Here is a 222580-nt window from a genome sequence, read left to right on the forward strand (position 1 = left end):
TGCAACCGCTCGCCGTCACCGGCCGCACCGTCGACTCGCTGAGCCTGGAAATGCCCGTGCTGCGCGCCACCAAAGTGATGAAGAAACTGAAGACGGCCAAGGAACGCGCCGAATTCATCACCGCCCACTGCACCGGCCTGATGATCCCCGATCTGGCCCACCTGACCGTCCCCGACTGGACGCAATTGCAGGTGCGCATCGACGATTTTTTAAACCAGCCGGCGGCCTACTTTCGGAACGCGACATCGAAGTAATCCTCGATATCGTCCCGCTCATTTACCCGGTAAGTGAAGCGGAGATTCTGGAATGGGACGCCGAAAAGGCGTTGCGCCGCTACGACATAGCGATCACTCGCCTTGGCGTGAAACAGGAGTAGAGCGGCATGGCAGAAAGCAAATTTGCGCCAATGAATGCCGATGAGCGGGGGGGCGCAGCAACCGGTGATATCCGCTTGAACATGGCTGCGGCAAACCCCGGCCCCGGACCGATCATCGGCGATCAATATCCCCAGCTGAGTCAGGCGCTCGTCACCGCAAGTATCAGGATCGATGCGTTGACGACAGCGATCGATTCATTGCGATTGGCATTGTCCAACTTGCGGATGCTCTCGTTGAGTTCCACCGCGAACGGTGAAGCCACCAGCGCGTCGGCAGCGCCGGATGAGGCCGCCGAGCGGACCAAGGCACCAGAAAGTGTGAGGCCGGCGATTGACTTTTATTCGGCGGCGGCCGATCTGGGTAGCGCGGCACAATTGACGCCAGTGCAGGCCAACGAAATCGCACTGTCGAGCTTGATCATGGCCAGTAAGCCGATGGTGGCGGCGGGAGGCACCAGCGGTATCGAACTGATCAAGGTTGCAACGCTGGCCGCCGACTCAGGAATTGGCAATGAGCTGACCAACGCGTCGGACAAGTCTTTTGAGCTGCTCAACTTCGCCAGCGACGCTGCGGTCGTAGCGTCGGCACTCAAAATCCCAGCGATGGAAGTCGCCGAGATGATGACGGTGTGGCGCACCTCGATGAAGCTCACTCGCGATCAGGCGTTTGACCTCGCGGATGCGACACACCTGCTCGGCAAAATGCCGGGTGGCGTCAAGTCCGCCGACATCGGCGCCGTACTCAAGCAATCAGGCGAGGCGACGCTCACAGCAGGCTTGCAGCCCCAGCAGGCCGCAGCGCTGTCGGCAGCCTTGCTCCGCAGCGGAACGGGCAAAGACGATGCCGGGCAGGCGTTGAAAAGCCTTTCAGCTGCCTTGGGCAAAGGTGACAGCGTCTCCGCCGCAGAACGTGGCGCCTGGAAGCAGTTGGGACTTGATCCTGCTGCCGTGACCGCTGCAATGCATGACCCCGACAAGCAGAATGCCCAGGGTGCGCTGCTCTCGGTGCTTGCCGCGCTGCACGCAAAACCTGTCGAACAACGCGCCACGCTGGCGCGAAGCCTGTTTGCTGACAGCGCCAATGCGGTGCAGTTGTTGGCGCAGAATCCGGGCGATGTCAACGAGGCCTTTTCGCAAGTAAAGGACAAAAGTCAGTACGCGACTTCGGTGATCGGTGAGCGGAGTTCGGTGCGCCAGTCTGCACTGGCACGCTCCAATTCCCCGCAAGGACAGTGGAATGCTCAGACTGCTCGAAACGAGCGCTTGGCTATCGCCAGCGCCCAGGCGGTGGCGCCCTCTCCTGAAGTGCTGAGCGTTGCCGGTGCCGGCATCGACAGGATGAGTGAATTCGCTGAGGACCATCCGACGATCACGGCGGGGGTCATTGTTTTGGGTTCAGCCCTGAAAAAGCTATTCGATCTTGTGTTGGACGCCGGTGTCGATGAGGCGAAAGACCGGTTGCGCAAACGGATACCTGGTAGCGCCCTGGCGAATCCCCCCGATCTTTCGTCAACAGCAGATTCTGCATCGAGGCTCGCAGCGGACAAGCCGGTGACAGGGATTGCCAGTCTGGCTCCTGCGGCCGGTGCGGAAATGGCAATTGGCGAACGAGCATCATTGGTCGATACGCCGCACCTCGGGCCATCGACGGTTTCTCTGGAGGCTATTTCGCAGGCGATTCCGGCATCGAGCAGAAACGCGCAAACTGCTTTGAGTGAAAGACTTGCTATCACCGCGCCTGACACGCTTTCTGCGCCCGCCCAAGTGAGCAAGGATCTGGCGAGCGCCCATGCGTCTGACCAGCACGTGACCTACGCACCTTCGGTCCAGGTCTACTGCAGCGACCCCGGCAGCTCGGACAAGATCGGTATGTTGGTCGCGCAGCATCTGCAAAACCAGTTCATGCAAATGACCCCGCTGCTCACCAACAACCCCCTTGCCACCCGCCGCGACGCGGCCCTGACCGATGGAGTCGCCTGATGAAACAGCAAATGGCATTGGGCAGTTTCATCTTCGGCCTGTCGCGCAACTTTGCGTACCACCAGTTGCTGCGCAAGTCTGACGGCGGCTGGACCGAGATACAGATCCTCACCAGCAAACCCAAGTCCAGCCAGACCGGACAGAAACCGGAAACCCTGACCATTACCGGCAAGTCGATGTACGCCGTAGCCATGGATCGGCTCGATGAATTGCGAGCTTTGCAGGCGCTGCGTATCCCGCTGCCGTTGATCGACGGGATTGGTCGAAACTGGGGCCTGTGGCGGATCAGCAGCGTTCAGGAAACCCAGACCCAGATCATCGATGACGGTACGGCGATGGTAGTCGATTGGGTCATCGAACTAGCGGAGTTCAACAATGCGTAAAGCACGAAGCGTGGCCGGTGATTCGGTGAATCTGCTTCTCTACCGCGAAACCGGGCGCAGTGATGACGCTGCCGAAGAAGTGCTGTGGAAGCTCAACCCGACCCTGGCCGAACACGGGCCAATTCTGCCCGCCGGCGTCTGGATCGTGCTACCGGAACTGGATGTGAAACCCGCCGTGGTCAAAGCAGCGACGGCGTGGGATTAAGGAGGTTGAATGGCACTGGGATTTACGCCGGCAGTGAATATCTACGGGGCCAACGCGGCCCTGCTCAATCAGCGCCTGATCAGTTGGGAGCACATCGATGCCGCCGGTTTCGAGTCCGATCAGCTGACGCTGACCATCGATCTGGAGGGCCTTGAAGGGCTGCCGAGTCTGGGTGGAAAAATTGGCCTGCAAGTTGGTTATCGAGAAACCGCAATGGTCGATAAAGGCCAGTTCAAAGTGACGCGTCTGACGCCGACACTGTTTCCGTTTCGCCTCACCCTGGTGGCCACTGCGGCGCCATTCAGCAAGGATGATGAAACCGGCTTCAAGCAGCGCCGCACCGCCAGTCATGGGCCAACGACGCTGGGTGGATTATTTCGCAAGCTGGTGGAGTTGCACGGCTTTTCGCCTCGGGTCGCGCCTGAGATTTCGTTGATCCGCATCGAGCACATTGACCAGTCCAACGAGACCGACATGGGGTTTGTCACGCGTCTGGCGAAAAAATACAACGTCGTCGCCAAGCCTTACGGCGATGTTTATGTGCTGGCGCGGCCCGGGCAGACCAAGTCGTTGTCGGGGCAGATTCTGCCGGACGTGACGCTGTCGGTTACCCACAACAATCGCCCCGGCGATCACGCCTTCATCAGCGCCACGCTGGAAGAATCTGCCCGCGAGCAGGCCAAGGGCTGCAAGACCTGTTTCTGGGATGCGGCGGCCGGGGTGCTGCGCTGGGTTGAAACCGGTGTTGCGCCGTTCAAGACGCTGCGCCAGAAGCAGCCCAGCGAAGCTGATGCCATCGCAGTAGGCGAGGGCGAAGTGCGCAAGATGCTGCGGCAGAAGTACAAGGTGCAAATCACCTGCCCGGGGGATCCACGGCTCGCGGCCGAAGGGCTGGTATTGCTCGATGAGAGCTGGCCGGACTTCATGCGCGGACGCTGGTCGATCGACAAGGTCACCGCCAGCGGCAGTCGCGAGAACAGCTATCGCTGCCTGATTGATGCGTCGTGCCTGGATCCCAAGGCGGAACAGTAATCCTGAACCGAGTGCATATTCCTGTGGGAGCGAGCCTGCTCGCGAAAGGGACGTCAGCTTCAGCATCGATGTGACTGATCGACCGCTTTCGCGAGCAGGCTCGCTCCCACAGGGACTGCGGCGTTCACTGTAATTTCTCTTACTTCGGAACACCCCCATGAAGATCACCCCGATCCTCACGCAACTGCGTGGGCAATGCCCTGGCCTTGCCAATCATATTTCGGTGGGTGTCGATCTGGCGTTGCTGCAAGGCAACCCCGATCTACCGACGCCCTCGGCTCACGTACTGCCGCTGGCCGATCTGGCCAGTCCTGGCACCACCCAAAACCTCACCACCCAACCGATCCGCGAGCGCTTCGAAATCGTTCTGGTGCTTGACGCTACCGACGCGACAAAAGCGCTGGATGGGTTGCACGACCTGCGCGCCGAACTGTGGCGCGCGCTGGTGGGGTTCAAACCCGATTCCGACTACAGCGCCATCGTCTACGACGGCGGCGAGATGGTCTCGATCAACAGCAGCCGCGCCTTCTATCGGCTGCGTTTTTATGCCGAGTTCCAGCTCGGCCGCAATCTGCCAAGTCAGCCTGCGGAGAGTTGGCACGAGCGCGAACTGGACGCTTTGTCGTCCTTTACCGGGATGACGGTGCGGGTCGATGCGATCGATCCGGCCGACCCCAATCTGCAACGCCCGGGTCCGGATGGCCGGGTGGAAATGACTTTCTCTGGAGACGTAACCCCATGAGCAACCGCATCACCGTAGTGCCGGCCGCTGGCCGTGTCGTACCTGACCCGGAGGCGGGCGACTTGCTGCCGGCCGCAGGCCGAGAAGTGCTGGACAGCGCCTGGTGGCGCCGGCGTCTGGCCGACGGCGATATCACACTCAAAACCGCAAAAGCGGCTAAACCACAGGGAGCCAAATAATGGCGATCGGATTCAGCAACATCCCGGCGGACATTCGTGTTCCGCTGTTCTATGCCGAAATGGACAACTCGGCCGCCAACAGCGCGACCTCGGCCATGCGCCGTTTGATCGTCGCGCAGGTCAACGACAATATTGCCCCGATTGAGGTCGGCAAACTGGTGCTGGTTTCCAGCGTGGCGCTGGCGAAAAGCATCGGCGGCCAGGGCTCGATGCTCGCTTCGATGTACGAGACCTTCCGCAAGGCTGACCCGATCGGCGAGATCTGGTGCCTGCCGCTGCACAACACTGAAGGCGCTACCGCCAAAGGTGTGTTGACCCTGACCGGCACCGCAACTCAAGCGGGCATGCTCAATCTGTACGTCGGCGGCGTGCGCGTGCAGGCCACCCTGGTCAATGGCGCCACCGCCGCTCAAGCGGCAACCGCACTGGCGCAGAAAATCAACGCCACTGCCGACCTGCCAGTCAGCGCAGCCACTGCCGAAGGCGTGGTCACCCTGACCGCCAAATGGACCGGCGACAGCGGCAACGACATCAGCCTGCAATTCAATCGCCTGGGCAAGAGCAACGGCGAAGAAACTCCGGCCGGTCTGACCAGCGCAATCACCGCCATGACCGGCGGCGCCGGTGTGCCGGATCAGATCGCCGCCGTCGCGGCTCTAGGCGATGAGCCATTCGAATTCATCGCCTTGCCGTGGTCCGACCTGGCCACCCTCAACACCTGGCAAGCGGTGATGGATGACAGCACCGGGCGCTGGTCGTGGGCCAAGCAATTGTTCGGTCACGTCTACAGCGCCAAACGCGGCACGGTCGGTACGCTGGTCGCTGCCGGCCAGGCGCGCAACGATCAGCACATGACCATCCAGGCGCTGGAGCCGGGCGTACCACAACCGTTCTGGGTACAAGCGGCGGCACTGGCTGCGCGCACGGCGGTGTTCATCTCCGCCGATGCCAGCCGTCCGACGCAAAGCGGCAGCCTGCCGGGTGTTGACCCGGCGCCGGCCAGCGAGCGCTTCACCCTGACCGAGCGTCAGTCGCTGCTCAACTACGGCATCGCTACTGCGTACTACGAAGGCGGTTACGTGCGCATCCAGCGCTCGATCACCACCTACCAGAAGAACGCCTACGGCCAGGCCGACAACTCCTATCTGGACAGCGAAACCATGCACCAGTCGGCGTTCATCGTGCGTCGTCTGCAAAGCGTGATCACCAGCAAATACGGCCGCCACAAACTGGCCTCCGACGGCACGCGTTTCGGTGCCGGCCAGCCTATCGTCACCCCGGCGACCATTCGCGGCGAGCTGATCGCGCAGTACGCCAAACTCGAACTGGAAGGCCACGTGGAAAACGCCGAGCTGTTCGCCGAGCACCTGATTGTCGAGCGCGACGTGCAGGACCCGAGCCGCGTGAACGTGCTGTTCCCGCCGGATTACATCAACGGTCTGCGCGTGTTCGCACTGCTCAACCAGTTCCGTCTGCAGTACGACGACGCGGCCTGATCCGCGCAGTCGGCGCTAAGCATTCAGCCCACCTCGCGTGGGCTTTTTATTTGAAGGGAGAAACACCATGGGTCAACTGATTGCTGGCACCTGCTACGTCAAGGTCGACGGCGCACAACTGACCATCAATGGCGGCTGCGAAGCCCCGCTGATGGCCGTCAAACGTGAAACCGTCGTGCCCGGTTTCTACAAGGAAACCGACATCGCGCCGTCGTTCAAAGTGACCGCGCTGCACACCGCCGACTTCCCGCTGAAGAAGCTGATCGAAGGCACCGATATCACCGTCACCTGCGAATTCAGCAACGGCAAAGTTTACGTGCTGGCCGGCGCCTATCTGGTCGAGGAGCCAGTTTCCAAGGGCGACGACGCCACCATCGAACTGAAGTTCGAAGGCATCAAGGGGACCTGGCAATGAGCGGCGCCGTGAAGCTTCAAGTCGCAATCGAAGCCCACGGCGAGCCTCTGACCGAACTCGTTCTGCGCCGCCCGACGGTGCAGGAAGTGCGAGCGATCAAGGCACTGCCGTACAAGATCGACAAGAGTGAAGAAGTCAGCCTCGACATGGACGTGGCGGCCAAATACATCGCCGTGTGCGCCGGCATCCCGCCGTCGTCGGTCAACCAGTTGGATCTGGCTGACCTCAATGCACTGAGCTGGGCTGTTGCGAGTTTTTTCATGAGTGCGGCGTCGGCGCCATCACCGACCTGATCGCCGTCGCCTATGACCTGGCCTGGTTCTGGAAGGTTGATCCCGAACAGATGATGGCCAGGCCACTGGATGTGCTCCGCGAATCGCTGGAGCACGCGCAACGGATCAATGCGATGCAGCAGGTGCAGTGATGGCAGACGAAGAGAAGAAAACCCCGAAACCGGTGCTGATCACCGGCATCGATGAACTCTCGCCCAAACTGGGCGCCCTGCGCATGAAGGTTGAGAGTTTTAAAAACAATCTCGAGCAGACCGGCCTCGGCAAGCTGGACGTCAGTGGTTTGTTCAACGGCGGCAGTGTGATCACGCCGTTCGTGGAAGGGATCAAGTCAGCGGCAGCCTTCCAGGGCAAATTGAGCGAAGTCAGCGACACGGCGAAAACCGTCGATCTGCCCGCCGCGCCGACAGCAGCCACGCAGAACATGAACGTGTTCAGTGCGTCGATGCAGAAGGTTTCGGCGGCGGTGGACGCCGCGCTGGTGCCGGCGGTGGGGGCCTTGGTGGTCGGGCTTGAGCCGATGCTGACGCAGGTTGGCAGCCTGCTCGCCGACAATCCGAAACTGGTCGAAGGCCTGGCGGCGGGGGCGATTGCCTTCTCCGCCATGCAAACCGCGGTCACCGGTATGACGCAGGTGATGGACGTCATGAGCATGGTGCTCAAGACCAACCCGATCATGCTGATCGCCCTGGGCATTGCCGTGGCGGCCGGTTTGATCGTGGCCAACTGGACGCCGATCAGCGCGTTCTTCACCGGGATGTGGGAGGGCGTGAAAAACGCCGGGGCGAGTGCGATGGCGACGTTGCGCTCGGTACTAGACTGGCGACCGCTGGCGGCACTGGCTGCGCTGTGGGAACCGGTCACGGGATTTTTCTCGGCTATCTGGGACAAGGTGATGGCCGTGACGGCGCCAGTGATCGACTTCTTCAAGTCGGTTTTCGCGTGGTCGCCTGCGGGGATGATCATCGAAAACTGGGGGCCGCTGACCGGTTTGTTCTCGGCGATCTGGGAATTGCTCAAGGCCTTGAGTGTGCCGGTGATGGCGTTTCTCAGAAACCTGTTCGATTTCTCGCCGATGCAGATGATTACCGATGCGTGGGGTGGTGTCGTGAGGTTCTTCGAACCGATGTTCAGCGGCCTGCGAGAAGTCGCGCTACCGGCTAAAGAATTCCTCGTGTCGCTGTTCGACTTCTCGCCAATGCAGATGATCACCAGCGCCTGGGGAGGCATTGTTGCGTATTTCCAGCCGATATTGACGACGCTGCAATCGGCTGTGCAAAGCACCCGGGATACTTTGCGGGCACTGTTCGATTTTTTCCCGATGCAAATGCTCACCAGCGCCTGGGGTGGGGTTGTCGGGTTTTTCGAACCGATCTGGATGGCGCTGCAAACTTCTGTGCAGCGGGTCAGAGGCTTTTTCACCAGCCTGTTCGAGTGGTCGCCGCTGGAGCAGATTGCTCAGTATTGGCAGCCGATCGGTGAGGTCTTTTCGGCGATCTGGGGCGTCGTGTTGGCGCTTTCCGCGCCGGTCGTGGATTTTCTACACAGTCTGTTCGAATGGAAACCTCTGGATCAGATCATCGAGAGTTGGGGGCCGATCACTGAGTGGTTCGGCGAGTTGTGGCAAAAGCTGCAAACCGTCATTGCGCCGATCAAGGAGTTGTTCGAGGGTGGCTTCGCCGGACTGATCGCCAAGGTCACCGGCAAGGTCGAAACGCTGACCCAAGCGCAACGCGAGACCAATGCCGAAGGCAAAGGCGAACTGGCACCGGCGTTCTTCGCTGCCAGTCCGGCGCCTGCTGGCAACGGCGCACTGCAAAGCGGTTCGTTGCCACAAACCTCCAGCGCGCTGATCCAGCAAAGTGCCGCCAACAACCGTACGCAACTCGAAGGCGGTCTGACCGTGCGCTTCGAAAATGCGCCGGCGGGCCTGCGCACCGAACAACCGCAAACCAATCAACCGGGCCTGGCCGTGTCTTCACGTATCGGCTATCGCTCACTGTCGATGGGAGGTTCCCAATGAACTGGCGTGACCGTTTATTGCCGGCATCCTTTCGCGGTGTCGGTTTCTGGATCGACCAGGCGAAAACCCCGGTCGGTCGCAAAGGGCAGTTGCATGAATACCCGCAACGCGACCTGCCGTTTTTCGAGGACCTCGGCCAGCAGGCCAAGACTCACGATCTGACCGCGTTCATCATCGGCCCCGATTGCCTTGAGCAGCGCGACAAGCTGCTCAAGGCGCTGGAGCAGGGCCGTGGCGAACTGGTGCATCCGTGGCTTGGACGCCTGCAGGTCAAGGTCGGCGAATGCGACATGACTCACACCCGCCAGGACGGTGGGCTGGTGACGTTCGCCTTGAAGTTCTATCCCGACCAACCCCTGCCGTTTCCGACCGCCACGGTCAGCACGCAGAAAGTGCTGCTGGCCAAGGCCGACGGGCTGCTGGGTTCGGCGGTGGCGCGTTTCGAACAGGCGATGACGCTGATCAAGGCCGCGCGGATCGGCATCACCAACCTGCGCAACAGCCTTACCGGCGTATATGAAGTGATCAAGGAGCAACTGAAACCTTTGATCGAGCAGTACCGGCAGATCACTGAACTGGTCAAGGCCGTGAAGGAGTTGCCCAAGGAAGTGGCGGCGGAATTCAAGGGTTTGCTCGGCGATATCAAGGAGCTGAAGGCGTTCGCCAAGGAAGGCTACCGGGGCGTGATCGCCGACGTGTCGCAGCAACTCGAAGCGATTCGCAAGGCCGATGCGCCGAAGATCACTACCGGCAAGGACACCAATGCCGCAGCGCAGGCGATGGCCGATCTGGTGCAAGACACGATGCTGGTCAAAGTCGCGCAGTGGGTCGCGTCGATGCCAGTGGCGACCACGCCGGTGAAACTGGCGTCGACACCGTCGCTGGCTCAACAGTCGACGTCGCCGGTGAGTCGTCAGGAAGTCCCCGTCAGCGATGACATGCAAGCGCTGCGCACGGCGGTGACTGCAGCCATCGACCCGATGCTGGCGAAAGCCGGACCTGCGCACTTCCAGGCCATCAACGATGTAAAGGAAGCGCTGGTGGCTCATCTCAAAGCGGTGGCGTCTTCTGGCGTGCGGCAAGTCAGCAAATCGTTTCAGGAAAGCTTTCCGGCAGTGGTCGTGGCCTACAAGCAGTTCGGCGACGCCACGCGAGTCGAAGAAGTGACTCAGCGCAACGCGATTACCCATCCCGGTTTCTCGCCCAACGATGTGAAAGTCTCGCGGGAGTGACGCCATGAACGAGATGGACAATCACGTCACGCTGACGGTCAACAACATGGAATACGGCGGCTGGAAAAGCGTCGAAATCACCGCCGATCTCGAGCGTCAGTTCCGCACCTTCAAGCTCGACATTACCTGGCAATGGCCGGGGCAGGCGGTGAGCAAACCGATTAAACCCGGTGACCCCTGTGAAGTGAAAATCGGCAAGGATCTGGTGCTTACCGGCTACGTGTTCAAGGCGCCGATCCGCTATGACGGGCGGCAGGTCAGCCTGACCATCGAAGGCAGTTCGAAAACCCAGGATCTGGTCGATTGCGCCGCCCGTAATCTGCCCAGCCAATGGCAGCAACAACCCTTGCTGACTATCGTCCGCGATCTGGCGAGCGAATATGGACTGTGGGTCGTCAATGAAATCAGCGACACCACACGCCTGACCAAACACACCATCGTGCCGGGTGAAACGGCATTCCAGTCGATCGACCGATTGCTGTCGCTGCTGCGGGTGTTTTCCACCGACAACGAGCTGGGCCAGTTGGTGTTGGCCAAACCCGGCAGCGGTGGCCGCGCCAGCGATGCGCTGGAGTTGGGCAAGAACATCCTGTCGGCCAATGCGCCAATGGATTTCAGCCAGGTGTTCTCCGAGTATCGGGTGATCGGCCAGCAGAAAGGCTCGGATGCGAAAAGCGGCGCGGCGGTCAGCGAAGTCGAGTCGACGGCGGCCGACCTGAGTTTCAAACGGCGGCGCACCACGGTGATCAACGAAGGCACGCAACTGACCTTTGAGTTGGCGCAGCAGCGTGCCCAATGGGAAAGCGCGACTCGCATGGGCCGTGCGCAGACCACCACCTATCAGGTGCAGGGCTGGCGGCAGAGCAATGGCGATTTGTGGCGCCATAACACGCTAGTGAAGGTCAAGGATCCGGTGCTCGATTTCGATGGTGACATGCTGATTTCCAAGGTCACTTATTCGTTGTCGGCGCAAGGTTCGGTGACCACGCTGCAAGTTGCCCCGCCGCATACCTTTGATCCTGATCCGACGCCCCCGAAGCAATCCCAGGCCTGACGCAGGATCCTGCTGGCGACAATGGCCCCTGTGGGAGCGGGCTTGCCCGCGATAGCGGTCGTGACAACAAATACATTTTTTCCCTGACACACCGCCATCGCGGGCAAGCCCGCTCCCACAGGGTTTGTGTCGACAAAGTGTAAGGAAACCCATGAGCCTACTGACACGCCTGCTGGCGCGCGGCACTGTCGTGCTCGCCAATTCGGCAACCAAGCTGCAATCGCTGCAAATGCGCCTCACCGCCGGTGAAGTCAACGACGACCTCGAACACTTCGAACCCTACGGTTTCACCAGCCATCCGTTGGCTGGCGCTGAAGGGGTCGTCACCTTCATCGGCGGCGACCGTTCCCACGCCATCGCCCTGGTCATCGCCGACCGTCGCTATCGCCTGCAAGCGCTCGCTGCCGGTGAAGTGGCGATCTACACCGACGAGGGCGACAAAATTCATTTCAAGCGCGGGCGGATCATCGACATCGAAACCGCCACGCTGAACATCCGCGCCAGCAGCGCGGTGAACTTCGACACGCCGGTGATAAACCAGACCGGCAAGATCGTTTCCACCGGTGATCAACTGGCTGGCGGCATCAGCCAGATCAAACACGTGCATGTAGGCGTGCAGGCCGGCAACGGTCAGACCGGCGCGCCGGCAGGAGGCCAGTGATGTTCATCAGCCAGAACCTCCACGCCGCACTGACCCGCGCCGTGCTCATCAGTCTGTTCACCTGGCGTCGCGCCGCTGATGACGACGCCCTCGATGACGAAGAACGCTTCGGCTGGTGGGGCGACAGTTTTCCCACGGTTGCCGACGATCGCATCGGCTCGCGGCTGTGGCTGCTGCGCCGGGTCAAGCTGACCCGGCAGACGCAGATGGACGCCGAGTTCTATGCCCGCGAAGCCCTGCAATGGCTGCTCGACGACGGCCACTGCAGCGCCATCGACATCATCAGCGAACGCCTCGATGCCCAGCGCCTGAACCTGCGCACGGTCCTCACGCTGGCCGACGGCGAACGTCTGGACATCAACCCCGATAACAGTTGGCAGGTGATCTATGCCGTTTGAAACCCCTTCGCTGCCGGTGCTGATCAAGCGCACCCAAAGCGACCTGGCCGGCGATTCGCTGCGCCAGTCCGATGCGCAAGTGCTCGCCCGCACCCTCGGCGGCGCCGCTTATGGCTTGTACGGTTATCTTGACTGGATTGCCGAGCAGATCCTGCCCGACAAAGCCAATGAGTCAACCCTGGAACGCATCGCCGCGCTGCGCCTGAATCAGCCGCGCAAAGCCGCGCAAGTGGCTACCGGCAGCGTCAGTTTTACCGCCACTCCCGGCGCCGTGCTCGACGTCGACACTCTGCTGCAAGCGAACGATGGCCGCACCTACAAAGTCACCACGGCGCGCACCACGGTCAATGGCAGCAACAGCACCACGATTGCGGCGCTGGAGGCCGGCAGTCTGGGCAACGCTGATGCGGGTTTGACGCTGACCCCGGTGCAGCCGATTGCCGGGATTGTCGGCAACAGCTTCTTGGTGCTGGCGCCGGGCCTGAGCGGCGGTGTGGCGCGGGAAAGCCTCGAATCGCTGCGCTCGCGGGTGATTCGTTCCTACCGCGTCATACCTCATGGTGGCTCGGCCAGCGACTACGAGACCTGGGCACTGGAAGTGCCGGGCGTGACGCGGGCGTGGTGCCGGGGCGGCCTGCTCGGGCCGGGCACGGTGACGGTGTTCATCATGCGTGATGAAGACCCGCAACCGGTGCCGAACGATGAGCAGTTGGCGGAGGTTCAGGAGTACATCGAACCGCTGCGTCCGGTGACCGCGGAAGTGCACGTGCAGCGACCGGTTCAGGTGCCGGTGGTGTATCGCTTCAAGAGCGTCAATCCGGACACCACCGCCGTGCGCGCCGCCGTTGAAGCGCAGTTGCGCGATCTGCACAACCGCGAGGCCGATCTCGGTGTGCCGCTGCTGATCAGCCATATCCGCGAAGCCATCAGCAGCGCCGGCGGCGAATACGATCACACGCTCACTGCTCCGGCCGCTGACGTGCCGGCCGGGCAGAGCGAACTGCTCACCTTCGGAGGTTGCGTATGGGGGGCATAAGAACCGCCGCGCAATACCAGGCGCAGTTGCGCGCCTTGCTGCCCAGTGGCCCGGCATGGGATCCGGAGCGGGTGCCCGAGCTTGAGGAAGTGCTGCAAGGCGTCGCCGTCGAACTGGCCCGTCTGGATGCGCGCGCCGCCGATCTGCTCAACGAAATGGACCCGGCCGGCGTCAGCGAACTGGTGCCGGACTGGGAGCGGGTGATGAACCTGCCCGACCCGTGCCTGGGCGCCACGCCACTGTTCGACGACCGCCGCCTCGCCGTACGCCGCCGCTTGCTCGCGGTCGGCAGCCAGGCTGTCGGCTACTACCTCGACATCGCCAAAAGCCAGGGTTACCCCAACGCCAGCATCACCGAACACGAAGCCCCACGCATGGGCCGCGCCCGCTTCGGCTCGGCGCATTGGGGCACTTGGGAAGCGCAGTTCATGTGGACGCTCAACACCGGCGGCCGCCTGCTGCTCGGCCGCCGTTACGGCGCGAGCTACTGGGGCGAGCGCTTCGGCGTCAACCCGGGCTCGGCGCTGGAATGCCTGATCCACCGCAGCGCGCCGGCGCATACCAAGGTGCACATCAATTATGACTAGGGAGGGATGAGCAGATGGACTATCCGAATAGCGTGCCCAGCGCCGGGCTGGTGAATGGCAAATTTGTGGATGAGAACCCCATGACGGGGACGCCGGGATCGTTGATCCCGGCGGACTGGGGTAACGGAGTTACGCAGGAAATTCTCAACGTGATCAAGGCGGCGGACCTGACGCCTGACGAGAAGAAATACGATCAGTTGTTGCAGGCGATTCAGAGCGTTTCGGCCAAGGGCTGGAATTTGGATTCGGCGTTGCCGATTGGCGCCTTGCCAACCGCCACCGTCGCTACGGCGGACGGGCGATTGCCAATCACACCGACCGCGTTTGCTACCAGTGGCGGTCGGTTATCTATTCTGCCCGGCGTACTGATCAGCCTGGGCCAAGAAGTGCTGGCAGGTCAGTTGGGTCGTCCGCGCACATTTACGACACAAGCGTGGAGCAGTGCCGATCTTTTGCCCAACTCTGGTTACTTTCTGCGTGCGCAAGTGGTTGCGGGCCTGCTGACCTTCTACATGCAGCGCGGCACGATTTATGACGCTACACCGGAGGGTTTGAAGGGCACGAACAATGGAGCGGCGGGAGGCGGTTTCCAATCGACGACGCTGGATCTTTGTCTGGCATGGGTGGTGACGGCTGGTCCCGGCTCGGTACCAATTGTCCGGCCGATTTATAACCGCAGTCGCTTGTCGTGGACGCAAACAATCAGCGGTAATGGTGTGGTGTACCTGCCACTTGACCCGCATGCTCGTGCCGCTCGTCTGGTGGTGGGCAACGCGACGCCGCATCCGACGCAAGTCACAGCTGTGAATTTTGCTACACCCGGATGGCTGGGCGCCAACTACTGTTTTCTCAACCCGAAGGTTGCCACGTCGAGCAACTGGGACGGCTGGGCCAATGCGGGTGAGACGGTGCGGGTTATTACCAACAACGAGGTGAATGACACAACCGTTTCGACATTGACCGCCAGCTTCGACCACAGCATGTTGCGTTCCCTGTGGCAGACCTATCAAGCCGAACACGCCTTCGGTGCTGATAACGGAACAAGTGACGAATTGCTGTTGAGCATGGGTATTAAAAATATCCTTCCAAGCGACTACTCCAACGGTATTGCGATCAATTTTACAGCAGCGGTGAATATCAATCTTTCCTGGGAGTTGATCCGATGATCATCATTCAAGAAATGCATCAGTTCGAGGACGGTTTGCGTGCTGCACAGCCTTCTCCTGCCCATGAGTGGGTCGGTGAAGCATGGCAGCTCAATGCGGGCAGGGTCGCCGAACTGGAACTGCTGGAAGCCGAACGCCTCTGCGGCATGATCGACGCCGCTGCTGATAACGTCCGCTCGGTGCTGGCCGGCGACCCGCTCAAAGCCATGGAATACGCCCAGGCCGCCGCCGACGCGCATGCTTATCAGGACGCCGGTTACCCAAAAAAAGAAGTGCCGCTGTCGGTCGCCGCGTGGGTTGTCAAAGGCCGCAGCGCCAAACAGGCCACCGAGCAGATTCTGAGCATGGCCGATCAACTGACCGACCATCTGTTGGCGCTGCGTACCCTGCGCCTGAAGGCCAAAGCGCAGATTCGCGCCCAAGCTGCCAAGGGCAACATGGATCTGGCGCGCAGCTCTGCTGACGAAGCATTTGTCGCCATTCGCGAACTGGTCAACGGTCCATCCAGCTAAATCAAAAACCTCAGTTCTGCGTCACCCAAGCCCACTTCGATGTGGGCTTTTTTATTTCTGAAAACAGACCGTGAACAGGTAGGCGAAGAACGTTTTGCCGATGCCGATGCCGGTCATTTGTCATTTCAAAGGAGCGAACATCTTATGGATTATCCAAAAAGCGTACCCAGCGTCGGACTGGTCGATGGCCGCTTCGTCGATGAAAACCCGGTGGCGGGGACACCGGGTTCGTTGATTCCGGCGGTGTGGGGCAACAGCGTTACACAAGAGATTCTCAACGTGATCAAGGCGGCCGGGTTGACACCCGATGAGGCCAAAACGGATCAACTCGCCAGTGCGATCGGTGCACTGGTCGATTTCACCAAACTGAAAAATACCCCGACCACATTGGCCGGTTACGGCATCACCGATGCGGTGGGGCGGCTGTTGGCGGTCAGGCAGTTCGAGAAGGTCGGGATTACGCTTTACAAGCCAAACCCCAAAGCCAAGAGGATCCATGTGCGGCTGGTCGGCGCGGGGGGAGCGGTGGTGGGTGTTCGCCCGTTGCCGCCGGTTATCAGGGTATTGGTGGTGGCGGAGGCTCTGGGGCCTTTGCTCAAAGCCTGTACGACGTGACCCCGGAAATACTTGCAGGCGTGCCCGTTACGCTGGGTGGCGGTGGCGCTGCGAGTAATGTGATGGGGCTGGCCGGCGGAGGTGCTTCGTTCGGCACCTACATGAGCGCTGCGGGCGGTGGAGGCGGGCAGGTCCTTACCGTCGCCGTAACAGCCACAACAGTTGGTTTCGTTCAGGGCGGTGCAGGAGGGCAAGCAGTCACAGGCGGCAATCTTGCGAATGCTCGGGGCGCACCCGGCGAATACGCAATGTACAACGCCAATTGGGGCGTCCTCTCGGGTGCGGGCGGTGCCAGCCCGTATGACGGCGGTGGTACCCGAGTGGGGGTCAACGGGATTGGCATCACCGGCGGACGCGGTTCCGGCGGCAGCGGCTCCTGTTCGACCAACGCTTCGGCTGCCGTACTCAGTGGCGCCGGCGGCAACGCATTCTGTGAAATCTGGGAGTATGAATAATGGCCATTTATGCACGGGTCGAGAACGGCGTGGTCGTCGAACGGATCGACGCCGGTGAGTACGCCATCTGCGAGCTGTTTGCTCCATCCTTCGTCGAGACGATGGTTCGCGTGCCGGAGGGTCAAGAGGTCGAGATCGGTGCGCCGATCACCGGGCTTCCGACAGGCGCCGAAGAACTGCCTGCACAGCAGAGCCGTGTGGTAGCTCAGGCTCCCATTGTTGCGGAAGAGGAACCTGCGGCCGCACTTGTCTGGCGCCAAGCCTCTCTGGCCACGACCGAATGGTTAGTCACGCGGCATCGCGATGAACAGGATATGGGACGCGGCACATCGCTCAAGCCCACGCAGTATCTGGAACTGCTTGAGTACCGACAGGCATTGCGCGACTGGCCTGACTCAGCGCTTTTCCCGGCGTTGGATGCCCGCCCTCTGGCACCCGCATGGCTCGCTATCAAAACAGGAGAACAGTAATGGATTACCCAAAAAGCGTCCCCAGCGCAGGGTTGGTGGACGGTAGCTTTGTTGATGAAGACCCGCTGAACGGCAGACCGGGATCGCTGATTCCGGCAAGTTGGGGCAATGGTGTTACCCAGGAAATCCTGAGCGTCGTTCAAGCCGGCGGGTTGACGCCGAGTGAGGCGTCCAACGCGCAATTGCTAGGCGCACTGCGCGGCGCTCAGTTGTTCAAGACCGCAGCACCTTTTGATGTCAGCCGTTCGGCGGCGACTTGCGAGTTTGTTCAGCGAGCTCTTGGCAGCTACGCGGGGGCGCGTGACATCCTTGCTACTACGCAACTGACGCTCGCTGACTTGGGCTGGTCGTTAGGTCTGGGTGGTAACTCGCCTTACACCGTGACCCTGCCGGAAATTGACAAGGTTCCTATGGGCGCCGCCATCGTCTTTCACTGCCGCAGCAATGCTCCTGTCACGATTGCTCACCCGGGTGCCGCAAAAATAAGCCCGCAAGGCGTCTTGTTGAGCTCGATCGTGATCAACAGTGGCGAGAGCGCCACCATCGTGAGGGAAAGTGGAGCCTGGGCGGTACACGGGACGGCGAGTCTGAAATATGCCTCGCTTTTTTCCGGATTGACGAGTGCCCAGGGATATCAAAAACATGCCAGCGGCAATATCGATCAATGGGGCTCAGGTCTGTCGAATGCTGCGGGACTGGTCTACGTGACATTCCCAATCTCGTTTCCGAGGGCCTATTTCTCGCTCGTGGCCACACATGCGGGAGGTGACACCGCAATGATCGTGCTGAATGCCGCCAATCAGCAGGGCTGCACCTTGAAAATTCGCGACGCGAATGCGCAGTTGGCTGCCAATTGCACCGTCAACTATTTTGTAAAGGGCTATTGAATGGACAACTTCAACGTTTTATTCAGCGCCACCACCCGGGGTGTTTACGTACCCGGCATCAACTCGACGGACATCCCCGACGACGTCATCGAAATTCCTCAGGGCTACTGGATCTCGCTGCTGCAGCAACTGGCGGTCAGCGCGAAAATGATCGGGGTGCGTGCGGACAACGGCTACCCGATTCTGGTTGATCCACCTCCACCCTCGGCAAAAGAAGTCGAGGACATGGAGCGTCTATGGCGTGATGCGCAATTGGCAGCCACCGATGGCATGGTTGCACGCGATCGCGATGAACTGGAGGATGGCGGTGGCACGACGCTGACTACTGAACAATATGCTGAACTGCAAGCCTATCGACGTGAATTACGCGATTGGCCGCAAGGGTCCTCTTTTCCCTTCAGCGAACATCGCCCGGTGGCGCCGCGCTGGTTGGTAGCGGCGCTCTGACCCAGCGTCACTTCACGAATACTTTCGCGGAAAACTCCGGAAAACAATGGCTGGCAAGCATCAACCGCCAGCCGTGATTCAATCGGGACAACATCCAGGGAGGATCAAGCATCATGCAATTAACTGAAAAACACCTTATCGACATCATGCCCAACGCCCGCTCCCAAGCGGGCGTTTTTTGTTTCGCCACTCAACACCGCGATGGCCAGGCAGCGCATCGATACGCCAAAACGTATCGCGGCGTTCCTCGCACAGGTCGGTCACGAGTCCGGCCAATTGCGCTACGTGCGCGAACTGGGCAATAACCAATACCTGAGCAAATACGACACTGGCACGCTGGCGCTGCGTCTGGGCAATACTCCGGAAGCCGACGGCGACGGGCAAAAGTATCGCGGGCGCGGGCTGATCCAGATCACCGGTCGTGACAACTATCGACAATGCAGCCTCGGCCTGTTTGGCGATGAGCGTCTTTTGTCGTTGCCCGAATTGCTCGAGCAACCGCAATGGGCCGCCGAATCGGCGGCGTGGTTCTGGGCGCAGAAGGGCCTGAATGAACTGGCCGACGCGGACCAGTTCAACACCATCACCCGGCGGATCAACGGCGGGTTGAACGGCTTGCAGGATCGTCTGCAAATATGGGCGCGGGCGAGGGCGGTGCTATGTCCGGCTCCTGGCGCGTGATGGGTCTGTTGCTGCTGGTGACCGGGGCGTTTGCAGCGGCATGGCAGTTTCAGGACTGGCGCTACGGGCGGCAATTGGCCGAGCAGGCGCGGTTAAACGCCGAAACCCTCAATCAACTGACGCAGACCGCCGCCTCCGCGCAACAGGCCGAGCAGGATAGACGCCTGGCAATGGAGCAGCGGCTCGCGGCCAGTGAGCAAACCCATTATCGAGCGCTGAGCGATGCCCAACGTGATCAGGATCGCTTGCGCGATCGCCTTGCTACTGCCGATGTGCGGCTGTCAGTCCTTCTCGACGCCGGCGACGTTGCCCACGGCTGTGCGGTGCCAGCCGCCGCCGGCACCAGCGGCGTGGATCCTGCAACCGTACGCGCCCGACTTGACCCCGCGCATGCTCAACGAATTATCGCCATCACCGACACCGGCGACCGTGGATTGATTGCGTTGCAGGCCTGTCAGGCCTATGTCAGAGCGCTGGCGCCCGAACATCTTGAATGATTCTGTGTATTGAAAGCGCGTCCGGCTCGTGTACGGTGGGGGCATTCCACACGATCCGGAGCTCGCCGTGAAAGAGACCACCCAACTGGCCGCAGAACTGGGCCGACGTCTGCAAGTGCTCAATGCTCATGTCACTACCGCCGAGTCCTGTACCGGTGGCGGTATCGCCGAAGCGATTACGCGGATTCCGGGCAGTTCGGCCTGGTTTGAAGCGGGTTACGTGACTTACTCCAATCGGCAGAAAACCCGGCAGCTGGATGTGCCAGGCGATTTGTTCGAGACGGTAGGGGCGGTCAGTCGTGAAGTGGTCGAGGCCATGGTGCGCGGGGCGCAGCGGCACAGCCTGGCGCATTTTGCCGTGGCGGTCAGCGGTGTAGCCGGTCCCGACGGCGGCACGCCGAACAAACCGGTGGGCACGGTGTGGCTGGCCTGGGGTGTGGGCGATGAGGTTTACACTGAAGTTCAGCACTTCCCCGGCGGCCGTGATGAAGTCCGCCGACAAACGGTGAAGGCCGCGCTAGAGGGGCTTGTGCGACTAGCGGCACGAGAAATCGAAAATCAGGGGTAGGCGATCTTCGAACGCTGTGGAATAATACTGGCTACTTATACAGGTGTTGGCCGTCAGGCCTTATTGATTACGTGAGGACTTTAATGGACGACAACAAGAAGAAAGCCTTGGCTGCGGCCCTGGGTCAGATCGAACGTCAATTCGGCAAGGGTGCCGTAATGCGTATGGGCGATCAGGACCGTCAGGCGATCCCGGCCATCTCTACTGGCTCTCTGGGTCTGGACATCGCACTCGGCATCGGCGGTCTGCCAAAAGGCCGTATTGTTGAAATCTACGGTCCTGAATCCTCCGGTAAAACCACACTGACCTTGTCCGTGATCGCCCAGGCGCAAAAAGCCGGCGCGACCTGCGCATTCGTCGACGCCGAGCACGCGCTCGATCCAGAGTACGCCGGCAAGCTGGGCGTCAACGTTGACGACCTGCTGGTTTCCCAGCCGGACACCGGCGAACAGGCCCTGGAAATCACCGACATGCTGGTGCGCTCCAACGCCGTTGACGTGATCATCGTCGACTCCGTGGCCGCACTGGTGCCGAAGGCTGAAATCGAAGGTGAAATGGGCGACATGCACGTCGGCCTGCAAGCACGTCTGATGTCTCAGGCGCTGCGTAAAATCACCGGTAACATCAAGAACGCCAACTGCCTGGTCATCTTCATCAACCAGATCCGTATGAAAATCGGCGTGATGTTCGGCAGCCCGGAAACCACCACCGGTGGTAACGCGCTGAAGTTCTACGCCTCGGTTCGTCTCGACATCCGCCGTACCGGCGCGGTGAAGGAAGGCGACGAAGTGGTCGGCAGCGAAACCCGCGTCAAGGTTGTGAAGAACAAGGTGGCTTCGCCGTTCCGTCAGGCCGAGTTCCAGATTCTTTACGGCAAAGGCATCTACCTCAACGGCGAGATGATCGATCTGGGTGTGCTGCACGGTTTTGTCGAGAAGTCCGGCGCCTGGTACGCCTACGAAGGCACCAAGATCGGTCAGGGCAAGGCCAACTCGGCCAAGTTCCTGGCGGACAACCCGGAAATCGCCGCGAAGCTCGAGAAGCAGCTGCGTGACAAGCTGCTGTCGCCAGCGGTGATCGCGGATTCCAAGGCCTCGGCGGTCAAAGAAACCGAAGACGACCTGGCCGACGCTGATCTCTGATACCAGCGATGACCACCGCCGTACTGGATACCCTCGTCGCGGTGCGGCGAACCGCCATGGACCTGCTCGCACGTCGCGAGCATGGTCGAGTCGAGTTGACGCGTAAACTGCGTCAGCGCGGCGCCGAGGCGGAGCTGATCGAAACAGCCCTCGACCGTTTGACGGAAGAGGGTCTGCTTTCCGAAGCCCGTTACCTTGAAAGTTTTGTCTCCTACCGTGCCCGTTCTGGCTATGGCCCTCTGCGAATTCGCGAGGAACTCAGCCAGCGGGGGTTGCAACGTACCGATATCGAAATCGCCCTGCGCGAAAGTGGTATCAATTGGCAGGCGCAGCTTCAGGATACGTGGCAACGCAAGTTCTCCGGACATTTACCGATTGATGCGAAAGAACGGGCCAGGCAAGGCCGGTTTCTGGCGTATCGGGGGTTCTCGATGGAGATGATCAACCGCTTGTTCAGCGGTCGAGGGATGGACGATTAGACCGATTCAACAAAAAAGGCCCGCTATTTTTTAGAAAATAGCGGGCCTTTTTTTTGCCTTCAAATTACGTTGAAAGGCTCGCGTGAGCGTTGTGCAGTGGGCGGTTTTGAATAGGCCCAGTTTTCCGGCAGATTGATAAAGTCCACCAACTCCCTCAGACGACCATGGGTACGGCCATTGAAGGCAAAGGCCAGCCGTGCCAGATGGCTGAACTGCGCATCGTCGTGTTCTTCGCCGCTGTAGGCATGTTGGTGGAACTGGTCGCTCAGGCACAGATCAGCAAACTCCTCCTGCATCCGCGCCAGTGCCTGGTCGCTGAGCTTGTGGTTCATGCGAATCACAAATTGCCGCTTGAGCCAGCGGCTGGAGTGGAAGTTGCTGTAAAACTGATTGATCTCTTCCACCGCTTCTTCAACGCTGTAGACCAGCCGCATCAACTTCATATCGGTCGGCAGGATGTAGCGGTTTTCTTCCAGCTGATTGCGAATGAAGTCCAGCGCACCTTGCCAGAAGGTACCCCCCGGAACATCCAGCAACACCACCGGCACCAATGGGCTTTTGCCGGTCTGAATCAGTGTCAGCACCTCCAGCGCTTCATCAAGGGTGCCAAACCCGCCTGGGCACAGCACCAGCGCATCGGCCTCTTTGACGAAGAACAGTTTTCGGGTGAAGAAAAAGTGGAATGGCAACAGATTATCGGTGCCGTCGACGGTGGGGTTGGCGTGTTGTTCGAAGGGCAGGGTGATGTTGAAACCCAAACTGTGGTCACGTCCGGCTCCTTCGTGGGCGGCGGCCATGATGCCGCCGCCGGCGCCGGTGATGACCATCATCTCTGCACGCGTCAGCGCCGCGCCGAGTTCGCGGGCCATCGCGTATAGCGGATGTTCCACTGGCGTACGTGCCGAGCCGAACACGGTGACTTTGCGCCGGCCCTTGAATTGTTCGAGCACGCGGAACGCTTGTTCCAGCTCACGCAGGGCTTGCAGGGTGATCTTGGCGTTCCAGCGGTTGTGGTCTTCCTGAGCCATGCGCAGCACGGTCAGGATCATGTCACGGTAGATGGGGATGTTCGGGCTGTTGGTGGAAATATGACTGAGTTGGGCTTCGACCTGGCTGACAAGGTCGCCGCTTTCCTGAAAATGACGGCTCAAGAGGTCATTCGGTTGATAAGGCATTCAACGTCTCCTTCTGTACAGGGCGGGTAGCCCGGACAACCAGCGTCCGGGTCGCACTGCAAAAACACACAGGGCCGGCAGTTCCATTTCTGCCGTTAACGAATGATCGGGAATACTCTCAATCTAGACCCTCGCACGCATTCGCGCTGACTTGAACAGTGCGCTGTAACGTTTTGTCTGGCAACCGCTTACTGATTTGCGCCAAAGCCTCGCCGCTCGTCTGAACGTATCGCAAAGGGCCATCACTCTGATTTACTCAAATACAGACGTCGCAAGACAACCTTGCGTTTGCGCAAGGCAAGGCAATTCAAGGATTCGTGGGTGGCAAGGAGGCGGGATGCATGGTCAGAGTGGTTCTGGAGATCGATACTCAGCTGTATCGAATGTTGCAGGAGTCGGCCGAGACGCATCAATTGAGTCTCGAAGAAGAGTGCTGCCGACGATTGGCCGGCGGCGAGCGTCGCTCGCGCTATCTGCAGGCGCTAGTGGCGGAATTGCGCGCCGAGGATGAGCAGCGGCGCGCCAAGGCTTCGCGCTGATTACTTCTTCTTCGCTGGCGCGGCTTTCGGGCAATCGGATTCCTGATAGCTGGCCGAACCGATCGCTTTGTTGGTTTTCACTTCGGTGAAGTCGTAACGCATGATCGCGCCCTTGGCCATCAGCTTGCGGTACGACGGGTTGTTGCACACCGACGCGCCCAACTGGAAATACACAGCCTTGGGATCGGCGCGCATCTTGTCGGCGTGGCTCTTTTGCACGCTCAGATGATTGATCAGCTGTGTGCCTTCGACGGTGTAGCCTTGATCAAGAATGTCTTCATTGATCGCCCGTGGCGTGCCGACGCTGCTTTGGGCGGCGACGTTGCGCAGCTCTCGGTTCAGATTCTGCTCACTCAGGGACGCAGCCTGAGCGGTAAAGGACGACGCCAGCAGAATGGCAGCGGTGGGAACGATAAGGCGCAGCATGAAACTCTCCTGATTCGGTGACTGGTGGTTCGACCCGTCACGGGGCGGTGCGTTCAGTGGCGGCGAATTATAGGGGAGCCGGTCTGGACGGTACAGGCTTGTGGCCGACGCTCTGGTAAACTGCCGGCCTTTATTGCCCTGCCGAGTGTCGTTCGTGTCGAGTTTCCCTGTCTGCCGGTGTTGCCTGCGATGAACCATGCCCCCAACGCCGTGGCCCGCCTGCGCGATCAGCGCGAAGACGAAGGCATCAAGCCGATTCAGGCGCGCGGCTTTCGCTCCGAGCGTTGCCGCGATTGCCGAGTGATCATAAGTCATTGCCTGTGCGCGTGGCGGCCAAGCGTCGACACCCGCTCCGGCGTGTGCCTGATCATGACCGGCAAGGAAGTGTTCAAGCCAAGCAACACCGGTTGGCTGATTGCCGATGTGGTGCGCGACAACCATGCGTTCATCTGGTCACGCACCGAGCCCGACCCGCAGATGCTTGCACTGCTCAACGATCCGCAATGGCAGCCGTACCTGGTGTTTCCGGGCGAGTATGTCGAACCGTCGCGGGTGACCAACACGGTGACAGTCGATAGCAGCAAGCGCCCGCTGTTCATTCTGCTCGATGCGACCTGGACGGAGGCGCGCAAGATCTTTCGCAAGAGTCCGTATTTCGACCGCTTGCCGATCCTCAGCCTGCTGCCCGACAAACTCTCGCGCTATCGCTTGCGCCGTTCGACCCGCAGCGAGCACCTGTGCACCGCCGAAGTCGCGGCGTTGTGCCTGGAACTGGCCGGTGACAGCGAAGCCGCTTCGGCGCTGGATGCATATTTCGATGTGTTCAGCCAGCATTACCTCGGTGCCAAGCAGCAACTGGACATGAATGAATCAACGCCCGCTCACGCCGAGCTGCTGCCCTATATACGAAAGCCGCAGCCGGCGTTGGCCCGATAGTGGCCCATACTGTCGACAGCGCTGGCCATCTTGCTTGACCACCCCGGCTGCGCTGGGCATGCTTGGCGCCGATTAGGGTGCGGCCAAGGTTTGAGACGCCGTGTTTGCTGTTGATTGGCGTCGAACGTGCCCCTGTGGATATCGCTTCCAAGCGTTGTCTCGAGTTGCTTTGGCCAGACCGGAATCTACCGCGTCTGCCATCAAAAACAGGATCATTTGAAAAATGGCCACATACGACATCCTGATTGCCGATGATCACCCCCTGTTTCGCAGCGCCCTGCACCAAGCGGTCACGCTGGGCCTTGGCCCGGACGTGCGACTGGTGGAAGTAGCGAGCATCGCCGAACTGGAAGCCCGCCTGACCGAAAAGGCTGACTGGGATCTGGTCCTGCTGGATCTGAACATGCCCGGCGCCTACGGTTTTTCCGGGCTGGTGCTGCTGCGCGGGCAGTATCCGCAGATTCCGGTGGTGATGGTCTCGGCCCAGGAAGAAGCCTCGGTGATGGTCAAATCCCGCGAATTCGGCGCCAGTGGTTTCATTCCCAAATCCAGCGATCTGAGCGTGATTCAGGAAGCGGTGCGCAAGGTGCTCGATGGCGACGTGTTCTGGCCGCCGCAAGCGTTTGAAGCAGTCAGCGTATCGGATGAGGCGAAAGCTGCCAGTGATGGCCTCGCCAGCCTGACGCCGCAACAGTTCCGGGTCCTGACCATGGTCTGCGAAGGTTTGCTGAACAAGCAGATCGCTTATGAGCTGAGCGTGTCGGAAGCGACCATCAAGGCCCACGTCACGGCGATCTTTCGCAAATTGAACGTGCGCACTCGCACGCAAGCGGCTTTACTGCTGCAACAACTTGAGTCAATTCCGAGCCAGTGATGGCTGGCGGTTTCACGCTTTTTTGACTTTCGTTGATCTAGCTTCCCCACACCTTTTTGGCTGGTTTCTTTCTTATGTCACCTTTCAAGGGCCAGACCGGCCTGAAACGCATCCTCAACGCGTCCGGCTATTCGCTCGATGGCCTGCGCGCCGCCTTCACTGGCGAAGCGGCATTCCGCCAACTGGTGCTGCTCAACGTGGTGCTGATTCCGCTGACATTTTTCCTCAATGTCAGCCGGGTCGAGCAGGCGCTGTTGATTGCCGTGTGTTTGCTGGCGCTGATTGTCGAGTTGCTGAATTCGGCGGTGGAAGCGGCCATTGACCGCATCTCGCTGGAATTGCACCCGCTGTCGAAAAACGCCAAGGACATGGGCAGCGCCGCGCAGTTCGTGGCGCTGAGCATGATCGGACTGGTGTGGGCGGTGATTCTGCTTTAAGCGATAGTCGGCAAGACGATCTCGTCGCTGCGCTGCACCCCGGCGGTGAATGCTCGGCACAGCTCGAGAAACTCGCGCATCGCTGAAGTTTGGTACTTCTGTTTGTGCCAGATGAAATAGAACTGCCGGGCCAGGTCCAGATCCGGCGTCTCCACCGGCACCAGACTGCCGCGCCGGAAGGCATCGCGCAGCGCCAGCCGCGAAATGCAGCCAATCCCCAGCCCTGATTCCACTGCGCGCTTGATCGCTTCGGTGTGTTCCAGCTCGAGACGAATGTTCAGCGCGCTGCGATGGTGACGCATGGCCTGGTCGAAGGTCAGCCGCGTGCCGGAACCCTGTTCCCGCAGAATCCATGCCTCATGGGTCAGCTCTTCCATTGTCGCACTGCCGCGTTTGGCCAGCGGATGTTGCGGCGCACAAAACACCACCAGCTCATCCTCGACCCAACTCTGCACTTCGATGTCCGGATGGCTGCAATCGCCCTCGATTAGACCCAGATCAATTTCGTAGTGGGCGACTTGTTGCACGATATTGGCCGTGTTCTGCACGTGCAGCTTCACCTGACTTTCCGGGTGGCGCTGCATGAAGCTGCCGATCAGCAGGGTGGCCAGATAGTTGCCAATGGTCAGCGTCGCCCCCACTGATAAAGAGCCGAAACCGGATTTGCCGTTGAGCAGGTCTTCGATTTCCTTGGCCTGGTCGAGCAGGGCCACCGCTTGCGGCAACAGCTGTTTGCCGAGGGCGTTGAGGCTCAGGCGTTTGCCGGCGCGGTCGAACAGCTGGCAGCTGGACTGGCGCTCGAGCTCGGTGATCGAAGTGCTGGCCGCCGATTGCGAGAGGTTGAGCAGACCCGCAGCACGGGATACGCTTTCCTGCTGGGCGACGGCGACGAAGACTTGCAGTTGACGGAGAGTAAATCGCATATCGATATAACCGATAACCCTTATCTTAATAATCCAGTTAACAGATATTGTCGTCGCTATTAGAATGCGATGCAATTGCGCACGTTAAGCCTCATTGAGCCGCGCAGACCAATCTCCAGGAGTCAAACGTACATGAGCAACATGAACCACGAGCGTGTCCTCAGTGTTCATCACTGGAACGACACTCTGTTCAGCTTCAAGTGCACCCGCGATCCGGGCCTGCGCTTCGAGAACGGTCAGTTCGTGATGATCGGCCTGCAACAGCCCAATGGCCGCCCGCTTATGCGCGCTTACTCGATCGCCAGCCCGAACTGGGAAGAGCATCTCGAGTTCTTCAGCATCAAAGTGCAGGACGGTCCGCTGACCTCCCAATTGCAGCACTTGAAGGAAGGCGACGAGATCATCATCTCGAAGAAGCCTACCGGCACGCTGGTTCTTGATGACCTGAACCCGGGCAAGCACCTGTACCTGCTGAGCACCGGCACCGGTCTGGCGCCGTTCATGAGTGTTATTCAGGACCCGGAAACCTACGAGCGCTTTGAGAAAGTGATCCTGGTTCACGGTGTGCGTTACGTCAACGAAGTCGCCTACCGCGAATTTATCACCGAGCATTTGCCACAGAACGAATTCTTCGGCGAGGCGCTGCGTGACAAGCTGATCTACTACCCGACCGTGACCCGCGAGCCGTTCGAGAATCAGGGCCGCCTGACCGACCTGATGCGCAGCGGCAAGCTGTTCAGCGATATCGGCCTGCCACCCATCAACCCGCAGGACGACCGCGCAATGATCTGCGGCAGCCCAAGCATGCTCGACGAGACCAGCGAAGTGCTCGACAGCTTCGGCCTGAAAATCTCGGCGCGGATGCGCGAGCCGGGTGATTACCTGATCGAGCGTGCGTTCGTCGAAAAATAACCTGCGATACCTGTGGGAGCGAGCCCGCTCGCGAAAGCAGTCTGTCATTAAGATTGATGTTGACTGACACGACGCCTTCGCGAGCAGGCTCGCTCCCACAGTTGGTTTTTGGGTGTGACAGTAAAAGCCCGCGTTGCCTGAGAAGGCAGCGCGGGCTTTTTCGTTTGCGGGTTTTATGCCTTGGCCGGGATGACTTCCAGCACGCGGATCTGTTCGGGCGTCGGGTAATGCCAGCGCACGTCCAGATCCCAGAACTGCGCACCATATTCACGTTCCGGCGCCGGTGTCTGATACGCCGGACGCGGATCCTGCGCCAGGCACTGCTCGATCAACTCAACCAATGGCTCTTCAAGCCGCTGAGCGTGGGTGTGCGCTTGTTTCAAGGCTGACTCCACCCACTGGACGTCGATCAACTGCGGCGCCGCGCTGGCGATGTCATTGGTTGCCCCAGGGATGATGTCGGCATACGGCACATACGGTTTGATATCCAGCACCGGCGTGCCGTCGAGCAGATCGATCCCGGAGATAAACAGCCGATTACCTTCGACCCTGTCCAGCTTCACCACCGACTGGCCAATGCCGTTCGGCCGGTGCGTGGCGCGGGTGGCGAACACGCCCATCGACTTGTTGCCGCCCAGGCGTGGCGGGCGCACTTTCAGTCGCGGTTTGTCTTCCAGGGCTTGGTGGAACAGAAACAACAGCCACACATGGCTGACCTGCTCCAGCCCCTGCACGGCGTCACCCTGGTCGAACGGCGCGACCAGTTCCAGCACGCCACGGGCGGCCGGGGCCAGTTGTGGCTGGCGGGGGATGGCGAACTTCTCCTTGAAGCAGGAGCGCACGAAGCCGATGGGGGAGACGCTGTAAGTCATGGTCTGGGATCGAAGCGGGTAGGGCGGGCATGATAACCCGGCCCGCTTCAAGTCTGGTGGTGACAGGGCTGGCCTCTTCGCGAGCAGGCTCGCTCCCACAATGGAGTTGCGTTGTGTACGAAATCCCTGTGGGAGCGAGCCTGCTCGCGAATGCCGCACCGCCGACCTACAGACTGAACCCACCATCAAGAGGAATGATGTTCCCGGTCATATAAGCCCCCGCCGTACTCGCCAGGCTGATCGCCAGCGCCGCCATCTCTTCCTCACGCCCCCAGCGCTTCATCGGAATCAGCGCAGTATCCTCAGCCAATGCCTGTTCATCATTACCAATATGGTGGGTCATCTTGCTCGGAAAGCGACCCGGCGCAATCACGTTGACGTTGATGTGCTGGCTCACCAGTTCTCGCGCCAGAATGCGCGACAACTGATGCAGAGCGGCCTTGCTCGGCCCATAGGCATATGCCTGCTCGCCAAACGAAGAAATCCCCGCCACCGAACCGATATTGATGATCCGCGCCGGATTCGCCGCCGAACCAGCCTTGCGCAGCAACGGCAGAAACTGCTGGATGCAACTGAACACCGACGTCACGTTGAGCTGCATGACCTTTTCCCAGCCCTTGACCGGATAACTCTCCAGCGGCGCGCCCCAGGTGGTGCCGGCATTGTTCACCAGAATGTCCAGATGAGTGATCTGCTCGCCCAGGCGCGCGGCCAGTTCCCGCACGCCTTCTTCAGTGGCCAGATTCGCCGCCACGCCGTGGCAAGTGCCGAAGGCACTGAGTTCTTGCGCCGTTTGATGACAGGCTTCGGCGTCGCGGGAGCAGACGAACACTCGGGCGCCAGCCTCGACAAAGGCCTTGGCGATCATTTTGCCGATACCACGGGTGCCGCCGGTCACCAGAGCGGTGCGGCCTTGCAGGGAAAAGTACGGGTGCATGGCGAATCCTGAGGGCTAGGGGTCAATACACCCTAGTCGCCAGCCGCAAAAAACGGAGCCACTATTTTCGAAGGGAATGAACGGTCATGCGCTGCGGTGGCGACCATCAGTCGCCACCGCAGAAGGGCATCAGGCCGGGCGAACGCGCAGGGTCAGACCCTTGAGGAAGTTACGCAGCAACTGATCGCCACACGGCCGATAGTTGGTGTGGCCGACCTTGCGGAACAGCGCGCTCAGTTCAGGCTTGGATACCGGAAACTCGGCGGCCTTGAGGATCGCGTGCATGTCGTCTTCTTTCAGTTCGAAGGCCACACGCAGTTTTTTCAGGATGATGTTGTTGGTCACCGGCACTTCGATCGGCTGCGGCGGACGGCTTTCGTCCTTGCCGCGTTTGAAGATCACCAGGCCGTCGAGGAAGTGCGCGATGACTTCGTCCGGGCAGCGTACGAAGCCTTCTTCGTCTTCTTCTTTCTTGTCGAGCCAGGTGATGACATCGGCGAGCGTGACGTCCATGCCGCCCAGTTTGATGATCTCGACAACTTTCTTGTCGCTGATGTCGAGCATGTAGCGCACGCTGCGCAGTACGTCGTTATGAACCATGTCGGTATTCCTGATGCGTTGTGGGCAGCGCTCGTAAGCACTGCCGGAATGTGTGGCGGCAGTGGAAGTTCTAGAACTTCTCTTTGCCGGACAGGTAGCGCCATTGGCCAACCGGGACCTTGCCGATCGACACGCCGCCGATGCGGATGCGGCGGATGCCGATGACCTTCAGGCCGACCGCTTCGCAGAACTGCGCGATGATTCCCGGCTGCGGGTTTTTCATGGCGAAGCGCAGGCGGTTTTCGTTCTGCCAGCTGGCCTTGACCGGCGGCAGCTCCTTGCCCTTGTGCGTCAGGCCATGTTGCAGGCGGTTGAGGCCGTGGGCAGCCATCTCACCTTCGACTTCGACGATGTATTCCTGCTCGATCTTCGCCGCGTCGGCGGTGAGTTTGCGCAGGATTTTCCAGTCCTGGGTGAACACCAGCAGGCCGCTGGCCTTGGGCTGCAGGTCGGCGCTGGCGGTCAGGCGCAGGAAATGCCCGCGCAACGGACGCTTGCCGTAGCGATGCTCTTCGCTGAGGGTTTCGGCGCTGAGCGATTGCATGGCGCTGTCGACATCCATGCCGGCGGGCGCGTTAAGCAGGATGGTCACCGGCTCCGGCGCGGTGGCCTTGGCGTCCTTGTCGAGCTCGACCTTTTGCTCGCCGACCTTGAATTGCGGCTCATCGATGACTTCGCCGTCCACGGTGACCCAGCCGCCCTCGATGAACAGCTCGGCCTCCCGGCGGGAGCAACCGACCAGTTCGATGAGGCGTTTGGAGAGGCGGATCGGGTCAGTCATGACGGGGCCGTAACAAAAAAGGGGTGGGCATTGTACCTGTGTGGAAGCGGTTAAGCCCGGTTCCATTTGCAGGCGCTGTATTCAATGTGGGAGCGAGCCTGCTCGCGAAGGCGTCCTGCCAGTCTATGTGTGCAGTGACTGGTACACCGCATTCGCGAGCAGGCTCGCTCCCACAGGGGTTCCATGGTGTGTCAGCCGTTGCTTGAGCGCTGCTGGGACTGCCGCAAGCGCATATGCAGCAGCGGATACGGCTGGCCCATGCCATCGACCTCGGAGCGGCCGATCACCTCGAAGCCCTGTTTCTCGTAAAAACCCAAGGCTTGCGGATTTTGTTCGTTGACGTCGAGTTCATCGGCGTTGAGCCGTTCGATCGCATAGCGCAGCAACTGCTTGCCCAAGCCTTGACCACGATGATCAGGATCGATGAACAGCATTTCAATCTTGCCCGCCGCCACACCGGCAAACCCGGTGATGCGCTGCTGGCGGTCCTTGGTGCAGATCAGCATTACCGCGTCGAGATAGCGGGTGAGCACCAGATTGCGCAGCAGCTCGATGTAGCTGTCCGGCAGGAACCGATGAGTTGCACGGACCGAGGCCTCCCAGACCCGGGTAAGTTCTTCGTAATCGCTGATTTTCGGTGTGTGGATGACCGAATGCTGACGCATGTGCGTGTGCCTCTTGTGCGGTTCAAGGGAGTCCGTCCCCCGCTAAACGATAGCCGCAAAAAAGCCCCGTATCTCGGAAAAGAGCGGGGCTTTTTGGATTTGTTGCGGTGTCTGGCTGGCTATTTTTGTCGCCAGCAAGATCTCTCCCCCTCACCCCAACCCTCTCCCCCAGAGGGGGCGATGGGGGAAGGGAGCTGATCTTCGTGCTGTTCAAAGCCTGAGTTCGACTCGATATTTCAAGTCGCCGTCATTCTGAAGAGCACCTCGATCAGTCCCTTCTCCCCCAGAGAGGGCGAGGGGGAAGGGAGCTGAACTTCGTGCTTTTCAAACCTGAGTTCGACCGGATAGCTCAGGTCGATGTACCTAGAAAGAACAACACGGTCAGCCCCCTCTCCCTCTGGGAGAGGGCTGGGGTGAGGGGCTTTTGATCTTCAGATCAGATCTGCTCAGCCCACAGATCATATTCGTCAGCGTCAGTCACCTTGCACCAGACCTTGTCACCCGGCTTCAAATTGCTGCCGTTATCAATAAACACGTTGCCATCGATTTCCGGGGCGTCGAAGAAGCAACGGCCAACCGCGCCTTGTTCGTCAACCTCGTCCACCAGCACTTCAATCTCACGACCAATGCGCGTTTGCAGGCGTGCCGAGCTGATCGCCTGCTGGTGCGCCATGAAGCGCTCCCAACGATCCTGCTTGACGTCGTCCGGTACCACTTCCAGATCCAGATCGTTGGCCGGAGCGCCATCGACCGGCGAGTACTGGAAGCAGCCGACGCGGTCGAGCTGGGCTTCGGTCAGCCAGTTGAGCAAGTACTGGAAATCCTCTTCGGTCTCGCCCGGGAAGCCGACGATGAAGGTCGAACGGATGATCAGGTCCGGGCAGATTTCGCGCCAGTTCTTGATGCGCGCCAGGGTCTTGTCTTCGAACGCCGGGCGTTTCATCGACTTCAGGACTTTCGGGCTGGCGTGCTGGAACGGGATATCCAGGTACGGCAGGATCTTGCCGGCGGCCATCAGTGGAATCAGCTCGTCGACGTGCGGGTACGGATAAACGTAGTGCAAGCGGACCCAGACGCCCAGGGTGCTCAACGCTTCGCAAAGCTCGGTCATGCGGGTTTTCACTGGCGCGCCGTTCCAGAAGCCGGTGCGGTATTTCACGTCGACGCCGTAGGCGCTGGTGTCTTGCGAGATCACCAGCAGCTCTTTGACGCCGGATTTGACCAGGCGCTGCGCCTCGTCGAGCACATCGCCAACCGGACGACTGACCAGTTTGCCGCGCATCGACGGGATGATGCAGAACGAGCAGCTGTGGTTGCAGCCTTCGGAAATCTTCAAATACGCGTAGTGGCGCGGGGTCAGCTTGATGCCTTGCGGCGGCACCAGGTCGATCAGCGGGTTGTGATCCTGACGCGGCGGCACCACTTCGTGCACGGCGTTGACCACTTGCTCGTACTGCTGCGGGCCGGTCACGGCCAGCACGCTCGGGTGTACGTCGCGGATATTGCCTTCTTCCACGCCCATGCAACCGGTGACGATGACCTTGCCGTTTTCCTTGATCGCTTCACCGATCACTTCCAGCGACTCGGCCTTGGCCGAATCGATGAAGCCGCAGGTGTTGACCACCACGACGTCGGCGTCCTGATAGGTGGAAACCACGTCATAGCCTTCCATGCGCAGCTGGGTCAGGATGCGCTCGGAGTCGACCAGTGCTTTCGGGCAACCCAGAGATACAAAGCCAACCTTTGGATTGGCCGGCGCAGGAGTGGTGGACATGTCTAACCTCGGTGTTTTGTGACGTCGCTTGCTTGATGCGCAAGCCGACGGATGGGCGCTTGGGGCGCGCCTCTGATCAAAAAGTGCGCAATTCTAGCGGCGGGCAACGCACTTGACCAGCTTTATACGGGGAAATACGACGAGTGCTGCGCTATGCTTCGCGCCGTTGAGCTTTACCGATTTCGTGCAGTCAATCATTGGTCTGTAACAACAGGTAAAACAGCGCATGCTGCAACTCAAAGCATAGTGCTTCCTTCAAAGAAGCCGGTATCGAGATCAGGAGTGTTGGATGGGTCAGGCAAGTAGTCATGCGGCGGGCGCCGAGGGTTCGGCAAGCAGACCGCTGAGCATGCTGGTCGCGGCGGTCGGGGTGGTTTATGGCGACATCGGCACGAGCCCGTTGTACACGCTCAAGGAAGTGTTTTCCGGCGGTTACGGCGTGCCGGTCAATCACGACGGCGTGCTGGGCATTCTGTCGTTGATCTTCTGGTCGCTGATCTGGGTGGTCTCGATCAAATACATGATGTTCGTCCTGCGCGCCGACAACCAGGGCGAGGGCGGCATCATGGCCCTGACGGCGCTGGCGCGGCGGGCAGCGGCGGGGCGCAAGCGCCTGCGCACGCTGTTGGTGGTGTGCGGGCTGATTGGCGCGGCGCTGTTCTATGGCGACAGCATGATCACCCCGGCGATCTCGGTGCTGTCGGCGATTGAAGGTCTCGGCCTGGCGTTTGAAGGCATCGATCACTGGGTTGTGCCGCTGTCGCTGGTGGTGCTGGTCGCCTTGTTTCTGATTCAGCGCCACGGCACCGCGCGGATCGGCATTCTGTTTGGGCCGATCATGGTCACCTGGTTCCTCGTCCTCGGCGCCCTCGGTGTGTACGGCATCAGCCATACGCAGCAAGTGCTGCACGCGCTGAACCCGATGTGGGCGGTGAATTTTTTCGTCGTGCACCCGGGCATGGGCGTAGCGATCCTCGGCGCGGTAGTGCTGGCGCTGACCGGCGCGGAAGCGCTGTACGCTGACATGGGCCACTTCGGCCGCAAGCCGATCGCCCGCGCCTGGTTTCTGCTGGTGCTGCCGGCGCTGGTGCTGAATTACTTCGGCCAGGGCGCACTGCTGCTGGAAAACCCGGACGCCGCGCGTAACCCGTTTTATCTGCTGGCGCCGAGCTGGGCGCTGATTCCGCTGGTCGGCCTGTCGACCCTGGCCACGGTGATCGCTTCGCAAGCCGTGATTTCCGGTGCGTTCTCCCTGACCCGTCAGGCGATCCAGCTCGGTTACATCCCGCGCATGTACATCCAGCACACCTCCAGCGACGAACAAGGCCAGATCTACATCGGTGCGGTGAACTGGGCGCTGATGGTCGGTGTGGTCCTGTTGGTGCTGGGCTTCGAATCCTCCGGTGCACTGGCCTCGGCCTACGGCGTGGCAGTGACCGGCACGATGCTGATGACCACCATTCTGGTGTCGGCGGTCATGCTGCTGCTGTGGAAATGGCCACCGATCCTTGCGGTCCCGGTGCTGCTTGGCTTCCTGTTGGTGGATGGCCTGTATTTCGCCGCCAACGTGCCGAAGATCGTTCAGGGCGGCGCTTTCCCGGTGATCGCCGGTATCGCCCTGTTCGTGCTGATGACCACCTGGAAGCGCGGCAAACAGCTGCTGGTCGAACGCCTCGACGAAGGCGCGCTGCCGCTGCCGATCTTCATCAGCAGCATCCGCGTGCAACCGCCGCATCGTGTGCAGGGCACAGCGGTGTTCCTCACCGCCCGCTCCGACGCCGTGCCGCATGCGCTTTTGCACAACCTGCTGCATAACCAGGTGTTGCATGAGCAAGTGGTGTTGCTGACGGTGGTCTACGAAGACATCCCCCGTGTGCCGCCATCGCGGCGCTTCGAGGTCGAAGCGCACGGAGAGGGTTTCTTCCGGGTGATCCTGCACTTCGGCTTCACCGACGAGCCGGACGTGCCGCAAGCGCTGAAGCTGTGTCATCTGGATGATCTGGACTTCAGTCCGATGCGTACCACCTACTTCCTCAGCCGCGAGACGGTGATTGCTTCGAAGCTGGAAGGCATGGCGCGTTGGCGTGAGGCGCTGTTTGCGTTCATGTTGAAGAATGCCAATGGGAACTTGAGGTTCTTTAATTTGCCGTTGAACCGGGTGATTGAGTTGGGGACGCAGGTGGAGATGTAAGCCTGGCCTCAACTGAAAAGCCCCCGTCAGCCTTGTGGCTGGCGGGGGCTTTTTTGTGCCTGTGCCCAATCCCTCAAACCACCGCTGATTCCCTGTGGGAGCGAGCCTGCTCGCGAAGGCGTAGTGTCAGTCGAAGCATGTGGTGGCTGAACCACCGCATTCGCGAGCAGGCTCGCTCCCACAGGGTATTGGGTTGAATCAAGAGGTGCGTTCAGACAGATCAGCTTCAGATTCAGTCTTCGTCCGCGCAGGTCGTGGGATCAGCGCTTGGATCACGTCATCAACCAAGGCTTTGCCCATCACGGTCAGGTAATGCGCAGCCCAGGCATGGCGGTCGGTGTCTTTGATGAAGGCAGCGTCCTCGGCGAAGGATTTGGCGAGGGATAGCAGGTCGGAGGATTGGGACAAGGCATCGATGATCGGGACGCCGGAGCGGACGTTGAAGAACGCTTGATCCGAGTTGTAGAGGAAAGGGGTGAAGCCGATGGTTGTAAGGTCTGAAGGCGTTGACGGAATTTCTTTGCTCATTGTTTTGCTCCCTAAAACGAGGAGCTGCCGCATTCGTTACCACACGAATGGGTGGCAGCTGTACGCAGGGTGGTAAACCGGAAGAGCAAAGAAACCGGCAGACCCGAAGGTCTCCCACGTACAGCTGCCATGACAGTAAATTACAGGCGTAAAAAGAACGCCTGACGTCGTGATGGAGGCACTGTTGCACTTTGCTTAACCGGGTTACCACACCCGATCGCTGAATGGGTCAGCGACGTCCGGAGAGTATCCCGTCAAAAAACAGCGCAATAGAGCGGCACAGCGCCCCAGCAAGAGTTTCGGAGTTTGCCTACAAGGTCTGTGGGCGTCATCTGATATTGCGAGACTGGAAGTAAACGAAAGTAAACACCTGGCACTTTTTTCTCTGTGGGAGCGAGCCTGCTCGCGAAGGCGTAGTGTCAGTCGCCGAATCTGTAAACTGACCCACCGCTTTCGCGAGCAGGCTCGCTCCCACAGGGATTTTGGTGGCTGTTGGGATGTAAAAAGCCCCCGCAACCGTGAAGTTGCGGGGGCTTTTTGTGGATGCGCTTCAGATCACTCTTCGGCGACCGAGTCCTTGCTCTGGCGCTTCTGAATCAAGTCCACCAAACGCTTGGCCAGCGCCGGGTAGTTCTCGTCGAAGTGGTGCCCGCCGGGCAGTTTCACCGCTTCGCCGACAGCAGTCTTGTCGGTGCAGCCACTTTCATCCGTCTCTTCTTCGCCATAGATGCACACAACCTTGGCCGCTGGCAGCTTGGCCATTTCCGGGCCGGTGGCGGCTTCTTTGCCGGCGTTGCCCAGCCAGCCTTCGACTTCGATTTCGAAGCTGCCGGTGCGGGCGAAGGCGAGCAGGATGATCGCGTCGACGCGCTGCTGTTCGTTCTCTGGCAGGCGGTTGTAGATCGCCGGGAGTACGTCAGCGCCGAACGAGTAGCCGGTGAGGATGAAGCGCTTGGTGCCCCATTTCTGCCGGTAGTGCTGCATCAGTTCGGTGAGGTCGAGTGCGCTTTGCTCCGGGCTCTTGTGCTGCCAGTAGTAGCGCAAGGTATCGATGCCGACCACCGGGAAACCGATCTTGGCCATTTCCCCGGCCACGTCGCGGTCGAGGTCGCGCCAGCCGCCGTCGCCGGAGAGGAACAGGGTCACGGTGTCGTTGGCCTGACCGGCCGGCACTTCCACGACCGGGATCGCCAGGCCGCCGTTGGCCTTGTCGCCGCCGACGAGGATTTTGCGCAGTTCGTTGTTCAGCACTTGCGGCAGGTTGATGTCGTAGTCACTGATGCTGGTTTCGGCGTTCGGCTGATCGCGCACAAAGCCTGCGCTGGCGTCGTCCGGGTTGTCGTTCCACGCCACCAGCCAGTGGCCGTGGGCGGCGGATTTTGGCAACAGGTGGGTGCAGCCGGGTTTTTCCAGGGCCAGATCGACGGAGACGGCCTGGGCCTTGTCGTCTTTCTGTTCCGCCAGCCAGCGCCACGCCAGCACAGCGCCTGGGCCGATGCCGCTGACCAGAGTGGCCGGGCCATTCAGTTCGCGCAGGCCCGATTGCAGGGCGCGGCTTTGCAGCAGGCAGTCCTTGGGCAGAATCACCTGAACGATCTGCGCCGAAGCGCTGCGGCTGAGGGTGGTCAGTTGTTTCTCGGAAAGCTTCTGTTCGTCGGTGACGGCCACCAGCACCTGAGCCTTCGGCTTGTTGCCGGGGATCACGCGGGTCATGACCGTGCCATCGGCGGGTTTGAGCTGTTCGACGGTCGGTTCCGGTGCCGGGCGTTTGAGGTACCAGTAACCGCCGCCGGCAATCACGGCCAGCACCAGCAGGGCGGCCAGGATGTACTTCAGGGAGCGTTGAATCATCAGCGTTTCACCAATCCAGTCAAGCCGCCCGCGATCAGGGCAGCAGTATCGGCCAGCGCCACGAGCGGATCGAGTCCGGCGGGCACGGCCATATAACGGGGTTCCCAGTCGGGCTGGAACTTGTCTTTGAAGCGGCGCAAGCCTTGGAAGTTGTACAGCTGCTCACCACGGCGGAAAACCATCGAACCCAGGCGCTGGGTCAGCGGTGCGCCGCGCCGGGGTTGCAGCCCCGACAACGGCACCATGCCCAGGCTGAAGCGCGCGTATCCGTGACTCTTATAGTGTTGAATCAGGCCGACCATCATGAATTCCATGGTCAGCTTCGGCGCTTCCGGGTGCGCGCGCATCAGGTCGAGACTGGCCAGGTCGTGGCTGTAGGTCTCGAGCAGATTGGCGAATGCTACCGGGCGGCCTTCGAAGCGAATCACCGCAATGCGGAAATGCTTTAGGTAATCGTCGCTGAAACGGCCGAGGGAGAAGCCTTTCTCGCGCACGTTCTTGCCGGTCAGCCAGGCATCGGAAATCACTTTCAGCTCGTCCATCGGCGCCTGGCCCGGCTCATGGATTTCCAGCGACAGACCATCGCGAGTGCCACGGTTCCAGGTGTAGCGCAGATCCTTCATCTCCTTGCCCTTGGCTTCCAGGTCGAAGCGTTGCAGATCGACCCCGGCTTCTTCGCCGAGCTTGATCGCTGTCAGGCCGATGTCCATGTAGTACGGCAGATTCTCCGCGCGCACCTGATAGAACACGGGGCGGGTGTGATGGATGTCGCAGAGATCGCGGAACTGCCAGATCATTTCCGCGCGTTGCTGGCTCGGCCCGATCGGGTCGTACAGCGCCACCAGACTGCGGCCACGGCGGGCGTACATCAGGAACGCCTCATCGTTGGGGTGAAACAGCAACGCCTTGTCACCGGTCAGCGCGAGGCCGCCGTCGGGTTGCGACGAGGCCATGAGGATTTTCGCCGCGCGATCCAGTTCGTCCGGCGTCGGCAAATGAATCACCGGGCGCGCCGTGCGCAGCAGCCAGGTCAGCGAGATGATCACCAGCAACACCGCCGCACCGAGCAGCGAGCGCAGACCGCGCGGCGCGTCAGCGTCGAGGGTGAACTGCCACCACAGCTGATGGCTGTAGGGTACGTCCTGATAGGCAAACAGCAGCAACCAGGCCGAAGCGCCCAGTACGCACAGGCTGGCGACCAGATACAGCGGCGAAAACGGCAGTTCGGTCAAACGGCTCGGACGGTAGAAGGAGCGGCGGAACACGCCGAGCAGCGCGGCCGTCAACGTCATCAGCGTGGCTTCTTCCCAGTCGAAGCCTTTGAGCAGCGAGAGCAGGGCGCCAACCAGCAGCAGAATGGTGGTCAGCATCCACGCCGCCGACAGGCGCCGGCGCAGACCTTGTGCGAGCAACAGACAGAGGACGCCGATCAGGCTGGCGCCGAAGTGCGAGGCGTCGACCAGACGATGCGGGATCAGAAAACCGATGTGCTCCAGGCGGGTATCGATTTCCGGGGTCGCGCCGGAAAACAGCAGCACCACGCCAGACAGGAACACCAACACCGCCAGAACCGGCGCGGCCAGACCGGACGCCGCGCGCATGGTCTGGGATTGAAACAGGCGCTGGCCTTCGTTGATCAGCAGTAATACGCAGGCGACCAGCAGCGGCAGCACCACGTAGATCAGGCGATACAGCAGCAGTGCAGCAGCCAGCGGCGCGGCGCCAAGCTTGTCGGCAAATGCAGCAAGCAGAATCGCTTCGAACACACCGACGCCGCCCGGCACATGACTGAGCACGCCGGCGGCCAGCGCCAGCAGATACACCAGCAGGAACGGCGCAAACGGCGGCGCTTCCGGCAGCAACAAGTAGAGAACGGTGGCGGCAGCCGCGACATCGAGGGCGGTGATCACCAGTTGCAGAAAGGTCAGGCGTCGACCCGGCAGGCGCAGGGTGCGCCGCCCGGCACGGACCAGCAGATTGTCGGGGTAGGGTTGCTCCGGCAGGCGACGACGATAGATGCCGATCGCCAGCACCGTACCAAGGATCAATACGGCAGCGGCGACCGAGCCCAGCAAGATTTCGGACAGCCCCAGCGCTTGCGAGGCGGCGGGCAGGTTGCTCAGGGTGGCCAGCGCTGCCAGTGGCGGCAAGGCGCAGCCCAGCGAGAGGCTGGCAAATAGCGTCATGTGCGCAACTTCCGACGCACCGACGCCCAGTCGCGCATATAAACGATAACGAACCGAGCCACCGGACAGCAGCGACAGGCCGATCGCATTGCCAATCGCAAATGCGGTGAAACCGCCGAGCGCGAGCGTGCGCGGCGGCAGTTTCACGCCAGCGTAGCGGCTGGCCGACCATTCATAGCCGAGCAGAATGATGAAACCGACCACGGTCGCACCGATGGCGCCGAGCAGGGCCGGTTTCGGCACGTCGAGAATCGAGTCATGCAGCGCGTCGAGATCGAGCTCGGCGAGCAGATGGCGGCAGGCAATCAGGGCAATGGCAAACAGCAGCAACGTGACGGCCAGACCGATCGGCTGACGGTATTTGCTTAATCGATCCAGCCAGCGCAAACGCTCGGGTTTGATCGGTTGTTCTGCTGTAACGGTGTCTTGTGGATCAGACGAGTTGGCGCGCATCAATCACCTCTTGGATTGTGCGCGACAGGATGGAGGTATCCAGCCAAGTTACCAATCCCTGTAGAAAAAAATAATCACAAAATACTACGCCTCTCGTCGGGCATCGGCGAGGGCAGTTCCTGGATTGCAGATACCTTGTCCGCGACTCAAGCATAGTCGCAAGTCAGTGGTTCTGATGATCCCCAGCGGTTCACTGCACAGTGACAGATCATTGTTGCGAAAGGACTTTTTCGACAGATACAAAAAAGGCCACTCTTTCGAGTAGCCTTTTTTGATGTTTGGTTGCGGGAGCCGGATTTGAACCGACGACCTTCGGGTTATGAGCCCGACGAGCTACCAGACTGCTCCATCCCGCGTCTGTGTGGCGGCATTCTACAGGCGAACGGCGAGGTGTCAACCGCTAATCCTGGAATGGGCCAAATAACTGCGAAATCGCGGCGAACGGTCGCAGGTAATGCGTAAGTTTCGGAAATTCAACAAATTGCCGTTTCGCTGGAGATTGAGCAGGGCGCCCGTTTGCAAAACAGACGCGCACAAAAAAGGCCACTCTTTCGAGTAGCCTTTTCTGATGTTTGGTTGCGGGAGCCGGATTTGAACCGACGACCTTCGGGTTATGAGCCCGACGAGCTACCAGACTGCTCCATCCCGCGTCTGTGTGGCGGCATTCTACAGAGGTTCGCGAGCGTGTCAACCGTAGATCCGGATAAATCTGTTGAGGTTCAAGCGCTTAGCGTATTTTCGCGGCGGGAGGCCGGCGCGCAGGGCAAGTGGCGCAAGGCTTTCAGCTCTATTGCGCGCGGATCTTTGATTGAAAAAATAAATTCATCGGAAATCTCCTACGGTCGGAAAAGAACATTCAACCACTGGTGCTATATACAGGTACCAATGAGATACTGCCGCTCCGGCTTGCCACGTTGTCTTTTTCCGACATGACCCAGCGAAAAATCATCCACGTCGACTGTGACTGTTTCTATGCCGCCATCGAGATGCGCGATGACCCGCGTCTGGCCGGCAAGCCACTGGCGGTGGGTGGTTCGGCGGATCGGCGCGGGGTGATCGCCACCTGCAACTATGAAGCGCGCGCCTATGGTGTGCGCTCGGCCATGGCTTCCGGGCATGCATTAAAGCTGTGTCCGGACCTGACCATCGTCAAGCCGCGCATGGACGCTTATCGGGAAGCGTCGAAGGAAATTCATACGATCTTCGCCGACTACACCGACCTGATCGAGCCGCTGTCGCTCGACGAGGCCTATCTGGATGTGTCCGACAGCGCGCATTTCGGCGGCAGCGCCACGCGCATCGCCCAAGACATTCGCCGCCGGGTCTCCAACCAATTGCACATCACCGTCTCGGCTGGCGTTGCGCCAAACAAATTTCTGGCGAAGATCGCCAGCGACTGGAAAAAACCCAACGGTTTGTTCGTGATCACCCCGGATCAGGTCGAGGAGTTCGTCAGTGGTCTGCCGGTGAGCAAGCTGCACGGCGTCGGCAAGGTCACCGCCGACAAGCTCGGCAAGCTTGGCATCGTTGACTGCCAGCACCTGCGCGAGTGGGGCAGGCTGGCGCTGGTGCGCGAATTCGGCAGTTTCGGCGAGCGCTTGTGGAATCTCGCCCGTGGAATCGATGACCGGCTGGTGCACAACGACAGCCGCCGTCAGTCGATCAGCGTGGAAAACACCTACGACGTTGATCTGCCGGACTTGCGCAGCTGCCTGGACAAATTGCCCGAGCTGCTCGATACCCTGAAAACCCGCATGGCGCGGATCGACAGCAGTTATCGACCGGGCAAGCCGTTCGTCAAAGTCAAATTTCATGATTTCACCCAGACCACGCTGGAGCAGGCTGGGGCAGGGCGCGACCTTGGCAGTTATCAGTTGATGCTGACGCAGGCGTTCAATCGCGGCGGCAAGCCGGTGCGGCTGTTGGGGGTGGGAGTGAGGCTGGAGGATTTGCGCGGCGGGTTTGAGCAGATGGAGTTGTTTGAGCGGTAGATTCGCGGTGCCTGGCAGGGCCTCTTCGCGAGCAGGCTCGCTCCCACATTGGATCTGCGTCGTTCACAAATCCCTTGTGGGAGCGAGCCTGCTCCGGGCGGCGTTCCGACGAAGCTTCTAAGCTTTAATTCGGTCCCGGATCAGCCACTAAACGCCCGGCATCCTTGGCCAAAGACTTGAGAAACTCAGCCTGCAACTCCGGATCGTTGCGCGTCAGTTCGATCAGGCTCTGTTCCAGTTCGCTGGCTTCTTCTTCCAGGCCCAGCTCCGACAGGCGTTTGACCCGGTGTACCCACTGGCTCACCTCGTCATCTTCCAGATCGTCATAAATCAGCCCGTGCGCCTCAATCAACTTGCCGCGCAGGTGGCCGCTGAGCATCAGGGTCGAGTCGGAATGCACATCGTCCTTGGCGTCTTCGACACTGATCTGCAAGCGGCCGACATGGTTGAGGTCATGTTCGGCGAAAGGGCTATCGAGCAGATTCAAGCGCAGCACACCGTTGCGATCAGTGGTCATGTCGAATGTCTGCTTGCCGGCCTTGACCTGCACCGGTCGTTCGCTCCACGGCAGGCTCGAATACTCCGTGCGCTTGTCGCGCTGGACTTCGTCGATGCCCGCGAGGTTCTGCTGCGCACGACCATTGGACTGCACGTTCATGAACGGGTTGAGCCCGGCGAAACCGTAGCTCAGCCAATCCCGGGTGACGCTATCCGGCAGGTTACCGAGGGCAAACACGTTGACCACGTTGGCACCGACACCACCGACCACGGCCACCGCGCCCAGCGGAATCTCGTAGACTTCGCGCCAGGGTTGGTAAGGCGTGTAGCGGTCGTAACGACGAGTGACCTCGAACTCGGTGACTTCGAAAGTCTTCTGCTCGTTGATCTTCACGCGTCGCTGCGGCAGCTCGAGCACCTTGGGCTCGCCGACATCGATCTGCAGGCTGTGATCGAGCAACTTTCGCTCGACCCGCTCTTCGTGCTCGCTGCGTTGCGACATGTGATTGGCGCAGCCGCTGACCAGCAGGGCGCCGCACAGGGCGGCGCCACCGAGGCCTAAGGTGTTTCGCTTGAACATGACGTCTCTATCTGGTTTCAGCGGCGGATACGGGCCTGAAGGAAGGACACAACATCGGCCACCGGCAGCGCTTGCGCCTCTGCTTCGGAACGACTCTTGTATTCCAGGTTGCCTTCGGCGAGGCCGCGGTCGCTGACCACGATCCGGTGTGGAATGCCGATCAGCTCCATGTCCGCGAACTTGATGCCCGGGCTGGTTTTCTTGTCGCGATCGTCCAGCAGCACTTCGAAGCCGGCCGCCGTCAGTTCGGCATAGAGCTTGTCGGTGGCTTCGCGCACCTGTTCGGTTTCATAGCGCAGCGGTACCAGCGCGATCTGGAATGGCGCCAGGGTGTCGCTCCAGATAATGCCGTTGGCGTCGTTGTTCTGCTCGATGGCAGCGGCGACCACGCGGGAAACGCCAATGCCGTAGCAACCCATTTCCAGAGTCACCGGCTTGCCGTTTTCGCCCAGCACTTCGCACTTCATCGCCTTGCTGTACTTGTTGCCCAGCTGGAAGATGTGTCCGACTTCGATGCCGCGCTTGATTTCCAGCGTGCCTTTGCCGTCCGGGCTTGGGTCGCCGGCGACGACGTTGCGCAGGTCGGCAACGGTCGGAACCGGTAGATCACGCTCCCAGTTAACGCCGAAATAGTGCTTGTCGTCGATGTTCGCGCCAATGCCGAAGTCGCTCATCATCGCCACCGAGCGGTCGATGATGATCGGCAGCGGCAGGTTCAGCGGGCCGAGCGAGCCGGCGCCGGCGCCAATCGCGTCACGCAGTTCGGCATCGGAGGCCATCACCAGCGGGCTGGCCACGCCAGGCTGGTTGGCAGCCTTGATTTCGTTCAGTTCGTGGTCGCCACGAATCACCAGCGCGATCAGCTTGCCTTCTTCTTCGGCATGGACGATCAGGGTCTTGATGGTCTTTTCAATCGGCAGATTGAATTTTTCCACCAGGGCGGCGATGGTTTTCGTGTCCGGTGTGTCGACCAGACGCAGCTCTTCGGTTGGCGCAGGGCGCGAGGTTTCCCGTGGCACCGCTTCGGCTTTTTCGATGTTCGCCGCGTAGTCGGAGCCGTTGCTGAAGACGATATCGTCTTCGCCGGACTCGGCCAGCACGTGGAATTCGTGGGAACCGGCACCACCGATCGAACCGTTGTCGGCTTCTACCGGGCGGAATTTCAGGCCCAGGCGCGTGAAGATGTTGCAGTAGGCTTCATGCATGCGGTCGTAGGTGACCTGCAGCGACGCCTGATCAGCGTGGAAGGAGTAGGCGTCCTTCATGATGAATTCGCGGCCGCGCATCAAACCGAAGCGTGGGCGGATTTCGTCGCGGAATTTGGTCTGGATCTGATACAGGTTGATTGGCAGCTGTTTGTAGCTGCTCAACTCGTTGCGCATCAGATCGGTGATCACTTCTTCGTGAGTCGGGCCCGCGCAGAAATCACGACCATGGCGGTCTTTGATGCGCAGCAGCTCAGGGCCGTATTCTTCCCAGCGCCCCGATTCCTGCCACAGCTCGGCCGGTTGGGTGCTCGGCATCAACACTTCCAGAGAACCGGCAGCGTTCATCTCTTCGCGAACGATGGCTTCGACCTTGCGCATGACCCGCAGGCCCATCGGCAGCCAGGTGTACAGGCCCGAGGCAAGCTTGCGGATCATGCCGGCGCGCAGCATCAGCTGGTGGCTGATCACGACCGCGTCGGAAGGCGTTTCTTTCTGTGTGGCGAGCAAAAATTGACTGGTGCGCATGGTTGGCCGTTGTCGGTTGCTATGACTGGAAATGACGGAGCAGTGTACCGGCGAGTTTTGCTGACGTACAGAAGTGTGGCCGGCGGAAGGCGCCAGCGGCGGGATTCCTCCCGCCATTGGCGAAGCGTCCTACGATTCTTCGGTGACGGGCGTCGGTGCAGGCTCGGGCGTCGGTGTTTGTCCTTCGCGGCGGCGCTCCTGAAACCAGTGGAGCGCGATCAGTAGCAGCGTCGGTACGCCGAGCAGGGCGGTAATGAGGAAGAAGCTGTGATAGCCGAACTTCTCGACCAGCACGCCGGAATAGCCGCCCATCAGGCGCGGCAGCAGCAACATGATCGAGCTGAGCAGGGCATATTGCGTAGCGGAAAACTTCAGGTTGGTCAGGCTCGACAGGTAGGCAACGAACGCCGATGTCGCCAGGCCCGAGCTGAAGTTGTCGAGGGAAATGGTCACCACCAGCATCTGCAGGTTCGGGCCCATGTCCGCGAGCATGACGAACAGCAGGTTGGTCGCTGCCGAAGACACACCACCGATAAACAGAATCGGCAGAATGCCGAAACGCACGATCAACAGGCCACCCATGCCGGCGCCGACGAGGGTCATGATCAGGCCGAAAATCTTGCTGACACTGGCGATCTGATCCTTGGTGAAACCCTGGTCAATATAAAACACGTTGGCCATGACGCCCATTACCGTGTCGGACATCCGGTAAGTGGCGATCAGGCCCAGCAGCAGCAGCGCCTGCCAGCGATAACGCAGGATGAAGTCATTGATCGGCGTCAGTACCGGCGCCAGTCCGCGCCGGCCCATGGCCGACAGACACATCCCCGTCAGCAACGTATAGAGGATGGCACGCAGGAAGGCGCGGTCTTCGAGCAGCAAATCGAGTGGGCTCATGTCGCCGAACAGCACGCCGGCGAAATCGGTGTTGTATAGCTGGGTGAACATCGCCGGTACGGAAACCAGCAGAACGATCAGCACGAACACCGACATCAATTGATGCATGAACGTGTAGCGCCCGGCCTGCAACTGCGTGCGCAGCGGTACGGGTGGTTCACGCATGAACAGCGTGGTCAGCAGCGCGGGCACCATCAATGCGCCGAACAGCACATAGGTGCCGGTCCAAGCTGCGTGCTTATAGTTGAAACCGGTGGAGCCGAAACCTTCGGCGAAGAACAGCGCGCCGGCGGTGGCCAGCAGGGCGGCGACGCGGTAACCGGACATGTAGCTGGCGGCGAGGGCGGCCTGGCGGCTGTCATCGGCGATTTCCAGCCGATAGGCGTCGACCGCGATATCTTGCGTGGCGGAGGCGAAGGCAACCACGACAGCAATGGCGATCAGCCAGGACAAATGCTTCTGCGGATCACAGAAACCCATGCCGATCAGCCCGAGAATCACCAGTGCCTGGGAGAGCACCAGCCAGGAACGGCGGCGGCCGAGCTTGCCCAGCAAGGGCAGGCGCCATTGGTCGAGCAGCGGCGACCAGACCCATTTGAACGCGTACGCCAGGCCGATCAGGCTGGCATAGCCGATGGTTTCACGGGCCACGCCTGCTTCACGCAGCCATACGGAGAGCGTCGAGAACACCAGCATGTACGGCAGGCCGGCGGCAAAACCGAGCAACAACAGCACGAGCGTCGAAGGACTGGCATAGGCGGCGAGCGCGGCGCGCCAGGTTTTACGGGGCATGGGCTGAAGTCTGCCTCAAAATTGCGAAAACAAAGCGCGCACTCTAACCGCTGTGCTCTACCGGACGCCAGCCATGGCGCCGAATATCCACACGATTGTTCTGGATGGTGATGCCTTCCATGCGCAATCGCGCACGTTGTTCATCACCGGAGGGGCTGCCGACCGGCAGGCTGATGCGCCCGCCGGCGCCGAGCACGCGGTGCCAAGGCAGCCTGGTGTCGCCGGGCAACTGGCTCAAAGTCCGCCCGACCCAGCGCGCGGCGCGGCCCAGCCCCGCAAGTTCGGCCAACTGGCCATAACTGACGACTTTGCCTTCGGGCACTTGCGCGAGCGTCGAGTAGAGTGCCGTGCGTCGGATTTGCGCATCGTTTTCGACGCTGTCGAGCGGGTCTTTCACGTACGCGGCTCCTGAGCATTGGCGTGATGATGGCGACAAGGGTAATCGCTCGTGGCGCGGTTGAGAAATGAACTCAATTGAAATAGTCCGGTCAGTCCTTGTCATGGGCAAAATCCTACGGATAATGCCGACCCTTTTCGCCAACTCTGAGCCCCCGATCTGCTTATGTTCCCCAGAACCCTGTTGTGCCTTGCTGTTTTCAGCGCGTCCACGCCCCTGCTTGCCGACACCGTCTGGTTGAAAAACGGCGACAAGCTGAGTGGCACTATCACGGTATTCGATGGCGGCAAGCTGCTGATCCAGACCAAATACGCCGGCGCAGTGGCGATTGACTGGAAAGAGGTCAAGACCCTCGACAGCGATCAGCATCTGTTGGTGAAGCAGGACGCCTATGCCGGCGAAGTGTCGAAGTCGCTCACCGCGGCCGACGATGGCAAGGTCACCCTGGCCAACGGCGAGGCGCCGAAGACGGTCGAGCTGGCGAGCATTCAGCAGATTCTCAAGCCCAAGCCGATCGTCACCGACCTGGTATGGAAGGGTAACGTCGATCTGGCGCTGGACTATCAGCGCGCCGAAAAGGACACCGACGATTACGACGTCGCCTTCAAGACTTCGGCTCGCCATGGTCGCTGGCGCCATACCGGCGAGGGCGAGTACAACCGCGAAGTCCAGGATGCGGAAACCACCACCAACAACTGGCGCGCCGAATACTCCCTCGACCGCTTCCTTACCGATCAGTGGTTCTGGCAAGGGCGCATCAACTACAAGCGTGATCACATCGAAGAGCTGGCGCGTCAGCGTGTGGTCGGTACCGGTCCGGGTTACCAGTTCTGGGACGATGAACTGGGTGCGTTCTCGCTGGGCTCGTTGCTCAACCGCACCGACTATGAATACCGCGATGGCAGCAAGGACAACTTCTACTCCGTCGCGATGAAGTGGGACTACAACCGCTACCTGATCGGCAAGAAGGTCGAGTTCTTCACCAATGGCGAAGTCGGCAAGCCGCTGTCGGGTGTTGCCGATTACGCACTGGATGCCGAGCTGGGCCTGCGCTACAAGGTCACCGACTGGGCCTCGCTCAACCTCAAGGCCGAGCGCGACATCATCAGTGGCACCAACGATGCGGATCTGAACAAGACCCGTTATACCGCAGGATTTGGCGTCGCCTGGTAAGGGCAGAAACAAAAAAATCGCGGCCTCAAGGGTCGCGATTTTTTTTGCCAGCGCAAAACAGGCGCCCACAAAAAAGCCCCGCTTTTAAGGGCGGGGCTCTTTTCTAAAGAAGCTACAAGTTAGATAACTTGTACTTCTTCAGCTTGCATGCCTTTCTGACCGCGGGTAGCGATGAAAGAAACCTGTTGGCCTTCTTTCAGGCTTTTGAAGCCGTCGGATTGGATAGCTTTGAAGTGAACGAACAGGTCGTCACCGGATTGTGGAGTGATGAAGCCGAAGCCTTTTTCATCGTTGAACCACTTAACGGTACCGGTTTGGCGATTAGACATGGTGTAACTCCTTGAACAAAGATAACTGCGACTCAGGAAGAACCCTGGCCGAGACTGAGTGCAAAGAGCAGGAAAAATTCTTGTAGATGGTTGGATCGAAATTCAACATATCGTGTAGAGATTCTCAGTGACACAAGCAACACAGTGACGCCACCTTAACCCTTTTTCCGGAACGTGCCAATGTTTCTTGCAAAGGATTCTGTGTTTTAGGGATCGGCGGTGCGACGGTTCGTCGCCACATCGCGTAAATACGGGGTGTTCGCCGAGAATTGCGTTGCGCACTTTGAACGAGACGACGCGCCCGGTAAGATGCCGGACAGAATTTTTCCACCTCGCTATTCAGGACAAACCCGCCATGAGCATCAAATCGGACAAGTGGATTCGCCGCATGGCGCAGGAACACGGCATGATCGAACCGTTCGTCGAGCGCCAGATGCGCGGCAGCGACGACAGCCGGGTGATTTCCTACGGCGTGTCGAGCTACGGCTACGACGTGCGTTGCACCAACCACTTCAAGGTGTTCACCAACATCAACTCGGCCATTGTTGACCCGAAGAACTTCGACGCCGGCAGCTTCGTCGACATCCACAGCGACGTCTGCATCATTCCGCCGAACTCCTTCGCCCTGGCCAGCACCGTCGAATACTTCCGCATTCCGCGCAACGTGCTGACCATCTGCCTGGGTAAAAGCACCTACGCGCGCTGCGGCATCATCGTCAACGTCACTCCGCTCGAGCCTGAGTGGGAAGGTCATGTGACCCTGGAATTCTCCAATACCACCAACCTGCCGGCGAAAATCTACGCCAACGAAGGTGTGGCGCAGATGCTCTTCCTCGAATCCGATGAAGAATGTGAAGTTTCCTACAAGGATCGTGGCGGCAAGTACCAAGGCCAGCGTGGCGTGACCTTGCCGCGTACCTGATCGACCATCCGACGGATGTCGGGAATTCTTTGGCGGGCAGACACTCTATGGGGTGTACTGCCCGTTTTTGTTACACACAGATTCGGGCCTTCACTGAGGAGTGCCCTATGAAGATCGACCCGCGAATCAGCGCTGAACTGGCAAGGCTTGAGCCCAATCAGATAGGCGTTCTGGCCTGGTCGTTACTGGCGAATCCGTCTTTGAGCCTGTCCGGCGGCGTGCCCGGCCAGCCCGATCCCGATACTCCCAACGAACAACCGACCGAACCAGGCGAACCGACGCTGCCGGACGAGCCGCCTCCGGCGCCTGTCGCCTGATCCACCGGCATGAATATGGCCCGTCAGTCTGATCTATGTGCGATCTAGCTGACGGGCCATATTTCGTTGTCGCCGATCACGAAGACTTTGCAACTGTCGTCGCGCTCGACCTGATAGCCGCCGGTGAACGCACCGAATGCCGGCATCAGGCTGATGCGCTCACCGAGTCTGAAACAGGCCAGGCGCAGGCTCTGCCGACCTTTGCCGTGCAATCGATAAACCGGATGCACGTGGCCGGCGAGCACGTGCCGTTCCGGATGCGCATCGGGCTCATGCTGCAGGGCGAACGGTCCGAGTAACAGCGGCTCTGGCACCACGCGGATATTCAGCGAGGCTGGTGGGTCGCCCGCGCGTTTATCGTGGTTGCCGCGAATCAGTGTCATCGGCAGGTCAGCGTGCCGTGCGCGCCACTCTGCCAGCGCATTCAGCGTGGTCGGGACATGTGAACCAGGCCCATGCAGAAAATCCCCGAGGAAGATCAACTGGCGACACGGCAACCGCGCCAGCAACGCGTCGATTACCTCGATGTTGCTCGCCGTCGTGCCATGCGGCACCGGCTGGCCGAGGCTGCGATAGGCCGCCGCCTTACCGAAATGCACATCGGCGATCAGCAATGCTTCCTGCGCTGGCCAGTACAGCGCTTTCTCCGGCAGCAGCCACAACTCCTCACCGGCCAAACGCACCGGGTACGCACTCACGACGATTTCCCGTTATCAGCGGTTTTTTCCAGGTCACCAACCATTCTTCTGATCCTGTCAGCCAGTTTTTCCGAACTCATGCTCTCGCGCATCCGCTCCACCAGCAGCGGAAAGCCCAACGGTGTAGGACGTTTAACCTGATGCACGTCCAGTTTCATCTGATTGATGCGCTCCAGTGTCTGTTCCAGACGGCGAATATCCAGCTCTTCGCGTAGGACTTCTTCCCCAGCCTGGGCCAGCAGCAGGTTGTCGGCGTCATATTGTTTGAACACCTGGAAGAACAAGCCACTCGACGCCTGCACCTGGCGGGTGCTTTTTGGTGCGCCCGGATACCCGGCGAACACCAGCCCGGCGATCCGCGCGATTTCGCGGAAGCGGCGCAACGCCAGTTCACCGGCATTGAGGCTGGCGAGCACGTCCAGCAACAAGTCATCGGCATTGAACAGGTGCGCGTCCAGATGCGTGGCCCAATCCACCGGCGTGGCGCTGAGCAGTTCCAGGCCGTAATCATTCACGGCAATCGAGAAGGTCACCGGCTGGCGCTGACTTACGCGCCATGCCAACAGGCTCGCCAGTCCCAGATGCACTTGTCGCCCGGCGAACGGATAGAGAAAAAGATGCCAGCCTTCGCGGGATTTCAGCACCTCGGCGAGCAGATTTTCCGTGGTGGGCAAGCCGGACCAGCGTATCTGCGTCTCCAGCAGCGGACGCAGCGCGTGCATTTCCGGGCCTTTGAACTGACCTTGAGCAGCGGCGCTGAAGCGCGTGACCACCGCTTCGGCCAGTTCGTTGGATAACGGCATGCGTCCGCCATTCCAGCGCGGCACGGCAGCCTTTTTCGCGGTGCTGCGTTTGACGTAGGCTGTCATGTTTTCCACCCGCACCAGTTCCAGCAGGCGGCCGGCGAAGAGGAAACCATCGCCGGGTTTCAGTCGCGCGATAAAGCCTTCCTCGACGCTGCCCAGTTGTTTGCCACCGCCGCCCTTGCTCCAGAATTTCAGGTTGATGCTCGCGTCGCTGACGATGGTGCCAATGCTCATGCGATGGCGCCGCGCCAGACGCGCATCCGGCACACGCCAGACGCCGTGTTCGTCCGGCTCGACCCGGCGGTAATCCGGATACGCTGTAAGAGACATCCCGCCATGGCGTACGAACGCCAGCGACCAGGCCCAGTCTGCCGCTGTCAGGTCACGATAAGCCCAGGCACCACGGACTTCTTCGTACAAGTCTTCAGGAATAAAGCCACCGCCAAGGGCCATGCTGACCAAATGCTGGACCAGCACATCCAGCGGCTTGTGCGGTGACAGGCGCGGCTCGATGCGCCGCTGTTCGACGGCGTCGCGTGCGGCGACCGCTTCGATCAGCTCCAGGCTGTGGGTGGGGACCAAAGTGACCCGCGAGGTGCGCCCCGGCGCGTGACCGGAGCGCCCGGCACGTTGCATCAAGCGCGCAACGCCTTTCGCCGAGCCAATCTGCAGTACGCGTTCGACCGGGAGGAAATCCACACCCAAGTCCAGGCTCGAGGTGCACACCACTGCTTTCAACTGGCCATTCTTCAACGCCTGCTCGACCCAATCGCGGGTATCGCGGGACAGTGAGCTGTGATGCAGCGCGATCAACCCGGCCCAGTCCGGCCGCGCTTCCAGCAGCGCCTGATACCAGATCTCCGATTGCGCGCGGGTGTTGGTGAACACCAGGCTGCTGGCGCAGGCATCAAGTTCGGCGACCACTTGCGGCAGCATCTTCAGACCGATGTGGCCGGCCCAGGGAAAACGCTCGATGGCCGGTGGCAGCAGGGTGTCGACCTGCAGGGTTTTTTCGCTTTTGCCCTGAACACTGACGCCGCCGCCCTGTGGGATCAGCACTTGCTCGGCGTGGGATTGATTACCGAGGGTGGCGGATACCCCCCAGACAATCAGTTCCGGCTGCCAATGACGCAGGCGGGCGAGGGCCAGTTGCAATTGCACGCCGCGTTTGTTGCCGAGCAACTCGTGCCATTCATCGACGACGATCATGCGCAGGCTCGACAACGCCGTGCGCGCATCGGCGCGGGCGAGCAACAGGGTCAGGCTTTCCGGAGTGGTGATCAGCGTCGTTGGCAGACGTCGGCCCTGGCGGGCGCGTTCGCTGCTGCTGGTATCGCCGGTGCGCAGGCCGATGCTCCACGGGATCTGCAATTCATCGACCGGGCTTTGTAAAGCGCGGGCGGTATCGGCGGCGAGGGCGCGCATCGGCGTGATCCACAGCACTGTCAGCGGTTCGGCCGGCGGTTTGCGTTTGCGCGGCGTGGCCACGGGAGGTTGCAGGCGGGCGAAGCGGTTGAGTGCAGCAAACCACACCGCATAGGTTTTACCAGCGCCGGTGCTGGCGTGGAGCAACCCGGATTCGCCGTTTTTCACCGCCGCCCACACCTGTTTCTGAAAGGCGAACGGCTTCCAGTCGCGGGCGCTGAACCAGGTTTTTGCAAAGTCGGGGGATTTCGCCATGCCGGCTGCGTGCGCTCTGGAGGTGTTGTTTCAGAGACAGCGAAGCGGGGGGACAAGTTTAACTTTGTCGGTCGGTGGATTCCCCCGTGGGAGCGAGCCTGCTCGCGAATGCGATGTCACCTTCAACATTGATGTTGACTGATAAACCGCTTTCGCGAGCAGGCTCGCTCCCACAAAGGGTTGAGTGCCAACCTTATTTAAGATTGCCGCTCAGGAATTGCTTCAGGCGTTCGCTTTTCGGGTTGCCCAGCACGTCTTCCGGCGCGCCTTCTTCTTCCACCAGACCCTGATGCAGAAACAGCACCTGATTCGACACCTTGCGCGCAAAACTCATTTCGTGGGTGACCATGATCATCGTCCGGCCTTCCTCGGCCAGGCCCTGAATCACTTTCAGCACTTCGCCGACCAGTTCCGGGTCGAGTGCCGAGGTCGGTTCGTCGAACAGCATCACTTCCGGCTCCATCGCCAGTGCCCGGGCGATCGCCACGCGCTGTTGCTGGCCGCCGGACAGAAACGCCGGGTATTGATCGGCGACCCGCGCCGGCAAGCCGACTTTGTCCAGATAACGTCGGGCGCGATCCTCGGCTTCCTGTTTGCTGCAGCCCAGCACCCGGCGCGGGGCCATGGTGATGTTTTCCAGCACGGTCATGTGGCTCCACAGGTTGAAATGCTGGAACACCATCGCCAGCCGCGTGCGCAGGCGTTGCAGTTCATCGGCGTCGGCAACGTGCATGCCGTGGCGGTCGGTGACCATGCGGATCGCCTGGCCATCGAGGCTCATGGCGCCGTCATTGGGTTGTTCAAGGAAATTGATGCAGCGCAAAAAGGTGCTTTTGCCCGAGCCGCTGGCGCCGATCAGGCTGATCACGTCGCCGGTTTTGGCCTTGAGCGAAACGCCTTTGAGCACCTGATGATCGCCATAGCTTTTGTGCAGGCCTTCAACGGTCAGTTTGTACATGGACGAGCATCCTCAAGGCGAAAGTAGGTAGCCGCTGCGATAGGCCTGGGCGCCCGCGACGTGGGCGATGACCATGCCGGCAGTGGCCATGCGCCGCAGCGAGCGCGCATACAGCAGGCCGGCGGCGGTGCAATGAATGGGGGTGACCTTGTCGTGGACCGGGTCGATGATTTCTGCGATCTGCTGGCCGGCTTCCAGGTATTGGCCGGGCGTGGCGCAGTACACCAGCAGGCCGCCGACTGGTGTGGTCACTGGTTCGACCCCGGCCAGCGGCGTGGCAGGGTACGGCAGTGGCGGTTGCGGCTTGGTCTCGCCGACGATGGCATCGAACTGGATCAGATAGTCGATCAGCGCCTGACAATCGCGGCTGGCCAGCGGGTGATTGACGTCGCCCTGGCCGCGCAATTCGACGGTCACCGAGAAGCTGCCCAGCGGAATCTCGAACTGCTCACCGAAGCGCTCGCGCAGTTGCCACCAGAGCAGGGTGAAGCACTCGTCGAACGATTGCCCGCCGGAATCGGTAGCGAGGAGGCTGGCCTGCGCTTCCATGTAGCGCGCCAAGGGCTCGACCTGTGGCCACGCCTCGGGCGTGGTGTACAGGTGCACCACCGATTCGAAGTCGCAGTGCAAGTCCAGCACCATGTCGGCATCGCAGGCCAGGCGTTGCAGGGTCAGACGCTGGGATTGCAGTTGTGTGGTCGGCTTCTGACGGTCGAGGGCGTTGCGCAGGCTGGCGCGGATCAGTTCGAGGTTGTGCTGCGCGTCGTCGTTGAGTTGGCCTTCTATGGCGTTGCCGATTTCTTCGCTGAGGTCGACGAACCAGCGATTGAAGTTCTGCCCGCTCTCCAGGTCGTAACGGCCCAGCGGCACGTCCATCAGCACTTGTTCGAGGCCGACCGGGTTGGCCACCGGCACCAGGACGATTTCGCTGCGCAGGCGGCCGGCAGCTTCCAGCTCGGCCAGACGCTGTTTCAGGTGCCAGGCGACCAGCATGCCCGGCAGTTCGTCAGCGTGCAGCGACGCCTGGATGTAAACCTTGCCCTTGGCCTGCGGTGGGCCGAAGTGGAAGCTGTGAATCTGCCGTGCGGTCCCCGGCAGCGGGGCCAGCAAGTCATGGATCTGGTGGCGCATTGTTATCTCTTTATTTTTGAAACCAGTGCTAGTGAGTCGGCCCGAGGAAGGCCAGCCAGCGGCGTTCGGCGAGGCGGAACAGACCGACCAGCGCAAAAGTAATGGTCAGGTAGATCAGCGCGGCGATGCCGAATGACTGGAAGGTCAGGAAGGTCGCCGAGTTGGCATCCCGCGCGACTTTCAGGATATCGGGAATGGTCGCGGTGAACGCCACGGTGGTCGAGTGCAGCATCAGGATCACTTCGTTGCTGTAGTAAGGCAACGAACGGCGCAGTGCCGACGGCATGATCACGTAGGCATACAGCTTCCAGCCGGTCAGGCCATAAGCCTTGGCCGCTTCGACTTCGCCATGGTTCATGCTGCGAATCGCCCCGGCGAAAATTTCCGTGGTGTACGCGCAGGTGTTTAGGGCGAAGGCGAGGATCGTGCAGTTCATCGCGTCGCGAAAGAAACTGTCGAGGATCGGCTGCTCGCGCACGGCGGCGAGGCTGTAGATGCCGGTGTAGCAGATCAGCAACTGGATATACAGCGGCGTGCCCCGGAACAGGTAGGTGTAGAACTGCACCGGCCAACGGACGTAGAAGTGCGGCGAGACGCGGGCAATCGACAGCGGAATCGAGACGACGAAGCCGATGCAGATCGACGCGGTCAGCAGCCACATCGTCATCGCCAGCCCGGTGATGTTCTGGCCGTCGGTATAAAGGAAGGCGCGCCAATATTCCTGGAGAAGTTCGATCATCTTACGGCCTCCCGGGCACCGGCGGCGTAGCGGCGTTCGAGCCAGCGCAGGATAAAGTTCGAAGCACTGGTGATCAGCAGATAGATCAATGCGGCAAGGACCAGAAAGTAGAACAGTTGATAGGTGCTTTTACCGGCGTCCTGCGCTGCCTTGACCAGATCGGCGAGGCCAATGATCGACACCAGCGCGGTGGCCTTGAGCATGACCATCCAGTTGTTACCGATGCCCGGCAACGCGAAGCGCATCATTTGCGGAAACACCACGAAGCGAAAACGCTGGCCACGTTTGAGGCCATACGCGGTGGCGGCTTCGACCTGACCACGCGGCACCGCGAGGATGGCGCCACGGAAGGTCTCGGTGAAATACGCGCCATAAATGAAGCCCAGCGTCAGCACGCCGGCGCTGAACGGGTCGATTTCAATATATTCCCATTCCATATAGTCGGTCAGCGACGTCAGCCAGGTTTGCAGGCTGTAGAAGATCAACAGCATCAGCACGAGATCCGGCACGCCGCGAATCAGCGTGGTGTAGAGCTGCGCGGGCAGGCGCACCAGTTTGACTTTCGACAGTTTGGCACTGGCGCCGAGCAGGCCGAGCAACACGGCCACCAGCAGCGACATCGCCGATAACTTGATGGTCATCCAGGTGCCTTGCAGCAGCAACGGGCCGAAGCCCTGCAGACTGAACGAGGCCAGCCCCAGATTTTGCAGGAGGGTTTCAAACATAAATCAGCAACCTGAGCGGATGGAAAAGGCGCCCATCGAGGATGGGCGCCGGGGCATTATTTGCCGCTGTACAGATTCAGGTCACCAAAGTGTTTCTTTTGAATCTCGGCGTATTTGCCGTCGTCGTGTAACGCTTTGATACCTTTATCCAAAAGTGCTTTCAGCTCAGTGTTACCTTTCTTGATACCGACAGCGGTTTTGGCTGGCAGCAATTCACTGTCGACCGGCTGGCTGATTTCATAATCAGCGCCTTTTGGCGACTTCAGAAAGCCCAGTTCGGCTTGCAGCATGTCCTGGATACCGGCGTCGAGACGACCGGAGGTCAGGTCGGAATACACCTGATCCTGGTTCTGATAGGCCTGGGTTTTCACGCCAGCCTTGTCCAGCACGGCTTTGGCGTAGGCTTCCTGAATGGTGCCTTGCTCGTAACCGACGGTTTTGCCCTTGAGTGAAGTGACGTCGGCGGTGATGCCGGAGCCTTTCTTGAACACGTAAGCGGTCGGGCCGGAAAACAGTTCGCTGGAGAAGTCGATGACCTTCTCGCGAGCCGGGGTCACGGTCATCGACGAGATCACACCGTCGAACTTGTTGGCCTTGAGGCCCGGAATCATGCCGTCGAAATCGCTTTCGACCCATTTGCACTTGACCTTCAGTTCGGCGCAGATCGCGTTGCCCAGATCGATATCGAACCCGACCAGGCTGCCATCGGCCGCTTTCGACTCGAACGGTGCGTACGAAGGGTCAACGCCAAAGCGCAGCTCTTTGTATTCCTTGGCCAGCGCGGAGCCGGCGGCCATGCACAACGCCAGTGCAGAAAGGGTCAGCAATGCTTTTTTCATTATTCAATCCCTAAGAACCAATATGAGCGCTTGTGGCGCAGAATTATTGTTACTGCAACGCTTACGACCTATAGAAAGTAGCAATTTCCGAACCAGAGTGCCGAACAGGTGTTTTAAAAGGTTGAGCGGAGAGAGGCAAGGGTAGTTGAATGCACGGAAACGGGCATTGCTGTTTGCATGCACTGTTTCGGTTCAAACGCGTAGCTCAGAGCAGGGAAAACTGTGGAAAGGAATTGTCCCCGATGACTGATCGTTCCCACGCTCCTGCGTGGGAATGCATCAACGGACGCTCCGCGTTCGGCTCTGGGGGGGACGCAGAGCGTCCCGGGCTGCGTTCCCACGCAGAGCGTGGGAACGATCAGTGAAAAGGGTTTAGGCCAACAGATCCTGAAGGGTAGCGAGGCTGTCCGCTTCTTCGACGGTCTTGTCCTTGCGCCAGCGCAGCATGCGCGGGAAACGCACGGCGATGCCGCTCTTGTGTCGGCGCGACAGGGCGATGCCTTCGAAGCCGAGCTCAAACACCAGGCTCGGTTTCACGCTGCTGACCGGGCCGAATTTCTCCACGGTGGTCTTGCGCACGATGCTGTCGACCTGACGCATCTCTTCATCGGTCAGCCCCGAATACGCCTTGGCGAACGGCACCAGCGAGCGTTGACTGGATTCCGGCGGGCCGTCCCACACGGCGAAGGTGTAATCGCTGTACAGACTGGCGCGACGGCCGTGTCCGCGCTGGGCATAAATCAGTACCGCGTCGACGCTGAACGGGTCGACCTTCCACTTCCACCACACGCCCATGTCCTTGGTCCGGCCGACGCCATACAGCGAATCGCGGGCCTTGAGCATCATGCCTTCGACGCCGAGTTTGCGTGACGCTTCGCGCTGGCGGCCGAGGTCGAGCCAGTCTTCGCCGGTCAATACGGGGGAGGGCAGCAGTACCGGGCTGTTGCAGCGCGCGATGACTTCCTCGAGTTGCGCCCGTCGCTTGACCTGCGGCTGGTTGCGCCAGTCTTCGCCCTGCCATTCCAGCAGGTCGTAGGCCAGCACCACCACCGGCACTTCTTCGAGAATCTTCTTGTCGAGCGTCTTGCGACCGATGCGTTGTTGCAGCAGGGCGAACGGTTGCACGGCCGGCGGCTCATCGGATTGCGGATCGAAGGCATCTTCGGTGGTCGGATGGGTGCTCTTCCACACGACGATTTCGCCGTCGATCACCGTGCCGTCCGGCAAGCCGTGGACCAGCACATCGAACTCGGGGAAGCGCTCGGTCACCAGTTCCTCGCCGCGCGACCACACCCACAGCTTGCCGTCGCGCTTGACCACTTGCGCGCGAATACCATCCCACTTCCATTCCACCTGCCAGTCGCTGGCCGGGCCGAGCAGCGCTTCGAATTCCTCGACCGGTTGCGCCAAGGCGTGGGCAAGAAAGAACGGGTAGGGCTGGCCGCCGCGCTGGGCATGTTCGTCTGCGGATTCCGGGGCGATGAGTTTCAGGTAACTCGCGGCGTTGGGCCGGTTCGACAGATCGGTGTAACCGACCAGACGCTGAGCCACGCGTTTGCTGTCGAGGCCGGCCATCGACGCCAGGGCGCGCGTGACCAGCAGCTTCGACACGCCAACGCGGAAGCTGCCGGTGATCAGCTTGATGCACAGCATCAGGCTCGGCCGATCCAGTTGCGCCCACAACATCGGCAGTTGGCGCGCCAGATATTCCGGGGTTTCACCGCGAAGTGGCAGCAGCTTGTCTTCGATCCATTCGGCTAGACCGGCCTCGGAGCTGTGGGAATTTTCCGGCAGCACCAGAGAAATGGTCTCGGCCAGATCGCCGACGGCCTGATAGCTTTCTTCGAACAGCCACGGCTCCAACCCTGAAACTTCTACCGCCAGCTCACGGAGGATGCGCACCGGCACCAGTTGACGAGGCCGACCACCGGAGAGGAAATACACCGCCCATGCGGCATCTTCCGGCGCGGCCTGCGCGAAGTACACCTGCATCGCCGCCAGCTTGGCGTTGCTCGACGTGGTGGCGTCGAGTTCGGCATATAACTCGGCGAACGCTTTCATGGGGACGTCTCGGCAACGGTGGGTTCGGTGGCGATGTTGTCGTCTTCGTCATCGCCGTATTCAGTGGAGAAGCCTTGTGCATCAAGACCCTGTTCGCGCAGATGACGTACGAGCACGCCGATCGAGCCATGAGTGACCATCACCCGCTCCGCGCCGGTCTGGTTGATCGCCCAGAGCAGGCCGGGCCAGTCGGCGTGATCGGAGAGGACGAAACCGCGATCGACGCCGCGCCGCCGCCGGGTCCCGCGCAAGCGCATCCAGCCGCTGGCGAAGGCATCGCTGAAGTCGCCAAAACGGCGCATCCACGTGCTGCCGCCCGCCGACGGCGGGGCAATGACCAACGCCTGGCGCATGATCGGATCGCTTTTTTTCACGTCGCCTGCGTAAATCGTCGGCGGCAGGTATACGCCGGCGTCGCGGTAGACGCGGTTCAGCGGTTCGACTGCGCCGTGGCTGAGGATCGGCCCGAGGGTTTCGTCGATGCCGTGGAGGATGCGTTGCGCCTTGCCGAAGGAATAGCAGAACAGCACGCTGGCCTTGCCGGCGGCGATATTGGCCGCCCACCACTGATTGATCTCGGCGAAGATCTGCGCCTGCGGCTGCCAACGATAGATCGGCAGGCCGAAGGTCGATTCGGTGATGAACGTGTGGCAGCGCACCGGTTCGAATGGGGCGCACGTGCCATCCGGCTCGACCTTGTAATCCCCCGACGCGACCCAGACTTCGCCGCCGTATTCCAGGCGCACCTGCGCCGAACCGAGGACATGCCCGGCGGGGTGAAAGCTCAGGGTCACGCCGTGGTGGGTCAGGCGCTGGCCGTAGTCGAGTGTTTGCAACTGGATGTCCTGACCCAGGCGCGCGCGCAGAATCCCGGCGCTGGCGCTGCTCGACAGGTAGTGCTGATTACCGGTGCGCGCGTGATCGCCATGGGCATGGGTGATCACCGAACGCTCGACCGGCCGCCACGGATCGATATAGAAATCTCCGGCGGGGCAGTAGAGACCTTCAGGTCGGGCAATAACAAGATCCATGTCGTGACCGGAATGGGGGGCTTGTTAGCTATGAGGCGGGCGTGAGGCTGGAAGTTCGATCGGCTTTGAAGCGCTTCCCTCACCCCAGCCCTCTCCCAGAGGGAGAGGGGGCCGACCGAGGTGTCTGGTGAGGTACATCGACCTGGGGGACCGAGTTGAATATGGATCCGGCACAGCCTTGAGCCTGATCCAATGTTGGATTCACCTCGCTTTGTAGAGGGGCCGACCGAGGTGTCTGGTGAGGTACATCGACCTGGGGGACCGAGTTGAATATGGATCCGGCACAGCCTTGAACCTGATCCAATGTTGGATTCACCTCGCTTTGTAGAGGGGCCGACCGAGGTGTCTGGTGAGGTACATCGACCTGGGGGACCGAGTTGAATATGGATCCGGCACAGCCTTGAACCTGATCCAATGTTGGATTCACCTCGCTTTGTAGAGGGGCCGACCGAGGTGTCTGGTGAGGTACATCGACCTGGGGGGCCGAGTTGAATATGGATCCGGCACAGCCTTGAGCCTGATCCAATGTTGGATTCACCATCTCTCTTTCAGGTCGGCGCAAGACCCAAGCATCCCCCAATCAGTCCCCTCTCCCTCAGGGAGAGGGCTAGGGTGAGGGGCTGTTGATCTTGCTCTATTTCCCGGGGGTGAGGGTCAAGCGGGCCTTGCCATACACCCGATCAAAGTTCTGCGGCTGCATCGGCAGGCCGATGTACTGACCTTTCAGCCACGCATCGATCCCGTTCAGGTAGTTCGGACTCAGCGGGTTGCCCGACTGCCCCGTACCGTTCTGCGCCATCAGTGGCTCGCTCTGGCCGAAGTCGACGATAAAACGCATCGACGGCGCGCGCGTGGTGACGAAGTCCTGGCCCCAGGCAAACGCCGAGCTGTTCAGCGTGGTGTGATCGCCTCCAGCCGCCAGCGGCCCGCGTACAGTCTGACCGTTGCTGTTTTTCCAAGCATAGCTGTGCAGTTTGCCCCACTGCCAGGCGCGATGATCGCCGCCCAACTGGCTGTCACCGGCAGTAATCGCCGCAGCGAGGCTGCGGGCGAGAATCACGGATTTGTCTTCCTTCTGCGGCGTGCGCAGGTCATCCCAGAACGGACTGTCCTCACGCCCCAAGAGATGATCGGCCTGCGCCGCGTAGGACAGATCGCCATTGGCGACAAAGGCCTTCCACGCCGGGCTCGACTCAGGACCCAGTTCATCGAGGAAGATCTGCTTCATGCTTTCCTGCAGAAACAGTTCATAAATCGCCGCATCCGCCGAGGTCGGGCTGAGCTTGCCGTCGAACGCCATCAAGCGCGTGAAGGCTTCGCGGGCCTTGCTGCGCTCCGCTTCCGGCAAAGCGTCGATCGCTTGTTTCAGCGGTTGCTTCATCCCCGGCGCTTCGAAGACTTTTTTCAGCTTGGCGGCGAGCGTGGTGGTCTGGTCGTACTGCATGGCGATCACGCTGCGGCTGTCGTGCTTGCCGCTGCCGGCCATTTCCGCCAGGCGCTCGCCGCGCTCCGGTGCCGCCCAGGATTTCGACAACTGCATGCCGTAGCCGTCGGGAATTACACGCTGGTTGGCGGTGCCGAGCCAGCCTTGTGCCGGGTCCTGATCGTAGGGGTGCAGCATCGGGTCGGCGTAACCGTCCCAGTCGTAGCGACCGTCCCAACCCGGCGAGGGCAGCAGGCCTTCACCTTCGCGACGGTTGGGGAAGCGCCCGGTGACTTGCCAGCCGATATTGCTTGCATCGGCAAAGACCAGATTCAGGGTAATGGCGCGGATTTCGCGGCTGGCGTCCGAGGCGCGCTCGACGTTTTGCGCGCGGGTCAGATCGAAGAAGGCATCCAGGGTTTTGTCGTCAGTGAAGCTTGGCGTCTGTAAAGCGAGACCGAAACCGCTGCCCTGCGCCGCTGCCTGGGCACTGTTGAGCAGCGCGCCGTGGCGGGTTTCGTAAACGGCTTCACGAATCGGCCGCTGGCCTTTGACGAAATAGGTTTCGTTGCGCACGCCCAACGGCTGCCATTTGCCGTTGACTTCATAAGTGAGGCTGCTGCCCTGACGGCGGATCTTCTCGAGGAACAGGTCCTGATTGTCGCCGAGCACGCTGGTCATGCTCCACGCCACTTTGCCGTTGAAGCCGCCGAGCACCATCGGCAGACCGGCAACCGTGACGCCGGCGGCCTGATATTTCGGCGCGCGGATCTGCACGAAACTCCACAGCGACGGCGCGGCCAGCGGCCCGTGCGCATCGCTGGCCAGCAGGCTCTTGCCGCTGCGGCTGCGTTGCGGGGCGATCGCCCAGTTATTCGCAGTCGGCGTGGCGAGCAGGTTCAGCGCCGACAGTTGCTGGCTGGCGTTGCTCAATTCCGTCAGCCCCGGAATTTGTCCGTTGAGCTTGAGGCCTTGCAGTTTGTCGGCTTCGGCAACCGGCAGGTTTTCATCGGGCGCCGACGGGCTCAGCCAGGCGAGTTTGTCAGTGGTCACGGTTTGCGCGAGCACCAGTGACTGGATTTCCTCCGGCAGGTTGGCCGACTGGCTGAAATTCAGCAGGGCGAAAATCAGCGCCGAATCTTCCGGTTTCCAGTATTCGGGCTTGTAACCGCTGGCGGCGAGGTCGCCCGGCAACTTGTCGGCATAGCGGAACAGATAAGCGTTGACGCCTCGTGCGTAGACTTCGAAGAAGCGCTTGAGCCGTGGCGACGAGGCCTTGTACAGCTCGCCGGCGCTCTTCTTCAGATTGACCGCGCGCATGTAGCGGTCGGCATCGAGCATCGACGCGCCAGACATTTCCGCCAGCCGGCCCTGGGCCAACAGGCGCAGGGTGACCATCTGGTTGATGCGGTCGCTGGCGTGGACATAGCCGAGGCTGAACAGCGCGTCATGGAAGCTGTTGCTCTCGATCAACGGCATGCCCATCGCATTGCGCCGCACCGACACGTTCTGCGCCAGGCCCTTGAGCGGTTGTACGCCGGAGGTCGGCGGCAGGCTGTCCTGGGCGTTCCAGGTCTGGCAACCGGACAGGCCGAGGACACCGGCCACTGCTGCGGCAACGCCGAACCGGGGAAGAAAATGTGTAAGGGCTGGCGAGGCCATGGCGAAGCTCCTGCGGGGGTATAAGGCTGGGGGCGCAATAAAGCCGCTACGTTAGTGACGGCGCGAGGGCCGCGCAAGCGGGGCGAGTGGTTATTTATGCAGTTGTCGGCTGATCGGTCAGAGGCGTGACAGTTGCTTGTGGGAAAGCGCTGATGTTGAACTGCGGAATGAGTCCCGAGACCTGTCAGGAGAAAGATCGCTATGGAGCTTCAAAGCAACGCTGCGCTGATCATCATCGACCAGCAGAAAGGCATTCTGCATCCGCGTCTGGGGCGGCGGAATAATCCTCAGGCCGAAGAGCGAATGCTTGAGTTATTGGCGCTGTGGCGCCTGCGCGGGCGCCCGGTGATTCACGTGCAGCATTTGTCGCGCTCACCTGATTCGGTGTTCTGGCCGGAGCAGGACGGAGTCGAGTTTCAAGAGCGTTTTGTCCCTCAGGGCGGGGAATGGCTGATCCAGAAACAGGTGCCGGACGCGTTTTGTGCCAGTGGGCTGGAGGCGCAGTTGCGTGAGGCCGGGATCGGGCAACTGATCATCGTTGGTGTGGCGACCAATAACTCTGTTGAGTCGACGGCGCGCACTGCGGGCAATCTGGGTTTCGACACATGGGTGGCAGAGGATGCGTGCTTTACCTTCGACAAAGCCGATTATTTCGGCAAACCGCGTACCGCTGAAGAGGTGCACGGGATGTCGCTGGGCAATCTGCATGGGGAGTATGCGACGGTGGTCAGTGCTGCCCTGATTCTGACAGTCAACTGATAGACCTGTGGGAGCTGGCTTGCCAGCGATTGCGGTGAATCAGGCGACATCAATGCAGGGATGTGCCGCCCTATCGCTGGCAAGCCAGCTCCCACAGGGCTGCGCAGGTTCACAAAAATGTGTTGAGTGCAGATCAACTGTGGGAGCGAGCCTGCTCGCGAAGCGGTGTGTCAGGCGAAGAAGATCTTCGCCAGTGACATCAAGCGCCGTGGCACTTCTTGAATTTCTTGCCGTTGCCGCATGGGCAAGGGTCGTTGCGGCCGACGTCTTTCAGGGCGTTGCGCACCGGTTCCTGGTGGGCGTGGCCGCAGTTCGGGCCGTGGACATGGCCATGGTCGTGATCATGATGGTGGTCATGATCGTGGTTGCAGTCAGGGCCATGGACATGGGGTTGCTGGGTCATCGAGGTCACTCCGGAGTTAGATCGGCGGGGATTATCACGCCATTGCGCTCAAGGTGCACGTAGTGGGCGATGAATAAACCGGTTTCCATTTCCCCCTGCAATCGATAGGGAATCTGCTGGTTCGGATTTTTCAGCAGTTTCACTACGTGTTTGACCTTCGGCCACAGGTTGGTGCGGATCGGCACTTTGAAGTAAGCGCTGCGCTTTGGCCCCACGGTAAACCAGTGCTCATGCTCGCCTTCGGTGAGCAGCATGTCCGCCAGGTGAATCCGGTATTCGAGGCCGCGCACGGTCAGATCGCTGTCGTTGGGATTGTCGACGCGAAAGTGCAGGATGAATTTTTGCTCGAGCAGTTTGGCCCGCACCACCTCGACTTTCACCAGATGCACGGCAGGCTCGACGCTGTCGTCGCTGAACCACGAGGCACAGCCGCCGAGGTTTACGATCAGCATCAACAGCAGGAAATGTAATGTGCGCCGACGACCGAGCATGAAATTGACTCCCTTTGTGCCCAGTCTAGACCTTAAAAGATTTCAGCCTTCGGCTAATCCCGTGTAGGAGCTGCCGAAGGCTGCGATCTTTTGATCTTGGCTTTCAAGCGCCGAAATAACCCGCACAACACTTCTTGAACTTCTGCCCGCTGCCGCAAGGGCAGCCGTCATTGCGCCCCAGCTTCAGCTGCACCGTGGGATCGATGAAGTACCAGCGCCCGGCGTTTTGTACAAAGGATGAGCGCTCGCGATGGCTGTGCTCGCCCTGGCTGTCATGCCAGCGCGCGGTGAAGGTCACAAAAGCGTGTTCCGGCTGGCCGCCGAAAACCTCCGAGCTTTCCACCTCAAGGCCGAGCCAGGTGCTTTGCGCACTCCAGTCGCTGATCGATTGTCGGTTCAGCCCCGCCTGCTGCGCGGGCAGGGTGGTCGCCACCAGATAGTCGATCAGCCCCAGCACATAAGCGCTGTAGCGCGAACGCATCAGGGCTTCGGCACACGGTGCCGGGTGGCCGTCGTGATAAGGGCCGCAGCAGGCATCCAGCAGATTGCCGCTGCCGCAAGGGCAAATGGCTGTACTCATTGCATTACCACCAGTATTTCCCGAAGTTTTCCGGATTGGCCCAGAAGCGTGAATTGAGCCAGTCGGGGACTTGTTTGTAGTCAAGCAGATCGTAGGTGAACAGGGTCAGCACCTGCGCGTCGCGCTGAAAACGCTCGCTGGCCTGCAGGGCCAGCGAATAGAAATCGGTTTCCTGCCAGCCACTGGCGGCCTGATCCGCCAGCACCGCGATGCGACTGGCGTTGAGATTGCGGATGCCGCCCAACAGGTTCAGGCCATCGCGTTTGGGCAAATGTTCCAGGCAATCGACTACCAGCGCCAGATCGAAGCGTTGCGCGGCCAGTTCGGCGGGCAGACCGCCGGGTGCGGCATGGGCGACCACGGTATCTGGATGCGCGTCCTTGAAAGCGCTCAAGGCGGGAAACTCGCTGGCGCCGATCAGCAGCAGTCGGGCCGGGGCGTAGCGATCCAGCAAAGCGGCCAACGCCTGTTGTGGCGTGCGCGAAGAAATGGCGACGTTCATCGAAGCTCCTCAGTCAGACCGCCAAGACTAGCCTGCCAGACTGCGTCGGCAAAGCGCCCGGTGGCGGTGGTTTTCGCCAAAAGAGGCAAACCCCTGTGAACACGGTCGCAAACAGCGGTGGCCTATTGCTGGCGGAGATTAAAACTCCGGTCTTTACTCCCTGAATCGGTTTTAAGCCGATCCCTCAGGAGAAAACTAGATGAGCATAGTTCGGACAGCATTACCCTTGGTTCTGCTAACCAGTGTGTTGACTGGTTGTGCAGGTTTGCAGAAAACCGACTGGCCGACCTGTGCGGCGGTCGGCGGTGTGGTCGGTGCCGGTCTCGGCGCGACGGAAAGCGCATCGTGGGCTGGCTACGGTGCACTGATCGTCGGCGGTACGGCAGCGGCTTACTGCTGGGTGCATGGCGATGGCGATGAAGACGGCGATGGCGTGCCGGACAGTCGCGACAAGTGCCCGGGCACGCCAAAAGGCGTGCAGGTCGATGCTGACGGTTGCCCGCCACCGACGCCTGCGCCAGTGGTCGAAGAAGCGGTTGTGGTCAAGGAAGAAACCATCGTCATTCGTGATGTGCATTTCGAGTTCGACAAAGCCACGCTGACCGGCCCTGACAAGCAAGTGCTGGACAAGGTCGCCGATCGCCTGAAACAGGAATCCTCTACCGCGCAACTGACCGTGACCGGTCACACCGACAGTGTCGGCAGCGATGCCTACAACAAGAAACTGTCGGATCGTCGTGCGCACTCGGTGGTGGAATACCTGATCCAGCAGGGCGTGCCACGTGCCAGCTTCGTTTCGGTGTCGGGCCTTGGTGAAAGCCAGCCTGTGGCTGACAACAAGTCGGCTGATGGTCGTGCACAGAACCGTCGCACCGAAATCAAAATCGTCCGCTAGCCCCTCTCGCATCCGCGGCTTGTGCAGTCGCTGATGCGGGTCTTTACTCCTGTGTAACCGGTATGGGCCGGTACACAGGAGCGTTCACAAATGCGTCTTTTCTCAAGGTCCGTCTTGCCGGTGCTGCTGCTTGGCAGCTTGCTCACCGGTTGTGCCACTCACAGCGATGGCACCGCCCCCCTCAATCAACGTACGTGGCCGATCTGCAGCCTGCTTGGCGGTCTGGTCGGCGGCGGTCTTGGCGCCATTGAAAGCGCCGGCTGGGCCGGCGGCGGCGCGGCATTGGGTATCGTCACCGGCGGGCTGATCTGTTACGCCCAGGATGGCGACGAAGACAGCGACGGCGTCTTCGACCGCCGCGACCGCTGCCCGGACACTCCGGAAAACACCGAAGTCGATCACCGTGGCTGCCCGCTGCCGCAATATCCGGTGGCAGTCAAACCGGTCGAACCGGCGCCGCAATCTGAAGTGATCACCTTGAGCGATGCCGGCAACGTGCTGTTCGATTTCGACAAGTCCGATCTGACCCCGGCGGCCAAAGCCCAGCTCGACACCTTGATGGACAAGCTGCGCAATGCCGATGTGGTCAGCATCAAGGTCATCGGGCACACCGACAGTAAAGGCTCCGACGCCTATAACCAGGCTTTGTCCGAGCGGCGCGCGAGCAGTGTCGCAGCGTATCTGTTGAGTCAGGGGCTGGCGCCGAACAAGCTCACCAGCGAGGGCCGAGGCGAGAGTGAGCCGGTCGCCGATAACGCCAGCGATGAAGGCCGCGCGGAAAATCGCCGGGTCGAGCTGCACATCAATCGTTAGCAACCGTCTGTAGTGCGCAGGCTAGAGCTGCCGGGTCGAGATCGTCGCCCCGGCAGCCATTTCATCCGCGTTTGCACAAATTTCATTTTTCCCTCTGGCTTATCCCCCGCAGAAGCCGGTACTGTGCGTGCAAAGAATAATTCGCAACACGGGGGAGCGTATGAAGGTGTTCTGGGGGCTGGGGCGTTTGCTGACCCTGCTGTTCTGCTGCGTGGTACTGGCCAATCAACTGGTGCCGTTTGTTCATCCGCTGCATCTGCTGGTCAATCTGGCCGGCGCTCTGTTGTTGCTGATTCATCTACTCGAAGTGCTGCTGTGCAATCGCAGCCTCAAGGGTCGTCCGCACCCTTGGCGTGATCGTGGCCGCATTCTGTTGTTCGGCGTTTTCCACCTGCAAACCATCCCGGCCCCGGCCGCTCCGGAGGCTTCTTCCCATGCGTAAACTCTGCCTGCTCGCTGCATTCATCAGTCCACTGGCCTGCGCCCAGGTGGTCAACGTGCAAAGCAATTCTTTGATGCGCTTGCCCAACACCACCAGCACGCTGCAACTGGAGAAACTGGAAGTCGCCGATTACGGCACCTTGCTGATCCCGTCCAACGTGACTGAATTGAACATTGATGAACTGCGTCTGGGCCACGAAGCACGTATTGCTATCGTTCCGGCTGAACAGGCGCTGGAAGTGAAGGTCAAGCGCGCTGAATTGAGCGAGGGCAGCCAGATCACCGCGCGCGGCGCCCCCGGCACTTATGAAAAAGCGGCCCGGGCCGGGCGCAATCTGAACCTGCAATTTCAGGCCCTGAGCGCGCCGCAACTGACGGTCGATGCCCGTGGCGGCAGGGGCGCGCCGGGTTTCGTCGGCCTCGACGGCGGCAACGGTGAAGATCCGGGCTGCACCTATGGATCGGCCGGCCACGGCGCCGATGGCAGTGACGGCAGCGATGGCCAGCCAGGCGCGCCGGGTGCGCTGGTGCGACTCGCCGTACCACGGGATTTTCCGGCCGAGCTGATCAAGGTCAACGTGGCTGGCGGTGCCGGCGGCCCGGCGGGTGTCGGTGGTAAAGCAGGGAAGGGCGGCAAATCCAAGGGCTGCCTGGTGTACCGCGCTGACGGCGGCAAGAACGGCAAGGCCGGCGCGGATGGCCAGCCTGGGCCGGAGGGAGCGGCGGGTTCGGTTACCGTGCAACGGCTCTAAAACTGCGACCCGCTCTCTGATCAATAAAATGCTTTGGTGAGTGAAGATCTTTGGTGAGTGAAATTATGTGGCGAGGGGATTTATCCCCGCTGGGCTGCGTAGCAGTCCCGCTTTTGATTTTTAGAGCGGGGCCGCTTCGCGACCCAGCGGGGATAAATCCCCTCGCCACAACTGTGTTCACAGCAGAACAAGAGTGCGATTCAGAGCATCGGTCTCGCCGCCGCCACAGCCACCAACACCAACCCGACCAGCAGATTGAGCCCCACTACCCGGCGAATCCGCCCCAGCACCGCCGCACCCGCCGGCCAATCCTTCGCCTCAACCGCCTTGCGCAATTCTGGCAGCATCAACCCCTGAATGCGGATGAACAGTGCCGTCATCACCACATACAAACCGATCATCACCTGCACGTACTTCGGCGCGGTTTCAAATCCGACCTGCTGCAGATGCAACATGCCCACGCCGCTGATCGGCAACAGGATCACCGCGACCCAAACCCAACGGAAAAAACCTTGAAACACTTCCACCCACAGGGTCAGGCGAGCGGGGCCGTCCAGAGCCTTCACGGCCGCAGGGCGCAAGACCATCCAGGCGAAAAACATACCGCCGACCCACACCAGAGCGGCGAGGACATGCAGGGGGTAAACGAGGCTAAAAGGTGTCATTGGGTCACTCCGTTCTGCGCGGGATCGATTAGCGGGGTATGATAGCCGCCGAATCAAACCACTGAAAATTTATCCAGCGTTTTGCGCCCGACACTCAATGATCAGCACTGAACTCAAAACCACGATCCAGGGCGCCTATTCGCGTTTTCTAGAGGCCAAGAGCCTCAAGCCGCGTTACGGCCAGCGCCTGATGATCGCTGAAATCGCCAAAGTCCTCGGAGATATCGACACCGACGACGAGGGCCGGCGCAGTGGCGACCCCGCGATTGTCGCGGTGGAAGCCGGCACCGGTACCGGCAAGACCGTGGCCTACAGCCTGGCGGCGATCCCCACGGCGAAACTGGCCGGCAAGCGTCTGGTCATTGCCACCGCGACCGTCGCCCTGCAAGAGCAGATTGTCTACAAGGATTTGCCCGACCTGATGCGCAACAGCGGGCTGAATTTCAGTTTTGCCCTGGCCAAGGGCCGTGGTCGCTACATGTGCCTGTCCAAGCTCGACATGCTGTTGCAGGAAGGCCACGCACAAACCGCCACCGCGCAGCTGTTCGAAGAAGAAGGTTTCAAGATCGAAGTCGACGAGGCCAGTCAGAAGCTGTTCACCAGCATGATCGAAAAGCTCGCCGGCAATAAATGGGACGGCGACCGCGACAGCTGGCCGAACGCGCTGGAAGACGCCGACTGGGCGCGCCTGACCACCGATCACAGCCAGTGCACCAACCGTCATTGCCCGAACTTCGGCCAGTGCGCCTTCTACAAGGCTCGCGAAGGCATGGGCAAGGTTGACGTGATCGTCACCAACCACGACATGGTCCTGGCTGACCTGGCACTGGGCGGCGGCGCCGTGCTGCCGGACCCGCGCGACACCATTTACGTGTTCGACGAAGGCCACCACCTGCCGGACAAGGCCATCGGCCACTTCGCTCACTACACGCGCCTGCGTTCCACCGCCGACTGGCTGGAAACCACCGCCAAGAACCTGACCAAGCTGCTGGCCCAGCATCCGTTGCCGGGCGATCTCGGCAAGCTGATCGAGCAGGTGCCCGAGCTGGCGCGGGAGATCAAGACCCAGCAGCAGTTCATGTTCACCGCCTGCGAGCAGATCGCCGATTTCAAACCCGGCGAAGACGTCGAAGGCCGCGAGCGCCCGCGTCATCGCTTTGTCGGCGGGGTGATTCCCGAGGATATGCGCGAGATGGGCATCGAGCTGAAAAAAGGCTATTCGCGCCTAAACGACCTGTTTCAACGCCTGACCGACCTGCTCAAGGAAGGCATGGACGGCGAGGTCAACATCGGCATCGCCAGCAATCAGGCCGAAGAATGGTATCCGCTGTTCGGCAGCCTGTTGTCCCGCGCTTCCGGCAACTGGGAATTGTGGACCGCGTTCACCGCCGAAGACCCGGAAGACAGCCCGCCCATGGCACGCTGGCTGACCCTGGCCGAAAGCGGCTCGCTGTTCGATATCGAGGTCAACGCCAGCCCGATTCTGGCGGCGGAAACCTTGCGTCGCAGTTTGTGGAACGTCGCTTACGGCTGCCTGGTGACCTCGGCGACGCTGACGGCGCTGGGCACTTTCGACCGTTTCCGCATGCGCGCCGGTCTGCCGAAAAAAGCTGTCACAGCGGTGGTGCCGAGCCCGTTCCATCATGCCGATGCCGGCGTGCTGCGCGTGCCGGATCTCAAGGCCGACCCGCGCGATGCCGCCGCCCACACGGCGGCGATCATTCGCGAGCTGCCCGATCTGGTGGAAGGTTCACGAGGCACACTGGTGCTGTTCTCCTCGCGCAAGCAAATGCAGGACGTATTCGACGGTCTCGACCGCGACTGGCGCAAGCAAGTGTTCATTCAGGGCAACCTGTCGAAACAGGAAACCCTGAACAAGCACAAGGCGCGGGTCGATGGCGGTGATTCCAGCGTGCTGTTCGGGCTGGCCAGTTTTGCCGAAGGTGTCGATTTGCCGGGGGCCTACTGCGAGCACGTGGTGATCGCCAAGATTCCGTTCTCGGTGCCCGATGATCCGGTTGAGGCCGCGTTATCGGAGTGGATCGAGGCGCGCGGTGGCAATCCGTTCATGGAAATCTCCGTGCCCGATGCCTCGCTGAAACTGGTCCAGGCCTGCGGCCGTCTGCTGCGCACCGAAGAAGACCGCGGCACCATCACCTTGCTCGACCGGCGTCTGGTCACTCAGCGCTACGGCAAGGCGATCCTCAATGCGTTGCCTCCTTTCCGTCGTGAAATATCCTGAGACACGGGTGGGCCGATTGGCCCGCCGCGTTGTCTATCTCTCTGCCACCGCTTTTCCACTGGCCTTGACTGGTCGTTAGGGAGAACTCCGTTCTTATGATCCGCCGTTCGTTGCCCGCTGTTTTCGCCTTGATCTTTGCCGCGCCGTTGCTGGCGGCCCCTGCCGGTCAGCAGACGCTGTTCAACTTCGTACGCCCGGCCGACGTGGTCAAGGTCGCCACGGAAAACGCCGACCTGCCGCAGGCCAATGCCGAACAGACCGCGGAAGGTGAAGTGCTGCGCCGGGTGACGTTCAACCCGGTCGCCCGCCCGACCTTGCGCCTGACCCCGCAGACCGGCGCTTGGGACTGGTCGCAGTCCGACATGATGACCCTGCGTCTGCAAAGTGCGATGAATTGGGCGGTCACAGTCTATGTGCAGATCCAGAGCAACGACGGCCGCACTCTGGTCAGCCGCGTCGATCTGCCGGCCGGCCCCGCGCAGACCTTGCTGGTGCCGCTGGTGGCTTCGACGCCGCTGAGCCAGGGCATGAAAGCCGGGCCGCCGATGCCGATGACCGTCGATGGCCAACGCATCCTGCTGGCCAGCAGCACGGGCGAGATCGACCGCAGCCAGGTGGTTTCGGTGAGTCTGTCGATGGATCAGCCGAAAGTTGCGCAGAGTCTGTTGCTCGAGCGGTTCGGCGTGCAGGACGGCGAATCGGTGACGCGGGCGGTGTACGGCAATCTGGTCGATGCTTACGGGCAGTCAACCCGCAGCAAGTGGCCGGAAAAAGTCAGCAGCGACGAACAACTGAAAAGCGCCGCCAGCAAAGAGCAGCAACAGCTGAATACGTGGCTGGCCGAGCGTGAAAAGGCTTCGCTGGACACATTCGGGGGCTGGAACAAAGGCCCGGCGTTCAAGGCCAGCGGTTTCTTTCGCACGGAAAAACGCGATGGCCGCTGGTATCTGGTGACTCCTGAAGGCCACCCGTTCTATTCGTTGGGCGTCAACACCGTCAGCGCGCAGGTCAACCAGACCTACGTCGCCGGCCGTGAATCCATGTTTGAATCGTTGCCTAAGAACGACGACCCGCTGGCCGCGCATTTTGGCGAGGGTGACAACCGTGGCGGCAATGGCGCCGACCAGGGGCGTGGCTACGGCAACGGCCGCTGGTACGACTTCTATGGCGCCAACCTGCAACGCCTGTACGGCGAACCGTGCAAGGCAGACAGCGACAACAAGGCCGGGATTGCCGAAGCGGCGAAGGCTGGGGCGGCTGAGGCCGGTTCGGTGCAGGCCGCTGAAACCGCAGCGGTGCCTGCCGAGCCAAAATCCGGTATTGCCGAAGCGGCGCAGACCGATGCGGTGCAAGCGTCCAGCGCGCAAACCACTCCGTGCACAGCCGCAATTGATGAAGAACGCTGGACCCGGCATACCCTCGATCGGCTGCAAGCCTGGGGCTTCAACACAGTGGGCAACTGGAGCGCGCCGTCGCTGGCGGATGCTGAACGCGTGCCGTACACCTTGCCGCTGTCGATCGTCGGCGATTACACCAGCATCAGCACCGGCAGCGATTGGTGGGGTGGCATGCCGGATCCGTTCGATCCGCGTTTCGCCATGGCCACCGAGCGCGCCGTGGCCATCGCCGCCCGCGATCACCGTGACGATCCGTGGCTGATCGGTTATTACGCCGACAACGAACTGGCCTGGGCTGGCCCTGGCGACGATCCAAAGGCTCGCTACGCACTGGCCTACGGCACGTTGAAAATGACCACCGACGTGCCGGCCAAACGCGCCTTTCTCAAGCAATTGCGCGACAAGTACCGCAATCAGGCCGGACTGTCCAAGGCCTGGGGCATCGAGTTGCCGGCGTGGGAATTGATGGAAGACCCTGGCTTCGTGCCGCCACTGCCGAACCCGGAGCATCCGGAGATCGAAGCGGATTTCAAATACTTCCAGAAGGTCTTCGCCGATACCTATTTCAAGACCATTTCCGATTCGCTGAAATGGCACGCGCCGAACCAGATGCTCCTTGGCGGTCGTTTCGCCATCAGTACCCCTGAAGCCGTGGCGTCCTGCGCACAGTATTGCGATGTGTTGAGCTTCAACATGTACACGCTCAAGCCGCAGGACGGCTACGACTTCGCCGCGCTGGCAGCCCTGGACAAACCGGTGCTGATCACCGAATTCAACTTCGGCTCGGCCGACCGAGGTCCTTTCTGGGGCGGCGTGACGCAGCTGGCCAAGGAGGAAGATCGCGGCCCGGCCTATGCCAACTTCCTCAAACAGGCGCTGAGCGAACCGTCGATTGTCGGCATGCACTGGTTCCAGTATCTGGACCAACCGGTGACCGGGCGTTTGCTCGACGGCGAGAACGGCCATTTCGGTCTGGTAGGTGTGACCGATCTGCCGTATCAGGGATTTGTCGAGGCAGTGCGCAAAAGCAATCTGCAGGCGCTTGAGCAACTGGGCAAGGAGGCGCAGAAAACCCCGGCTGCGGAAGTTGAAGGCGGGCGCAAGGCCGAGGCTGGCAAAGCTGCGGAGGCTGCACAGGCGGGTGGGCATTCGGGGAATGGTCACTAGGTTTCAGACCGCGTTATCGTTCTTCGCGAGCAGGCTCGCTCCCACACTGGATATCAACAGCAGCGGAGATCCCCTGTGGGAGCGAGCCTGCTCGCGAAGGGATCGCCACAAATTGCCGATCAACCGTCTGGCCCGCGCCTGTTCCCAAATCCCTCAAGGGCTGGAACAATGCGGACCACTTTGTAGAGCGTTTTCGCGGGGGAGTTGCGGGTGCAGATTCAGGGACATTACGAGCTTCAATTCGAAGCGGTGCGCGAGGCTTTCGCCGCACTGTTCGACGATCCCCAGGAACGCGGCGCAGCCCTGTGCATCCAGGTCGGTGGAGAAACCGTCCTCGACCTCTGGTCCGGTACTGCCGACAAGGACGGCGCCGAAGCCTGGCACAGCGATACCATCGCCAACCTGTTTTCCTGCACCAAGACCTTCACCGCCGTTACCGCGCTGCAACTGGTGGCTGAAGGCAAGTTGCAACTCGATGCCCCGGTTGCCCGCTACTGGCCGGAATTCGCCGCTGCCGGCAAAGAATCCGTCACTCTGCGCCAATTGCTTTGCCATCAGGCCGGCTTGCCGGCGCTGCGCGAACTGCTCGCCCCTGAAGCCCTTTACGATTGGCAAACCATGGTCGACGCCCTCGCGGCCGAAGCGCCATGGTGGGCGCCGGGCATCGGTCACGGTTATGCCGCGATCACCTACGGTTGGCTGGTCGGCGAATTGCTGCGCCGCGCTGACGGGCGTGGGCCGGGCGAATCGATCGTCGCTCGGATCGCCAAACCGTTGGGCCTGGATTTCCATGTGGGCCTGGCCGACGAAGAATTTCATCGGGTAGCGCACATCGCCCGTGGCAAGGGCAACGCCGGCGACGCTGCGGCGCAGCGCCTGCTGCAAGTGACCATGCGCGAACCGACGGCCATGACTACCCGCGCGTTCACCAATCCGCCGTCAGTGCTGACCAGCACCAACAAGCCGGAATGGCGCCGCATGCAGCAACCGGCGGCCAACGGCCACGGCAACGCGCGCAGTCTCGCCGGGTTCTATGCCGGCCTGCTCGATGGCAGCCTGCTCGAGAGCGAGATGCTCGAAGAGCTGACCCGCGAGCACAGCCTTGGCGATGACAAGACCTTGCTCACCCGTACCCGTTTCGGCCTCGGCTGCATGCTCGATCAACCGGACGTGCCCAACGCCACCTACGGCCTCGGCCCACGCGCGTTCGGCCATCCGGGAGCGGGCGGCTCGATCGGTTTTGCTGATCCTGAGCACGATGTGGCTTTCGGTTTCGTGACAAATACCTTGGGGCCTTACGTTTTGATGGATCCGCGCGCACAGAAGCTGGCGCGGGTGCTTGCCACTTGTCTGTAAAGCTTCAACTGAGGTTCCGGGGTCGGAACCTCGAAGGGATTTTCGTTTCAAAACGGCTGTTTATCCGGGCGAAAGTGCTCTGATTTTTCATTACTTCATTTTGTGGATTTTCAATGTCATCTAAAAAGACCCGCGCCCTGGCCCTGTGTGTAGCGATCACCGGTTGCGCACAGACTCCGAAAAACGATGCAGATGGCGGCAGTTGGTGGCCGTTCGGTTCTTCCGACAAAGTCGCGGCCAAAGATTCGGCCCCGGCTCCGGCTCCTTTGAAACCTGCGGCGACTGCGCCAGTGGCCAAGGCCGAGAGCAGCAACCCGTGGTACTGGCCGTTCGGTTCCAGCGATGAAGCGGTCAAGGCTGATCTGAAAGCCGAGGTTAAACCTGAAGCCAAACCGGTCGAGGTGGCCAAAGCCGAGGCGCAGTCCAATGGCAAATGGTGGTGGCCGTTCGGCGGCAAGGATCAGCCAACCGCCAAAGCCGTGCCGATGCCCGATCCGAAGGTGACTCAGGCCTGGCTGGATGACTACGAACCGCGTCTGCGTGAAGCGGTGAAGGACAGCAATCTGCAACTCGAACGTCGCGACAATGTGCTGGTAGTGACGGCGCCGGTCGAAGGCTCGTTCAATCCGGACCGTCCGGCGATGCTGCTGCCGGTCACCCTTGGCCCGTTCACTCGCGTGGCGAAAATACTTGAAGCCGATCCGAAAACCGCAGTGCTGGTGCTCGGTCACAGTGATACCAGCGGTGCCGCACCGGCCAACGTCAAGCTGAGCCAGGAACGTGCGCAATCGGTGGCAGCGATCTTCCGCCTCAGCGGCTTGCAGCGTGATCGCCTGATGCTGCGCGGCATGGGTTCCGAAGCGCCGCGTGCGGCCAACGACAGCGTTGAAGGCCGCGCCTTGAACCGTCGTGTCGAGCTGCTGGTGACTCCGCAAAACACCATGGTTGCGCTGCTGAGCAAATACAACATGCCAGCACCGAAGCCGGTGACGATGGTTGCTGCGCAAGACGTCAAGCCAGTTGCCAAACCGGTTACCCCGGCGCCTGCGGCGAAAAAAGCCGCTGTGCCGGCGGCGAAAAAGGCGCCAGCCAAGAAAACCGCCGCCAAGGCTCCTGCGAAGAAGGCCCCGGCCAAGGCTCCAGCGAAAAAAACTGCACCAGCCAAAGCCGCCGCGACCGACAAGAAAGTCGCCGCAGCCGACGCCGCCAAGAAGTGATCCGCTAACGAAAAGGAATCCGCCATGACCCAGGCTCTGGCCGATATGCGTCGCGACTACACCCGTGACGGTTTGACCGAGGCGCAAGCCCCGGCCGAGCCGTTTGCGCTGTTTCACCAGTGGTTCGCCGATGCGGTGAAAACCGAGCAGGCGCCGGTGGAAGCCAATGCCATGACCCTGGCCACGGTCGATGCCGACGGTCGTCCGCATTGCCGCATTTTGTTGCTCAAGGGCGTGGACGAGCAGGGCTTCACCTTCTTCACCAACTACGACAGCGCTAAGGGCCAGCATCTGGCGGCCAACCCGTTTGCCGCCATGACCTTCTTCTGGCCCACCCTGGAGCGCCAGGTGCGCATCGAAGGGCGGGTGGTCAAGGTCACGGCGCAAGAGTCCGACGCGTATTATCAGGTGCGTCCGCTGGGTAGCCGCCTCGGCGCCTGGGCCTCGCCGCAGAGCCGGGTCATCAACGGTCGTGGCGAACTGGAAAATTTGCTCAAGGCCACCGAGCAACGCTTCAGCGACAGCCAGCCGCACTGCCCGGAACATTGGGGCGGTTACCGCTTGTTGCCTGAGCGCATCGAGTTCTGGCAAGGCCGTCCGAGCCGCCTGCACGATCGCCTCAACTACCGCCTCCAGGGCGCCGAATGGATTCTGGAACGTCTGGCACCCTGAGCAGTCTACCGAGCGAGATAAACGCGGATGGCGCAGGATCGTTGATTTGACGCTACCTTGAGTGGACGCTCGCGGGCATCTGTACCAGGCCTGAATGGAAGCCAATTTTATCCGGATGGTGTCGTGACAGGCGCCAGGCCACGGGGTTTAATGAACACATGTTCTTTTGGAGTTGATGCTATGCGTAAGTCTGTTCTGCTGGTTGCTTCCTTTTCGACGATGGCGATGTTGCTGACCGGCTGCCAATCGAGCCTCACCGGCGACTCCTACTCCCGTGACGAAGCGCGTCGTGTGCAGACGATTCGCATGGGCACCATCGAATCCCTGCGACCGGTAAAAATCGAAGGCACCAAGACCCCGATCGGCGGCGCAGCAGGCGCAGTGGTCGGCGGCGTCGGCGGCAGCGCTATCGGCGGCGGCAAGGGCAGCATTGTGGCTGCGGTCATCGGGGCAGTGGCCGGCGGCCTGCTTGGCTCGGCCACCGAAGAAGGCCTGACCCGCACCCAGGGCGTGGAAATCACCGTCCGCGAAGACGACGGCAGCATGCGCGCCTATGTGCAGCAGGTTCAGGAGAATGAAGTATTCCGCGTTGGCGAGCGGGTGCGGATTTCCACCGTTGGCGGAACCAGCCGCGTTTCGCACTAAGCGGGAAGCCGGGTAAAAGAAAACCCCGATCAGGAGACTGATCGGGGTTTTTCTTTGCTTGTGAATTGCTCATTCAGTATGTGGCGCAGGTGCCCATGAAGTATTCGAGGCCCCTGTATTTGCTAAGTCATTGGTCTTCAGTGGATAGATATAGGTCAAGGTGTCGAGGCAGTTTTACGGCGCATGCTTGTTCAATATCAGTGATCTGTTGCTCCGTCAGCTTGTAATCGTAAAGAAGGTCTTCTTCCGTACTCCAACCCATAATGACTTTCAAATTGGACGTGGGGATGGAGAGCGCTTGCTCAAATACAGCAGAGTCGTCACCTTTTACTACGCCCATGATTCGATGCTTCACGGTTCTATCCTTCTTGTAGGATCTGCTGGTTTCGTTTGTTCGCCTGTTTCCTGGTTGTATTCCCCGAGATGCCTTCCACGCTTTGTATATTTCTCAATGGCGCCATGTCGGAAATCCCATTCGTAAATTATTCCCTCTCTATCTTTCCAGCGTGGCCGTAATCCTCCGCCACCCTTTATTGGTGTTTTTGGGGTAGCCCATCGAGCATCCGGATATGCAGGCAAATTTTTGGGTTTTTGATGGTAATTTCCCTGCGAAATACTGGCCACTATATAGAGCGGCCTCATGCCTGCTGCCGCAGGGAAGACCAAAATAAAATCCCGATACTCCGGCGGATAGACCGGATTCACCAGTATCCCGTCCGCCGCCTTCGTCGGTGGATACACCCAGATATGCGGTGCCTGCGGTGCGGCCTCCAGCGCTGGAATGCCTAGGATGTCCGAGCCATCCACCGCCGGGGTCCAGAGCAGTTCGACGCCTTCACCCAGATCGGCAACAAACCGGTCGCCGCGCGCAATGAACTGCACGACATCGACCATTTCCCAGTCGCGGTTCTTACCGGTGTAGAAACCGTAACCCTTGAGGCTGCCATCGGCCTGTTGCTCGACGCGCAGGCGCACGCGGGTTCGGGCTTGTTTGAGTGTGCTCAGTTGCTCATCGGTGTAGAGCGCGCTGTCGCCCAGGCTGGATGGCATCAAAAGCGCAATCAGCCCCACCAAAGTCGCAGCCGCCGCAGGGGAGGCGAGCGCCGGTAGCACTTCAAAAGCCGAGCCTGCCAAGGCCAGACTGCCGAACCCGACCGGGATGGTGTTGGCGCTGATTTTCTTGAGAGGAATGCCGCCGCTTGCGTCGGCTTCGCGAGCGCCGAGCAGGATCAGCTCGCCGTAATCCTTCAGGCTGTCGGTCGGCACCATGCCGGAAGGATTGCTGTAATCGATAATCGCATCCGGCAACTTGCAGGACTTGGCGAATACACAGCCGGCACGCACGGCTTCAGGTTTTTTCGCAGCCACTTCACGGCTGCGCTCGAACGCCTCCTGCCGCGCCAGCATCGCGTCGTAAGCGTTTTGCCCGGCTTCGCGCTCGGCCAGTTCTGCGGCCGTCATATACCGCCAGGTAACGTGATGCCCGTCGCCCTGCGGTGGGTTTTGCACCCGGGGAATGTCCTTGTTCCGCGCCACTGATCGTCCCTTCGTTCATCATCGACAGCCCCTCGGAAAGGGGCTGCACGACGTTATCGAAGCGGAGAAAGTGTGGCTGTAGGACGGGTCGCTAATGACGTGGGGATTGTTCGCTGCGTAACTGTCAGGCGGAGAATCTGTGGCGAGGGCCAAGCTCCCTCGCCACAGGGGTCATTGCAGTTGTGAATTCTTGCGACTCGCCGCCGCCGTCACCGCATAACCAATCACCGCCGCGAGAATCGAGCCGGTGAGGATGCCCATGCGATCCATGCCGGCGTAATCACTCACGCCCGGTTCGAAGGCCAGCGAGCCGACGAACAGGCTCATGGTGAAGCCGATGCCGCAGAGGATTGCCACGCCGAGGACCTGACCCCAGTTGGCGCCTTGGGGCAGGGCGGCGATGCCGATCTTGACCGCCAGCCAGGTCAGGCAGAACACGCCGACGGTCTTGCCCAACAGCAGGCCGATGGCGATGCCCATCGGTACGTCGTGGGTGAAGCTTTCGACGGTGACGCCGCTCAGTGACAGGCCGGCGTTGGCGAAGGCGAACAGCGGCAGGATGCCGTAGGCGACCCACGGGTGCAGCGCGTGTTCGAGGGTCAGCAGCGGCGACGACTCGGCGTTTTTCGTGCGCAGGGGAATGCAGAAAGCCAGGGTCACGCCGGCCAGTGTCGCGTGGACACCGCTCTTGAGCACGCAGACCCAGAGGATCAGGCCGATTATCATGTACGGCCCGAGCTTGACCACGCCGAGCCGGTTCATCGCCACCAGCGCGGCAATGCACGCAGCCGCCAGGCCAAGGGACAGGGTCGAGAGTTCGCCGGAATAGAAGATTGCGATGATGACGATGGCGCCCAGGTCATCGATGATCGCCAGGGTCATCAGGAACAGTTTCAGCGACACCGGCACGCGTTTGCCGAGCAGGGCCAATACGCCGAGGGCGAAGGCGATGTCGGTGGCGGTCGGAATGGCCCAGCCGCTCAGGGCGGCGGGGTTGTCGCGGTTGAGGAACCAGTAGATCAGCGCCGGCACCAGCATGCCGCCGATCGCCGCTGCGCCGGGCAGGACGATCTGCGAAGGCTTGGACAATTGGCCGTCGAGCACTTCGCGTTTGACTTCCAGACCGATCAGCAGGAAGAACATCGCCATCAGGCCGTCATTGATCCACAGCAGCAGGGGTTTGGCGATTTTCAACGCGCCGATCTGCGCCACCACCGGGGTGTCGAGCAGGCCGGTGTACAGCCACGACAGCGGTGAGTTGTTGATGATCAGCGCGAGAACGGCTGCGGCGATCAATAGCAGACCGCTGGCGGCTTCCAACTGAAAGAAACGCGTGAAAGTGCTACGCAGAGGCAAGGTCGCTCTCCATCGAATCAAGAAAAAGGTGAAACACCCTAACCCGTACCGTTAGTTGTTAAAACAAAAGTTATATTCTTTTTTGTTATATGTCGTTACAGGCTGTCTGGCTCGGGCAGCACTGAGCCTAGCAGTTGCCTGACACATTGAGACTCAGCTGTATCTTTGCCGCCTGCGGGATTTTTCCTAAGCTTGCGGCAGACCTTTTTCAGAAGACCGATCTTCTGGCTGATTCAACGAGAACCGAAACCATGAGCGACAACCGACAGTGGGCACGCGAAGCCATCCGCATCATCGAGGCGGACTTCCAGCGCAGCGCCGACACCCACCTGATCCCTTTGCCGCTGCCCGGTTTTGCCGGCATCGAGTTGTATTTCAAGGACGAATCCAGCCACCCGACCGGCAGCCTCAAGCATCGCCTGGCCCGTTCGCTGTTCCTTTACGCGCTGTGCAACGGCTGGCTGAAACCCGGCGCGCCGGTGATCGAAGCGTCCAGTGGTTCGACGGCGATTTCCGAAGCGTATTTCGCGCGCATGCTCGGTTTGCCGTTTATCGCAGTAATGCCGGCGACCACCTCGAAAGAGAAGATTGCCCAGATTGCTTTTTACGGCGGGCAGAGTCATCTGGTGCAGGATCCGACGCAGATCTACGCCGAATCCGAGCGCCTGGCCCGCGAGCATGGCGGTCACTTTATCGATCAGTTCACCTACGCCGAACGTGCCACCGACTGGCGGGCGAACAACAACATCGCCGAGTCGATCTTCCAGCAGATGCGCTACGAAAAGCACCCTGAACCGACCTGGCTGATTTCCAGCCCCGGCACCGGCGGCACCACCGCGACCCTCGGCCGTTACGTGCGCTATCGCCAGCACTGCACCCGCGTGTTGTGTGCCGATGCCGAGCGTTCGGTGTTCTTCGATTTCTATCAGAGCGGTGATGCCAGCCTGCGTCTGGACTGCGGCTCGCGCATCGAGGGCATTGGTCGACCTAGGGTGGAAGCGTCGTTCCTGCCCAAGGTGATCGATGCGATGGTCAAGGTGCCGGACGCCCTGTCGCTGGCGGCCATGCATTATCTGGCGCAGCGTTTGGGGCGGCATGTCGGCGGGTCGAGCGGGACCAATCTGATCGGTGCGCTGATGGCGGCGCAGCAGATGAAAGCGGCGGGGCAGTCGGGGTCGATCGTGGCGATCCTGTGCGATGGCGGAGAGCGTTATGCCGACACGTATTACGATCAGCAATGGCTGAAGGCGCAGGGCTATGAACTGGGTGATTTGATTGCAGCGGTGGCGGCGAGTGCCGAGCGCGGGGAGGCGCTGCCGACCTCGGTGCTGCGCGCGAATATCTAAAGCTCAACGCAGAAACCACTGTGGGAGCGAGCCTGCTCGCGAAGGCGGAATCACATTCAACAACTTCGTTGAGTGACAGACCGCTTTCGCGAGCAGGCTCGCTCCCACAGGGTTTTGTGTTGGGTCAGCTGATGCTGATCAGGCTTCCAGTCCGAGGATATCGCGAGCCACTGCCTCGGCAATGCGAATCCCGTCAACACCCGCCGAGAGAATCCCGCCGGCATAGCCCGCGCCTTCACCGGCCGGGAACAGGCCTTTGACGTTCATGCTCTGCAGCGACTCATTGCGGGTGATGCGCAGCGGCGATGAAGTGCGGGTCTCGATCCCGGTCAGCACGGCGTCGTGCAGCGAATAACCGCGAATCTGCTTCTCGAACGCGGGCAAGGCTTCACGGATCGCCTCAATGGCAAAGTCCGGTAGCGCCAAGGCCAGATCGCCCAAGGCCACGCCCGGCTTGTACGACGGCTCGACTTCGCCCAGTTCGGTCGATGGTATGTCGTTGATGAAGTCGCCAACCAGTTGCGCCGGAGCCTTGTAGTCGCTGCCGCCAAGGATGAACGCGTGGGATTCCAGGCGCTCCTGCAACTCGATACCGGCGAGCGGGCCGCCCGGATAGTCGACTTCCGGAGTAATGCCGACGACGATGCCGGAGTTGGCATTGCGCTCGTTACGCGAGTACTGGCTCATGCCATTGGTGACCACGCGATTGGGCTCAGACGTCGCAGCGACCACGGTGCCGCCTGGGCACATGCAGAAGCTGTACACCGAACGGCCATTCTTGGCGTGGTGCACCAGTTTGTAATCGGCCGCGCCAAGTTTCGGGTGGCCGGCGTACTTGCCCAGGCGCGCGCGGTCGATCAGCGACTGCGGATGTTCGATGCGGAAACCCACCGAGAACGGCTTGGCTTCCATGAACACGCCACGGCTATGGAGCATGCGGAAGGTGTCGCGGGCGCTGTGGCCGAGGGCCAGAACCACATGCTTCGAATGCAAGGTTTCGCCGCTGGCCAGTTGCACGCCGACCAGTTGGCTGTCTTCGATCAGCACGTCGCTGACGCGCTCCTGGAAGCGCACTTCACCGCCCAGTTCGCGGATCTGCTCGCGCATGTTTTCGACCATACCGGTCAGGCGGAACGTACCGATGTGCGGCTTGCTGACGTAGAGGATTTCTTCCGGCGCGCCGGCCTTGACGAACTCGTGCAGGACTTTGCGGCCGAGGAATTTCGGGTCCTTGATCTGGCTGTACAGCTTGCCGTCGGAGAACGTGCCCGCGCCGCCTTCGCCAAACTGCACGTTAGACTCGGGATTGAGCACGCTTTTGCGCCACAGGCCCCAGGTGTCTTTGGTGCGCTGACGGACTTCGGTGCCGCGTTCGAGAATGATCGGTTTGAAGCCCATTTGTGCCAGCAGCAGGCCGGCGAAGATGCCGCACGGGCCGAAACCGACGACGATCGGCCGCTGACCCGGATCGCTCGGTGCCTGACCAACGAATTTGTAGCTGACATCCGGCGCCACGTTGACGTTACGGTCGTCGGCAAACTTGCCCAACACTCTGGCCTCGTCGCGTACGTTGAGGTCGATGGTGTAGATGAAGCACAGTTCGGAGGACTTTTTGCGCGCGTCATAGCTGCGCTTGAACAAGGTGAAATCGAGCAGATCATCGCTGGCGATGCCCAGACGCTGCACGATGGCGGCGCGCAGGTCTTCTTCGGGATGGTCGATTGGCAGCTTGAGTTCAGTGATTCGTAACATGGCGGGGATCCGGATTCGCGGGGCGCACAACTGCGCCAGGGCGTTTGAAGGCGGCGATTATAAGCCGCCGCGAGCGGATCCGTGGGGGAAAAACGATCAGTCGTTGCGCGCGCCGCCGAAATAGCCGCAGCCGCGCTGGACCTGGCCGTCGATACGCAACTCGGCGCTCATATGCTGCACGCTGCCGGTGCTGCTGTCGACGCAGCGCTGTGGCGCAACCCACAATTCGATGCGCTGGTTGTTGGCTTCGCTGCTGAGATTGAAGCGGCCGTCGCCCAGTTGCTCTTCCACATACGGCACGGCGAGTGGAGCCTGGCCGTCGCGCTCGATGACCATGCCTTTGCCGCTGACCTTGACGTTCCACTCCGGGCCATGGCCGGCGGCGCGCAGGATCAGCAGTTTGAAATTCGGATCGTCGCAGGCCGTGCCCGAGCGCTCGACGCGATACAACTGGCCGAGGTCGAGACGGTCGCCGGAGACCTTGCCGCGCACATCGGCAAACAGCTTGCCCTGTTCGTCGGCGAGTGTAGCGGCCTCTTGCAGGACGCTGGTGCCGCCGATGTCGTTGACCACCAGTTGCCGCTGATCCTGGCACGGCTGGAACACCAGTTTGCCGTCGGCGGCGGTCAGTTGCCCCTGCATGCGCGTCTGTCCGGCATGGGACACACTTCCACGCTGGCCGTCGAACAACTGGCAGGCGGCAAACATCGGCAGCAGGGCAACGAGGACGAACGAACGGGCAACACGCATCTTTGGCTCTCCAGACAAGTGCTGCCACGTTACGCAGCCTGACCGCTCATCACAAGGGCCTTAACCCACGTGAAACGTCTGACCGGTTTGCAGGCCTTCGACACTTTTCGCGTAGGCCAATGCCACTTCCGCGGCAGGAACCGGCTTGAAGCCACGGAAGTAAGGCGCGTATTTGCCCAGGGCTTCGGTCAGCACGGTCGGGCTCACCGAGTTCACCCGCAGGCCACGCGGCAGTTCGATGGCGGCGGCGCGGACGAAGCTGTCGAGGGCGCCGTTAACCAGCGCTGCCGAAGCGCCGCTGCGAATCGGATCGTGGCTGAGCACGCCGGTGGTAAAGGTGAACGAGGCGCCGTCATTGGCGAACTCGCGGCCGATCAGCAGCAGATTGACCTGGCCCATCAACTTGTCTTTCAGGCCGAGGGCGAAGCTGTCCCCAGTCATCTCGTCCAGCGCTGCGAACGTCACGTTGCCCGCCGCGCAGATCAGCGCATCGAACTTGCCGGTCTGTTCGAACAGCTTGCGGATCGAGGCGCTGTCGCTGATATCCACTTGCAAGTCACCGCTGTTGCGGCCGATACGAATGACCTCGTGGCGTTGCGACAATTCTTTGTCCACCGCTGAGCCGATGGTGCCGCCTGCGCCTATCAACAGAATTTTCATCGTGCTGTACCCCATGTGTGTGAATGAGGTTTCAGTCTAGAGTGGTTTTTTCCGCGGATAAGCGCACTAATGGGCAACCTTTGGTTTTCACTTGGAAACAATCCATGAGCGAAATGGATGATCTCGCCGCGTTCGCCGTGCTGATCGAGGCCGGCAGTTTTACCCTTGCGGCGCAGCAGTTGGGCTGCAGCAAGGGCCAGTTGTCCAAGCGTATCAGCCAGCTCGAAGCGCAGTTCGGTGTGGTATTGCTGCAACGCACCACCCGGCGCTTGAGCCTGACGGCGGCGGGGGCGGCGCTGCTGCCGCAGGCCCAGGCGCTGGTGGTCCAGGTCGAACGCGCACGGCAGGCTTTGGCGCGGTTGAAGGACGACATGGCCGGCCCCGTGCGCATGACGGTTCCGGTGTCGCTCGGCGAGACCTTCTTCGACGGCTTGCTGCTGGAGTTTTCCGGGCAATACCCGGAGGTGCAGATCGAGCTGGAGCTGAACAACAGTTATCGCGATCTGTCGCGCGATGGCTTTGATCTGGCGATTCGCGCCGAAGTGGCCAATGACGATCGGCTGGTGGCCAAGCCGCTGTTGGCGTGGCACGAAATGACCTGCGCCAGCCCGGCCTACCTCGAGCGCTTCGGCGAGCCGGCGACGCCCCATGCCTTGGCCGAGCATCGTTGTCTGCTCAACAGCCATTACAGCGGTCGCGAAGAATGGCTGTATCACCAGCAGCACGAGTTGCTGCGGGTGCGGGTTTCGGGTCCGTTTGCCAGCAATCACTACAGCCTGTTGAAGAAAGCAGCGCTGTCCGGCGCCGGCATCGCGCGTTTGCCGTCGTATCTACTGCAAGCGGAACTGGCTGACGGCCGCTTGCGCTGGTTGCTGCGCGATTACCAGACCCGACGCATGCCGATGTATCTGGTGCACCCGTATCAGGGTGGATTGCCCAAGCGCACGCAGGTGTTGGCGGATTATTTGATGGGCTGGTTCAAGCGCAGTGGCGAGGCGCTGGATCGACTCCAGCGCTGACACCGAACCTGTGTAGGAGCTGCCGAAGGCTGCGATCTTTTGATTTTTAGAAGCAAGATCAAAAGATCGCAGCCTTCGGCAGCTCCTACAATTTCAGGTCAGCCTTGGAAACGGCGGGCAATCAGCTGATCGATCGACAATTTGCCGGGCCCGGTCGCCATCAGGTACAGCAACACCGCCGCCCAGGTGCCGTGGGTCGGGTAGGCATCCGGGTAGACGAACAGTTGGATAGTCAACGTCATGCCGAGCAATGCCAGCGCCGAAAATCGTGTGGCGAAGCCGAGCAGGATCAGTAGCGGAAACACATGCTCGGCAAACGCCGCCAGATGCGCGGCAATTTCCGGCGACAGCAGCGGCAGGTTGTACTCGCTCTGAAACAGCGGAATCGTCGAATCGGCCAAACGTGGCCAGCCCAGTTCAAAAGTGCCGTCAATCAAATCGACGGCCAGTCCTTCGACCTTGGTTTGCCCGGATTTCCAGAACACCGCAGCGATGGAAAAACGCGCGATGAGGGCAATCAGGCTGTGCGGGATTTTTTCCAACAGCGCGAGGACGCGCAGGATAAAGGCGTTCATGGCAACTCCTTGTAATTCAGCTGGGTGATCGCGTTATGCGCAATCAGTAAGGCGAGGGTTTGCGCGAGATCGAACGGCGGGCTGTTTTCTGCCGCCGCGAGCAACGGCGAGCCCTGAAGCAGATGACCAATGAACACGCTCGCACCCGCCTCAAGAGCGAACACCTCAACGTCGAGACCGTTGCGCAGCACCAGGGCATGCTGGCCTTGATGGAGGCCAATGCCCGCCAGACTTGGCTCCTGCTGATGCGCGGCCCAGATCGCCACCACCGCAAAAGCAGAGTCGAGCAGCTGCAGCGAGGGATGCAGTTCGAAACACAGTTCACTCAGCGACTGCGGATCGGCCAGCGCGGCACTGACTTGTTCAGGCCGGATCGGCTGCGCATCGGCGGCGTGGTAGGCAACAGTACGCAAGTGCTCCAGTCGCGCGACGTCTGCGACATAAGGCACGCCGGCAATGGGTTCGAATTGTGCGATGAAGTCGGCGAAGTCCTCGCCATAGAGGCTCATCAACGGACTGTGAGGCGGCTGACTCTGGACGAAAATCGCCGCCATGGCGCGGAAGAATTCCTCGCCGACCAATTGCAGCACCACCGGATAACTGTCGGCCAGGGCATTGATCAGCGAGCTTTGCACGTTGTTGCGATAGACCGCGAAACGCCGCGACGGATCAGCGCCATTGCGGCTGCACAGGCCCTTGGGATGCGGCAGTTGCGCATTGAGCAGGGCGGCGGCGAAGTCCGCTTGCGTGCTCATGCCGCACGCTCCGCGCGGCGCAACAGCGTCTCGGCTTGCTGCGCTTCGGCGAGCAATGCGTTGAAAGTCGGGACGTGATTATCGCGTTCGATGAGTGTCGCCACCGGGCCGATACGTTGCAGCACTTGCCGGTACAGATCCCAGACGGCCGGATCAATCGGCGCGCCGTGATCGTCGATCAGCAAGCGGTCGCCGAGGTTGTCGCAATCTTCAGCGAAGCCGGCCAGATGAATCTCGCCGACTGCGTGCAGCGGTAACGCATCAAGGTAGGCCAAAGGATCGCGCTGATGATTGATGCACGACACGTAGACATTGTTGACGTCGAGCAACAAGCCGCAGCCGCTGCGGCGGATTACTTCGGCGATGAACTCGGCCTCGTCGATCGTCGAGTGCTCAAATCCCAGATAGGTCGCCGGGTTCTCCAGCAGCATCGGTCGTTTCAGAGTGTTCTGCACCTGGTCGATGTGCGCACAGACGCGGTTCAGCGTCGGCGTGTCGTAAGCCAGTGGCAGCAGGTCATTGAGGAACACCGGGCCGTGGCTCGACCACGCCAGATGTTCGGAAAAGGCTTGCGGTTGATAGCGCTCGATCAGCTCGGCGAGGCGTTTGAGGTGCTGGCTGTCCAGCGGGCCTTCGCCACCGATCGACAGTCCCACGCCATGCAGTGACAGCGGGTACTGTTCGCGAATCAGACCGAGAAAATGATGAAACGGGCCGCCGGCCACCATGTAGTTTTCGGCGTGGACCTCGAAGAAACCGAGGTCCGGTACGGAGCCGAGCACATCAAGGAAGTGCCCGGTCTTGAGCCCCAGCCCGGCGCGGGCAGGGAGCTCGGTGCGAGCTGCCTGAGTGCGCGGCAGGGACGGTTCGTGATGACTGAACATGGGCGTCACTCAGGCAGGCCGTGGATCAGGACTTGGCTTTGAAGGCTTCGAGCTGACCGAAACCGGTCGGCGAGGTTTTGCTCTCGGTGGTGGCGCAGGTGCCTTTCGGAACGAGCTTCCAGGCGTTGGCCTGATAGTCCATTTTCGCCGTGCCGGCGCAGGTAGTCCCGGCACCTGCGGCGCAATCGTTCTTGCCCTTCATGGCCACGCCGAAGCATTTTTCCATGTTGGCATCGGCGGCCTGGGCGGTGGAGACAGTGGCGATGCTCAGAGCGGAACCGAGGGCCAGAACCAGGGCGGTAGCGGACAGGGTACGGGTAGTCGCAGTCATGATGTTTCTCCAGGTTTATCAGGGTTTCTGCAAGTGCTGTTGCGCTTGCTTGTCCCTCTAGAGAACGGGTGGGGGGATGCGTTACAGGTGGGGCGAGAAATTTATAAAAAATTTCGGATTCAGCAGTATCCCCGTGGGAGCGAGCCTGCTCGCGATGGCGGTGTGTCAGGCACCCATAATGTTGAATGACAGAGCGCTTTCGCGAGCAGGCTCGCTCCCACAGAGGATCGGTGTTTTTCGTTTGGGCATAAAAAAACGGCCCGAAGGCCGTTTTTTTGTGCAGCGATAACACTCAACCGCCGAGGTACGCCTCGCGCACTTTCGGGTCGGTCAGCAGCGCTTCACCGGTGCCTTGCATGACCACGCGGCCGTTCTCCAGAACGTAGGCGCGGTCAGCGATTTTCAGTGCCTGGTTGGCGTTCTGCTCGACCAGGAACACCGTCACACCGTCCTTGCGCAGCTGTTCGATGATGTCGAAGATCTGCTGGATGATGATCGGCGCCAGACCCAGCGATGGCTCGTCGAGCAGCAGCAGCTTGGGCTTGCTCATCAGTGCACGGCCGATAGCGAGCATCTGCTGTTCGCCGCCGGACATGGTGCCGCCGCGCTGGTTGAAACGCTCTTTCAGGCGTGGGAAAAGTCCGAGGACCTTGTCCATCTGTTCCTGATAGTCGCCCTTGTCGGTGAAAAATCCGCCCATCGACAGGTTTTCTTCCACGGTCAGACGGGCAAACACCCGACGGCCTTCCGGGACCACGGCGATGCTCTTGCGCATGATCTGCGACGAGTCCTGGCCGACCAGTTCCTCACCCATGTAGCGGATGCTGCCGCTGTGCGCCTGCGGCGAACCGCAGAGTGTCATCAGCAGCGTGGATTTGCCGGCACCGTTGGCGCCGATCAGCGTCACGATCTCGCCCTGACGGACTTCGACGTTGACGCTGTGCAGGGCCTGAATCTTGCCGTAGAAGGTGGAAACGTTTTCGAACTGCAGCATTTACGCTTCCCCCAGGTAGGCTTTGATCACTTCAGGATTGTCGCGGATCTGTTCCGGCGTACCGTCGGCCAGCGGCGTGCCCTGATTGATCACGACGATGTGGTCGGAAATGCTCATGACCAGTTTCATGTCGTGTTCAATCAGCAGCACGGTGACGTTGTGCTCTTCGCGCAACACACCGATCAGCGCCTTGAGGTCTTCGGTTTCCTTCGGGTTCAGGCCGGCGGCCGGTTCGTCGAGCATGAGAATCCGCGGACGGGTCATCATGCAGCGGGCGATTTCCAGACGCCGTTGCTGGCCGTAGGCGAGGGTGCCGGCGGTGCGGTTGGCGAACTCTTTGAGGTTGACCTTTTCCAGCCAGTATTCGGCAAACTCCATCGCCTCGCGCTCGCTTTTGCGGAACGCCGGGGTCTTGAACAGGCCGGACAGGAAGTTGGTGTTCAAGTGACGGTGCTGGGCGATCAACAGGTTCTCGACCGCGGTCATGTCCTTGAACAAACGCACGTTCTGGAAGGTACGCACCACGCCTTTGAGGGCGATCTTGTGGCCCGGCAGGCCCTGGATCGGCTCGCCGTCGAGCAGGATGCTGCCGCCGGTAGGCTGATAGAAACCGGTCAGGCAGTTGAACACGGTGGTCTTGCCGGCGCCGTTCGGGCCGATCAGGGCAACCACCTGTTTTTCCTTGACGGTCAGCGCCACGCCGTTGACCGCTAGCAAGCCGCCGAAGCGCATGCTCAGATTTTCGACTTTAAGGATCTCGCGGCTCATTTGCGCAACTCCATGTGTGGGCGTTGCATCGGCAGCAGACCTTGTGGACGCCAGATCATCATCAGCACCATCAGCGCACCGAACATCAACATGCGGTACTCGCTGAACTCACGCATCATTTCCGGCAACAGGATCATCACGATCGCCGCCAGAATCACGCCCAGTTGCGAGCCCATGCCGCCCAACACGACGATGGCGAGGATGATCGCCGACTCGATGAAGGTGAACGACTCCGGCGTTACCAGCCCCTGACGTGCAGCGAAGAAGCTGCCGGCGAAACCGGCGAACGCAGCGCCCAGGGTGAAGGCGGAGAGCTTGATCACGGTCGGGTTCAGGCCCAACGCGCGGCAGGCGATTTCGTCTTCACGCAGTGCTTCCCACGCACGGCCGATCGGCATGCGCAGCAGACGGTTGATCACGAACAGCGCGGCCAGTGCGAGCAACAGCGCAACCAGGTAAAGGAAGATCACCTTGTTGATCGAGTTGTATTGCAGGCCGAAATACTCGTGGAACGTCTGCAGGCCTTCGGCGGCTTTGCGCTCGAAGGTCAGGCCGAAGAACGTCGGTTTTTCGATGTTGCTGATGCCGTTCGGGCCACCGGTGATGTCGGTCAGGTTACGCAGGAACAGACGGATGATTTCGCCGAAACCCAAGGTCACGATCGCCAGATAGTCGCCGCGCAGACGCAACACCGGGAAGCCCAGCAGGAAGCCGAACGTCGCCGCCATCAGGCCGGCAATCGGCAGGCAGATCCAGAAGCTCAAACCGTAGTAATGCGACAGCAGCGCGTAGCTGTAGGCGCCGACGGCGTAGAAACCGACGTAACCGAGGTCAAGCAGACCGGCCAAACCGACGACGATGTTCAGGCCCAGGCCGAGCATCACGTAGATCAGGATCAGCGTTGCGATATCCACCGCGCCACGGGAGCCGAAGAACGGCCAGACCAGGGCGATCAGAATCAGCGCAATGATGAAATAGCGCTGGGTGGTTGGCAGGGTCAGGAAGTTGCTGGCCTTGGCCGGGATCAGCGGCATGCCCGGCGAGGAGCGCCAGGCCTTGCTGATCTGCTGGTTGAACAGCACGCGCAGGAACATCAGCACCGAGCAGATCGCGATGGTCGCGAGTACCGCAGGGCTGGTGTTGTGCACTTCCAGATTGATGCCGACGATGGTCAGTTTCAGACCCAGTACCGGGTAGGCCACCGCCCACACCAGCAAGGCACTGAATAGTGCCTGTTTAAGATTCCTAGTCATACTTTCTCAACCTCCGGACGGCCCAGAATGCCGGTCGGACGGAACAACAGCACCAGAACCAGCAGGCCGAACGCAACGACGTCCTTGTACTGGTCGCCGAAGATATCGGCACCGAACGCTTCCGCTACACCGAGCACCAAGCCGCCGAGCATTGCCCCGGGGATGCTGCCGATGCCGCCCAGTACCGCAGCGGTGAAGGCCTTGAGGCCGACGAGGAAACCGGCGTTAGGGTTGATCACGCCGTATTGCATGCTCAACAGCACGGCAGCGACCGCCGCCAGCGCAGCACCGATGACGAAGGTCAGGGCGATGATGTTGTTGGTGTTGATGCCGAGCAGGTTGGCCATCTTGATGTCCTCGGCACAGGCGCGGCAGGCGCGGCCCAGACGGGAACGGGAGATGAACAGGGTCAGGCCGAGCATGGCGATCAGGGTCACCACGAACACCACGATCTGCATGTAGGAAATCAGCACTTCTTGTGCGCCACCCGGACCGAAGGCGAAGTTGCCCGGGATCAGGTTGGGGATAGCTTTGTCCTTGGAGTCTTGCGCCAGCAGAACAGTGTTCTGCAGGAAGATCGACATACCGATGGCAGAAATCAGCGGGATCAGACGGTTACTGCCGCGCAGGGGGCGGTAGGCGATCCGTTCGATGCTGTAACCGTAGGAACTGGTCACGACGATGCTGGCGATGAACGCCGCGGTCATCAACAGCGGGACACTGTCGAGTCCCATCATGGTCAGCCCGGCGATGGCGATGAAGGCCACGTAGGAACCGATCATGTACACCTCGCCGTGGGCGAAGTTGATCATTCCAATGATGCCGTAGACCATCGTGTAGCCGATGGCGATCAGGGCATACATGCTGCCAACGTTGAGGCCGTTAACCAGCTGTTGGAAGAAGTGATAGAGGTCAGGCATTACAGCGCTCCTAAAAACCTGTACGCATTTCACTGGTGGAGTCATTTTCCCGCCCGGCCCCGTGGATCTCTATCCACTTCGAATCCGGGTTTTGCCAGCGAACCGCTGATGACGGTTTTGAGATTTTCAGGTGGGTCGACTGGCGGATCACGCCAGCGCGGCCCATACATTCGCAAAACAAAGCCCACGGCACGCCGTGGGCTTTATTGGCAGTCAGTCGGGCAAGGCCTTACTGAGGCGAAACTTCGGTTTTAGGTTTGCCGTTGTGCCACTCGTACACGACAAATTTGAAGTCCTTCAGGTCGCCCTTGTCGTCGAAGCTCAGGTCGCCGGTCGGGGTCTTGAACGAACCGGCGTGGATGGCTTCTGCCACTTTGGTAGCGTCTTCGGACTTGGCCGCCTTGATGCCTTCGGCAATCACGGTCACTGCCGAGTAGGACGGGAACACGAACGGACCGCTCGGATCTTCCTTCTTGGCTTTGAACGCGTCAGCCAGGGCAACGTTGGCCGGATCCTGGTCGAAGGATTTCGGCAGGGTCACCAGCAGGCCTTCGGACGCGTCCTTGGCGATCTGGGTGATCGAGTCGTTACCCACGCCTTCCGGACCCATGAAGCGGGCTTTCAGGCCTTTTTCCTGAGCCTGACGCAGGATCAGACCCAGCTCCGGGTGGTAGCCGCCGTAGTAGACGAAGTCGACGCCGGCTTGCTTGAGCTTGGCGATGATTGCGGAGAAGTCCTTGTCGCCAGCGTTGACGCCTTCGAAGACGGCAACCTTGGTGCCTTTCTTCTCAAGGGTCGATTTGACGGCGGTGGCGATGCCTTCACCGTACTGCTGTTTGTCGTGCAGCACGCCAACCACTTTCGGTTTCACGTGATCGGCGATGTAGTTGCCGGCGGCAGGGCCTTGGGCGCTGTCGAGACCGATGGTGCGGAAGATCATTTTGTAGCCACGGGCGGTGATGTCCGGGCTGGTGGCAGCCGGGGTGATCATGATCACGCCTTCGTCTTCGTAGATGTCCGAAGCGGGCTGAGTGGAGCTGGAGCACAGGTGACCGACCACGAACTTGACGCCGTCGTTGACGACCTTGTTCGCTACCGCTACCGCTTGTTTCGGATCGCAGGCATCGTCGTATTCAACGGCTTCGAGTTTCTTGCCGTCGACGCCGCCCTTGGCGTTGATCTGCTCGATGGCCATCTTCGCGCCACTGAACTGCATGTCGCCGTACTGGGCTACTGGACCGGTTTTAGGACCGGCGATACCGATTTTGATGGTGTCAGCTGCGAACGAATGGCTGGCAACCCCGGCCAGAACCATAGCGGCAAACAGTTTGGAAATCTGCTTAGTAGCCTTAGTCATAGTGCTCCACTCTTACTGTTGTATTTTTTAGAGTTCTGGCGCCGTAGCAGCAGAACCGGGTCAGATATCTTTGCGATACCCTCCGGAAAATGCCCCGGCAACTGTACCGGTACAGTGTAGAGCGCCGCTTGATCAACTGGGAAGCGGGCGCCACGGGGCAAAACTTGGGGGTGTCGCATTTTTGAATGAAAGAGACAGAATTGCGGCGGGGCAATCGGGGGCATATATCCCAAAAGGCAGCATTCCCTGGTGTTCCTGCTCTTTTCGTTCGGTGCAGCGATTTGCAACCGGGTTTTTCTGACGGACCACCGACGTTATCATTCGCGTCGATTTCTTTTCCGGACAGCTCCCATGAATCAAGAACCTAGCACCCTCTATGCCAAGCTGCTTGGTGAAACGGCATCTATTACCTGGAAAGAGCTGGAGCCGTTCTTCGCCAAGGGTGCCCTATTGTGGGTCGACCCTGACCTGGATTTGATCGCCGCCGCCGAGGCCGTGGCCTCGGATGAAGGCGAGAAAGTCGCGGCCTGGCTGGCCGACGACAAGGTCGCCAAGCTGTCTGAAACGCGGGCGCTGGATATTTTCGAACGTGATCCGCAGCTGTGGGCCGTGGTGGTTTCGCCGTGGATTCTGATCCAGGAAAGGGCGGCCGTTTAATTGTCTGCACCCTTTTGGTGCCTCGATTGCCGCACCGCAAGTGTGTAGCGGAGTAGCGTGATGGCACCTTGCCGTGGAGAAATGCCACGCCTCACGGTGACGTAAACGTAACGGGAACAGTTTATTGAGCGGCGTGAGGGTCGCTTAATTGTTTCTGGATGTTCGTAAGCTGAATTTGTCGGTGAGGTTGAGGGCGCCTTCGCGAGCAGGCTCGCTCCCACATCGGAATGCACTTTCCTGTGGGAGCGAGCCTGCTCGCGAATGGAGCGACTCGCTGCTGGATCAGACCGAGAACGTCTTCCCAGTATGGTTATTCAGCGAAATCACCTTGGTCTTGCCAATCCGGTGGCGGTAGATCTCGCGCAGGTACTTGATCGACTTCTTCACGCAATCACGCGACAGGCGGATGTCATTGATCGAGACGAACTTGTCTTTATCGTTGATCAGCTCGCGATACTTTTTCTCGTACATCGGTTTGATCGCGTACCAATTGGTATCGAGGATCTTCGCCGGGTTTTCGAATTCGTTGAGCAGGTCGTCGATCCGCTCCTCGTCGAAGTCTTCCTGAATGATGAAGTCGAGAATCGAGTTATCCAGCGTCTCGTCGAAACGGTACGGATTCTTCGCGAAGCAGCGCTTGATGAACGCCACGATCAGCGTGAGGAAGTCGTCCGACAGGCACGGGCTCTTGGCGATCAGGGTGGTCAGCGACAGGTTGGCCGAAGCGCCGATCACCAGCGCGTAGCGCTTGAGTGTGGTGTTGGGGAACAGGCTGTTGAGGTGGGTCTTCAACCGGTTCAGATCCATGTACGACAGTTTGTAGTCTTTCGGCAGCGAGACGATCGAGACCACCGACGAGCAATTCTTGAAGAAGTGCAAATCGTGCAGCGCGGCGGCGTCGTAGCCGGAATTCTTGTACTGCTCAAGCGAAGCGCGATAACGCTTGGATTCGATCGGCAGCAGGCTGATGCCTTCGATGGCCTGAGTGACCTTGTTGAAGTGCGGCAGGTCGATCGAACGGAAGAACAGGTCGTCGATGTTCAGGCGCTGCGGCTCTTTATCGAAGACCTTGAACTTGTCGCTGCTCGGCGGCGGGGTTTCCGGCACTACCGATTCGGCGTAGGCAATCGCCACCGGGCCGGCCAGACTCATGAACAGGTCGTTGGCATCCAGGCGGATGGTTTCGCCGATGTCGATGCCGGCGCGGCGGAAGTAGTTCTGGTCGTAGTCGGTGGTGACTGCCTGCGCCGTCAGAATGTTGAAGATCTGTTGCGAGATGTACTGGTTGGCGTGCTTCTCCATGGCATTGACATCAATGTTCTGGATATTGCCGTCATCGCTTTCTTCGGCGTAACGCATGATGTCGTTGGAGATCAGCATCATCGCGTTCCACGGGCGGATACGCCCCATCACGCTGGCTTCGCTGCTGTCTTCGTTGGCGAAGTTGTAGGAGAAATCCCATTCTTCCGACAGGTACTTGCAGAGCAGGCGCCCGGCGTTGATGTGCAGCGCTTCGGACATTTCGCTGCGGTGGTCGGAAATGTTCGGCAGCACGCAGATGCCGCTGGTGAAGATCGGCTCAAAGACAAACGAATGGCCGCTCTTGCCGTCATGCTCGTCCATCGGCTTGGTGTCGAAGGTCTTGTTCATGTACGAGTGCTGCTGCGCCAGACCGAACTCCGAGGCCATGCCCGAACCGGTACCGCCGCCGGCACTGAAGATCGAGAAATACAGGCGCGACTGGTTGGCTTTGATCCCGCAGCTGTCGATCAGGTACGAGTGGATCATTTTCCAGTCAGGGCTGGAGAAGCGCTGAGTGTCCTTGTTGAGGATGATCTTCGCCAGGTACTGGCCGAGGATCGGCGCGTTACCGGCGCCACCGGCGTGGACTTCGGACAAGTCCATGATCTTCATTTTGCTGTAGTCGCGCAGAAAGCCGCTTTTCTCGCCCTTGCGCGAGAAACGGATGCGCCCGGCGATGTCCTTGTCGAGGTCGCCAAGCATCACCAGCGGTTCGACCAGAAACACCGGTTTGGTCGATTTGCTGGTGCCGATGCGCAGATTGTTCTTGATCCACTGCGCTGGGCTGTAGCCCTTGTCGGCCAGGCGTCGGTCGCTCGGGCGGTCTTCGTTGTTGAATTCGTTGAGGTAGAACTTGCGCGCGTTGTACACCAGCTCCGCCACGTCGAGGGCGATGTTGGAGCCGCAGCGGCCGAGGCCGATCAGGCACACCGAGGGAAATTCCTGGTCGTTGTGCTGCTCGTTGTCGCCTTCCTGATGCGCCGAGCGCGGGAACACCGAATCGCGCAGGCCGTCGAGGTTATCGAGGATGCGGTCGGTGTTGGTTTCGGTGAAGTACAGGTATTGCTGGGTCGACAGCGGGCGCGAAGGCGGCGTCGGCCTGGATGATGACGCGCTGTTCGCGGCGGGGCTCAGGGTCAGATCGGCTGTTGCACTGGCGGGGTTGTTTTTAGAGGTCATGGTGCGCCATTTACCTGGACTGGGTTGGCCCGCCGAACAGTGCCGGCGAACCTCACGGAATAAGATCTCGCGTCTTGTGTGCGCGAATACGGCCCGGGCGTCGTAGTGCTGGCTGGTCTGATCGCCGGGCGGAATCCTTTCCTGATCGTTGATGAATCGGCCATGATTCGGTGATCTTTAATCGAAAAGAGGCGAAATGATGTCAACGCTACCTTCGTTGGGGTTTGCCGGAATCGGCCTGATGGGCCTGCCCATGTGCCGGCGTCTGCTGGCGGCGGGTTACCCGTTGGCGGTGTGGAACCGCAACCCGGACAAGTGCGCACCGCTGGTTGCGGCCGGCGCCCGCCAGGTATCGAGCCCTGCCGAACTGTGCGCACACGCCGACATCGTTATGCTGTGCCTGGCCGATACCGCCGTGGTGCGTGAAGTGGTGTTTGGCACTGGCGGTGTTGCCGAAGGTGCGAAAAACGGCCAGCTATTGGTGGATTTCTCCAGTCTTGAACCGACCGCGACTCGCGAGATGGCCGCAGCGCTGGCCGAGAAAACCGCCATGGGCTGGCTCGATTCACCAGTGTCCGGCGGCGTGGTGGGCGCCGAGGCCGGCAGTCTGGCAATCATGGTCGGTGGTGCAGCGGCAGATCTTGAGCGCGTGCGCCCGGTGCTGCTCAACCTCGGTCAGCGCGTCACGCACATGGGCGGCGTTGGCGCCGGCCAGGTGACCAAGGCCTGCAACCAGATGATCGTCGCGTGCAATGCGCTGGTGATTGCCGAAGTGGTGGCGTTGGCCGAACAGGCCGGGGTCGATGCCAGTCTGATCGCCGAGGCGCTGGCCGGTGGCTTTGCTGATTCGAAGCCGTTGCAGATCCTTGCGCCGCAAATGGCCGAAAGCCGTTTCGAACCGGTCAAGTGGCACGTGCGCACGCTGCTCAAGGATCTCGACACAGCAGTGAAATTTTCCCGCGAGCAGGGCTCGGCGACGCCAATCAGCGGATTGGCCGCACAATTGATGCGCCTGCATGGGGCGCAAGGCTTTTTAGCGAAGGATCCAGCGACGCTGGTGCAAATGTATCGCGCGCCAGACTCAACGGATTGACCCCGAGGACGGGTTTGCGCTGGTTGATTTCATCGAGCACCGCGCGCAATTCGTCCAGCGGCACCGGGCGGCTGAGCAGATAACCCTGAATGAAGTCGCAGCCCGAACGCTCGAGAAACTCATATTGCTCCAGGCTCTCGACGCCCTCGGTGACCACCTGCAGATGCAGGGTGTGGGCCATGACGATGATCGCCTGCACGATCTCCATGTCCGCCGTGGCGGTGGGAATGTCGAGGATGAACGAGCGGTCGATTTTCAGGGTGTTCAGCGGCAGGCGCTTGAGGTAGGCCAGCGACGAATAGCCGGTGCCGAAATCATCGATCGACAGCGACACACCGAGGGCGCGGATTTGCCGCAGCAGCACCAGAGTGTCGGCGATATTGCCCATCAACGCGTTTTCGGTGACCTCCAGTTCCAGGCGTTCCGGGGCAACGCCCGCCGTGTGCAAGGCGTGCTCGATCTCCTCGGCCAGCTCTTCGCGCGCCAGATTCAGCGGCGAGCAGTTCCAGGCGATTTTCAATTCGGCACAACCATGCCGCGACAGCTCGCCAAGATCCTTGCAGGCGCGGCGCAGCACCCAATTGTCCAGTTCGGCGATCAAACCGTTGTTCTCGGCGATACCTATGAAGCGATCCGGTGTGAGCAAACCGTGAACCGGATGCTGCCAGCGAATCAGCGCCTCGAGCTTGGTCACGCGTCCGGTTTTCACTTCGAAGATCGGCTGGTAGTAGAGCATCAGCGCGTTGTCTTGCCGTAGCGCACTGCGCAGTTCTTCTTCCAGTTGCAGCTCGAAACTGGCGCGGGTCTTCAGGCTGGAATTGAAGAAGTGCAGACCGTTGCGCCCGGCGCCTTTGGATTGGTACAAGGCCAGGTCGGCGTGTTTGAGCAGCTCTTCGCAAGTGGTGCCGTCTTCTGGGAACAGGCTGATGCCGATGCTGGTGGTCATCACCATGCGCCGGCCGGCCAGTTCGATCGGCTCTTTCATCTTGTGCATGATGCGCTGCGCCATACCGCGCGCCTCTTCGCGGTCACGCAGGCTGATGAGGATGCAGAACTCGTCGCCGCCAAAACGCGCGACCACGTCTTCATGGCTGCGCACTGAGCTCTTGATGTGTTGGGCGATGACTTTGAGCAGCGCGTCACCGGCATCATGGCCGAGGCTATCGTTGATGCGCTTGAAGTGGTCGATGTCGAGAAACATCACCGCGAGCATGCCGCCCTCGCTGGTTTTCTGGCTGAGTTTTTCGGCGAACATCTGGTTGAAACCACGGCGGTTGATCAGATTGGTCAGCGCGTCGTAATTGGCCGCTTGCTGCAGGGACATGCGCGCCTGATCGAGTTGGCTGAGCAAGGCGTTGACCCGGCGCAGGTCGTTTTCCTTGTTCTGCAGTTTCTTGTCGGCGAGGGCGGCGCTGATCGCACTGCCGAGAATCAACAGGATGATCAGCGCCACGGTCAGGCCCAGTTGCAAATGCCCGGTTTCACTGCCGCTCGCTGCCAGGGCACCTTCGGGAAGCACCAGATCCAGCGCAGCCATGCCGGTGAAGTGCATGCTGATGATGCCGGCACCGAGAATCAGCGCCGCGCTGTACTTGAGCAATTGATGCGCGACGCCGCTGCCTTCGCTCAAATAGCGGGCTACCCACAGCGCAGTGAAACTGGCGCCGATGGCAATCAGCACCGACAGCGCGAACAGCCCTGGCTGATAGTAGGCGGTGGCGCTCGACTTCATCGCGGCCATGCCGACGTAATGCATGCCGGCGATGCCCAAACCGATGACACATGCGGTCTTGAGGCAATGCAACGCGCTCGGCTGCACCTCACTGAGGGTATGCATGGCCAGCCACGAGGCGAGCAGGGCGATCAGTAACGACAAGAGGGTGATGCCGAGGTCGTACTGAATATCGATGGGGGTCTGGAAGGCCAACATGCCGATGAAGTGCATGGCCCAGATGCCGCCGGCCAGGCAGGTCGCGCCGATCCAGCGCCAGATTCGCCGCGACCCCGGATCTTCGGCATGCACCAGGCGCTCTGCCATGTCCAGGGTGGCGAAGCTCGCCGCGCAGGCGACCAGATAGGCCACCATCACCAACAAAGGGTTGTGGCTGCAATCGAGGAGAATCTGCCCGCTCGCCGGCAGCTCGGCAACAAACTGCAAACCAAGCCACTCCATAGCATGCCCCGTCTCGGATTCATCTGGCCCGTGCGTCAATCAACGCAGGCGAATGGATGGAGTATAGAGGCGGTTTTCACGCTGCAAGGCGTAGTGGCACATTGGTGGTAATGATTTTGCCATTAGCCTCATAGCGATTTGCGCTAAGGCTAGGCAATGCGCTCCAGCGGCAGATCATTCCAGTGTGGCGGCAAGGGCGGCAGGCCGTGGGCAGCGCGGGCCTTGTCGCAGTCCGGATTGTGTTCGCCGTTCTCCCACGATGCCTCGAACTCACGACACGTACTCGAGCGCTTGTCATAGATCGTGCAGGCCACGGCACTGCCGACCTCACCCGCCAGGGACATGCAACGCGCCGGTTTGCGATCGGTGCCGATCATTGCCACCCGGCTCGGGGTGATCTGCGCGACCAGTTCATCGGGCACCGTTCCGCCAGAGGATGAGCACTCACCCCAGAAAAAAGACACACGAAAATGGGAACAGCAGGCACCGCAATTCAGACACGGACTGGCTTCGGACATGGGCGGGGGTATCAAAGGGATTGATCGGAAGATCCGGACGGATCCGGCGGCCATTCTAGACTTTGCCATGGCGTTGGGAAGGGGGGCGCGAAACTATTTTTTTGTCGCCGGATTTTGCCGCGAAAGCCCCGTATGGCGGGGGATTCCAGACTTATCAAGGGCTTACGTTTCGTTACAGTGCGATGGGTCGATATCAGGCTGACGAATGATGACAGACAGCCCCCGTGCGGCTGACTAGATTGCAGGTTCCGGGCTCGACGCGCTGGCAGTGAAGCCCTCATAACAATAAAGAGACGGACCCATGCAGAACTCGACCCAAGCGGCGAATGCCTGGCGCATTCTGTTCCTGCTGTTCCTCGCCAACCTGTTCAATTTCTTCGACCGCACCATCCCGGCGATCATCATCGAACCGATCCGCATGGAATGGCACCTCAGCGACTTTCAGCTGGGCATCATCGGCACCGCGTTCACCATCGTTTACGCCATTGCCGGCCTGCCACTCGGGCGCATGGCCGACACCGGTTCACGCAGCAAGCTGATGGGCTGGGGCCTGGCCACCTGGAGTGCGCTGACTGCGGTCAACGGTATGGTCGGCAGTTTCTGGAGCTTTTTGATCGTGCGCATGGGCATCGGCATCGGCGAAGCCAGTTATGCACCAGCGGCCAACTCGCTGATCGGCGATCTGTTTCCGGCGCACCGTCGGGCGCGGGCGATGGGTATTTTCATGCTTGGCCTGCCGCTGGGGCTGCTGCTGGCGTTCTTCACCATCGGCGCGATGGTCAAGGCCTTCGACAGCTGGCGCGCGCCGTTCTTCATCGCCGCCGTGCCGGGGCTGATCCTCGCGGTGTTCATGTTCTTCATCAAAGAGCCGAAACGCGGCGCGGCTGAAACCGTGCAGGTCTCGCAAGAGAAAGTCGACAAACCGATCCGCCGCGTCCTCGCCGTGCCGACCTTCCTGTGGCTAGTGATGGCCGGGCTGTGCTTCAACTTCGCGACCTATGCCTGCAACTCGTTTCTGGTGCCGATGCTGCAGCGCTATTTCCTCATGCCGTTGCAGGAGGCGGCGGTGGCCACCGGTGTCATCGTTGGCGTGACGGGATTGGTCGGGCTGACCCTTGGCGGCTGGATCGCCGACAAGATCCACCAGCGCTTCGCCAGTGGGCGGCTGCTGTTTGCCGCGTTCAGTCTGATCATTTCGACGTTGTGCACAGCCTGGGCGCTGCATGCCGGGCGCATTGAGATCGGCGTCTTCGTCGCGGTGTTCAGCGTTGGCTGGCTGTTCGCGTACAACTTCTATACCTGCGTGTACACGGCGATTCAGGATGTCGTCGAACCGCGCCTGCGGGCCACGGCGATGGCGTTGTTCTTTGCCGGTCTGTATCTGCTCGGCGGCGGGTTGGGGCCAGTGGTCGTGGGTGGGCTGTCGGATCACTTCGCGCACACGGCGATGCTGGCGGCAGGGGCTGAGCAGATGACCGAAGCGTTCAAGGCTGTCGGCCTGCACGACGCGATGTACCTGATCCCGGTGGCGCTGTTCCTGACCATGGTCTTTCTGTTTCTGGCGTCGCGGTGTTTTGTCCGCGATGCGCAGCGGATGAAGGAGGGGTTGGTGGCGGTGGTTGAGCCTGAAATTTCTGCGGCGACTGCCTGACCGTTTTCGCGAGCAGGCTCGCTCCCACATGATCGTTCCCACGCAGAGCGTGGGAACGATCGGCCCGCATCACTGCGGGCCTCTTGGTTTTCAGCGGTGAAGCGGGGCGGTTAGCCCGCTACCAACACCCGAATCGCTTCCAGGCGCAGCGCCGCTTTGTCGAGCATCGCCAGACCCTGCTCACGCTGAGTGCGCAACGCCTCCAGTTCGCTGTCGCGCACGGTCGGGTTGACCGCTTGCAAGGCGGTCAGGCGCGCCAGTTCTTCGTCAGTGTCGGCGGCCAGACGACGGCGCGCTTCAGCCACACGCTCGGCGTGACGCGGGGCGATCTTTTCTTCGCCGGCGTTGATCCGTGGCGTCAGCTGATCGCGCTGGGCCTGGATGAACTTGTTGGCGCTTGCGCGGGGCACGCTTTCCAGCTGATCGTTGAGGGTTTCGAACGACACCCGTGGCGACAAGTCGTTGCCATTGGCATCGAGCAGGCAACGCAGCGCCGCCGGTGGCAGGTAGCGACCCAGTTGCAGCGAGCGCGGTGCGACCACTTCGCTGACGTAGAGCAATTCCAGCAACACGGTGCCTGGTTTCAGCGCCTTGTTCTTGATCAGCGCGACGGCGGTGTTGCCCATCGAACCGGACAGCACCAGATCCATGCCGCCCTGCACCATTGGGTGTTCCCAGGTGATGAACTGCATGTCTTCGCGCGACAGCGCCTGATTGCGGTCGTAAGTGATGGTCACGCCTTCGTCGTCGCCCAGCGGGAAACTGGCGTCGAGCATCTTCTCGCTCGGCTTGAGGATCAGGGCGTTTTCCGAATGGTCTTCGCTGTCGATGCCGAACGCGTCGAACAGGGTTTCCATGTAGATCGGCAGGGCGAACTGATCGTCCTGCTCAAGGATCGCCTCGACCAGCGCTTCACCTTCGCCAGCGCCGCCGGAATTCAATTCCAGCAGACGGTCGCGACCGGTGTGCAGCTCGGCTTCGAGACGCTCACGCTCGGCGCGTGCCTCGTCGATCAGCGCTTGCCACTCGCCGTCATCGGCTTCTTCGAGCAGCGGCAGCAGGCGTGGGCCGAACTGATGCTGCAAGGCGTTGCCGGTCGGGCAGGTGTTGAGGAAAGCGTTGAGTGCTTCGTGGTACCACTGGAACAGGCGCTCTTGCGGGCTGGTTTCCAGGTACGGCACGTGCAGTTCGATGATGTGTTTCTGGCCGATCCGGTCGAGACGACCGATGCGCTGCTCGAGCAGGTCCGGGTGCGACGGCAGATCGAACAGCACCAGATGATGAGCGAACTGGAAGTTGCGACCCTCACTGCCGATTTCCGAGCAGATCAGCACTTGCGCGCCGAACTCTTCGTCGGCGAAGTAGGCGGCGGCACGGTCACGCTCGAGGATGTTCATGCCTTCGTGGAACACCGTGGCCGGGATGCCGGAACGCACGCGCAACGCGTCTTCGAGGTCCATCGCGGTTTCGGCGTGGGCGCAGATCACCAGCACCTTGGTGCGCTTGAGCATTTTCAGCTGATCGATCAGCCACTCGACGCGCGGATCGAATTTCCACCAGCGCTCTTCTTCACTGGCTTCCGGCTGGGCCTGGAAGCTGACTTCCGGGTACAGCTCGGCGTGTTCGTCCAGCGGCAGTTCGAGGTATTCGTCCGGGCACGGCAGCGGGTACGGGTGCAGTTTGCGCTCCGGGAAACCCTGCACAGCGGCGCGGGTATTACGGAACAGCACGCGGCCGGTGCCGTGGCGATCGAGCAGCTCACGGACGAGGCGGGCGCTGGCTTCAGTGTCGCCATCGTTGACGGCGGTGAGCAGGGCTTCGCCTTCGTTGCCGAGGAAACCGTGAATGGTCTTGTGCGCTTCGGCCGAGAGACGGCCCTTGTCGAGCAGTTCCTGCACGGCTTCGGCGACCGGGCGATAGTTATCGCTCTCGGCGCGGAACGCGGCCAGGTCGTGGAAACGATTCGGGTCAAGCAGGCGCAGACGGGCGAAGTGGCTGTCCTGACCGAGTTGTTCCGGGGTGGCGGTGAGCAGCAGCACGCCGGGAATCACTTCGGCCAGTTGCTCGACCAGCGAATATTCCGCGCTGGCCTTGTCTTCATGCCAGACCAGGTGATGCGCTTCGTCGACCACCATCAGGTCCCAACCGGCAGCGAACAAGGCGTCCTGCGCCTTCTCGTCGTCGACCAGCCACTCCAGCGCGACCAGCGCCAGTTGCGTGTCTTCGAACGGGTTGGTGGCATCGCTTTCGATAAAGCGTTCTTCGTCGAACAGCGCGACCTGCAGATTGAAACGGCGGCGCATCTCCACCAGCCACTGATGCTGGAGGTTTTCCGGGACCAGAATCAGCACGCGATTGGCGCGGCCCGAGAGCAGTTGGCGATGGATGACCAGACCGGCCTCGATGGTTTTACCCAGACCCACTTCGTCCGCCAGCAATACGCGCGGGGCGATACGGTCGGCGACTTCGCGGGCGATGTGCAGCTGGTGCGCGATAGGTTGCGCACGCACGCCGCCCAGCCCCCAAAGTGAGGACTGCAACTGACGGCTGGTGTGTTCAAGGGTGTTGTAGCGCAGGGAGAACCACGGCAGCGGGTCGATCTGCCCGGCGAACAGACGGTCGCTGGCCAGACGGAACTGAATGAAGTTCGACAGCTGGGTTTCCGGCAGGGTGACGACTTCGTTCTGCCCGTTGAGGCCGTGATAGACCATCAGCCCGTCGACATCGTCGACCTGCTGCACGGTCATCTTCCAGCCTTCGAAATGGGTGATGGAGTCGCCCGGCGAGAACCGCACGCGGGTCAGGGGCGCATTCCGTAGCGCGTACTGGCGGGTTTCGCCAGTGGCCGGGTAAAGCACGGTCAGCAAGCGGCCGTCCTGTGCCAGAACGGTGCCTAAACCAAGCTCTGCTTCGCTGTCACTGATCCAGCGTTGCCCCGGTTGATACTGCTGCGCCATGCTGCCTGACTCCCACCTTGAAAAAGCGGGCTATCTTAACGGAATGCGACCCTGAGGCCAAAGAAATACTGGGGTAGGAGCTGCCGCAGGCTGCGATCTTTTGATCTTTGAGAACCCTTCAGGTTTGAGCTGTCTGATAAGGATCGCAGCCTGCGGCAGCTCCTACAGGTGCGAGGTGCATCACACAATTACGACAGGCGGCTCAAGGCGCCTGCACCCCAGCCGATAGCCTGCAGACAGGAGACCTTTATATGTTGCCACCGATGCTCCCCTTGAGCGCCGTGCCGATCACTTCCCAGCAGGATCCGATCCGCCAGCGGCCGGACATCCCGCCGGTGGTGCCGGTGCAGGAAAGCTCCAACGAAAGCACGATCGACCTGCAGAAGCGTGATCCGGAAGAGGATCGCCTGCTGGCGCGAGAAGAACAGCGCCGCCAACAGGAACGTGACCGCCGACGTCGCGAGGCCGATGAGGATCCGGAAGAGCATCTGGCCGTGCCGGGCACTGAGCTCAATGCCGATAACACCGTGCCGGTGGTGCCGTTGATTGACGATCAGCCGCGTCAGGGCTTGTGGGTTGATATCGAGATTTGAGCAGCGACTGGTCAGCGCCTGCGCCAAGCGGCATGATTGGCGCAATCCTGTCGGTGACGGCAGCTGTGATCTCTTCTGCGATGTGCCGGATGCCATGAGCCAAGACGACAAACTGATCGACCTCAGCACTGAACGCGCCAAGCGAGTGCATGACCTCAACGAGAAGCGCCTGAACGAAGTGCGCCAGGCTTTCGAGCAGGCGATGCCGTTGGGAAAAGCCAAGAAAAAGTCGAAGAACAAGCCGAAAAAGCGTTGATCTCCCGCTGCATTGGTTGATGCAGATCAGTTATTTCCCCTCCTTTATTTCTCAACGTTGCGGATATTGATCCTGGTCAATATGTGCGCCTGTGTGTTTGTTAATTTGAATCCATCGCAGCAAAGCAAAGCAAAGCAGGGCCGGGAGGTCAGTCATGTTTTTCGATAACGTGGTGTTTGCCGGGGTTCTCACGGTGGGGCTCATGGTGCTGTTTTTTGCAGGGTTTGGATTTTTTATCTGGAAGGATGCGCATAAGCGGCGCAAGTGAGTTCTTCTGGATTGATGGGCACGCAAGGCATTTTGGGGCGACTTCGGTTGCCCCTTTTTTTTGTCCCTTGGCGGCCTTGGCGGCCTTGGCGGCCTTTGGGCCGACCAGGCTGTTGGGGTTTTGGGGGTATATCCATTGCTTCGGTAGCGGCTGCTGGCGGTTTCGCCTGACGGCGACTTACTTTTTACAAGCGCCTAAAAAAGTAAGCAAAAAACGCTAGCTCCTGCGTTCGGCCCTCGCAGGCTCGGGTCCCTTCGCTCCGGGACTGATCCGGGCGCAGCGGCTACGGTTTGCTTCGCTGCACCTCCTTCCGCTGTGTCTGGCTGCGCCAGACGGTCGCTGCGCTCCCACGCCCGGATCAATCCCTCCACTCAGCCTTCCGACGTCGCCCGTAGATCAAAAGCACTCGAGCTTGCGCTCATTGTTGAGTGGTTAGAAGCGTCGCATGGCTTGAGATTTTCGGTGGATTCGCCCCTCACCCCAGCCCTCTCCCGAGGGAGAGGGAGCCGATTTTTGCGGTGTTCAAAACCTGCATTCGACTCGGTATCGCAAGTCGGCGTGTTTCGCCCAAACACCTCGGTCAGTCCCCTCTCCCTCTGGGAGAGGGCTAGGGTGAGGGGCTCTTGATCTGGCTTTGGCTTTTGCTTTTGATCTTTTGCCCCTTCGGCAGGCTTCGTTACGGGATCGATCCGGGGGTGGGAGCGTAGCGACCGTACGACGCAGTCGTACACAGCGAGTGTAGGTGCAGCGAAGCCAACCGGAGCCGCTGCGCCCGGATCGGTCCCGTAACGAAGGTACCCCGAGCCCCAGCGAGCGGGCCGTACGCCGGGGCAAAGCCTTTTGGGTTACCTTTTCGGCGTTTGGAAAAGGTGACTCGCTGTAAGAGCGAAACCGCCAGCGGCAGCACCCGCAGCAACGGATATGCCCCCCAATCCAAAAAACAAAAAAGGCGCGATTCCAAAGAATCGCGCCTCCTTCACAAGCAACAATCGATCAACTACCCAAAGCCTTCGAAGCCAACCAGAACAACCCGGCCGACAGCGCCACGGTCGCAGGCAAGGTCAACACCCAGGCCAGCAGAATAGTCTTGACCGTGCCACCCTGCAGGCCGCTCTTGTTGGCAACCATGGTCCCGGCCACACCCGAAGACAACACATGAGTGGTCGACACCGGCAGGCTGAAAATGTTGGCCATGCCGATCAGGCTGGCGGTGGTGATCTGCGCCGACATGCCCTGGGAATAGGTCATGCCCTGCTTGCCGATCTTCTCGCCAATGGTCAGCACCACACGCTTCCAGCCGACCATGGTGCCCAGGCCCAGTGCCAGGGCGACCGCCAGAATCACCCAGAACGGGGCGTATTCAGTGGTGGTGGTCAGGTCTTTGCGCAGCTTGTCGAGGTCAGCCTTTTCACGGGCTTCCAGGCCAGGCAATTTGCCGACTTTCTTCGCCGTGTCGTCCAGGCAGAGCAGGTAGCGACGCACTTCGATGCGGCTGTCCGACGACAGCGAATGGTAGTCCGCTACACCTTTGAGGGTATGCAGCAGGGCGGTGATGGTCGGTTCGGTCTGCTGCGGGTTGCAGCGGAACTTCTCCGGCAGGTCGCCTTCCACGCTCTTGCCCAGGGCCAGGAACTCACCCAGCGAATCGGCGTTGCGCTGGTAGAACTGGCTCAGGTGCAGGGTCGCGTCGCGGGTGCGTTCGATCTGGTAGGTGGTGCTGTTCAGATCGAGTACGAACTGCGCCGGGACGATACCGATCAGCACCAGCATGATCAGGCCGATGCCTTTCTGGCCGTCGTTGGAACCGTGCACGAAGCTCACGGCCATGGCCGAGATCACCAGGACCAGACGGTTCCAGAACGGCGGGTGCTTTTTGTCGTCGATCTTGCGGCGCTGTTCCGGCGTCTTGTGCATCTTCGACAGCGGGCGCCACCATTTCAGGCCGATCAGCACCAGCGCGGCGATGAGGAAGCCGGCCATCGGCGAGAACACCAGCGAGGCGCCGATGTCGATCGCTTTCTGCCAGTTCACGCCATCTCTCAACGGAATGTCGTTGATCAGCGCGTTGGCCAGACCGACGCCGAGGATCGAGCCGATCAGGGTGTGCGAGCTGGAAGCCGGGATACCGAAGTACCAGGTGCCCAAATTCCAGGCGATTGCCGCGGCGAGCAACGAGAACACCATCGCCAGGCCATGGCCGGTGTTCACATTGATCAGCAGTTCAACCGGCAGCAGGTGGACGATGGCATAAGCCACGCCAACGCCGCCCAGCAGCACGCCGAGGAAATTGAACACACCGGAAAAGAACACCGCCAGGTGTGGCGGCATGGCTTTGGTGTAGATAACAGTGGCTACCGCGTTAGCGGTGTCATGAAATCCATTGATGAACTCGAAGGCGAGGACAAACGTCAGGGCGAGCAAGAGGCTCACAAGCACCCAAGCATCCAGTCCGCTGAATAAATCGATCATGAAGGTTTTCTGACCCGGTCGTAAGGGGGCGCGATTATGCCAGAAAAGACAGGAAATCGATGCCCCGTCTGCTCACTGGTCACACCCTTCTTCGATTTAATTTGTTGCAGGGCGTGAAAACCAAGCAGCACGCAGGGTTTTTCAACTACTTGATTTTATTGAATAAACTATATTTTCGAGCCGTTTTTTCAGACATCGCAAAGGCTCAAACGCTTGTCTGAAATATCTCTGAAACCTGTGGGACGCTCGTTCATAAGCCGCAGAACAGCGATGCAGCCGCTGCCCGCGGTTAGCGGGCGCGCGAGGTGTCGTCTTCCACCGCGCTGTGGCTCAGGTGGACGCCGACTTTCGAATGCTCAACCGCCGTGGCTCATGGCTCTTCGGCTTTGAGTTCCTTTTCGATCTTTTCGATTTCCTGCTTGAACACCTGATCCTGAACAGTAGGGCGCTTGCGCCATGCCTTGCGTTCCGGTTCCGGCTGAGCGGCGTAGGTGGTGACTTCCCCGCCGTAAACTTCCTTGTAACGTTGTTCCTGGCGCTCTAGTTCCGCGCGCAGTTCGTCTTTCGTCACGGTGCTACCTGTATGAGTTGAATTGAATATCCGGTGAAACACACTGCAACGAGTCAATTGAGCGAACCCGCCAGTCATCCACAGCCCGATCAGGCGCGGAGACATTGCAGAGGCGATCAAGACTTCCGTGTTACAGGCGGCTACGGCACCAGATAAAAACTGACGCAGCATCAGTTTCCTGTTTCAGCGAGCGCTGGCGTTGCATGTGTGATGGGCGCCGGGCGCTGGCCGGAGCTGAGACGAAGGACCTCGTCTCAGCAAGTCACGGGCTTTTGATTAAAGCGCCGCGACTAGGGTGCATTATAGCGGCCGATTCGGGAATGACTATCTTTGCCAAGTTAAAAACAGTTCTGAATGTGTGAGGGTTTTGTTACCGGCAACTTTTACCGCTAGTTAAGTGTAAAGACCGCGTTATAGAACAGGCGTTCTGTTTTTGGCGCCATTAACTGGAACAACTAAGTTGCGAGCAGAATCGCTAAAGCTGCCTCAAGGATGAAGAGGAGGGCGGGCGGCTGGATTGCGATTATCGGTCGGCGGTTCGATAATCGCCCAATGTTGGCGCCGCGATGCTTGTGCATCGCGCGGCGAGCCGTTTGACTAGGCATCGATGCGTGCCGGACAAGGACAAGAAATGAACGATCAAATGCGCAACTCCTTCACGTCGGTGGCGCCGCCCATCGTCGCTTCGCCGGCCAAGCGCATTCAGGCGCTGACCGGTGATCCGGATTTCATGACGTCCTTGGCCCGTGGTCTGGCGGTGGTGCAGGCGTTTCAGGAACGTAAACGCCACCTGACCATCGCGCAGATCAGTCATCGCACGGAAATTCCCCGCGCCGCCGTGCGCCGTTGTCTGCACACGCTGATCAAGCTCGGCTACGCCACCACCGACGGGCGCACCTATTCGCTGCTGCCGAAAGTGCTGACCCTCGGCCACGCCTATCTGTCCTCAACCCCGCTGGCCGTTTCCGCACAGCCGTATCTCGACCGTATGAGCGAGCAATTGCACGAAGCCTGCAACATGGCGACGCTGGAGGGCGATGACATTCTCTATATCGCACGTTCGGCGACCACTCAGCGATTGATCTCGGTCGACCTTTCCGTCGGTGGGCGGTTGCCGGCGTATTGCACGTCGATGGGGCGGATTCTGCTAGCGGCACTGGATGACACCTCCCTGGGCGAATACCTCGACCACGCCGAACTGGTGGCCAAGACCAGCCGCACCATTCATACCCCGGACGCGTTGCTCGAATGTTTGCAGCAGGTGCGTCAGCAGGGCTGGTGCATTGTCGATCAGGAACTGGAACAGGGCCTGCGTTCGATCGCCGTGCCGGTTTACGACGCCTCCGGGCAAGTGGTCGCCGCGCTGAATGTCAGCACCCATGCCGGGCGGGTCAGTCGCGCCGAGTTGGAGCAGCGCTTCTTGCCCGGCCTGCTCAGCGCCAGCCGCGACCTCAGTGCGCAGTTGTTCGCCTGAGGAAGCTGTTCGATAAACGCACAGTGTTGCGTTTATCGAATTGACGCTAAAACCCTCGGATCATTAATGTCGCGGCAGCGTCATCCGGCGCTGATGTGAATGAGCTCGCCGGACTGTCGACCCCATAATAATGACAAGAGGCAACTCACCATGCGCTCGCTCCCCGACTGTCCGTATCCCACCCGTTGTTGCCGGGTTCACCGCAACGCCTGATAACAACCTTCTATTCTTGTGACCGTGCCTTCCTTTGGCCGGCCGCCGTTCGACTGCGTTTTTTGCGTGGAATAAAAATAATGAACCAGCCTCAGTCCGCTGTGGGTAACTGCCTCGATGTGCAGACCTTTATCAACGCCCAACCGATCTCGCGCTATCAGTGGCGAGTGGTGATCCTGTGTTTCCTGATCGTATTTCTCGACGGCCTCGACACCGCCGCCATGGGCTTCATCGCCCCGGCGCTGTCGCAAGACTGGGGCATTGATCGCGCCAGCCTCGGCCCGGTGATGAGTGCCGCGCTGATCGGCATGGTCTTCGGCGCCCTCGGCTCCGGCCCTTTGGCTGACCGCTTCGGGCGCAAAGTCGTACTCGTTGGTGCGGTGATTCTGTTCGGCGGCTTCAGCCTGGCCTCGGCTTACAGCACCAACGTTGAACAACTGCTGGTGTTGCGCTTCCTCACCGGCCTCGGTCTCGGCGCGGGCATGCCCAACGCCACGACGCTGCTCTCGGAATACACCCCGGAGCGCAAGAAGTCGCTGCTGGTGACCAGCATGTTCTGCGGCTTCAACCTCGGCATGGCCGGCGGCGGTTTCATCTCGGCAAAACTGATCCCGGCGTTCGGCTGGCACGCGCTGTTGATGATCGGCGGGATCCTGCCGCTGATCCTCGCGGTGGTATTGGTGTTCTGGCTGCCGGAATCGGCGCGCTACCTGGTGGTACGCAACCGCGGCACCGACAAAGTTCGCAAGACCTTGGCACCGATCGACCCGGTTACCGTCGCCCAGGCCGCGAGCTTCAGCGTGCCGGAACAGAAAACCGTCAAGGCGCGTAACGTTTTCGCAGTGATTTTCTCCGGCACTTACAGCACCGGCACGCTGCTGTTGTGGCTGACCTATTTCATGGGCCTGGTGATCGTCTACCTGCTGACCAGTTGGCTGCCGACGCTGATGCGCGACAGCGGCGCGAGCATGGAACAGGCCGCGTTCATCGGTGCGTTGTTTCAGTTTGGTGGGGTGTTGAGCGCGGTCGGGGTGGGCTGGGCGATGGACCGCTTCAATCCGCACAAGGTCATCGGCATTTTCTACCTGCTGGCCGGGGTGTTTGCCTACGCGGTAGGGCAAAGCCTGGGCAACATCACCTTGCTGGCGACGCTGGTGCTGGTCGCAGGCATGTGCGTCAACGGCGCGCAATCGGCGATGCCGTCATTGGCAGCGCGCTTCTACCCGACCCAGGGCCGTGCGACCGGGGTGTCGTGGATGCTCGGCATCGGCCGCTTTGGCGCGATCCTCGGCGCGTGGATGGGCGCAACCTTGCTCGGCCTGGGCTGGAATTTCGAGCAAGTGCTGACCGCGCTGGTGATCCCGGCGGGGTTGGCGACGGCGGCGGTGTTGATCAAGGGCATGGTCAGTCATGCGGATGCGACCTGAGTCGGGCGCAGATCGTTATTGAACAGGCTGGCCCCTTCGCGAGCAGGCTCGCTCCCACATTCTGGAATGCATTCCAAGATGGGAGCGAGCCTGCTCGCGAAGCTTTTGATCTGATTGTTAGCTGAACAACAATCCGTTCGATAAACGAACACTCAGTCGATTATCGGATTGTTTGGCGATTTTCCCGAGCTTAATCTTCAGTGACTCCGGCGCTGAACCTCGCGCCTTTTTATCACTGGCGATTCCTTACAAGAACAGGAGCCCGCTCCATGGCTGAGATCCTTTCGCTGCACGACGCGGTGAAGCAATTCGTCAACGACGGCGATACCGTCGCCCTCGAAGGCTTCACTCACCTGATCCCTACGGCAGCGGGTCATGAAATCATTCGTCAAGGCAAGAAAGATCTGACGCTGGTGCGGATGACGCCTGACCTGATCTACGACCAACTGATCGGCGCCGGTTGCGCGCGCAAACTGATTTTCTCCTGGGGCGGCAACCCGGGTGTGGGTTCGCTGCACCGTCTGCGTGACGCGGTCGAAAAGCAGTGGCCACACGCGCTGGAAATCGAAGAACACAGCCACGCCGACCTCGCCAACGCCTACGTCGCCGGCGCGTCCGGGCTGCCGTTCGCGGTGCTGCGTGCCTACGCCGGTTCCGACCTGCCGAAGGTTAATCCGCTGATCAAAACCGTGACCTGTCCGTTCACCGGCGAAGTGCTGGCGGCAGTGCCATCGGTGCGCCCGGACGTCACCGTGATCCACGCGCAAAAGGCCGACCGCAAAGGCAACGTGCTGCTCTGGGGCATTCTCGGTGTGCAGAAAGAAGCCGCGCTGGCGGCCAAGCGCTGCATCGTCACGGTGGAAGAGATCGTCGATGACCTCAACGCACCGATGAACGCTTGCGTACTGCCGACCTGGGCCTTGAGCGCGGTCTGCCACGTGCCGGGCGGCGCGCATCCGTCCTACGCCCACGGTTACACCGAGCGTGACAATCGTTTCTATCAGGCGTGGGACCCGATCGCTCGCGACCGTGAGACGTTTACCGCGTGGATCAACGAATACATCCATGGCTGCGCTGACTTCAGCGAATTCCAGGCCAAATTGGCCGCTGCTTCGGAGGCCAAGTAATGACTTACACCACCAATGAAATGATGACCGTCGCGGCGGCCCGGCGCCTGAAGAACGGCTCGGTATGCTTCGTCGGCATCGGCCTGCCATCGAAAGCCGCCAACCTCGCGCGCCTGACTTCATCGCCGGACGTGGTGCTGATTTACGAATCCGGCCCGATTGGCGCTAAGCCGAGCGTACTGCCGCTGTCCATCGGTGACGGTGAGCTGGCCGAGACCGCCGACACCGTGGTGCCGACCGGTGAGATTTTTCGCTATTGGTTGCAGGGCGGGCGCATCGACGTTGGCTTCCTCGGCGCCGCGCAGGTCGACCGTTTCGGCAACATCAACACCACCGTGGTCGGCGACTACCACGCGCCGAAAGTGCGCCTGCCGGGTGCCGGTGGCGCGCCGGAGATTGCCGGTTCGGCGAAAAGCGTGCTGATCATCCTTAAACAGTCGGCGCGTTCGTTTGTCGACAAACTCGATTTCATCACCTCGGTCGGTCACGGCGAGGGCGGCGATTCGCGTAAACGTCTCGGCCTGCCGGGCGCCGGGCCGGTGGGGATCATCACCGACCTGTGCATCATGGAACCGGAGGAGGGCACCCACGAATTTGTGGTCACCGCGCTGCATCCGGGCGTGACCCGCGAGCAAGTGGTCGCCGCCACCGGTTGGGCGATCCGTTTTGCCGACTCTGTTGAAACCACCGCTGAGCCGACCGAAGTCGAGCTGACGGCGCTGCGTGATCTTGAAGCGCGCACCGCTGCCGCCCACGGTCAGGCACCGGGAGAAGCATGATGCGTGACGTGTATATCTGCGACGCGATTCGCACCCCCATTGGCCGCTTCGGTGGCGCATTGTCCGCCGTGCGCGCCGACGACCTGGCCGCCGTGCCGATCAAGGCCCTGATGGAGCGCAATCCATCGGTGGACTGGAATGCCGTCGATGAGGTGTTCCTCGGCTGCGCCAACCAGGCCGGCGAAGACAACCGCAACGTTGCGCGCATGGCGCTGCTGCTGGCGGGTCTGCCGGACAGCGTGCCCGGCGTTACGCTCAATCGCCTCTGCGCTTCGGGCATGGACGCGATCGGTACGGCATTCCGCGCCATCGCCAGTGGCGAGATGGAGTTGGCAATTGCCGGTGGCGTTGAGTCGATGTCCCGCGCGCCATTCGTGATGGGCAAGGCCGACGCGGCGTTCTCGCGCAACATGAAACTGGAAGACACCACCATCGGCTGGCGTTTCATCAACCCGCTGATGAAGGCGCAGTACGGCGTAGATGCCATGCCGCAGACCGCTGACAACGTCGCCGACGACTACAAGGTTTCGCGCGCAGATCAGGACGCCTTTGCCTTGCGCAGTCAGCAACGTACCGCCGCCGCGCAGGCCGCCGGTTACTTCGCCGAAGAAATTGTTGAAGTACGGATTGCCCACAAGAAGGGCGAAACCGTGGTCAGCCAGGACGAACATCCGCGCGCCGATACCACGATTGAAGCGTTGACCAAGTTGAAACCGGTCAACGGCGCGGACAAAACCGTCACCGCCGGCAATGCCTCCGGGGTCAATGATGGTGCTGCTGCGCTGATTCTGGCGTCAGCCGAAGCGGTGAAAAAACACGGCCTGACTGCTCGCGCAAAAGTGCTCGGCATGGCCAGCGCCGGCGTCGCACCACGGGTGATGGGCATCGGCCCGGTGCCGGCGGTGCGCAAACTGACCGAGCGCCTCGGCGTGGCGGTCAGCGATTTCGACGTGATCGAACTCAACGAAGCGTTTGCCAGCCAAGGCTTGGCGGTGCTGCGCGAGTTGGGTCTGGCCGACGATGCGCCGCAGGTCAACCCGAATGGCGGCGCGATTGCCCTCGGTCACCCGTTGGGCATGAGCGGTGCGCGGCTGGTGCTGACCGCCCTGCATCATCTGGAAAAGACTGGCGGCAAGAAAGGTCTGGCGACCATGTGCGTCGGTGTCGGCCAGGGTCTGGCCCTAGCCATCGAACGTGTCTGACGCGCTGCGGCACTTACAAGAACTGAGGAAAGCGAAATGACTGACAAGCCTGGTTACCGTCGCCCACAGGCAGGCACTCAGCCTGACTACCTGCACCCGACGTATCAATCCACCAACCTGCGCTCGCCGTCCAAGCCGTTGGTGCACCTGCCGCACTCGCTGTCGGAAATCACCGGGCCGACCATCGGTGCCGAACACGTTGCCGAGAAGGACAATGACCTCACCGCGCAGCACGACGGCGAGCCGCTGGGCGAGCGCATCATCATTCACGGCCGCGTGCTCGACGAAGACGGCCTGCCGGTGCCGGGGATTCTGGTGGAGATCTGGCAGGCCAACGCCGCCGGCCGCTACAACCATGCCCGCGACCTGCACGACGCGCCGCTGGACCCGAACTTCACCGGCACCGGCCGCACCGTCACCGATGCCGATGGCTGGTACCAGTTCCAGACCATCAAGCCCGGCGCCTATCCGTGGGGCAACCACCACAACGCCTGGCGCCCGGCGCACATCCACTTTTCCCTGTTTGGGCCGAGCATTCTTACGCGTCTGGTCACGCAGATGTACTTCCCCGGTGATCCGCTGCTGGCGTATGACCCGATCTACAACTGCGTGCCGGACACTTCGGCCAAGGAACGCCTGATCGCCAGTTTCGATCTGGAAAAAACCATTCCGTCCTACGCCCTCGGTTACCGCTGGGACATCGTGCTGCGCGGCCGTGAAGCCACGCCGATGGAGAAATAAGATGACGCTCTATGCGACCACGTCCCACACCGTCGGGCCGTATTACCACATCGGCCTGACCTGGCTGAACCGCGAAACCCTGGCCAACGAGCTGACCCTCGGCGAGCGCGTGGCAATCACCGGCCAAGTGGTGGATGGCAATGGCGATGTCGTCAACGACGCCATGCTCGAAGTCTGGCAGGCCAACGCCGCCGGCAAGTACGACCACCCGGAAGATCAGCAGGACAAACCGCTCGACCCGAATTTCGAAGGCTTTGGCCGGGTACCGGTGGACGCTGAAGGGCGCTTCCGTTTCACCACGATCAAACCGGGCACCGTGCCGGGGTTGAAAGGCTCGACCCAAGCGCCGCATCTGGTGGTGCTGGTGTTTGCCCGTGGTCTGGTCAAGCATTTGCTGACGCGGATTTATTTCGAGGGCGAACCGGCAAACGTTGCTGACCCGTTGCTCGAGTGCGTGCCGGCGGAGCGTCGCCAGACGTTGCTGGCCAAGGCGGATGCGTCGGGTGTTTACCAGTGGAATGTGGTTCTGCAGGGCACCGATGCCGAGACGGTGTTCTTCGATTATTGAGAGAACACCCCAAATCCCCTGTAGGACAGAGTCCCTGTGGTGAGGGGATTTATCCCCGCTGGGCTGCGAAGCAGCCCCAAAAACCAGTCGGCGCGGTATTCAGATGAACCGCGTGTATCTGATTTGCGAGTGCTTCGCACTCGAGCGGGGATAAATCCCCTCGCCACAAAGGCTGATCCAGACGTGGGTGAAGATCCGATGTGGAACGGGACTGTTGCAAAGTATGTCTAGACTGTGACTGTCCCTATCGAGTGAAAAAACAATGACAACCACCACCTCTCACTACACCGGCGAAGAGCGCAGCAAGCGCATCTTCGCCATCGTCGGCGCTTCCTCCGGCAACCTCGTCGAATGGTTCGACTTCTACGTCTACGCCTTCTGCGCGATCTATTTTGCCCCGGCGTTCTTCCCTTCCGATAACCCCACTGTGCAACTGGTCAACACCGCTGGCGTATTCGCCGCCGGGTTCCTGATGCGGCCGATTGGTGGCTGGATTTTCGGCCGGGTCGCTGACAAGCACGGGCGCAAGAACTCGATGCTCATCTCGATTCTGATGATGTGCTTCGGCTCGTTGCTGATCGCCTGTTTGCCGACCTACAAGGACATCGGCGTCTGGGCGCCAGTGCTGTTGCTGTTTGCGCGTTTGCTGCAAGGTCTGTCGGTCGGCGGCGAGTACGGCACCACCGCGACTTACATGAGCGAAGTCGCGCTCAAGGGCCAGCGCGGATTCTTCGCTTCGTTCCAGTACGTGACGCTGATTGGCGGACAACTGCTGGCGGTGTCGCTGGTGGTGGTGCTGCAACAGTTCCTCACTGAAGAAGACCTGCGTGCCTACGGCTGGCGGATTCCATTCGTGGTCGGTGCGGTGGCGGCGCTGATTTCGCTGTTCCTGCGTCGTTCGCTGAAGGAAACCACCAACAAAGAAACCCGCGCACACAAAGACGCCGGCAGCATCACTGCACTGTTTCGCGATCACAAAGCGGCGTTCATCACCGTGCTCGGCTACACCGCTGGCGGCTCGCTGATTTTCTACACCTTCACCACCTACATGCAGAAATACCTGGTGAACACCGCCGGGATGCACGCCAAGACCGCCAGCTACATCATGACCGGCGCGCTGTTCCTGTATATGTGCATGCAGCCGCTGTTCGGCATGCTCGCCGACAAGATCGGCCGGCGTAATTCGATGCTCTGGTTCGGCGTCCTCGGCACGGTGTTCACCGTGCCGATTCTGCTCAGCCTGAAAAGCATCAGTAGCCCGTTCCTCGCCTTCGTGCTGATCACCCTGGCGCTGGCGATCGTCAGTTTCTACACCTCGATCAGCGGGCTGGTGAAAGCCGAGATGTTCCCGCCGGAAGTCCGCGCGCTTGGTGTCGGCCTGGCTTACGCGGTGGCGAATGCAATCTTCGGCGGTTCGGCGGAATTCGTTGCCTTGAGCCTCAAGGCTGGCGGCATGGAAAACGCCTTCTACTGGTACGTCACGGCGATGATGGCGGTGGCTTTCCTGTTCAGCCTGCGTTTGCCCAAGCAGGCGAAGTATTTGCACCACGATCTGTAAACCCATGTGCGCGGGCTGCGAGGCCCGCGCCGGCAAGGACTGTTTATGACTCAGCGACCGGGCAATCAATTGTTCGATGCCTACTTCACCGCCCGCGATATGCGCGAAGTGTTCTGCGATCAGGGCCGGGTGCAGGCGATGCTTGATTTCGAAGCGGCGCTGGCCCGGGCCGAGGCGCGGGTCGGGCTGATTCCTTCATCGGCCGTGGCACCGATTGCCGCAGCGTGCGACGCGGGCCTGTATGACTTCGCGGCGCTGGGCGAGGCGATTGCCACGGCCGGCAATTCGGCGATTCCACTGGTCAAGGCCTTGGGCAAGCAGATCGCCTCGAGCGATGCCGAGGCCGAGCGCTATGTGCATCTGGGTGCGACCAGCCAGGACGTGATGGATTCCGGGCTGGTCTTGCAATTGCGCCAGGCGCTGGCGCTGATCGAAAACCAACTGGCACAACTGGCCGACTCGCTCGCCGCTCAGGCACAACGTTTCGCCGCCACGCCGCTGGCCGGGCGCACCTGGCTGCAACACGCGACGCCAGTGACCCTCGGGATGAAAATCGCCGGTTGGTTGGGCGCCGTGACGCGCAGCCGTCAGCGTCTGCAACAACTGAAGCCACGGCTGCTGGTGCTGCAATTCGGTGGCGCCTCCGGCACGCTCGCGGCGCTGGGGGAACAGGCGTTGCCGATTGCCGAAGCCTTGGCCGAGGAACTGCAACTGACCCTGCCCGAGCAACCGTGGCACGCCCAGCGTGACCGCATCGTCGAGTTCGGCGCGGTGCTTGGCCTGATCGCCGGCAGCCTCGGCAAATTCGGCCGCGACATCAGCCTGTTGATGCAGACCGAAGCGGCGGAAGTGTTCGAGCCCGCCGCACCGGGCAAGGGTGGTTCGTCGACCATGCCGCACAAACGCAATCCAGTCGGCGCGGCGGTGCTGATCGGCGCGGCCACGCGGGTGCCGGGGCTGGTGTCGACGCTGTTCAGCGCGATGCCGCAGGAGCACGAACGCAGCCTCGGTTTGTGGCACGCCGAATGGGAAACCTTGCCGGAGATCTGCTGCCTGGTGTCCGGTTCGCTGCAACAGGCGCGTTTGCTGGCCGACGGTCTGGAAGTCGACGCGGCGCGCATGGCCCGCAACCTCGAACTGACCCAAGGCCTGGTGCTGGCCGAAGCGGTGAGCATCGTCCTCGCCCAACGCGTCGGCCGCGACACCGCGCATCATCTGCTCGAACAGTGCTGCAAACGCGCGGTGGCCGAACAACGCCATTTGCGCGCGGTGCTGTCTGACGAGCCGCAAGTCACCGCCGAACTCAGTGGCGCGGAACTCGATGATCTTCTGAACCCCGCGCATTACCTTGGTCAGGCGCAAGTCTGGGTCGAGCGCGCGGTGGCTGAACACAACGCTTTGACTGTCTGAAGGAGAGGGCTGTGGCTTTCGTTCAACTCGCCGATGGCGAACTGCACTATCAAATAGAAGGCCCGGCCGCTGCGCCGGTGCTGGTGCTGTCCAACTCGCTGGGCACCGACCTGCACATGTGGGACGCGCAAATGCCGGCGTTCGCCGAGCATTACCGCGTGCTGCGTTTCGACACGCGCGGCCATGGGCAATCGCTGGTCACCGAAGGGCCGTACAGCATCGAGCAATTGGGCCATGACGTACTCGGTCTGCTCGATGCGCTGCACATCGAGCGCGCGCATTTCTGCGGGCTGTCGATGGGCGGGCTGATCGGACAGTGGCTGGGCATCAACTCAGGCCATCGTCTGCACAAACTGATCGTGTGCAACACGGCGGCGAAAATCGGCGATCCGTCGGTATGGAATCCGCGCATCGAAACCGTACTGCGCGACGGCCCGGCGGCGATGGTCGCGCTGCGTGATGCCTCGATTGCGCGCTGGTTCACCCCGGACTTTTCCGCAGCGCATCCCGAGGCGGCGAAGAAGATTACCGACATGCTTGCCGCAACCAATCCACAAGGTTATGCGGCCAACTGCGCGGCCGTGCGAGATGCCGATTTTCGTGAACAACTGGCTTCGATCAACGTGCCGTTGCTGGTGATTGCCGGCAGCGAAGATGCGGTGACGCCGCCGTCCGGCGGGCACTTCATTCGCGACCATGTGCGCGACGCCGAGTACGCCGAGTTCCATGCGGCGCATTTGTCCAACGTGCAGGCCGGCGCCGATTTCAGCGACCGTGTGCTGGCGTTTTTGCAGGCTCAGTGAGGAAGATTTTGTGGACGAGAAACAACGTTACGACGAAGGCATGCAAGTACGCCGCGCGGTGCTGGGCGATGCCCACGTCGATCGCAGCCTGACCACGCTGACCGAGTTCAACTCGGAGTTCCAGGAAATGATCACCCGCCACGCCTGGGGCGACATCTGGACCCGCCCGGGCCTGCCCCGGCACACCCGCAGCCTGATCACCATCGCCATGCTGATCGGCATGAACCGCGAGGGCGAACTGAAACTGCACCTGCGCGCAGCGGCCAATAATGGTGTGAGCCGTGGCGAGATCAAGGAAGTGATCATGCAGAGCGCGATCTACTGCGGCATACCGGCGGCGAACGCGACGTTTCATCTGGCCGAATCGGTGTGGGATGAACTCGGGGTTGAATCCCGCGAGTGAGGTTGTTGCACTGACGCCTTCGCGAGCAGGCTCGCTCCCACATTGGAATGCATTTCCCTGTGGGAGCGAGCCTGCTCGCGAAAGCGGTAGCGGCCGTAACGAATCACACCCTGGCGACAATAAATACTCGCTTGAATGCAAACAACGTATGCCCATCCCCCTCTTGCGGATAATGCTCATGCACCCGCATCAGGTAGTGATAGATAAACCGCGCCTGTTCCGCTGAACTCAACGCCTGCATCACCGGCCGCAGCGCCGAGACCTTCACCCAGTCATACACCGGCGACTTGCCGTCAACCACCTGCAACTGCTCGGTCTCCCAGATATCCAGCGACGTAGTCATGGGCGCGAGCAACCGATAGTAATCCTCCAGTGCCAATAACGGCCGCGCCGCCATGCGCTGGCGCAGTTCAGGTGTGCCCAGTGGTGTGCCACCGGGGCCGCCGTTTTCGAGGGTGTCGAGCATCAGCCGATACCACAGCGCATCGCGCCAGTCCGGCATGTGCGCCGCCAGACAGCCGCCGGGATTCAGATAACCGAGCAGGCGCGGCAGCAGTTTTTCATGGCCTTCGATAAAGTGCAGCACGGCGGCTGCGAACAGCAGATCCGCCGGTTGCTCAGGTTGCCAATCAAGCAGGTCGCAATGTTTCCACAACGCCCGGATCGGCAGGCAGCGTGCCTCATCGAGCATCTGCGCGGAGCTGTCGACGCCCTGCAACTGCGCGCGCGGCCAGCGTTTGGCCAACAACTGCGTGGCAATGCCGGTGCCGCAGCCCAGATCGTAAATACGTTGGGGATTTTGCAGTTCGATACGGTCGAGCAATTCGTTGACCGGACGTTTTCTGAGACGGGAAAACTGCTGGTACGCCTTGGCGTCCCAATCGGGTGCAGTGGTGCGGCGTGTGATCATGAGGTGATCCTCCGGTGATCAAATGGTGTCTTCCGATGACAACCTGGTGCACAGCTGGAGACCGACTACGAAACGGAAGCGTGAAGGGTTGGAGCACCTGAGTCCTTCAGGTTTGCTCACTGTAACTGTCGCCCGCAAAAGCGCTACATGGCCTGACCAATGACATGCATCTGTGATGGGAATCAAATGTGGGAGCGAGCATGCTCGCGAAGGCCATTTCATATTCGACACAGATGTCGACTGAAGCAGCGCTTTCGCGAGCAGGCTCGCTCCCACAGTGGAGCATGTTTGGTTAAAGCAGGCTGATCGGGTAGCTGACGATCAACCGGTTCTCATCGAACTCGTTGTTGCTGAAGTCGCGGCGCATGGTCGAGTTGCGCCATCTGACGTTCAAATCCTTCAAAGTCCCGCTCTGCACCGTGTAACCGAGTTCCGATTCGCGACCCCATTCCTTGCCGTCGGTGATCGTCCCGGTGTGCACGTTGTCGCCGCTGATGTAGCGGTTCATCAGGGTCAGGCCGGGGATGCCCATGGCGGCGAAGTTGTAGTCGTGACGCAACTGCCAGGAGCGTTCCTGAGCGTTGTCATAACTGGCGTTGTAGCTGTCGTTGGCCAGGGTGCCGCCGCTGGTGCCATTGACGCGCATCCAGGCGCTGTCGCCGGTGAGTTTTTGCAGGCCGAGGTAGAACGTGTTGCCGCCGTACTTGGCCGAAAACATCCCGTACCAGGTCTTGTTGTCCAGATCGCCGGCACGCGCGCTGCCATCTTCCTTGCCATAGAAAAAGCCGAGGTTGGCGCCCAGCGTCCAGTCACCGAGCGGCTGACTGTGCAGCACATTGAGGTACTGCTGGCTGTAGATGTCCTTGAGTTGCGCATTCCATAAGCCGATCTGTGTGCGCTTGTCGTTGAACAGGTATTCGCCGCCCTGGAAGTTGAAACGGTCAGAGGTGAACGCGGCTTTGCCGGTCATCGACATGTCGCTCATGCTGCTGTCGTCGCGCGGGCTGTTGGCGCGGAACTGGCCGCCATAGAGGGTCAGGCCGGCGATTTCCTTGGAGGTGATCTGGCCGCCACGGAAGGTTTGCGGCAGCGAGCGACCGTCGTCCGAACGCAGAATCGGCAATACCGGCATCCACTCGCCGACCTTGACCTCGGTCTGCGAAAGTCTGGCCTTGAAGGCGACGTTGGTGCGACCGAAGTTGTCCGCCGGGCGCCCGTCATGGTCCAGCGGCAACAACTGCGTACCGCCCGTGCCTTTACCGCCATCGAGCTTGATCGAATACAGCCCGAGTACGTCCATGCCGAAACCGACGGTGCCTTGGGTAAAGCCGGATTTGGCGTCGAGGATGAAACTCTGCGTCCATTCTTCAGCCTTGCCCTGGGTTTTGGTCGGGTTGGTGAAGTTGCGGTTGATATAGAAGTTGCGCAGGTTCAGGTTGACCTTGGCGCCTTCAACGAAGCCGCCTTCTTCGGCGCTTGCCGGCAGGGCCAGACCGGCGATGGCCAGGGCGATCACAGCGGGCAATGCGTAGGGCACAGGGAAAACTGTCATGGACTTGGGTCTCTCTTGTTTTTTTAGGGCGAACGGGTGCGCTGCGGCCGGTTTTCGGGGTGCAGACTTGGAAAGTATTCAGGGGTGAAACGATGGCAATCAGCCGGACGGGGCAGGGCGCGGGAGCATGGTGTCGAACCTGTTGTTATTGGTTTTGTGGAGCGAATGGTGCGGGGGGCGGATGTTTGGATTCAATTGGGAAAAGCGGGTTTTGGGCGATTATCGAACAGCATTGAAGATCAAAAGATCGCAGCCTTCGGCAGCTCCTGCAGGGCAACGCATTTCAAATGTAGGAGCTGCCGAAGGCTGCGATCTTTTGATCTTCAAAAAACAAAAAGCCCACCAATAAGGTGGGCTTGATGTATTCAGCCGAGGATCAGAACAGCTTCATCTTCGGCGCTTCTTCTTTCAGCGCTTCGTTCTGCGCGGTCTGCGCATTCCAGCCACCACCCAGGGCCTTGTACAGGTTGACCGCACTGGTCAACTGCGCGAGGCGGTCGGTGATCAGCGCTTGTTGTGCGCTGAACAACTGACGCTGGGCATCGAGGAAGGTCAGGTTGCTGTCGACGCCGATGCGATAGCGACGTTCGGCCAAGCGGTAGTAATCCTGGTTGGCCTGCACGAAGTCACGCTGCGCTTGCAACTGCTCGGTGTAGGTCTGGCGCGCGGCCAGGCCGTCGGCGACTTCCTGGAAGGCCGTTTGAATGGACTTCTCGTAGTTCGCCACGCCAATGTCCTTCTGGATCTTGGCGTAGTCGAGGCTGGCGCGCAGGCTGCCGGCGTTGAAGATCGGCAGGTTGATCTGCGGCTGGAACAGCCACGTCCCCGAGCCACCCTTGAACAGACCGGACAGATCCGGGCTCAGGCTGCCCGCGTTGGCGGTCAGGCTGATGCTCGGGAAGAACGCTGCCCGCGCCGCGCCGATGTTAGCGTTGGCCGCCTTCAGGTTGTACTCGGCCTGGAGGATGTCCGGACGACGTTGCAGCAGGTCCGAAGGCAGACCGGCCGGTACGTCGCTGAGCAGATCATCAGACAGCGGTTTGGCGGCTTGCAGATTGGCCGGGATACCGGTGCCGAGCAGCAGGGTCAGGCTGTTTTCGTCCTGCGCGACCTGGCGGGTATAACGCGCCAATTGTGCCCGGGCGTTTTCCACGGAAGTGCGCGATTGCGCCAGGTCCAGCGCCGAAGCCACACCGACTTCGTTGCTGCGGCTGGTCAGCTTGTAGCTTTCTTCGAAGGCACCGAGGGTGTCCTGCGTCAGCTTGAGCAGTTCCTTGTCCGCTTGCCAGGTCAGGTAGGCATTGGCGACGTTGGCGACCAGACTGATCTGCGTACTGCGGCGTGCTTCTTCGGTAGCGAAGTACTGTTGCAACGCTTGCTCGCTCAGGCTGCGCACCCGACCGAACAGGTCGAGTTCGTAGGCGCTGACGCCGACGGTAGCCGAGTAGGAGCTGCTGATCATCGACTCGCCGGTCTGCGAGGCACGGGCCGGCAGACGCTGGCGGCTGCCGGCGGCATTGGCCGAAACTGCCGGGAACAGGTCTGCGCGCTGGATGCGGTACTGCGCCGCGTAAGCGTCGATGTTCAGCGCCGCGACACGCAGGTCGCGGTTGTTTTCCAAGGCGACCTGGATCAGCTGTTGCAGGGCAGGGTCATGGAAAAACTGCTTCCAGCCCTGTTCGGCAGCGGCTTGCGCCGGAGCCTGGGCCGGCGAATATGCCGGCCCCTGCGGGTACTGACCTGCGACCGGAGCCTCAGGCTGCTGATAGTCAGGTATCAGCGAGCAACCGCTCAGCACGAAGGCGGCGACTGCGATGGAGAGTAGCGACTTGCTCATTGGCCAGCCTCTTTAGGAGTTTCAGTAGTCTCATCCGCGTCGGTCTTTTTACGCTGACCGATGGACGACACAGTAACGAAGAACAGTGGGACCCAGAAGATCGCCAGGATCGTGGCCGTGAGCATACCGCCAATCACGCCGGTACCGATCGCGTGCTGACTGCCTGAACCGGCGCCGGTGGAAATCGCCAGCGGCACAACACCGAGAACGAAGGCCAGCGAGGTCATGATGATCGGGCGCAGACGCATGCGGCAGGCTTCGATTGCCGCCTCGCGCAGGCTGCGTCCCTGTTCATGCAGTTCCTTGGCGAATTCGACGATCAGAATGGCGTTTTTAGCCGCCAGACCGATGGTCGTCAACAAGCCCACCTGGAAGTACACGTCGTTGGACAGACCGCGCAGGCTGGTAGCCATCAGTGCACCGATGATCCCCAGCGGTACCACGAGCATGACCGCGATCGGAATCGACCAGCTCTCATACAGCGCCGCCAGACACAGGAACACCATCAGCAGCGACAGGGCGTACAGCGCTGGCGCTTGCGAGCCGGACAGACGTTCCTCGTAGGACAGACCGGTCCAGGAGATACCGACACCGGCCGGCAGCTTCTTGGCAATCGCTTCGACTTCAGCCATCGCTTCACCGGTGGAGTAGCCCGGCGCCGGAGCCCCGAGTACCTCGACCGCTTCCACACCGTTGTAGCGCGCCAGCTTCGGCGAACCGTAGACCCACTCGCCCTTGGCGAACGCCGAGAACGGAACCATGGTGCCTTCGGCGTTACGCACGTACCACTTCTTCAGGTCTTCGGGGCTCATGCGCGAGTCCGGCTGGCCCTGCACATACACCTTCTTCACCCGACCACGGTCGATGAAGTCGTTGACGTAGCTACTGCCCAACGCGATCGACAGGGTGTTGTTGATGTCGCTGATGGTGATGCCGAGGGCACTGGCCTTCTCGTCGTCGATTTCCAGCTGGAACTGCGGCTCATCGTTCAGGCCGTTCGGACGCACCTGGGTCAGCACCTTGCTTTGCGCCGCCATGCCGAGGAACTGGTTACGCGCTTCCATCAGTTTTTCGTGACCGATACCGGCGCGGTCTTGCAGGAACACGTCGAAACCGGTGGCGTTACCCAATTCCAGAACCGCTGGCGGGGCGAAGGCAAACACCATCGCGTCACGGAAACTGAAGAAGTGTTGCTGGGCACGCGCGGCGAGCTTGAACACGCTGTTGTCGGCGTTACGTTCGCCCCACGGTTTGAGCATGATGAACGCCATACCCGAGCTCTGCCCACGGCCGGCGAAGTTGAAGCCGGTCACGGTGAACACCGAAGCCACCGCGTCCGCTTCACCACCGTCCTTGTTCGGACGCAGCAGGTACTCACGCATTTCATCCACGACCACCTGCGTGCGCTGGGCACTGGAACCGGCCGGGGTCTGCACTTGGGCGAACAGTACGCCCTGGTCTTCTTCCGGCAGGAACGCGGTCGGGATGCGGGTGAACAGCCAGATCATGCCGACGACGATCAGCAGATACGCCAGCAGGTACGGCGCCTTGCGGGTCAGCATATTGCCGACGCCGCGCTCGTAGCTGCGCACGCCACGGTCAAAGTTACGGTTGAACCAGCCGAAGAAACCTTTCTTCGGAGTACCGTGCTCGCCTTTCGGAATCGGCTTGAGCATGGTCGCGCACAGCGCCGGGGTGAAGATCAGGGCAACCAGCACCGACAGGGCCATCGCCGAAACGATGGTGATCGAGAACTGCTTGTAGATCACACCAGTGGAGCCGCTGAAGAATGCCATCGGCAGCAGTACCGCCGAGAGTACGAGGGCGATACCGACCAGTGCGCCCTGGATCTGGCCCATGGATTTCTTCGTCGCTTCCTTCGGTGACAAGCCTTCTTCGCTCATCACCCGCTCGACGTTTTCCACCACGACGATGGCATCGTCCACCAGCAGACCGATGGCCAGCACCATGCCGAACATGGTCAGGGTGTTGATGCTGAAACCGGCGGCGGCGAGGATGCCGAACGTACCGAGCAGTACCACCGGCACGGTCATCGTGGTGATGACGGTGGCGCGGAAGTTCTGCAGGAACAGGAACATCACCAGGAACACCAGCGCGATCGCTTCGACCAGAGTGTGCACCACGCCTTTGATCGACTCGGTCACCACCGGGGTGGTGTCGTACGGGAACACCACTTCCATGCCTTGCGGGAAGAACGGCTTGAGGCTGTCGATAGTGTTGCGCAGCGCTTTGGCGGTATCGAGGGCGTTGGCGCCGTTGGCCAGTTTCACCGCCAGACCGGAAGCCGGGCTGCCGTTGAACTGGGCGCTGATCGCGTAGTTCTCGCCGCCGAGGCCGACTTCAGCCACGTCTTTGAGGCGAACTTGCGAGCCGTCCTTGTTGACCTTGAGCAGGATTTCCTTGAACTGCTCAGCGGTCTGCAGACGGGTCTTGCCGATGATCGTCGCGTTCAGTTGCTGGCCCTGCACGGCAGGCAAGCCACCGAGCTGACCGGACGACACCTGGACGTTCTGCGCAGCAATGGCGTTCTTCACGTCGACCGGGGTCAGGTTGAAGTTGTTCAACTTGGCCGGGTCAAGCCAGATACGCATCGCGTACTGCGCACCGAAGACCTGGAAGTCACCGACACCGGCGGTGCGCGAGATCGGGTCCTGCATGTTCGACACGATGTAGTTGGACAGGTCGTCCTTGCTCATGCTGCCGTCACGCGAAACCACGCCGATCACCAGCAGGAAGTTCTTCACTGCCTTGGTCACGCGGATACCCTGTTGCTGCACTTCCTGCGGCAGCAGCAGGGTGGCCAGGTTCAGCTTGTTCTGAACCTGGACCTGCGCGGTGTCGGAGTTGGTGCCTTGCTCGAAGGTCGCGGTGATGGTCATGCTGCCGTCGGAGTTACTTTCCGACGACACATAACGCAGGTTGTCGATACCGTTGAGCTGTTGCTCGATGACCTGTACCACGGTGTCCTGCACGGTTTGTGCGGACGCACCCGGGTAGGTCACCTGGATAGCAATGGCCGGTGGCGCAATGCTCGGGTATTGGTTGATCGGCAATTTCAGGATCGAAAGTGCCCCGACCAGCATGATCACCAGGGCGATTACCCAGGCGAAAATCGGACGGTCGATGAAGAATTTTGACATGGGTTACTCCCCTTTGCCGCCGGCGGCTTTGTCAGCTGCCTGTGCGGGGGCCGGGTTCTTGGTGCCGACGTTAGTCGCCTCGGTCGCTTTGACCTCGACGCCCGGTTTGACGTACTGCAGCCCTTCGGTGATCAGACGATCGCCGGCTTTCAGGCCGTCTTCGATCAGCCACTGGCTGCCGACGGTGCGGCTGGCCTTGAGCTGACGCAGTTCGACCTTGTTGTCGGCGCCGACGACCAGTGCGGTCGGGGTGCCTTTGAGGTCGCGGGTCACGCCTTGCTGTGGCGCGAGGATCGCTGCGCTGTTGACGCCGGCCTGCAACTGGGCGTGGACGAACATGCCTGGCAGCAGGGTGTGATCGGGGTTGGGGAACACGGCGCGCAGGGTCACCGAGCCGGTGGTCTGGTCAACCGAGACTTCGGAGAATTCCAGCTTGCCGTCGAGCTTGTACTGGCTGCCGTCTTCCAGGGTCAGCTTGACCGCAGCGGCGTTGTCGCCAGCCTTCTGCAGACGGCCGCTTTCCAGTTCGCGGCGCAGTTCCAGCAGTTCCACCGACGACTGGGTCACGTCGACGTAGATCGGATCGAGCTGCTGAATCACTGCCATTGCATCGGCCTGGCCATTGCTGACCAGTGCGCCTTCGGTCACCGAAGAACGGCCGATACGGCCGGAGATCGGCGCATAGACCTTGGTGTAACGCACGTTGATCTGCGCAGTCTGAAGCGACGCTTCCGATTGCAGGCGGTTGGCCAATGCGGTGTCGTATTCCTGACGGCTTACGGCTTGCTCATCGACCAATTGCTTGTAGCGGTCGGAGATGGACTTGGTCGAACGCAGGTTGGCTTCGGCACTTTTCAGCGTCGCTTCATAGACCGACGGATCGATCTGATAAAGCTGCTGACCGGCTTTGACGTCGGCGCCTTCCTTGAACAGACGCTTGAGAATGATGCCGTTGACCTGCGGGCGAACTTCAGCGATGCGGAACGCACTGGTGCGGCCCGGAAGTTCCGAGGTCAGGGTAAAGGCTTGTGGTTGCAGGGTGACGACGCCGACCTGAGGGGGCGGAGCGGCAGGGGCCGCTTCTTCCTTTTTACATCCGCTGAGCAGCGATGCCAGGGCGACGGCAGTGACCAGAGCGGTAACAGCTGGCTTGAATTGCATGAAGATCCTCGGGTCAGGCGCGCATGAAGCGCACAAGAAGTGTGAAAGAGTAAAAATCGGGCACCGGGTGGATAAGTAGCTTGCTAAGTAATATACTTACGTTCATGGTTGTTTGTAAACACCTGCGCCGCGTACCCACCCTGATACAAAAGTCGTCGCAAGGTTTGAAATTGTAGGCCGGGGAGTCGATTCACGAGAGATCGCCCCCTCTTTATTCAGCGGATATTCAGCCATCCCTGAAACATCCTGTTTGAGGTTTTACTGCCATGGTCCGTCGTACCAAAGAGGAAGCTCAGGAAACCCGCAGCCAGATTCTGGAAGCGGCCGAGAAAGCCTTTTATGAAAGGGGGGTTGCCCGCACCACCCTGGCGGACATCGCGACCCTCGCCGGCGTAACGCGTGGCGCCATCTACTGGCATTTCAGCAACAAGGCCGATCTGGTCCAGGCGATGCTCGACAGCCTGCACGAACCGCTGGATGAACTGGCCAAGGCCAGCGAAAGCGAGGACGAACCGGACCCGCTGGGCTGCATGCGGCAGTTGCTGATTCATTTGTTTCATCAAGTTGCACTGGACCCGAAAACCCGGCGCATCAACGAAATTCTGTTTCATAAGTGCGAGTTCACCGATGAAATGTGCGATCTGCGCCAGCAGCGCCGGACGGCCAGTCTCGATTGCAATCTGCGCATCGGCCTGACCTTGCGTAATGCGGTGAATCGCGGCCAGTTGCCGGAAGATCTCGACACTGCCCGCGCGGCCATCAGCATTCATGCCTACATCGACGGCCTGCTGTACGGCTGGCTGCTGGCCTCGGACAGCTTCGAACTGCACGCCGAGGCTGAACGCTGGGTCGACACCGGGCTGGACATGCTGCGCCTGAGCCCAAGCCTGCGCAAATGAAACAAAATGCGCAATGGCCCGGCAGGATGTCAATCAGCCGCCATGGCTGATGATCGCGGCGGGGAGTTTAATCGTAGCGAGTCGCAGATTTTGTAGGGAAATTGTGTAGCTCTTGTGAATCCGTGTTTCGCCGCTTTTCCCTCACCCTAGCCCTCTCCCACAGGGAGAGGGGACCGACCGGGTTGTTTGGCCAAGCTGGGCCGATCTGAAATATCCCGCCGAACTCAAAGTTTGAAAAGCACAGCAATCGGCTCCCTCTCCCTCGGGAGAGGGCTGGGCGGGCGGCGTTCCGATGAGGGGCTACGCCGGGTGCCACGCAACAAGTCTGAAGCCGAACAACAAAAAGCCCCTGACTCTCAAAAGTCAGGGGCTTTTTCATTTCTGCGCTACAGCCTGATTACAAGGTCGGATAGTCGATGTAGCCGACCGGACCTTTACCGTAGAAAGTCTCTGGATGCGGCTCGTTCAGCGGCGCATCAGCCTGCAAACGTGCCGGCAGGTCCGGGTTGGCAATGAACGGCACGCCGAACGCTACGGCGTCTGCCTTACCGCTGGCCAGCCACTCGTTGGCGCTTTCCTTGGTGAACTTCTCGTTGGCGATGTACGGGCCACCGAAAGCTTCTTTCAGTTGCGGGCCGAGGCTGTCGGCGCCTTCTTTTTCGCGCGAGCAGATGAACGCGATGCCACGCTTGCCCAGTTCACGGGCGACGTAGGTGAAGGTCTCGGCAAGATTGTCATCGCCCATGTCATGGGAATCGGCACGCGGTGCCAGGTGCACACCAACGCGGCCAGCGCCCCAGACTTCGATCGCGGCGTCGGTCACTTCCAGCAGCAGGCGCGCACGGTTTTCCAGCGAGCCGCCGTACTGGTCGGTGCGCTGGTTGGTGCTGCTTTGCAGGAACTGGTCGAGCAGGTAGCCGTTGGCGCCGTGGATTTCCACGCCGTCGAAACCGGCGGCCTTGGCGTTCTCGGCACCGGTGCGATAGGCGTCGACGATGTCGGCGATTTCAGCGGTTTCCAGCGCGCGCGGCGTTGGGTAGTCGGCCAGCGGGCGCACCAGGCTGACGTGGCCCTTTGGCTGGATGGCGCTTGGCGCGACCGGTGCTTCACCATTCAGGTACGAAGGGTGAGATATGCGGCCGACGTGCCACAGTTGCAGGAAGATCTTGCCGCCGGCGCCGTGAATCGCTTTGGTCACGTTGGCCCAGCCACGCACTTGATCGTTGGACCAGATGCCCGGGGTGTCCGGGTAGCCGACGCCCATCGGCGTTACCGAAGTGGCTTCGCTGAGGATCAGGCCGGCCGAGGCGCGTTGTACGTAGTATTCGGCCATCAGCGCGTTCGGCACACGGCCTTCGTCGGCGCGGCAGCGGGTCAGCGGGGCCATGATGATGCGGTTGTTCAGCTCGATGTCGCCGAGTTTGATCGGGTCGAAAATAGTCGCCATGTCTAAAAGCCTCTCTTTAATAAAGGAAGTTGATCAGTTGGAAGCAGGGGCCAGCTCGGCATTGCCGTTCTGGCGGAAGGTAATCAGGGTTACCAGCAGGGCCAGTACAGCCAGCGCGGCGGCAGCCAGTGGCACGCTGGTCAGGCCGTAGCCGTGGGCGATGACGCTGCCGCCGACCCAGGCGCCAAGGGCGTTGCCGACGTTGAAAGCGCCGATGTTCAGGGTCGAAACCAGGTTCGGGGCAGCCTTGCCGAAGGTCACCACGTTGACTTGCAGCGCCGGCACAGCGGCGAAACACGCGGTGGCCCAGAGGAACAGAGTGATTTCAGTCGGGATCAGCGCGACGCTGGTCCAGCTCAGCACCGTGGAAACCACGGCCATGGCGATGAACACGCCGATCAGCGTGGCGGCCATGCCTTTATCGGCGAGTTTGCCGCCGATGATGTTGCCGACCGTCAGACCGAGGCCGATGAGCATCAGCGTCCAGGTCACGCCACGTGGCGACACACCGGTGACTTCGCCAAGCAGTGGGGCGACGTAGGTGAACAGGGTGAAGACCGAGGCGGCGAACAGCGCGGTCATGCTCAGCGACAGCCAGATGCCGGCGCCTTTGAGGGCGGCGAGTTCGGCGCGCATGTCGAGTTTCTCTTCGTCACGCTTGGCCGGCAGAAAGCGGATCAGGCCGATCAGCGCGATCACACCGATGACGGTCACTGCCCAGAAGGTCGAACGCCAGCCGGCTTCCTGACCCAATGCGGTGCCCAGCGGTACGCCAAGTACGTTGGCCAGGGTCAGACCGGTGAACATCAAGGCTACTGCCGAGGCACGTTTGTTCGGCGCGACCAGATTGGCCGCCACTACCGAGCCGATGCCGAAGAACGCGCCGTGACACAGCGCGGTGACTACCCGGGCAAACATCAGCACGTTGTAGTCGCTGGCGATGGCGCAGAGCAGGTTGCCGACAATGAAGATGCCCATCAACGCCACCAGCGCGGCCTTGCGCGGCAGCTTCGCGGTGGCCAGCGCCATGAACGGTGCACCGATGGCCACGCCCAGGGCGTAACCGGTGACCAGCCAGCCGGCGCCGGGAATCGACACGCCGAGGTCCGCCGCCACGTCGGGCAGCAGGCCCATGATGACGAACTCGGTGGTGCCGATGGCGAAGGCGCTCAGGGCGAGGATGAGAAGCGAAAGGGGCATGCAGGTTTCCTTGTCGGCTGGCTGACGTTAAGGGTCAGAGCTCTTTACTGAGGGTGCTGAGAAACGCCTGGATGACGTCCTCGTTACGTTTGAAAAAATGCCACTGCCCGGCCTTCTGGCTGCTGATCAGCCCGGCCCGTTGCAACGTCGCCAGGTGTGCCGACACGGTCGATTGCGACAGGCCGCAACGTTGATCGATCTGCCCGGCGCAAATACCGTATTCGTGGTTGTGCAACTGCTCGGGGAATTCGCCTTTCGGGTCTTTCAGCCAGTTGAGGATGTCTCGCCGTACTGGGTGCGCCAGGGCTTTTATTATTTCGTCGAGGTCGAGGTTCATGGCTTGGGCTCGTAGTGGCAGTAGCGATATATCGCGATGGAGCGAACTTTAAATCGTTGGATCGCGATATACCAATATGAATTCGGTCTGACGAGCGCATAAATCGCTATATCGGGTTATAACGATGCGAGGGTGCTGGAGCAGCAAGCGCAGTGCTAAGCTGCGCCCATGAACTATCTCGCGCATTTGCATCTCGGCGGCCAGCGCCCCGGTCAGTTACTCGGCAGCTTGTATGGCGACTTCGTCAAAGGTCGGCTGCAAGGCCAGTTCGACCCGGAAGTGGAGGCGGCGATTGCGCTGCATCGGCGCATTGACGTGTTCACCGATCGGCATCCACTGGTGGACACTGCCCTGGGCCGCTTCAGCGAAACGCGGCGGCGTTATGCCGGAATCGTCCTCGATGTGTTTTTCGATCATTGCCTGGCGCGGGACTGGACGCTGTATGCCGACCGACCGCTGGAGCAGTTCACCGCAGACGTCTATCAGGTGCTGTCCCGCGAACGGCAATTGCCGGAGCGGCTGGCGAAGATCGCCCCGCACATGGTCGCCAACGACTGGCTGGGCTCGTATCGCGAATTTGAGGTGCTGGAACAGGTGCTGCGCGGGATCTCGCGACGGCTGACCAGGCCGGAGGAATTGGCCGGGGCAATGGCGGAGTTGCGGCGGTTGTATGAGCCGTTGAGTGAAGACTTCAGCTTGTTCTACCCGCAATTGCAGGATTTCGCACAAAACACGAGACCACCGAAAATCTGAATTGTGGGAGCGAGCCTGCTCGCGAAGGCGTCCTGTCAGTCAATATATTCGGCGACTGACAGGTCGCATTCGCGAGCAGGCTCGCTCCCACAGGGGATTTGTATTTTCAGGCGGCGATCAAATCGCCTGCGCGACGCGGTTCGGCAGGTTTCGCCACCTCACCAAACAACACCTTCTGCACCGCCTGCTGCGCTTCGAACGCCAGCGCCGCGCGCTCGCGGCCCTGACAGGCAATCGGCTTGAGCAGATGCACCTCGACATCGCCGCAGTCATGGCTGAACAGGCGCATCAGGTGCGAGAGCAAATCATCGTCACCAATGAACGGCGCCAGCGTATCGATTTCGCCGTCGCGCAGATAACGAATCGCCACCGGTTGCAGCATCACTTCGGAATCGATCGCCGCCGACAGCAGGCGACCATGAAAGGTGCGCAGCGAACGGCCATCGGTGGTGGTGCCTTCGGGGAACATCAGCAGCGCGTGTTCGGTTTGCAGATGGCGGGTCATCTGCTTGCGGATCAACTGGCTGTCGCCCGACCCACGGCGGATGAACAGGCTGCCGGCCTTGGCCGCGAGCCAGCCGGCCACCGGCCAGGTGCGCACTTCGGCTTTGGACAGAAACGACAGCGGCGTGAGCATGCCCAGCAGCGGAATGTCGGTCCACGACACGTGATTGCTGACCCACAGCATCGGCTGTTTTGGCAGCTCGCCATGCACGCTCACGCGAAACGGCAGGGCGTTGCTCAGCCGCGCCATGAAGAAGCGCGACCAGCGCTGACGCCGCTCCATCGAGTGCGCCAGACCAATGCGCTCGAACACGCCGAAGACGCTGGCCATGGTCAGCCCCAGCGTCACCACCAGCAGCACTCGCGCGATTCGCGCGTACACCCGCAACCGGCTCATCACACCGCCGCCTTGAAGTGTTTGGCGTAGCGCGGGCAGAGTTCGTCGCGCTTGAGCAGGATGAACACGTCGGCCACCTGGAAGTCTTCGTCCCAGCACGGCTCGCCGCAGATCTTCGCCCCGAGGCGCATGTAGGCCTTGAGCAGCGGCGGCATTTCGGCGATGACGTTGGACGGGATATCCAGCGTCGGCAGCGGATTTTTCGGTTCGGCGCGCAAGTGTTCGGTGCACAGATAACGCTCGCGCAGACGCTGCATGATCGCGTGGGCCTGAATGCCGCCGTCCTGCATCGGGATGCTCGCGCAACCCATCAGATAGCTGTAGCCGCCCTGATTGAGCACTTCGGCCAATTCGCCCCAGAGCACGGCGATGGTGCCGCCGTTGCGGTACGCCGGATCGACGCAGGTGCGGCCGATTTCCAGGATCGGGCCTTGCAGATGGGCGAGGCCGTGCAGGCTGAATTCTTCTTCGCTGTAGAACTTGCCGAGGCTGCTGGCGGCGGTGTGATCGAGCAGACGCGTGGTGGCGACCAGGCGCCCGGTGTTCAGATCACGCACGCCGATGTGGCTGCAGTGAACATCATAATCATCCATGTCCAGACCCAGTTCGGCGCCTTTCAGTTTGGCGTTGAACTCGCCACTGAAGACGGCGAAGCGCAGGGCCTGGGCTTGCTGCAAGGCTTCGGCGCCGATCAGGCGTTCGGCTTGCAGGCGGCGTTCATTGCCGGTGTCGCTGATGCGGGCGATTTGCGTCATGTGAATCTCCGTACGGGCCTTTAACCCGTCGTGGGTTGCAGCCGATCGACTTTCTTTATGCAGCCGTGTTGTGCAAAGTCAGGCTATGTAGCCCCGGTGTCATCGCCATGAACGTTCGGTGATGCTTATATGACAGCCCACGAGGAGGCGCCCATGCCCTGGACAGATCTGCTGCACCGCCGTGAACGCTTGCCCGCCGCAGCTGATCTGGCCGAGGGCTTTGCAACGTTGTTGCAGACGCTGGGCAACGTCACGCCGTTCGAATTGGCGGTGGCCGGCGGGCGGCGGATGGCGACGCCGGGGCTGGCGTTTCTGGTGGGTTATCAGGCGGCGCTGCGCATGTTGTGGCCGAGCGCGCCGCTGAGCCTCGGCGCCTTGTGCGCTAGCGAACAACGCAGCCTGCGTCCGGCCGACATGCAAACGCGGCTGAAAGATTTGCGCCTGAGCGGGCGCAAGGATTTCGTCACCGCAGGCGACGCCGCCGATTGGTTACTGGTGGCTGCGCGCAGTGAGGAGCCTGGCGAAACACCGCGCCTGAGTCTGGCGGTGGTGTATCCCGGCGAGCCCGGCGTGAAGGTGGAAAAACTGCCGGCGTTGCCGTTGATGCCGGACATCAGCCACGGTCGCCTGCATCTGGACGGCGCCCTGTGCGAACTGCTCGCCGGCGACGGCTGGGACGCCTACGTCAAACCGTTTCGCAGTCTTGAGGATGTCTACGTGCTCAGCGCCATGACCGCGTGGCTGTACGGCATCGGCCAGGACAGCAATTGGCCGCAGGCCCTGCAATTGCGTTTGCTGGCGCTGCTGGCCGGGTGCGCCGAGGCCAGCCGGCAAGCGCCGAACAATCCGCCCTGGCATGTGCTGCTGGGCGGGTTGTTTGCGCAGTTTGAAGCGCTGGCGGGGGAGGTGGACCAGGCATTGGGCAATGGCCCGGTGGAGTGGGCGCAGATGTGGCAGCGGGACAAGGGCGTGATGCAGTTGGCGGCGGGGGCGAGGGCCAAGCGGTTGGCCAAGGCTTTGGCGGTGACCTGAGCGGCCCCTTCGCGAGCAGGCTCGCTCCCACAGGGACGGTATTCTTCAATTGAAATGCGATCAACTGTGGGAGCGAGCCTGCTCGCGAAGGCGGCCTCAAAATCACCATACATCTGTCATAAACCCCGACTAGTCTCGACAGGTTCATTCCCAGAGCGCCCACCATGTTCAAAGGCCTGTCCCTGTTCCTGCTGCTGATCAGCCTCACCGTCCGCGCCGAACAATGGCCCGGCGAGCAATGGCCCATCGCCCCGCAGATCACCGGCCCGGCCGTCGAGGCGCTGGAAAACTACGCCTTCGCGCCCCGTAACGACGCCACCCGCGAAGGCATCCGCACCGACGCCTTGCTGATCATCCACGACGGCCAGATCATTTACGAACGCTACGCCGCTCCGACCACTGCTCAGACACCGCACCTGACCTGGTCAATCAGCAAAAGCCTGCTGGCAACGGTCCTCGGCGTGGCCTACGGCGAAGGCCGGTTCAAACTCGATGATCCGGCGCTGAAGTTCTACCCGGCGCTGGACAAACACCCGGCGATCACCCTCGGCCATCTGCTGAACTGGGCCTCCGGTCTGGATTGGCAGGAGGACTACGAATACGCCCCGCTGAAATCTTCGGTGGTGGCGATGCTCTACACCCGCGGCCATCGCGACATGGCCGCGTTCACTGCGGACCACGACGCCTACGCCGCGCCGGGTCAGGCTTTCCGTTATTCCAGCGGTGACAGCAATCTGCTCGCCGCTGCCCTGAAAACCATGGTCGGTCCAGAGCGTTATGCCGATTATCCATGGACAGCGTTATTCGAGCCCTCGGGCATTCGCCACGCCGTGTGGGAAAGCGATGTCAGCGGCACCTTTGTCGCCTCGTCCTACGCCTATCTCACCGCGCGGGATCTGGCGCGGGTCGGTCTATTGATGGCGCGGGGCGGGCGCTGGAACGATCGGCAGTTGCTGCCCGAGGATTGGCTCGCGTTCAACCTCACACCGTTTGCCGGCTACAAGGCGCATCAGGACGAAGCCGTACCCGGCGGCCATTGGTGGCTCAATCGTCCTGTCGACGGCGCCACATCACCATGGCCCGACGCCCCATCCGACACCTTCGCCGCCCTCGGCCACTGGGGCCAGGCGCTGTACGTGATGCCCAGCCAGAAGCTGGTGATCGTGCGTTACGGCGATGACCGCGATGGCAGCTACCGGCACAACGAACTGCTCAAACGCGTGTTGCAGGCGGTGCGGCCATGAAGCGCTTTCTATTGTTGCTGTTGGTCGTGCTGCTCGGCTGGGGTTGGTATGAGCGGGAGAATCTCTGGGCTTTCCCGGACATCATCAGCGCCTACACCGCCAAGGAATATTGCTCGTGTCGTTATGTGATGAACAACGACGCCGGGTATTGCCGTGGCTATGTGAAGCAATGGCTGCCAACCAGCGGTTTTACCGATGATCCATCGAGCAAAACCATCACCGTCAGCGGCATGGGCCGCAGCAACAGCGCGCAGTGGCTGAGCGAACGCCAGGGCTGTCGCCTGAATCCCTGAATTATCTGGTCTCCCCTGTGGGAGCGAGCCTGCTCGCGAAATCGTCGCAAGCCGCAATACATGCTGTGCGGCGAGCATTGCATTCGCGAGCAGGCTCGCTCCCACAGGGCTTGCAATAACTTGGCGGGCGGTTAAGGTTCGTGCAGGTTTATCGCCCCCACGAGTGTTCAATGTTCAACCGCTCCCTCTATACAACCTTCGCCAGTCTGCTGTTGACCGCCGTTGCGCTGCCGGCCCAGGCCAATTGGTATCTGGACGGCGAGTCGTCGCGGCTATCGTTTGTCAGCACCAAAAATGCCAGCGTTTCGGAAGTGCAGCGCTTTCTGGTGCTGCACGGCAAGGTCGATCCCAACGGTCGCGCCGAGGTCGAAGTCGAGCTCGAATCGATCAACAGCGGCATTCCGCTGCGTGACGAGCGCATGCGCAAGGAGCTGTTCCAGATCGAGCAGTTTCCCGCAGCCACCATCACTACCCAGATCGACCTGCGCCCGATCAACGATCTGGCGCCCGGCGCGCAGCTGGAGTTGCGCCTGCCGCTGACCGTCAGCCTGCACGGCAAGCAGCACGAATACCCGGCCGAGTTGCTCGCCACGCGTCTGGATGATCGGCGCTTTCAGGTGGTGACGCTGGAGCCGCTGGTGATCAACGCCGAGGATTTCGATCTGGCGCCTGGCCTGGAAAACCTGCGCAAACTCGCCGATCTGTCGGCGATCAGTCTGTCGGTGCCGGTGGGTGCGGTGCTGATTTTCACGGCGCGCTGACATGCGCGGTGCGGTGTTCCCCTGGCGTGACGGCAACCGTTTCGAACTGTTGATCGACGGCCCGCAGTTCTTTCCGCGCATGCTCGAGCACATCGCTGGAGCTTCAGAACAGATCGAACTGGAGCTGTACCTGGTCGAGGCCGGCGCCTGCGCCGAAGCCATCGTCCAGGCGCTGGTCGCGGCGGCCGAGCGCGGCGTGCGCGTGCGTTGCCTGTTCGATGATTACGGCAGCCTCGCGTTCACGCTGCATCTGCGCCAGCGCCTGACCCAGGCCGGCGTCGAGCTGCGTTTCTACAATCGCCTGAGCTGGCGGCGCTGGGTCGGCAATTTCTATCGCGACCACCGTAAATTGCTGCTGGTCGATCAATGTCTGGCAGTGGTCGGCGGCACCGGCGTGACCGATGAATTCTGGACGCCGGGCCATGATGTCAGCGAGTGGCACGAGGTGATGGTCGAGATCAGCGGCCCATTGGTGATCGATTGGCAATTGCTGTTTGATCGCCAGTGGATCGCCAACCGCTACCGCCGCGCCTGGCGCCCGGCCGCGCATTTCGGCTTGCCGCGCCTGCCGCGTGTGCCGGACAAGGGCGAAGGCATGGGCCGCGTGGCGTATGCCGATGCCCGTCAACATCGCGACATTTTGCAGTCGTTGTTCCGTGCGTTGAACAGCGGGCAAAAACGCATCTGGATGGCCACGCCGTACTTCCTGCCGACCTGGAAAATCCGCCGCTCCCTGCGCAAGGCTGCCGCGCGCGGCGTCGATGTGCGCTTGCTGCTGACCGGGCCGCGCACCGATCACCCGTCAGTGCGCTACGCCGGGCATCGCTACTACCCGCGCCTGCTCAAGGCCGGCGTGCAGATCTTCGAATACCAGCCGTGCTTCCTGCACCTGAAAATGGTTCTGGTCGACGAATGGGTAAGCATTGGTTCGTGCAACTTCGATCACTGGAATCTGCGTTTCAATCTGGAGGCGAATCTGGAAGCGCTGGACCCGGCGTTGACGGCAGCGGTGGAGGCGAGTTTTGTGAAGGACTTCGGCTTGAGTCAGCTGGTGAGTCTGGAGGAGTGGCAGCGCCGACCGTTGTGGCGGCGGGTCAAGCAGCGGGTGTGGGGCTGGGTGGATCGGTTGGTGGTGAATATTCTCGATAGACGCGGATAACCACGATTTTGAATACGCCCTGAATCCAATGTGGGAGCGAGCCTGCTCGCGAAAGCGGTGTGTCATTTGATCGTTCCCACGCTCCGCGTGGGAATGCCTCTAGGGACGCTCCGCGTCCAGTGACGCGGAGCGTCACGGGCTGCATTCCCACGCAGAGCGTGGGAACGATCAGTGCAGGGGGGCGGTGTGCTTGCTGTTACAGCAATTCAAAACTCTGCTGCGTCACCGCCTGCGAATCCAGGCCGATCTGTACGTTGAACTTGCCAGGCTCGGCTGCGTATTTAAGCTGGGCGTTGTAGAACTTCAGGTCTTCCTCGGTGATGGTGAAGTGCACGACCTTCTGTTCGCCGGCCTTGAGCATGATCTTCTGGAAGTTCTTCAGCTCTTTCACCGGGCGGATCATCGAACCGGTGACGTCCTGGATATACAACTGCACCACGGTTTCGCCGTCACGCTTGCCGGTGTTCTTGACCATGACGCTGGCGTCGAGCTTGCCGCTGGCGTTCAGGGTGGTCGATGACAGCGCCATATCGCTCAGGGCGAACGTGGTGTAGCTCAGGCCATAACCGAACGGAAACAGCGGGCCGGTGGTGTCATCGAAATACTGCGAGGTGTAGTTGCCCGGTTTGCCCGGGGTGAACGGCCGGCCGATACTCAGGTGGTTGTAGTAGGTCGGGATCTGGCCCACGGAACGCGGGAAGGTCACCGGCAGTTTGCCCGACGGGTTGTAGTCGCCGAACAGCACGTCGGCGATGGCGTTGCCGCCCTCGGTGCCGCTGAACCAGGTTTCCAGAATCGCATCGGCCGACTGGTTTTCTTCGAGAATCGTCAGCGGACGGCCGTTCATCAACACCAGCACCAACGGCTTGCCGGTGGCTTTCAGCGCACGGATCAATTCGCGCTGGGTTTCCGGGATGTTCAGGTCGGTGCGGCTCGAGGATTCGTGGGACATGCCACGGGACTCGCCCACCGCTGCAACGATCACGTCAGCCGCTTTCGCCGCTTTCACTGCCTCGTCGATCAGCACGTTGGCCGGGCGCGGGTCATCGACCACTTCCGGGGCATCGAAGTTGAGGAAGTTCAGGTAGTCGAGGACCTTCTTGTCGCCCGTGATGTTGGCGCCACGGGCGTAGATCAGGTTGGCCTTGTCGCCGATCACCGAACTCATGCCATCGAACAGCGTGACCGATTGCGCCGGACGTCCGGCGGCGGCCCAGCTGCCCATCATGTCGATCGGGGCTTTCGCCAATGGGCCGACCAGCGCGATTTTCGCGTCTTTCTTCAGCGGCAGGGTTTCGTTCTGGTTCTTCAGCAGCACCAGACTGCGCCGCGCGACTTCGCGGGCCTCGGCGCGGTGCAGGCGACTCTCGGCGTAGGTATCGGCCGGGTCATCCTCGGCCTTGCCGATGCGCAGGTACGGGTCCTTGAACAGGCCCATGTCGTACTTGGCCGCGAGCACTTCGCGCACAGCGTTGTCGATGTCTTTCTGTTCGATTTCGCCGGACTTGAGCAGCCCCGGCAGCTCTTTGCCGTAGAGGGTGTCGTTCATGCTCATGTCGATGCCGGCCTTGATCGCCAGCTTTGCCGCTTCGCGACCGTCGCGAGCGACGCCGTGCTTGATCAGTTCGAAGATCGCGCCGTGATCGCTGACCGCCAGACCTTTGAAGCCCCAGTCCTTGCGCAGCAGGTCGTTCATCAGCCAGGTGTTGGCCGTGGCCGGAATGCCGTTGATCGAGTTCAACGCCACCATCACACCGCCAGCACCGGCATCGATCGCGGCGCGGTAGGGCGGCAGATAATCCTGGTACATCTTCACCGGGCTCATGTCGACGGTGTTGTAGTCGCGGCCGCCCTCGACCGCGCCGTACAGGGCGAAGTGCTTGACGCTGGCCATGATGCTGTCGGCGGCGCTCGGGGTCTCGCCCTGATAGGCCTTGACCATGACTTTGGCGATGCGCGAGGTCAGGTAGGTGTCTTCGCCGAAACCTTCGGAACTGCGGCCCCAGCGTGGATCGCGGGAGATATCCACCATCGGCGCGAAGGTGATGTCGAGGCTGTCAGCGGCGGCCTCTTTAGCCGCAACGCGACCGGACTGGCCGATGGCGTCCATGTCCCAACTCGACGCAAGGGCCAGCGGAATCGGGAAAATCGTACGGTGACCGTGGATCACGTCGTACGCGAAAAACATCGGAATCTTCAGGCGACTGCGCATGGCCGCGTCCTGCATCGGACGGTTTTCCGCGCGGGTGATCGAGTTGAACGTGCCACCGATGTTGCCGCCGGCAATTTCCTTGCGGATCAGTTCGCGGGGCATTTCCGGACCGATGCTGATCAGGCGCAACTGGCCGATCTTCTCGTCGAGGGTCATTTGTTTCATCAGGTTGCTGATGAAAGCGTCCTTGTTTTCCAAAGGTACCGGGGTCGTGGCGGCCAGTACCTGATGACTGGCCAGGCTGACGAACAGACCCAGCAAACACAGCTTCTTCATGAATTTTTTCTCTAGAGCCCAAACGGTGATGCAACACCGGCCAGCCAAAATGTAGGGAGCGACTATTGTTGTTCGGGTGCCGGCGCAAAATCCTGAGCCGGAAAACCGCAGCCGACAGCGGCAACGTGAACGCGAAGGGCACTTTTTAGCCGATTAACCCGTCGCATGCCAGTGGCGGCGCCGATTATGCCCCAACCGCTGGCCGGGAATGCCCAGCGCTCGGTTTTTAAATCAAATGTGTCATGGAGCATCACTGCAATGAATATCAGCTCAACCTCCCGTTCAAGGCTACAGATCGCCACGTTGCTGGTGTTCGCCACGCTGTTGACCGCGTGCGGCATCAACAATATCCCGACGCTCGACGAACAGGCCAAAGCCGCCTGGGGTCAGGTGCAGAACCAGTACCAGCGCCGCGCCGACCTGATCCCCAATCTGGTGGAAACCGTGAAGGGCTACGCGGCCCACGAACAGGAAACCCTGACCGCAGTGATTGAAGCGCGAGCCAAGGCCACCTCGATTCAGGTCGATGCCAGCACCCTCGACAATCCCGAGAAGCTCAAGCAGTTCCAGCAGGCACAGGATCAACTGACCGGCGCATTGAGCCGTTTGATGGTGGTCTCCGAGCGCTACCCGGATCTGAAGGCCAACCAGAACTTCCTCGCCCTGCAATCGCAACTCGAAGGCACGGAAAACCGGATTGCCGTGGCGCGTCGCGATTTCATCCTGGCGGTGCAGAAGTACAACACCGAGATCCGCACCTTCCCCGGTCGCCTGTGGCACAGCGTGATGTACAGCGATCTGCCGATGCGCGAAACCTTCGAAGCCACCACGCCCGGCGCGGAGAAGGCCCCGGAAGTGAAATTCTGATTCGAGGTCGTCCATGCGTGTGTTGAAACTAAGCCTGGTGCTGATGCTCTGGCTGTTCGCCGTCAGCGCCCGGGCCGAACTGACGTTTCCGCCGCTGAGCGGGCGCGTGGTCGATCAGGCGCAGATGCTCGAGCCATCGATTCGCGCCCAACTGAGCCAGCAATTGCAGGCGCACGAGCAGGCCACCGGCGAACAATTGGTGGTGGTCACGTTGCCCGATCTGCAGGGCACCACCATCGAGGATTTCGGCGTTCAGCTCGGTCGGCACTGGGGCATCGGTCAGAAGGACAAGAACAACGGCGCCTTGCTGATCGTCGCGCGTGACGAGCGCAAATTGCGCATCGAAGTCGGCTATGGCCTGGAGGATCGCCTGACCGATGCGCAGTCGTCGGTGATCATTCATCAGGTCATCACGCCGGCGTTCAAGGCCGGCAATTTCAGCAAAGGCATCAGCGACGGCGTTGCGGCGATGCTGGTGGTGCTCGGTGGCAATCCGCTGGACGAACCGTCGACCGTGTACGAATCCAGCGGCGACCCGGCGGATGATTTCATCTCACGGCATCCGGCGCTGTTCATGTTTCTGGTGATGTTGTTCATCCTGACGGTGTTTGTCTGCCAGATGCTCGGTATCCTGCCTGCCGGCCGGGGCGGCTCCGGAGGAGGGGGCGGCTTTGGCGGAGGCGGCGGATTCGGCGGCGGTGGCGGTGGCGGCTTCAGCGGTGGCGGGGGCAGTTTCGGCGGCGGCGGTTCGTCCGGCGGCTGGTGAGATCAAAAGAATAATGAGCAGGCACTTTTCGACATGGCATTACTGACTGAACACGAACAACGCAAAGTCGCCGAGGCCATCGCCCGGGTCGAACGCGACACCGACGCCGAACTGGTCACGGTGCTCGCTGCCCGCGCCGATGACTACGCGTACATCCCGCTGCTGTGGGCCAGTCTGCTGGCGCTGGTGTTGCCGGGCATCGTCCACTACCTCACGGGCTGGCTGACCCTGCGCAGTCTGCTGCTGGTGCAATGGGGCATGTTCATCGTCCTCTGCCTGTTGTTCCGCCTGCCGAAAATCACCACGCATCTGGTCCCGCGCCGCGTGCGCCACTGGCGCGCCTCCAACCTGGCGCGGCGGCAGTTTCTCGAACAGAACCTGCACCACACCGTGGGCAGCACCGGCATGCTGATTTTTGTCTGCGAGGCTGAGCGCTATGTGGAGATTCTGGTGGACGAGGGGATTTCCAAACGGCTGGATAACAGCAACTGGGACGCGATTGTCGCAGCGTTCACCGAACAGGTCCGCCAGGGCCGCACGCTGGAAGGGTTTGTCACTTGCGTGGAGGCGTGTGGCGAGTTGTTGAAGGTGCATGTGCCGGTGACGCAGGTGCGGAACGAGTTGCCGAATCGGTTGGTGGTGTTGGGCTGACGCAGTCGCGCATATTTGGCCTCTGTGGCGAGGGGATTTATCCCCGATCGGCTGCGTAGCAGTCGCAACACCTGCGCGCGTGGTTTGACGGGCCGAACACAGAGGGCCGCTTCGCGCGCCATCGGGGATAAATCCCCTCGCCACAAAGGTCGTTGTCATGGATTTTGCCGTTGGGTAAATAAGAGGGTGTCCCCAACCCCCATCCCCCCTAAAATACCCGCCATTCCCGATTCCGCCCGTCCGAGGCCGTTTGTCCATGTCCGTTTCCGCTGCTTCCGCGCCGTCCGCCAAACCGGCCGCCGATCACCACGCCCAGTTCATCGAGCTGCTGCAAGCCAGCCTCGACGACAGCGGTTTCATCAAACTGGTGCTGGCCAAGTACGTCGGTGAAGAGGCGGATCTGCAACGGGTCATCATCAAACCGGTGACGGTCAAGGCGCAGCCGTGCCTGTCATTCGTTTATCGCTACAAGACCCGCGACATCACCAAAAATCTGCCGCTGAGCGAAGGCGTGGCGCTGATTTCCGGTCTGCTGCCTGCCTCGTTCAAAAATGCTCATTTACTGGCGCTGACCGACGAAGCGCAGCTGGAATACAGCAAAAAGGGCAAGAGTTCGCTGTTCAAAAGCAAACCTCAGCAATTGCGTGAAGCGCCGTCCGCCGAGCACAACCGCGAGAAAAACCGCTTCCTCGAATTGAGCCGTCCGTTCCTCAAGGACCTGGGCGTGACCAATGCGCAACACGAGCTGATCCCGGCGATGTCGCGCAAGTGGAAGCAGATCAACAAGTTCATCGAAGTGTTCAGCCATGCCCTGACCTCGTCGCCGCTGGCGCTGGACAAACCGGTGCGGGTCGCCGATTTCGGTTCGGGCAAGGGCTACCTGACGTTCGCCATTCACGACTACCTGCGCAACACGCTCAAGGCCGAGGGCGAAGTCACTGGCGTCGAGCTGCGCGAAGAAATGGTCAGCCTGTGCAACGCCGCAGCGGCCAAGCTCGAGCATCCGGGGCTGGTGTTCAAATGCGGTGACGTGCGCACGGTGGCGCCGAGCGAGCTGGACGTGATGATCGCCCTGCATGCCTGCGACATCGCCACCGACTACGCGATTCACACCGGCATCCGCTCGGGTGCGTCGATCATCATGTGCTCGCCGTGCTGCCACAAACAGATCCGCCTGCAGATCCAGAGCCCGGCGCTGCTCAAGCCGATGCTGCAATACGGCTTGCACCTCGGCCAGCAGGCGGAAATGGTCACCGACAGCTTGCGTGCACTGTTCCTCGAAGCCTGTGGTTACGAGACCAAAGTCTTCGAATTCATTTCGCTGGAACATACCAACAAGAACAAGATGATTCTCGCGGTGAAACGCGCCGAGCCGGTCGATTCGACGCAACTGTTGGCGAAGATCGCAGAGCTGAAAGCGTTCTATCACATCAGCGAACACTGCCTGGAAACCCTGCTGCGCGCTGACGGTTTTCTCGCCTGATAGCCTGAAATACACCCCTGTAGGAGCCGCCGAAGGCTGCGATCTTTTGATCCTGGTTATTTAAATGCAAGATCAAAAGATCGCAGCCTTCGGCAGCTCCTACATTTATCGCGATCGAGCGTAGTAAGCCTGGAATTACCGCAACCCTTGGATACGGTCTACCTTGAATACTCCCCAGACCTTTCCCCGAGGAGTTTTCCCATGGCCGCGAAAAAGATCCTGATGCTGGTCGGCGATTACGTCGAAGACTACGAAGTGATGGTGCCGTTCCAGGCCCTGCAGATGGTCGGCCACACGGTGCACGCCGTGTGCCCGGACAAGTCCGCCGGCAGCACCGTGCGCACGGCGATTCATGATTTTGAAGGTGATCAGACCTACAGCGAAAAACCCGGTCACCTGTTCGCGCTCAATTTCGACTTCGCCAAGGCCCGCGAAACTGATTACGACGCGCTGCTGATTCCCGGCGGTCGCGCTCCGGAGTACCTGCGGCTGAACGACAAAGTCCTCGAACTGGTGCGCGCCTTCGATACCGCCGGCAAGCCCATTGCCGCGGTCTGCCATGGCGCGCAACTGCTCGCGGCGGCGGGTGTGCTCGAGGGGCGTGAGTGCAGCGCGTATCCGGCCTGCGCCCCGGAAGTGCGTCTGGCCGGTGGCACCTATATCGACATTCCGGTGACCGACGGCCATGTTCAGGGAAATTTCGCCACCGCTCCGGCGTGGCCGGCGCATCCGCAATGGCTGGCCGGTTTCCTCGGTCTGCTCGGTACGAAAATCACCTTGTAGTCGAGGCAAGCGACAGATCGCAGGTGCTGGTCTTTACTCTGAAGCGCGAGATCTCTCAATCGCCCCCAGGAGAAACAGACATGTCCGGATGGTACGAAGTGAGCAAAAGCAGCAACGGCCAATTCAGGTTCGTGTTGAAAGCGGCGAACGCCGAAACGATTCTGACCAGCGAACTCTACAGCACCCGCGCCGGCGCCGACGGCGGGATTGCCTCGGTGCAGGCCAACAGCCCGCTGGACGAACGTTACGAGAAAAAATCGACGAAGGACGGCCACCCGTACTTCAACCTGAAGGCGGCCAATCACCAGATCATCGGCAGCAGCGAGTCGTATTCATCGGATGGCGCGTGTGACAAGGGCATTGCCAGCGTGAAGGCCAACGGCCCGACCAAAGTGATTAAGGACAAGACCCTGCCTGTCCTCTGAGCTCAGGACATGAGCCTTTGAAATCAAAAGATCGCAGCCTTCGGCAACTCCTACACCTGGAATGCATTTCCATGTAGGAGCTGCCGAAGGCTGCGATCTTTTGATCTTGCTTCATACCTCAACCGGTACCGACAATTTCGGATCGCCCAACGCATGGCTCTTGGCATCAAAGAACCGCAACTCAACCCCGGTACCTTCAAACACCTTGGCGTAGTGACGTTTCTGATGCTGAATGAACGCGGCACTGCGCGGATAAATCGAGACCGCCACGCACTTCGGTCGGGCCAGGCGCAACGCCCGCACCAGATGCGCATCCTGCTCGCCCAGCGCGTGGCCGAAGATGCACAGGCTGTCGCCATGGGCCAGTAACTGCTCGTAGCAGAACGACAGATAATCCGAGCTGCGAATGGTCTTGAGCTTGTCTGCGCTCGGCCCTTCGGTGACGAACAGCGGCACGTCGTCCAGGGTCTTGATCGTATTGTTGATGGCGAAGCTGCCGAGCAGGGTGCCCTCGGTCGAGGTCAGTTTGCGTGCGGTGCCGTCCTGATTGCGCACCAGATGCAGACCACCGTGCAGGTACAGCAGACGCGGTTTGTCGGTGGCGCTCTGGCTCAGATCGAAACTTGCGTCCGCGCCGTTGAACAGGTCGTCAATGGCCTTGCCCGGGTGTTGCAGTGCCCAGTAATTGAGCAGGTCGTAGTTGGTGGTGAACACCGTGCGATAGCGCGCCAGTTCTGCATTGAGCACTGTCAGTGTCGAAGGCTGCACCAGCCGCCACGGGATGTGCACCGCGTGCACGGTGTTGATCAGCGCTTCCTTGATTGCGTAATAGCGATTGCGCGGCGCCGCCGAGCTGACCGCCAGGGCCTTGTTGACCCGGCTGGTGGTTTTCAGGGCGCCCAGCACTTGCTCGAAGCTGCGGGTTTGCAGCGCGTCGAACACCGCCAGTTCCGATGGGCTTAGCGGTTTCTCTTCGACCGTACGGGCGTTTTCGAACAGCGAGTCGTAGCCGAAGTCATCCCACACCGCGCGGCTGGCGCCATTGCCCACCAGCAAACCCTGGAAATCGTTCGCGGCGCGCAAGGCATTCCAGTCTTCGAGGGTGGCGTCGACATTGAGAAAATCGGTCATTGCGTGGGCGGTCTCAAAACAAAGGGCAGATGGACGGCGACTTTATCACGAGCGGACATTGAGCCAGATCAACATTGCTTGTGACCGATCGGTCGATCCTGTGTGCACCCGCCGAATCGAGGCAGTCGATCCGGCTTCAGTCAGGAGACACACGATGAGCAGCACCTTCTTCATTCCGGCGGTCAACATCATGGGCAGCGGCTGCCTCGACGAAGCCATGGTCGCGATTCGCAATTATGGTTTTCGCAAGGCGCTGATTGTCACCGACGCCGGGCTGGCCAAGGCGGGCGTGGCCGCAATGATCGCCGAGAAACTGGCGATGCAGGACATCGATTCGGTGATCTTCGATGGCGCCAGACCGAACCCGACCACGGCCAATGTCGAATCCGGTCTGGGACTGCTGAAGGAAAGCAAATGCGATTTCGTCGTGTCGCTGGGTGGCGGCTCGCCACACGATTGCGCCAAGGGCATCGCGCTCTGCGCAACCAATGGCGGGCAGATCGGCGACTACGAAGGCGTCGACCGCTCGAGCAAGCCGCAATTGCCGCTGATCGCCATCAATACCACCGCCGGCACTGCCAGCGAAATGACCCGCTTCTGCATCATCACCGACGAATCGCGCCACGTGAAAATGGCCATCGTCGACCGCAACGTCACGCCACTGCTGTCGGTCAACGACCCGGAGTTGATGGTCGCGATGCCCAAAGGCCTTACCGCCGCCACCGGCATGGACGCGCTGACCCACGCCATCGAAGCCTACGTCTCGACCGCCGCCAACCCGATCACCGACGCCTGCGCTTTGAAGGCCATGAGCCTGATCAGCAGCAACCTGCGTCTGGCCGTGCGCGACGGCAGCGACCTGGCGGCGCGGGAGAACATGGCTTACGCGCAGTTCCTCGCCGGCATGGCGTTCAACAACGCCTCGCTCGGATTTGTCCACGCCATGGCGCATCAGCTCGGCGGCTACTACGACTTGCCCCACGGCGTCTGCAATGCCGTGCTGTTGCCGCATGTGCAGAGTTTCAATGCGCTGGTCTGTGCTGACCGACTCAGGGATGTCGCCCACGCCATGGGCGCGGATATTCGTGGTTTCAGCGCGGAGGAGGGCGCACAGGCGGCGATCAATGCCATTCGCAACCTTGCCAAGGACGTCGAGATTCCCGGCGGACTGCGTGAGCTGGGCGCGAAACTCAGCGATATCCCGGTGCTCGCCACCAACGCCTTGAAGGACGCCTGTGGACTGACCAATCCACGGGCGGCGGATCAGCGCCAGATCGAGGAAATTTTCCGCAATGCGTTTTGAATGAAGGCGCGCAGGCGAGCGAAGTCGGACAAGCTTTCGCTTGCTTCTGCGACCACGGCAAATGTCCGCACACGGCCCCAATCTGAAACCTTGCCGGCGATGTTGTGGACGGCGGAGATACGGTACTGCCCGACCGCCAGGGAGGGTGCTGCCGGGGTTTGCCATTTCCGGTCGCTTTCGACCGCTGCTCTGGCAATCTCCAGGCCAGTGTCCAGATCGAAAATACTGACGAAACCCTCGGCTCGCATGACATCTCCCGAAAAGATCAGAGGCGTATCGACCTGCGCGCCCTCAATCGGTTCGACAACGACCGGGACGTCGATCTCGGGCCGCAGTCGCACCTCATATCCGCGCTCTTCGCTCCATTCGGACGTGATGCCTGCATAGGTCTGGTGGGCGTGAATCCTCTGCTGACCCTGGGCCTGAACGCCGGTGATGCTGAACGCCCATCGTCCATTTGCGCTGACCAGCCCTTCGCCAAGCGAATGGGTGTTTTCAATGTTCCAGACCTGCACAAGAGCATTGGGTATGCCGCTACCGAGCAACAATGTCGCAGGTCCCGTCGTGCTGGCCTCTTTGGGATAGGTGATGGTCGGGGCCGGTTGTGAAGTTTGCTCGTCGCGAGTGCTCATCATGCTTCTCGTCCATGGCTGATTTGAACGCTGAGGTTGGCATGACGTGCCTGAATTCGAACCTGTAAGAACTACCAGTCATTCAGTCTTTTTTACACAGTAGGTAATTTCTTTTTCTTCTAAAAAACTGTCATTTCTGTCAGTTGTCCGGCGTGGCGGCCTGGGGTCGAATGCTCGCTACGAGGGGATCGACGTCGATCTCTTGAGGAGCATACGAACATGTCGGAATCTATCGCGCCATTGTCCCCAAACGTGCAGTCAGCCGGGGAGCTGGATGCGCTCTTTGGTCTGCGAACGCTGAAATTTCCCGGAGCGGGCAAGACCATTGCCAAAGGCGTGGCGATCACGCCTTCGAAGCAGATCATGGTCAGCGCTACCGTTGAGCAATCGGGCCATTCGTACTACGGCCTTGCGCGCCTGGATGCCGATGGCAATCCGGATCCGGATTTCGGCACCGGCGGATATCTCAGCGGCCAGTTCGGCACAGGCTCGCTCACGCAAGGCGGGCCATTGATTGTTGATGCGCTGGGACGGATCTGGATGTGCGGTGTGATTGGCGTCGTCAAAGACCAGACTCTTGAATACCAGCAAGTCATCGCCCGGTTTCTGCCCGACGGCTCGCCGGACATCGAGTTCGGCGGCGACAGGAATGGCTACCGGATTGTGCCCATGCGGATTCCGTCACTCTTTGGGGCCACGCATGGGCAACTGCTGCTGGCCAAATCCGATCCGCAGCTTGCGCAGCCGGACAGGCTGCTGTTCGTGACCGCGCAAAAGGGCAGTGGCCTGTTGACGCGGGTCAATCTCGATGGCTCGGACGATTTATCGTTCGCCAGCAACGGTTGGCTGCCCCTGTTGCTGCCAGGGGTGGCCATTTCACTGTCCGGGATCATCCAGCTCGACGATGGGCTGATTCTGCTGCATGGCAAAACGGAAGTAACCAATCAGGGACTGGTCATGGCGTTCGACCATAACGGGAAAGTTGCACAAGCGTTCGGCGACAAGGGTGTACTGCTGTTGAACATTCAGCGTGATGGCCAGCCGCTCGAAAGCAGCGTGACGGACATCGCGGTGCAAACGGCGCAGCGCCTGCTTCTGCTCGGTTCGGCGGTCGAGTCAACGCAAGGCACGAAACTGCAACACGGGTTCATCAGTGGCATTACCTACGCCGGCCAAATGGATGACGCGTTCAACAATCCTGTCCTCACGCCGACGGCGCAGGAGCGGGATCTGAGAGGTTGGCAAGCAGGGTTTGCGCTGGATGACATCGCCGGTAAACGGATTGTGGCGGTCGGACAGACCTCGGGCAGCGCACGAGGCTTGTTGACGGCAGGCTTTCTGGTCGATGGCGCAGTGGATGATTCGTTTGATGTCGAGGGCGCGAGAGACGTTTCATGGTCAGCCATTGATGCCTGCTTGCAAGGCTCTTCAATTCTGGTGTTGGGACGCAAGGACGATGGTGCGCAATTGGTCCGCTTGCTGACCGCGCCTGTCACAAAACAGCGCGCCAGCATGAGCAACTGAGCAGTCAGCGGTAAAACCGGGCTATCCTGCCGGCTCGGATGAACCCTGCCTTCGAGCCCACCATGCTGCAAAAAAGCCTGATCCGCCGTCTCGACCTGATCACTCTGCAACTGTTCGTCGCCGTCCACGAGGAAGGTACGTTGACCCGTGCGGCTGCGCGCGAAGCCATCGCGGTGTCGGCGGCGAGCAAGCGCCTGATGGATTTGGAGGAGGCGCTGGGCATCGCTTTGTTCGTGCGCCAAGCCAAAGGCATGATCCTCACGCCGGCCGGTGAGACCCTGCTGCACCATGCGCGGCAGATGCTCTTCAACGTGGAAAAGATGGGCCTGGAACTGGGCGAGCACAGCCACGGTGTGCGGGGTTACGTGCGCATGCTGGCCAATCTTTCGGCGATCATTCAGTTCCTGCCCGAAGACTTGCGCGACTTCTCCGCGCGGCAGCCGCAGGTCAAGACCGACCTTGAAGAACGCCCCAGCGCCGGGGTGATTCAGGGCGTGCTCGATGGCGTCGCCGACCTCGGCATCTGCTCCGACGACAGCGACACCAAAGGCCTGCACAGCGTGTTGTACCGCCAGGACAAACTGGTGGTGGTGATGCTCCCGGAGCATCCGTTGGCTACGCGCGCATCGGTGACTTTCGATGAAACTCTCGACAGCGATTACGTCGGCTTGCACGCAGCCAGTTCGATCAACATGCGTACCCATGCGGCGGCGCGGCAGGCCGGCAAAGTCCTGCGCATCCGCATTCATGTGCCGGGATTCGATGCGGTGTGCCGGATGGTCCAGGCGAACATGGGCATCGGCATTCTGCCGCAGCGAGCCTATGAGTTGTTTGGTCAGGCACTGGGCTTGCGTGCGGTGCCGCTGACCGATGCCTGGGCGGATCGCGCGCTGATTGTGGTGGTGCGCGATGAGGCAGGGTTGTCGCCGGTGAGCCGGATGTTGTTTGAGCATTTGCGCGGGCGGTAGATCTTCATTGCGGCTGATGGCCTCTTCGCGAGCAGGCTCGCTCCCACATTGAACTTGTGTGAACACAGAATCTGAAACCACTACAGATCCTTGTGGGAGCGAGCCTGCTCGCGAAGGCGGCCCTGAATTCACCACGCAATCACAGAGGAGCATTCGCATTTCGCGAACGCCCATTGCCGAGAGACGGCTGGATTCGCTGACGATCGTTCCTCTAGCCTTGGCGACATATTCCAAGAACAAGAGGTACCCGCGATGACTGCCCCTTTGAGTGCAATCAAAGTGATCGAGATCGGCACCCTGATCGCCGCGCCGTTTGCCGCGCGCATGCTTGCCGAGTTCGGCGCCGAGGTGATCAAGATCGAAGCCATGGGTCAGGGCGACCCGCTGCGCAAATGGCGCAAGCTGCACGAAGGCACATCGCTGTGGTGGTACCTGCAATCGCGCAACAAGAAATCCCTGGCGCTCAATCTCAAATCCGCTGAAGGCATCGAACTGGTCAAGCAACTGGCCGGCGACGCCGACGTGATCATTGAAAACCTGCGCCCCGGTGCGCTGGAAAAACTCGGTCTGGGTTGGGACGTGCTACATGCGCTGAATCCGAACCTGACCCTGGTGCGTATCTCCGGCTACGGCCAGACCGGTCCTTACCGTGACCGGCCCGGTTTCGGTGCGATTGGCGAGGCCATGGGCGGCATCCGCTACACCACCGGCAATCCCGATTCGCCACCGGCGCGGGTCGGCGTCAGCCTCGGCGATTCGCTGGCCTCGCTGCACGCGGTGATCGGCGCGCTGATGTCGCTGTTGCGGGTCAAGACCGGGCAGGGCGGTGGACAGATCGTCGATGTGTCGCTGGCCGAAAGCGTGTTCAACGTCATGGAAAGTCTGGTGCCGGAATACGACATGCTCGGCCATGTCCGCGAGCGCAGCGGCGGCGCCTTGCCGGGCATCGCGCCCTCCAATACTTACCTCACGTCCGACGGCGCTTATGTGGTGATTGCCGGCAACAGCGACCCGATCTACAAGCGCCTGATGCACACTATCGGCCGCGCTGATCTAGCCGAGGCAGAAGAATTCGCCCACAACGACGGCCGCGCGGCGCAGAGCGGTTTGCTCGATGCGGCCATCACACACTGGACCAGCAGCCTGCCGATCGACGAGGTACTGGCTGCTCTCGAAGCTGCCGAAGTGCCGGCCGGGCGCATCTATTCGGTGGCTGATATCGTCGCCGATCCGCACTATCAGGCGCGGGACATGCTGCTCGATGCCGAGTTGCCCGGTGGCGCAACGGTGAAGATGCCCGGCATTGTCCCCAAACTCTCGGAGACCCCCGGCGGAGTGAACTGGTCCGGGCCGAAACTGGGCCAGCACACCGACGCTATTCTCACCAATCTTGGCCTGACTGAACTCGACATCGAACGCCTGAAAAACCAAGGGGTGGTGCAATGATCACTGACTATTCGCAAACCCTGATCGTCCAGGAAGTCTCACCCCGCGACGGTTTGCAGATCGAGCCGACGTGGGTGGAAACCGCTGACAAGATCGCCCTGATCAATCAATTGTCACAGGCCGGATTCAGCCGCATCGAGGCCGGCTCGTTCGTCTCGCCCAAAGCCATTCCGGCCCTGCGTGACGGCGAGCAAGTGTTCAACGGCATTCAGCGCCAGCCGGGTGTTATTTACGTGGCGTTGATCCCCAACCTCAAAGGCGCGCAACGTGCATTGGCAGCGAATGCCGATGAGTTGAATCTGGTGATGTCCGCCAGCCAGACCCACAACCTGGCCAATATGCGCATGCGTTGCGAAGAGTCGCTGGCGGCATTCGCTGACATTGTTGCGTTTGTCAGCGGCTCAGGTGTGCGCCTCAACGGCAGCATCGCCACCACGTTCGGTTGTCCGTTCGAAGGCCGGATCGATGAGGATCGCGTACTGCAGATCGTCGACGCTTATCAAGAGCTCGGCATTCAGGGCATCAGCCTCGCCGATACCACCGGCATGGCCAATCCGCGTCAGGTCGATCGCTTGGTGCGGCGCGTTTTGCAGCGGGTTTCGCCGGCCGATCTGACCCTGCATTTCCACAACACCCGCGGCCTCGGCCTGTGCAATGTGCTGGCCGCTTACGAGGCCGGCGCGCGGCGCTTCGATGCGGCGCTGGGTGGCCTCGGTGGCTGTCCGTTTGCGCCGGGGGCGTCGGGCAATATCTGCACCGAAGACCTGGTGAACCTGTGCGCTGAAGTCGGCATTCCCACGGGGATCGATTTGCCGCTGCTGCTGAAGCTTTCGCGCGGCTTGCCGGCGCTGTTGGGCCACGATGTCCCCGGCCAACTGGCCAAGGCCGGGCGCAACTGCGATCTGCATCCGATGCCCACCTGAGAAACACCAGTACCCCTGTGGGAGCGGGCTTGCCCGCGATGACGGCAGCAAATTCAACGAAAGCGTTAGCTGAACTGACGCCATCGCTGGCAAGCCAGCTCCCACACAAAAGCGCTCCACAGGGAGCGTCATCACCAGACAACAAAAACAATCGGACGCCCATCGGCAGTCCGCCTGGAGAAAATCTATGAGCCTCAATGTAATGGAGGCGGGCGTGAATCCGTCCGTCGATCACGACGCCGAAAAAGCCCTGGTCAGCAAAGTTGCCTGGCGCCTGATGCCGCTGATCATGGTCTGCTACCTGTTCGCCTTTTTCGACCGCATCAACATCAGCTTCGCCAAATTCCAGTTGCAGACCGACCTGAGTCTGAGCGACACCGCGTATGGCTTGGGCGCCGGGCTGTTCGTGGTCGGTTACGTGCTGTTCGAAGTGCCGAGCAACATGATGCTGTACAAGGTCGGCGCGCGGCGCTGGATCGCGCGGATCATGATGTCGTGGGGCGTGGCGACGGCGGCGATGGTCTTCGTCAACAGCGAATGGCAGTTCTATGCGCTGCGCTTCGTCATCGGTGCGATGGAAGCCGGGTTTGCTCCGGGCGTGCTGTATTACCTGACGCTGTGGTTTCCGCAGCACTTCCGTGGCCGCATCACCTCGATGCTGTTTCTCGCCTCGGCGTTTGCCGGGCTGGTCGGCGCACCGTTCTCAGGGCTGGTGTTGCAACACCTCGATGGCGTATTGCAGATGCGCGGCTGGCATTGGTTGTTCCTGCTCGGAGGCGTGCCGTGCATCGCGCTGGGTTTTCTGGTGCTGACGCAGCTGAAGGACCGCATCGAGGATGCGCACTGGCTGACGGCTGACGAGAAGAAATTGCTCTCCAGTCGCATCGCTCATCACGAACCACACAAGAGCGGCGGCTCATTGCTCGCGGCGCTGAAAATTCCCGGGTTCCTGACGTTGGGTTTGATCTACTTCCTGATCCAGGTCGCGTCCTACGGTTTGAATTTCTGGGCACCGCAATTGATCCGCAGCGCCGGCACCGAAAGCCCGGTGATGATCGGCCTGCTGACCGCCATTCCGTACATCTGCGGGGCGATCAGCATGGTGGTGATCGGACGCTTGTCCGACGCCACCGGTGAACGGCGCAAGTTTGTCGCCGGGCTGGTGATCGTCGGCGCGATCGGCTTCTTCAGCGCGGGAATCTTCGCCAGCCACACGACCTTCCTGATCGTCGCGCTCGGCCTGCTCGGCGCGGGCATCATCGCTTCGATTCCGAGCTTCTGGACCCTGCCACCGAAACTGCTGGCGGGCGCAGGTGCCGGCGCGGCGGGCGGGATCGCAGTGATCAATACCCTGGGGCAGTTCGGCGGGATCGTCAGCCCGGTCATGGTCGGACGCATCAAGGACCTCACCGGCAGCACCACCCCGGCGCTGTACGTCATCGGCGTCGCCGCGCTGATTGCGGCCGCTTTGCTGCTGTGGGGCTTGCCGCAGAAGTTGCGTACGCTGGACAAGTATTGAGATTGGCGGCGTCGGCGATGACACCTTCGCGAGCAGGCTCGCTCCCACATTTGCAATGCGGATTTCCTGTGGGAGCGAGCCTGGTCGCGAATTGCGACTTCAGACACATGAGAGGATTCGCTGGCCAGATCTGTTGAGTCCTCCGATGCAGAAAGGGATAGTGCGCGCCTGGAAATATCTTCAAGGAGCAGGAAGTGACAATGAAGTCCACGTGGATCAGCGCTGCGGCGCTCTGCGGGTGGTTGATGGCTGGGCAGGCGTGGGCAGATTGCACGCCGCCTGCGCTCAGTGGGGAAGCGGACTTTTCTTTGTGCAAGAACTGGCCGGCTTATCCGCAGCTGACGATTATCGCTCTATCGACGTTCGTGCCCGATCCGGTATATGGCCATGACGGCAGCGTGGGCTCGTACGATCTGGATCTGGCTATCATCACGGCCGGCAGCCCCAAACCGCTGGCAACCTATCATCAGCGGTCGGCGTTTCTCTCCGATGCCATCGCGCTGGAGAGTCTGGAACTCGACACGGCGCGCTATAAACTCACGCCCGACCTTCGTGCATTCGGCGTCCGCGCTCATTTCAAAGGCTCGTCGCGCGTCAATCCGCTGGATGAAACCCTGCTGTCGCTCTACGTGAAAGAGGGCGACAAACTGCGCCCGGTGCTGGATCGCTTGGTCGTCTACAGCTTCAGTGGCGAGTGGGATGGCAATTGCACCGGAGAGCGCTCGGAGACGGTGCGTACGCTTGAGATGGGCAAAACCAGTTCCCTTGGTTACGCCGATATCATTGTCCGCTCAGTCACCACGGGTCTGGTCGGCGAGGGTTCACCCGACACCTGCGAGTCGAAGACCACTCACGAAAAGCCGGTGCTGACCACGTTGCGCTATGACGGACAGCAATATTTCGTTCCCGAAAATCTGAGAGGCTATTGAAGGCGCGTCGTTCTACTTCCTCGATCCCGACGGGCACAAGCTGGAAGTCCACGTCGGCGATTTGCAATCACGGCTGGCTACGTGTCGGCAGAAACCGTACCCCGGCATGCGTTTCTGCGACGAACCCTGATCCGCTTCAATCGCGGTGATATAGACTCTGCGTCACGTGTTCTGGCGCTTGCAGGTTTCTCATGACTCCATCATTGCTGTTGGCCGTTCTGGCTTCGGGTTTCATCTACGGGATCACGCCCGGGCCGGGCGTGCTGGCGGTGTTCGGGATTGGCGCGGCCCATGGCCGGCGCGCCGGGGCGGGTTTTCTCTGCGGGCATCTGCTCGGCGATGTGATCTGGTGCAGCACCGCGCTGGTGGCGATTGTCGGTGCGCGGGAAATCGGCAGCACCGCGTTCGATGTGCTCGGCGTGCTCAGCGCGTTGTACCTGTTCTGGCTCGGCTGGCGTGCGGTGCGTGCCCAACGCCGCAATGGCGACGAGGCGCAAGGGGCGGCGCGGCAGCCGTTCTGGCACGGCATCGTCTTCGGCCTGACCAATCCCAAGGCCTATCCGGTGGCGGTGGCGACCTTTACGGCGCTGTTGTCGAGCCGCGCCGAACTGCTCAACTGGTCGATGCTACCTGCACTGATCGCCCTGAGTTTCATCGGCGGCGCACTGGCTTACGCTATCCTCATCGGCGTGGTCGGCGCACAGCGAGTGCGCATGGTGTATCAGCGGCATGAGCTGCTCATCACGCGTTTATGCGGCGTGATGTTTATCGGCTTCGCCATCAACGCGTTGATGCACGCGCTGCCGGGGCTGCTGCCGAACAAGACTTGATGGAATGGGCAGGGACGCGCAATCACGATCATGGATGATTGAAATCGCTGCACTGCGCGGACAATCGTTAGAACCATGGCAAGCCCAAACCCTGCGCCGCTGGCGAGCTACATTGACCTGTTGCTGGACGCCGTTTGCGCGGTCGACAAACAGGGCCGTTTCGTTTTTGTCAGCGCTGCCTGCGAGCGGATTTTCGGCTACACGCCTGACGAACTGATCGGCCGCTCCATGATCGAGCTGGTGCACCCGGCCGATCGCCAGCGCACCCTTGCGGCCGCGGGCGAAATCATGGGCGGCGACCCGAAGCACAATTTCGAGAACCGCTACCTGCGCAAGGACGGCAGCGTCGCGCACATTTCCTGGTCGGCGCGCTGGTCGGAAGTCGATCAACTGCGCATCGCCGTCGCCCGCGATATCACCGAGCGCAAGCAGGCCGAGTCGCGGCAAGCGGCGTTGTACGCGATTTCCGAAGCGGCGCACGCGGCGGAAGATTTGCTGGCGCTGTTCAAACGCATCCATCTGCTGATTGGCGAGTGGCTGCCGGCGCTGAATTTTTCCGTGGCGCTGTACGACGAACACTGCGCGCAGCTGAATTTTCCCTATCACGTCGACGATCACGAATTGCAGCCCGAGCAGCCCGGCACCGTCATCGGACGGCTCTGCGCGCAAGTGATCCGCAGCGGCCAGCCAATGTTGCTGACGCCGGACAGCGCCGATGCCACGCCCGATTTTGCTGAGCTGGTGGCGGAACAAAACGCGCCTTGCTGGCTCGGTGTACCACTGAACTCAAAAAACGGCACCATCGGCGCCTTGATCGTCAAAAGCCTCGCTGGCGGCGAACGCTACACCGAGCAGGACAAGGAACTGCTGCAATATGTCTGTGCACAAGTCGCCACGGCCATCGAGCGCCAGCAACTGCACGCGCGGCTCAAGCGCATGGCGCAATACGATCAACTGACGCAACTGCCCAATCGCGAACTGCTCCGTGATCGGCTCAGGGCTGCGCTGGCCGATGCGCGAACCCTGCACGGCCACATGGCGCTGCTGTATGTCGATCTGGATCGCTTCAAACAGGTCAACGACACCCATGGCCATGCCGTCGGTGACATGCTCCTGCAAACCGTGGCCAACCGGCTGAAAGGCTGCGTGCGTGAAACCGACACGGTGGCGCGTATCGGTGGCGATGAATTCGTCGTGCTGCTGCACAGCGTGCATGCCGCCGACGATCCCGACAGCGTCGCCAGAAAAATCCGACAGGTGCTGGCGCAGCCCATGCGCCTCGACGGGCATGACTTGTGGATCGAATCGAGCATCGGCGTGGCGCGCTTTCCTGAACACGGCGAAGAAGAACAGCAACTGTTTCGGCATGCCGATCAAGCCATGTATGCGGCCAAACGCCTGAATCATCGGGCCTTGGGCAGCTGAAGCGAGCGCGCCGTTCGTCGCGGTTCAGGCAGATTTTCTAAACCTTTGACCGCTAAAGCATTCCTAACTGAGGCGGACAATTGTCCGCCGCGACATTTGAGCAGCGGGCGAATCACGGCCCGTTTGAATTTTCCACGAAGGAGGGCGCGACCATGAGCCGGATGGCCACCCGTTTACGTAACGTCAGTTTTGCAACCCTGCTGGGCCTGTGCGTCAGCAGTGCGTTCGCCCAGTCGCCTGCCGAATTCATCAACGATGCCTCTGCCAAAGGCATGGCCGACATCGAAGCCAGCCGTCAGGCCCACGGCAAGACCGAATCGAAAGAGGTCAAGGATTACACCATCGTTGTGATCAACGACCGCACCACGGCCAACCAGCATTTGGCGAAAATCGCCAAGAAACTCGACCTGCCGGTTGCCCCCCGCGAAGAACTCGCCGACAAGGCCAAGGAGCTGATGCCGGAAGTGAAGGACGGCTCCACATTCGATCAGGCCTACGCTGCCAGTCAGGTCAAGGCGACCGAAGAGGCCATTACCCAGATCGAGCAACAGGCACAGACCACCGACGTGCCGGAAATCAAAGCGTTTGCCGATGAGACTTTGCCGAAACTGCAAAGCCATCTGGAGAAAGCTCGAGCGTTGCAGGCCAGTCGCTAACTTCGCCTTGTTGTTGCAGCGCGAGCGAAACCTTCAGTTGAAATGCGATGCTTACCCTGTGGGAGCGAGCCTGCTCGCGAAAGCGGTGTGTCAGTCAATGATGTTTTGACTGACCCTGCGTCTTCGCGAGCAGGCTCGCTCCCACAGGCTGTGTTTACTTGCTCAGCACTCATTCAAATCCTGTTTTGGCTTGCTCTTGTCGCCAAGCCCCTCAAGATCAAACACCTGATTCTCACCCAGCGCGCGGTAATGCCGGCGCAGCGCTTCGAGCTGCTTCAGATCCAGCGCCTCCAGCCCGAGCATCGCGTTCTGCGCTTCCTTGTTCACTCGCAACAGCTCATCGAGTTTCAAATGCAGAATGTCGGTATCGCGGTTCTGCGTGTTCTGAATCAGGAATACCATCAGGAACGTGATGATCGTCGTCGAGGTATTGATGATCAGCTGCCACGTGTCGTTGTAACCAAAAATCGGCCCGCTCAACCCCCACAGCCCGATCAGAATCAACGCCCCCATGAACGTTTTCGGGCTACCGGCCCACAGGGCAAGTTTCTGGGCAATCTTTGCGAATTTCATGATGGAAGTCCTTGTTTTGGGAGCTTGAAATTCAGACATCGGTGTTGTGCTGAAAATTCTAATTACAAATAACCGGGCGGGACGCCGGAGGCGAGGCGAGCTCATCGGCCTTATCGCTGTATGGTATGGGCAGCTGCACTTCCCGGTTTCAAGCCATGCCCCGACAGGAGAACGCAATGAGTTGGTCTGCCAAGCAATACGTCGCTTTCGAAGATGAACGCACCCGCCCGGCCCGTGATCTGTTGGCGGCGATACCCACCGCGCAGGCCCGGGCGGTGGTGGACATTGGTTGCGGACCGGGCAATTCCACCGAATTGCTGGTGCAGCGTTTTCCCGAGGCGAGCGTCAGTGGCCTCGACAGTTCGGCGGACATGATTGCCGCCGCGCGCAAGCGCTTGCCTGACGTGCAGTTTCAGGTGGCCGAGGTCGACAAATGGGCTGACCAGGGGCCGTTCGATGTGATCTTCGCCAATGCGGTGCTGCAATGGGTGCCTGATCACGCTTCGTTGCTGCCAGCCCTGGCGAGCAAGCTTTCAGATGGTGGCAGCCTGGCGATTCAAATGCCGGACAACCTCAACGAACCGTCCCACCGCTTGATGCGTGAAGTCGCCGCCAATGGGCCGTGGGCGAGCAAGCTCGCAGACGCTGCCGGGCAGCGTACCGACATGGCCAGTGCCAGTGAGTATTTTTCAATGCTGCGGCCGCACTGCGCGCGGGTCGATGTGTGGCGCACCACCTATCACCATCAACTTCGCGATGGTGCAGCGGGGGTGGTGGAGTGGTTCAAGGGTAGCGGGTTGATTCCATTCCTGAGCCCATTGACCGAGGAGGAGCGGGCGCAGTATCTGCAGCGGTATCTGGCGGAGGTTGCCAAAGCTTATCCGGCCTTGGCTGACGGCTCGGTGCTGTTGCCGTTTCCACGCTTGTTTATTGTTGCAACCCGCTGAAAATATTCATTCGCCTAGCTCGTTTTTTATCGCGAGTTCGACGCATTGGTTCAGGTCGGCGTAACTCGCAAGAACAACCCGATCGGTCCCCTCTCCCTCGGGAGAGGGTTAGGGTGAGGGGCTCGCTGGGGCAGTGATCGGGTTTAGCAGCCCGGCCAGGATTGATCAACGGTTGCACATGTGCCTTCCAGTCAGGCTTCGCCTGCACTTGATGGTGGCTGTGCGCATGGCACCCTCGGGTGCGCCGGGTTTTGGACTTCCTACCGGTCTGCTAACTTGCGTACAGCTGCCACCCTTTCGTATAGCAGCGGGATGGTTGCAGTTACCACTACAGGAAGATTCCATGTTCAAGGTAACGCCAAATCCGCCGGAAACCGATCCGGCTTCTCCGTACGAGTCCCTCGATTCGAAAAAACTCCACGAAGCCGCCGAACGCGCTCTCGACCACTATCTCATCCCGCCGCAAACCAGCTCACCGCCATACCAGGCCAGCAGCATGTTCATGGTCAATCCAGGCACCGACACCGAGTCGCTATTGGTCAACGCCAGCGAATCCCTCGGCTCGGCCAGCGTCATGCTCGGCGATTTCGCCGCCTTGCTCGACGGCAGCCAGCGCAAAACCCTGCTCGGCATCGCCCAGGTCGTCATGCTGGGCGAGCTGGCGGTGAATCAGGTGCTGGATCATGTGGTGCCGGTCGGTTAGCCGGCGCTGATTTCCGGGCAAAAAAAACCGGTCGTTGCGACCGGTTTTGCATGCGATAGTTTTCTTCAGACACTGGCGAGCAGGCATTCATAAGGAATACGCAAGCCATCGTGCAGACGTTTGATCATTGCCAGACTCAGCTTGCGCTTGCGGTTCAATACTTCCGAAACACGGCCACTGGTGCCAATAAAGGGCTCGAGATCCCGCGGCGTCAAGCCTTGCTGATCCATACGAAACTTGATGGCTTCAATGGGATCAGAGGGCGGCATCGGAAAATGCTGCTCCTCATACTTTTCAATCAGCAGAGCGAGAATTTCCAACTCATCGCCCTCTGGCGAGTCGATTTCTGCACCCCACAGCTGTTCCATGCGCAGCAATGCTGCGCTCAGGTCTTCCGGGCTACGAATGGGTTTGATGTTCATTAAACGGTCTCCGCGTTGATCTGGTCGTATTGAGCGTGGGTCCCAACGAAGCGGATAAAACCAAGTTGCCGTTGGTAGTCGATCGCCAGAATCACTCGATATTTATTCCCGCCGATATTGAATACCACCCTGGCTCCCTTGAGGACACTAGCCGTTCGCAGCTCAGCTTTAACCTCTTGCGGAGTTCGATAAATCGCCTTATCCATATGGCGGTACCATTCAACGAGAGGTGTCTGAGCATCAGCATGAGCTGGTGTGCTTTCCCAAAATTGTCTTAGCGTCGCTCTTGCAATTATCCGCATCCATGCCTCCTCCCGATATGGGAGATACTAGTCGTTACTGAGTGGAGGGGCAATCTTGAATGTGCTTTGTGAACGGGCGTTCAACATTGAATTGCAAAGCATGTATGGGTCATATGAATTTTCTTGCAATGGTTCATAAAAGATCCGTAATTCAGCATAACGATCCACAATGGCTCCATAAAGACCAATTAAGCCTTGAAGGGTTTGCCACGTCATTCATGCATTTGCTTCACTCGCCGGCTGAGATCGCTAGAAATGTCGGAGAAAACGCCAAAATCCTGCGGCTCTCCAAAAACCTTTCCCGCAAGACGCTCGCAGAAAAGGCGGGGGGTTCCGAATCCACCATCAAGCGATTCGAAGCGACCGGGCTCGTGACGTTGGAGGCTTTGATCCTGATAGCCACTGCGCTTGATGAACTCAACGCTGTGACCAAGCTGTTCAAACCAGAGCAACCGAGCTCGCTGGATGAGCTGAAGAATGCCAGACGCAAGAGAGGGATGCGCTGATGATCAAGCCTTTCAAACACACAGAAGTGCTGAATGTTTTGAAAGAGGGTGCCAAGGTTGGTGAGCTGATCAAAGTCGCGGGCCGCTGACTTCGGTGGCCGCACTCCCGGCACGCCTACGCGCAAGCGAATCATGGAGATCTGCAAGGATTACAAATACCTCAAGGCCGAGGAATACATCGAGCAGACTCTCGCAGCGCTCGCCGACTGGAAGAAAGTATTCACTCGATTGAATGTCCCGCACAAAGCCGGGGAACCGATCTTCAATGTACTGGCGAGGCTGCATCAGGATTTCGAGAAGTAATCCGGGGAGGAGGGGCTCAGCGATCTTCTGGAAGTCTTCACCGCCAACACGCTTCAACTTCCAGACACAAAAAAACCGGCCATCAAGGCCGGTTTTTCATTTCTGCATCCCCCGTCGGACAACACAACGCGAGATCAATATTCGGTGGAGCGGGTAGAGGGAATCGAACCCTCATCTAAAGCTTGGGAAGCTTTCGTTCTACCACTAAACTATACCCGCTCAGAGCGGCTGACTTTGTACCAGACTCGGCCACGGATTTGAAGTTTTCTTTTCTCTGCGAGGGCTTTGCCACGCAGAAAACGGTCGATCGCGAGCAAGGGCTGCGCCGGTGCAACAGGCACTTCAAGCTTGCAGCCTTGCCCGCGATGACGCTGTTTCAAATGGCCAAAGCATGTTGATCCTGCACAAACGAGTAGCGCGTTCGGCTGGCTTGCGGCGCAGGTTTCAGAAAGCCGAGCAGGGCGTTCTGGCTGTCGCGGCAGGCGGCCTTGTGCTCCATGTCGAGAAAGTGTCCGGTGGCTTGCAGGGTGGTGAAGCTGCTGTGGGCAACGTGATTGCCGAACAGTCGCGCATCCTCGGCGGCGGTGTATTCGTCCCATTCGCCGTTGAGAAACAGCACCGGCACGTTGATCTTTTTCGCCGCATTCAGATAGCACTGGCGATCGCTGTGCAGCACGTCGTTGATATGAAAATGCATCTGTCCGTATTCATGCTCGGCGAGACTGCTGACGTGGCGGTAGTTGAAACGCTTGAACAGCGACGGCAGGTGTTTGCCGATGGTGTTGTTGACCAGATGGCCGACCCGATCGCCGTCGCGGCTGCCGAGGTAATCGACGCCGCGCTCAAGGTAATCGAGCATGTGCGCATTGATCACCGGGGAGAACGAGCTGATCACGGCTTTTTCGATGCGCCGGGGCCGCTGGGCGAGGGCGACCAGAGTGGCGGCGCCGCCCCAGGAGAACGACAGCACGTGTTCGGCGGCGAAGTGGTCGATCAGCTCCAGCAGAATCTGCCCTTCGACTTCCTTCGTCAGATGTTTCTCATGCCGGTTGTGGGCTTTTGACCGACCCGCGTAGGGCTGGTCGTAGCAGACCACGTTGAATTGCGGGTGCAGGTTTTTCACGGTCTGTGCAAACGACGCAGTCGTGGCCATCGAGCCGTTGACCAGAATGATGGTCTTTTCTGCGGCGTCTGCGCGATAGAACTCCGTGTAAACCCGATACTGACCCTGTATATCCAGCACAGCGATTTCTGGCCTCATGTCATAAGACTCCTGGCAAGCAAGCGGGTATGCGCGCAATCGAGAATGCACGAGCTTTGTGACAGGTAGGCATACGCCTGAAATTTGCTGGCCCATGTCGATCCGGTACGGCAGGTCGACGGGTGTTGTTATTGGCGGGCAGATTGCCGGCTGAGGCGCAGCCCTTGAGGGCAGACGACCGACAAAAAGTTTCTTGGAAGTATGTGGTGACTCATCGGTCACATTTCGGCCGACGTCCTGATTCAAGCAGGGGACTCAGGATCACGCAAGTGCCGTCGGCGAATTGTTCGACAACTTCGGCTGAGCGGTCGCCGGCTTAGAACAAATGAATCTCTTCGGTGCGCAAAGCGCGGTACTCGCCCGGTTTTAGCGCGTGATCGAGGGTCAGTTCGCCGATGGATTCGCGGTGCAGGCGCAGGACTTTGTTGTTGAAGAACCCAAACATGCGCTTGACCTGATGGTAGCGGCCTTCAACGATGCTCAGCCGTGCCGAGCGTGGGCCGAGCAGCTTAAGCTGTGCCGGTTGCGTGGTCAGATCTTCGAAAGCGAAGTAGATGCCCTCGGCAAATTTCAGCGCGTAGCTCGGGTCGATGTCCTGTTCGGTTTCGACGTAATAGACCTTCGGCAGTTTGGTTTGCGGCTGCGTCAGGCGCCGCGACCAGGCGCCGTCATTGGTGATCAGCATCAGCCCGGTGGTGTTGAAATCCAGACGCCCGGCGATGTGCAGATCGTCCTTGTGCGGTTCATCGAGCAGGTCGAACACGGTCGCATGCTGCGGATCGCGGGTGGCGCTGACGCAACCCGGCGGTTTGTGCAGCATGAAATAGCGCGCCGGTTTACCGCTCTGCAGCACCTCATCGTCGACTTCGACCCGGCTGAATTCCAGCACCTCACTGTGCGGGTCGCTGACGACTTTTCCGTCAATCCGCACGCGCTTTTCCACCAGCAACAGGCGCACCTGCTGACGGTTGTAGCGGGGCAGATTGCTGAGGAAGCGGTCGACGCGCATGGTCAGAATTCAACGGACAAAGGGCCGCGCATCTTACGGGATCGGCCGCCGGTCTGCTTGCAACTGCGCTTCGACCTGGGCGCAACGCGGGCACAGGCAGGCTTGATTGCGCAACTCGGCCGGCAGCGCTTCGAGCACTGCAGGGTCGATGGTCACGCCGTAGCACCAGCATTCGCGGTCGGCGGTGCGCGGGTCGGCGAGGCTGCAATCGTTGCGGGCGCCGCAGGCCGGGCATTGGTCGGGTTTGACGTCGTTATCAGGCATAGGTCGAGTGCGGCATTTCCATGCAGGTGCGGTTGCGCCCGGTTTGCTTGGCGCGGTACATCGCATGATCGGCCCGCGACAGCAGAGTGTGCAAGGTGTCATCGTGTTGCACGGTGGTGGCGCCGATGCTCACGGTCAGATGCAGGCTGTGGCCATCGTAGGCATATTCGTGTTGCTCGACGTGCTGACGGATTTTCTCGGCGATTTTCTGCGCGGTCTCGCCGTCGGTGTCTTTCAACAGAACGATGAACTCTTCACCGCCCCAGCGGCAGACGATATCGGCGTGACGCAGGCAACTTTGCAGGTCGCGGGCGAAACCGATCAATACCTGGTCGCCAGCCATGTGCCCGTAGGTGTCGTTCAAGGCTTTGAAGTGGTCGAGGTCGAGCAGCAACGCGGTCAGCGGCTTGGTTTCCCGCTGGGCCTCGTGCAGCGCTTGCGCAGCGAGGATGTCGAAGCCGCGTCGGTTCGGCAGTTCGGTCAGACTGTCGAGGGTGGCGTGCGCCTGGATCTTCGCCTGGAAGCGCTTGATCACCCGATTGAGCAGCGCCAGTACGATCAACGTCACCAACAGGCAGATCAGCAGATTGAGATACAGCGACTGGCGGATCTCGCTCAGCGCGCCGTCTTCGCGTTTATCGACGAACAGGTACCAGTTCAACTCGGGGATAAACCGCACGTTGAGAAAATGTCCCTGGCCGTGGGTGGAGTATTCGTAGCTGCCGCTGTGCGGCTTGGGCAACTGGCTGACCAGACCTTTCATGCTCTCCAGTTCGCCAAGACTCTGGCCGATGTGCGCGCCTTCCGGACCACCCTCGGCACCGGTCAATACGAGGCGGCCGAAGGTGTCGACGAAGTACACGCTGCGTTGATAGCGCTGTTGATACTTGTCGATCAGCTTGATCACCGCGTCCACGGTCAGGCCCACGCCCGCGGCGCCGATGAAGCGGTTGTGGTAGTCGTAGACCTTGTAGTTGATGAAGAACGTCAGGTTGTCCTTGTTGGCCAGATCCGGGTCGACGTTGATCTCGTACGGGTCCTGCATGTCGCGCACGCGGAAGTACCAGGTGTCGCGCGGCTCATCGACTTTGACCTGTTTGAGCACGCCTTTGGCGTGGTAGTAGGTGAGCGTGGCATTGGAAACGAAGAACGCCGTGTAGGCGCCGTAATGGGTCATGACCTCGTCGAGATAGCGGGTCATCTGCTCGGGATTCTGCTCGCCGTTGACCACCCAGTCGCGCATGAACGTGTCACGGGACATCATCGAGGAAATCAGGATCGGCCGGACCAGATCTTTCTGGATTTCCGAATAGACCGTGTCGGAGGTCAGTGGCAGTTCAGTGTTGACGATGTTGTCGCGGATCGACTCGCGGGAAGCGAAATAGCTCAACAGCGAGGTGGCGAGAAACCCGGCGCCGAGCAGGGCGACCAACGTGAGCACCAGTGAACGTTGCGAGTACAAGGGAGAACGAAGCGGCATGGCAGATCCGTTGGCAGTGGCCCGATGGGATGCATTCTAGTGGCACTGCGCGCAAATAACTGCTCCCTGTGCGGCGTGAATGGTCGTTCCTTTATCCGGGGGTGGTGCGCCAGAACCTGTGGGAGCGAGCCTGCTCGCGAAAGCGGTGGGTCAGCCACATCAATGTTGAATGACATACCGCATTCGCGAGCAGGCTCGCTCCCACAGGTCGACAGATTCAGGCCAAGGTTTTGAGGTACGCCCGCCATCCCCCCAAATGACTGATATCCACCGCACCCTCCAGGCCATACGGCTCGCAGATAAACCCGCTCTCCCAGCGCCCATCCGCCAGTTGCACCTTGCCCAGTCCCAGCGGCGCCGGAATTCCGGTGAGAAACGAGCCCAGCTCGCTGCTCGGCAACTCCCAGACCTCCACGGCAATCGCCACGCCGCCGTCCTTGACCCGTACCATGCCCGGGCGAAATGGCGGGCCGCCGGCGAGGGCGTGCAGTCGATAGTCCGGCGAACTGAACGTGGTTTCCAGCAAGCGCCCGCCACGCTGGGTCAGTTGCCAGTTCAACGCCAGCCCTTGCAGGTGCGCGCCACACACCACCAATCGAGCGCGGTCGTTGCGCGCAGCGTTCGCCGGAGCTGGCAGGGCACTGTCCTGCTGGCGCTGCAAGGCATCCGCCACGCCCAACAGGTATTGATCGGTAAACACCCGCCCGAACAACGTCACGCCCCACGGCAAACCGTTGCTCATGAACGCGGTCGGCACGGCGACGGCGGCGTAGTCGAGCAGGTTCATGAAGTTGGTGTAATAACCGAGTTCGGAATTGCGCAGCACCGGCTCGGCCGCAAGCTCGGCCAGGGTCACTGGACGGCCGATGGTCGGCGTCAGCACGCAGTCGAGATTTTCCAGGGCCTCGTCGCAGAGGGCCTTCAGCGCCTGCAATCGATATTGCGCGCGAAAGGTCTGCACGCCAGTCACTGCCGGTGCCTTGGCCAGCACCGCTCGGATCACCGGCAGCACCGCTTCGGGATTCTGCTCCAGCAGCTCACCGGCGACGCTGTAACGCTCGGCGACCCACGGCCCGTCGTAGAGCAGACGCGCTGCTTCGAGAAACGGCGACAGATCGAATTCGACTGCCTCGCCGCCCAAAGCCTTGAGCCGTTCGATGGCCGCTGCGAACAACTGTGGCCCCTCGTTGCAGCCGAAAAATTCAAGGTCCTGCGCCCGTGGCACGCCGAAGCGAAACGGCCGTGGCGCGCCAAATGCCGAGCCGTCATTCCAGGCCGGATTGCCTCGGCTGTACTCATCGCGAGGATCGTGTCTGGCCGTCAACGCCAGCAACTGACTGGCCTCACGGGCGGTCGCGGTGAAGGTGGTTACGCAGTCCAGCGTGCGGCACGCCGGCAGCACGCCAGCGGTGGAAATCAGGCCTTTGCTCGCCTTCAATCCCACCAGATTATTCAGCGCCGCCGGCACTCGCCCGGAACCGGCGGTGTCAGTGCCCAAGGCAAAACTCGCCACACCCAGCGCTACCGCCAGCGATGAACCCGCACTGGAACCGCCGGACGGATACTCCGCCAGCACGCTGTTCGGGCACGCACCATAAGGCGAGCGGCTGCCATTGAGGCCGGTGGCGAACTGATCGAGATTGGTCTTGCCCAGCGGAATCGCCCCCAGCGCCAACAGTTGCTCGACGATGGTCGCCGACTGCTGCGGCACATAGGCAAACGCCGGGCACGCGGCTGTGGTGGGAATGCCGGCCAGATCGATGTTGTCCTTGATCGCGAATGGCACGCCATACAGCGGCAGACTGTCGAGGTCACGACCGTCGAGGGCGGCGAGGTATGGCTCCAGTTCATCGACGCTGAGCAAGTGGATGAACGAGTGATAGTCGAGATTCAGCGCAGCGGCTTTTTCGCGCAGTTGCAGCAGCAGCTGGCGCGGTGTGGTGTCGCCATTGCGGTAGGCCTGGCGCAGTGCATCGAGTTGCAGATTCATCGGTTGATCCTTATAAAAAATGGCTTCAGTCGAGTTCCAGCACCACCACCCGTTGTCCGGCGCGCACCGCCGAACCGGGTTGCACGCGGATCTCTCGCACCACACCGGCCAGCGGCGCGAGCACAGGGATTTCCATCTTCATCGACTCGAGAATCACCAGCACATCGCCCGCCGCGACACGCTGGCCGGCCTCGACCTGCACCTGCCAGAGATTGCCGGCGATGTGGCTGTCGACGCTGTGTTCACCGTTTTCCAGTGGTGCTTCTTCGCTGGCGTCAGGCACGGCTTCTTCGCTGTCGAAATGCGCCTGGCCGCTGGCGATCCAGCGCTCGCGTTCAGCTTTGAACGCGCCCTGTTGCTGCGCACGGAAAGCGCTGATGCCCGCGGCTTGCTGACTGAGAAATGCCTGATAGTCGGCGAGGTTGAGCTGGCTGTGTTCGATGTTCAGATCGAAGCGCCCCAACGGGAAATCGCGGCGAATGCGCAGCAGTTCTTCGGCGCTGACCGGGTAGAAGCGGATCTGATCGAAGAAGCGCAGCAGCCACGGTTTGCCGTCGAACGCGGCGACTTCGCGATAGCGATTCCACATCTGCAGGGTGCGCCCGACAAACTGATAACCGCCCGGGCCTTCCATGCCGTACACGCACATGTAGGCGCCGCCGATGCCGACCGAATTTTCGGCCGTCCAGGTACGTGCCGGGTTGTACTTGGTGGTCACCAGACGATGACGCGGGTCGAGCGGCGTGGCCACCGGCGCGCCGAGATAGACGTCGCCAAGGCCCATCACCAGATAGCTCGCATCGAACACCGTGCGCTGCACTTCGTCGAGATTTGGCAGGTCGTTGATGCGCCGGATGAACTCCAGATTGCTCGGGCACCACGGCGCGTCCTTGCGCACGGTGGTCATGTATTTCTCGATCGCCAACTGACAGGCCGGGTCGTCCCACGACAGCGGCAAGTGCACGATGCGCGAAGGCACCTGCAAGTCCTTGGCGGCGCACACCGCGTCCCATTCGCCAGCGATGGTGCCGAGCAGATCGGCCAGCGGCAGTTGCTCGGGCTGGTAGTGCACTTGCAGCGAGCGAATGCCCGGGGTGAGGTCGATCACGCCATGCAGGGCTTGGCTTTCCAGCGCCTGCATCAGCGCGTGGGCGCGAAAGCGCAGGACCAGATCAAGCTCCGGCGCGCCGATTTCCAGCAGTAAATGAGTGTCGCCAGAAACCCTCCCGACAAGCCGCCGATCCCCCTGACCCAACTCAAGAACCACAGGCGACACAATCCCTTGTGGGAGCTGGCTTGCCAGCGATGAAGTTGATGCGGTGTCAGATCGGGCACCATCGCTGGCAAGCCAGCTCCCACAGGGGGCATCCCATTTCAGGGCGAGATTGCGGGCGGTGCCGAGGTCGACGGGGATGAACTGAATTTTATCGCCGGCCTTGAGCTGCCCCAGCTGCCACAGGTCCGCCTCAATCACCGTCACCGGGCAGACAAACCCACCCAGGCTCGGGCCATCCGGGCCGAGAATTACCGGCATGTCGCCAGTGAAGTCCACCGCCCCGATCGCATACGGATTGTCATGGATGTTCGACGGGTGCAGACCCGCTTCACCGCCATCCTCACGCACCCACTCAGGTTTCGGTCCGATCAGGCGCACGCCGGTGCGGCTGGAGTTGAAGTGCACTTCCCACTGGGTCGCGAAGAACGTGGTGATGTAGTTTTCGCTGAAGTATTCCGGCGCGCCGTGCGGACCGTAGATCACCCGGATCTGGCGCACGCTCGGCAGCGCAGTGATGTGCTGTTCGGCCAGTTGCTGGCCGGCGCTGTGGTCGGCCAATGCCGGCACATGCAACACGTCACCGGCCCTCAACGCGCGCCCGCCATGCCCACCGAACTGGCCGAGGGTAAAGGTACTTTTGCTGCCCAGATAATCCGGCACCTGCACGCCGCCGCGCAGGCACAGATAACTGCGCGCGCCGGCGCCGCTGATGCTGCCCAGTTGCAATGTCGCGCCGGCCGGGATCAGCAGCGCGGTGCTCATCGGCACCGGTTCAGCGTCAAGGGTCAAGGCAATCGGCGCGCCGGTCACCGCGACCACCGCGTCACAATTGAAGCGCAGGATCGGCCCGCTCATGGTGATTTCCAGCGCGGCTGCGCCTTGTTCATTGCCGAGCAGGCGATTACCCAGACGCAGTGCTCGGCTGTCCATCGGCCCCGACGGAGGCACGCCGACGGCCCAATAGCCGAGGCGGCCGGGATAGTCCTGCACGCTGGTTTGCGTGCCGGCGCTGAGCACTTCGAAGGTGTTGGCGTGATAGAGCAGATTTTCCAGGCAACGGGTCCACGGCTGGCCGCTGGCGAATGGAGTATCGAGGAGAATCTGCCGCAGGTAATCGCGGTTGGTTTCCACGCCATACAGCAGGCTATCGCCCAGTGCCTGATGGAGTTCGGCGCGAGCCTGTTCGCGGCTCGGCGCCCAAGCGATGAGCTTGGCAATCATCGGGTCGAAATACGGCGGGATTTCCACACCGGCCTCGACCCAGGTATCGATGCGCAACTCAACGCCGTTGGCTGGCGGAAACTGCACAGCGGTCAGCAGGCCCGGGCTCGGCTGGAAATCACGCCCCGGATCTTCCGCGTACAGACGTGCCTGAATCGCATGGCCCTGCGGTTCCAGGCCTTGATACAACTCGTTCAGCGGCGGCAGATCACCGGCGGCCAGCTCGATCATCCAGCGCACCAGGTCCACGTCCCACACCTGCTCGGTGACGCCGTGCTCGACCTGCAAGCGCGTGTTCACTTCGAGAAAATAGAAGCGCTGGGCCGCGCTGTCGAAGACGAATTCGACGGTGCCGGCGCTGCGATAATTCACCGCTTGCGCCAGTTTGATCGCTGCCGCGCACAGCTCATCGGCCATGCCTTCGGGCAGGTTCGGCGCCGGGGTTTCTTCGAGGACTTTCTGGTTGCGCCGCTGCACCGAACAGTCGCGCACACCGAGAGCGATGACTTCACCGCAGCCGTCGCCGAACACCTGCACTTCCAGATGCCGCGCGCGTTCGATGTACTTCTCGATGAACACCCCGGCGTCGCTGAAGTTGTTCTGACCGAGGCGTTTCACCGCTTCGAATGATTCGCTCAATTCACTGGCGCTGCGGCACACGCGCATGCCGATGCCACCACCGCCAGCGGTGCTTTTCAGCATCACCGGGTAGCCGACCTGTTCGGCGGCACTCAGCGCGCAATCGAGGCTGTCGAGCAGGTCGGTGCCTTCGAGCATCGGTACGCCGTGCTGTCTGGCCAATGCGCGAGCAGTGTGCTTGAGGCCGAACACCCGCAATTGCTCCGGCGTCGGCCCGATGAAGGCGATGCCCTGCGCTTCGCAGGCTTCGGCGAACGCTGCGTTTTCCGAGAGAAATCCGTAGCCGGGATGAATCGCCGTGGCGCCGCTTTGTTTGGCGATAGCGAGGATTTTATCGACGGCCAGATACGTCGCGGACGCCGCGCCTTCGCCGAGGCTGTGCGCTTCAGCGGCCTGGGAGATGTGCAGGCTGGCAGCATCGGCTTCTGAATACACGGCGACGCCTTGGGCCTTCAGCACGTTGATCGTGCGCAGGATGCGACAGGCAATCGCGCCACGGTTGGCGATGAGGATTTTTTCGAACATGGCATAACCCCTGAAGGGGGAGCGGGCCGTCCCGCTGTTTTTCGACAGACATCCGGGCCGTCCCGGATGGAAAAAACATCACTCAAACTCACCGCAAACTCCTGTGGGAGCTGGCTTGCCAGCGATGAGGTCGGCACATCCAACATTGTTGGTGACTGAAACACCGCAATCGCTGGCAAGCCAGCTCCCACAGGACTATCAGTGCCTTGAAGGTTTCAGGCACTGCCCGGAACGCGCCTGGCACAGGGCAAAAAGCCAACGGCGTAAACGGCTGATGGTCAGTTCCATACCAGCAACTCCGCCGGGGTCGGGTTGTAGGCATTGCACGGGTTGTTCAACTGCGGGCAGTTGGAAATCAGCACGATGACGTCCATCTCGGCGCGCAAGTCGACGTACTTGCCCGGCGCGGAAATACCGTCCTCGAAAGTCAGCCCGCCGTCCGCCGTCACTGGCACGTTCATGAAGAAATTGATGTTCGGCCCGATGTCGCTCTTGCTCAATCGGCCGTCGTGGGCGCAGGCGCGCAGGTAGTTGTCGCGGCAGCTGTGCATGTAGCGTTTTTCCAGGGCGTAGCGCACGGTGTTGCTCTCTTGCGCGCAGGCGCCGCCGAGGGTGTCGTGGCGCCCGCAAGTGTCGGCAACGATGGTCAGCATCGGCTGGCCGAGGTTGGAATACAGCACGCTGCCGGTGCTCAGGTAGACGCTGTTCTGCCTACGCAAGGTGCGTTGCACGTCGTAGCGTTCCTTCGGGTTGGCGAGGCTGTAAAACAAAGTGTCGACGGCCTGATTGCCTTCCAGATCGAGGATGCGCAGGGTCTGCCCGGCCTTGACTTCCATCAGCCAGGGCTCGCCGGCGGGAATGGTGGCGCGGTAGATCGCGCTGTCGGCTTGCTTGTGCGAAGTGGCAATTGCGAGTGACATGGCAGCGATCCTCAGGCGAACAAACGGTCGGTGTTGATAAAGCCGCGCTCGTTTTCCGGGCGCGAAGTGCGGCAGTGTTCGGCGACGCTGGCGTCGGCGTTCATCCAGCTCAGCTTCAAGGGTTTCGGGGCGTATTCGGGTGACGGGTCCATCGGATGTTGCAGGGCGGTGAGCACCACCAGGGTGTCCATCGGCGCGTACAACTCGATGTAGTCACCTGCCTTCGAATTGCCCTCGACGAAGTGGAAACGCCCGGCCTCATCGACGTTCACGCGGCTGAACAGATTCAGGGTCATCAGCAGGTCGGACAGGCCCAGGCCCCACTTGCCGAGTTCCACCAGCAGGTTGTCGGTGCCGTTGCGAAAGAAGCCGTTGCGCAGTTCCTGATAGCGGCCCTGGCCGTATTTTTCTGCGACCTCTTGCGCGCACAGCACGCCGCCGAGGCTATCGCTCCAGCCGCAGGTGTCGGCGGTGATCGCGGCGAGCACGCGGCCCATGTCCGAGTACAGGCAGTGGCCGGCGGTGAGCTTGGCGGTGTGTTGGCATTTGAGGCTGTCGGGCAGGTTCAGCCGCTCGGTTTTTTCATTGGCATTAAGCAAGGTCAGGCTGGCATTGGCGCCGCCGCGCAGGTCGGTCAGGCGCAGCAATTGGCCGCGCTTGAGCACGAACGAACGGTGGCCGCCGCCCGGCAGCAGTTCTTCAGCGAAGGGTGGGAAGAGTTGGATTGAATCAGTCATTGCAGCAGTCCTCTCAAGCAGTGCGAAGGGTGCCCGCCAGCGGCAGCGGCAGGGCCTCGACGGCGGCGCGCTGGGCGCGGCGGTCGCTGTTCAACGGGATGTCGTAGGTGATGCGTGCGCCATAGGCGCCGGGGGCGTGCGGGTCGAGGCGCACCTTGTCGAACACCAGCAGACGCGTGCCGAGGCTGAAGCCTTCGGACAGGTCGTGGGTGACCATGAACACCGTCAGTTGCGTCTCGCGCCACAGCTCCAGCAGCAGCGCGTGCATGTCTTTGCGAATGCCCGGGTCGAGTGCGCCGAAGGGCTCGTCGAGCAGCAACACGCGCGGCTTCATGATCAGCGCCTGGGCAATCGCCAGCCGTTGCTGCATGCCGCCGGACAGCTGCGCCGGGTATTTGTCCAGCGCATGGCCGAGGCCGACTTTGCTCAGCAGGGCTGCAGCCTGCTCGCGAGCCTCGCGTTTGGCGTTGCCGAACAGCCGGCCAAGCAAGGGCGCGCGCGGCAATTCGAGACCGAGGGCGACGTTGTCGAGCACGCTCAGATGCGGGAACACCGAGTAGCGCTGAAAGACCACGCCACGGCTGGCATCCGGCTCGCTGGCCAAGGGCTGGCCGTCGAGCAGAATCTCCCCGCGACTGGCGCTTTCCTGGCCGAGCAGCAGGCGCAGGAAGGTCGATTTGCCGCAACCGGAGGCGCCGACCAAGGTGCAGAACTCGCCCTCGTTGACGCTCAGGTTCAAGCCTTCCAGCACCACTTGATCGGCGTACTGCTGCCAGACGTTTTTTACTGTGATGAAGCTCATTTCGCCGCTCCCTCATACCAAGGGAAAGCGCGCTGGGTCAGCTGTTTCAGGCCCCAGTCCATCAGCCAGGCGAGCAGGGTGATCCACACCACGTAGGGCAGAATTACGTCCATCGCCAAGTAGCGCCGCACCAGAAAGATCCGGTAGCCGAGGCCGTCGGTGGAGGCGATCGCCTCGGCGGCAATCAGGAACAGCCACGCCGAACCGAGCATCAAGCGCAGCGAGATCAGCAAGCGCGGCAACAGCTGCGGCAAGACCACGCGCAGCATCAGCGTCCAGGTCGAGGCGCCCAGGGTCTGCGCCTTGATCAGCAGTTCGACCGGAATGTCGCGGGCACGCTGTTCCAGATCCCGGGCCAGCGCCGGGGTGATGCCGATGACGATCAGCATGACTTTCGACAACTCGCCCAGCCCGAAGACGATGAACAGAATCGGCAGGATCGCCAGCGGCGGCACCATCGACAGCACCGTCAGCAGCGGCGACAACGGCGCGCCGAACAGCGGCAGGGTGCCCGCCGCAATACCGAGGCAAAGACCTGCCAGCGCCGCGATGCCGAGGCCGATGGCCAAGCGCCGCAGACTCGACGCAGTGTCTTGCCACAACAGGTATTCGCCGGTGCGGCTGTCGGCGTTGAAGGCCAGGCGTTTTACCGCGTCGCTCATCTGCACGGCGCTGGGCAGCAGTTTGTCGTTGGGGTTGTCCGCCAGGCGCTCGGCCGAGCCTGTGAAGTAGGCGAACAGCACCAGCGCGAACGGCAGGATCACCAGCAACAGGCGACTCGGGCGATCGGGGTGGCGATTGATCAGGCGCATGGCCAAATCCTCCGTGGCTTACAGCTTGGCGTCGGCGGCCATCTGCACGTAAGTCGGATCGAAACGCAGCTTGAGATTGGCGGTGTCGCCGCTGGTCACGCCGTTGGCGAAGGACATGCCGACCGCGCTCGGGTCCTTCGCGCCTTCGCCGAGCAGACCATGCTCGAAGGAGAATTCGGCGACCTTGCGCATGGTGTCCGGCAGTTGTTTGCTGGTGGCGAAATTCAGCGCTTCGCTCGGCGTGGCGAACAGTTTTGTGGTGTCCAGTTGCGCCTGGAAGCCGGCGAGATCAGTTCCCGAGGCCTTGGCCATGTGCTCCAGCGCAGCTTTGCTCGCGGCACTTTTCGCGTTCATCAAAGCGACCACTTCGAACCACGCCCCGGTCAGCGCTTTGCCCAGCGCCGGGTTGTCTTTGAGGGTGGCGCTGTTGACCACCATCATGTCCATGATCTCGCCGGGGATCTGGCTGGAATTGAACACTTCGGTGACGCCGGGTTTGGCTTTGATATCCGAGAGCATCGGGTTCCAGGTGGTCACGGCGTTGACGTCGTCGGTGTTGAACGCGGCGGCAATGTCGGCGTCGGAGGTGTTGACCACTTTCAGGTCTTTCTCGGTCAGGTCCACCGAGTCCAGCGCGCGGGCCAGCAGGTAATGGGAGACCGACAGCTCGACCAGATTGACGTCCATGCCTTTCAGATCGGCGACTTTTTTACCTTCGCCTTTGAGCACGATGCCGTCGTTGCCATTGGAGAAATCGCTGACGATCAACGCGGTGCTGTCAACGCCACCGGCAGCGGGAATGGTCAGCGCATCCATGTTGGTCATGGTGCAGCCGTCGAACTGGCCGGCGGTGTACTGGTTGATTGATTCGACGTAGTCGTTGAGCTGCACGACGTCGATCTTGATCCCGTATTTCTTCGCCCATTTGTCGACGATGCCCTGGCTGCCGGCGTATTCCCATGGCATCCAGCCGGCGTAGATCGTCCAGCACACGCTGAAGTGGTCTTTCTGGGCGGCGGAAGATTGCGTGCTGATGAGCGCGGCGAAAGCGGCGGCGAGCAGGGCGGGGAAACGTAGTCGGATCATTGCGGATTCTCCAGTTGATCGAGGGCGGACAGGAAGGCAACGCGGCACCGCGAACGGTGGCTTGTCTCCCGGGCTTTTGTCCCGCCGTGTAACCTCAACTGGAGGTCGCCAACTCTCGGACCAGCCACTCGCGATTGCGAGCCGGAACCCTAGTCAGCCATTGCAAATTGTGGTGCCGCGAACCTGTGATGACTCCTGCACGGGTTTGCTAAAGCGAGAGACGTGCCAAGTCGGGCCGAGGCCTCTGCGGCGGGGATCTGCTGGATTGCCGAGGTGAGCGGGCCGAGCGACAGCGCATCGTGGTGGTGCGTGGTTGCACCGTCATGCAGCGCGGTTACGCTTCACGGGTCGCTGATTTTGCGGATAAACAAGATTTCATGATCACTTGTTTCAACTTGTTGCAGGAACGCACCAGATTCCGAAACCGCTGTCTGATTCTTCGACAGTCACGCAATTGCTGACGGTCGCCTGCCAGCGTCGCTGGTGTGGCCAACCCGCGGTCCAGGAGGCCGCCATGTATCGCCGAATCGTACTGCTTGCCGTGATGCTTTTTTCCCTTGGCGGATGCGTTCCTTATTCCTATGGAGACAGCTACTACAGGTCAGAGGTCTACACATCACCCGCACCGGCCTATTACAGCGGTGGCGGCTCCTATTACCGCAGCGGCGGCACCTATTACACCCAGCCGCGCTACTACCAGCCAGCGCCGCGTTACTACCAGCAACCACGTTATTACCAGGCGCCGCGGCACTACCAACCGGCCCCGCGTTACTACGAAAGCCGTCGCTGGCACGGCAATGATCGCGGACGCTGGGACGGCCACCGTCGCGGCGGTTGGGACAATGACCACCGCGGTCGCGGCAACTATGATCGCCACAGCGGTCGGCGTGACTACAACGGCCGTGGCAACCGCTGGTAAATCTCTGCAATGAACAAGCGGCGCATCAAGCGCCGCTTTTTTTTGCCCGGCGAAAAGTTGTTCCGTTGGCCATCTCCTAGGAGATTCCCGGAAGCGTCCTACAGTTTCATTTCGTGGCGTTTGTTAGCGTTCGTGGATGCCGAACGAGGCGAGCAATCCTCAGCTCGATAGCGGCGAAAAATGGACGTTTAGCGCTATGAAGCTTCTGGTTATTCACCAAAATTTTCCGGGTCAGTTCCGTCATGTGGTGCTGGCGGCGCTGGAGCGCGGTGATGAGGTTATGGCGGTAGGTCGGGACACTGCACCGGGCGTCGCCGGTGTGGAAATCCATCGATATCGAGCGACCAGCCGAGCGCCCGGCAATATTCACCCGTATCTGATCCGCTACGAACAAGCGGTGATCGACGGGCAGAAAGTTTTTGAAATCCTGGGCAGGCTGAAACGTTCGGGCTATCAGCCAGACGTGATTCTTGGTCATCCCGGATGGGGAGAGACGCTGTTTGCCAAGGACGTCTATGCCGATACGCCGCTGATTCACTATTGCGAGTATTACTATCGAGCGCAGGGCGCCGATTGCGGGTTCGACCCTGAATTCCGCCGAGCCGCAAGGGAGTCGTCACGGCTGCGAGTGCTCAACTCGCTGCATCTGTTGAATCTTCAACAATGCGATATCGCAATCGCGCCCACGCAGTGGCAGCGCAGCCTGTTTCCGGCCGCTTACCGGTCGGCGATTCGGGTCATTCACGAAGGTGTGATTCAACGTGCTGACTTGGCGAAAGTCGGGGCAGTCAGATTGCCCAATGGAATCGAGCTCAAAGCCGGACAGCCGATCGTTACCTATGTCGCCAGAAACCTTGAGCCTTATCGCGGCTTTCACAGTTTCATGCGAGCGATCCCGCTTATTCAGGCCGAGTGCCCCGATGCGCAGATCATCGTGGTTGGCGGTGACGGTGTCAGTTATGGGAGTAAGCCGGTCGGGTACCCGGATTGGCGCAGCAGGATGGAGGCGGAGGTCAGTTTCGATCACTCCAGAGTGCATTTCACAGGGAAACTTCCCTACCAGACTTATCGAGCGGTTCTGCAGTGTTCGAAAGTTCATGTCTATTTGACGTATCCGTTTGTCTTGTCGTGGTCGTTACTGGAGGCGATGGCGTCCGGTTGTGTGGTTGTTGCGTCGGATACGGCTCCGGTAAGGGAAGTCATTGTCGAGGGGGCTAATGGAATATTGGTGGATTTCTTTGACCATCAAGAAATTGCCAGAAGTGTAAGCAAGGTTTTGAAGTCGGCAGGTGAGTACGGTGGTCTTGCCAGCGCCGCGAAGTTGACGGCAGGTCGGTTCAGTGTGGAATCGGGCGTGAGCCAATATTTTGAGGTTTTTGCAAGCGCGATATCCGGGCATAGCGACATACCAACCGTTCCGCAGTTTGAGCGGGAGGTTTGAAATGTCCAGGAAGTCGCGTAAGCAGGCGATCAAGTGGTTTAAAAGGTTGTTGAAGTATGGATTGTTCTTTTATGTCTGTTACTGCGTAGCGGAATTTTATATTCGCAAAGAACAAACTGCCGAGTCGGCGGCTATTCACCAGGCAAACGAGAAAGCTTGCCAGAACAAGCTGGCGAGCATGCAGCAAGTGCCGATATTAGGCGGCGCCTATATAGATAAGACGCTGGTCCCTGAGTTTTACGTAGGCATGCCTGAAATGGTCAACAAGAAAGCGTGTCTGGCGATTGCTCTGAAGGGGCTTTTCTGGTGGACCGGGACGGGGCTGCACCGGTACCAGGATCAGCGCGCAGAGTCGATCCCCAAAAGTTGGCGGCTCTATAAATTGAACGCCGGACTTTTTACCAGGAAAGAAACCACCGAACCCCATGAGCGGGGTTATCGGCACGTCAACTGGCCGGATGAGTTGATTGTGAAACTAAAGAATTATCCGGGGCTGGAGATTTGGCTCGATGCACCTCCGCCGCATTTCAAGAATGAAGATTCGGTTAGAACGTTTGTCATTACTGGCTGGCCGCGGCGAGATGGAACCCCTCGGTTGATCAACTGTGACGGCTTGATTCGCCCGGCTTCGGAGGAAAAGCTGACTGACGAGAAACTGGCAAGGTTCAGCAGAACTGAATTGGAAAATCTTGATTTCGGCAAACTGAATTTCTTCTGCGCTATCAATCTGGATAACTTCGACTTCGCTGGTGGGCACGGTGGCGTAAAACTCGGATTAGCGTCATTACGCGAAGCACCTGAGATGCTCAAGTATCTCAGTGGTTATCTTTCACGGGCTGTTATTACAAGGAAGTAACAATGAGTTATGTTTTTAGCGACATGGAAAAATCAGAGATTTTCAACGCGGCTAATATTTGCAAAGGAATGAGGCTGAGCTCAAAACAAATTCAGTACGATGCGCTGAAAATAGCAGGGGCAAGCTGCGCCCCCCTGTACCAAAAGCTATTCGATATTATTGGTGAAAAAGTTTCTGACGTTGTAACTGCCGATAAAGAGGCCGGAGAAGTGCTGAAAAGCGCCAGACTCTGGCTTGCCGTGGCCATTGATGCCAACGGTGGAAACGGTGCCTACTCTGCCCTGATTCGTGGTTACACCTCCCGCCAGGGTGAACTGAGACTGAATACAATTTTCAGTGAAGACCTGATGCAGCTTTCATCCAACCAGGTTGCCGTCAACTTCATCAATACCCTGATCAACGGATCCCTTGCCGGTCAACTGGCACCCTGGACCGTTCCGTCAATCAGCCAGATCGCAGAAATCGACGCCAGCGCGATTGGCGAGGCCCTGTTCAAGGAGGTTTGCGGGGAGGACGACACCGCCGTGAAACGTAACTCCGGTTGGTCTGGAACAGTCGGATTCAGCCTGTTGGGCGGTAAACCTCCCTATGAAACGTGGAGACTGATCTCTGCGGGCGACCCGGATGCGGAAGATGGCGGCCCACCCACTCAGGCAAAACCCAACCGGCTCGACGACTATAAAAACATTCTCTTCGCCATCGACGCCTACAGCGTCGGCCTGCGAGCGGCGATCAGTAATTTCGGCGTCAATCCACTGCAAAGTCTGCTATCGGTCGTACCCGAGCAAATCAACATCGCGCTGGCCAGTGGCAGTGTGAATCCGCTGATTCAGCATGTAGTCAAAGGCACGCCTGTTGCCGCCGTGGTCGAGCTGATCTTGCGCTACGGCCAGAACGAATTTCTCGACATGTTCAAGCGCACTCACGACGGCGATTCTGCTGCCACACCCACCACCAACGACACCTTCGCCAGCAATGCTTACGCCTTCTTCTCGGCATTCTCCCCAGAGCAGTCGCAAAGCATCGTCACCCGGACAATAGGCGAGTTCGGCAATGCCAATGCATGGGCAAAACTGGCAGGCGAGGCGACGCCGCTCGGTCTGGCGTTGCGCAACTCTTTGCAGCAACTCAGTGAAGTCGTCATAGAGCGAGCCGACGGTTATCCCGACCGCAACCTCGAGCTTTACGATCCGCACACTGGCGAAGGCTTTATCACCGCGCAGTGGCTGGCGGACCGTGCGCAGATGCTCGCCCGTTTGATTGCCCGAACCCAAGGCTCGTTTGGCGAACACTCGCTGCAGCAGTTTTCCTACTCCGATCTCGCCTCCGGCAAACAGGCGCCGATGACCACCGGAGTGCTGAACTCGTTGGCCATGTTCGGTGATGACGGCGGGCGATCTTTCGCCGGTGGCGCCAATGCCGATCATCTGTATTGCGGCGAGGGCAATGACTCAATCGATGGGATGGCCGGTCACGATGTAATTGAAGGTGGTCACGGCAATGACTCGCTAACCGGAGGTGACGGCAATGATGAGTTGTACGGGATGGCCGGTGACGATGTTCTGATCGGAGGAAAGGGTAACGACTCCTTGATCGGGGGCGAAGGCAACGACCGTTATGAATTCGCCAGCGGCGATGGCCTCGACGAGATTCTTGATGCCAACGCCGATGGGCAGCTGTGGATCAACGGCGCACCGATTCCCGCACTCAAACGCCGCGCGCCTCTGAGCAACATCTGGTCTACCGAGGATCGGTCCATCACCCTGGCGCTTGTTGAAAACACCCTCAACATCAAATACGGCCAGGGCGATCTGGTGGTGATCAAAAACTTCCAGCCCGGGATGCTTGGCATCCGCCTCCCTGAATACGAGGGGCAGCCGCTCACTGCTGCGGATTTGACGCTTCAGGGCGACTGGAAAGCCAAAGACGCCGATCCCACTGTCCCCGGCGATCAGCCCTCCTTTGATGAGCTGGGCAACGTGGTGCTGCTGCCCAAGGTCAAACAGCGCAACAAGGCCGACGTACTTTACGGTTCCGCCGCAGACGATGTCATTCTCGGCCTGGGCGGTTCTGATCGATTGTTTGGCAAGGCTGGAGACGATCGGTTATTCGGCGACAAGCAGACGACGCTCGAAAAAGCTATGGCCGACGGTGACGCCAAGGGCAAGGCGAATCGCGGAGACTGGCTCGACGGCGGGCAAGGTGACGATTTGCTTATCGGTACGGCATCCCGAGATGTTCTGCTCGGTGGCAATGACCGGGATACCTTGATCGGTGGTGCTGGCGACGATGTGTTATCCGGAGACGAAACCACCGGTGCGCTGGAGCAGGGTTGGGCGGTCAAACACGCTACCGTCACTATTGCTGGCGGTGTGACCAGTCACCGAACGGTCTTTTCAAAGGCCTCGATAAACAGTGCGTCCGAGGGCGGTGACGACGTGCTGTACGGGCAGGGTGGCAAGGACTTTATCGACGGCGGCTGGGGGGAGGACCTGCTTGACGGCGGAGCTGACGACGATTTTCTCAAAGGCGATCAAGGTAACGACACCCTGGCCGGTGGCAGCGGCAACGACGTGATGCTTGGTGACAACCTCGATTGGGGCGGTGGCCTGCCCAGCAGACACCATGGCAACGATGTGCTGGACGGCGGCAGTGGTGATGATTCACTCGGCGGTAACGGTGGCAGCGACGCTTTGTATGGCGGCCCTGGCAACGACATTTTGCAGGGTGATGACGGCGTACTGGACGGCGTCGAAGGCGATGCCGCGCATTTTTTTGGCGATGATCTGCTGGACGGTGGCCTCGGCGATGACACGCTCTGGGGCGGCGGTGGCGATGATCTGCTCTTCGGCGGCGAAGGCCATGACGATCTGATCGGCGATAGCCCTGAGCATTCTGTTCGTTATCACGGTAACGACTTTCTTGATGGCGGTGCGGGGGACGACACCCTGCGAGGCATGGGTGGCGCGGATACGCTGACGGGTGGCGCAGGGGCTGATTTTCTCGATGGCGACGTATCTGACCTGCAACCGGGCGGAAGCAACAATGACGTGCTTCAGGGCGGTGAAGGAAACGATACGTTACAGGGTGGTTTCGGTGCCGACACGCTGTACGGCGGCGCGGGTGACGACATTCTTGCCGGCGATTACGAAAACAGCGCTGAGGCCGAGCAGAATGCCGATTATCTGCACGGTGGCTCAGGCAACGACACGCTGCTCGGAGGCGCTGGCAACGACACCTTGCTGGGCGGGGAAGGGACGGACTACCTTCGCGGCGATTCTGGCGACAACGTGTTTGATGGCGGTCCCGGTGCTGACGTGCTGGATGGCATGGATGGCGCTGACATCTACTATTTCGGCGCTGGCGACGGCCTGGATATCGTCACCGATGCCGGCGGCCGCAACATCATCAGGTTCGGTGCAGGGTTTTGCGCGCAAAGCCTGAAGGCCGACGTTATCGAAGTTACCGTCGGCACGGTGTTGCGACTGGCCAATGGCACGGGCGACGCAATACTCATCAAGAATCACGAGCGGTGGAAGGATTCCACATTCCATTTCAGCGACGGCGTGGTACTGGATTACGCAGATGTCCTGCGCAAAACATTGCCACCGATAGAGACGGCCGAATCACCCGTACCAGAACTTGTCACCGCCCCGGCAACCCCTGAAAGCAAAGTTGCGGATCCGGTGAAGCCAGATGATGTGACCGCTGCGGCGCAAGGCCCAGTGGCATCTGTTCAAACGGTGAACTGGACCGATGAGTTCCTCGCGCAAATCAAGTCAAAACGCTCCGCCCGCAGACACGCCACAGGTTTTACCTTGAATGAGCAAGGCGTCTGGGTGCGCAGCCATATCACTACCAGCGACACCGGTTACACCACTCACACCGAGCTGATCGATGGCAGCGTCGGAGCGGGAGCACTGTCTGAAACGCCGCCATGGATGAAGGTTGATGCAGGGCACGCCGTGGTCAGTGAAAGGCAGTCGACAACCACAACCCGTGTCGAAAATAAACAGGTGAAATCCGAGGGAGCGACAGCCTCTTCAAGTCAGGCGCTTCGCTATTATCGATCCGGCTCGGCCAACGGGTTTTCATTCAATTCGGGCGACGTATTGGTTGAGGACCGAAAGGAATCCGGCGCGCTTGAAGGCTGGTACGTCTATCCGGCGGCAAGCTTCAGTTCGGGCGCAACAGTGCCCAAGGCGTTTCGCTGGGATGTCACAACTGAAACGATCAAACGCAAAATCGTCCATGGCGACGATGCCGGCGGGCGAGTCAACGTCGAAGTGGAAAACGTTTTCCACGGCGGCGCGGGTGATGATCTGATCGTCGCTTATGCAGGCTCCCCACTTGACTACGGCACTGTCGGCGACAGAACACCGGGCGCGTTTTTATCCGCAGGTGCAGGTGACGATACCTTGCTGGGCGCCGAGGGCGCCGACTATCTGGTCAGCGGGGCAGGGGATGACTGGCTTTACGGCGAAGACGGCGCCGACACCTACATCGTGCAAGCGTACGCCGCAGCGACCACCACGATTGCGGATGTGCCGAACCCTGTTTTCCACCGCGCAGAAGTTGGCGCAGCGGAGTGGAAAGACGAGTACGGACTGATCGATGAGGACACGGTCGTTCTTCCAGCAGATGCGCAGCGCGATGCACTGCAATTGAGCTGGGGTGCTGCGCTGATAGAGACCACTCATGTCGAGCTGGAACCCAACCCGGGTCGCGGGGCTTACCGCAACCCGCCGAGAGCGAAAATGCTTCATCCGACACTCGATATCCAATGGGGCGGGACACAGAAAGTCCGCATCGTCTGGCCCCACAGCGGTGAACTTGAGGGCGCCGGTATTGAGCTCGTCAAGTTCGCCGATGGGTCGGTCGCAAGTTTGAAGCAGCTCCTGGAATCAAGTCAGCTGGGACCTGCGCCCGAGACTTCTCATACGGGTGTCATCGTCAACCATCCCACCCGTTCAACTTCCTTGCGAGACGAACGAGCGCTGCCACTCGTGGGCGGTCGCGGCAACGACACGATAAGCGGCGCGGGGGAGATCCGAGGCATGCACGGGAATGACGTGCTCACGGGCAGCCTCGGTGATGATCTGCTGGTGGGTGGGCCGGGCAATGACACGCTGACCGGCGGTGCTGGAAATGATATCTACCGATACGATGGCCTCGGCAGGGACGTAATCATCAACAACGGAGGCGGCCTGGACGGGATCGATTTTTCCGAACGCAGGCTGACGATCGACAACCTGAAGTTTCACCGTGAGCGTGATGATCTGGCGATCGTGGTCGACTACGGCATGGCACCGAAAATCCGGGTTTCCAGTCATTTTGCCGAAGGTGAAAGCGCTATTGGCTTCATAAGAGTCAGCGAAGGAACAGCGATTCAAGACTACAGCGCAAGGCAAATTGCTGAACGTCTGCACCCGCTTCCGCCACTGAGAGATGTCGAAGACATTTTGATAAAGGGCGACGATGAAGCGCAGCGGGCCATGAAGGAATTCATTGAGTTCTACGGACTGAATGTCTGACAAGACGACCGATTGAGCCGGCCCGCGAAGGCAATCCAGTCGCCATCGCGGGCCTCGCGCCACTTCAATACTGGGTCAGATCCGCCAACGGATGCCGTCCCTCCCAGACCTTATGAAAGTGCGCCTCGACCACCGCATCCGGCACGTTATTGATGTCCGGCCAGTGCCAGTGCGGCTTCTGATCCTTGTCGATCAACCGTGCACGCACGCCTTCGCTGAATTCCGGATGACGGCAGCAATTGAGGCTCAGGGTGTATTCCATCTGGAAAACTTCGGCCAGCGACATGTGCCGCGCGCGGCTGATCTGTTCCCAGACCAGATGCGCGGTCAGTGGCGAGCCCTCGGTCATGGTTTTCGCCGCACGGGCGATCAATGGATCGCTGCTGTCGCGGTGCAGGCTGATGGCTTTCCACGCGCAGGCTACGTCGCTGACATCGAGCAGTTCGTCGATCTGCTGACGACGCGGCAGCCACTGCGCTTCGGGCATTTGCTCAAGTGCTTCCTGCTGCAGAGCCTTGAGCAGGCTGTTGAGCTGCATGGCGGTCTGTTCCTGCCAGTTCAATTGCAGCAGGCCTTCGATCAATTGCGGTTGCTGTTCGTCGAGCAGGAAGCGATCGGCCAGATCCAGATCCAGCGCATCACGGCCGTTGATGTGCGCGCCGGTCAGGCCGAGAAACAAGCCGAGCTTGCCCGGCAATCGGGCGAGAAACCAACTGGCGCCGACGTCCGGATACAGTCCAATAGTGATTTCCGGCATCGCCAGACGGCTGCTCGGCGTGACGATCCGCGTGCTGGCGCCCTGCAACAGGCCCATGCCGCCACCGAGCACATAACCGTGACCCCAGCAGATCAGCGGCTTGGGATAGGTATGCAGGCTGTAATCGAGGCGATATTCCGCGCTGAAAAACTGCGCGGCCAACGGCGGGACTTCGCCGGGGTGAGCGCGGCAGGCTTCGACCAGGCTGCGCACCTCACCGCCGGCGCAGAAGGCTTTGGCGCCGTTGCCGCGCAGCAGCACGCAGACGATTTGCGGGTCATTGGCCCAGGCGTTCAATTTGTCGCTGAGGGCGTTGATCATCGACAGTGACAGCGCGTTCAACGATTTTTCGGCATCCAGGCTGGCGATGCCGATGCGTGCGCCGTCGGTGCCGGTAAGTTCTTCGAAGTGCAGATTCATCGTGACCTCGATCGGAAATTTGAGCGATCAGTATGATCGCTATGGGGAAAGTGCCGGATCTGCGTCAGATCAATTGACAAGCGTGGTCGGCTTTCCTAGGGTTCGCCCCATTGTTTTTGCCGGAAATGACCATGACTGCTGACGACCGTATCAAACTCGAACCGAGCTGGAAGGAGGCACTGCGTGCTGAGTTCGACCAGCCTTACATGGCAGAGTTGCGCAGCTTTCTGCAGCAGGAGCGGGCAGCCGGCAAGGAGATCTATCCGCCGGGACCGCTGATTTTCAACGCACTGAACTCAACGCCGCTGGACAAGGTGAAAGTGGTGATCCTCGGCCAAGACCCGTACCACGGCCCGGGCCAGGCCCACGGTCTGTGTTTCTCGGTGCAACCGGGCGTGCCGGCGCCGCCGTCGCTGGTCAACATCTATAAAGAGCTGAAACGCGACCTCAATATCGACATTCCCAACCACGGCTACCTGCAGAGCTGGGCCGAACAGGGCGTGCTGCTGCTCAACACCACCATGACGGTTGAGCGCGCCAACGCCAACGCGCACAAGGACAAGGGCTGGCAACACTTCACCGACCGCATCATTGAGGTGGTCAGCGAGCGGCAGCCGCATCTGGTGTTCATGCTCTGGGGCGCCCATGCGCAGAGCAAGCAGAAGCTGATCGACGCGACCAAGCACCTGGTGCTGACCTCGGTGCATCCGTCGCCGTTGTCGGCCTATCGCGGGTTTTTGGGCTGTGGGCATTTCAGCCGGACCAACAAGTTTCTCGAACAGAATGGCGAAACGCCGATCGACTGGCGCTTGCCACCGATTTGATGTGTCGACCGGGTTGGCCCCTTCGCGAGCAGGCTCGCTCCCACAGGAATTGTGTGCAAGCCACAAACCCCCTGTGGGAGCGAGCCTGCTCGCGAAAAGAGCGACCCGATCTCGCAGACTTAGGCGGGATGACGATTCCAGTACTTGAACAACGGCTCCGCCAGAAACAGCACAAACAACAGCCGCATCACCTGCATCGCCGTCACCAGCGGCACCGACAGTTGCAGGGTCTCCGCCGTCAGGCTCATCTCGGCGATCCCGCCCGGCATCATGCCCAGGGTCAGCGAACGCAGATCCAGATGGGTCAATGCACTCAAGCCCAGCGCCGCCAGCGACGCGATCAACATGGTCAGCGCCGTGCCGATCAACGTCCGGCCCATGAACGACGGCGCGCGGCGGAAGAACTGCCGATTGAAGTGACAGCCCAGACCGCTGCCAATCAGCCATTGGCCGATCTGACTGCCGCCATTGGGCAAACCGATGTGCAGATCCCACGTAATGCTCACCGCCGCACTGACCAGTAATGGCCCGAACAGCCATGGATTGGGTTGGCGCAGACGCTGCCAGAGCCAGGCCAGCAGGGCGCCCGCCGGAAACAGAATCGCCAGCCAGCGCCAATCGACACTGCCGGCGTGAGAAATCGGCGTGCCGTCACCGAGCAGATACTTGAACGCCGCCGGCACGCACAACACCACCACCAACACCCGCAGACTCTGCCCGGCCGCGACATGGCTGAGCAGTGCACCGTTACGCGCGCCGAGGTTGACCATCTCCCCGGAACCACCGGGCATGCTTGAGAAAAAAGCCGTGGCGCGATCCTCGCCGGTGCGGCGCATCAGCCACACGCCGACCACCGCCGACAGGCTGGTGACCAATGCACCGAAGAAGATCAATCCGAAATGACTGAGCACCTGTTCCATCACCAGCGGGGTGAAGTGCAGGCCGATACCGATGCCGACGATCCACTGGCCGCACTTGCGCCCGCCAGGGATTTCCGCCAGTTGCCACGGCGTCAGGCAGCGCACCAGGATGATCGCCAGCAACGAGCCGACCATCCACGGTAGCGGCCAGCCGATCTGACTGGCGATGAAACCGCCAAGCAGACCGACCAGCGGGGTGCCCCACCAGGCTTTCAGGGACAAGCGATCAAACATCGGCAATGACGCGCCGTGCCGCCGAACGTTTACGCCAGATGCGAATCAGCGGCATCAGCAGCATGATCGCGGTGAGGATCCAGCAACCGAAGGTGATCGGACTCGACCAGAGAATCTCCAGCGCGCCATTGGAGATCGACAGCGCGCGACGCAGGTTCTGCTCCATCAGGCCACCGAGGATGAAGCCCAGCAGCAGTGGCGACAGCGGGAAATCCAGCTTGCGCAGGATGTAACCGAAGATGCCGATACCGATCATCAGGAACAGATCGAAGGTGGTCGCGTGCACCGCGTAAACGCCGATCCCGGTGATGATCGCGATGATCGGCACCAGCGCCCAGTTCGGCACGGCGAGGATGCGGGTGAATACGCGGATCATCGGGATGTTGAGGATCACCAGCATCACGTTGGCGATGAACAACGACGCGATCAGACCCCAGACGATGTCCGGTTGCTGTTGGAACAGCAGTGGGCCCGGGGTGATGTTGTACAGCGACAGCGCGCCGATCATCACCGCGGTGGTGCCCGAACCCGGAACGCCGAGGGTCAGCATCGGAACGAGAGCGCCGCACGCCGCGCCGCCGATCGCGGTCTCCGGCGCGGCCAGACCACGCGGATCACCTTCACCGAATTTGCCGCTGGTGCCAGCGATGCGCTTCTCGGTCATGTAGGCCACGGCACTGGCGAGCGTTGCGCCGGCACCGGGCAGCACGCCCATGATGAAACCGAGCACGCCGCAGCGCACGTTGACGACGAAAACCGACGCCGCTTCCTTGAAGTTGAACATCATCCGGCCGGTGGCTTTCATCGCTTCCTGGCCGTGGTGGGTCTTTTCCAGCAGCAGAAGGATTTCGCTGATCGAGAACAGACCCAGCACCAGCACGACGAACTGGATGCCGTCGGTCAGGTGAATGTTGTCGCCGGTGAAACGGTACACGCCACTGTTGGCGTCGATGCCGACGGTGGAAAGGAACAGACCGATCAGCGCCGCAATAAAGGTCTTCAGCGGTCGATCACCAGCCATGCCGCCGAGACAGACAATCGCGAACACCATCAACACGAAGTATTCCGCCGGTCCGAAGGCAATCGCCCATTTCGCCAGCAGCGGCGCAAACAGCACCATGCCGCAGGTGGCGATGAACGCGCCGATGAACGAACTCCACGCCGACAGCGACAGTGCCACACCGGCCATGCCTTTGCGGGCCATCGGGTAGCCGTCGAGGGTGGTCATTACAGTCGAGGCTTCACCCGGAATGTTCAGCAGGATCGAGCTGATCCGGCCGCCGTATTCGCAGCCCAGATACACCGCCGCGAGCAGGATCAACGCCGACTCCGGCGGCAGGCCGAGTGCGAACGCGATCGGAATCAGCAACGCCACGCCGTTGATCGGACCGAGGCCCGGCAGCAGGCCGACGACGGTGCCGATCAGGGTGCCGCACAGTGCGGTCACCAGGTTGTACGGGCTCAGCGCGACGCCGAAGCCCTGACCCAAATAGCCAAGGGTATCCATATCAGTTCTCCAGGACGCTGAGCAGGCCGAGGGGCAGCGGAACATCCATCAAGCGATCGAACAGCAGATAGAGACCAACCGCCATCAGGCTGATGATCACCACGCTCGGCAGCCAGCGGCCGCCATAGAGACGGGCCATCGGTACGCCGGTAATGATGCTGGCCACGATGAAGCCAAGGGGTTCGAAGGTGCCGGCAAACACCAGCAACAACACCACGCACAGACCGATCTTGGTCAGGGTTTCGCGATCCAGCGGCGGCTCATCCGGGTTGTGTTTGATCGGCGCCGGGCGAAACACCATGTACAGCAGCGCCAGCCCCATCAGGCCGAGCATCAGCAGCGGAAAGGCGCGCGGGCCGACCGGTTCATAGGAAAAAGCCGCTTGGTACGGCCACGCCATCAGTGCCAGGCCGGCACACACCAGCAGTAACACCGAGGCGAAAATGCGTTGAATAAGCATGGGAGCTCCTGTGCTGCGTTCCCGCGTAGGAGACGCAGCCACTAGACAGAGACGATCACTGGATCAGGCCGAACTCTTTGGCCAGCACTTTGTAGTCGGCGACCTGCTTCTTCACGTAGGTGTCCAGTTCCGGGCCGGTCATGGCGAACGGGAACAGCTCACGCTGATCGCGCAGCTTGGCGAACTCGTCGGAAGCCAGCAGTTTGTCGAACGCGTCTTTCCACCAGGCGTAGTCTTCATCGCTGACTTTTGGCCCGAGGTAGAAGCCACGCACGACCGGCCAGACGATGTCATAGCCTTGCTCGCGAGCGGTCGGGATGTCTTTCATTTCCGGTTCGTCGAGACGCTTGTCCGAGAACACCGCGAGCAGACGCATGTCGCCGCTCTGGATGTGCGGCATGGAGTCGGAGATGTCGGTACTGCCGACCTGGATGTGGCCGCCGAGCAGGGCCGTGGCGATTTCACCACCGCCTTCGAGTGCCACGTAACGCAGTTCGCGCGGGTTGATCCCGGCAGCCTTGGCGATCAGTGCGGTCTGCATCCAGTCCTGGCTGCCGACGGTGCCGCCGGAGCCGATAACCACCGAGCCTGGATCTTTCTTCAGTGCTTGAACGAGATCGTCGAGGGTCTTGTAGGGCGAATCGCTTTTCACCGCGATGGCGCCGTAGCTGGTGCCGACGGCCGCGAGCCAGCGCACGTTGGTTTCATCGAAGCGGCCGAACTTGCCCTGGGCCAGGTTCAACAGCGAACCGCTCGACCACGCCACCAGCGTGCCGGCATCTGCCGGACGTTGCGCCACTACTGCGTTGTACGCCACCGCGCCGACACCGCCGGGCATGTAGGTCACGCGCATCGGTTTGCTCAACAGCTTCTGGTTGACCAGTGCGCTCTGCACCAGTTTGCAGGTCAGGTCGAAACCACCGCCGGGGGAGGCGGGGGCGATGCATTCCGGACGTTTCGGCTCGGCCATGAGTTGGCCGGCAAACAGCATCGCGCCAGCGGCGAGAGCAACTTTACGCAGTGATACGTTCATTTGAGTCTCCAGAGGAGTTGTTGTTATGGATGGACCGAATGACCAAAGGGCAACGCGAAAACCTAGCGGCAGGCGCAGTTTTCTCGCGGCGCGCGCGCAACGACTGAAACAACGGAGGGGAAACAGGACTGCGGCGAGAAGCCGACGGTGCAACGGTGGAATCGAGCAAGGCGAGCAGGCATTACAGCCTTGGTGCGCATGGAGGGCATGCTGGGGTACTCCGTTATTGTTCTTATGAGTCGAAAACGCTTCATGGCGTTTTGCGTTGCGCTGTGTGGCGGCAGCGGCGACAGTCGAAACTGTCCGTGGGCCGACTCTAACCGGCTAACCTTTCAACAACCTTTCAATTGTCTTTCACGGTTTTTCGGGCTTCACAGCGGCGGTTGCGGCTGTAAACTCCGCGACAAAGCGTGGCGTCGGCCAACCCTGAACGAGGTAAAAATCCATGCGTGTCCTGCTCGTCGAAGACCATTTGCAACTGGCCGAAAGCGTGGCTCAGGCGCTCAAGAGCACCGGTCTGACGGTGGATGTGTTGCACGATGGCGTGGCCGCCGACCTGGCGCTGGGCAGTGAGGAATACGCCGTGGCGATCCTCGACGTCGGCCTGCCGCGCATGGACGGTTTCGAGGTGCTGGCGCGGCTGCGTGCACGGGGCAAGAACCTGCCGGTGTTGATGCTGACCGCGCGTAGTGACGTGAAAGATCGCGTGCATGGCCTCAATCTCGGTGCTGACGACTACCTGGCCAAGCCGTTCGAATTGACGGAACTGGAAGCGCGGGTCAAAGCCTTGCTGCGCCGCAGTGTCCTGGGCGGCGAGCGTCAGCAGCGCTGTGGTGTGCTGGCTTACGACCTCGACACAAGGCGCTTCACCCTCGGCGACGAACTGCTGACCCTCACGTCGCGCGAGCAAGCTGTCCTGGAAGCGTTGATCGCGCGGCCGGGGCGAGTAATGAGCAAAGAGCAACTGGCCGCGCAGGTGTTCGGCCTCGACGAAGAAGCCAGCCCCGACGCCATCGAAATCTACGTGCACCGCTTGCGCAAGAAGCTCGATGGCCAGCCCGTGGCCATCGTCACCTTCCGTGGCCTCGGCTATCTGCTGGAAAGCCGCGATGCATAAGCCCAGCAGCCTGCGCTGGCGGTTGCTGTGGAACCTTGGATGGTTGCTGGTGGTGCTGATGCTCGCCAGTGGTTTGAGCGCTTACTGGAACGGTCGCGAGGCCGCCGACACCGCGTATGACCGCACGCTGCTGGCCTCGGCACGCACCATCGCTGCCGGGTTGTCGCAGCGTGATGGCAGCCTCAGCGCCGATGTGCCTTACGTGGCGCTGGACACCTTCGCCTACGACAGCGCCGGGCGCATCTATTACCAGGTCAACGACATTCACCAGAAGCTGATTTCCGGCTACGAAAATCTTCCCGGGCCACCGCCCGGCACGCCGCGCACCGACAGCTATCCGGCGCTCGCGCGCTTTTACAACGCGAAGTACAACGGCCAGAACGTGCGTGTGGTCAGCCTGCTCAAGGCCGTAAGCGAGCCGAACATGAACGGCATGGCGGAGATCCGCGTGGCTGAAACCGACGAAGCGCGGGTCAGCATGGCGCGCAGTCTGGCGGCCGATACGTTGCTGCGCCTGGGCATGCTGGCCGTGGGTGCATTGCTGCTGGTGTGGTTCGCGGTGAGTGCGGCGTTGCGGCCGCTGGAGCGGTTAAGAACCGCTGTTGAGGAACGCCAGCCCGACGACTTGCGGCCGCTGCCGCTGGTGGAAGTGCAGCATGAACTGGGACCCTTGGTCCGCGCGCTCAATCATTTCACCGAAAGGCTACGCGGCCAGTTCGAGCGGCAGGCGCAGTTCATCGCCGATGCCGCTCACGAGTTGCGCACGCCGTTGGCGGCACTGAAAGCTCGGCTGGAATTGGGCCTGCGCTCGAACGAGCCGGAGACTTGGCGCACCACGCTGGAATCATCCGCACAAAGCACCGATCGCCTGACCCATCTGGCCAATCAGCTGCTGTCGCTGGCCCGGGTCGAAAACGGTGCGCGGGCGATTGCCGAGGGCGGCGCGCAGTTGCTCGATCTGAGCCAGTTGGCCCGAGAGCTGGGCATGGCTATGGCGCCTTTGGCGCACAAGCGCGGCGTGGCGCTGGCGCTTGAAGCGGATGAACCGGTGTGGCTGCGCGGTGAGCCGACGCTGCTCAATGAACTGTTGAGCAATCTGGTCGACAACGCGCTGGCGCATACGCCACCAGGCGGCAATGTGATTTTGCGGGTGACGGCGCCGGCGGTGCTTGAGGTTGAGGACGACGGGCCCGGGATCCCGCTGCATGAGCGCGATCGGGTGTTCGAGCGGTTTTACCGGCGTAATCAGCAGGTCGCCGGTTCAGGTCTGGGCTTGGCGATTGTCGGCGAGATTTGTCGTGCGCATCTGGCGCAGATCACCCTGCATGATGGCGAGCAGGCAGGGTTGAAGGTGCGGGTCAGTTTTATTGCCGGGTGATACTTTTGTGGCGAGGAGTTTTTGTGGTGAGGGGATTTATCCCCGCTCGGCTGCGCAGCAGTCGCAGTTCAGCGATCACAATCTATCTGGAAAAAACCGGGTCGCAGAGTTCAGGGTCGCTTCGCAACCCAGCGGGGATAAATCCCCTCACCGCAGGTCAGTAGAACATCGACCGCGATTCTTCCAGATCCGCGCAAAATTGCTTGTTCTCCGGGTCAATCCCCAGCTTCCTGAACGCCGGCACACTGAGCGGATCAATCCGCGCAAACGGATGATCGGTGTCCTTGCGGCAATACAAATTGGCCACCTGCACGACATCGACGTAATCGATGCGCGTCGAGTCGCGGCTGAAGTCTTGATACAGCAATGGCAAATGCACCAGGCGCTCGGGAAACTCCCAGACCCGCAGCAATTTCTCGCCGAGCAATGGGTGAATCTGCTCGATCACATGGGTCAGGCTGACCGCATCGGAGAGCAGTTCATTGTGGTCTTCGGCGTAAGTCAGAATCGGCAGCACGCCAATCTGATGCACCAGCCCGCCGAGTGCCGCCTGATCGGGTTTGAGCTGAGTGTGACGACGACACAGGGCATAGCTGACGCCAGCGATTTCCAGACTGCTGCGCCAGACTTCGCGCATCTTCTGTTCGACCACTTCGGAGCGGGCATTGAAGATCTGCTCCATCACCAGACCGATCGCCAGGTTGCTGCTGTAGTTGATGCCCAAACGGGTGATGGCGGTGTGCAGGTCGGTGACTTCCTGGGCAGCGCGCAGCAGCGGACTGTTGACCACTTTGATCAGGCGCGCCGACAGCGCGGTGTCGCGGCCGATGACTTTGCTCAGATCGCTGACGCTGATTTCCGGATCCTCGGCGGCCTTGCGAATCTGCAGGGCCACTTCCGGCAACGTTGGCAGAACCAGGTCATCGTTATCGATGGCCGCAACCAAATCCTGTTGGACCTTTTCCGCCAGTTCGCTCATTTGGACTCTCTAGGGTGTTGCAACAATGCTGCGATCAACGCTGGATTTCGCGGTCGCGATCCAGTTCGTAAGGCAGGTCGAGCACGTGCAACGCGGGGCCTTCGAGGGCGCCCAGACGCAAATCACCGGCTTCGGCAGCTTCGGCCTGCAACACGGCCAGGAGTTCAATGTTTCCCTCGGCATCGGCCGCCAGCACCACTTCGCCGATCGAGCTGTTGTGGCTGGGCGCGAACAACTGAGTGCCGGGCTCCGGCAACTCGGCCGCGTCGAGGCGCAGGCGGTACAGGCGCCGCTTGAGTTTGCCCAGGTACTGCATGCGCGCGACGATTTCCTGGCCGGTGTAGCAGCCTTTCTTGAAACTCACGCCGCCGACCGCCTGCAGATTGAGCATCTGCGGGATAAACAGCTCGCGGGTGGAAGGCATGACCTGGCCGATACCGGCGCGGATCTGGCCCAGCAGCCATTGATTCAGTTCGCCCTCAGCCAGCGTGGCGGACAGTCGGCTTTGAATGTTTGGCGCCTGAGCGGCAGGCACCCAGAGTTCGGCGCGCTCGGGCGAAACGCGAATTGCGATCAGGCCTTCATGGCGCACAACGCTGTCGGTTTCGGCGGGCAGTGCCAGACCGAGGCTGGTCAGGGCTACGTCGCCATGCGCCAGACCGAAGCGCACCCAGGCGGCGCTTTCGTCGGTCAGTTTCGATTTGGAGAACACCGCGTACTTTTTCAGGTCGGCCAGTTGCGGTTCGAGCAGCTCGCTGGCCATCGCCATCACCACGCCGTCACCTTCAAGCAGGATGCGGAAGCTCGACTGCATCCGGCCTTTCTGTGTGCAGCGGGCGCCGAGGCTGGCGCGGGTGTCGCTCAGGTAATTGATATTGCAGGTCAACTGGCCTTGCAGGAATTTTCCGGCGTCCGCACCGCGAACCGCGAGTACGCCTTCATGAGACAGGGTGCAGAAAAAAGCAGAATCGGCCATGGGTCATCGCAGGGTAAATAGACTGGGGCACATCATAAGGGGGCAGGGTTGAAATGGGTAGTTGATAAAGGATCACGGGTGCCCGACCAAAGCCGACTGTGCGGCCCGCGCCGGGGCTGTATACTGCCCGGCAAATTCGAGGAGGGCTCCATGGTCGAACAAGTTGAACTGAATCGCCTCTTTTGGCACAGCCGTCGCGGCATGCTTGAGCTTGACGTGCTGCTGGTGCCGTTCGTGCAGGAGGTTTACGCGACGTTGAATCAAGTGGATCGCGATCTGTACGTGCGTTTGCTGACCTGTGAGGATCAGGACATGTTCGGCTGGTTCATGGAGCGCAGCGAGTCGGAAGATCCCGAGCTGCAACGCATGGTCCGGATGATTCTGGATCGTGTCCAGCCCAAGTAATACGTTCGAATGCCGCTGGCATGCCTCACGGCAGTTGCTGGCGGCGTATCTGTTGGCCCAGGCGTTCGCCATGGGCTCGTTGTTTCTTCTGTCGATTCCGCTCTGGGCCAGTCTGCTCGGCGCTTGCGCCTGTGCGCTGCACGGTCTTTGGGTGCTGCCACGGCAGATTCTGCTGAGTCATCCGCAAGCATTTTGCGGGTTACGGCGCGACGGCGATGGCTGGCAGGTCTGGAATCAGGCTGATGGCTGGCAAGCGGTGCAATTGCGCCCGGACAGTCTGGCGCTGCCGTTGATCGTGGTGCTGCGCTTTCGCCTTCGCGGAGAGTGGCGGGTCAGGTCGATCTGCGTACCACGTGACTCGCAGGCGGCGGATCTGCACCGACGCCTGCGAGTGCGGCTCAAGTTCAGCCGGCGTAGGTGGGCGGCACCAGAATAGTGTCGAGCGCTTCGGGCAGCATATCCGGATAGTCGAGGGTGTAGTGCAGCCCGCGACTTTCCTTGCGTTCCATGGCTGAGCTGATCATCAACTCGGCGACTTGTGCCAGATTGCGCAGCTCGATCAGGTCGCGGCTGACTTTATAGTTGCTGTAGAACTCATCGATCTCATCCAGCAGCAGACGCACCCGATGCTGCGCCCGTTGCAGGCGCTTGTTGGTGCGCACGATGCCGACGTAGTCCCACATGAATCGGCGCAACTCGTCCCAGTTGTGCGCAATGATCACGTCTTCATCCGAGTCGGTGACCTGGCTGGCGTCCCAAGCGGGCAGGGCGTTTGGCGCCGCGACCTCATCAAGTTGCGCAAGAATGTCCGCCGCTGCCGAACGGGCATAAACGAAGCATTCCAGAAGTGAGTTGCTGGCCATGCGATTGGCGCCGTGCAGGCCGGTAAAGCTGGTTTCGCCGATGGCGTAGAGGCCGGGCACGTCGGTGCGACCGTGCTGATCGACCATCACTCCGCCACAGGTGTAGTGCGCGGCGGGAACCACCGGGATCGGTTGTCTGGTGATGTCGATGCCGAAGCCCAGGCAGCGTTCATAAACAGTCGGGAAGTGAGTTTTTACGAACGATTCAGGCTTGTGGCTGATGTCTAGATATACGCAGTCGACACCCAGGCGCTTCATCTCATGGTCGATGGCCCGCGCGACGATGTCACGAGGCGCCAGCTCGGCGCGTTTGTCGAAGCGATACATGAAGCGCTCGCCGTTGGGCAGCTTCAAATGCGCGCCCTCGCCACGCAGGGCCTCGGTGATGAGGAAGCTTTTGGCTTGCGGGTGATACAGACAGGTCGGATGGAACTGGTTGAATTCCAGGTTCGCCACCCGGCAACCGGAGCGCCAGGCCATGGCGATGCCGTCACCGCAGGCGCCGTCGGGGTTGCTGGTATAAAGGTAGACCTTGGCCGCGCCGCCCGAAGCCAGAATCACGAAACGTGCGCCGTAGGTGTCGACTTCGCCCGTAGCGCGGTTCAGCACGTAAGCGCCGAGGCAGCGATCGCCTTCCATGCCCAGGCGGCGCTCGGTGATCAGATCCACGGCCACCCGCTGTTCCAGCAGTTCGATGTTCTCGCGCTCTTTGGCCTGGGCCAGCAAGGTTTTGAAGATCGCGGCACCGGTGGCGTCTGCAGCATGGATGATGCGCCGATGACTGTGGCCGCCTTCGCGGGTCAGGTGAAATTCGAAACCACCATCTTCAGTGCCGGACTGTTCGTCGCGGGTGAACGGTACACCCTGGTCAATCAGCCATTGGATGGCTTCGCGGCTGTGCTCGACGGTGAAACGCACCGCGTCTTCGTGACACAAGCCGCCGCCAGCGTTGAGGGTGTCGTCGACGTGGGATTCGACAGTATCGGTATCGTCGAGCACGGCGGCAACGCCACCCTGGGCCCAGAATGTCGAACCGTTGGCGAGATCGCCTTTGCTCAATACGGCAATGCGCAGATGACCGGGCAAGGTCAAAGCGAGAGTCAAACCGGCAGCACCGCTGCCAATCACCAGAACATCGTGTTGGAACTGTTGGCTCATTTCAGGATTCCGCTCAAAGCGACCCGGGTCGGGGTTGGCGCAAGACAGCTGGATCGGCGAGTCAAGACAGCCACACAGCCCACTAGTATATAGAGGGGTTGGGCGGCACAATAGCCAGGCCCAGATGGCATTGTGAGACTACTGCGCGGTAAAAAGCGCTGTGCTTCGTCGGAAGTTTTTTTGCCGGTTTGGGAAAAAGACACCTGTATCGGCGCTGAAACAGACTTTTCCGAGCAGGGTTGCGCAATGTCAGGTGGGTACGGCTATAAATAATTGGAACTTTTGCCAAAGGCCCAAGATCAATAGACGGTGCCAGAAACCAGGGACAGTGTCGGCTTCAGTGCGGAATCTGCGTTTGGATTCCTGCCGGCGAAACCGATAACAAGATTATTCGCGCAGCCGGTTTATCCCGCGCTGCGTTTTTCGTGCGTGCCAAATCAGAGCCCGCAGGAAACTTGCTTGGAGGGGGAGAACTTTTGCGAAAAGCCCGAGTCTATGTTTGCAAGTCTGGTCGTTTAGTAATGCAAGTCTCCTCCGGGCTTATCGAGGAGTGTTCATGCTAACCCAGGAAGAGGATCAGCAGCTGGTCGAACGCGTACAGCGTGGCGACAAGCGAGCTTTCGATCTGCTGGTGCTGAAATATCAGCACAAAATTCTCGGGTTGATCGTGCGTTTTGTGCACGACACCCATGAAGCCCAGGACGTTGCTCAGGAAGCCTTTATCAAGGCGTATCGGGCACTTGGAAATTTCCGCGGTGACAGTGCGTTTTATACGTGGCTGTACCGTATTGCCATTAACACGGCAAAGAACTACCTGGTTTCCCGCGGCCGTCGGCCGCCGGATAGCGATGTAAGTTCGGAGGATGCGGAGTTCTATGATGGCGATCACGGCCTCAAGGATCTCGAATCACCAGAACGTGCATTGCTGCGGGATGAGATCGAAGGCACCGTCCATCGGACCATCCAGCAACTGCCAGAGGATTTGCGTACGGCTTTAACTTTACGTGAATTCGATGGTCTGAGTTACGAGGACATTGCGAGCGTCATGCAGTGTCCGGTGGGTACCGTGCGCTCCCGGATTTTCCGCGCTCGGGAGGCCATCGACAAAGCCCTGCAACCGTTGTTGCAGGAAAACTGAGACAGCGGCGACAGCCAAGAGAGGAACGCCATGAGTCGTGAAGCCCTGCAGGAATCGCTGTCCGCAGTGATGGATAACGAAGCGGACGAACTGGAATTGCGTCGAGTGCTTAGCGCACTGGATGATGTTGATACCCGTGAGACCTGGGCTCGTTACCAGATCGCTCGGGCAGCCATGCACAAGGATCTGCTGCTTCCGCGTCTGGATATCGCTGCGGCAGTGTCCGCTGCGCTGGAAGACGAAACGGCTCCGGCCAAAGTATCCCGCAGCCCATGGCGTAACCTGGGTCGCCTCGCTGTTGCCGCTTCGGTAACCGTGGCCGTTCTGGCCGGTGTTCGTCTGTACAATCAGGACGAAATCGCTGGTGTTGAACTGGCACAGCAGTCGAATCAGCCAACTCTGGCCACTCCACAGGTCAAGGGTCCGGCAGTTCTGGCTGGTTACAGCGAAAGCTCGGAAGCGACTGGTCCTATGGCTAACGGCGTTCTGCAAGGACAGCCAGGCTGGCATGATCAGCGTCTGCCAGGCTATCTGCGTCAGCACGCTCAGCAGGCTGCACTCAAAGGAACTGAAAGCGCGCTGCCATACGCACGTGCCGCAAGCCTGGAAAACCGTTAAGGAGGATCATGCGCGCCATCCCTCTACTTTCGCTTCTGCTCAGTGGCTGGTTCATCGTTCCAGCCCACGCTGACGAGGCCCAGGACTGGTTGACCCGTCTGGGCCAGGCCGAGCAGCAGCAAAGCTTTCACGGTACTTTCGTTTACGAGCGCAACGGCAGTTTTTCCACGCACAACATCTGGCATCGTGTCCAGAATGGCCAGGTCCGCGAGCGGTTATTGCAGCTCGACGGTTCGGCTCAGGAAGTCGTGCGCATTGATGGACGTACTCAATGCGTCAGCGGCACACTGATTGCGGGATTGGGTGACTCGCCCAACGCTGCCGCCCGTGCGCTGGATCCCAAAAAGCTGAAGAATTGGTATGACCTTGCTGTCATTGGCAAGTCGCGCGTGGCCGGTCGTGATGCAGTGATCGTGTCGCTGACCCCTCGTGATCAGCACCGATACGGTTTCGAGCTGCATCTGGACAAGAAAACCGGCCTGCCGCTCAAGTCGTTGCTGTTGAACGATAAAGGGCAATTGCTCGAGCGCTTTCAGTTCACCAGCCTCGACACCGATGAAGTCCCGTCGGACAAGGATTTGATGGCAGACGCCGATTGCAAGCCGATCAACATCGCAAGCGACAAGGCTTCTGCGGCGAAGACCGTGCAAAACTGGCGTTCGGACTGGCTGCCGCCCGGCTTCGAGCTGACCAGCAGCAGTTCGCACAAGGATGCGCAGACCAATACCCAGGTCAGCAGCTTGATGTATGACGATGGCCTGGCGCGTTTCTCGGTGTTCCTTGAGCCATTGAACGGTGCCACCGTCACCGACACCCGCACTCAGTTGGGTCCGACCGTCGCGGTATCCCGTCGTTTGACTACACCGCAAGGTGAAATGATGGTGACGGTGGTTGGCGAAATCCCGATTGGCACCGCCGAACGAATCGCTCTATCGATGCGTAACAACGATGGCGCTGCGACCAGCAAGCAGTGAGCTGATTTCAGTCATTTCCACCTCGTCTTCGAGACGTCGAAATGTTTGCTGAGCATTTTCATTTGCAAAACCCCTGAAAATTTTTTATAGGTCAGAGCCTCACGGCTCTGGCCTTGTTTGTTGTTCCCGGAACAAAAATACCGGTCTGTGGTTTCCGGTGTTCCTTTGCTCCATATCGCTTAACCCTGCTCGTCGTAACGGGAGCTGTATGTCGATACCTAGTTTGAAATCTTATCTTTCCATCTTCGCCACCGTGCTGTTGCTCGGTCAGGCGGTCCCTGCTGCGCAAGCGGCCGATCTGCCTGATTTCACCCAGTTGGTCGAACAAGCGTCGCCAGCGGTAGTGAATATCAGTACCACGCAGAAACTGCCGGACCGTCGCGTGAATCAGCAGATGCCAGATCTGGAAGGCCTGCCACCGATGCTGCGCGAATTCTTTGAGCGCGGCATGCCGCCTCAGCAGCGCTCGCCGCGTGGCGATGGCCGCCAGCGTGAAGCGCAATCGCTGGGTTCGGGGTTCATCATTTCGCCGGATGGCTACATCCTCACCAACAACCACGTGATCGCCGATGCTGACGAAATCCTCGTCCGCCTGGCTGACCGCAGTGAGATGAAAGCCAAGCTGGTCGGCACCGATCCACGCTCTGACGTGGCGTTGCTGAAAATCGAAGGCAAGGATCTGCCGGTGCTCAAGCTCGGCAAATCCCAGGATCTGAAGGCTGGCCAGTGGGTCGTCGCGATCGGTTCGCCATTCGGCTTTGACCACACCGTGACCCAAGGCATCGTCAGCGCCGTCGGTCGTAGCCTGCCAAACGAAAACTATGTGCCGTTCATTCAAACCGACGTGCCGATCAACCCGGGCAACTCCGGTGGCCCGCTGTTCAACCTGAACGGTGAAGTGGTCGGCATCAACTCGCAGATCTACACCCGCTCCGGTGGCTTCATGGGCGTTTCGTTTGCCATCCCGATCGACGTGGCTATGGACGTTTCCCATCAGCTCAAAAGCGGTGGCAAAGTCAGCCGCGGCTGGCTGGGCGTGGTCATTCAGGAAGTGAACAAGGACCTCGCCGAGTCATTTGGTCTGGACAAGCCAGCTGGCGCGCTGGTAGCGCAGATCCAGGATGACGGCCCTGCGGCCAAGGGCGGCCTGCAGGTTGGCGACGTGATCCTGAGCATGAACGGTCAGCCGATCGTCATGTCTGCCGATCTGCCGCATCTGGTCGGCGCGCTGAAGGCTGGCGCCAAAGCTAATCTGGAAGTGATTCGAGAAGGCAAGCGCAAGAACGTCGAGCTGACTGTCGGCGCAATCCCGGACGAGGATAAAGAGCTGGACGCACTGCCGAAATCCGGCGCGGAAAGCAGCAGCAACCGCTTGGGTGTTGCGGTCGGCGAATTGACCTCCGAGCAGAAGAAAGCCTACGACCTCAAAGGTGGTGTGGTGATCAAGGAAGTGCAGGACGGTCCTGCGGCCCTGATCGGTCTGCAGCCGGGTGATGTGATTACTCACCTGAACAACCAGGCCATCGGCTCGGCCAAGGAGTTCACCGACATCGCCAAGGCGTTGCCGAAGAACCGTTCGGTGTCGATGCGCGTGCTGCGTCAGGGCCGTGCCAGCTTCATCACCTTCAAACTGGCTGAATAAGCCAGCAACAAGGTAAAAGGAAACCGCCTCGAAAGAGGCGGTTTTTTTGTGTCTGCAGCTTTTGTCTTGCCTGGAAAGACTCAGCCCATCATGTCCTTGACCATGCGTTCCTGCTCCATCAGCTCACGCTGGCGGGCATCGATGCGCGAGGACAGCGGGAAGTTGTTGCCAGCCTTGCGCTTGGCGAAGTCCAACTGCTGAATGGCCTGGCGGTAATCGCCGACCAGCGCAAAATACTCGGCTCGCGCCTGATGCAGGCCGATGATGTTGCCCGACAAGCCACGGGTTTCAGCAACCTGATACCAGACGTCCGGATCATCCGGGCGGGACTTGAGCAGGCTGTCCAGCGCCTTCTCGGCATCGGCGGCGCGATTCTGTTTCAACAGCAGATCGACACGCACCTGATTCAGCGGATAGTTGCCCGGGAACTGCGTGAGCATGCGGTCGACCCGTGATTGTGCATCGGGCAGGCGATTGTTGGTGATGTCCAGATCGACCTGAGCGAGGTTGTAGATAAGCTCGTTGGGCGACTTGGCCAACAATTGCTTGAGATTTTCGCGGGCTTCGTTCAGCTGGCCGCCCTTGATTTGCGCGATGGCGAGGCCGTATCGCGCGACATCGTTTTTCGGGTTTTCATCGAGCAGGGCGCGGAAACGCTTGGCGCCCAGCCCCGGGGTTTCTTCGTAGATCAACTGCACCCGCGCGCGGATCAACTGGTAGCGCATGCTGTCTTCGATGCCGCCCGGTTTCGCCTGCTCGGCGCGGTTGCGGGTATCGGCGATACGCGATTCGGTGACCGGGTGAGTCAGGAGGAATTCCGGCGGTTTGGCGTCGAAGCGGTACTGGCGCATCAGGCGTTCGAACATGGTCGGCATTGAGCGCGGATCGTAACCGGCCTTTTCCAGATTGAGGATGCCGATGCGATCCGCTTCCTGTTCGTTTTGTCGCGAGAAGCGCCGCTGTTCCTGCAACGCCGCAGCCTGGGTGCCAGCGATCGTGGCGATGCCGGCATCACCGCCGCCGGCCGCCGCAATGACAATGCCGGCCAGCAACGCGGCCATCATCGGCACCTGCATTCTTTGTGAGGCTTCCACCCCGCGAGCAAAGTGGCGTTGCGACAAGTGCGCCAATTCGTGAGCGAGCACCGAGGCGTACTCACCCTCGGTCTGGGCGTTGAGGAAAAGACCGCCGTTGACCCCGACCACTCCGCCCGGCGCTGCAAAGGCGTTGAGTTGCGGGCTGTTGATCAGGATGAATTCCAGACGTCGGTCGGAAACCTGACTGGTCTCGACCAGCTTGTACACGCTGGATTCGACGTAGTCCTTGAGCTGCGGATCGTTGAGCTGGGAAACCTGACTGCGCAGCATGGCCAGCCAGGCGCGGCCGAGCTGGTATTCCTGTTGCGGCGAGACAATGGCAGAGCTGGCGTCGCCGAGTGACGGCAGATCGTCGGCAAAGCCTGGTGAGGCGAGCAGGCAAGCGAGCGTCAGCAGGGTAGGGCGCAGAAAAGTCATGCACAAAGCCTTGGAGGACAAAGACCTTACTGTAGCCGGACACCGAAGCCGCGACCAGATATTCTAGGCAGCTCGACAACGAACCGGAGTGACGCAATGACTGACGCTGTAGCCCATGACGTGGAACTGGACGCCAGTGGCCTGAACTGTCCGTTGCCGTTGCTCAAGGCAAAAATGGAACTCAACAAACTGCACAGCGGCGCTGTGCTCAAGGTGATCGCTACCGATGCCGGCTCGCAACGCGACTTCCGTACCTTTGCCAAACTGGCCGGTCATGCGCTGTTGCGCGAAGAAGACGAGGCTGGCGTCTACCGTTACTGGTTGAAAAAAGCCTGACGCGAGCGCGTTAACGATCGAAGGGATTATTGATGTTCAAAGTGTTACGCGACTGGATTCAGCGCTACTTCTCCGATGAAGAAGCCGTGGTGCTGGCGGTGCTGCTGGTTCTCGCCTTCACCGCCGTGCTTACCCTCGGCGGCATGCTTGCGCCGGTATTGGCGGGGATGGTGCTGGCGTATCTGATGCAAGGCCTGGTGGTGACGCTCGAGCGACTGCGCGTGCCGGGCGGCGTGGCGGTGGGACTGGTGTTTGCGCTGTTCATGGGCGCGCTGATGCTGTTTATTGTCGTGGTGCTGCCGCTGCTGTGGCATCAGTTGATCACGCTGTTCAACGAGTTGCCGGGCATGCTCGCCAAGTGGCAGTCGCTGTTGCTTCTATTGCCCGAGCGCTATCCGCATCTGGTGTCCGACGAGCAAGTCTTGCAAGCGATCGAAGCGGCGCGGGGCGAGATTGGCAAGTTTGGTCAGTGGGCACTGACTTTCTCGTTGTCGAGTTTGCCGCTGCTGGTGAACATCATGATCTACCTGGTGCTGGTGCCGATTCTGGTGTTTTTCTTCCTCAAGGATCGGGCGATGATTGGCGAGTGGGTGCGTGGCTATCTGCCTCGCGAGCGCGCGCTGATCACCCGCGTCGCGCAGGAAATGAACCGGCAGATCGCCAATTACATACGTGGCAAAGGCATCGAGATCGTGATTTGCGGCGGCGTGACCTACATCGCCTTCATCGCGCTGGGCCTGAACTACGCGGCGCTGCTGGCGTTGCTGGTCGGCTTGTCGGTGGTGGTGCCATATGTCGGTGCGGTAGTGGTGACCGTGCCGGTGCTGCTGATTGCGCTGTTCCAGTGGGGCTGGAGCGATCAGTTCATCTACCTGATGGCGGTCTACGGAATCATTCAGACGCTGGACGGCAACGTGCTGGTGCCGTTGCTGTTTTCGGAAGCAGTGAACCTGCATCCGGTGGCAATTATCTGCGCGGTGCTGCTGTTTGGCGGATTGTGGGGATTCTGGGGTGTGTTCTTTGCGATCCCGCTGGCGACGCTGTTCAAGGCTGTGCTCGATGCGTGGCCGCGCAAGGAGCCGGTGGTGGCGCCGTTGCTTTAAATCGGGGTGAGGCTTTTGGCCTCATCGCTGGCAAGCCAGCTCCCACAGGTTTTGTATGTGCTGAACCCTGTGGGAGCTGGCTTGCCAGCGATGGCGTCGGTGACGACGCAGCAAAAGCATCAGGCTTTATTCAGAGCCTCAGCCGCCGCCAGCACGGCATCAACATGCCCCGGCACTTTCACGCCACGCCATTCCTGACGCAGCACACCGTCCTTATCAATCAGGAAAGTGCTGCGATCAACGCCCAGGTATTCCTTGCCATACAGCTTTTTCAGCTTGATCACGTCGAACAGCTGGCAAACCGCCTCGTCCTTATCGCTGATCAGCTCAAAGGGGAATTCCTGTTTGCCTTTGAAGTTTTCGTGCGACTTCAAGCTGTCGCGGGAAATGCCGAAGACTTCGGTGTTGGCAGCCTTGAATGCCGCATATTGATCGCGAAAGCCCTGGCCTTGAGTGGTGCAGCCCGGGGTGCTGTCCTTTGGGTAGAAGTAGATCACCACTTGCTTGCCCTTGAGTTCGGACAGGCTGACGGTCTGCCCGCTGGTCGCAGGCGCGGTGAAATCCGCAACCGGTTGGTCGATGACAACGGCCATGAAAGCTTCCTTACATTGGGTTTTGTGGGCGCCAAGGCTCGATCAGGGCATCCAGGTTCATCGCGTCGGCGAAATCGAGGAACTGATCGCGCAGCCAGCTGATCTGGGTGTTGGCCGGCAGGGTCACGGTGAACGTGGCGTTAAGCATGGTGCCGCCGGTTTGGGGAGCCTGGTAAGTGTCGCAGGTGAGGTTTTCCAGTTCGACGTTATGGTCCATGAAGAACTGGCACAACTCATTGATGATGTCCGGGCGATACGCCGAGCTGACGTAAGCCACGTAAGGCAGCGCTTGCGGACGATTTTCCAGAGCGGCGCTGCGCACCACGTTGACGGTGAAAGCGTGACGCTTGGCCAGCAATGGCAGGCTGCCTTCGAGGCGCGCGAGGGCGTCCCAGCTACCGGAAACTTCCAGCACCAGAGCGCTGCACTCGCCGTGGCGGGTCAGGCGAGAGGTGACGACGGCGCAGCGGTTTTCATGGCTGGCGCGGCACAGGACGTTGGTCAGCTCCATGGGGTTGGCGCCGAGGGCACTGATGACAAGGAATTGTTCGCGAACTGTGGGGGTGGACATGCAGCATTCCTAAAGCGATGAGCGGTCGGTAGGTTGACGGGCATTGGTGGCCGGGCGTGCCTGTTCTGGCGGTCCGTATAAAGAGCCCCGGCCAGCGTTCGCGGCTCGCTCCACTGTGCGGGAGCGCGTCGATGCGACGCAGGAACGGGGCCTGGGAGGCCGAAAGGGGAGGCTGAAACCCGGCGTACAAGCTGATCTGTACCGATCAAAGTCTGAAGGGTAGCGAAAAGCGGCGCCAAGGGGAATGGCGGCGGCGCAGTACTTCGCTTGTGCAAGCATCTTGGCGCCAGTACCATTACCGCTCTCTTTTTCCGGCAGGAGCGGTTTCATGATTGCGGGCAGTATGGTGGCACTGGTCACTCCCATGGATGCACAAGGGCGTCTTGACTGGGACAGCCTCAGCAAACTCGTGGACTTCCACCTCAAGAACGGCACCCATGCCATCGTCGCCGTCGGTACTACCGGCGAGTCGGCCACCCTTGATGTAGAAGAGCACATCGCCGTCATCAAAGCCGTGGTCAAACAGGTTGCCGGGCGCATTCCGGTCATCGCCGGCACCGGCGCCAATTCGACCCGCGAAGCCGTCGAGCTGACCCGCAACGCCAAGGCCGCCGGCGCCGATGCCTGCCTGCTGGTGGTTCCTTATTACAACAAGCCGACCCAGGAAGGTCTGTACCAGCACTTCAAGCACATCGCTGAAGCGGTCGACATTCCGCAGATTCTCTACAACGTTCCCGGCCGCACCTCCTGCGACATGCAGGCCGAGACGGTGATTCGCCTGTCCACCGTGCCGAACATCATCGGCATCAAGGAAGCCACCGGCGACCTCAAACGCGCCAAAGCGATCATCGATGGCGTGAGCAAGGATTTCATCGTGCTGTCCGGCGATGATCCGACTGCTGTCGAGCTGATCCTGCTGGGCGGCAAAGGCAACATCTCGGTCACCGCCAACGTCGCCCCGCGCGAAATGGCTGACCTGTGCGAGGCCGCGCTCAAGGGCGACGCCGATACCGCACGCGCAATCAACGAAAAACTGATGCCGCTGCACAAGGACCTGTTCATCGAAGCCAACCCGATTCCGGTGAAGTGGGCTTTGGTCGAAATGGGCCTGATGCACGAAGGCATCCGCCTGCCACTGACCTGGCTGAGCACCCCTTGTCATGAAGCGCTGCGCTCGGCCCTGCGCCAGTGCAACGTCCTGGTTTAATTGAGGAAGTACAACGCATGAAGCGAATGGCCGGACTTTCCGCACTTGCCTTGATTATCTCCAGCACCAGTGGCTGCGGATGGGTCTGGGGGCCGGAAGGTTATTTCCGCGACCGTGGAAGCGATTACCTGCAAGCGCAACAGACTGCACCGATGCAATTGCCACCGGATGTGAGCACTGCCAAACGTCTCGATCCGCTGTTGCCGATCCCGCGCAACGTGGCCGATGACACCGCGACGGGCGAATACGTCGTGCCGCGTCCTCAGCCGCTGTCGGCGGTTGCCGATGCCACGGATTACTCGCTGCAGAAGAGCGGTGATTCGCGTTGGGTCGTAGCCCAGCACCCACCGGCCGAAGTCTGGCCAGTGGCGCTGCAGTTCTTCCAGGACAACGGTTTCCGTCTGGATGAACAACGTCCGCAGACCGGTGAATTCACCACCACCTGGCAGCACTCCGACGAGCTGTCCGCTTCGATGGCCAAGCGCCTGAGCGCGGCCGGTATCGCCAGCGACAGCGAAACCCGCGTGCGCGTGCGTATCGAGCCGGGCGTGCAGCGCAACACCAGTGAAATCTACGTGGTCAGCGCCGAGCGTCCTGCCGGCAGCACGGCCGACGTGGCCTTCACCAACCGTTCGGTCAACACTGGCCTGGACGCTGCGCTGGTCGACGACATGCTCGCGAGCATGAGTCGCACCTCCGAGAAGGGCGGCTCGGTGTCGATGCTGGCCTCGCGTGATTTCGACGCGCCGAGCCGTGTCAGCCTGAACGAAGACGGCAGCGGCAACCCGGTGTTGAACGTCGGTACCGATCTGGACCGCGCCTGGTCGAGCGTCGGCCGTGCGCTGGAACAGGGCGAATGGCGCGTTGAAGACATCAACCGCAGCCTGGGCCTTTACTACATCAACCTGGCCGAAAAAGCCGAGAAGAAAGACGACAAGCCTGGCTTCTTCAGCAGCCTGTTCGGCAGTGCGCCGAGCAAGGAAGAAGTCGAAGCCCGCGCCGAGCGTTATCAGGTTCGCCTGAGCAAGGTGGGCGAGAACATCCAGGTCACCGTCGAAAAGAACATCAACACCGTCGCGCCGGCCGATGTCGCGCGTAAAGTGTTGAGCGTGATTCAGGACAACCTGGGCTGATCCGATATGCGTTTTGCCGTTCTCGGCAGCGGTAGCCAAGGGAACGGCACGCTGATCGCCAGTGCTGATACGTACGTGCTGGTGGATTGTGGTTTTTCCCTGCGGGAAACCGAAAGACGTCTGTTGCGCCTGGGTGTGCACCCGGCGCAACTGAGCGCGATACTCGTGACCCACGAACATGCCGACCACGTGCATGGCGTGGGTTTGCTGTCTCGGCGCTACAATCTGCCGGTCTACCTCAGTCGCGGCACACTGCGCGGGATGCGCAAACCGCTGGAACCGGCAGGCTTTCTGGCCGGCGGCGAGCAACTGCAGATCGGCGCACTGAACGTCGGGGTCATTGCCGTGGCCCATGACGCGCAGGAGCCGACCCAGTACGTCTTCAGCGATCAGGAACAGCGGCGCTTCGGCCTGCTGACCGATCTGGGGTCGTTCTGCGAGCGGGTGCTGGATGGCTATCGGGACCTCGACGCATTGATGATCGAGTCCAACCATTGCCGCGACATGCTGGCCCGTGGTCACTACCCGTACTTTCTCAAGCAGCGGGTGGGCGGCGAACGCGGACATCTGAACAACCATCAGGCGGCATTCCTGGTGGCCGAGTTGGGCTGGCAGGGCTTGCAACACCTGGTCCTGGCCCATCTGAGCAGCAAGAACAACCTGCCGCAGCTGGCCCGGCAATGTTTTGTCGACACCCTCGGGTGCGACCCGGACTGGCTGCAACTGGCCGATCAAGATTCAGGGCTCGACTGGCGCCACATCGCCTAGCCCACCTACTTAGCAAGCGGAGCCCATCATGGAAAAACGTGAAGAACTCTACCGCGGCAAAGCCAAATCGGTTTACAAGACCGACGACGCTGACCGCTTGATCCTGCTGTTTCGCAACGACACTTCGGCGTTCGACGGCAAGCGCATCGAACAGCTCGATCGCAAAGGTATGGTGAACAACAAGTTCAACGCCTTCATCATGCAGAAACTCGAAGCGGCCGGCGTGCCGACCCAATTCGACAAACTGCTGGGCGACAATGAATGCCTGGTGAAGAAGCTCGACATGATCCCGGTCGAATGCGTCGTGCGTAACTACGCCGCCGGCAGCCTGGTCAAGCGTCTGGGCGTCGAGGAGGGCATGAAGCTCAACCCGTACACCTTCGAACTGTTCTTGAAGGACGACGCCAAAGGCGACCCGTTCATCAACGAATCCCACGTTGTTGCATTCGGCTGGGGCACCGCCGAGCAACTTGTGCGCATGAAGGAACTGTCGCTCAAGGTCAACGAAGTCCTGAGCAAACTGTTCGACGACGCCGGCCTGCTGCTGGTCGACTTCAAGCTTGAATTCGGCGTGTTCAGCGACGGCTCCATCGTCCTCGGCGACGAGTTCAGCCCGGACGGCTGCCGTCTGTGGGACAAGGACACCAAGAAGAAGATGGACAAGGACCGCTTCCGCCAAGGCCTCGGTGACGTCATCGAAGCCTACGAAGAAGTCGCCGCTCGTCTGGGCGTACCGCTTTAATCGACGCAAGCATCTGATAGCACGGAAAAAATTTCGTTTGGGGGGTTCGCAACCGACGAAAGTGTTGTTATGATGCGCGCCGTTGGAGAGATGCCAGAGTGGCCGAATGGGACGGATTCGAAATCCGTTGTACCTTCACCGGTACCTAGGGTTCGAATCCCTATCTCTCCGCCATTATTGAACAAGACGAAGCCCCCGTAATCATTGATCATTACGGGGGCTTTTTCGTTTCTGGCGTTTTGTTCGCAATGCTTTTCGGGTACAACCTGCCGACTGCATAAAGGAACAGCTCGATGAGTGAAGTTCAGCCGTTGGCGGGTGATGATGACGTTAGGCCGCAGAGCGTGAGTTTGCTCGAGGCGTTCTGGTTCTGGTTGAAGCTGGGCTTTATCAGTTTCGGCGGGCCGGCCGGGCAGATTTCGATCATGCATCAGGAACTGGTCGAGCGCCGGCGCTGGATTTCCGAGCGGCGTTTTCTGCATGCCTTGAACTATTGCATGTTGCTGCCCGGGCCGGAGGCGCAGCAGTTGGCGACCTACATTGGCTGGCTGATGCATCGAAGCTGGGGTGGCATTGTGGCCGGGGCGTTGTTTGTGCTGCCTTCGCTGTTCATCCTGATTTTCCTGTCGTGGCTCTATATCGCCTTCGGTGAGGTGCCGGTGGTGGCCGGGCTGTTTTACGGGATCAAGCCTGCGGTGACGGCCATCGTCGTGCAGGCGGCCCATCGGATCGGTTCGCGGGCGCTGAAGAACAACTGGCTGTGGGCGATTGCTGCGGCGTCGTTTACGGCGATCTTTGCGTTCAATGTGCCGTTTCCGCTGATCGTTTTGGGTGCGGCGGTAATCGGCTATTTCGGCGGACGCTTGGCGCCTGAGAGGTTCAGAGCCGGCGGGCATAGTGCGGCGAAGAAGTCTTTCGGTCCGGCGTTGATCGACGACGACACGCCAACACCGGCCCATGCCCGTTTCAGCTGGACGAAACTGGCCATGCTCGCCGTGATTGGCGCCGCGCTGTGGGCATTGCCGATGGGTGTATTGACCGCGCTATTCGGCTGGCAGGGCACGTTGACGCAGATGAGCTGGTTCTTCACCAAGGCAGCGCTGCTCACCTTCGGTGGAGCTTACGCAGTGTTGCCCTACGTCTATCAAGGTGCGGTCGGTCACTACGGCTGGCTGACCCCGACACAGATGATCGACGGCCTGGCGCTGGGCGAAACCACGCCGGGGCCGCTGATCATGGTGGTGGCGTTCGTCGGTTTTGTCGGCGCTTATGTGACGCAGGTGTTCGGCGCCGATCAGGTGTTCCTCGCCGGAGCGGTCGCCGCCGCGCTGGTGACGTGGTTTACCTTTCTACCCTCATTCCTGTTCATCCTCGGCGGCGGCCCGCTGGTGGAGTCGACGCACGACGAACTCAAATTCACCGCCCCGCTTACCGCGATCACCGCTGCGGTGGTCGGCGTGATTCTCAATCTGGCGTGTTTCTTCGGCTATCACGTGCTCTGGCCGCAGGGTTTCAGCGGCAGCCTGGATTGGCCGTCGGCGTTGATTGCGCTTGCGGCGGCCATTGCGCTGTTTCGCTTCAAGCTCGGAGTGATTCAGGTGTTGCTGGGCTGTGCGTTGGTTGGGTTGGTGGTGCATTTGCTGCGTTAGTCTCGGCCGGCGTGCCATGGACGGCGGCGTATATCGACACCGTCGGTGAGCCTACCGCCGACATGCGCTCCAACATCGCAGCTGAAGCACGGGCGAAGATCGTTCATGAGCGCTTGATGGGGCGCGCGCCTGACATCAGGCGGCGCGCCCCGGTTAATCACTGTGAAATCTTGGTGACTTGCAAAGATTTGCGCTCGATCGCTACGGGCTGCAAATGCCCCAAACGGTCGAGGTGATAGCGCTGCAGATCCCGCGCCAGAATCAGTTGGCCGTGATACAACGCTGCCGCTTCGTTGCGCACATCCTCGATCGACGGGCTCACCGCCGGATTGGCCTGATAGCGCGCGCTGAAATGCGTCAACACCAGATTGCGCACCCCGGCTGATTCGGCGAAACCGGCGACAGCGGCGGCGCTGCTGTGGCCGTAACTGGCACGAGCGCGGTCGATCGCTGCCTGCACGAATGTCGCTTCATGCACCAGCACATCCGCCGATTGCGCCACTTCGGCCAGCAGTGCCGGCCGATCGTTATCGCCGCAGACAATGATGCGTCGATCAGGTCGTGAACTCAGCAGATAGTCGCGAGCGTGCAGCATCCGCCCGTCAACCTCCACGTCCTGACCGTGGGCCAACTGACCCCAGAGCGGGCCGCGTTCGATACCCTCGGCATCCAGGCGCTGCACGTCCAGACGCGGTTCCGGGTCGGACTCGGTGAACACATAACCATGACACGGCACACGGTGCGACAACTCGACGGTCTGCACCTGAACGTTGACGCTGCGCCACTCTGTAAGCGTTTCCACAGCATGCAGGTTGATCTCGAACGGCAGATACGATTGCGTCACCTCCAGACTCATTTTCAGCCAGGGATGCAGCGCTGTCGGCAGGATAATGTCCAGTGGTCGCGTGCGTCCGGACATGCCGGTGCTAGCCAGCAGGCCCGGCAAGCCCAGGCAGTGATCGGCATGCACATGAGTGATGAAAATCGCCCGCAACTCGCTCAGCGACAGCGGCGTGCGCAGCACCTGATGCTGGGTGCCTTCACCACAATCGATCAGGTACCAGCCCTTGCCGGCAGACGCGATCAGTGCCGTCGCGCTGACGTTGCGCTGGCGGGTCGGCACGCCGGCAGACGTGCCCAGAAACAACAAATCCACGGTGGTTCTCCCTGGCGGATCGGATTTCAGATATTGCGTGCAGTTCTCGGTGAGCTTTCGACAATCAGCGAGGCGATTCGGATCCATCGATGGACTGCGACAATTCATCGGACACCCGCGCTGTCGGCGGCTGGCCTCGGCACTTCGCTCGCTGATGATGGTCACAGCGAAACGGAGTCACTTAGCGGAGGTCAACTTGCCCAGAAAATCCAGGCCGATCGTCGACCGCGCCGATGCGGCGACCCTTTCGCAAGAACGCAAAGATGTGTTTTTCGCGGCGGTGCAGGTCAGCCGCATGGCCATGATTGTCACCGATCCAGCGCAGCCCGACGATCCCATCATTTTTGCCAACAATGCGTTTCTTGAACTCAGCGGCTACGAGCTGGAAGAAGTGCTCGGGCGCAACTGCAGGTTTCTGCAAGGCGAGCAGACTGATCGTGCGGTGTTGCAACGGGTCAAGCAAGCGCTGAAACATCAACACGAAACCTGCGTGGAGGTGCTCAACTATCGCAAGGACGGCTCGTCGTTCTGGAACGAGCTGTTCATCGCGCCGCTATTCAACGAGCGCGGACAACTGGTGTATTTCTTCGCTTCGCAAATGGACGTCAGCCGCCGCCGTGACGCCGAGGACGGTTTGCGTTACAGCGAAAACATGGAAGCACTCGGGCAGTTGACCGGTGGCATTGCCCACGATTTCAACAATCTGTTGCAAGTGATGATCGGCTACATCGAGCTGATCCAGCACACCGCCAAGCGGCCGAGCATCGATCCGCAACGCATCGTGGTCGGCGCCGGCCACGCTCGCGCGGCGGCCGAAAAAGCACGTTTGCTGACCCAGCATCTGCTGGCATTCTCCCGCCGACAACGGCTCGAAGGCCGGGTGATCAATCTCAATGCCTTGCTTGAGCGCTCTACGCTGCCGACGCATGAATCCGCCGATCTGGAACCGCGATTCGAACTGGCCGAGGACTTGTGGAACTGCCGGCTCGACCCGGCGCAGGCCGAGATGGCGCTGAACCATTTGCTCTCCAACGCCTGCGATGCGCTGGTTGACCAGCAGCAACCTGCGATCACCGTGCAGACCCGCAACGTCGATGTACCGGACTCGACGGATCCGCACCAGGGCGGACTGGCGGCGGGGCGTTACGTCTGCATCGCGGTTGCCGATAACGGCGTGGGCATTGCCGCTGACGATCTCGACAAAGTGATGGAGCCGTTTTTCACCACCAAAGAGGAAGGCAACGGTGCCGGCCTCGGTTTGTCGATGGTTTACGGCTTCGTCAAGCAATCCGGCGGTGTGGTCAAAATCGAATCGACGCCGGGACTCGGCACCACGGTGCGCCTGTTCTTCCCGGCGGATGACAGTCAGCTATCGGCATCTGGCTCCGCTGAAACCGCAGAAAATCTCAAGGGCACGGAGCGCATCCTGATCGTCGAGGATCGCGCCGAAGTCGCTGAACTGGCGCGCTTTGTATTGTCCGAACAGGGTTACCACACCGACCTCGCTGCAGATGCGAGCGAGGCACTGGCCGTGCTGCAGAGTAGCGAATACGACCTGGTATTCACCGATTTGGTCATGCCGGGCGAGATGAACGGGCTGGCACTGGCGCGGGAAATCAGCCAACGCTATCCGGCCATGAAGATCCTGCTGACGACCGGGTACTGCGCGGACGAGTCGACGCCCAATGAGCTGGCTGACAATGAGTTCGAATTGATCGCCAAGCCCTACGCGCCGGTGGACCTTTTGCGCAAGCTGCGCTTGATGCTCGGCTGAAAAAACGAACTGACGGCGCACGTTCGGCGTCCATCCTAAAGACTGCATTGAACAACCAGTGAGGGACCCGATCCCCGAGGAGATATTGGCAGTGAGCGATGACTTGATGATCAATAACGGGCCGATCGACTGAGCGTCAACGAGGACGGTTCATGCAGGAGCAATCTTTGGTGGTGATTAGCGGCGCCAGTGCTGGCGTCGGGCGCGCGGTGGCTCATCGGTTTGCCGCTGGGGGCTACCGCATCGGACTGTTGGCGCGTGATCCGGCGGGCCTGGCCGCCACGCAAGAGGAGCTGCAAGCGTATGGCGTTCAGGTTGAAACAGTCAGCGTCGACGTCGCCGATGCGCTCGCCGTGCAGCAGGCCGCCCAGCAACTGGAAACCGCGCTCGGGCCGCTGGCGGTATGGGTTAACGCGGCGATGGTCACGGTGCTTTCGCCGATAGAACAATTGTCTGCCGCCGAGATCGAGCGGGTTACTCAGGTGACCTATCTCGGCACGGTTCATGGCACGTTGGCAGCGCTGTCGTTGATGCGTCCGCGTAACAAAGGATTGATCATTCAGGTCGGCTCGGCGCTGGCCTATCGGGCCATTCCGTTGCAGGCCGCTTACTGCGGGGCAAAATTTGCCGTGCGCGGTTTTACCGATTCGTTGCGCTGTGAGTTGCTGCATGAGCGCAGCCATATTCGCGTGTGCATGGTGCAATTGCCCGCGATCAATACCCCGCAGTTTGACTGGGCGCGCAACAAATTGCCCAAGCGTCCCCAACCGGTGCCACCGATTCACGACCCCGACGTAGCGGCACGGGCGATTTTCAGTGTGGTAAAGCATCCTCCGCGAGAGTTGTGGCTGGGGTGGTCGACGATCAAAGCTATTATTGGGCAGTCGGTCATGCCCGGTCTGCTCGACCGTTTGATGGCGCGAAGTGCATGGTCCGGTCAGCAGACCAATGAGCCTGAAGACAACGAGCACCCGGACAACCTGTTCGAAGCGCAGCCGGATCGGCATCAGATTCGCGGCCGCTTCGTCGGCCGTTCCAGGGATGCAGCGCTGGCGTTGACGTCTACTCAAGTGATGGCGATATCGGCAGTGATTGCCATATTGGTCGGCGTAGTTCTGTTACAGCTCTGATGCTTTCCCGGTTCGCTCCACTGTCGACGCATCTCTGCGCGCGCTGCTAGAGGCGCCGGGGTGCATGGAAGCAACAAATGCAGCACATGCACCTTTGATGATGTGGTTTCGCTCAAATCTCCTTGATCGGCGTCTCGCCCTGTACGGCTTTGATCAGGTTGATCACGTGCAGGCAATCAGCCTTGTTCACATACGATTCGCCACTGGCCACCGTCTCGTGGTTGCGCGCACGCAGGCGCCAGCGCCATTGGCCTTTGCCAGTGCTGGGGGTGCCTCGGGTTTGTCGGTAGATTTCGAAATACATACGGTTCGCTCCCTGCGATCGATAGGCGCGCCCACCTGTGTGGCGCATCGACGCAAGCCTAGCGCAGCGGTTTTTTTTGGCTATCGGGGATTTGTTTCCAATCGTTCGCGGATGTTTCTGAAAGACGCTGGCCAGAGCGCCGCGACTGCCCGGCGAATTGGCCGATATGACGCCGTGTCCTGCTTGCACGTGCGTGCCGGCTGCTGCTTAATACGGCACGGCTCATGGCCTCGAAAGACTTTCGATGACCGACAAACTATAAAAAGAGCACTCCTTTGACTGAGCACGGAACGCAACAGGCCGGGCAGGTGACGTTGTCGCTGGTGATCCCCGTTTTCAACGAGGCCGACAGCCTCGACAGCTTTCTTTCGCGCATCGACGACGTCTTTCAGACGCAGGCACTGATCGATCTTGAACTGGTCTTCATCAACGATGGCAGCACCGACACCACCCTTGAGCGCTTGCTTGAACGGCAGCGGCAAGACTCGCGTCTGCGCATCGTCGATCTAAGCCGCAACTTCGGCAAGGAAGCGGCGTTGTCGGCCGGTCTGCAAATGGCCACCGGGCAGATCGTGGTACCGATCGACGCCGATCTGCAGGACCCGCCGGAAGTCATTTTGCAGATGATCGAGCGCTGGCGCGAAGGTTACGAAGTGGTGCTGGGGCATCGTGTCAGCCGCCGCAGCGACACGTGGGCCAAATCGACCTCGGCCCACTGGTTCTATCGCCTGCACAACCGCATCGCCGAACAGCCGTTGCCGGAGAACGTTGGCGACTTCCGCTTGATGGACCGCTGCGTGGTCGATGCCTTGCTGACCCTGCCTGAGTCGCGACGCTTCATGAAAGGTCTGTTCGCCTGGGTCGGTTTCCGCACCACTCATGTCGACTACGAGCGCCCCGAGCGCGTGGCCGGGCAAAGCAAATTCAATGGCTGGCGGCTGTGGAACTTCGCCCTCGAAGGCATCACCAGTTTCAGCACCGAGCCGCTGCGGGTCTGGACTTACCTGGGGGCAACGGTTTCGCTGGTGTCGTTTGCGTTCGCCATGTTCATTGTCCTGCGCACACTGATCCACGGTGTCGACTTGCCTGGTTATGCCTCGCTGATGGTCGCAGTCACGTTCCTTGGCGGTCTGCAATTGATCGGCATTGGCGTACTCGGCGAATACCTTGGCCGCACCTATATCGAATCCAAACGCCGGCCGGTTTTTCTGGTGCGTCGCGTTTACGACCCCATGGACTGACAGATGGATCTCAAGGAAACCGACATCCTCGGCGACAGCATCGATGAGCATTGGTATTACTGCTGCAAAGCGGCGGCGACCCGGCGATTGCTGGGTAACATGCCGATCCGACGAATACTCGATGTCGGTGCCGGCTCGGGGTTTTTCTCGCATCATCTGCTGACCCACACCGACGCGCATGA

Annotated in this window: 211 protein-coding genes, 4 tRNA genes, 4 pseudogenes and 1 riboswitch (2 of these 220 only partly in view); of the genes and pseudogenes, 123 read left to right on the plus strand and 96 right to left on the minus strand. The window is 60.7% G+C overall.

What is annotated here, in order from left to right:
• From AB4N73_RS00795 to recX, 28 genes and pseudogenes are all read left to right on the plus strand, one after another.
• Positions 1-254, plus strand: the 3' end of a protein-coding gene (locus AB4N73_RS00795) for a phage tail assembly protein (protein ID WP_305382322.1). 328 nt of this gene lie to the left of the window's left edge; 254 of the gene's 582 nt are visible here — the last part of the coding sequence; the start codon falls outside the window, past its left edge; the stop codon is at positions 252-254.
• A 128-nt stretch (positions 255-382) separates the two neighbouring features.
• Positions 383-2356 carry a phage tail tape measure protein gene (locus tag AB4N73_RS00800; protein WP_460142817.1) on the plus strand — a complete coding sequence of 658 codons (1974 nt, stop codon included), beginning with the start codon at positions 383-385 and terminating at the stop codon, positions 2354-2356.
• Entirely contained in the window at positions 2356-2739 is a 384-nt protein-coding gene (locus AB4N73_RS00805) for a phage tail protein (protein WP_041478101.1), read from the plus strand. Before AB4N73_RS00800 ends, AB4N73_RS00805 begins: the two co-directional genes overlap by 1 nt.
• Entirely contained in the window at positions 2732-2944 is a 213-nt protein-coding gene (locus AB4N73_RS00810; RefSeq protein WP_056783262.1) for a tail protein X, read from the plus strand. The genes AB4N73_RS00805 and AB4N73_RS00810 overlap by 8 nt, the downstream gene beginning before the upstream one ends.
• Before the next feature lie 9 nt (positions 2945-2953).
• On the plus strand, positions 2954-3976 hold the full coding sequence (locus tag AB4N73_RS00815) for a phage-like tail protein (protein WP_041478099.1): 1023 nt from the start codon (positions 2954-2956) through the stop codon (positions 3974-3976).
• Positions 3977-4133: 157 nt separating this feature from the next.
• On the plus strand, positions 4134-4718 hold the full coding sequence (locus AB4N73_RS00820) for a phage tail terminator protein (protein WP_041478098.1): 585 nt from the start codon (positions 4134-4136) through the stop codon (positions 4716-4718).
• A complete protein-coding gene (locus AB4N73_RS00825; protein ID WP_024011856.1) occupies positions 4715-4897 on the plus strand; it encodes a DUF2635 domain-containing protein in 183 nt (60 codons plus the stop codon). The genes AB4N73_RS00820 and AB4N73_RS00825 overlap by 4 nt, the downstream gene beginning before the upstream one ends.
• Positions 4897-6393: a phage tail sheath subtilisin-like domain-containing protein gene (locus AB4N73_RS00830; protein WP_460142818.1), complete on the plus strand. Its 1497-nt coding sequence runs from the start codon at positions 4897-4899 to the stop codon at positions 6391-6393. The genes AB4N73_RS00825 and AB4N73_RS00830 overlap by 1 nt, the downstream gene beginning before the upstream one ends.
• Before the next feature lie 67 nt (positions 6394-6460).
• A complete protein-coding gene (locus AB4N73_RS00835; protein ID WP_007908779.1) occupies positions 6461-6808 on the plus strand; it encodes a phage tail tube protein in 348 nt (115 codons plus the stop codon).
• Positions 6805-7101: a phage tail assembly protein gene (locus AB4N73_RS00840; RefSeq protein WP_007908778.1), complete on the plus strand. Its 297-nt coding sequence runs from the start codon at positions 6805-6807 to the stop codon at positions 7099-7101. The genes AB4N73_RS00835 and AB4N73_RS00840 overlap by 4 nt, the downstream gene beginning before the upstream one ends.
• Positions 7102-7231: 130 nt before the next feature.
• Positions 7232-9121: a phage tail protein gene (locus AB4N73_RS00845; RefSeq protein ID WP_460142819.1), complete on the plus strand. Its 1890-nt coding sequence runs from the start codon at positions 7232-7234 to the stop codon at positions 9119-9121.
• Positions 9118-10353 carry a DNA circularization protein gene (locus AB4N73_RS00850; protein WP_136492063.1) on the plus strand — a complete coding sequence of 412 codons (1236 nt, stop codon included), beginning with the start codon at positions 9118-9120 and terminating at the stop codon, positions 10351-10353. Before AB4N73_RS00845 ends, AB4N73_RS00850 begins: the two co-directional genes overlap by 4 nt.
• A gap of 4 nt (positions 10354-10357) precedes the next feature.
• Positions 10358-11407: a phage baseplate assembly protein gene (locus AB4N73_RS00855; RefSeq protein ID WP_375123197.1), complete on the plus strand. Its 1050-nt coding sequence runs from the start codon at positions 10358-10360 to the stop codon at positions 11405-11407.
• A gap of 151 nt (positions 11408-11558) precedes the next feature.
• Positions 11559-12068: a phage baseplate assembly protein V gene (locus tag AB4N73_RS00860; RefSeq protein WP_056783277.1), complete on the plus strand. Its 510-nt coding sequence runs from the start codon at positions 11559-11561 to the stop codon at positions 12066-12068.
• A complete protein-coding gene (locus tag AB4N73_RS00865; protein ID WP_016771422.1) occupies positions 12068-12466 on the plus strand; it encodes a phage GP46 family protein in 399 nt (132 codons plus the stop codon). The genes AB4N73_RS00860 and AB4N73_RS00865 overlap by 1 nt, the downstream gene beginning before the upstream one ends.
• Positions 12456-13502, plus strand: coding sequence for a baseplate J/gp47 family protein (locus AB4N73_RS00870; protein ID WP_252868884.1), 1047 nt, complete (start codon positions 12456-12458; stop codon positions 13500-13502). Before AB4N73_RS00865 ends, AB4N73_RS00870 begins: the two co-directional genes overlap by 11 nt.
• Positions 13490-14089: a YmfQ family protein gene (locus AB4N73_RS00875; RefSeq protein WP_041478090.1), complete on the plus strand. Its 600-nt coding sequence runs from the start codon at positions 13490-13492 to the stop codon at positions 14087-14089. Before AB4N73_RS00870 ends, AB4N73_RS00875 begins: the two co-directional genes overlap by 13 nt.
• A 14-nt stretch (positions 14090-14103) precedes the next feature.
• The gene (locus AB4N73_RS00880) at positions 14104-15255 is read left to right on the plus strand and encodes a phage tail protein (RefSeq protein WP_406228387.1); all 1152 of its coding nucleotides are present in this window, start codon (positions 14104-14106) and stop codon (positions 15253-15255) included.
• Positions 15252-15767, plus strand: a complete 516-nt coding sequence (locus AB4N73_RS00885; RefSeq protein ID WP_236168045.1) for a phage tail protein — start codon at positions 15252-15254, stop codon at positions 15765-15767. The genes AB4N73_RS00880 and AB4N73_RS00885 overlap by 4 nt, the downstream gene beginning before the upstream one ends.
• Positions 15768-15911: 144 nt before the next feature.
• Positions 15912-16837 (plus strand): annotated as a pseudogene (locus tag AB4N73_RS00890) (hypothetical protein).
• The gene (locus AB4N73_RS00895) at positions 16837-17307 is read left to right on the plus strand and encodes a phage tail assembly chaperone (RefSeq protein WP_236168044.1); all 471 of its coding nucleotides are present in this window, start codon (positions 16837-16839) and stop codon (positions 17305-17307) included. Before AB4N73_RS00890 ends, AB4N73_RS00895 begins: the two are co-directional and overlap by 1 nt.
• Complete coding sequence (locus tag AB4N73_RS00900) at positions 17307-18194, plus strand: gp53-like domain-containing protein (RefSeq protein WP_056783294.1); 888 nt, start codon at positions 17307-17309, stop codon at positions 18192-18194. Before AB4N73_RS00895 ends, AB4N73_RS00900 begins: the two co-directional genes overlap by 1 nt.
• On the plus strand, positions 18195-18641 hold the full coding sequence (locus AB4N73_RS00905; protein ID WP_236168043.1) for a phage tail assembly chaperone: 447 nt from the start codon (positions 18195-18197) through the stop codon (positions 18639-18641).
• A gap of 113 nt (positions 18642-18754) precedes the next feature.
• Positions 18755-19322: pseudogene (locus tag AB4N73_RS00910) on the plus strand (glycoside hydrolase family 19 protein).
• Positions 19301-19819: a lysis system i-spanin subunit Rz gene (locus AB4N73_RS00915; protein ID WP_460142820.1), complete on the plus strand. Its 519-nt coding sequence runs from the start codon at positions 19301-19303 to the stop codon at positions 19817-19819. The pseudogene AB4N73_RS00910 and the gene AB4N73_RS00915 overlap by 22 nt, the downstream one beginning before the upstream one ends.
• 67 nt (positions 19820-19886) lie before the next feature.
• Positions 19887-20387, plus strand: coding sequence for a CinA family protein (locus AB4N73_RS00920; RefSeq protein ID WP_150743337.1), 501 nt, complete (start codon positions 19887-19889; stop codon positions 20385-20387).
• An 83-nt stretch (positions 20388-20470) separates the two neighbouring features.
• The gene (gene recA / locus AB4N73_RS00925) at positions 20471-21529 is read left to right on the plus strand and encodes a recombinase RecA (RefSeq protein ID WP_024011876.1); all 1059 of its coding nucleotides are present in this window, start codon (positions 20471-20473) and stop codon (positions 21527-21529) included.
• Positions 21530-21537: 8 nt separating this feature from the next.
• Positions 21538-22008, plus strand: coding sequence for a recombination regulator RecX (gene recX, locus AB4N73_RS00930; protein WP_041478085.1), 471 nt, complete (start codon positions 21538-21540; stop codon positions 22006-22008).
• Between the two features lie 59 nt (positions 22009-22067).
• Here the strand turns inward: recX and AB4N73_RS00935 are convergent, their stop codons facing one another.
• On the minus strand, positions 22068-23183 hold the full coding sequence (locus tag AB4N73_RS00935) for an LOG family protein (RefSeq protein WP_460142821.1): 1116 nt from the start codon (positions 23181-23183) through the stop codon (positions 22068-22070).
• Between the two features lie 341 nt (positions 23184-23524).
• On the opposite strand from AB4N73_RS00935, the gene AB4N73_RS00940 reads away from it, so the two are divergent.
• Positions 23525-23722, plus strand: a complete 198-nt coding sequence (locus AB4N73_RS00940; protein ID WP_016770569.1) for a hypothetical protein — start codon at positions 23525-23527, stop codon at positions 23720-23722.
• On the opposite strand, the gene AB4N73_RS00945 is transcribed toward AB4N73_RS00940, so the two are convergent.
• Positions 23723-24148 (minus strand): PA3611 family quorum-sensing-regulated virulence factor, encoded by a 426-nt coding sequence (locus AB4N73_RS00945; RefSeq protein WP_007908738.1) that lies wholly within the window; start codon positions 24146-24148, stop codon positions 23723-23725. It abuts the gene before it with no gap.
• 189 nt (positions 24149-24337) lie between these two features.
• On the opposite strand from AB4N73_RS00945, the gene AB4N73_RS00950 reads away from it, so the two are divergent.
• The 3 genes from AB4N73_RS00950 (at position 24338) to AB4N73_RS00960 (ending at position 26395) form a co-directional block, all read left to right on the plus strand.
• A complete protein-coding gene (locus AB4N73_RS00950; RefSeq protein WP_041478083.1) occupies positions 24338-25084 on the plus strand; it encodes a tRNA-uridine aminocarboxypropyltransferase in 747 nt (248 codons plus the stop codon).
• A gap of 223 nt (positions 25085-25307) precedes the next feature.
• On the plus strand, positions 25308-25958 hold the full coding sequence (erdR, locus tag AB4N73_RS00955) for a response regulator transcription factor ErdR (protein WP_016771412.1): 651 nt from the start codon (positions 25308-25310) through the stop codon (positions 25956-25958).
• Positions 25959-26032: 74 nt separating this feature from the next.
• Positions 26033-26395, plus strand: coding sequence for a diacylglycerol kinase (locus AB4N73_RS00960; protein WP_064393118.1), 363 nt, complete (start codon positions 26033-26035; stop codon positions 26393-26395).
• Here AB4N73_RS00960 and AB4N73_RS00965 read toward each other — a convergent pair.
• Positions 26392-27318 carry a LysR family transcriptional regulator gene (locus tag AB4N73_RS00965; RefSeq protein ID WP_024011881.1) on the minus strand — a complete coding sequence of 309 codons (927 nt, stop codon included), beginning with the start codon at positions 27316-27318 and terminating at the stop codon, positions 26392-26394. The two genes, AB4N73_RS00960 and AB4N73_RS00965, sit on opposite strands and share 4 nt — an antisense overlap.
• A gap of 132 nt (positions 27319-27450) precedes the next feature.
• Here AB4N73_RS00965 and fpr point away from each other — a divergent pair, with 132 nt between their 5' ends.
• On the plus strand, positions 27451-28230 hold the full coding sequence (gene fpr / locus AB4N73_RS00970) for a ferredoxin-NADP reductase (RefSeq protein ID WP_007908723.1): 780 nt from the start codon (positions 27451-27453) through the stop codon (positions 28228-28230).
• Between the two features lie 173 nt (positions 28231-28403).
• Here fpr and tsaA read toward each other — a convergent pair whose 3' ends face one another.
• From tsaA to rimO, 6 genes are all read right to left on the minus strand, one after another.
• Positions 28404-29102 (minus strand): tRNA (N6-threonylcarbamoyladenosine(37)-N6)-methyltransferase TrmO, encoded by a 699-nt coding sequence (gene tsaA, locus AB4N73_RS00975; RefSeq protein WP_252877591.1) that lies wholly within the window; start codon positions 29100-29102, stop codon positions 28404-28406.
• 166 nt (positions 29103-29268) lie between these two features.
• Positions 29269-30039: an SDR family oxidoreductase gene (locus AB4N73_RS00980; RefSeq protein ID WP_460142822.1), complete on the minus strand. Its 771-nt coding sequence runs from the start codon at positions 30037-30039 to the stop codon at positions 29269-29271.
• Between the two features lie 129 nt (positions 30040-30168).
• Positions 30169-30639: a YehS family protein gene (locus AB4N73_RS00985; RefSeq protein WP_056783315.1), complete on the minus strand. Its 471-nt coding sequence runs from the start codon at positions 30637-30639 to the stop codon at positions 30169-30171.
• A 70-nt stretch (positions 30640-30709) separates the two neighbouring features.
• On the minus strand, positions 30710-31420 hold the full coding sequence (locus AB4N73_RS00990; RefSeq protein WP_056783317.1) for an rRNA pseudouridine synthase: 711 nt from the start codon (positions 31418-31420) through the stop codon (positions 30710-30712).
• Positions 31421-31611: 191 nt separating this feature from the next.
• Entirely contained in the window at positions 31612-32085 is a 474-nt protein-coding gene (locus tag AB4N73_RS00995; protein WP_460142823.1) for a GNAT family N-acetyltransferase, read from the minus strand.
• Between the two features lie 436 nt (positions 32086-32521).
• Positions 32522-33859: a 30S ribosomal protein S12 methylthiotransferase RimO gene (gene rimO, locus AB4N73_RS01000; protein ID WP_460142824.1), complete on the minus strand. Its 1338-nt coding sequence runs from the start codon at positions 33857-33859 to the stop codon at positions 32522-32524.
• Positions 33860-34208: 349 nt separating this feature from the next.
• On the opposite strand from rimO, the gene AB4N73_RS01005 reads away from it, so the two are divergent.
• The gene (locus tag AB4N73_RS01005) at positions 34209-36050 is read left to right on the plus strand and encodes a potassium transporter Kup (RefSeq protein ID WP_460143615.1); all 1842 of its coding nucleotides are present in this window, start codon (positions 34209-34211) and stop codon (positions 36048-36050) included.
• A gap of 198 nt (positions 36051-36248) precedes the next feature.
• On the opposite strand, the gene AB4N73_RS01010 is transcribed toward AB4N73_RS01005, so the two are convergent.
• From AB4N73_RS01010 to AB4N73_RS01030, 5 genes are all read right to left on the minus strand, one after another.
• Complete coding sequence (locus tag AB4N73_RS01010) at positions 36249-36578, minus strand: DUF3077 domain-containing protein (protein ID WP_056783324.1); 330 nt, start codon at positions 36576-36578, stop codon at positions 36249-36251.
• A 555-nt stretch (positions 36579-37133) separates the two neighbouring features.
• Positions 37134-38429 carry a virulence factor family protein gene (locus AB4N73_RS01015; RefSeq protein WP_460142825.1) on the minus strand — a complete coding sequence of 432 codons (1296 nt, stop codon included), beginning with the start codon at positions 38427-38429 and terminating at the stop codon, positions 37134-37136.
• The gene (mprF, locus tag AB4N73_RS01020) at positions 38429-41068 is read right to left on the minus strand and encodes a bifunctional lysylphosphatidylglycerol flippase/synthetase MprF (protein WP_460142826.1); all 2640 of its coding nucleotides are present in this window, start codon (positions 41066-41068) and stop codon (positions 38429-38431) included. Before mprF ends, AB4N73_RS01015 begins: the two co-directional genes overlap by 1 nt.
• A gap of 279 nt (positions 41069-41347) precedes the next feature.
• Positions 41348-41424, minus strand: a tRNA-Met gene (locus AB4N73_RS01025).
• A 217-nt stretch (positions 41425-41641) separates the two neighbouring features.
• Positions 41642-41718: transfer RNA gene (locus AB4N73_RS01030), tRNA-Met, on the minus strand.
• Between the two features lie 279 nt (positions 41719-41997).
• On the opposite strand from AB4N73_RS01030, the gene dinB reads away from it, so the two are divergent.
• On the plus strand, positions 41998-43059 hold the full coding sequence (gene dinB / locus AB4N73_RS01035; RefSeq protein WP_252877596.1) for a DNA polymerase IV: 1062 nt from the start codon (positions 41998-42000) through the stop codon (positions 43057-43059).
• Between the two features lie 124 nt (positions 43060-43183).
• Here the strand turns inward: dinB and AB4N73_RS01040 are convergent, their stop codons facing one another.
• From AB4N73_RS01040 to AB4N73_RS01055, 4 genes are all read right to left on the minus strand, one after another.
• Positions 43184-44137: a hypothetical protein gene (locus AB4N73_RS01040; protein ID WP_056783330.1), complete on the minus strand. Its 954-nt coding sequence runs from the start codon at positions 44135-44137 to the stop codon at positions 43184-43186.
• 17 nt (positions 44138-44154) lie between these two features.
• Positions 44155-45870 (minus strand): proline--tRNA ligase, encoded by a 1716-nt coding sequence (locus tag AB4N73_RS01045; RefSeq protein ID WP_041478071.1) that lies wholly within the window; start codon positions 45868-45870, stop codon positions 44155-44157.
• Positions 45871-45999: 129 nt separating this feature from the next.
• Positions 46000-47559, minus strand: coding sequence for an AmpG family muropeptide MFS transporter (locus AB4N73_RS01050; protein ID WP_041478070.1), 1560 nt, complete (start codon positions 47557-47559; stop codon positions 46000-46002).
• A 43-nt stretch (positions 47560-47602) separates the two neighbouring features.
• Positions 47603-47956, minus strand: coding sequence for an MGMT family protein (locus tag AB4N73_RS01055; RefSeq protein ID WP_083352143.1), 354 nt, complete (start codon positions 47954-47956; stop codon positions 47603-47605).
• 165 nt (positions 47957-48121) lie between these two features.
• On the opposite strand from AB4N73_RS01055, the gene AB4N73_RS01060 reads away from it, so the two are divergent.
• Positions 48122-49129 (plus strand): DUF481 domain-containing protein, encoded by a 1008-nt coding sequence (locus AB4N73_RS01060; RefSeq protein WP_024011896.1) that lies wholly within the window; start codon positions 48122-48124, stop codon positions 49127-49129.
• Positions 49130-49248: 119 nt separating this feature from the next.
• Here AB4N73_RS01060 and AB4N73_RS01065 read toward each other — a convergent pair whose 3' ends face one another.
• Positions 49249-49458 (minus strand): cold-shock protein, encoded by a 210-nt coding sequence (locus tag AB4N73_RS01065; RefSeq protein WP_002554837.1) that lies wholly within the window; start codon positions 49456-49458, stop codon positions 49249-49251.
• 355 nt (positions 49459-49813) lie between these two features.
• Between AB4N73_RS01065 and dcd the strand changes: the two genes are divergently transcribed.
• Complete coding sequence (gene dcd / locus AB4N73_RS01070) at positions 49814-50380, plus strand: dCTP deaminase (RefSeq protein WP_007940589.1); 567 nt, start codon at positions 49814-49816, stop codon at positions 50378-50380.
• Between the two features lie 107 nt (positions 50381-50487).
• The gene (locus tag AB4N73_RS01075; RefSeq protein ID WP_016771389.1) at positions 50488-50697 is read left to right on the plus strand and encodes a hypothetical protein; all 210 of its coding nucleotides are present in this window, start codon (positions 50488-50490) and stop codon (positions 50695-50697) included.
• Positions 50698-50741: 44 nt separating this feature from the next.
• Here the strand turns inward: AB4N73_RS01075 and pdeM are convergent, their stop codons facing one another.
• From pdeM to AB4N73_RS01125, 10 genes are all read right to left on the minus strand, one after another.
• On the minus strand, positions 50742-51395 hold the full coding sequence (pdeM, locus tag AB4N73_RS01080) for a ligase-associated DNA damage response endonuclease PdeM (protein WP_016771388.1): 654 nt from the start codon (positions 51393-51395) through the stop codon (positions 50742-50744).
• Positions 51392-53881: a ligase-associated DNA damage response DEXH box helicase gene (locus AB4N73_RS01085; RefSeq protein ID WP_460142827.1), complete on the minus strand. Its 2490-nt coding sequence runs from the start codon at positions 53879-53881 to the stop codon at positions 51392-51394. The genes pdeM and AB4N73_RS01085 overlap by 4 nt, the downstream gene beginning before the upstream one ends.
• 193 nt (positions 53882-54074) lie before the next feature.
• Positions 54075-54839 (minus strand): ABC transporter ATP-binding protein, encoded by a 765-nt coding sequence (locus AB4N73_RS01090; protein WP_041478066.1) that lies wholly within the window; start codon positions 54837-54839, stop codon positions 54075-54077.
• Between the two features lie 12 nt (positions 54840-54851).
• A complete protein-coding gene (locus AB4N73_RS01095) occupies positions 54852-55970 on the minus strand; it encodes a succinylglutamate desuccinylase/aspartoacylase family protein (RefSeq protein ID WP_041478065.1) in 1119 nt (372 codons plus the stop codon).
• A 28-nt stretch (positions 55971-55998) separates the two neighbouring features.
• Positions 55999-56709, minus strand: a complete 711-nt coding sequence (locus tag AB4N73_RS01100; protein ID WP_130912856.1) for an ABC transporter permease — start codon at positions 56707-56709, stop codon at positions 55999-56001.
• Positions 56706-57434, minus strand: a complete 729-nt coding sequence (locus AB4N73_RS01105; protein WP_016771383.1) for an ABC transporter permease — start codon at positions 57432-57434, stop codon at positions 56706-56708. Before AB4N73_RS01105 ends, AB4N73_RS01100 begins: the two co-directional genes overlap by 4 nt.
• 56 nt (positions 57435-57490) lie before the next feature.
• Positions 57491-58273 carry a transporter substrate-binding domain-containing protein gene (locus AB4N73_RS01110; protein WP_041478063.1) on the minus strand — a complete coding sequence of 261 codons (783 nt, stop codon included), beginning with the start codon at positions 58271-58273 and terminating at the stop codon, positions 57491-57493.
• 372 nt (positions 58274-58645) lie between these two features.
• Complete coding sequence (locus tag AB4N73_RS01115) at positions 58646-60334, minus strand: ATP-dependent DNA ligase (protein ID WP_150743350.1); 1689 nt, start codon at positions 60332-60334, stop codon at positions 58646-58648.
• Positions 60331-61365 carry a ligase-associated DNA damage response exonuclease gene (locus AB4N73_RS01120; protein ID WP_460142828.1) on the minus strand — a complete coding sequence of 345 codons (1035 nt, stop codon included), beginning with the start codon at positions 61363-61365 and terminating at the stop codon, positions 60331-60333. Before AB4N73_RS01120 ends, AB4N73_RS01115 begins: the two co-directional genes overlap by 4 nt.
• A gap of 634 nt (positions 61366-61999) precedes the next feature.
• On the minus strand, positions 62000-64450 hold the full coding sequence (locus AB4N73_RS01125; RefSeq protein WP_460142829.1) for a penicillin acylase family protein: 2451 nt from the start codon (positions 64448-64450) through the stop codon (positions 62000-62002).
• A 201-nt stretch (positions 64451-64651) separates the two neighbouring features.
• Here AB4N73_RS01125 and AB4N73_RS01130 point away from each other — a divergent pair, with 201 nt between their 5' ends.
• Positions 64652-65209: a cysteine hydrolase family protein gene (locus AB4N73_RS01130; protein WP_457264166.1), complete on the plus strand. Its 558-nt coding sequence runs from the start codon at positions 64652-64654 to the stop codon at positions 65207-65209.
• A gap of 199 nt (positions 65210-65408) precedes the next feature.
• On the opposite strand, the gene AB4N73_RS01135 is transcribed toward AB4N73_RS01130, so the two are convergent.
• The 4 genes from AB4N73_RS01135 to AB4N73_RS01150 all read right to left on the minus strand — a co-directional run bounded on the left by AB4N73_RS01135 (position 65409) and on the right by AB4N73_RS01150 (position 67185).
• Positions 65409-65612, minus strand: a complete 204-nt coding sequence (locus AB4N73_RS01135) for an SEC-C metal-binding domain-containing protein (protein ID WP_003198420.1) — start codon at positions 65610-65612, stop codon at positions 65409-65411.
• Positions 65613-65617: 5 nt separating this feature from the next.
• Positions 65618-66103 (minus strand): LEA/WHy family protein, encoded by a 486-nt coding sequence (locus tag AB4N73_RS01140; RefSeq protein WP_150743353.1) that lies wholly within the window; start codon positions 66101-66103, stop codon positions 65618-65620.
• A gap of 103 nt (positions 66104-66206) precedes the next feature.
• Positions 66207-66683, minus strand: coding sequence for a YchJ family protein (locus tag AB4N73_RS01145; protein ID WP_150743354.1), 477 nt, complete (start codon positions 66681-66683; stop codon positions 66207-66209).
• A 4-nt stretch (positions 66684-66687) separates the two neighbouring features.
• Positions 66688-67185, minus strand: coding sequence for a DUF6231 family protein (locus AB4N73_RS01150; protein ID WP_460142830.1), 498 nt, complete (start codon positions 67183-67185; stop codon positions 66688-66690).
• A gap of 199 nt (positions 67186-67384) precedes the next feature.
• Here AB4N73_RS01150 and AB4N73_RS01155 point away from each other — a divergent pair, with 199 nt between their 5' ends.
• The 4 genes from AB4N73_RS01155 (at position 67385) to AB4N73_RS01170 (ending at position 70086) form a co-directional block, all read left to right on the plus strand.
• Positions 67385-68080 carry an OmpA family protein gene (locus tag AB4N73_RS01155; protein ID WP_016770616.1) on the plus strand — a complete coding sequence of 232 codons (696 nt, stop codon included), beginning with the start codon at positions 67385-67387 and terminating at the stop codon, positions 68078-68080.
• A gap of 90 nt (positions 68081-68170) precedes the next feature.
• Complete coding sequence (locus tag AB4N73_RS01160) at positions 68171-68893, plus strand: OmpA family protein (protein WP_150636395.1); 723 nt, start codon at positions 68171-68173, stop codon at positions 68891-68893.
• Between the two features lie 160 nt (positions 68894-69053).
• A complete protein-coding gene (locus AB4N73_RS01165) occupies positions 69054-69335 on the plus strand; it encodes a DUF1145 domain-containing protein (protein WP_016771375.1) in 282 nt (93 codons plus the stop codon).
• Positions 69328-70086, plus strand: coding sequence for a collagen-like triple helix repeat-containing protein (locus AB4N73_RS01170; protein ID WP_122698367.1), 759 nt, complete (start codon positions 69328-69330; stop codon positions 70084-70086). Before AB4N73_RS01165 ends, AB4N73_RS01170 begins: the two co-directional genes overlap by 8 nt.
• Before the next feature lie 200 nt (positions 70087-70286).
• Here AB4N73_RS01170 and AB4N73_RS01175 read toward each other — a convergent pair whose 3' ends face one another.
• The gene (locus AB4N73_RS01175) at positions 70287-70751 is read right to left on the minus strand and encodes a CopD family protein (protein ID WP_016771373.1); all 465 of its coding nucleotides are present in this window, start codon (positions 70749-70751) and stop codon (positions 70287-70289) included.
• 97 nt (positions 70752-70848) lie between these two features.
• Here AB4N73_RS01175 and dinG point away from each other — a divergent pair, with 97 nt between their 5' ends.
• From dinG to AB4N73_RS01205, 6 genes are all read left to right on the plus strand, one after another.
• A complete protein-coding gene (dinG, locus tag AB4N73_RS01180) occupies positions 70849-72993 on the plus strand; it encodes an ATP-dependent DNA helicase DinG (protein WP_024011911.1) in 2145 nt (714 codons plus the stop codon).
• A 95-nt stretch (positions 72994-73088) separates the two neighbouring features.
• Entirely contained in the window at positions 73089-75557 is a 2469-nt protein-coding gene (locus AB4N73_RS01185; protein ID WP_457264158.1) for a beta-galactosidase, read from the plus strand.
• 210 nt (positions 75558-75767) lie between these two features.
• Positions 75768-76913, plus strand: a complete 1146-nt coding sequence (locus AB4N73_RS01190; RefSeq protein WP_252877604.1) for a serine hydrolase domain-containing protein — start codon at positions 75768-75770, stop codon at positions 76911-76913.
• Between the two features lie 113 nt (positions 76914-77026).
• The gene (locus AB4N73_RS01195) at positions 77027-78130 is read left to right on the plus strand and encodes an OmpA family protein (protein ID WP_460142831.1); all 1104 of its coding nucleotides are present in this window, start codon (positions 77027-77029) and stop codon (positions 78128-78130) included.
• A gap of 24 nt (positions 78131-78154) precedes the next feature.
• Positions 78155-78802 carry a pyridoxamine 5'-phosphate oxidase gene (gene pdxH / locus AB4N73_RS01200; protein WP_460142832.1) on the plus strand — a complete coding sequence of 216 codons (648 nt, stop codon included), beginning with the start codon at positions 78155-78157 and terminating at the stop codon, positions 78800-78802.
• 180 nt (positions 78803-78982) lie between these two features.
• Complete coding sequence (locus AB4N73_RS01205) at positions 78983-79447, plus strand: outer membrane lipoprotein (RefSeq protein ID WP_016771369.1); 465 nt, start codon at positions 78983-78985, stop codon at positions 79445-79447.
• A gap of 127 nt (positions 79448-79574) precedes the next feature.
• On the opposite strand, the gene AB4N73_RS01210 is transcribed toward AB4N73_RS01205, so the two are convergent.
• The 3 genes from AB4N73_RS01210 to nhaA all read right to left on the minus strand — a co-directional run bounded on the left by AB4N73_RS01210 (position 79575) and on the right by nhaA (position 82339).
• Complete coding sequence (locus tag AB4N73_RS01210; RefSeq protein WP_056783366.1) at positions 79575-79802, minus strand: hypothetical protein; 228 nt, start codon at positions 79800-79802, stop codon at positions 79575-79577.
• Positions 79799-80983 carry a colicin E3/pyocin S6 family cytotoxin gene (locus AB4N73_RS01215; RefSeq protein WP_460142833.1) on the minus strand — a complete coding sequence of 395 codons (1185 nt, stop codon included), beginning with the start codon at positions 80981-80983 and terminating at the stop codon, positions 79799-79801. The genes AB4N73_RS01210 and AB4N73_RS01215 overlap by 4 nt, the downstream gene beginning before the upstream one ends.
• Positions 80984-81154: 171 nt before the next feature.
• On the minus strand, positions 81155-82339 hold the full coding sequence (gene nhaA / locus AB4N73_RS01220; RefSeq protein WP_460142834.1) for a Na+/H+ antiporter NhaA: 1185 nt from the start codon (positions 82337-82339) through the stop codon (positions 81155-81157).
• Positions 82340-82590: 251 nt separating this feature from the next.
• Here nhaA and AB4N73_RS01225 point away from each other — a divergent pair, with 251 nt between their 5' ends.
• Positions 82591-83685: a PLP-dependent cysteine synthase family protein gene (locus AB4N73_RS01225; RefSeq protein ID WP_236168019.1), complete on the plus strand. Its 1095-nt coding sequence runs from the start codon at positions 82591-82593 to the stop codon at positions 83683-83685.
• A 138-nt stretch (positions 83686-83823) separates the two neighbouring features.
• On the opposite strand, the gene AB4N73_RS01230 is transcribed toward AB4N73_RS01225, so the two are convergent.
• From AB4N73_RS01230 to AB4N73_RS01240, 3 genes are all read right to left on the minus strand, one after another.
• Entirely contained in the window at positions 83824-85437 is a 1614-nt protein-coding gene (locus AB4N73_RS01230) for an NAD(P)/FAD-dependent oxidoreductase (RefSeq protein ID WP_460142835.1), read from the minus strand.
• A 96-nt stretch (positions 85438-85533) separates the two neighbouring features.
• A complete protein-coding gene (locus AB4N73_RS01235) occupies positions 85534-86187 on the minus strand; it encodes a COG3650 family protein (RefSeq protein WP_460142836.1) in 654 nt (217 codons plus the stop codon).
• 60 nt (positions 86188-86247) lie between these two features.
• A complete protein-coding gene (locus AB4N73_RS01240; protein WP_071174609.1) occupies positions 86248-86847 on the minus strand; it encodes a short chain dehydrogenase in 600 nt (199 codons plus the stop codon).
• 104 nt (positions 86848-86951) lie between these two features.
• On the opposite strand from AB4N73_RS01240, the gene AB4N73_RS01245 reads away from it, so the two are divergent.
• Positions 86952-87866 (plus strand): LysR family transcriptional regulator, encoded by a 915-nt coding sequence (locus AB4N73_RS01245; protein ID WP_056783386.1) that lies wholly within the window; start codon positions 86952-86954, stop codon positions 87864-87866.
• Positions 87867-87964: 98 nt separating this feature from the next.
• Here AB4N73_RS01245 and AB4N73_RS01250 read toward each other — a convergent pair whose 3' ends face one another.
• From AB4N73_RS01250 to AB4N73_RS01290, 9 genes are all read right to left on the minus strand, one after another.
• Complete coding sequence (locus tag AB4N73_RS01250) at positions 87965-88441, minus strand: DoxX family protein (protein WP_460142837.1); 477 nt, start codon at positions 88439-88441, stop codon at positions 87965-87967.
• A complete protein-coding gene (locus AB4N73_RS01255; protein ID WP_460142838.1) occupies positions 88438-89196 on the minus strand; it encodes an HvfC/BufC N-terminal domain-containing protein in 759 nt (252 codons plus the stop codon). Before AB4N73_RS01255 ends, AB4N73_RS01250 begins: the two co-directional genes overlap by 4 nt.
• Positions 89193-90080, minus strand: a complete 888-nt coding sequence (gene bufB, locus AB4N73_RS01260; protein ID WP_460142839.1) for an MNIO family bufferin maturase — start codon at positions 90078-90080, stop codon at positions 89193-89195. Before bufB ends, AB4N73_RS01255 begins: the two co-directional genes overlap by 4 nt.
• Positions 90081-90105: 25 nt before the next feature.
• Positions 90106-90411 (minus strand): BufA1 family periplasmic bufferin-type metallophore, encoded by a 306-nt coding sequence (locus tag AB4N73_RS01265; protein ID WP_016771358.1) that lies wholly within the window; start codon positions 90409-90411, stop codon positions 90106-90108.
• A 292-nt stretch (positions 90412-90703) separates the two neighbouring features.
• Positions 90704-91405, minus strand: a complete 702-nt coding sequence (locus AB4N73_RS01270) for an ABC transporter ATP-binding protein (RefSeq protein ID WP_003222380.1) — start codon at positions 91403-91405, stop codon at positions 90704-90706.
• Positions 91406-92173, minus strand: a complete 768-nt coding sequence (gene livG, locus AB4N73_RS01275; RefSeq protein ID WP_016771357.1) for a high-affinity branched-chain amino acid ABC transporter ATP-binding protein LivG — start codon at positions 92171-92173, stop codon at positions 91406-91408.
• A complete protein-coding gene (locus AB4N73_RS01280) occupies positions 92170-93426 on the minus strand; it encodes a high-affinity branched-chain amino acid ABC transporter permease LivM (RefSeq protein ID WP_016771356.1) in 1257 nt (418 codons plus the stop codon). The genes livG and AB4N73_RS01280 overlap by 4 nt, the downstream gene beginning before the upstream one ends.
• Positions 93423-94346, minus strand: coding sequence for a high-affinity branched-chain amino acid ABC transporter permease LivH (livH, locus tag AB4N73_RS01285; RefSeq protein ID WP_016771355.1), 924 nt, complete (start codon positions 94344-94346; stop codon positions 93423-93425). Before livH ends, AB4N73_RS01280 begins: the two co-directional genes overlap by 4 nt.
• Before the next feature lie 229 nt (positions 94347-94575).
• Positions 94576-95703, minus strand: a complete 1128-nt coding sequence (locus tag AB4N73_RS01290) for a branched-chain amino acid ABC transporter substrate-binding protein (RefSeq protein ID WP_016771354.1) — start codon at positions 95701-95703, stop codon at positions 94576-94578.
• A 351-nt stretch (positions 95704-96054) separates the two neighbouring features.
• On the opposite strand from AB4N73_RS01290, the gene AB4N73_RS01295 reads away from it, so the two are divergent.
• Positions 96055-96360, plus strand: coding sequence for a DUF2288 domain-containing protein (locus AB4N73_RS01295; protein WP_016771353.1), 306 nt, complete (start codon positions 96055-96057; stop codon positions 96358-96360).
• 282 nt (positions 96361-96642) lie between these two features.
• On the opposite strand, the gene AB4N73_RS01300 is transcribed toward AB4N73_RS01295, so the two are convergent.
• Positions 96643-98841, minus strand: a complete 2199-nt coding sequence (locus AB4N73_RS01300) for a hypothetical protein (RefSeq protein WP_460142840.1) — start codon at positions 98839-98841, stop codon at positions 96643-96645.
• Positions 98842-99037: 196 nt separating this feature from the next.
• On the opposite strand from AB4N73_RS01300, the gene AB4N73_RS01305 reads away from it, so the two are divergent.
• Positions 99038-99934 (plus strand): NAD(P)-dependent oxidoreductase, encoded by an 897-nt coding sequence (locus tag AB4N73_RS01305; RefSeq protein ID WP_460142841.1) that lies wholly within the window; start codon positions 99038-99040, stop codon positions 99932-99934.
• Here the strand turns inward: AB4N73_RS01305 and AB4N73_RS01310 are convergent.
• Both AB4N73_RS01310 and AB4N73_RS01315 read right to left on the minus strand, forming a co-directional pair.
• Positions 99825-102107, minus strand: a complete 2283-nt coding sequence (locus AB4N73_RS01310; RefSeq protein WP_423663499.1) for a putative bifunctional diguanylate cyclase/phosphodiesterase — start codon at positions 102105-102107, stop codon at positions 99825-99827. The two genes, AB4N73_RS01305 and AB4N73_RS01310, sit on opposite strands and share 110 nt — an antisense overlap.
• Positions 102108-102256: 149 nt before the next feature.
• The gene (locus tag AB4N73_RS01315) at positions 102257-102625 is read right to left on the minus strand and encodes a YkgJ family cysteine cluster protein (RefSeq protein WP_024011928.1); all 369 of its coding nucleotides are present in this window, start codon (positions 102623-102625) and stop codon (positions 102257-102259) included.
• A gap of 301 nt (positions 102626-102926) precedes the next feature.
• Here AB4N73_RS01315 and AB4N73_RS01320 point away from each other — a divergent pair, with 301 nt between their 5' ends.
• On the plus strand, positions 102927-104276 hold the full coding sequence (locus AB4N73_RS01320) for a spinster family MFS transporter (protein WP_073475856.1): 1350 nt from the start codon (positions 102927-102929) through the stop codon (positions 104274-104276).
• Positions 104277-104386: 110 nt separating this feature from the next.
• Here AB4N73_RS01320 and rapA read toward each other — a convergent pair whose 3' ends face one another.
• A complete protein-coding gene (rapA, locus tag AB4N73_RS01325) occupies positions 104387-107233 on the minus strand; it encodes an RNA polymerase-associated protein RapA (protein WP_460142842.1) in 2847 nt (948 codons plus the stop codon).
• A gap of 251 nt (positions 107234-107484) precedes the next feature.
• On the opposite strand from rapA, the gene AB4N73_RS01330 reads away from it, so the two are divergent.
• The 3 genes from AB4N73_RS01330 to ccoM all read left to right on the plus strand — a co-directional run bounded on the left by AB4N73_RS01330 (position 107485) and on the right by ccoM (position 108350).
• A complete protein-coding gene (locus tag AB4N73_RS01330; RefSeq protein ID WP_024011931.1) occupies positions 107485-107826 on the plus strand; it encodes a hypothetical protein in 342 nt (113 codons plus the stop codon).
• A 94-nt stretch (positions 107827-107920) separates the two neighbouring features.
• Complete coding sequence (locus AB4N73_RS01335) at positions 107921-108082, plus strand: hypothetical protein (RefSeq protein ID WP_016771347.1); 162 nt, start codon at positions 107921-107923, stop codon at positions 108080-108082.
• A 154-nt stretch (positions 108083-108236) separates the two neighbouring features.
• Positions 108237-108350, plus strand: a complete 114-nt coding sequence (gene ccoM, locus AB4N73_RS01340) for a cytochrome c oxidase subunit CcoM (RefSeq protein WP_016771346.1) — start codon at positions 108237-108239, stop codon at positions 108348-108350.
• 993 nt (positions 108351-109343) lie between these two features.
• Here the strand turns inward: ccoM and AB4N73_RS01345 are convergent.
• Positions 109344-110819: an inorganic phosphate transporter gene (locus tag AB4N73_RS01345; RefSeq protein WP_016771345.1), complete on the minus strand. Its 1476-nt coding sequence runs from the start codon at positions 110817-110819 to the stop codon at positions 109344-109346.
• Positions 110820-111189: 370 nt separating this feature from the next.
• Positions 111190-111390: a hypothetical protein gene (locus AB4N73_RS01350; RefSeq protein ID WP_008080067.1), complete on the minus strand. Its 201-nt coding sequence runs from the start codon at positions 111388-111390 to the stop codon at positions 111190-111192.
• 631 nt (positions 111391-112021) lie between these two features.
• Between AB4N73_RS01350 and pcaR the strand changes: the two genes are divergently transcribed.
• The 11 genes from pcaR to pcaC all read left to right on the plus strand — a co-directional run bounded on the left by pcaR (position 112022) and on the right by pcaC (position 123095).
• Positions 112022-112864, plus strand: a complete 843-nt coding sequence (pcaR, locus tag AB4N73_RS01355) for a pca regulon transcriptional regulator PcaR (RefSeq protein ID WP_016771343.1) — start codon at positions 112022-112024, stop codon at positions 112862-112864.
• A gap of 293 nt (positions 112865-113157) precedes the next feature.
• The gene (locus tag AB4N73_RS01360; protein ID WP_073475852.1) at positions 113158-114504 is read left to right on the plus strand and encodes a 4-hydroxybenzoate transporter PcaK; all 1347 of its coding nucleotides are present in this window, start codon (positions 113158-113160) and stop codon (positions 114502-114504) included.
• A gap of 269 nt (positions 114505-114773) precedes the next feature.
• A complete protein-coding gene (locus AB4N73_RS01365) occupies positions 114774-115631 on the plus strand; it encodes a CoA transferase subunit A (protein WP_024011937.1) in 858 nt (285 codons plus the stop codon).
• Positions 115631-116410 (plus strand): CoA-transferase subunit beta, encoded by a 780-nt coding sequence (locus AB4N73_RS01370; RefSeq protein WP_016771341.1) that lies wholly within the window; start codon positions 115631-115633, stop codon positions 116408-116410. Before AB4N73_RS01365 ends, AB4N73_RS01370 begins: the two co-directional genes overlap by 1 nt.
• Positions 116407-117612: a 3-oxoadipyl-CoA thiolase gene (gene pcaF, locus AB4N73_RS01375; protein ID WP_177434204.1), complete on the plus strand. Its 1206-nt coding sequence runs from the start codon at positions 116407-116409 to the stop codon at positions 117610-117612. The genes AB4N73_RS01370 and pcaF overlap by 4 nt, the downstream gene beginning before the upstream one ends.
• Before the next feature lie 36 nt (positions 117613-117648).
• Positions 117649-118353 carry a protocatechuate 3,4-dioxygenase subunit beta gene (gene pcaH / locus AB4N73_RS01380; RefSeq protein ID WP_041478916.1) on the plus strand — a complete coding sequence of 235 codons (705 nt, stop codon included), beginning with the start codon at positions 117649-117651 and terminating at the stop codon, positions 118351-118353.
• A 1-nt stretch (position 118354) separates the two neighbouring features.
• A complete protein-coding gene (pcaG, locus tag AB4N73_RS01385) occupies positions 118355-118921 on the plus strand; it encodes a protocatechuate 3,4-dioxygenase subunit alpha (protein ID WP_076566302.1) in 567 nt (188 codons plus the stop codon).
• A gap of 262 nt (positions 118922-119183) precedes the next feature.
• On the plus strand, positions 119184-120479 hold the full coding sequence (locus tag AB4N73_RS01390; RefSeq protein ID WP_460142843.1) for an MFS family transporter: 1296 nt from the start codon (positions 119184-119186) through the stop codon (positions 120477-120479).
• A 45-nt stretch (positions 120480-120524) separates the two neighbouring features.
• On the plus strand, positions 120525-121889 hold the full coding sequence (locus tag AB4N73_RS01395) for a 3-carboxy-cis,cis-muconate cycloisomerase (RefSeq protein ID WP_460142844.1): 1365 nt from the start codon (positions 120525-120527) through the stop codon (positions 121887-121889).
• An 11-nt stretch (positions 121890-121900) separates the two neighbouring features.
• Entirely contained in the window at positions 121901-122692 is a 792-nt protein-coding gene (pcaD, locus tag AB4N73_RS01400; protein ID WP_460142845.1) for a 3-oxoadipate enol-lactonase, read from the plus strand.
• 10 nt (positions 122693-122702) lie between these two features.
• Complete coding sequence (gene pcaC, locus AB4N73_RS01405) at positions 122703-123095, plus strand: 4-carboxymuconolactone decarboxylase (RefSeq protein ID WP_007917093.1); 393 nt, start codon at positions 122703-122705, stop codon at positions 123093-123095.
• Between the two features lie 103 nt (positions 123096-123198).
• Here pcaC and AB4N73_RS01410 read toward each other — a convergent pair whose 3' ends face one another.
• Entirely contained in the window at positions 123199-124005 is an 807-nt protein-coding gene (locus AB4N73_RS01410; protein WP_460142846.1) for a methyltransferase domain-containing protein, read from the minus strand.
• Positions 124006-124297: 292 nt separating this feature from the next.
• On the minus strand, positions 124298-125557 hold the full coding sequence (locus AB4N73_RS01415) for an OprD family porin (protein ID WP_236168003.1): 1260 nt from the start codon (positions 125555-125557) through the stop codon (positions 124298-124300).
• 127 nt (positions 125558-125684) lie between these two features.
• Here AB4N73_RS01415 and AB4N73_RS01420 point away from each other — a divergent pair, with 127 nt between their 5' ends.
• Complete coding sequence (locus AB4N73_RS01420; RefSeq protein WP_460142847.1) at positions 125685-125906, plus strand: hypothetical protein; 222 nt, start codon at positions 125685-125687, stop codon at positions 125904-125906.
• Between the two features lie 27 nt (positions 125907-125933).
• Here the strand turns inward: AB4N73_RS01420 and emhC are convergent, their stop codons facing one another.
• From emhC to emhA, 3 genes are read right to left on the minus strand one after another with little or no spacing between them, the layout of a single operon-like run.
• On the minus strand, positions 125934-127394 hold the full coding sequence (gene emhC, locus AB4N73_RS01425; RefSeq protein ID WP_024011945.1) for an efflux RND transporter outer membrane subunit EmhC: 1461 nt from the start codon (positions 127392-127394) through the stop codon (positions 125934-125936).
• Positions 127391-130555 (minus strand): efflux RND transporter permease subunit EmhB, encoded by a 3165-nt coding sequence (emhB, locus tag AB4N73_RS01430; RefSeq protein WP_460142848.1) that lies wholly within the window; start codon positions 130553-130555, stop codon positions 127391-127393. The genes emhC and emhB overlap by 4 nt, the downstream gene beginning before the upstream one ends.
• Positions 130556-130558: 3 nt before the next feature.
• Positions 130559-131716: an efflux RND transporter periplasmic adaptor subunit EmhA gene (gene emhA, locus AB4N73_RS01435; protein WP_039762673.1), complete on the minus strand. Its 1158-nt coding sequence runs from the start codon at positions 131714-131716 to the stop codon at positions 130559-130561.
• Between the two features lie 266 nt (positions 131717-131982).
• On the opposite strand from emhA, the gene emhR reads away from it, so the two are divergent.
• On the plus strand, positions 131983-132615 hold the full coding sequence (gene emhR / locus AB4N73_RS01440; RefSeq protein WP_460142849.1) for an efflux system transcriptional repressor EmhR: 633 nt from the start codon (positions 131983-131985) through the stop codon (positions 132613-132615).
• 397 nt (positions 132616-133012) lie between these two features.
• On the opposite strand, the gene AB4N73_RS01445 is transcribed toward emhR, so the two are convergent.
• Genes AB4N73_RS01445 through AB4N73_RS01455 form a run of 3 tightly spaced genes read right to left on the minus strand, consistent with a single transcriptional unit; the run spans position 133013 to position 135599 of the window.
• Positions 133013-134062 (minus strand): alkene reductase, encoded by a 1050-nt coding sequence (locus tag AB4N73_RS01445; RefSeq protein WP_016771329.1) that lies wholly within the window; start codon positions 134060-134062, stop codon positions 133013-133015.
• A gap of 33 nt (positions 134063-134095) precedes the next feature.
• Entirely contained in the window at positions 134096-135262 is a 1167-nt protein-coding gene (locus tag AB4N73_RS01450) for an MFS transporter (RefSeq protein ID WP_016771328.1), read from the minus strand.
• A 34-nt stretch (positions 135263-135296) separates the two neighbouring features.
• Positions 135297-135599: an ArsR/SmtB family transcription factor gene (locus AB4N73_RS01455; protein ID WP_016771327.1), complete on the minus strand. Its 303-nt coding sequence runs from the start codon at positions 135597-135599 to the stop codon at positions 135297-135299.
• Positions 135600-135767: 168 nt separating this feature from the next.
• On the opposite strand from AB4N73_RS01455, the gene AB4N73_RS01460 reads away from it, so the two are divergent.
• Positions 135768-136352 (plus strand): acyl carrier protein phosphodiesterase, encoded by a 585-nt coding sequence (locus AB4N73_RS01460; RefSeq protein ID WP_256809478.1) that lies wholly within the window; start codon positions 135768-135770, stop codon positions 136350-136352.
• Positions 136353-136458: 106 nt separating this feature from the next.
• On the opposite strand, the gene AB4N73_RS01465 is transcribed toward AB4N73_RS01460, so the two are convergent.
• The gene (locus AB4N73_RS01465) at positions 136459-137253 is read right to left on the minus strand and encodes a lysophospholipid acyltransferase family protein (RefSeq protein ID WP_122691696.1); all 795 of its coding nucleotides are present in this window, start codon (positions 137251-137253) and stop codon (positions 136459-136461) included.
• Positions 137253-138008: an L-ornithine N(alpha)-acyltransferase gene (gene olsB, locus AB4N73_RS01470; RefSeq protein ID WP_016771324.1), complete on the minus strand. Its 756-nt coding sequence runs from the start codon at positions 138006-138008 to the stop codon at positions 137253-137255. The genes AB4N73_RS01465 and olsB overlap by 1 nt, the downstream gene beginning before the upstream one ends.
• A 153-nt stretch (positions 138009-138161) precedes the next feature.
• Between olsB and AB4N73_RS01475 the strand changes: the two genes are divergently transcribed.
• From AB4N73_RS01475 to AB4N73_RS01495, 5 genes are all read left to right on the plus strand, one after another.
• Positions 138162-139040, plus strand: a complete 879-nt coding sequence (locus AB4N73_RS01475) for an acyl-CoA dehydrogenase middle domain-containing protein (RefSeq protein ID WP_460142850.1) — start codon at positions 138162-138164, stop codon at positions 139038-139040.
• Positions 139041-139204: 164 nt separating this feature from the next.
• A complete protein-coding gene (locus tag AB4N73_RS01480) occupies positions 139205-140284 on the plus strand; it encodes a serine hydrolase domain-containing protein (protein ID WP_460142851.1) in 1080 nt (359 codons plus the stop codon).
• Positions 140281-140577, plus strand: a complete 297-nt coding sequence (locus tag AB4N73_RS01485; RefSeq protein ID WP_136492115.1) for an amidase — start codon at positions 140281-140283, stop codon at positions 140575-140577. Before AB4N73_RS01480 ends, AB4N73_RS01485 begins: the two co-directional genes overlap by 4 nt.
• Before the next feature lie 170 nt (positions 140578-140747).
• Complete coding sequence (locus tag AB4N73_RS01490; RefSeq protein ID WP_016771320.1) at positions 140748-141338, plus strand: YceI family protein; 591 nt, start codon at positions 140748-140750, stop codon at positions 141336-141338.
• Between the two features lies 1 nt (position 141339).
• The gene (locus AB4N73_RS01495) at positions 141340-142497 is read left to right on the plus strand and encodes a phospholipase D-like domain-containing protein (RefSeq protein WP_150636462.1); all 1158 of its coding nucleotides are present in this window, start codon (positions 141340-141342) and stop codon (positions 142495-142497) included.
• A 196-nt stretch (positions 142498-142693) separates the two neighbouring features.
• Here AB4N73_RS01495 and bglX read toward each other — a convergent pair whose 3' ends face one another.
• The gene (gene bglX / locus AB4N73_RS01500; RefSeq protein WP_150636464.1) at positions 142694-144985 is read right to left on the minus strand and encodes a beta-glucosidase BglX; all 2292 of its coding nucleotides are present in this window, start codon (positions 144983-144985) and stop codon (positions 142694-142696) included.
• Between the two features lie 258 nt (positions 144986-145243).
• Between bglX and AB4N73_RS01505 the strand changes: the two genes are divergently transcribed.
• The 6 genes from AB4N73_RS01505 (at position 145244) to AB4N73_RS01530 (ending at position 149960) form a co-directional block, all read left to right on the plus strand.
• A complete protein-coding gene (locus AB4N73_RS01505; protein ID WP_024011957.1) occupies positions 145244-145852 on the plus strand; it encodes a LemA family protein in 609 nt (202 codons plus the stop codon).
• Positions 145853-145865: 13 nt separating this feature from the next.
• Positions 145866-146618 (plus strand): TPM domain-containing protein, encoded by a 753-nt coding sequence (locus AB4N73_RS01510; RefSeq protein ID WP_039762691.1) that lies wholly within the window; start codon positions 145866-145868, stop codon positions 146616-146618.
• A 33-nt stretch (positions 146619-146651) separates the two neighbouring features.
• Positions 146652-147269 (plus strand): TPM domain-containing protein, encoded by a 618-nt coding sequence (locus AB4N73_RS01515; protein ID WP_016771315.1) that lies wholly within the window; start codon positions 146652-146654, stop codon positions 147267-147269.
• Positions 147270-147525: 256 nt separating this feature from the next.
• Positions 147526-148752: a class I SAM-dependent methyltransferase gene (locus AB4N73_RS01520; protein ID WP_460142852.1), complete on the plus strand. Its 1227-nt coding sequence runs from the start codon at positions 147526-147528 to the stop codon at positions 148750-148752.
• A 201-nt stretch (positions 148753-148953) separates the two neighbouring features.
• Positions 148954-149535: a DJ-1/PfpI family protein gene (locus AB4N73_RS01525; RefSeq protein ID WP_460142853.1), complete on the plus strand. Its 582-nt coding sequence runs from the start codon at positions 148954-148956 to the stop codon at positions 149533-149535.
• Positions 149536-149615: 80 nt separating this feature from the next.
• Positions 149616-149960, plus strand: a complete 345-nt coding sequence (locus tag AB4N73_RS01530; protein WP_315434925.1) for a YegP family protein — start codon at positions 149616-149618, stop codon at positions 149958-149960.
• Between the two features lie 111 nt (positions 149961-150071).
• Here AB4N73_RS01530 and AB4N73_RS01535 read toward each other — a convergent pair whose 3' ends face one another.
• The gene (locus AB4N73_RS01535) at positions 150072-151091 is read right to left on the minus strand and encodes a DUF4917 family protein (RefSeq protein WP_460142854.1); all 1020 of its coding nucleotides are present in this window, start codon (positions 151089-151091) and stop codon (positions 150072-150074) included.
• A gap of 154 nt (positions 151092-151245) precedes the next feature.
• On the opposite strand from AB4N73_RS01535, the gene yiaY reads away from it, so the two are divergent.
• Positions 151246-152394, plus strand: coding sequence for an L-threonine dehydrogenase (gene yiaY, locus AB4N73_RS01540; RefSeq protein WP_073475809.1), 1149 nt, complete (start codon positions 151246-151248; stop codon positions 152392-152394).
• Here yiaY and AB4N73_RS01545 read toward each other — a convergent pair.
• The gene (locus AB4N73_RS01545; protein WP_315434927.1) at positions 152355-153026 is read right to left on the minus strand and encodes a hypothetical protein; all 672 of its coding nucleotides are present in this window, start codon (positions 153024-153026) and stop codon (positions 152355-152357) included. The two genes, yiaY and AB4N73_RS01545, sit on opposite strands and share 40 nt — an antisense overlap.
• A 363-nt stretch (positions 153027-153389) precedes the next feature.
• On the opposite strand from AB4N73_RS01545, the gene AB4N73_RS01550 reads away from it, so the two are divergent.
• The 10 genes and pseudogenes from AB4N73_RS01550 (at position 153390) to AB4N73_RS01595 (ending at position 163246) form a co-directional block, all read left to right on the plus strand.
• Positions 153390-154550: a hypothetical protein gene (locus AB4N73_RS01550; RefSeq protein WP_315434928.1), complete on the plus strand. Its 1161-nt coding sequence runs from the start codon at positions 153390-153392 to the stop codon at positions 154548-154550.
• Between the two features lie 62 nt (positions 154551-154612).
• On the plus strand, positions 154613-155518 hold the full coding sequence (locus AB4N73_RS01555; RefSeq protein WP_056783458.1) for a LysR family transcriptional regulator: 906 nt from the start codon (positions 154613-154615) through the stop codon (positions 155516-155518).
• 252 nt (positions 155519-155770) lie between these two features.
• Entirely contained in the window at positions 155771-156964 is a 1194-nt protein-coding gene (locus AB4N73_RS01560) for a CaiB/BaiF CoA transferase family protein (protein WP_150636481.1), read from the plus strand.
• Positions 156961-157887 carry a hydroxymethylglutaryl-CoA lyase gene (locus tag AB4N73_RS01565; RefSeq protein ID WP_056783466.1) on the plus strand — a complete coding sequence of 309 codons (927 nt, stop codon included), beginning with the start codon at positions 156961-156963 and terminating at the stop codon, positions 157885-157887. Before AB4N73_RS01560 ends, AB4N73_RS01565 begins: the two co-directional genes overlap by 4 nt.
• A gap of 187 nt (positions 157888-158074) precedes the next feature.
• Positions 158075-159406, plus strand: coding sequence for an MFS transporter (locus tag AB4N73_RS01570; RefSeq protein ID WP_016771305.1), 1332 nt, complete (start codon positions 158075-158077; stop codon positions 159404-159406).
• A gap of 194 nt (positions 159407-159600) precedes the next feature.
• Entirely contained in the window at positions 159601-160335 is a 735-nt protein-coding gene (locus AB4N73_RS01575; RefSeq protein WP_460142855.1) for a PA3715 family protein, read from the plus strand.
• Positions 160334-160465, plus strand: a pseudogene (locus AB4N73_RS01580) (glutathione transferase); the annotation flags it as partial. The gene AB4N73_RS01575 and the pseudogene AB4N73_RS01580, both read left to right, overlap by 2 nt.
• Before the next feature lie 61 nt (positions 160466-160526).
• The gene (locus tag AB4N73_RS01585; protein WP_041478891.1) at positions 160527-161165 is read left to right on the plus strand and encodes a LysE family translocator; all 639 of its coding nucleotides are present in this window, start codon (positions 160527-160529) and stop codon (positions 161163-161165) included.
• Positions 161166-161240: 75 nt separating this feature from the next.
• Positions 161241-162590, plus strand: a complete 1350-nt coding sequence (locus AB4N73_RS01590; RefSeq protein ID WP_460142856.1) for a sensor domain-containing protein — start codon at positions 161241-161243, stop codon at positions 162588-162590.
• Positions 162591-162742: 152 nt separating this feature from the next.
• Entirely contained in the window at positions 162743-163246 is a 504-nt protein-coding gene (locus AB4N73_RS01595; protein ID WP_460142857.1) for a DUF4142 domain-containing protein, read from the plus strand.
• A 162-nt stretch (positions 163247-163408) separates the two neighbouring features.
• Here the strand turns inward: AB4N73_RS01595 and AB4N73_RS01600 are convergent, their stop codons facing one another.
• Positions 163409-163819 (minus strand): low affinity iron permease family protein, encoded by a 411-nt coding sequence (locus AB4N73_RS01600; RefSeq protein ID WP_016771301.1) that lies wholly within the window; start codon positions 163817-163819, stop codon positions 163409-163411.
• Positions 163820-163995: 176 nt separating this feature from the next.
• On the opposite strand from AB4N73_RS01600, the gene tam reads away from it, so the two are divergent.
• Complete coding sequence (gene tam / locus AB4N73_RS01605; RefSeq protein ID WP_236167987.1) at positions 163996-164766, plus strand: trans-aconitate 2-methyltransferase; 771 nt, start codon at positions 163996-163998, stop codon at positions 164764-164766.
• Between the two features lie 343 nt (positions 164767-165109).
• A complete protein-coding gene (locus tag AB4N73_RS01610; protein WP_423520404.1) occupies positions 165110-165469 on the plus strand; it encodes a DUF6124 family protein in 360 nt (119 codons plus the stop codon).
• A gap of 65 nt (positions 165470-165534) precedes the next feature.
• On the opposite strand, the gene AB4N73_RS01615 is transcribed toward AB4N73_RS01610, so the two are convergent.
• On the minus strand, positions 165535-165891 hold the full coding sequence (locus tag AB4N73_RS01615; protein ID WP_252887440.1) for a helix-turn-helix domain-containing protein: 357 nt from the start codon (positions 165889-165891) through the stop codon (positions 165535-165537).
• The gene (locus tag AB4N73_RS01620; protein ID WP_323621116.1) at positions 165891-166193 is read right to left on the minus strand and encodes a type II toxin-antitoxin system HigB family toxin; all 303 of its coding nucleotides are present in this window, start codon (positions 166191-166193) and stop codon (positions 165891-165893) included. Before AB4N73_RS01620 ends, AB4N73_RS01615 begins: the two co-directional genes overlap by 1 nt.
• Positions 166194-166411: 218 nt before the next feature.
• On the opposite strand from AB4N73_RS01620, the gene AB4N73_RS01625 reads away from it, so the two are divergent.
• Positions 166412-166699 (plus strand): helix-turn-helix domain-containing protein, encoded by a 288-nt coding sequence (locus AB4N73_RS01625; RefSeq protein ID WP_323621141.1) that lies wholly within the window; start codon positions 166412-166414, stop codon positions 166697-166699.
• Positions 166700-166831: 132 nt separating this feature from the next.
• Positions 166832-167002, plus strand: a complete 171-nt coding sequence (locus AB4N73_RS01630; RefSeq protein ID WP_252887442.1) for a hypothetical protein — start codon at positions 166832-166834, stop codon at positions 167000-167002.
• A 145-nt stretch (positions 167003-167147) separates the two neighbouring features.
• On the opposite strand, the gene AB4N73_RS01635 is transcribed toward AB4N73_RS01630, so the two are convergent.
• The 12 genes from AB4N73_RS01635 to AB4N73_RS01690 all read right to left on the minus strand — a co-directional run bounded on the left by AB4N73_RS01635 (position 167148) and on the right by AB4N73_RS01690 (position 181024).
• Positions 167148-167221, minus strand: a tRNA-Gly gene (locus AB4N73_RS01635).
• A gap of 157 nt (positions 167222-167378) precedes the next feature.
• Positions 167379-168263, minus strand: coding sequence for an alpha/beta fold hydrolase (locus AB4N73_RS01640; RefSeq protein ID WP_236167986.1), 885 nt, complete (start codon positions 168261-168263; stop codon positions 167379-167381).
• Between the two features lie 316 nt (positions 168264-168579).
• Complete coding sequence (locus tag AB4N73_RS01645; protein ID WP_460142858.1) at positions 168580-169272, minus strand: pseudouridine synthase; 693 nt, start codon at positions 169270-169272, stop codon at positions 168580-168582.
• 33 nt (positions 169273-169305) lie between these two features.
• Positions 169306-169536: a cysteine-rich CWC family protein gene (locus AB4N73_RS01650; protein WP_056783484.1), complete on the minus strand. Its 231-nt coding sequence runs from the start codon at positions 169534-169536 to the stop codon at positions 169306-169308.
• Positions 169529-171016, minus strand: a complete 1488-nt coding sequence (locus tag AB4N73_RS01655) for a sensor domain-containing diguanylate cyclase (RefSeq protein WP_460142859.1) — start codon at positions 171014-171016, stop codon at positions 169529-169531. The genes AB4N73_RS01650 and AB4N73_RS01655 overlap by 8 nt, the downstream gene beginning before the upstream one ends.
• A 217-nt stretch (positions 171017-171233) precedes the next feature.
• Entirely contained in the window at positions 171234-173006 is a 1773-nt protein-coding gene (gene atzF, locus AB4N73_RS01660) for an allophanate hydrolase (protein WP_460142860.1), read from the minus strand.
• 25 nt (positions 173007-173031) lie between these two features.
• Positions 173032-176667 (minus strand): urea carboxylase, encoded by a 3636-nt coding sequence (uca, locus tag AB4N73_RS01665; protein WP_460142861.1) that lies wholly within the window; start codon positions 176665-176667, stop codon positions 173032-173034.
• Positions 176668-176945: 278 nt separating this feature from the next.
• The gene (locus tag AB4N73_RS01670; protein ID WP_016771291.1) at positions 176946-177587 is read right to left on the minus strand and encodes an urea amidolyase associated protein UAAP2; all 642 of its coding nucleotides are present in this window, start codon (positions 177585-177587) and stop codon (positions 176946-176948) included.
• A gap of 11 nt (positions 177588-177598) precedes the next feature.
• Entirely contained in the window at positions 177599-178324 is a 726-nt protein-coding gene (locus AB4N73_RS01675; RefSeq protein WP_252868939.1) for an urea amidolyase associated protein UAAP1, read from the minus strand.
• A 13-nt stretch (positions 178325-178337) separates the two neighbouring features.
• Positions 178338-179126: an ABC transporter ATP-binding protein gene (locus AB4N73_RS01680; RefSeq protein WP_252868940.1), complete on the minus strand. Its 789-nt coding sequence runs from the start codon at positions 179124-179126 to the stop codon at positions 178338-178340.
• Positions 179123-179938 carry an ABC transporter permease gene (locus AB4N73_RS01685; RefSeq protein ID WP_024011982.1) on the minus strand — a complete coding sequence of 272 codons (816 nt, stop codon included), beginning with the start codon at positions 179936-179938 and terminating at the stop codon, positions 179123-179125. The genes AB4N73_RS01680 and AB4N73_RS01685 overlap by 4 nt, the downstream gene beginning before the upstream one ends.
• Positions 179939-179956: 18 nt before the next feature.
• Complete coding sequence (locus AB4N73_RS01690; RefSeq protein ID WP_095180593.1) at positions 179957-181024, minus strand: putative urea ABC transporter substrate-binding protein; 1068 nt, start codon at positions 181022-181024, stop codon at positions 179957-179959.
• Between the two features lie 63 nt (positions 181025-181087).
• A riboswitch (guanidine-I (ykkC/yxkD leader) is annotated at positions 181088-181188 on the minus strand.
• Positions 181189-181538: 350 nt separating this feature from the next.
• On the opposite strand from AB4N73_RS01690, the gene AB4N73_RS01695 reads away from it, so the two are divergent.
• The 4 genes from AB4N73_RS01695 (at position 181539) to AB4N73_RS01710 (ending at position 189774) form a co-directional block, all read left to right on the plus strand.
• A complete protein-coding gene (locus AB4N73_RS01695) occupies positions 181539-181943 on the plus strand; it encodes a hypothetical protein (RefSeq protein WP_039760873.1) in 405 nt (134 codons plus the stop codon).
• Between the two features lie 196 nt (positions 181944-182139).
• Positions 182140-183384 (plus strand): glycosyltransferase family 4 protein, encoded by a 1245-nt coding sequence (locus AB4N73_RS01700; RefSeq protein ID WP_252868941.1) that lies wholly within the window; start codon positions 182140-182142, stop codon positions 183382-183384.
• 1 nt (position 183385) lies between these two features.
• Entirely contained in the window at positions 183386-184240 is an 855-nt protein-coding gene (locus AB4N73_RS01705; protein ID WP_217852417.1) for a hypothetical protein, read from the plus strand.
• Between the two features lie 2 nt (positions 184241-184242).
• Positions 184243-189774: a calcium-binding protein gene (locus tag AB4N73_RS01710; protein WP_460142862.1), complete on the plus strand. Its 5532-nt coding sequence runs from the start codon at positions 184243-184245 to the stop codon at positions 189772-189774.
• 64 nt (positions 189775-189838) lie between these two features.
• On the opposite strand, the gene AB4N73_RS01715 is transcribed toward AB4N73_RS01710, so the two are convergent.
• The gene (locus tag AB4N73_RS01715) at positions 189839-190951 is read right to left on the minus strand and encodes an enoyl-CoA hydratase/isomerase family protein (RefSeq protein WP_460142863.1); all 1113 of its coding nucleotides are present in this window, start codon (positions 190949-190951) and stop codon (positions 189839-189841) included.
• A 131-nt stretch (positions 190952-191082) separates the two neighbouring features.
• On the opposite strand from AB4N73_RS01715, the gene ung reads away from it, so the two are divergent.
• Entirely contained in the window at positions 191083-191775 is a 693-nt protein-coding gene (ung, locus tag AB4N73_RS01720) for a uracil-DNA glycosylase (RefSeq protein WP_252877641.1), read from the plus strand.
• 119 nt (positions 191776-191894) lie between these two features.
• Here ung and AB4N73_RS01725 read toward each other — a convergent pair whose 3' ends face one another.
• From AB4N73_RS01725 to AB4N73_RS01740, 4 genes are read right to left on the minus strand one after another with little or no spacing between them, the layout of a single operon-like run.
• Positions 191895-192929 (minus strand): AbrB family transcriptional regulator, encoded by a 1035-nt coding sequence (locus AB4N73_RS01725; protein WP_056783516.1) that lies wholly within the window; start codon positions 192927-192929, stop codon positions 191895-191897.
• Positions 192922-194436, minus strand: a complete 1515-nt coding sequence (locus AB4N73_RS01730; protein ID WP_460142864.1) for a tripartite tricarboxylate transporter permease — start codon at positions 194434-194436, stop codon at positions 192922-192924. Before AB4N73_RS01730 ends, AB4N73_RS01725 begins: the two co-directional genes overlap by 8 nt.
• Before the next feature lies 1 nt (position 194437).
• Positions 194438-194896 (minus strand): tripartite tricarboxylate transporter TctB family protein, encoded by a 459-nt coding sequence (locus AB4N73_RS01735; protein WP_016771276.1) that lies wholly within the window; start codon positions 194894-194896, stop codon positions 194438-194440.
• 55 nt (positions 194897-194951) lie between these two features.
• Entirely contained in the window at positions 194952-195929 is a 978-nt protein-coding gene (locus AB4N73_RS01740) for a Bug family tripartite tricarboxylate transporter substrate binding protein (RefSeq protein WP_016771275.1), read from the minus strand.
• 445 nt (positions 195930-196374) lie between these two features.
• Here AB4N73_RS01740 and AB4N73_RS01745 point away from each other — a divergent pair, with 445 nt between their 5' ends.
• The gene (locus AB4N73_RS01745; RefSeq protein WP_024011992.1) at positions 196375-197046 is read left to right on the plus strand and encodes a response regulator; all 672 of its coding nucleotides are present in this window, start codon (positions 196375-196377) and stop codon (positions 197044-197046) included.
• On the plus strand, positions 197039-198424 hold the full coding sequence (locus AB4N73_RS01750; protein WP_039760888.1) for a sensor histidine kinase: 1386 nt from the start codon (positions 197039-197041) through the stop codon (positions 198422-198424). Before AB4N73_RS01745 ends, AB4N73_RS01750 begins: the two co-directional genes overlap by 8 nt.
• A gap of 157 nt (positions 198425-198581) precedes the next feature.
• Here the strand turns inward: AB4N73_RS01750 and AB4N73_RS01755 are convergent, their stop codons facing one another.
• On the minus strand, positions 198582-199403 hold the full coding sequence (locus AB4N73_RS01755) for an HDOD domain-containing protein (protein ID WP_041478868.1): 822 nt from the start codon (positions 199401-199403) through the stop codon (positions 198582-198584).
• Between the two features lie 34 nt (positions 199404-199437).
• The gene (gene ygfZ, locus AB4N73_RS01760) at positions 199438-200379 is read right to left on the minus strand and encodes a CAF17-like 4Fe-4S cluster assembly/insertion protein YgfZ (RefSeq protein WP_236167977.1); all 942 of its coding nucleotides are present in this window, start codon (positions 200377-200379) and stop codon (positions 199438-199440) included.
• Positions 200380-200529: 150 nt separating this feature from the next.
• On the opposite strand from ygfZ, the gene AB4N73_RS01765 reads away from it, so the two are divergent.
• Positions 200530-200784: an FAD assembly factor SdhE gene (locus tag AB4N73_RS01765; protein WP_007911418.1), complete on the plus strand. Its 255-nt coding sequence runs from the start codon at positions 200530-200532 to the stop codon at positions 200782-200784.
• A complete protein-coding gene (locus tag AB4N73_RS01770; RefSeq protein ID WP_256809448.1) occupies positions 200768-201220 on the plus strand; it encodes a protein YgfX in 453 nt (150 codons plus the stop codon). Before AB4N73_RS01765 ends, AB4N73_RS01770 begins: the two co-directional genes overlap by 17 nt.
• Here the strand turns inward: AB4N73_RS01770 and nadB are convergent.
• A complete protein-coding gene (gene nadB / locus AB4N73_RS01775) occupies positions 201189-202805 on the minus strand; it encodes an L-aspartate oxidase (RefSeq protein ID WP_406228474.1) in 1617 nt (538 codons plus the stop codon). The two genes, AB4N73_RS01770 and nadB, sit on opposite strands and share 32 nt — an antisense overlap.
• A 556-nt stretch (positions 202806-203361) precedes the next feature.
• Between nadB and rpoE the strand changes: the two genes are divergently transcribed.
• From rpoE to AB4N73_RS01795, 4 genes are all read left to right on the plus strand, one after another.
• Complete coding sequence (gene rpoE, locus AB4N73_RS01780; protein WP_003172477.1) at positions 203362-203943, plus strand: RNA polymerase sigma factor RpoE; 582 nt, start codon at positions 203362-203364, stop codon at positions 203941-203943.
• Positions 203944-203973: 30 nt separating this feature from the next.
• Entirely contained in the window at positions 203974-204561 is a 588-nt protein-coding gene (locus AB4N73_RS01785; RefSeq protein WP_008077804.1) for a sigma-E factor negative regulatory protein, read from the plus strand.
• An 8-nt stretch (positions 204562-204569) separates the two neighbouring features.
• Entirely contained in the window at positions 204570-205535 is a 966-nt protein-coding gene (locus tag AB4N73_RS01790; protein WP_252868946.1) for a MucB/RseB C-terminal domain-containing protein, read from the plus strand.
• Positions 205536-205743: 208 nt separating this feature from the next.
• Entirely contained in the window at positions 205744-207177 is a 1434-nt protein-coding gene (locus tag AB4N73_RS01795) for a DegQ family serine endoprotease (protein ID WP_460142865.1), read from the plus strand.
• 80 nt (positions 207178-207257) lie between these two features.
• On the opposite strand, the gene AB4N73_RS01800 is transcribed toward AB4N73_RS01795, so the two are convergent.
• The gene (locus AB4N73_RS01800; protein WP_095180604.1) at positions 207258-208691 is read right to left on the minus strand and encodes a M48 family metalloprotease; all 1434 of its coding nucleotides are present in this window, start codon (positions 208689-208691) and stop codon (positions 207258-207260) included.
• Between the two features lie 96 nt (positions 208692-208787).
• On the opposite strand from AB4N73_RS01800, the gene AB4N73_RS01805 reads away from it, so the two are divergent.
• Together AB4N73_RS01805 and AB4N73_RS01810 are read left to right on the plus strand one after the other, a co-directional pair.
• A complete protein-coding gene (locus AB4N73_RS01805) occupies positions 208788-209027 on the plus strand; it encodes a sulfurtransferase TusA family protein (protein ID WP_041478863.1) in 240 nt (79 codons plus the stop codon).
• A 32-nt stretch (positions 209028-209059) separates the two neighbouring features.
• On the plus strand, positions 209060-210130 hold the full coding sequence (locus AB4N73_RS01810) for an AI-2E family transporter (RefSeq protein WP_041478862.1): 1071 nt from the start codon (positions 209060-209062) through the stop codon (positions 210128-210130).
• Positions 210131-210249: 119 nt separating this feature from the next.
• Here AB4N73_RS01810 and AB4N73_RS01815 read toward each other — a convergent pair whose 3' ends face one another.
• Positions 210250-210723: a peroxiredoxin gene (locus AB4N73_RS01815; RefSeq protein ID WP_041478861.1), complete on the minus strand. Its 474-nt coding sequence runs from the start codon at positions 210721-210723 to the stop codon at positions 210250-210252.
• A 10-nt stretch (positions 210724-210733) separates the two neighbouring features.
• The gene (locus AB4N73_RS01820) at positions 210734-211294 is read right to left on the minus strand and encodes a glycine cleavage system transcriptional repressor (RefSeq protein WP_024012001.1); all 561 of its coding nucleotides are present in this window, start codon (positions 211292-211294) and stop codon (positions 210734-210736) included.
• 328 nt (positions 211295-211622) lie between these two features.
• On the opposite strand from AB4N73_RS01820, the gene dapA reads away from it, so the two are divergent.
• The 7 genes and pseudogenes from dapA to AB4N73_RS01855 all read left to right on the plus strand — a co-directional run.
• Positions 211623-212501: a 4-hydroxy-tetrahydrodipicolinate synthase gene (gene dapA, locus AB4N73_RS01825; RefSeq protein WP_256809440.1), complete on the plus strand. Its 879-nt coding sequence runs from the start codon at positions 211623-211625 to the stop codon at positions 212499-212501.
• Between the two features lie 17 nt (positions 212502-212518).
• Entirely contained in the window at positions 212519-213634 is a 1116-nt protein-coding gene (gene bamC, locus AB4N73_RS01830; RefSeq protein WP_016771264.1) for an outer membrane protein assembly factor BamC, read from the plus strand.
• Positions 213635-213640: 6 nt separating this feature from the next.
• Positions 213641-214402, plus strand: coding sequence for an MBL fold metallo-hydrolase (locus AB4N73_RS01835; RefSeq protein ID WP_024012002.1), 762 nt, complete (start codon positions 213641-213643; stop codon positions 214400-214402).
• A gap of 28 nt (positions 214403-214430) precedes the next feature.
• A complete protein-coding gene (gene purC, locus AB4N73_RS01840; RefSeq protein WP_150636519.1) occupies positions 214431-215144 on the plus strand; it encodes a phosphoribosylaminoimidazolesuccinocarboxamide synthase in 714 nt (237 codons plus the stop codon).
• Positions 215145-215228: 84 nt separating this feature from the next.
• A tRNA-Ser gene (locus AB4N73_RS01845) sits at positions 215229-215318 on the plus strand.
• A 119-nt stretch (positions 215319-215437) separates the two neighbouring features.
• Positions 215438-216793 (plus strand): chromate efflux transporter, encoded by a 1356-nt coding sequence (gene chrA, locus AB4N73_RS01850; protein ID WP_460142866.1) that lies wholly within the window; start codon positions 215438-215440, stop codon positions 216791-216793.
• Positions 216794-216795: 2 nt separating this feature from the next.
• Positions 216796-216927, plus strand: a pseudogene (locus AB4N73_RS01855) (manganese catalase family protein); the annotation flags it as partial.
• A 23-nt stretch (positions 216928-216950) separates the two neighbouring features.
• Here AB4N73_RS01855 and AB4N73_RS01860 read toward each other — a convergent pair.
• On the minus strand, positions 216951-217949 hold the full coding sequence (locus AB4N73_RS01860) for a ribonuclease Z (RefSeq protein ID WP_056783549.1): 999 nt from the start codon (positions 217947-217949) through the stop codon (positions 216951-216953).
• A 196-nt stretch (positions 217950-218145) separates the two neighbouring features.
• Here AB4N73_RS01860 and AB4N73_RS01865 point away from each other — a divergent pair, with 196 nt between their 5' ends.
• Both AB4N73_RS01865 and AB4N73_RS01870 read left to right on the plus strand, forming a co-directional pair.
• The gene (locus AB4N73_RS01865) at positions 218146-219723 is read left to right on the plus strand and encodes a histidine kinase famiy protein (protein WP_315434943.1); all 1578 of its coding nucleotides are present in this window, start codon (positions 218146-218148) and stop codon (positions 219721-219723) included.
• A gap of 152 nt (positions 219724-219875) precedes the next feature.
• Positions 219876-220853, plus strand: coding sequence for an SDR family oxidoreductase (locus AB4N73_RS01870; RefSeq protein WP_460066746.1), 978 nt, complete (start codon positions 219876-219878; stop codon positions 220851-220853).
• Between the two features lie 112 nt (positions 220854-220965).
• Here AB4N73_RS01870 and AB4N73_RS01875 read toward each other — a convergent pair whose 3' ends face one another.
• Positions 220966-221157, minus strand: coding sequence for a YegP family protein (locus tag AB4N73_RS01875; protein ID WP_016771242.1), 192 nt, complete (start codon positions 221155-221157; stop codon positions 220966-220968).
• Positions 221158-221432: 275 nt separating this feature from the next.
• Between AB4N73_RS01875 and AB4N73_RS01880 the strand changes: the two genes are divergently transcribed.
• Both AB4N73_RS01880 and AB4N73_RS01885 read left to right on the plus strand, forming a co-directional pair.
• The gene (locus AB4N73_RS01880; RefSeq protein WP_256809426.1) at positions 221433-222398 is read left to right on the plus strand and encodes a glycosyltransferase family 2 protein; all 966 of its coding nucleotides are present in this window, start codon (positions 221433-221435) and stop codon (positions 222396-222398) included.
• A gap of 3 nt (positions 222399-222401) precedes the next feature.
• Positions 222402-222580: the 5' portion of a class I SAM-dependent methyltransferase gene (locus AB4N73_RS01885; RefSeq protein WP_236167969.1), read on the plus strand. The gene runs 532 nt beyond the window's last position; the window shows 179 of its 711 coding nt (coding positions 1-179); it begins with the start codon at positions 222402-222404; its stop codon lies off the right edge, out of view.

The sequence above is a fragment of the Pseudomonas sp. S3_B08 genome, assembly GCF_054667725.1.

What these genes read in the sequence shown, in the direction of transcription:
- AB4N73_RS00800 (WP_460142817.1), top strand. Translation starts at nt 383, where the DNA reads ATGGCAGAAAGCAAATTTGCGCCAATGAATGCCGATGAGCGGGGGGGC.
- AB4N73_RS00805 (WP_041478101.1), top strand. Translation starts at nt 2,356, where the DNA reads ATGAAACAGCAAATGGCATTGGGCAGTTTCATCTTCGGCCTGTCGCGC.
- AB4N73_RS00810 (WP_056783262.1), top strand. Translation starts at nt 2,732, where the DNA reads ATGCGTAAAGCACGAAGCGTGGCCGGTGATTCGGTGAATCTGCTTCTC.
- AB4N73_RS00815 (WP_041478099.1), top strand. Translation starts at nt 2,954, where the DNA reads ATGGCACTGGGATTTACGCCGGCAGTGAATATCTACGGGGCCAACGCG.
- AB4N73_RS00820 (WP_041478098.1), top strand. Translation starts at nt 4,134, where the DNA reads ATGAAGATCACCCCGATCCTCACGCAACTGCGTGGGCAATGCCCTGGC.
- AB4N73_RS00825 (WP_024011856.1), top strand. Translation starts at nt 4,715, where the DNA reads ATGAGCAACCGCATCACCGTAGTGCCGGCCGCTGGCCGTGTCGTACCT.
- AB4N73_RS00830 (WP_460142818.1), top strand. Translation starts at nt 4,897, where the DNA reads ATGGCGATCGGATTCAGCAACATCCCGGCGGACATTCGTGTTCCGCTG.
- AB4N73_RS00835 (WP_007908779.1), top strand. Translation starts at nt 6,461, where the DNA reads ATGGGTCAACTGATTGCTGGCACCTGCTACGTCAAGGTCGACGGCGCA.
- AB4N73_RS00840 (WP_007908778.1), top strand. Translation starts at nt 6,805, where the DNA reads ATGAGCGGCGCCGTGAAGCTTCAAGTCGCAATCGAAGCCCACGGCGAG.
- AB4N73_RS00845 (WP_460142819.1), top strand. Translation starts at nt 7,232, where the DNA reads ATGGCAGACGAAGAGAAGAAAACCCCGAAACCGGTGCTGATCACCGGC.
- AB4N73_RS00850 (WP_136492063.1), top strand. Translation starts at nt 9,118, where the DNA reads ATGAACTGGCGTGACCGTTTATTGCCGGCATCCTTTCGCGGTGTCGGT.
- AB4N73_RS00855 (WP_375123197.1), top strand. Translation starts at nt 10,358, where the DNA reads ATGAACGAGATGGACAATCACGTCACGCTGACGGTCAACAACATGGAA.
- AB4N73_RS00860 (WP_056783277.1), top strand. Translation starts at nt 11,559, where the DNA reads ATGAGCCTACTGACACGCCTGCTGGCGCGCGGCACTGTCGTGCTCGCC.
- AB4N73_RS00865 (WP_016771422.1), top strand. Translation starts at nt 12,068, where the DNA reads ATGTTCATCAGCCAGAACCTCCACGCCGCACTGACCCGCGCCGTGCTC.
- AB4N73_RS00870 (WP_252868884.1), top strand. Translation starts at nt 12,456, where the DNA reads ATGCCGTTTGAAACCCCTTCGCTGCCGGTGCTGATCAAGCGCACCCAA.
- AB4N73_RS00875 (WP_041478090.1), top strand. Translation starts at nt 13,490, where the DNA reads ATGGGGGGCATAAGAACCGCCGCGCAATACCAGGCGCAGTTGCGCGCC.
- AB4N73_RS00880 (WP_406228387.1), top strand. Translation starts at nt 14,104, where the DNA reads ATGGACTATCCGAATAGCGTGCCCAGCGCCGGGCTGGTGAATGGCAAA.
- AB4N73_RS00885 (WP_236168045.1), top strand. Translation starts at nt 15,252, where the DNA reads ATGATCATCATTCAAGAAATGCATCAGTTCGAGGACGGTTTGCGTGCT.
- AB4N73_RS00895 (WP_236168044.1), top strand. Translation starts at nt 16,837, where the DNA reads ATGGCCATTTATGCACGGGTCGAGAACGGCGTGGTCGTCGAACGGATC.
- AB4N73_RS00900 (WP_056783294.1), top strand. Translation starts at nt 17,307, where the DNA reads ATGGATTACCCAAAAAGCGTCCCCAGCGCAGGGTTGGTGGACGGTAGC.
- AB4N73_RS00905 (WP_236168043.1), top strand. Translation starts at nt 18,195, where the DNA reads ATGGACAACTTCAACGTTTTATTCAGCGCCACCACCCGGGGTGTTTAC.
- AB4N73_RS00915 (WP_460142820.1), top strand. Translation starts at nt 19,301, where the DNA reads ATGTCCGGCTCCTGGCGCGTGATGGGTCTGTTGCTGCTGGTGACCGGG.
- recA (WP_024011876.1), top strand. Translation starts at nt 20,471, where the DNA reads ATGGACGACAACAAGAAGAAAGCCTTGGCTGCGGCCCTGGGTCAGATC.
- recX (WP_041478085.1), top strand. Translation starts at nt 21,538, where the DNA reads ATGACCACCGCCGTACTGGATACCCTCGTCGCGGTGCGGCGAACCGCC.
- AB4N73_RS00935 (WP_460142821.1), bottom strand. Translation starts at nt 23,183, where the DNA reads ATGCCTTATCAACCGAATGACCTCTTGAGCCGTCATTTTCAGGAAAGC.
- AB4N73_RS00940 (WP_016770569.1), top strand. Translation starts at nt 23,525, where the DNA reads ATGGTCAGAGTGGTTCTGGAGATCGATACTCAGCTGTATCGAATGTTG.
- AB4N73_RS00945 (WP_007908738.1), bottom strand. Translation starts at nt 24,148, where the DNA reads ATGCTGCGCCTTATCGTTCCCACCGCTGCCATTCTGCTGGCGTCGTCC.
- AB4N73_RS00950 (WP_041478083.1), top strand. Translation starts at nt 24,338, where the DNA reads ATGAACCATGCCCCCAACGCCGTGGCCCGCCTGCGCGATCAGCGCGAA.
- erdR (WP_016771412.1), top strand. Translation starts at nt 25,308, where the DNA reads ATGGCCACATACGACATCCTGATTGCCGATGATCACCCCCTGTTTCGC.
- AB4N73_RS00960 (WP_064393118.1), top strand. Translation starts at nt 26,033, where the DNA reads ATGTCACCTTTCAAGGGCCAGACCGGCCTGAAACGCATCCTCAACGCG.
- AB4N73_RS00965 (WP_024011881.1), bottom strand. Translation starts at nt 27,318, where the DNA reads ATGCGATTTACTCTCCGTCAACTGCAAGTCTTCGTCGCCGTCGCCCAG.
- fpr (WP_007908723.1), top strand. Translation starts at nt 27,451, where the DNA reads ATGAGCAACATGAACCACGAGCGTGTCCTCAGTGTTCATCACTGGAAC.
- tsaA (WP_252877591.1), bottom strand. Translation starts at nt 29,102, where the DNA reads ATGACTTACAGCGTCTCCCCCATCGGCTTCGTGCGCTCCTGCTTCAAG.
- AB4N73_RS00980 (WP_460142822.1), bottom strand. Translation starts at nt 30,039, where the DNA reads ATGCACCCGTACTTTTCCCTGCAAGGCCGCACCGCTCTGGTGACCGGC.
- AB4N73_RS00985 (WP_056783315.1), bottom strand. Translation starts at nt 30,639, where the DNA reads ATGGTTCATAACGACGTACTGCGCAGCGTGCGCTACATGCTCGACATC.
- AB4N73_RS00990 (WP_056783317.1), bottom strand. Translation starts at nt 31,420, where the DNA reads ATGACTGACCCGATCCGCCTCTCCAAACGCCTCATCGAACTGGTCGGT.
- AB4N73_RS00995 (WP_460142823.1), bottom strand. Translation starts at nt 32,085, where the DNA reads ATGCGTCAGCATTCGGTCATCCACACACCGAAAATCAGCGATTACGAA.
- rimO (WP_460142824.1), bottom strand. Translation starts at nt 33,859, where the DNA reads ATGTCCACCACTCCTGCGCCGGCCAATCCAAAGGTTGGCTTTGTATCT.
- AB4N73_RS01005 (WP_460143615.1), top strand. Translation starts at nt 34,209, where the DNA reads ATGCTGGTCGCGGCGGTCGGGGTGGTTTATGGCGACATCGGCACGAGC.
- AB4N73_RS01010 (WP_056783324.1), bottom strand. Translation starts at nt 36,578, where the DNA reads ATGAGCAAAGAAATTCCGTCAACGCCTTCAGACCTTACAACCATCGGC.
- AB4N73_RS01015 (WP_460142825.1), bottom strand. Translation starts at nt 38,429, where the DNA reads ATGATTCAACGCTCCCTGAAGTACATCCTGGCCGCCCTGCTGGTGCTG.
- mprF (WP_460142826.1), bottom strand. Translation starts at nt 41,068, where the DNA reads ATGCGCGCCAACTCGTCTGATCCACAAGACACCGTTACAGCAGAACAA.
- dinB (WP_252877596.1), top strand. Translation starts at nt 41,998, where the DNA reads ATGACCCAGCGAAAAATCATCCACGTCGACTGTGACTGTTTCTATGCC.
- AB4N73_RS01040 (WP_056783330.1), bottom strand. Translation starts at nt 44,137, where the DNA reads ATGTTCAAGCGAAACACCTTAGGCCTCGGTGGCGCCGCCCTGTGCGGC.
- AB4N73_RS01045 (WP_041478071.1), bottom strand. Translation starts at nt 45,870, where the DNA reads ATGCGCACCAGTCAATTTTTGCTCGCCACACAGAAAGAAACGCCTTCC.
- AB4N73_RS01050 (WP_041478070.1), bottom strand. Translation starts at nt 47,559, where the DNA reads ATGCCCCGTAAAACCTGGCGCGCCGCGCTCGCCGCCTATGCCAGTCCT.
- AB4N73_RS01060 (WP_024011896.1), top strand. Translation starts at nt 48,122, where the DNA reads ATGTTCCCCAGAACCCTGTTGTGCCTTGCTGTTTTCAGCGCGTCCACG.
- AB4N73_RS01065 (WP_002554837.1), bottom strand. Translation starts at nt 49,458, where the DNA reads ATGTCTAATCGCCAAACCGGTACCGTTAAGTGGTTCAACGATGAAAAA.
- dcd (WP_007940589.1), top strand. Translation starts at nt 49,814, where the DNA reads ATGAGCATCAAATCGGACAAGTGGATTCGCCGCATGGCGCAGGAACAC.
- AB4N73_RS01075 (WP_016771389.1), top strand. Translation starts at nt 50,488, where the DNA reads ATGAAGATCGACCCGCGAATCAGCGCTGAACTGGCAAGGCTTGAGCCC.
- AB4N73_RS01085 (WP_460142827.1), bottom strand. Translation starts at nt 53,881, where the DNA reads ATGGCGAAATCCCCCGACTTTGCAAAAACCTGGTTCAGCGCCCGCGAC.
- AB4N73_RS01090 (WP_041478066.1), bottom strand. Translation starts at nt 54,839, where the DNA reads ATGTACAAACTGACCGTTGAAGGCCTGCACAAAAGCTATGGCGATCAT.
- AB4N73_RS01095 (WP_041478065.1), bottom strand. Translation starts at nt 55,970, where the DNA reads ATGCGCCACCAGATCCATGACTTGCTGGCCCCGCTGCCGGGGACCGCA.
- AB4N73_RS01100 (WP_130912856.1), bottom strand. Translation starts at nt 56,709, where the DNA reads ATGATCGAACTTCTCCAGGAATATTGGCGCGCCTTCCTTTATACCGAC.
- AB4N73_RS01105 (WP_016771383.1), bottom strand. Translation starts at nt 57,434, where the DNA reads ATGTTTGAAACCCTCCTGCAAAATCTGGGGCTGGCCTCGTTCAGTCTG.
- AB4N73_RS01110 (WP_041478063.1), bottom strand. Translation starts at nt 58,273, where the DNA reads ATGAAAAAAGCATTGCTGACCCTTTCTGCACTGGCGTTGTGCATGGCC.
- AB4N73_RS01115 (WP_150743350.1), bottom strand. Translation starts at nt 60,334, where the DNA reads ATGAAAGCGTTCGCCGAGTTATATGCCGAACTCGACGCCACCACGTCG.
- AB4N73_RS01120 (WP_460142828.1), bottom strand. Translation starts at nt 61,365, where the DNA reads ATGGATCTTGTTATTGCCCGACCTGAAGGTCTCTACTGCCCCGCCGGA.
- AB4N73_RS01125 (WP_460142829.1), bottom strand. Translation starts at nt 64,450, where the DNA reads ATGGCCTCGCCAGCCCTTACACATTTTCTTCCCCGGTTCGGCGTTGCC.
- AB4N73_RS01130 (WP_457264166.1), top strand. Translation starts at nt 64,652, where the DNA reads ATGGAGCTTCAAAGCAACGCTGCGCTGATCATCATCGACCAGCAGAAA.
- AB4N73_RS01135 (WP_003198420.1), bottom strand. Translation starts at nt 65,612, where the DNA reads ATGACCCAGCAACCCCATGTCCATGGCCCTGACTGCAACCACGATCAT.
- AB4N73_RS01140 (WP_150743353.1), bottom strand. Translation starts at nt 66,103, where the DNA reads ATGCTCGGTCGTCGGCGCACATTACATTTCCTGCTGTTGATGCTGATC.
- AB4N73_RS01145 (WP_150743354.1), bottom strand. Translation starts at nt 66,683, where the DNA reads ATGAGTACAGCCATTTGCCCTTGCGGCAGCGGCAATCTGCTGGATGCC.
- AB4N73_RS01150 (WP_460142830.1), bottom strand. Translation starts at nt 67,185, where the DNA reads ATGAACGTCGCCATTTCTTCGCGCACGCCACAACAGGCGTTGGCCGCT.
- AB4N73_RS01155 (WP_016770616.1), top strand. Translation starts at nt 67,385, where the DNA reads ATGAGCATAGTTCGGACAGCATTACCCTTGGTTCTGCTAACCAGTGTG.
- AB4N73_RS01160 (WP_150636395.1), top strand. Translation starts at nt 68,171, where the DNA reads ATGCGTCTTTTCTCAAGGTCCGTCTTGCCGGTGCTGCTGCTTGGCAGC.
- AB4N73_RS01165 (WP_016771375.1), top strand. Translation starts at nt 69,054, where the DNA reads ATGAAGGTGTTCTGGGGGCTGGGGCGTTTGCTGACCCTGCTGTTCTGC.
- AB4N73_RS01170 (WP_122698367.1), top strand. Translation starts at nt 69,328, where the DNA reads ATGCGTAAACTCTGCCTGCTCGCTGCATTCATCAGTCCACTGGCCTGC.
- AB4N73_RS01175 (WP_016771373.1), bottom strand. Translation starts at nt 70,751, where the DNA reads ATGACACCTTTTAGCCTCGTTTACCCCCTGCATGTCCTCGCCGCTCTG.
- dinG (WP_024011911.1), top strand. Translation starts at nt 70,849, where the DNA reads ATGATCAGCACTGAACTCAAAACCACGATCCAGGGCGCCTATTCGCGT.
- AB4N73_RS01185 (WP_457264158.1), top strand. Translation starts at nt 73,089, where the DNA reads ATGATCCGCCGTTCGTTGCCCGCTGTTTTCGCCTTGATCTTTGCCGCG.
- AB4N73_RS01195 (WP_460142831.1), top strand. Translation starts at nt 77,027, where the DNA reads ATGTCATCTAAAAAGACCCGCGCCCTGGCCCTGTGTGTAGCGATCACC.
- pdxH (WP_460142832.1), top strand. Translation starts at nt 78,155, where the DNA reads ATGACCCAGGCTCTGGCCGATATGCGTCGCGACTACACCCGTGACGGT.
- AB4N73_RS01205 (WP_016771369.1), top strand. Translation starts at nt 78,983, where the DNA reads ATGCGTAAGTCTGTTCTGCTGGTTGCTTCCTTTTCGACGATGGCGATG.
- AB4N73_RS01225 (WP_236168019.1), top strand. Translation starts at nt 82,591, where the DNA reads ATGAGCGACAACCGACAGTGGGCACGCGAAGCCATCCGCATCATCGAG.
- AB4N73_RS01230 (WP_460142835.1), bottom strand. Translation starts at nt 85,437, where the DNA reads ATGTTACGAATCACTGAACTCAAGCTGCCAATCGACCATCCCGAAGAA.
- AB4N73_RS01235 (WP_460142836.1), bottom strand. Translation starts at nt 86,187, where the DNA reads ATGCGTGTTGCCCGTTCGTTCGTCCTCGTTGCCCTGCTGCCGATGTTT.
- AB4N73_RS01240 (WP_071174609.1), bottom strand. Translation starts at nt 86,847, where the DNA reads ATGAAAATTCTGTTGATAGGCGCAGGCGGCACCATCGGCTCAGCGGTG.
- AB4N73_RS01245 (WP_056783386.1), top strand. Translation starts at nt 86,952, where the DNA reads ATGAGCGAAATGGATGATCTCGCCGCGTTCGCCGTGCTGATCGAGGCC.
- AB4N73_RS01250 (WP_460142837.1), bottom strand. Translation starts at nt 88,441, where the DNA reads ATGAACGCCTTTATCCTGCGCGTCCTCGCGCTGTTGGAAAAAATCCCG.
- AB4N73_RS01255 (WP_460142838.1), bottom strand. Translation starts at nt 89,196, where the DNA reads ATGAGCACGCAAGCGGACTTCGCCGCCGCCCTGCTCAATGCGCAACTG.
- bufB (WP_460142839.1), bottom strand. Translation starts at nt 90,080, where the DNA reads ATGTTCAGTCATCACGAACCGTCCCTGCCGCGCACTCAGGCAGCTCGC.
- AB4N73_RS01265 (WP_016771358.1), bottom strand. Translation starts at nt 90,411, where the DNA reads ATGACTGCGACTACCCGTACCCTGTCCGCTACCGCCCTGGTTCTGGCC.
- AB4N73_RS01270 (WP_003222380.1), bottom strand. Translation starts at nt 91,405, where the DNA reads ATGCTGCAGTTCGAAAACGTTTCCACCTTCTACGGCAAGATTCAGGCC.
- livG (WP_016771357.1), bottom strand. Translation starts at nt 92,173, where the DNA reads ATGAGCCGCGAGATCCTTAAAGTCGAAAATCTGAGCATGCGCTTCGGC.
- AB4N73_RS01280 (WP_016771356.1), bottom strand. Translation starts at nt 93,426, where the DNA reads ATGACTAGGAATCTTAAACAGGCACTATTCAGTGCCTTGCTGGTGTGG.
- livH (WP_016771355.1), bottom strand. Translation starts at nt 94,346, where the DNA reads ATGCCTGACCTCTATCACTTCTTCCAACAGCTGGTTAACGGCCTCAAC.
- AB4N73_RS01290 (WP_016771354.1), bottom strand. Translation starts at nt 95,703, where the DNA reads ATGACTAAGGCTACTAAGCAGATTTCCAAACTGTTTGCCGCTATGGTT.
- AB4N73_RS01295 (WP_016771353.1), top strand. Translation starts at nt 96,055, where the DNA reads ATGAATCAAGAACCTAGCACCCTCTATGCCAAGCTGCTTGGTGAAACG.
- AB4N73_RS01300 (WP_460142840.1), bottom strand. Translation starts at nt 98,841, where the DNA reads ATGACCTCTAAAAACAACCCCGCCAGTGCAACAGCCGATCTGACCCTG.
- AB4N73_RS01305 (WP_460142841.1), top strand. Translation starts at nt 99,038, where the DNA reads ATGATGTCAACGCTACCTTCGTTGGGGTTTGCCGGAATCGGCCTGATG.
- AB4N73_RS01310 (WP_423663499.1), bottom strand. Translation starts at nt 102,107, where the DNA reads ATGGAGTGGCTTGGTTTGCAGTTTGTTGCCGAGCTGCCGGCGAGCGGG.
- AB4N73_RS01315 (WP_024011928.1), bottom strand. Translation starts at nt 102,625, where the DNA reads ATGTCCGAAGCCAGTCCGTGTCTGAATTGCGGTGCCTGCTGTTCCCAT.
- AB4N73_RS01320 (WP_073475856.1), top strand. Translation starts at nt 102,927, where the DNA reads ATGCAGAACTCGACCCAAGCGGCGAATGCCTGGCGCATTCTGTTCCTG.
- rapA (WP_460142842.1), bottom strand. Translation starts at nt 107,233, where the DNA reads ATGGCGCAGCAGTATCAACCGGGGCAACGCTGGATCAGTGACAGCGAA.
- AB4N73_RS01330 (WP_024011931.1), top strand. Translation starts at nt 107,485, where the DNA reads ATGTTGCCACCGATGCTCCCCTTGAGCGCCGTGCCGATCACTTCCCAG.
- AB4N73_RS01335 (WP_016771347.1), top strand. Translation starts at nt 107,921, where the DNA reads ATGAGCCAAGACGACAAACTGATCGACCTCAGCACTGAACGCGCCAAG.
- ccoM (WP_016771346.1), top strand. Translation starts at nt 108,237, where the DNA reads ATGTTTTTCGATAACGTGGTGTTTGCCGGGGTTCTCACGGTGGGGCTC.
- AB4N73_RS01345 (WP_016771345.1), bottom strand. Translation starts at nt 110,819, where the DNA reads ATGATCGATTTATTCAGCGGACTGGATGCTTGGGTGCTTGTGAGCCTC.
- pcaR (WP_016771343.1), top strand. Translation starts at nt 112,022, where the DNA reads ATGAACGATCAAATGCGCAACTCCTTCACGTCGGTGGCGCCGCCCATC.
- AB4N73_RS01360 (WP_073475852.1), top strand. Translation starts at nt 113,158, where the DNA reads ATGAACCAGCCTCAGTCCGCTGTGGGTAACTGCCTCGATGTGCAGACC.
- AB4N73_RS01365 (WP_024011937.1), top strand. Translation starts at nt 114,774, where the DNA reads ATGGCTGAGATCCTTTCGCTGCACGACGCGGTGAAGCAATTCGTCAAC.
- AB4N73_RS01370 (WP_016771341.1), top strand. Translation starts at nt 115,631, where the DNA reads ATGACTTACACCACCAATGAAATGATGACCGTCGCGGCGGCCCGGCGC.
- pcaF (WP_177434204.1), top strand. Translation starts at nt 116,407, where the DNA reads ATGATGCGTGACGTGTATATCTGCGACGCGATTCGCACCCCCATTGGC.
- pcaH (WP_041478916.1), top strand. Translation starts at nt 117,649, where the DNA reads ATGACTGACAAGCCTGGTTACCGTCGCCCACAGGCAGGCACTCAGCCT.
- pcaG (WP_076566302.1), top strand. Translation starts at nt 118,355, where the DNA reads ATGACGCTCTATGCGACCACGTCCCACACCGTCGGGCCGTATTACCAC.
- AB4N73_RS01390 (WP_460142843.1), top strand. Translation starts at nt 119,184, where the DNA reads ATGACAACCACCACCTCTCACTACACCGGCGAAGAGCGCAGCAAGCGC.
- AB4N73_RS01395 (WP_460142844.1), top strand. Translation starts at nt 120,525, where the DNA reads ATGACTCAGCGACCGGGCAATCAATTGTTCGATGCCTACTTCACCGCC.
- AB4N73_RS01410 (WP_460142846.1), bottom strand. Translation starts at nt 124,005, where the DNA reads ATGATCACACGCCGCACCACTGCACCCGATTGGGACGCCAAGGCGTAC.
- AB4N73_RS01415 (WP_236168003.1), bottom strand. Translation starts at nt 125,557, where the DNA reads ATGACAGTTTTCCCTGTGCCCTACGCATTGCCCGCTGTGATCGCCCTG.
- AB4N73_RS01420 (WP_460142847.1), top strand. Translation starts at nt 125,685, where the DNA reads ATGGTGTCGAACCTGTTGTTATTGGTTTTGTGGAGCGAATGGTGCGGG.
- emhC (WP_024011945.1), bottom strand. Translation starts at nt 127,394, where the DNA reads ATGAGCAAGTCGCTACTCTCCATCGCAGTCGCCGCCTTCGTGCTGAGC.
- emhB (WP_460142848.1), bottom strand. Translation starts at nt 130,555, where the DNA reads ATGTCAAAATTCTTCATCGACCGTCCGATTTTCGCCTGGGTAATCGCC.
- emhA (WP_039762673.1), bottom strand. Translation starts at nt 131,716, where the DNA reads ATGCAATTCAAGCCAGCTGTTACCGCTCTGGTCACTGCCGTCGCCCTG.
- emhR (WP_460142849.1), top strand. Translation starts at nt 131,983, where the DNA reads ATGGTCCGTCGTACCAAAGAGGAAGCTCAGGAAACCCGCAGCCAGATT.
- AB4N73_RS01445 (WP_016771329.1), bottom strand. Translation starts at nt 134,062, where the DNA reads ATGGCGACTATTTTCGACCCGATCAAACTCGGCGACATCGAGCTGAAC.
- AB4N73_RS01450 (WP_016771328.1), bottom strand. Translation starts at nt 135,262, where the DNA reads ATGCCCCTTTCGCTTCTCATCCTCGCCCTGAGCGCCTTCGCCATCGGC.
- AB4N73_RS01455 (WP_016771327.1), bottom strand. Translation starts at nt 135,599, where the DNA reads ATGAACCTCGACCTCGACGAAATAATAAAAGCCCTGGCGCACCCAGTA.
- AB4N73_RS01460 (WP_256809478.1), top strand. Translation starts at nt 135,768, where the DNA reads ATGAACTATCTCGCGCATTTGCATCTCGGCGGCCAGCGCCCCGGTCAG.
- AB4N73_RS01465 (WP_122691696.1), bottom strand. Translation starts at nt 137,253, where the DNA reads ATGAGCCGGTTGCGGGTGTACGCGCGAATCGCGCGAGTGCTGCTGGTG.
- olsB (WP_016771324.1), bottom strand. Translation starts at nt 138,008, where the DNA reads ATGACGCAAATCGCCCGCATCAGCGACACCGGCAATGAACGCCGCCTG.
- AB4N73_RS01475 (WP_460142850.1), top strand. Translation starts at nt 138,162, where the DNA reads ATGCCCTGGACAGATCTGCTGCACCGCCGTGAACGCTTGCCCGCCGCA.
- AB4N73_RS01480 (WP_460142851.1), top strand. Translation starts at nt 139,205, where the DNA reads ATGTTCAAAGGCCTGTCCCTGTTCCTGCTGCTGATCAGCCTCACCGTC.
- AB4N73_RS01485 (WP_136492115.1), top strand. Translation starts at nt 140,281, where the DNA reads ATGAAGCGCTTTCTATTGTTGCTGTTGGTCGTGCTGCTCGGCTGGGGT.
- AB4N73_RS01490 (WP_016771320.1), top strand. Translation starts at nt 140,748, where the DNA reads ATGTTCAACCGCTCCCTCTATACAACCTTCGCCAGTCTGCTGTTGACC.
- AB4N73_RS01495 (WP_150636462.1), top strand. Translation starts at nt 141,340, where the DNA reads ATGCGCGGTGCGGTGTTCCCCTGGCGTGACGGCAACCGTTTCGAACTG.
- bglX (WP_150636464.1), bottom strand. Translation starts at nt 144,985, where the DNA reads ATGAAGAAGCTGTGTTTGCTGGGTCTGTTCGTCAGCCTGGCCAGTCAT.
- AB4N73_RS01505 (WP_024011957.1), top strand. Translation starts at nt 145,244, where the DNA reads ATGAATATCAGCTCAACCTCCCGTTCAAGGCTACAGATCGCCACGTTG.
- AB4N73_RS01510 (WP_039762691.1), top strand. Translation starts at nt 145,866, where the DNA reads ATGCGTGTGTTGAAACTAAGCCTGGTGCTGATGCTCTGGCTGTTCGCC.
- AB4N73_RS01515 (WP_016771315.1), top strand. Translation starts at nt 146,652, where the DNA reads ATGGCATTACTGACTGAACACGAACAACGCAAAGTCGCCGAGGCCATC.
- AB4N73_RS01520 (WP_460142852.1), top strand. Translation starts at nt 147,526, where the DNA reads ATGTCCGTTTCCGCTGCTTCCGCGCCGTCCGCCAAACCGGCCGCCGAT.
- AB4N73_RS01525 (WP_460142853.1), top strand. Translation starts at nt 148,954, where the DNA reads ATGGCCGCGAAAAAGATCCTGATGCTGGTCGGCGATTACGTCGAAGAC.
- AB4N73_RS01530 (WP_315434925.1), top strand. Translation starts at nt 149,616, where the DNA reads ATGTCCGGATGGTACGAAGTGAGCAAAAGCAGCAACGGCCAATTCAGG.
- AB4N73_RS01535 (WP_460142854.1), bottom strand. Translation starts at nt 151,091, where the DNA reads ATGACCGATTTTCTCAATGTCGACGCCACCCTCGAAGACTGGAATGCC.
- yiaY (WP_073475809.1), top strand. Translation starts at nt 151,246, where the DNA reads ATGAGCAGCACCTTCTTCATTCCGGCGGTCAACATCATGGGCAGCGGC.
- AB4N73_RS01545 (WP_315434927.1), bottom strand. Translation starts at nt 153,026, where the DNA reads ATGAGCACTCGCGACGAGCAAACTTCACAACCGGCCCCGACCATCACC.
- AB4N73_RS01550 (WP_315434928.1), top strand. Translation starts at nt 153,390, where the DNA reads ATGGTCAGCGCTACCGTTGAGCAATCGGGCCATTCGTACTACGGCCTT.
- AB4N73_RS01555 (WP_056783458.1), top strand. Translation starts at nt 154,613, where the DNA reads ATGCTGCAAAAAAGCCTGATCCGCCGTCTCGACCTGATCACTCTGCAA.
- AB4N73_RS01560 (WP_150636481.1), top strand. Translation starts at nt 155,771, where the DNA reads ATGACTGCCCCTTTGAGTGCAATCAAAGTGATCGAGATCGGCACCCTG.
- AB4N73_RS01565 (WP_056783466.1), top strand. Translation starts at nt 156,961, where the DNA reads ATGATCACTGACTATTCGCAAACCCTGATCGTCCAGGAAGTCTCACCC.
- AB4N73_RS01570 (WP_016771305.1), top strand. Translation starts at nt 158,075, where the DNA reads ATGAGCCTCAATGTAATGGAGGCGGGCGTGAATCCGTCCGTCGATCAC.
- AB4N73_RS01585 (WP_041478891.1), top strand. Translation starts at nt 160,527, where the DNA reads ATGACTCCATCATTGCTGTTGGCCGTTCTGGCTTCGGGTTTCATCTAC.
- AB4N73_RS01590 (WP_460142856.1), top strand. Translation starts at nt 161,241, where the DNA reads ATGGCAAGCCCAAACCCTGCGCCGCTGGCGAGCTACATTGACCTGTTG.
- AB4N73_RS01595 (WP_460142857.1), top strand. Translation starts at nt 162,743, where the DNA reads ATGAGCCGGATGGCCACCCGTTTACGTAACGTCAGTTTTGCAACCCTG.
- AB4N73_RS01600 (WP_016771301.1), bottom strand. Translation starts at nt 163,819, where the DNA reads ATGAAATTCGCAAAGATTGCCCAGAAACTTGCCCTGTGGGCCGGTAGC.
- tam (WP_236167987.1), top strand. Translation starts at nt 163,996, where the DNA reads ATGAGTTGGTCTGCCAAGCAATACGTCGCTTTCGAAGATGAACGCACC.
- AB4N73_RS01610 (WP_423520404.1), top strand. Translation starts at nt 165,110, where the DNA reads ATGTTCAAGGTAACGCCAAATCCGCCGGAAACCGATCCGGCTTCTCCG.
- AB4N73_RS01615 (WP_252887440.1), bottom strand. Translation starts at nt 165,891, where the DNA reads ATGAACATCAAACCCATTCGTAGCCCGGAAGACCTGAGCGCAGCATTG.
- AB4N73_RS01620 (WP_323621116.1), bottom strand. Translation starts at nt 166,193, where the DNA reads ATGCGGATAATTGCAAGAGCGACGCTAAGACAATTTTGGGAAAGCACA.
- AB4N73_RS01625 (WP_323621141.1), top strand. Translation starts at nt 166,412, where the DNA reads ATGCATTTGCTTCACTCGCCGGCTGAGATCGCTAGAAATGTCGGAGAA.
- AB4N73_RS01630 (WP_252887442.1), top strand. Translation starts at nt 166,832, where the DNA reads ATGGAGATCTGCAAGGATTACAAATACCTCAAGGCCGAGGAATACATC.
- AB4N73_RS01640 (WP_236167986.1), bottom strand. Translation starts at nt 168,263, where the DNA reads ATGAGGCCAGAAATCGCTGTGCTGGATATACAGGGTCAGTATCGGGTT.
- AB4N73_RS01645 (WP_460142858.1), bottom strand. Translation starts at nt 169,272, where the DNA reads ATGCGCGTCGACCGCTTCCTCAGCAATCTGCCCCGCTACAACCGTCAG.
- AB4N73_RS01650 (WP_056783484.1), bottom strand. Translation starts at nt 169,536, where the DNA reads ATGCCTGATAACGACGTCAAACCCGACCAATGCCCGGCCTGCGGCGCC.
- AB4N73_RS01655 (WP_460142859.1), bottom strand. Translation starts at nt 171,016, where the DNA reads ATGCCGCTTCGTTCTCCCTTGTACTCGCAACGTTCACTGGTGCTCACG.
- atzF (WP_460142860.1), bottom strand. Translation starts at nt 173,006, where the DNA reads ATGAATCTGCAACTCGATGCACTGCGCCAGGCCTACCGCAATGGCGAC.
- uca (WP_460142861.1), bottom strand. Translation starts at nt 176,667, where the DNA reads ATGTTCGAAAAAATCCTCATCGCCAACCGTGGCGCGATTGCCTGTCGC.
- AB4N73_RS01670 (WP_016771291.1), bottom strand. Translation starts at nt 177,587, where the DNA reads ATGTCACTCGCAATTGCCACTTCGCACAAGCAAGCCGACAGCGCGATC.
- AB4N73_RS01675 (WP_252868939.1), bottom strand. Translation starts at nt 178,324, where the DNA reads ATGACTGATTCAATCCAACTCTTCCCACCCTTCGCTGAAGAACTGCTG.
- AB4N73_RS01680 (WP_252868940.1), bottom strand. Translation starts at nt 179,126, where the DNA reads ATGAGCTTCATCACAGTAAAAAACGTCTGGCAGCAGTACGCCGATCAA.
- AB4N73_RS01685 (WP_024011982.1), bottom strand. Translation starts at nt 179,938, where the DNA reads ATGCGCCTGATCAATCGCCACCCCGATCGCCCGAGTCGCCTGTTGCTG.
- AB4N73_RS01690 (WP_095180593.1), bottom strand. Translation starts at nt 181,024, where the DNA reads ATGATCCGACTACGTTTCCCCGCCCTGCTCGCCGCCGCTTTCGCCGCG.
- AB4N73_RS01695 (WP_039760873.1), top strand. Translation starts at nt 181,539, where the DNA reads ATGTATCGCCGAATCGTACTGCTTGCCGTGATGCTTTTTTCCCTTGGC.
- AB4N73_RS01700 (WP_252868941.1), top strand. Translation starts at nt 182,140, where the DNA reads ATGAAGCTTCTGGTTATTCACCAAAATTTTCCGGGTCAGTTCCGTCAT.
- AB4N73_RS01705 (WP_217852417.1), top strand. Translation starts at nt 183,386, where the DNA reads ATGTCCAGGAAGTCGCGTAAGCAGGCGATCAAGTGGTTTAAAAGGTTG.
- AB4N73_RS01710 (WP_460142862.1), top strand. Translation starts at nt 184,243, where the DNA reads ATGAGTTATGTTTTTAGCGACATGGAAAAATCAGAGATTTTCAACGCG.
- AB4N73_RS01715 (WP_460142863.1), bottom strand. Translation starts at nt 190,951, where the DNA reads ATGAATCTGCACTTCGAAGAACTTACCGGCACCGACGGCGCACGCATC.
- ung (WP_252877641.1), top strand. Translation starts at nt 191,083, where the DNA reads ATGACTGCTGACGACCGTATCAAACTCGAACCGAGCTGGAAGGAGGCA.
- AB4N73_RS01725 (WP_056783516.1), bottom strand. Translation starts at nt 192,929, where the DNA reads ATGTTTGATCGCTTGTCCCTGAAAGCCTGGTGGGGCACCCCGCTGGTC.
- AB4N73_RS01730 (WP_460142864.1), bottom strand. Translation starts at nt 194,436, where the DNA reads ATGGATACCCTTGGCTATTTGGGTCAGGGCTTCGGCGTCGCGCTGAGC.
- AB4N73_RS01735 (WP_016771276.1), bottom strand. Translation starts at nt 194,896, where the DNA reads ATGCTTATTCAACGCATTTTCGCCTCGGTGTTACTGCTGGTGTGTGCC.
- AB4N73_RS01740 (WP_016771275.1), bottom strand. Translation starts at nt 195,929, where the DNA reads ATGAACGTATCACTGCGTAAAGTTGCTCTCGCCGCTGGCGCGATGCTG.
- AB4N73_RS01745 (WP_024011992.1), top strand. Translation starts at nt 196,375, where the DNA reads ATGCGTGTCCTGCTCGTCGAAGACCATTTGCAACTGGCCGAAAGCGTG.
- AB4N73_RS01750 (WP_039760888.1), top strand. Translation starts at nt 197,039, where the DNA reads ATGCATAAGCCCAGCAGCCTGCGCTGGCGGTTGCTGTGGAACCTTGGA.
- AB4N73_RS01755 (WP_041478868.1), bottom strand. Translation starts at nt 199,403, where the DNA reads ATGAGCGAACTGGCGGAAAAGGTCCAACAGGATTTGGTTGCGGCCATC.
- ygfZ (WP_236167977.1), bottom strand. Translation starts at nt 200,379, where the DNA reads ATGGCCGATTCTGCTTTTTTCTGCACCCTGTCTCATGAAGGCGTACTC.
- AB4N73_RS01765 (WP_007911418.1), top strand. Translation starts at nt 200,530, where the DNA reads ATGGTCGAACAAGTTGAACTGAATCGCCTCTTTTGGCACAGCCGTCGC.
- nadB (WP_406228474.1), bottom strand. Translation starts at nt 202,805, where the DNA reads ATGAGCCAACAGTTCCAACACGATGTTCTGGTGATTGGCAGCGGTGCT.
- rpoE (WP_003172477.1), top strand. Translation starts at nt 203,362, where the DNA reads ATGCTAACCCAGGAAGAGGATCAGCAGCTGGTCGAACGCGTACAGCGT.
- AB4N73_RS01785 (WP_008077804.1), top strand. Translation starts at nt 203,974, where the DNA reads ATGAGTCGTGAAGCCCTGCAGGAATCGCTGTCCGCAGTGATGGATAAC.
- AB4N73_RS01790 (WP_252868946.1), top strand. Translation starts at nt 204,570, where the DNA reads ATGCGCGCCATCCCTCTACTTTCGCTTCTGCTCAGTGGCTGGTTCATC.
- AB4N73_RS01795 (WP_460142865.1), top strand. Translation starts at nt 205,744, where the DNA reads ATGTCGATACCTAGTTTGAAATCTTATCTTTCCATCTTCGCCACCGTG.
- AB4N73_RS01800 (WP_095180604.1), bottom strand. Translation starts at nt 208,691, where the DNA reads ATGACTTTTCTGCGCCCTACCCTGCTGACGCTCGCTTGCCTGCTCGCC.
- AB4N73_RS01805 (WP_041478863.1), top strand. Translation starts at nt 208,788, where the DNA reads ATGACTGACGCTGTAGCCCATGACGTGGAACTGGACGCCAGTGGCCTG.
- AB4N73_RS01810 (WP_041478862.1), top strand. Translation starts at nt 209,060, where the DNA reads ATGTTCAAAGTGTTACGCGACTGGATTCAGCGCTACTTCTCCGATGAA.
- AB4N73_RS01815 (WP_041478861.1), bottom strand. Translation starts at nt 210,723, where the DNA reads ATGGCCGTTGTCATCGACCAACCGGTTGCGGATTTCACCGCGCCTGCG.
- AB4N73_RS01820 (WP_024012001.1), bottom strand. Translation starts at nt 211,294, where the DNA reads ATGTCCACCCCCACAGTTCGCGAACAATTCCTTGTCATCAGTGCCCTC.
- dapA (WP_256809440.1), top strand. Translation starts at nt 211,623, where the DNA reads ATGATTGCGGGCAGTATGGTGGCACTGGTCACTCCCATGGATGCACAA.
- bamC (WP_016771264.1), top strand. Translation starts at nt 212,519, where the DNA reads ATGAAGCGAATGGCCGGACTTTCCGCACTTGCCTTGATTATCTCCAGC.
- AB4N73_RS01835 (WP_024012002.1), top strand. Translation starts at nt 213,641, where the DNA reads ATGCGTTTTGCCGTTCTCGGCAGCGGTAGCCAAGGGAACGGCACGCTG.
- purC (WP_150636519.1), top strand. Translation starts at nt 214,431, where the DNA reads ATGGAAAAACGTGAAGAACTCTACCGCGGCAAAGCCAAATCGGTTTAC.
- chrA (WP_460142866.1), top strand. Translation starts at nt 215,438, where the DNA reads ATGAGTGAAGTTCAGCCGTTGGCGGGTGATGATGACGTTAGGCCGCAG.
- AB4N73_RS01870 (WP_460066746.1), top strand. Translation starts at nt 219,876, where the DNA reads ATGCAGGAGCAATCTTTGGTGGTGATTAGCGGCGCCAGTGCTGGCGTC.
- AB4N73_RS01875 (WP_016771242.1), bottom strand. Translation starts at nt 221,157, where the DNA reads ATGTATTTCGAAATCTACCGACAAACCCGAGGCACCCCCAGCACTGGC.